Origin of the sequence: Photobacterium sanctipauli (genome assembly GCF_003026495.1) — a bacterium.
Classification (GTDB): domain Bacteria; phylum Pseudomonadota; class Gammaproteobacteria; order Enterobacterales; family Vibrionaceae; genus Photobacterium; species Photobacterium sanctipauli.
The window spans coordinates 57,672-288,357 of sequence record NZ_PYMA01000004.1 but is presented as its reverse complement, the minus strand read 5'-3'; the positions used below and the strand labels follow the sequence as shown (position 1 = coordinate 288,357).

Genomic DNA, 230,686 nt, shown 5'->3' with positions numbered 1-230,686 from the left:
ATGAGCATGAGCTGTTAGCGACGCAGTTAACCAAGAAGAAAATGATGCCGTTCAAATCGCGCATCCGTGCCCGTGAGTTCGAGGACTACTCTGATTGGATCCGCCATGATGGCGAAGAGTTCTTGTTGGTGCTGGAAGGGGAAATTACCTTTTTCTCGGAGTTTTACGAACCGGTTAACCTCAGTGAAGGGGATTCTGTTTACTATGATGCCACGATGGGGCACATGTTAGTGTCGGTCAGTGAGCAAGATGCGCATATTCTTTGGGTGACATCTTCTTAGTTTGCAAAACATGGCTATAAATTGCCTGACTAGAATAAAGAAAGCGAAAAAACCGTTAGACACTCGCTTGTTAAACAAAAAGTGATGAATTTACAACTGTTAGTATTCTGCTCATCGATGCTAGCAGTTTAAGCTTAATTGCCCGATGCAATGTGTATCGAAATCAATGAGAAACAGTTTTAACAATTATTATGTGATGTAGCACAGTTTAACTACCAATAAACTTTGTCTATTATTGGAAACTGTGTTTAACATGCCTGTAACAGCCTAAATGGAATAATAGCCGCATGCTCGCGGTGTACGGAGAATTAACGTATGTCTCAAGATCTACTGGTAACACCTCTACACGCACTACATATCGAAATGGGCGCAAAAATGGTGCCGTTTGCTGGCTATGATATGCCAGTTCAGTATGCGCTAGGTGTACGTAAAGAGCATATTCACTGTCGTGAAGCAGCTGGTTTATTTGATGTTTCTCATATGGGTCAGCTACGCCTTCATGGTGCAAATGCAGCGAAGGTAATGGAATCATTGGTGCCTGTCGATATTATTGACCTGCCTGCAGGCAAGCAGCGCTATGCGTTCTTCACTAACGAGCAAGGCGGTATCCTTGATGACTTGATGGTGACCAACTTTGGCGATCACCTATTTGTTGTTGTGAACGCAGCGTGTAAAGACCAAGATATTGCCCATATCAAGGCTCACCTTCCTGAAGATGTTACGATGGAGCTAATTGACGACCGTGCACTGCTTGCACTGCAAGGCCCTAAAGCAGCTGAAGTACTAGCTCGACTAAACCCTGCTGTTAGTGACATGGTATTTATGGATGCAACGTCACTTGAGCTTGTTGGTGCTGAGTGTTTGGTTAGCCGTTCAGGCTACACAGGTGAAGATGGTTATGAAATCTCTGTACCTGCAGACAAAGCGGAAGAGCTGGCTCGCGCACTGCTTGGTGAAGACGAAGTAGAATGGATTGGCCTTGGTGCTCGTGATTCACTTCGCCTTGAGTGTGGCCTGTGTCTATATGGTCACGACATTGACACAACGACGACACCTGTTGAAGCAAGCCTACTATGGGGTATTAGCAAGCCGCGCCGTGCTGACGGTGAGCGTGCAGCTGGCTTCCCTGGCGCCGACATTATCCTAGAGCAAATTAAGACAAAAGACGTTGCTCGTAAGCGTGTTGGCTTGATTGGTCAGTCTAAAGCGCCGGTACGTGAAGGTAGTAAGCTGTTTGATGCTGATGATAATGAAATCGGTATTGTTACCAGTGGTACGTTTGGCCCAACGAAAGGCGCACCAGTGGCAATGGCTTATGTGAAGACAGATCTTGCTGTTATTGGTACTGAAATTTTCGCAGAAGTGCGTGGCAAGAAGTTACCTATGACTGTTGAGAAAATGCCGTTTGTTCCTCAGAACTACTACCGTGGCTAATCTGTTGCCTGTTTAGTACAGAAACAGTGCTTAAAGAGCTAAATAAAATGCCAAAGCGATTTGCTTTGGCATTTTTGATCATGCTGTCTATTCGGCTTGAATAGTGCTTTTAGCTGATGATGGTAATGACTTCACTCACCGTTAAGCCGACAAATGAGCCAAGCATGGAGCCGATGAGCGCCATTATCACCGCGACAGGCACAAGGTTTTTATCATAGGCTGCAGCAACAACAGCGGCTGAAGGCGCACTACCGATATTGGCGATAGAGGCCAAGCCGATAAGATGAAGGTTCATCTTCATCATTCGACCAATAAACAGCATTAAACCGGCATGCACTGCCAGGATCATAAAGCCCGAAAGTATGTACATCGGCGCTTGCCCAATCGCACTTAAGTTCACCTCTGCACCAATTAATGCAACAACAACATACAGCATGACCCCAGATACTTCGTTAGCTCCTGACATTTTGCCGAGTACTGTAGGCGCAGCCAGAATCCCCAGCATTGACGAGATAATGATTGCCCAAATCATTGGGTTCAGCAGTCCCATCGAAGCAATAACAGCACCTAAATGATGGCTAATCGCGGAGATAACCAGAGACAGGCCAAGCATCAACAAAATGGCTTGAAGATCAGGCTTCTCTTTCTTTTCTAGGCTACCCAGTTTGGTTAATACTTCGTCTAAGCCATTATCATCCGCTTTTAAAATGCCATTGAAACGCTCTTTCATTGGTTTAAGGGCAACAATCACAATGAGCCAGATGGTGTAACACAGTGCGCCCATCAAAAGGGTGTAAGCCATTGCAGCGTCAGTAACCGCCAACGCTTCTTTTACCGCTACAAAGTTTTGAGTACCGCCGGTCCATCCAGCAGACATGACACCAAATGTTAGGGGTGTTTCATCACTTAAGAAGCCGCCCATGAGGCGATGCACCACAATGAAGCCTGCCATGATGGTGGCAGTTGAAGCCAAGAATAAGATGATCAACCGTGAGCCCAGTTTTTTAATTACACTGAGATTAAAACTAAGCGACATCAGAAATAACATTGCCGGTATGGCATTATCGCGAACGGCAGCGCGGGTTGCTTTAATTTCGGGCGTCATTTCCCACATGCCGATGGTATATAAAGCCATGGAGCCAAACATCACCAGCACGATGCTGGGAAACCACTTGAACAACTGGCTGGGGTAGCGTTGTTCAAGCCAAACCAAGATGCCGCAGAGGCCGAACATCACGGCGATAAAATCAAATCCTTCTGTGATCATTATTTTTCCTTAAGCTTCTGATATGTAGATAGATATACCTTTAACGGAGGTCACGGAAATTGTGTGACAAACCGGTATATTATTTATCACATTGTTATTTATTTTTGGGATATAAAGATGAAAATTGAGACAAGATGGGTACATGGTAAGTGTTTTGTGAGCACGGTCGACCAAGGCCATGCAGTGATTACCGATGCGCCTACTCAGTTTGGTGGAACCGATAGCGCACAGACACCGATGGAATTGATGCTCAGTGCTGCGGCTAGCTGTGCATCTATCGATGTTACAAGCATTATGGACAAGCAGCGTCAGCCGCTTGATAGTTGCAGAGTGCTGGTGTCTGCCGAGCAAGCGCCTGTGGCACCAAAGGTGTTTACAAAGCTACATTTTGAGTTTGAGCTTAAGGGGCAAAACCTAACTGAAAAGGCTATCGAAAAAGCGATTGAAATGACCTTCGAAACCCATTGCTCTGTCTCAATCATGATCGCCCGCTCTGGAGCAGAGTTAACTTGGGAGTATCGTGTTCTCTAAGTAGGGATTCTCAATAAATCGGGATTCTCAATAAATCGGTGCTTTCTCAGACAAGAGAATCAGATTTGTTTCTCTTGTCTCACTTTCAAAGTAGCGCTCCTTTGCTAAATCAACTTTGCTTAAAAGGTGTTGGTTTGCTTGGAGTGATCATGAATCGTTTTAGTAAATGCCTACTCAAACAATTACCGCTTGCTGCGCTGTTTACAGTGGTTGTTGGCTGCCATAATGCATCGGCAGAATCTTTATTGATGTCCTACGAAGAATATATTGAACGCTGTATGAGCACCTACGGTACGGACAAGGTGACCAGAAGTGTCTGTGATGCGCAGTATCAAGCCATAGAGAAAAAAGAGCAGGAACTCATGGCGCAAACCCATTCGTTAACCGAGCAGGCTTGGCAAGAAGACGCGGTGTCGGAACTAGAAAAGAGCCAGGAGTAGGCTGAGCTAACGCATTGAATATATTTCGATTGGTTGATTTTTGATGGGGAAATCTTCGATAAGCACTTTGAATACATCACAAGGGTGTTTGTAGTGGGTTTCTTGAAAGGATTGAACTGGCACTCTTTTACGAATTTGTTGTTCAATCTGCTGTTTAGCCTGTTGGCGAACTGGGGTGTTAAAGAAACTGGTTTTCGGGTTTTGCAACATAGGGATGGCTTTTACCAATTGCTCATAGCAAGCATCAATAGCAAGGTTGTCCATGGTCAATGCGAGTAGCTCAGAATGGTTTTGGTCTACCGTCGATGACAGGTCTAAGATAAACAGCTGTGACCATTTTATTGAAGCGAGTACCCCCATAGCAACAAATTCTGGCTGTTGATAAGTGGAGAGAAGCGCGCGTTCAAAATCATCTCTTATTGTATTTTTGTTCAGATCATCACCGATAAGCCCGTCTTGATTATCACCAGTACCGTTTGGAAGTTCAGCAGTGCTAATTTTAAACTTTGCCAATATATTTAAGGCAGTATATTGGTTAATCGGTATATTTAAGCTGTCTTCTGCATGTAAATGTGACGCAAAGAAAAAGTAAGTAAGAAGAATAACGCTTTTCACCTTTTTAATCTTCCTGAATGAGAGCTGTCGCTGATACGTATTTATCCATGAGCAGGGCGCGTTAAGGCAAGCGTAATTGTGTTTTGGAGTGATATGCGCCGCAATTAAATTTCTTTTATTTCAAGTAGGTACTTACGTTTTAAGCCCACGTCAAAGGCGGTGGGAATGAAACCGTTACCTTATGGATTGTTCAGGTTAGATTTAGGCTAGCACAGTAATATCATGGTTATTCTTTGCTGAACTTTTTATTGCTACCTGTTCAGCAGTTTCATGCTTTCGATACCAATAAGCAGGCTTTATGCGAGAAGTCATTTTTGAAGTTATATTAGCTGTTGTTGCCATTGCTGCTGCAATTGGTTTATTTACAGCAGCCGTAATGGCATGAGGGTAAATAGCACCCGGAAGTGCTATTTTACTTGTTTATCCTACTTTTCTATTCATTATTCCGACGCACCTCCAATTAGTGGCAACGAAATAATCACATCAACCCCTTGTTTATCTGCTCTATTTTGAAGCTTGATCTGGCCTTGGTGAAATTCTGTAATCAGTCTTGCGATGAAGAGGCCAAGTCCAAGGTGGGGCTTATTCTGCTTTTGCTGGCTTCGCACTGAAACCATTGAGTTTAGTAACTGGTCGGCCATGTTTTTGGGCAGCAGTGGGCCAATATTACTGACCGTCAAAATGGCTTGGCTATTGGTTGACCTTAGTGAAACGGTTACTGCCGTACCAAGCAGGCTAAAATCGACAGCATTGGCAATGAGCTTATCGAGCAGTTGTGCCAGGTAATCTGGGGCACCTTCGATCATCATGCGTTCTTGCGCTTTGACTTCGAATATTTGGTCAGGATATGCCATTTGGTAACCATGCATGCAGCCATTAACTAGCTCATTAAGAGGAAAGGCTTCCTTCTCGGCCCCTTGCAGGCTTTGCTCGATACGGGTTGCTTCTGTCATGCTTGAAAGAATGGTACTCAATCGTTGAACACCTTCTTGGGCTCGAGCTATGTAGCGTTGAGAGTCTTCATCTTGCTGTTGCAAAGATAGGTTTTCAATCGAAGAGCGTACTACCGCAACAGGCGTGCGCAACTCATGAGACAGGCGTGAAGATAAGTTTTCCAGGTAGTGATTGTATTGGCCTAACCGACCTACCATGGCTGACAAGCTTCGGCTTAGATCGCCAATTTCATCACTTTCATTTGAGGGTACGATGGCCTGCTGGATCCTACCTTGGCTGTCTATTGCTCGTTCGGCGTCATCACGTAAGCGACGGATACGACCTGAAATTTTAGACGCAAATAAAAACAGGGTGAGCGTGCCGATAGCGATGATGGCAATAAAGACGTTGAGCAGCTCTTCTAATGCCCGGTTTCTTAAGGTTTGGATACCTATGGTTGACTCTTCGGCGATCACGGCGCCCATTACGTTGTCACCTAACCAGATAGGGTAGGCGGCAGCGAGGATCATCGCCTTACCATCTTCTGAAGGGCGCCAATGAGAATAGCCGCGCCCCTGCAATGCTTGTGATACATGCACCCCTTTTACTTGGGCGGCATCAATCAGTGGGTCTTCAAACGCTTCCGGCTCTTCTATCAGGTAGCGATAATACAAGGGATGTAAAAATGTCTCTTCGAGCTTTGCGAGCCATGACGTCGATTCGTCTTTGTATTTGACTGACGAAGACCAAACACCATTGGAATTTTGGATATCGCCGGTTTGGGCCAATACACGCTGATGGCGATCGATGACCCAAATACGCGAGCTTGTATGCCCCATGCCTTTAAGAATCTTCTCGATCTCCGGAGAAGGAACAAGTACGGTGCCAAGACGGTTTAGGTGATTGGTATTGGAAGTACCAATGATGGTGTCTATTTCGCGGTTACGACTGTTGTTTACATCATAGAATGCAAAGCCCAGTTTGTTACTTAGCATATTGAGCGGGATACGAAGCTCTATGTTGTATCCTTTTTCAGTACCACGCCAGTAGCCTTGGATTTGGTTTTCCAATGTCAGCGATGCCGGATCACTGATATCACCATCAATATGGTAGGCGTTAACCCAGCCATCTTCATAAGCTGAAATAACGTAGCGGTGAAATTCACCGCTGGGAGAGGTCATCGCGATGATCAGGTGATCATTGCGATCGACACGTAATGACCCTTTGCGGCGCAGTACCGGACGAGGATCTTTTACGTCAAAAGCCGCATACAGGTAACCTTCGTATTTGCCCACCATGTGGCGAAAGCTGATGCTATTGCTGTTGTAAGGCCGTCGGCTGAACTGGACGTAATCCCGTCCATAGTTAACGAGCTTGTCATCGTAATCAGCCCAGTCATTTAGGTTACCGTCAAGTTTGATTGGGGTTGCCAAATCATAGGCGTATAAATCACGCCCTCTTTGCACTGACTGAAGGAAGCTAGCTTGGTCATTAAACAGGTTAGGGCGTTCATTTAGTGCAGTGGCAACCGCGCGGGTGGTGCCTACCAGTGTTTGTTCTTGGCCTTGTCGCAGCAGCTTTTCCATTTCAAGCACATAGTTATAGCCTAACCATGGCAAGGTCAGTAACAAACTGGATATCAGGATGAATTTCGGCCTCAAGCCAAAAGAAAATCGTGGTAGGCGAATTTTCATGATTAAGCGCCCCAGCGATAGCCCATACCGTAAACGGTGTTGATGCAATCAAACTCACTATCAAATTGCATGAACTTTTTTCGGATTCGCTTGATATGAGAGGTGATGGTGCTGTCATCAACCACGACTTGCGCTTCATCCATCAAGTCATGGCGGCTTTTAACGTGGCCGGGGCGTTTAGCTAAGGCATAGACCATCCAAAACTCGGTCACAGTCAGCTCAATTAGCTGCTTGTTCCAGAAGATCTGCATTTTATTTTTGTCGATGGTTAAAGGGCCGCGCTCCATCAAGGTGTCTTGCTCAGTCGGTGTCGCCATCAAGTCACTCCGGCGAAATAAAGCCGCGATGCGAGCCATCAAGTGAGGCAGGCTGACATCTTTCGTCAGGTAGTCATCTGCGCCCATGCGTAAGCCACAAACCGTATCGAAATCACTATCTCGCGCGGTGAGGAAAATAATCGGCAAGGTAGGCGACATTGCACGCAGGGATTGGCAAAGGGTGAAACCGCCGTCAATTTCGTCCTGCAAGCCGATATCAATAATCGCAAGATCCGGCAGTTGTTGCTCGAAAGCGGCCTGTGCATCAGGTCGATTGTCATAGCCTTGCACTTGGTAACCGTGCTTTTTTAATACGTCCATATAGTTTTCACGGATGGCAGTTTCGTCTTCAACAATGACAATATTTTTCATAACGCCTCTATATAAGCAGGAAAGGGAGCGTATAGCGCTTCGATGATTGAGGTGACTATACAATAAATTAGTGGTTAAAAAAGGGGAGAAACGCAATTCGGAGCAATTGCCATTTTTTTGCCACAATTCATCAGCACATTGCCTTTTTTTATCCCCCGCTTTGCCAGATCGGCTTGGTTTAATTACCTCATCGAAACGGAACAACATCACACATTAGATGAGGATAACAAAATGAAAAAGCAGCTAATCTCAACCATCATTGCCGGTTCACTAATGGCTTCAATGATTTCACCAGCAGTGATGGCCTCAAGCGATGTGGCAAGCGATAGCCATAAAGTCGGTGAGCAAGAGCAACTGATTGGCCTTGGTTCTGGTGCCGCTTTTGGTGCCATTGTTGGTGGCCCGATTGGCGCCGTAGTAGGTGGCATGATTGGCGGTATTGTTGGTACTGCTGTTGGGCAGGAAGGCTACATCCAATCACAAGACGAAGAGTTGGTTGAACTTACCGCACGCAATAGCGAACTGGAGCGTATTAGTCAGCGCTATAACCAGGCGCAAATTGAAATTGCACGCTTAGAGCAAGAAAGGAACCAAATGATGAACACCCAGCGTGACATTGATTTGGCGCTCGAAATGAATGTTCACTTCCGTACTGGCTCTGATGTTATCGAGCCACTGTTCCAAGCACAACTTGATGAGTTGGCTGAAGTGATGAAACAGGCGCCGGAGATCAAATGGGAACTATCGGGCTATGCCGACCGCCGTGGTGATAGTGGTATGAACTATGAACTATCAGAGCGCCGAGTAGAAGCTGTTCGTGCATACCTTGAACAGCATGGCGTTGATACGAATCAGATTTACGCTTCTGCTTATGGTGACTTAGAGCCGCTTAAATCGGAGCAAAACTTTGAAGGTGACTTCTTTGACCGTCGCGTGACACTACGAAGTGGTACTAACCAAGTGAGCACTGCTCACGCTCATTAAGGAGTGCGCCATGAATAAGATGGTGATGAATACCATGACCAAGGAGGCACCTAGCTGGGTGCTTTCCTTCCTGATTGTCTTGTTGCTGACGATGCAATTAACAGTAAAAGCCGACGATGTAGAGGCGCAGCGTATTACGACACCAGATGGTCAAGTGGTGTATGCCTGGCAGGGAGATGGCAGCGAATTGGACTTAGATATAGATCAGCACATTCCATCCATTTCTGATAAAACCCAGCCCGGGAAGGAGTAGTGGGTGATTGTTGACGAGCGATTTCTTATTAAGTTGCTGATTAACCTGACGATAGTTCACCTCAGTATTATTTATTGTTGATACAACAATATGAGATGGCATTAAACTTGGCGCGAAAAGAAAGGGGGCTTAGCAGGTATTGAAACAGAAAATCTTATTGAAAATAGCCCGCTATAAACCAGCACCTTGAAGTAGCTTGGGAATATAGCGGGCTTTTTAGTCTTTAGCGTGATTGTAAAACTGAACGTAATCTATCTTGAGCTACTTCCACCAACAGATCCGGCTGGAATTTAGAAATGAAGCGATCACACCCCACTTTTTCTACCATGGCTTCGTTAAAGCTGCCGCTGAGTGAAGTGTTTAGCGCAATGTGTAGATCCCGCATTCGTGGGTCATTGCGGATTTCATGGGTCAACCTGTAGCCATCCATCTCAGGCATTTCTGCATCGGTAAACATCATCAGGATTTCATCGTTGATAGATTTTCCTTGATCACACCAGCTCTTGAGTAGGTTTAAGGCTTTAAGGCCATCACTCGCTTCGATAACTTCTAGCCCAAGCTGGGAAAGGGTATCTCTGATCTGTGCTCTGGCTGTTGAAGAGTCGTCAACAATAAGAATTTTACGGCCATGGAAGTGATTCACAATGGCGTTATCAAGGACGTCGTCAGATATTTGAATATCGTAATCAACGATTTCTGCCAGCACTTTTTCAACATCGATAATACTGACTAAACGATCAACACCATCGCGATTTAGCTTAGTGATCGCTGTAAGGTAGTTATTTTTTCCGACCTGCTTTGGCGGTGGCTGAATATCACGCCAAGTCAGGTTAACAATATTCATTACTTGGCCGACCAAGAAGGCTTGAACGGTACGGTTGTACTCAGTGATGATGATATTGCACTCACCTTCATGCTCAGTACTTCGCATACCAATGGCCTGACGCAAGTCAATTACAGGAATAGAAGCGCCACGGATATTGGCGATGCCAGAAATATTAGGGTGGGAGCCAGGTAGCACGTTGAGCTTAGGGAGTTTAACGACCTCTTTTACTTTAAACACATTGATGGCAAACAGCTGGGCTGAATGGAGTTGGAATATCAGTAATTCAAGGCGGTTTTCACCAACTAACTGGGTACGCTGATCAACGGAGTCTAAAATAGTGGCCATATAATGCTCAAGGCTGTGTGGAAATGGATTAATTATTAAATTTATCTATGAATTATAAGGTTAAGTCGGAACCAATGTCACGCCTTATACCTTGCCTTATACCTAGATAGTTTGAATCAGATCATTTAAGGCTTAGGCAAAAGTCTGGGTATAGCCATATAGCTACACAATTATTATTTATCCAGATTGATACTAATAGCGACACAATGCTACTGAGTATTTACTCTTTATTTATCGCAAAAATAATCCTCTAAAGTGTTTCAAATCAAGGAATTTTCTTCTGCTGCTGTTAGCCTGATCGGATAACAAAAAAAGATGATCGACTAATCCCTTGAAGAACAACAGTTCTGAATGGTTATCATCCTGAGCATTGTGGCGTATTTAACGCGAATAAATAATCAACGAATCATGAGAGAGCTGCCAAAGAAGTAGCCTGATTTATTGTCACTTCCACAATGCCAGCAACAGAATGAGGCAATTATGATTAATGTCACTATAGACGGAAAGAGCATCGCTGTTGATGGTCAGCTGTCAATACTTGAAATCGCGGATACGCATCAAATAGACATCCCATCGTTATGTGGGCTCAACAAAAACGGTGAAAAAGTGCCATGTGATTTGTGCATGGTAGAAGTAAACGGCAAAGGAATGCAGCGTGCGTGTGAGACAATCGCTGAATCTGACATGCAGGTGGTGACACAAAGTGAAGCCCTAACTGAGTCTCGTCGTCAATCGTTAACCCGTATCATGTCTGATCACTATGCAGACTGTGAGGCACCGTGTAAAACGGCGTGCCCAGCGGGTGTTGATATTCAGTCTTACCTTTACCACATCTCCCAGAACGACCATGTAAAAGCGGTTGAGGTGATCAAACGCACCTTGCCGATGCCATTGTCGATTGGTCGTGTCTGCCCAGCATTTTGTGAAGCTGAATGTCGCCGCGGTATCGTAGACGAACCGATTGCGATTCGTCAGTTGAAGCGCCATGCCGCTGATATTGACCTTGAAGCCCAAGAGCAATATGTGCCAGCACGCAAGGCGGATAAAGGTAAATCTATCGCTATTATCGGTAGTGGCCCAGGTGGTTTGAGTTGTGGTTATTACCTCAGCAACGAGGGTTACAACGTCACTGTGTTGGAGTCGATGCCACAAGCAGGTGGATGGCTACGTTACGGTATCCCTGAATACCGCTTACCAAAGGCTATTCTAGATAAAGAAATCGAGATAATTTGCCGCAATGGCATGGAAATCCAGACCAACAAGGCATTGGGCAAAGACATTAAATTGTCAGAAGTGATGACCCAATACGATGCGGTTTGTCTGGCTGTTGGTGCATCACTGGCCGTTGAAATGAATTATACCGGTAGTGATCTTGATGGTTGCTATCTAGGGGTTGATTACCTAAAGGATTACGTCACAACCCAACACTACACCACGGGCAAGAAAGTGGCTGTTATCGGTGGCGGTAACACAGCCATTGACTGTGCGCGTACCGCAGTACGTGCCGGCGCGGATACAACGATTATTTACCGTCGTACCCGTGATGAAATGCCAGCTGAAGACTACGAAATTGTAGAAGCTGAGCACGAAGGCGTGAAGTTCCACTTCCTTACAAATCCAGTTGAAAACATTGCTGATGAGAACGGCCGTGTGACCGAGGTGAAGCTGGAGCTGATGGAGCTTGGCGAGCCAGATTCATCGGGTCGCCGTCGCCCGCAAGCAACGGGTAAATACTTCACCGAGCACTTCGATACCGTAATTGCGGCTGTTTCGCAAAAGCCAGATTTGTCTTTCCTTGACGATGACGATGTGGAATTGCCATTGACCCGTTGGGCTACGTTAGAGTCTGATGCAGATACCATGCATTCTGGTGTTGAGAACGTCTTTAGCATCGGTGACTTCCGCCGCGGTCCTGCCACGGCAATCGAAGCCATTGCAGATGGTCGTGTTGCCGCAGAAGCGATTGACCGCTTCTTCAACGGTGATATGGAGCATATCCCCGTTAAGCCGTTTAATTCGCAAAAAGCCGCCAAGATAAAAGAGGTTGATCCTAAGCAGTTCGAGGGCATCTTGAAGGCTAAGCGTTCGATCATGCCTGAATTAACACCTGAGCAACGTGAGTTGAGCTTCGAAGAAGTTGAAACGGGTTTCATAAATGAAGAGGCAATGCGCGAGGCTGCTCGCTGTCTTGAGTGTGCTTGCCAAGCGAATACCGACTGTAAACTGCGTGACTACACCACAGAGTATGAAGTGGATAAAGCGGAGTTAGCGACTGAAAGCTGCCAGAAGTTTGCAGTGGATGATAGCTCTGAATTCATCGTATTTGATGCAAACCGTTGTATCAGCTGTGGCCAGTGTGTTGATACCTGTAACGAGAAAGCCGTACACGGTGTGCTGAGCTTCATGAAAAATGACGACGGCACCAGTGCCAAGCGACCAGAATGCCGTCCGGGCTTCGAGAATGGTTACGGCATGGGTGACTCGAACTGTGTTCAATGTGGTGCTTGTGTGCAGGTATGCCCAACGGGTGCCTTGGTGGATGCTCGCGATAAGTCGCAAGGCCGCATCGAGATGCTCAAGCCGGTTGATACAATTTGTACCTACTGTGGTGTGGGTTGTAAGGTCACCATGTTTGTTGACGAAACCCGAAACCAAATCAAATATGTACAGGGCACTAAAGATTCGCCAGTCAACCAAGGTATGCTGTGTGTCAAAGGTCGCTTTGGCTTTGACTTTATCCAAAGCGAGGAGCGTTTGTCACAGCCGCTTATCCGCAAGAACGGTGAGCTAGAGCCGGCGTCTTGGGACGAGGCCATTGAGCTGATTGCAAGCAAGTTTACTGCCATCAAATCTGAGTTCGGTGGCGATGCGTTGGCCGGTTTCTCTTCGGCGAAAACAACGAATGAAGATAACTTCGCATTTCAGAAGTTTATTCGTCGCGAGTTGGGGACTAACAACGTCGACCACTGTGCACGCTTGTGCCACTCGACGACCGTAACCGGGCTGGAAGCTTCATTGGGTAGTGGGGCAATGACCAATGATATTCCAAGTATCGCGCATTCTGACGTGATCTTTATTATTGGCTCTGATACGACCGCGGCTCACCCAATTATCGCTTCCCATATCAAGCAAGCAATCCGCAAAGGTAAGGCAAGACTTGTTGTTGCCGATCCTAAGCGCGTTGATATTGCGGATCATGCCGAGCAATACGTTGCCCACCGTCCGGGTACCGATGTGATGCTACTTAACGGTATCATGCAGCAGATCATCAAGAATAATTGGCAAGACGATGCTTATATTGCCTCTCGTGTTAATGGTTTAGATGAGCTGAAAGCAGAAGTGATGAGTGATGCTTACTCGCCAGAGAAAGTCGAGCTGGTGACAGGCGTCAAACAAGCTGACTTGCTGCGTATGGCGGAAACCATTGGTACGGCAGATCGTACAGCGGTTTACTATTCAATGGGGATTACCCAGCACACAACCGGTCACGACAATGTTCGTTCGATTGCCAACTTACAAATGCTGTGTGGCAACATTGGTATCGAGGGTGGGGGTATCAACCCGCTCCGTGGGCAGTCGAATGTACAGGGTGCCTGCGATATGGGCGCGTTGCCGAATAACTTCCCGGGTTACCAGAAGGTATACAATGAAGCGATTCACCGTAAGTTCAGTGACGCTTGGCAGCGTGAGTTACCTGCCGAATCGGGACTAACCCTGACTGAAATCGTTGATGCGGCCTGTAAAAAAGAGGTACGTGGTCTCTATGTTATGGGTGAAAACCCAGTGCTGAGTGATCCGGATCAGGCGCATGTCCTTGAAGCCATCGATACATTGGATTTCTTGGTTGTGCAGGATATCTTCCTGACTGAAACAGCGCAGCTTGCGGATGTGGTTTTGCCTTCTTATTCATTTGCAGAGAAGGCTGGTCACTTTACTAACACTGAGCGTCGTGTTCAGCGTATCTCACCTGCAATTAAAGCACCGGGTGAAGCGAAAGAGGACTGGGTGATCATCCAGAGCATCGCGAATGCGATGGGTAGTGACTGGCAGTATCAATCAGTGAAAGACATTACGGCAGAAATTGCCGAGCTGACACCACAATACGCGGGTATTAAGTGGGAGCGGGTTGGTCGTGACGGTTTGCAGTGGCCTTGTCGTGATGACAATCACCCTGGTACGCGTATCATGCACCAAGACACCTTTATTCGTGGCAAGGGTGAGATGGCAGCAGTACCATTCCGTTACGCTGCTGAGTTACCTGATGACGAGTACCCACTGGTATTGACGACTGGCCGCCTGTTGGAGCAATTCCATACCGGCACCATGACGCGCAAAACCAAGGGCTTGGATAACCTAGCAGGGCCTCGTGCAATGATCTCTGTGGTGGATGCCGAACGTATTGGTGTTCGTAATGGTGAGATGCTTCGCGTATCGACCCGTCGAGGCAGCATTGAAACACCAGCCTTTGTCACTAAGCGAATGCAGCCAGGCGTGGTATTTGTGCCATTCCACTTTGTTGAGTCGGCAGCCAACAAACTGACAGTCACGGCGACCGACCCACATGCCAAGATCCCTGAATTCAAGGTGGCAGCGGTGAAAGTGGAAAAAGTCACTGACTCTGCGGTTGAGGCGAAGTATGCTGAGCAACAAGCTGTTGTTGAAGTGGCATAAGCTAACGCCTTAGCGAACAACTCGTGACATGAAAAAACACCCAGCAAATGCTGGGTGTTTTGTTATCTATCTGCTGTTGGTAGCCTGCTATACCGCTGGAAAAGCGTGGCTACTTTTTCGCTTTCAGCTTTTCCACGTCGATAACGTTTTTAAACTTGTTTGCTTTCTTAAGTAGGTAATCAACATCCGGCGGGAAATCTTTGTTCGATTTCGCGTGAGTCATCATATCGAAAACCTGGAATTCAGTCAGAATTGCATACTGATAAGGCTTGAAGTCGCCCTCTGCCTGTAGGGTCGGGTCATAATACTTATCACCTTTACGGATGATAGCGTGGTCAATCACTGTTTCTTCACAGCGGTAACCCAAAACATAGCGCTCACCTTTGCCATAAACCACATTCATATAGCTGTTATAAAAACACTCGCCTTCTGCTTTTGTGCAGGCTTCGAGTGCTTCCTCATCCATCGCTTCAACAGTCACAATGCGCATTTTGTCAGCTTTGAAACTTAGCTCTGTTAGTTGGCGACGAACGTCATCAAGGTTTACTTCTGTCACTTGTAATGTACCGGATATTCAATAAAAAACCGCCGCATTATACCTGCGGATGGGGGAAATGGCACGATTTCATATCACTTGAAACAATCGTCATAGACTGAAATCGAAAATTTACAATAGTTTACTTTTGCAAAGAATGTAAATTAACTGCAAATAATAATAATTATCACTTATATTCCAATCCGGTTTTCACATAACAGCACTGCGTATAGAAACCTTTATAAAAAACAAAGACACAAACGCAATTTTTGGAGTAACGGAATATGTTTTCAAAAAGTCAGCTGACTTTACTTATTGGTGCGATTCTTTCTGCACCTATGGTTCAAGCCCAAACCCATACAGAAATTACCGAAACCGATGAGCACATGGTAGTAACAGGCCGTGACTATGGCTACAAAGTTGATACCAACACAACTGCAATGCGCATCGAAGCAACACAACTAGAAACTCCGGGGCAAGTTGCAGTCATTGATGAGCAAGTTATCGATGAACAACGTGCGAGCACTTTGGGTGAAGTACTACAAAACGACGCAAGTGTGTCAGCTGGTGGTACAGGACGTAACCGTGAAACCTTTAAACTACGTGGCTTTGACCTAAGCAGTGGTGATAGCTTCTTGCGTGATGGTAAGCAGCATTGGTCTCACTACCGTCAGCCAATTGAACTTCTAGAGCGAGTAGAAGTACTGAAAGGCCCTGCAGGTCTTCTTTACGGTAAGTCAGCGCCAGGCGGTTTGGTTAACATGGTTTCTAAGAAGCCAACTTACGAAACACAAGTGAATGTTAGCCAGGATATTGGCTCGAACAATGAATCACGTACTGTTGTTGATGTGAGTGGCTCACTAAATGACGACCAAACACTACGTGCACGTACAGTGCTAGCAAAACAAACTTACGAATCATGGCGTCGTTATACTGATGGCAGCACACCTTCAACAGAGCGCTTTGTTGGTGGCCTTTTTGTTGATTACGATGTGACTGACGCAGTAACCGTTTCATTCCATTATGATCGTACAAATGATAATGGCAGCGTTGATACCGGCGCTTACATCGTCGACGGTAAACCAGTTTTAGGTGACAAGCATATCTGGGATGCGCAGTGGTCAAACATCGAAAACGATGTTGAAAACGTCGGTGTTGATATCAAGGCAGACTTGAACGATACCTGGCGCATGGCGGTAAGCTATAACCACCAAGATTTTGAGCGTCGTGATTTGGAAAGCTTTTCTGATCCAGCAAGCTACAATCCAGCCGATGGTACGTTTACATACCAAGAGTATGATCGTTGGGACCACTGGGTCTTTAACACTGCAAATGTGGACTTTGTGGGTGAGTTTGACGCATTGGGCGTATCTCACCAGATGCTGATTGGTGCAAACTGGCTAGGTTACTACTACAAACGTAAAGTAGATCGTCAGCGCGGCCTAACAGGTACTGTTGGTCAGCCAATGGATGCACCAAACGTTGACGCAATGAGCGTAGAAGCGGACGATCCAACAGAATATGACCACTACGGTTTGTACATCCAAGATATGGTGACACTGAACGATCAGTGGCAAGTACTTGGTGGTGTTCGCTTTGATAAGTCAGAAACGTCTGTTGATACCTATGACAACGTATTGCCAAAAGCGGCTGTGATTTTCCACCCATCAGAAAATGGTTCGATTTACGTAACGTACTCAGAAAGCTTTGAGCCAAAAGATCCTGTTGATGACGAAAATGACGTAAATAACGGCAATGAGTTAGATCCAGTTAAGGGCAAACTTTACGAGCTAGGTACCAAGTGGGAATTGCTTGATAGCCAGCTATTCCTATCGGGTGCTGTGTTTGATATTACTCAGGAAAACATCGTTGTTACGCAAGATGCAGCAGGTGGTATGACTCAAACGACTCAGGCTGGTGAGCAAGTGCACCGTGGTGCTGAGTTCGCAGCATCTGGCTTTGTGACAGACAAGCTAGCGTTGAACGCAAGCATGACTTACCTGGATGCTGAAATCAAAGATCCATCAGATTCTAGCATCGACGGTAACCGTCCAGCTGATGTGCCTGAGTTTGCAGCAAGCATCTGGTCACGTTACACAGTGGCGAACAATACGGATGTAAACGTTGGTCTTTTCTATGAAGGTGATCGCTACGGTGACGAGCAGAACACTTATAAGAAAGATGCATACACTCGTGTTGATGCCGGTATTGCACACACCATTAAGTATGACCAAAACCTTGATGTGATTATGCGCTTGAACGTGAACAACCTGTTTGATACGGATTACCTAGCTGGTGGCAGCCAGACTAAGACTGTGATTGGTGAAGGCCGTAACTACATGGCAACACTACAAGTTCGTTACTAAACGTAACAATGAAAAGGGAAGTGTAAACTTCCCTTTTTTTATCGTAAAAAGAATTCAATTGAGACTAATTTTCATTTAAAATAACCACGCTGTTACCCAGTATTTTTGTGCTGGGTCTATTTGTTTTTAGTACTGAAGTATTCACCTTGTGAATTTTTTCTTTAATTTTTTAAGCTACTGATTATTACGTTAAACATGAAGAAAACTAGCCTTGCAATTCTGATGTTAAGCTTGGCTACTGGCGCACAAGCCAGCAGCCTTAATGATGCACGCTCTATTGAGAACTCAATGAACAGTGCTTCAGCTAACAGCCAGAAGAAAATCGATAAAAGTGCGGAAGCACGCCTTTCTATGATGGCGGAAATTGAACAACTTCAGGAAGAAGTAAAAAACCTGACTGTTTACCGTGATCACCTTGCCAACCTTGTCTCTAACCAAGAAGCCGAAGTTAGTAGCCTGAACACGCAAATCGAAGGCATTAAAGATACACGCCAGGGCGTTGTTCCTTTGATGTACCAGATGATTGACGGGCTGAAGACACTTGTGGCAAATGACAAGCCAATTCGCCACGAAGCACGCTTAGCGCGCATTGAGAAACTTGAGAAAATGATGGTGCAAGCGGATATCAGCGATGCTGAGAAGTACCGCCGCATTCTTGAGGCCTACCAAATCGAAATGGATTACGGTACTAAGTTAGGTATGTACCAGGGACAAGTCGCGTTAGATAGCGGCAATATTGAAGCGGATATGCTTTACCTTGGCCGAATCTCACTGGTTGCCCGTAGCCTTGACGGTAAGCAGTTTTGGGGGTGGAACGATGCTTCATCAAGCTGGCAGTCGCTGGATAACAGCTTTGCTAAAGGGATTAACAAAGCATTTGCCATTGCCTCTAAGCAAGCAGCTCCAAGCCTTCTAACTCTTCCTGTATCTGTTAACGTGGAGACCCAGTAACATGAAAATCAAAACGTTAGCAACAGCACTATGTTTGTTTTCTATGCCTTTTGCTGTTTCGGCAAATACAGCACTTGTTGAAAACACGCAACAGGAAATGAAAGTTGAGCGTGCCCATAATGCAGATCGAGAGAAAGCTTTCTCATTAACTGAGCAAGAAATCCGTGCTCAGCGTGATGCTTTGGTTAAGCAGCAGAAGCAACTGCAGCAGGAAACAGAGCAGCTTAGTGAAGATTTCAGTGAAAATGAAAACACCCTTGCAAGACTGGAAGAGCAGCTTCGCCTAGAAACGGGTAGCTTGGGTGAGTTGTTTGGTGTTGTTCGTCAAGCAGCCAAAGACCTTGAGGCTGAGATGGCCTTCTCGGTTACAGGTGTCGATCGTAACGAATACCGTGATGTGATTGATACTATTGTTGCAGCAAGAACACTGCCTTCTTTGCCTGAGCTTGATGGACTCTGGAAAGGACTTGAAGATCAGATCGCAGCAAGTCGTGAAATGCGTACCGTTAGCGTTCCTTTCATCAACGGTGAAGGTCAGCAGGCAAGCGTTGATGCATTCCGCCTAGGTAGTATCGGTCTTATCGGTGAGCAAGGTTACCTATCATGGGATGGTGAGCGTGAAGCTGCAAAGGCATACCTTAAACAACCAGTACAGGGGCCTTCAACCATAAACCTGAATGAACTTCAGCAATCTGGTTTGCAAGCAGCGGTTGTCGATCCTTCTCGCGGCATCATGCTTTCGCAATTGGCTAATGAGCCTGAACTGGCCGACCGTTTAGAGCATGGTGGGGTAGTGGGTAAGATTATCCTTGGCCTTTTGGCGATTGGTCTAATTATCGCGATTTTCCGCGGTGCAAAACTGACTGTTGTACGTCAGCAAATTCGCAAACAGCTGAAAGACCCAAGCCAGCCTGGTAATAACCCGCTTGGTCGAGTACTAGGTGTTTACAGTAAAGAACAAAACCGCAGTGTTGAAGCACTTGAGCTTCGCCTGTTGGAAGCCATTGTTGATGAGCAGCAAGGTCTAGAGAAAGGTCTGTCCATGCTCAAGCTACTAGCAGCACTTGCACCAATGCTTGGCCTGCTAGGTACCGTAACCGGTATGATTGAAACCTTCCAGGTGATCACCCAGTTTGGTAATGGTGACCCAACGGTTATGGCTGGTGGTATCTCAATGGCGCTTGTGACAACAGTGCTTGGTCTGGTTGCAGCTATGCCACTACTACTTGCTCACAACATTCTGAGCACTCAAGCTGAAAATATCCGCAGCATCCTTGAAAAACAAGGTATTAGCCTTGTTGCTGAGCAAGCTGAAAAAGCAGGAACCGCAGCATAATGGAAAACACTGTGTACGAAGTGCCTATTGTTCACGCATCGGTCTTCGAAGCCTGGTGGTACTCATTAGAACAGTTCATGAACCAAGGTGGCCAAGTGTTATGGTGGTTGGCCGCCGTGGTGATCTTCTGTTGGATCTTGGTGATTGAGCGGGTGCTGTACCTGCTCATGACCTACCCAAAACAGAAGAAAGCATGGCTGGCAAAATGGCAGGCAAGAGAAGACCAAACCTCTTGGTATGCACATGCGTTGCGTGATGGTTGGTTGAGTCAGGCACACATTGCCCTTAACCAGAATTTAAATCTAATCAAAGTGCTTGTGGCTATTTGTCCGATGCTTGGCTTGCTAGGTACGGTAACCGGTATGATTTCAGTGTTTGATGTGATGGCAACTCAAGGTAGTAGCCAACCAAAACTGATGGCATCAGGGATTTCACTTGCTACGTTGCCGACTATGGCAGGTATGGTGGCTGCGCTGTCTGGTATGTTTGTTCATGCTCGATTGTCTAAAGCCTGCCACTTGCGTGAAATTAAGTTAGAAAAGTTATTAAGGAGCAAGCGATGAGACTGAGCCGTCCGTCTTCTGCCCGTGAAGAAGCACAGGTCGATCTGACCTCGATGCTTGATATTGTCTTTATCATGTTGATCTTCTTCATCGTGACCAGTTCGTTTGTACGAGAGTCAGGTGTTGAAGTTAATCGTCCTCAAGCAAGCAATGTTGTTAGTCAGAAAGATGCTGGAATCTTTATTGCTATCACTTCAGCTAACGATATTTATATTGATAAGCGCGTTGTTGATGTTGAGCGTGTACAGGCGACACTTGAGCATTTATTGCTGGAGCAGCCTGAAGCTTCATTGGTCATCCAAGCCGATGAACATGCCTTCAATGGTACGGTTGTGAAGGTAATGGATGCTGCGAAAGGGGCTGGTGTTAAAGGTATCGCTCTGGCTGCGGAGAAACGTTAATGTTCCGAATTCTCATCGCGTTACCGCTTGCGTTTGCGATGGCTCTCGGGCTCTTTACTTTTATGGCGTGGATGGTCGATAACGGCCATCAGCGAGCGCAAGAAGATAAAAAGCCACTCGCGTTTGACATGGTGATGGTAGAGCAAGAGCGTGAAGCGCAACGTCGCCAGCGTACTGTACCAGAAAAACCAGAAACGCCTGAGCCACCGCCGGAAGCAGTGCCGACATCAACACAATCTGTTACCAATACAGCGATGCCAAATATGCCGAGTCTAAACTTGGACACCGCTATTTCTGGCTTGGCGATTAACGTGCCGACCTTCTCTGATTTTGGTGCTAACCAACAGGCTATGCCTTTGTATCGTGTTGAGCCTCGTTACCCATCTCGAGCAATGAAGCAAGGTGCTGAAGGTTACGTTGTCATGTCCTTTACAATCGATCCGCAAGGACGACCAACGGACATCAATGTTATTGAAGCGCAACCTCGCCGTTTATTCGAACGTGAAGCGATGCGTGCACTACAGAAGTGGAAATATCAGCCAAAGGTTGTTGATGGCCGTGCTATTTCTCAAGTAGGTCAAACAGTTCGACTGGAGTTTAAACTACAAAAATGATCAAGAAATTTGCGTTAGTTATTGCTTTAGTCATGGCATCAAGCCCAGTTCTAGCTGAGTTATCACAGTTTACGGCAGGACGCGTACAACGTGCCAATAACCTTCAGCAAGAAGATAAGCTAGACGAAGCCATAGCAATCCTTAAAGAGCTTTCGCCTTCAAGAGCTTACGATCAGGCCTTTGTTCAGCGAATGCTTGGGGTGTTCTATTGGCAGCAGGGTAACTTAACTGCTGCGATAGACAACCTAACTCAAGCTGTAAGCTCGGGTTTATTGGAAGATGAACAGGCTTGGGTTACTCAGCGCATGCTTGCCGATATCTTGTTGTCTGATGAGCAATTCAAGCGTGCTTTGCCTCACTATTACGAGCTGACTAAGTCTATTCCTGAGAATCAGAAAGCGGACGAACTTTGGCTACGAATTGCTCAATCTCATTACCAGATTGAAGAGTGGCAGCCAGTTTTAAAAGCCATAGATCAGCATATTAGATTTGCTTCAAAAGTAGATGTACAGCCGTTAACGATTAAGCTTGGTGCCCAATTACAGTTAAAGCAGTGGAAAGCATCAATTCCGACGCTTGAAGCGCTAATTGCACTTGAGCCTGAAAAGGTTGTCTGGTGGCAGCAACTGGCTGGTATACAGCTTCGTCTTGGCCAGTCTAAAAATGCCCTAGGTACATTAGCGATGGCAAACCGCCAAGGCGTTGAGCTTAGCCAGCAAGACTTAAAAACTCTGGGTCAGCTTTATGCACAAAATGGTGTGCCGGAGCGAGCAGCTCGTATTTATGCTGAGCTTGATGAAGTTAAATCAGATATAGATCTGGCTTCTGCACAAGCTCAATATTGGCAGATGGCAAAAGAGTGGGATAAGGCGATTACAGCATGGAAAGTGGCAGCGAAACTAGATGCCAAATACCGCTGGCCTTTAGCTCAAGTACTTTTGCAAGAGGGTCAATATAATGCGGCATTGGCTGAGTTAGACAAAGTGTCAGACAATAAGCGGGCTGCTGATGTTGAATTGGCGCGTGTACGAGCCTACTACAAGCTTGCAGACTTTGACAAAGCTATTCTTCATGCCAAACGGGCCGATAACATCGAATCGACATCTGCTTCTAAAAGCTGGATTAAGTACCTAAGCCAAATGCGAAAAATGAATAGCTGATACCGATACACTGCCAGCAAGGATCGAAGGTCGTTGTTGTGATAACTCCCTAACTGAGATTTGTTGGGCGACAGTTGTCACAATTACGGCCTTTTTTATTAACACTCTGCTTTCAATCTCACTCGATATGAAATTACTCACAGTAAATGTAAGGATATAGGCGCATCATTAAATTCTGACTATTATTTAAGCGCGTATCTAGGTTGGTAGTATGTCTCGAGTAGGACCATAGCCTATGAAAGTTCCGATTAGAAAAATGACGTGGAAGACGATGAGGCGGTAGACCCGCCACCCAATCGCCGAGCCTACGTTTAAATTCTAAAAGGGGACTTATTATGTCTGTGAATGAAATTCGTAACATTGCGCTAGTTGGCCAAAGTGGGGTAGGTAAAACCTCCCTTGTTGAACGACTCTTGTTTGATTCCCACTCTTCTACCCATCTCGGGAATATCAAAGCCGGTGACACAATAACGGACTTTGATGCTCAATCTATCCAATACCAGCACAGTATCGAAGCCACACCCGTAGCACTGAGTTGGCAGTCGCATCGCATGAATGTCATTGATACGCCGGGATTACCTGATTTACTTGGTCGCACCCTGAGTGTGTACCCTTCGGTAGAGACAACAGCATTAGTCCTTGATGCTAATACACCCATCAACCAACTTTCCGATCGGCTTTATGCGTTTGCTCAAGAGCAACAGAAGTGCCAGATGATCATCATTAACAAGTTGGACCTTAACCCTGAAAAGTTAGCCGGCTTATTGGCAGAAATTCAGCAGCATTTCGGCGATGAGTGTTTGGCGATCAACTTACCGACTAGCGACGGTCGCGGTGTGGTGGATTGCTATTTTGAACCTGATTATGAACAAGCAACCTTGTTTGATTCTGTTGAGTCAGCCCATGAAAAGTTGATTGATCAAGTTATCGAAGTTGATGAAGCATTGATGGAAATCTACTTAGAGCAAGGTTCTGAGCTTAATCCGCAGCAGCTGCATGACCCATTTGAAGAAGCATTGCGCACCGGGCATGTGATTCCAATTTGTTTTGTATCGGCAGAAACGGGTATAGGCATACCGCTTTTATTACGAACTTTAGCTGAGTTAATGCCGATGCCTGATGAAGGTAATCCGCCGATGCTAGAGAAAGGGGGCAAGCTGATCCGTGTCGACTGTGATCAGCTGGATCATATCGTTGCTCATGTATTCAAAATTAGCGTTGATCCGTATTTGGGTAAATTGGCCTACCTTCGTGTTTTCCAAGGTGAGATAAACGCAGGCTCTCAGCTATATATAGGTGAGAGCAATAAGGCGTTCAAAGTAGGGCACCTTTATCAACTGCAGGGGAAAAAACGCAATGAGATAGGCCGTGCCCGAGCCGGTGATTTTTGTGTGCTGGCAAAAGTGGATGAACTGGCGTTTGATTCTGTGGTTCATGATTCTCATGACGAAGATGGCGTTTATATGCGAACGTTAGACTTTCCTGAGCCAATGTCTGGCTTGGCGATCAGGCCAATTAAACGTGGTGATGAGCAGAAGCTATCAGAAGTACTTGGTAAGATTGCCTCAGAAGATCCATCCTTGCGAATAGAGCATAGAGCGAGAACCAACGAAACCGTTTTAAGTGGCCAGGGTGAATTTCACTTGAAAGTAGCGCTAGAGAAGATGGCGACGCTGTACAAGTTAAACGTTGATACCCAGCAGCCAAGTATTGAGTACTTTGAAACGATCACGCAACCTGCAGAGGGGCATTATCGCCATAAAAAGCAGAGTGGTGGTGCAGGGCAGTTTGGCGAAGTGCAGCTAAGGGTGAAGCCGCTAGAGCGCGGCGCAGGCTTTAATTTTGTCAATAAGGTTGTAGGCGGTGCGATACCTACTTCGCTTATTCCTGCGGTTGAGAAAGGAATACGTCAAGCACTCGCGGAAGGGGCGATATCCGGCAATCCGCTAAAAGACATCGAGGTGACAGTTTACGATGGTAAGTTCCATTCGGTGGACTCAAAAGAGATTGCATTTGTTATTGCCGGGAAAAAGGCTTTTTTGGATGCGGTAAACAATGCTAACCCAATTGTACTTGAGCCAATCGTTGAGTTGACACTGCAAATACCGACCCCCGATGTGGGTGACGTGACCGGTGATCTTGCGGGTAACCGAGGTGTGATCCTTGGTACCCAATCTGAAGACAATAACTTCACAACAATTGAAGCCAGGGTACCACAAAACGAGTTGGTAGATTATGCCCAGCGTCTACGTGCTATGACAGGCGGTGAAGGCAGCTTTAACCTTAGAATGAGCCATTACGAGCCAGCGCCGACCATGGTTCAAGATAAAGTATGCAAAGAGGCTGCTGTGCATTAACGCGAGGCATGACGGCTCGGTGCCTTAATAGCACACAATATAAGCGCCCATAGTCAAAGTAATATGGGCGCTTTTTTTGTATTACGTCATCATTTGAATAGATACAGGTTATTTAGAGTTAAATACTGATTCACAAGCCAAATGCAAAGTAATCGACGTTCAGTGAATTTATGAACTAAGTTGGCATTTCATGGTTATGGTAACTAATTTGTCATTAAAATAGAGCTAACCTGTCATCAATCTTTCCTAATCTTCCTGCCGATTTTTGAAGTCTAATCAGGAACATATAAATGAAAAAATGGACTCTGTCGGCATTGTCGTTGCTGACAGCAGCAACATTAGTTGGCTGTAACTCAAGCTCGTCTGATGAAGACGGTAAAGGTGGCTTAGAAACTTCTATGCAAGTTGCTTTTATGCCCGATATCCACTTTCACGATATCTATGGCGACTTTGAGGATGGCGCATTTGATGGGTTGCCTAACTCAGCAAGTGGTGAAGGTGCAACAATTCGTACCATGGCCTCACAAATGGGCTCGACACGCCTTTTCAATGAAAACTATTTTGCCTTATTAGCTGCTTTGGATGACATTGTTGACCGTGGTATTAAGTACGTTGCTTTGCCGGGTGACTTTAGTGATGACGGCCAACCGGTTCACATGCGAGGTTTGGTAAAGATTTTTGACACCTACCGTGAAAAACATGGCTTAGAGTTCTTCGCAGCACCGGGTAACCACGATCCAAACCGGCCTTTTATTCAGCCAGCTGGTAAAGATGACTACTTAGGTGAAGGGGGCTTGAAGCAACCAATTTATAGCCTTGAGCATGACAAGTGTGTTAATCCTCAGCAGCCAATTGATCGCGAAGACTCGCATTCAGTGATTTGTAGTGATGAGGTGGTGCACTGGGGGTATAAAGATATCATGAGTATTTTGGGTGCCCATGGTTTTTACCCACAAGAGCAATACCTATATTTTGAAACCCCTTACAGCAGTGATGAAGCTCGTCAGAACTACTCGTTCGATGTTGCGATGAAAGAAGCGGATTACACCAACCGGATGTATGAAATTTGTCATGAGGGAACAGGTGGGGGTTACAAAGAAGAGGGGTACACCAGCTGTTCGGAAGTGCCGGATTCAAGCTACCTCGTAGAGCCAGTGAAAGGACTTTGGTTGCTGGCAATTGATGCCAATGTATATCGTCCAGTTGAAGGTTCTGTTGGTGGCGAGGCGAACCCGAATGATTACGATGGTTCGGGTAATGCGGGTTACAACATGATGCTGACCCATAAAGCGCATGTTATTGATTGGATCCGCGATGTGGTAAAGGCGGCGAAAGAGCAGAATAAGACGTTAGTATCTTTCAGTCACTTCCCAATGACTGAGTTCTACAACGGTGCCTCTGAAGATATCGAGGACTTATTTGGCGAGGGTAAGTTCCAGCTCTCGCGCAAGCCTGATGAGGAAACCAGTAAGGCATTGGCGGCAACGGGGCTAAGTGTTCATGTTGGTGGTCATATGCACTTCAATGATACTGGTATGAAGCAGTACGTGATAAATGGTGAACAGCATACCTTGTTTAACATTCAAGCGCCGTCTTTAGCAGGCTACATTCCAGCCTATAAGGTATTGAATATCCGACCAGATAACCAAATTGAAGTAGAAACAGTCATTATCGACAAGGTTGAGCGCTTCAATGAGCTGTTTGAGCATTATGAGGAAGAGCATAAGCACCTAACAGATTTGGCTGGCAATGATGAAGAGGCGAAAGCCAATATTTGGAATGAAGATATTCTGAAGTCTGAGACTTATTACGAGCTAACAGATTGGCACATCAAAGAGTTGACGCGACTACGCTTCCTGCCGGGTGACTGGCCTGTTGAAATGCGCCATATGATCATGAATATGAATGGCGATGACATGCTCATTATGTCGCAGATTGAAACTGATTTTACTGTATGCCAACTAGCAGAAGAGCTCGGTATTGATATCACAGGCTGCGCTGCGCTTAAAAATAGCGACTGGGAGCAATTCAAGGCTGACTGGGCAGCAGCAACAGCGAAGGCTGAAGCGATTGCGCAAGATAATGGCCTAGCGCTTGAAGACTTTGCTCAGTGGACGGGTGAAGAGCTGGCGGTTGATTTCTATCGTTTACGTAATGCTGATGAGTTGGCTTTCCGTGATATCGACCCAGCAGTGTTGCCTCAATATAAAGTATTGAGCGACGAGTTGTCAGAATTTGATGGCACGATTGATTCAGAAATCGGTGATCTCGGTGATTACAGCGTGGGCGATGTATTCAAGTCGCGTTTTGGCAGCTTGTTTGTCATTCTTGATAAATTCGCAACCGGCAATGCCAGCGACCATTTCTTGATTGATACTGAAAATCAAACGCTGACTGACTTGAAAGACGCGACTGAGCGTGAATTGATGAAGTAAAATTAGCTTGCTTAGCTGTATTAGTACAGATTAGCTACAAGGCCATGTTAGATGTATTCGTTCTGACATGGCCTTTATTCTTTATCTAAGTACGTCGTTGACGTTAAAGGTCAAATTTCACTTCATCAAGTAGTTTAACGGCTGTGCTTCGGTAGTTTGAGATTTTTTCTAGCGATAGGTCGTCAGCTTTAAAATCACCCCATGATGCAACGAGCTCAGAGCGTTTAACCCCTTCTTTTACCGGGTACTCGAAGTTTACAGCGGCATACATTTCTTGTGCTTTGCTGGCTGTTAGGAACTCCATGAGTTTAATGGCATTGTCATCGTTAGGTGCGTATTTGGCCATGGCCATACCGCTCACATTGACATGGGTACCGCTAGTTTGTTGGCCAGGGAAGTTAATGTAAACCGCTTCTGCCCATGCTCGTTGGTTTTCGTTTTCAAGCATTTTACCGAAGTAGTAACTATTGCTTACTGCCAAGTCACATAAACCCTCTTTTACGGCTTTTACCTGGCCACGGTCATTGCCTTGAGGTTTGCGAGCAAGGTTAGCTTTGAAGCCTTCTAGCCATTTTTTAGCTTCTGCTTCGCCATGGTGGGCGATCATCGAAGAGACCAACGAAATGTTGTAGTGGTGTTTACCAGAACGAGTACAGATTTTTCCTTTCCATTCCGGCGAGGCCAAATCCATGTAATCAAAGTCGGCAGGTAGCTGACCAACACGATCTTTAGATGACTGTACGTTACGAGTACGTAAGGTTAGTGCAAACCATTCACCTTCGCTGTCACGGTACTGACTTGGGATATTCTCATTTATCGTTTCGTTATTAACGCCTTGAACTAGATCGTTATCAGACAGTTCGACAAGATGACCAATGTCAGTGGTTAGAACAATATCAGCTGGACTGTATTGGCCCTCTTTTTTGAGCATTTCAGTAAAGCCTTCTTTGGCAAATTTCACATTTACTTTAATGCCCGTTTCTTTGGTGAATTCATTAAACAGAGGTTCAACTAAGAATGGTTGACGATAAGAGTAGACATTGACCTCTTCGGCAGCAGAAGCAAGTTGTGGGGCTAGTAAAGTCGAAATAGCAGCAGTGAGTAGTATTTTTTTCATTATATATCCATGAGAATGATAAATATTATCAATGCGGATTAGAGCGGAAATTGAGTCACTTTCATAACAGATAAATAGAATAGTATGAACTGCTTCTCAATTATTTTAAGTTTATATAATTGTCCTTATATGGCTATTAGTGTGGTTGATAATAATATTTATCATGCATTGGTAGATAATTGCTCTAAGTGGTGCGAGTGTCTAGATGCTTGATATAGCAATAATTTTAAATCACTTGACTGATTTAAAATAACTTAATGATTTTCAATGGAAAATAAAAGATTATCTGCCAACCTTTGGCGTTTGGCTATATATTCATAAGGCATACAAGGTGCTGGGCGGAGGGATGTATGGTTATGGCTCTGCTTTGTAAGGTTATATAACGCTTGGTTATGTCTTAGCTTAATATTGCTCTATTTAACTAACCCCTTTAACAATAAGGATTTTATAGAGCGTTGCTTTTTTTAGAACAGAAGTTTTGAATAATAGCATTGGTTGTGGTTTCAACAGCATGTTTCAATGGCCGTAGTGTTTTCATTTATATGACAAGGGAAGTCAGAGTATGGATAGCATTAAAGCCCAACTGCTCAACTTTAAGCTCCATTTTATTGTAATTGTTTTAACCGTAATCGCCGAAATGATAGGGGTCATCAAGATCCCAATAGGGGCAAGCAGTATTGTACTGTTGCCATTATTCTATTCTTTCGTGATTGGTATTTTGATCAACCCAAATGTAATCAAAAAAGCAAGCTCGCTGATTACGATTAAGCAGGCAGAAAAAGCAACACCCATTATTCTGATTGCTGTTATGCCATTCCTCGCCAAGTTCGGTACGTTAATTGGTCCATCGCTTGATAAGATTTTGAGTGTGGGTCCCGCCATGATTTTTCAAGAACTGGGTAACCTAGGTACGATTCTCATTGCGATGCCAGTCGCCGTGTTGTTGCTGAAAATGGGCCGTGAATCTGTGGGAGCCTGTTTCTCGATCGCTCGTGAACCGAATATTGCGCTTATATCCGATAAGTACGGACTGAAGAATCCAGAAGGTATCGGGGTAATGGGGGTTTACGTTATGGGTACGATGTTTGGCACACTCTATTTTGCAATCCTTGCTTCTGTATTAGCCAGCTTGAACCTGTTCGATATTAAAGCTCTTGCAATGGCTTGTGGTGTCGGTAGTGGCAGCATGACTGCTGCATGTTCTGCATCGCTGGGTGAAATGTACCCAAGCCTAAAGGATGAAATTCTAGCCCTTGCTGGTGCCAGTAACCTACTGACTAATGCGACGGGTTTGTTCTTAGGGTTGTTTGTTGCATTACCATTAACTGAAAAACTGTACAAAGTGCTCACCAAGAAGAAGGATGAGAAGGTTAAAGCTGAATTAGGGAGTGATTCAAATGTCTGAAGTAGCACAAAAACGCCACGTAAATAGCGGTATCGACTTAATTGAGTTTGCACTGGTTTTATTCTTTGTATCGGTTATTGCCCTGATTTCAAATTGGGCAGGGGCGGGGATTGCACCAACAAAAGCATTGCTAGGGATGTTTATCATCTACTCGATGGTGTTGGTGAGTTTAGTGTTAGCGAAATACGCGCCATTTTATTTGCCTTCAGTTGCATGGATCTCGATTGTCAGCGTAGGGCTTACCCTGCCGATATTCCCTGGTGCAGATTGGATTGTCTCTAATTTGCAGTCCATTAACTTCTTAAGCTTGGTGACCCCGGTATTGGCTTACTCTGGGTTGGCAATCAGTAAATTAGAAATCGACACATTTAAAAAGTCAGGCTTTAAGATTGTGCTTATTTCGATCTTGGTGTTTACCGGCACCTTTATTGGCTCGGCGCTGGTCGCAAATATCTTAATCTAATTTATTACCACTCAATGCGGCCTCCTGACGGTGGGAGGCCAATCAACTATATATCTAAGCACCTGGCAGCATCTTGAATCACCTTGAGCTAGCTTGGGTATAATTACATCAGAATAACTTGAGATAAGTCCTATGAAAGATAGTGAAGTCCTTTGTCAGGAATTTGAGCAGCAAATGATTGAATGGCGACGTGATATCCACGCCCACCCCGAAATTGCCTACGAAGAGTTCAGAACAGCAGAGTTTGTTGCAACGAAACTTAAAGCATTGGGGCTTGAAGTCACTTGTGGTCTTGGTAAAACAGGGGTTGTCGCTACGTTACATGGTAACAAGGGCGGTGGTGATGCCGTTGCTTTGCGTGCAGATATGGATGCGTTATTAATGCAGGAACTCAATGAGTTTAGTCATTGCTCTGTCCACCAAGGGAAAATGCATGCGTGTGGTCATGATGGTCATACTACGATGTTGCTTGGTGCGGCGCATGTATTAGCCAAGAACCCTGACTTCGCCGGTACCGTTCATTTTATCTTCCAACCTGCTGAAGAAAATGAAGCGGGTGCGAAAGCAATGATTGAAGATGGCTTGTTTGAAAAGTTCCCGGCGAAGGCGGTATATGGGTTGCACAACTGGCCAAGTCTGCCAGCTGGCGAAGCTGCGGTACATGATAACGCGGTAATGGCCGCTTTCGATACTTTCGATATTGTCATTAAGGGTAAGGGCGGCCATGGGGCGATGCCACACCTAGCGGCTGATCCAGTACAAGCTGCAAGCTTAGTGGTGACATCATTACAAAGTATTGTCAGTCGTAATATCGATCCTCAACAGTCCGGGGTGATCAGCGTAACGCAGATCCATGGTGGTGATGCTTACAATGTGATTCCTGAACAAGTCGAACTGAAAGGCACGACGCGCTCGTTTTGCCCGGATGTACGTGATTTAATCGAAACCCGAATGCAGCAACTTGTCGAATCCGTAGTGGCTAGCCAAGGCTGCACTGTCGAGTTTAATTATACTCGCCGTTATCCTGCAACCATTAATACAAGAGACGAAGCGCGTGAATGCTTGAGCACATTAGAATCGTTGCCAGGCATTAATAAAGTGCATTTAAACCCGCCAGCGAGCATGGGCGGGGAAGATTTCGCTTTTATGCTTGAACAAAAGCCGGGCTGTTATATTTGGCTGGGCAATGGTGGTGAGTATGGATTGCATAACCCACATTATGATTTTAATGATAATGTATTAAAAATTGGTGCTAATTATTGGGTGAATCTGGTACAACGATTACTTGCTTAACTCGTTGTAGCAGAGAAATGGATAATCGCGCACTAAAGTATTTTGAAGCCGTCGCTAAGGCTGGAAGTATTCGTGGAGCTTCGGAAAAGCTTCACGTTGCTCCATCGGCAATCAGTCGTAAAATTGTACAATTAGAAGACCAGCTTCATGTACAACTGGTGACACGCTTGGGTAGAGGTGTCACCTTAACAGAGGCAGGGAAAGAACTCACACAATATATCAAAGAGATGCAAGTCAAAGAAAACGAGTTCCTCGCGTTTCTGTCTGATATGCAGTCAATGAAAACAGGCACGATAAGGTTGGCAACGGGCGGTGGCTTTATCGATGACTTGATATTGAACGCGATTTCGCGTTTTTCTAAAAAGTTTCCGGGTGTTCAAGTCAAATTAGATGTCTGTGGTGGTGATGAGATCATCAGAAAGTTAAGGGAAGAGCAGGCGGATATCGGCTTAGTACTTAACTGCCCAACTTCACCGCAAATCGACTTCCTTCATCGCGAAATATTCCAGCCCTTGTCTTTAGTCGTTAACCCTTACAGTGAATTTGGTCAGCTTGAACAGTGCACTGGTGAAACCCTAGATTCAATCCCGCTGGCACTGCTTGATCACTCTTTCAGTATTCGTCAAATCGTTAGCCAAATTGAGGACTCGCATGGCTGTGAATTATGGCCAACGTTAGAGTGCAATTCATTCCAGGCTTTAAAGCTGTTTGCTTTGTCTGGAGCTGGTGGCACGCTGTTGCCTGAAGTATGCGTTGATAGAGAATTAAAAAACGGCAGCCTAAAGGCGATTCCGATTACGTTAATGCCAACTGAGCAAACATCTGTTGATTTAATTATGCGTCATGGCCATGAAAAGACGGTCAGTATTGAAAAAATGACTCAAGAAATCATTAAAGGCATGACGGTTTTTAATATTGCAAATCAGGCAGAGCCAATAAAAAAGGAATTGGCAATAACGTGATGGGTCATACATTTATTGATAGAAAAATTTGTAACATCAAAAAGTGATTATTAGCGTTAATTTACACCCTTTATTCATGTATATGCACAAGGAGATGGTGTAAATGACCGATAAAAACAGCAACCCTGATAACCCTAAACGCCGATCGTTCATCAAAACGTCGGCCTCTATTGCACTGGCTGGAATTGGTAGTTCGTTGGTAGCAAGCAAAGCAACAGCATCTGAATTAGACAGTGATTGGATTCCAGGGCTTTCCCATAGCCAATCTGACCGCCTGTTTTGGCAAAAGGTAAAAAGGCAGTTTTTACTCGATAAAAGAACCACATATATGAATATTGGTACAACCGGTTCGATGCCTAAACATGTACTGGCTGATTATCATGATAACAATAAGACGGTGGCCAAATACCCATGGGATATGGATGGTAAGTTTGGTAGTTGGCCATATGTATCAGAGATGGTGACAGATATTGCTGCAGGCTTTGGGGCCGACCCGCATGAAATAATCTTAAGTCGCAATACGACTGATGGTATGTGCTCCATCATTAATGGTCTCCATTTCCAGCCAGGAGATGTCATTCTTACCACCCACCATGAGCATGTTGCAGGCACATCACCACTGAATGTCGTTAAGCAGCGTTTTGAAGTTGAGGTTGTTGAGGTGCAACTTCCCGTTTATACAGGCTCTGAGGCTGTCAGTGACGATGACTATGTTGATGCATTCGCAGAGGCATTGAACAACTATGATAATGTCCGCTTGGTGGTTTTCTCTCACATTACTTATAAAACCGGTGCCAAACTGCCTGCTAAGCGATTGTGTGAGTTAGCAAAAAACTATAAGGTCCCAACCCTGGTTGATGGTGCGCATACTATTGGGATGCTTGATCTAGACTTCCATGATTTAGATTGTGACTTCTATGCGGGCTCTGGTCATAAGTGGCAATGTGGACCGGGGGGAACGGGGATCCTATATGTTCGTGATGATGCAAAACGATTAGATCAATATTGGTATGATAGACCAAATCCACTGTGGCTCATAAACTCTTCGTTATCACATGCTGACTACCTAGGTAAGCAACTTCAAATGCAGTACATAGGGAATGATAACTACCCGGCAAAACAGGCGTTGGCGGACAGCTGCAAGATGTGGGATGACATTGGGCGCGCTAAGATTGAAGAGCGCGTGTTATACCTTGGTTCTTTGTGTAAATTACTATTAGCAGAAGCATTGCCTAGTGCCTATGTGTTTTCGCCTAATGTCGAATCACTTTCAAGCGGCTTAACGACGTTTAATCCCTTTGGATTGGAGGATGGGGAAAAACTCACAGAGTTTAGAGATAGGCTCCGTAACGAATACGGCTATATTATCCGCACGACCAGCTTTAAGTTATACCAAGATGATGCTGCTGATTCGCATGCGTTACGTATATCGACGCACCTTTTCCATGATGAGACAGATGTCGAAGGGCTCGTAAAAGCGATTAAGAACCTCTACCAAGACATGTCATAAAAACAGCTTAAGATTATTTCACACCCAGCTTTCGCTGGGTGTTTACTATTTATAGTTACATAAAGCAATTTATGGCAAGGAGTGTCGAAAATGGAGTGGGGTTATCTGAATAAGCTGAGCCGCCCTATTGTTATGGCTGCGAGTCTATTTTTTTGTCATTTAGCAATCGCAGATGACTTGGCTGAAATTAAGCAACGCGGCGTGCTTCGCCATATTGGGGTACCTTATGCTAATTTTGTGTCTTATATCAAAAGGGATAATTTTGAGTCACTAACGGGGTTGGATGTTGAGCTCGTTAAGGGGTTTGCGGAGCATTTAGGGGTTAAATATCAATATGTGCCTGCGGATTGGAGTAATGTCGTCGGTAAATTGATTGGACAAGATGTGCTATATAGCAATAATCAATTTTCATGGGGTGAAAAGACACCCATTGAAGGCGATATTATTGCCAATGGTGCGACTATACTTGATTGGCGTAAACAGTTGGCTGACTTTTCTGATGATTACTTTATTTCAGGTGTTTGGCTTATAGCGCGTTCTGATTCTAACTTGAGTCCAATAAGGCCGACTGGGTCATTAGATAAAGACATTAAAAAAGTGAAGCAATTAATTGCTGGTAAAGATGTCTTAGCGTTGGAATATTCCTGCTTAGATCCTAATTTGTACCAGCTTTATGAAACGGGCGCGAATGTCATTTTGCCTGACACGCGTAGAAAGCTGAATGAAATGGTGCCGGCAATATTAAATAATGATGCAGAAACCACCTTGTTGGATGTTGCTGATGCGCTTATTGCGCTTGAAAAATGGCCCGGGGAAATCAAAGTTATTGGACCAATCTCACAAGAGCAAAGGATGGGGGCGGCATTTAGGAAAAATTCACCTGAATTACGTAAAGCATTTAATCAGTACTTGGCTAAGATTAGAAAAGACGGAACGTTTCAATCACTGGTAGAAAAACATTATCCTTCGATATTTTACTTCTACAGTGATTATTTTACAGGAAGTATTGAAACGGATTTATGAAGACATGGAAGAGTAAGTTATCAAGTAGAAGCCTGATTATTACTGCTTCAATTTTGCTTTCAGGCTATCTCGTATTAATCCTCGCCGTAACCAATTTAGGCCAGTCTCGGCTTAAAGAATCTCAGCATCGCGAATTAGAGCTCAAAGTACAAAGTTATAGCCATACCCTTGAGTACTTCTTTGGTGTGACCAGTGACGAGATCAGCTACCTAGTCACTGATAAAACAATGGGCACTTTTTTTGCCAACTTAGCTTCCGGTATGTCAATGGAGTACGGGCTGGGTGCAAGCCTATTTAAGCTGCATAAAGAGCTAGAGGATAAGATAGAGAAAACACAAATAGCTGGTACGCCTGTCTACTTGGGTTTTAGTCTCATAGGCTATAACGGCTCGTTAATAGCAAAAACAAAGTCGAATGGCCTACCATATATCGATCCGATTAAATACTCAGTAGTACGGGGTTATGACAACCGTATTTACACAATCAAACAAAATGAGCAGTTATATATTCAGTTTATTAAACGCGTAACGTACGCCAATGAACCTGTTGCCTATCTGGTTGCTCATATTAACCCCCAAGTGATTGTTGACCAACTTACCGTGCAAGAGGGGGATGTCACCCGAAGTTGGTTGGAATTGATGACACCTGAAGGGGACTTACTTATTTGGAATACCTTACAAGAAGAGAGTACAGTTGCGGAAAAAGCCGGGTTGGCCAGTAAGCTTTATTTTGAGTCTGTTATAGATAACACGCCTTTTAAGCTGAAAACCTGGTTCGAGCCTGTCAGTGAGAAAGAGATCTTTACTTCGGCCTGGTTTATTGCTGGCCTTTCTTTCCTTGCCGTACCTGTAGTTATTGGCTTGATGTATATCTTTCTGATCAATAATGCCAACATTATTCTTCGAACTAAAATTAAAGCGAGCCATAAACAACAACGAACGCTTTCAGCTCAAAATCAACGCTTGATTGAAGAAATAGAAAAACGCCGTTTGTCGGAGCAAAAATTAGCTTATCAGGCAACACACGATGCTCTGACTGGACTGGCTAATCGTCAATACGGAAATGAACGTTTAGCGCAAGAAATAGTGAAAGCAAAGCATACTGGTTCCAATGTTATTGTGTTGTTTATTGATTTAGATAATTTCAAAGAAATTAATGACACCATTGGTCATTTAGCCGGAGATGACATTCTCAAGCAAAGTGCGAACCGGTTGCTTGGCTCTATGAGGCAATCTGATGTGTTGGTTCGCCTAGGTGGCGATGAGTTTTTGTTAATTATCCCAGGTTTGGAAAATGCAAGGGCAGCCAAAATACTGGCATCAGGTATTTTGGCGTTGTTTGAGACGCCTTTTGAATGGCACCATCAGCAGTTTTTTGTTTCTGCGAGTATCGGTTTATCTATTTACCCCCAAGATGGCGATAGCGTTCAGCAACTATTGGCCAGTGCCGATACTGCAATGTATCGCGTCAAGCAAGAAGGGCGGAATGGGTTTAACCTTTATAACCCCGACATGAACAAAGATGCCCAAAGGGCATTAGCTTTGGGTACACGCTTACGTTCAGCTATCAATAATGATGAACTTGAGTTGTATTATCAGCCGATTGTTGATCTATCGACGGATAAGATTGTTGGTGCAGAAGCGCTCATGCGATGGCGTGATGAGGAGTTTGGCGCAGTATCGCCGGAAGAGTTTATCCCCATTGCAGAGAAAAACGGCTTAATTCACCGGATAGGGGAATTGGCGATTAGCAAAGCGTGTATGCAAGCGGCAGAGTGGCAACAAATATCACCAATTCACCTTTCAGTGAACATTTCGAGCGTACAGTTTCGTTATTGTGAACAACTCTATGCACAAATTCGCCATGCGTTGTTGAAGTCGGGTCTGGACCCGGAGTTACTGGATATCGAAGTGACAGAAAGTTTGCTATTCAACCATAACGAAGAAGTCCTTCAACTGCTAAGCCGGCTGCAGTCGATGGGGATAAAATTGACAATCGACGATTTTGGCACTGGCTACTCAGCACTGAGTTATTTACAAAAATTTCCATTTGATCGATTGAAAATCGATCGTTCATTCTTGCAGCAAATTGAGAACAAGTCCGAAGACAGGGAATTGGTGAATGCGATCCTCGCTATGGCTAAAGCATTAAAGCTAGAGGTTGTTGCTGAAGGAATTGAGTCACAAAAACATGTTGACTACTTAAAAGGAAAGCGGTGCGAATTTGGGCAGGGCTATTTCTATAGTAAGCCTGTTCCAGCCAGTGAGTTTGAACAACTTTTACATGAGGTGGTTGCTGCGTGATCACGATATGGCATGTTACTTCAATCTTGTACTGAGATGCCTTCCTATCAATTATTTTGATGATAGGTTGTGTGTGGAGGCAGGTTTTTGTCATCAATTTTGGTCAGGCGAAAAAAAACCGTCGGGCAAACTGTGCTCGACGGCGTATAAACGTAGAACGCTTGATAGAAAAGATTTCATCAAACTGACGTCATTATGCCTTTTTGAGTTTTTATATCAATAAAATTGATACGGTTTTTGTTGTGAATAAGAAAAATATTTTTGGTTTGGTTGCTTAGCCCTCATGTTGTTTGGTGTTTGTACGATTTTTGGCTGTATTGGTGCTCAATAAATACGCGGCGATCGTTGCGTCTTTGCATTTTCTGCTACAAACAAACACTTTGAATCATGCATTTACATTCGTAAACAATGTAAATTGAATGCCAATGAAAACAATTATCAATTATGTTATCGGCCTTGATTAAGGCTGTTTGTTGTTTTCTATTATGGTGTTAAAAAGCAAGGCGGTGCAGCTATGGGCCCGTCGTCTTCATATCTACATATCGATGGCGCTGCTACTTGTGGTGCTGTTTTTCTCTGTGACCGGCATTACGCTTAATCGCCCTGGACTCTTCGTAAATAGCCAACCTGAGGTTGAGACCCTCTTTATTGAGGTGCCGGAAACGATCCTCGCTTCAGGACAAACAGCCTACGTGCCTGATGAGCAACAATTACTTAATTTCTTAGAAGCTGAAGCAAAAATCTCAGGCATGCCTTCCAAGATGGAAGTCTTCACCGAAATTGAAGATGGTGAGCTATTTGAAGGTGAAGTATCACTCAATTACAAAGGACCGGGTTTTGATGCAACGGTCTATATCGATTTGACTACCCGTGAAGCTGAGATTGAAAAGTCACACTATGGTGCTGTCGCTGTACTGAATGATCTGCATAAAGGGCGCAACAGCGGGGAAGTGTGGAAGTGGTTTATCGATATTACGGCGTTATTAATGGTGTTTTTCGTGCTTACAGGTGTGTGTCTCCTGCTACCGAAGAAAAAGACGTTTAACACTTCCATGAAATGGACGGCTTTTGGCTCGCTTCTTACTCTAATTATTTTCATTTTTGCTGTGCCTTAGCAGCCAGCTGCGTTTACAAGGATTATTCATGAAACCGTCATTCACGACATTTGTGCCTCGGTCATTGATTGCTATGGCGCTAGCATTTCCACTGACTTTCACTGCCAATGCTAAACCACTGCCTGAGTCAGCGACGATGGAAGTTGAGTTTACCCTCCCAAAGATAGAAACCTCGATGTATGCCCGTCCGTATGTGGCGGTATGGATTGAAGACGCCAAGCGAAAGCCTATTCGTACAGTGCAATTGTGGGTAGGCAAAGATGAGTGGTTGAAAGATTTACGCAGCTGGTGGCGTAAGGTCGGCCGTTATGACCGTGAACTTGTTGATGCCGTGACCTCAGCCACTCGACCTGCGGGTGAATACCGCTTTGTTTGGGACGGTTTGAATGATGACGGTGAGCGTGTTGAGCAGGGAGATTACACCTTTTATGCCGAAGTGGTGCGTGAACATGGTGGACGAAACTACCTGCGCCAAAAGATGACGTTGGGTGAAGAGGCTGTGACTTACGAGCTAGCGCCTACCGAAGAAACTGGGTCAATTAGTTTGAGCTATAAGCCTCAAGCTTAACGAAAAGAATATTTTAAAATAGAGAATTAAAACAATGACTAATAATAAAATTAAAGCCGTATCTATGGCTTGTGCGCTTGTTGCCGGTTTAGCTGTGACAGCAAGTGCGAATGCGCATCCACGCTGGTTACTTCCATCGCATTTTACTGTTTCTAAAGAAGGCGGTGATTGGCTGACATTTGACGTGACAGCGTCACACGGTACGTTTGTGTTTGATAAGCCAGCCGGCGCCGAAACAGGTGAAGTGGTGATGCCGGATGGCCGTGTACAACGCCCGAATTTTGTTATCCGAGGCAAGCGTCGTTCAGTTTTTGATTTTCACTTTGAAGAAGAAGGAACGCACAAGGTTCGTGTAAACGGAACGCCTTATTACTACACCCAGTACAAAGCGGGCCGCCGCGATACTGTCAAATGGGTGAAGGGGAATAAAGCAGAACGTGATGATGTGCTGCCTAAAAAGTCCCGTGATGTTGTTACCCAAGTTAGCTACACCCGCGCTGAAAGCTATGTCACGGTGGGTAAGCCAACGACCAAAGCATTTGAACTAGATAAAAAATTCCTTGAGCTAGTGCCGGTAACGCACCCGGCAGATATTGTTGAAGGCGAAGAGGTTCAATTCCAGTTTTTCTTTAATGGGGAGCCTCAGCAAGGTGTGACCGCAGAAATCACCCGTGACGGCACTATGTATCGCAACCACCAAGAGCAACTTGACGTAGTAAGTGATGAGAACGGCATGGTGACATTTACACCGGAACAAGCAGGCCGTTGGTTGATGAAGGCAAATTACAAAGGTGATTTGGAAAACAACGCACTGGCTGATCGTGTAAGCGCCAATGTTCACCTCACTTTTGAAGCTGTTCTGCAGTAATTGTTATCCGTGATTTATAGCCTGCCATTGTTGCAGGCTATTGCTTTTTTCGTTTTGAGGTAATGATGAAAAAATCCACACAACTAGCCATCTTCGCTTTTCTGACTATTCAGTCTTCTGCTGTCTATGCGCATTTTCCATTAATGAGTTGCTGGCTTGAATCAGACAAAGTGATTTGCCAGGCGGGGTATAGCGATGGTAGTGAAGCGATTGATTATGATGTCGATATGTTTGATTACGATGATAATTTGATTGACCGTGTCACAACAGATAAACGCTCTATGGTTGAGTTCGCGATGCCAGATACGGACTTTTACTTGGTTTTCGATGCTGGTCACGAAAACCCAGTTGAAGTAGATGTTGTTGAGATTGAAGAGAAATGATCACACAAACGGTTAGAGCCGACGATGGCGGTAAAGAAGGTAAGTGGGTTGGGTTGTCAATCGCATTGATCCTTTTACTGGCTGTTATGCTGTTACCGCACCATCAGTCTATATCTAAAGCACAGGCACTTGATGCTCACCAAGTGTCTGTGAATGACTTAGCCGGACCTGAGCTTGCTATGGTCGCTGAGTTACGCCTTGCTCATGAAGAAATTCGCAATATTCATCAGGATAACTTGGACTTTGGTGTTCATAGTGAACTGTTATGGCCAGATATGGTGGAGCTTGAAGAAATTTGGTTGGCGCCCTTTGTACACGATAAAAGTTGGGAGCATAAGGGACGCCATAACTGGCAGGTAATTGCCCCCGCTTTCTATTTAGGTATACGTCAAATGGAGCAGGGTACAGCGCATGTGGTTCTTTATTCAGGGGAGCACGAGCCTGACATTTGGTTTGCCTTATCCCCCAAGGCGAAAGCCATGTCAGCGAGTGCTGAGTTGAGTACTGAAGCGTTAATCGATGCCGGTTGGACACAAGTGGTCTTTGCTTTATCCGTTCAAAATCAAACAGACAATCACCTTCATTAGTGTTGGCATAAATAACACACCTCAAGGTATGTGTATGAAACAGCTAAAAAATAATACGATAACTAAAATTACAACCGTACTGACTTCATTGGTATTACTGTTTGGCGCAGCGTATAGCCAAGCAGCCGAAAAGATGAAAATTGGTATCACGCTGCAACCTTATTACAGTTATGTAAAAGCGGTTGTGGGCGATAAAGCCGAGATCCTTCCTCTTGTCGATGCCGGTTTCAACCCTCATAACTACCAGCCTCAACCTAACGATCTTCGCCGTTTGAAGGCGATGGATGTGATTGTCGTTAATGGTATTGGCCACGATGACTTTGCACTAAAAGTCATTGCAGCGGCAAACCGTGATGATTTGATTGTGATTGAAGCAAACAAAGATGTGCCATTGCTACCTGCAATGGGCCAATCTGTAGGTGATGGTGCCGTTAACCCCCATACCTTCGTTGGGCTTTCAACCACGATTCAAAAGGTTTACACCATTGCCAATGAACTTTCCAAGTTGGATCCTGAAAACGCTCGCTTTTATAGAAAAAATGCCCGCAAGTATGCGGCACATTTTCGTAAGTTAAAACATGAAGCCATGACTACGCTGGGTGATTTAGATACCAGTGGTATGGTTGTCGCGACGACCCACAATGCTTATGGCTATATCCTGCAAGAATTTGGTGTTGATGTGGCCGCGGTGATCGAGCCGGCTCACGGGGTTGAGCCAAGTGCCAGCCAGTTGCAAGAAACCATTGAGAAAATCCGCCAGTCAAATATCGATATTTTGTTCTATGAGCTGAATATGCCTAACCGATTTGTCGATACCATTGAAAAAGCGACAGGTGTTCAACTGTACCGTTTTTCCCACATGACTCATGGCCCTTATGAGGATGAGAAAGTCGAGGTCGAGATGAAGCAAAACCTCGATACCTTGATTGAGTCCATGAAGTATGCAGCACAGAACAAAGTGAGTTAGTTGTGGGACCGAAAATTTTACTCGATAACGTTGGCCTCAAATACGGTGACAATACCATTTTGCATAACATCAACCATGAGTTTTCTGCTGGTGAGTGTCATGTGGTGATGGGGCCAAATGGTGGTGGAAAAACCTCTTTGCTACGTTCAATCCTTGGGTTGACACCTTTCACCGGTCGCATTGATATCCAATGGCCTGAGAAGCAAGGCAAGGTGGGCTATGTACCACAGAAAGCCGTGTTTGAATCAAGTTTGCCGTTGACGGTGATGGATTTTATTTTGCTAAACCAGAGCCGTACACCATTGTTTTGGTCACGCTGGCGAAACCTATCAAAGCAACAAGCATTTGCCCTAGAGCAGCTTGAGCGTGTTGGCATGGCGGAGCGGGCCGATAGAAGGATGGGGCAATTGTCGGGAGGCGAGCAGCAACGTGTGTTGTTTGCTCAGGCTCTACTTGATAATCCTGATCTATTGATTCTCGATGAACCAACCACAGGAATGGATGAGCAAGGTGTACGATACCTGGAAGCGCTCATCAAATATTTGGTGAATGAAGGTAAAACTTTGCTTGCTGTACACCATGATGTCACTGCTGTTCGCCGCCTTGATGCCACGGTGCATGTGGTGAATCGCCAATTGATTGATAGCGGCAGCGTTCAGTCTGTGCTAACACCAGAAAAAATTGAGCGATTATTTAACCATTACAGTATCTCGCCTTCCTCTGATGATCAAGCAAGAGGTAAAGCAGCATGATGGATTTTCTACGCCAATTGGCTGTACAAGGTGTTGAAGCTGGCTGGCTGAGTGAGAGCTTTTCCTATGCGTTTATGGTTAATGCCCTAGTTGCAGCACTGCTGGTAGGCCCGTTATTGGGTGGGCTGGGAACTTTGGTGATTGCAAAGCGACTTGCCTTCTTTTCTGAAGCTGTTGGCCACGCCGCATTAACGGGGATCGCATTGGGTGTTTTACTAGGCGAGCCGCCTGAAAACCCAATTATTGGCCTATTTAGTTTCTGTATGATTTTCGCACTTTTGCTTCATTTTGTGAGGAATCGAACCAATGTGCCATACGACACGCTAGTGGGGGTGTTCCTTGCCTTGGCATTGGCGGTCGGTGCTGCTCTGTTGATGTATGTAGCGCGTAAAATCAATATTCATATGCTTGAGAACGTGCTGTTTGGCTCGATTCTGACCGTGACAGATCAAGACATTTTGATCTTGGCGGGAAGCTGTATCTTGATCCTCTTGGTTCTCATACCTACCTTCAATCGTATATTGCTAACTTGTATTAGCCCTGATATCGCACGCGTGCGCGGTTATTCCACTAATTTCTACGACTATTTGTTCGTTATGATGATTACATTAGTGACTATTGCGTCGGTCAAAATTATTGGTGCGGTTCTGGTTGGTGCCTTGTTGCTGATACCGGGGGCGACGGCTCGACTACTGACCAAGAATATGGGTGATTTTGTTTTGTTGTCAGCTTTTCTGGCAACCGTTAGCTGCGTGATTGGTACGTTGTTGCCAATGGAACTTGAAATGCCAGTTCCTTCTGGAGCCGCAATCATTATTGTTTCAGCCATTTTCTTCTTAATGGCGACCTGTTTTCGTATTGTTCGCAAGGGCTAAGTGACATGAAGAAATTTGCTAATAAAAAATCATCCAGCATCAAGGTGTTAGGTATCTGTTGTTTGCTTGCTGGTGCGCTGCTCAGCTCTTGGGCTGTATCGGCGAAAGATATTCTTACAGCCGCGCCTGTCACCTACATGCTATCGACTGAGCTGACCAAAGGTACAGGTTTAGAAACTCATTACTTGCCACCTAAGCGCTATGGTTTGCAACGTTTACCTAATTGGTTCGCTAGTAAAGGGGTTGAATCAGTTGAAAAGGCGGCACAGACAGCCAAAGCCGCTATCACGTTAGGTGCGGTTTGGCCGCAAGACCCGCTGTATGCATACGCACGTCAAAGCAACATCCAGATTGTTGAAATTGACGCATCTCAGTCGATTTCCCCAAGAGCGACAGGTGTTGCTGCATTACAGTTGGATGATGGTTCAACGTCCCCTTATGCTTGGTTGAACCCAACTAACCTGACTCGTATGACGGCGATTGTCAGTGGTGATTTACAACGCTTATGGCCCCAACATGCTGAAGTTATCGCAGCGAACCAGCAGGCACTGATGATTAATGTTCGTCATTTAATTAATCAGCAGCAAGCCGCTTTATTTGAAGCAGAAGTTGATTCTGTGATTTTGCTGTCTAAGGAGCTGGAAGATTTCGCTGCGGGTAATCAGCTATTCGTCGTTGATAGGCTGACAAAGCCTGAGCTGGAATGGACTGAACAAGACAAAACAGCGCTTGTAGCGATGCTGAAAGAAGATGAGGCGACGTGGATACTGACATCCAAGCGAGTGAGTAAAATGTTGAAAGCGCTGGTGCCCAAACCAGAACGCATTCTAGTTGTTGATAGTATTGACCGCTGGGGCAGCAAAGGGATTAATCAACAAGCCCCCTTAGCACGCTGGGAATTAAACCTATAACATCATATTAGTAATGTGATCGCATAAGAGACGTTGTGCTCTTCAACAGTGAAAACCAAGTCAGGCTAAGGGTAACCTTAGCCTGTTTTCGTATTGGAAATAGGATCTTTAAGCAAACTGAATTAGCCCCTTAGAACGTGGGTTTTGGAATCTTTCTTGCCAGCCGGTCAATACCGCCCTCAGCGGTGAAGAACAGTTCGAATTCAAGCATGATACCGGGGTTAATTTTGTAATTGAATTCGTCTTGGAAGTCGAATTCTGGGGTGACACTCATGTATAGCCAATCTTTGTATAGTCGATGCTTCCAACTCACTGAAACCCACGAGTTGGTGACTGAGTAACTGGGCCTTGAGTCGGCACTGATACCTAATGAGTATTGGAAAAGGTTGTCTTGATCGACCCGATCAAAAATTTCCGCCTGGTATACAAACTCCCAATTATCGTCATCATCAAGGAACTGGGCGCTTGAGCTAAGTTTTAAAATGGTGGTATCGGCTTCTGGTGTCGCAAAGTAGAAATTGAGAGAGGTGAGTGAGCCGGGTCCTTCTGAGTGATAATAAAAGATTTCCTGTTTGATCCGTGTTGTCCAGTGGCGGCTAATTTTATCGACGCGATTTACATTGGCTCGGGTGAACGGGTCTAATGGTAGTTTAATTGCTAGCCCAGCATCAAAGTCAGCTTTCCACTTTCCCCATTGTCTATCTTGCAGGCGAACAGCACCGACGGCACCAGAAAAGCTATCATCATTGGCATTACTGATCCCACGCTCTTTATCTTCTAGTCGGTCAAAATCATCAGGGTCGGTTTCTAAGACCAGCTTCCACCTTTTTTCTGTATGGGGGAGGTCAATTTTGAGTTTTACACTGGCGTCGCCTTCGAAGTATTCCCGATGGGTGTACCGTGGCTTGAACTTAATTTTTAAGTAGCTACGGTTTTGCATTGATTTCTCATCGCCTTTATTGGCCATGAAGTGATCAAAAGATGTTCCGTAGTCATGAATAGTCTCTGATATAGAGCCCTGTGTTTCGTCAATCCACTCTTGGAAGGCGGTTTCGTCTTCGTCGTCATCCGCGTATATGGGTGAGTCGGGGTTACTATTATCCGTGTAAACAGAAAAAGGGCTTTGTTTATAACTGCTGAGCGTGTCAAATTCAGCAGCAGGTAAAATGTAAGATAATAATAATGGAAATATAACAAACGGAGTTTTTAGTAGGGCTATAAAGTATGAAGAGTGAGTGGTTGAGTATAGTGAAATAGTCATTATTCCCCCTATACCTACAATCACTTAGCATTTAGTTATTAAATTTAATTATAGAGTGAGTTATTAATGCTTGGGGGATATTTACTGAGATTACCAAAATGAGATCTCATTCTAAAAAATGAACTTATTTTTAGGTGGAATAGTCTATTCCATTAGACGATTCTTCTTTAATGATCATGCAAAACAAGGCCTTATTGCTGATTATCGCCGTTTGGTAGTGGTAAATGACCAAACTTGTGGTCTCATTTTTTCAACTACACTTGTTTTGTATTTATTATCAAACATGCATGACTAGAAAGATGGAGTACTGTAATGGATAACTCAGATTATGATGGAATCAAGCGTGACATCTCTTTAACTGTTCATGATATTTTTGAAAACTTTGAGGAGAGTAACAACCGACTTCCAACGCTGGAGGAGTTTAGAACCTTATTTGATGGTCATGCTGAACAGTATATTGGTCCTAACGATCAATTGAAGGTCGAAAGTATTTCGCCCCACCAAGATAAGCACCATGAGCGAGAACAAAAATTATGGCGTGCGGTAAATGAGTTGGAGGCCGAGCAACGCTTTTTACGTAGCGAGTGCTAATTAAATTCACCGTTGGGTTTGATTCTGTTAGACGTATGCTCCTATCTCCTTACTCTTGAGAATCGAACCCTTTTTTCTGGCTCTTCGCAGAGTCTAACCCTTCTCGATTTAATTTTGTTTAGCTAATAAGGCGAGGGAGACATTGGAATGAGGTGTTTTATTTAATTGTTGGCAAATTTGCCAACCCGCTTTAGCGACGGCTTCAATATTCACCCCTGTCTCAATGCCCAATTGATGGCAGAGATAGAGCACATCTTCCGTTGCGACATTACCGCTAGCCCCTTTGGCATAAGGGCATCCTCCCAGTCCAGCAGTACTGCTGTCTATCGTCGAGATTCCCATGGTTAATGCTTGATAAATATTGGCAAGCGCCTGTCCCCATGTATTGTGAAAGTGCACTGCAACCCGTTCTTGCTCAATGTTTTTTCCAATCGCTTCTATCACTTTGGCTATGCGTAACGGAGTACCGGTGCCTATGGTGTCACCCAGCGAGACTTCATAACAGCCCATATCAATAAGATCATTGGCAACAGCAGCAACTTGTTCTGGTTTTGTCGGGCCATCATAAGGGCAGTCGCAGATACAAGAGAGATAACCTCTAACAGGTATGTCATGGCACTTTGCTAACGCCATAACAGCATCAAAACGTTTAAGACTTTCAGTAATAGAACAATTAATATTTCGTTGGCTAAAGCCTTCTGACGCTGAGCCAAAGATAGCAATTTCATTGACCTCGGCCTGTAACGCTAGCTCAAAACCTTGAATATTGGGCGTTAAAGCGGAATAGCTGATATTAGTGAGGCGATTAATTTGTTCTAAGACCTTTGACGAGTCAGCCATTTGCGGTACACGTTTGGGCGACACAAAAGCGCCGGCTTCGATGTGGCGAAGACCTGTTTGAGACAGGGCATCAATAAAGGCGATTTTATGGGATGTTTCTATTGTTGGCTCATTCTGCAGCCCATCCCGAGCACCGACTTCAAAAATAGAGACTTTATCTGGTAACTGAATATCTGAAACAGTGATTTTAGTCATCAGTCTTTGTCCTGTTGAGTATCCCATTGTTTACCGGTTTATTTATCTTTTCATTGCCTGAGGCTTAGCCATGGTCTATCCATGATGGCTTTTGCTTATTCAGGAAAGCTTTGAGTCCTTCTTGCCCTTCGGGTGAGGTTCTGACCCTGGCAATAAGTTCGGATGTGTAGCGATATAGCCTTTCAGGCAGCGGGTCACAGTCCTTACACAGTTGTTTCGTGATTGCAGTGGCGGTTGGAGCGTTTGAAAGTAACAACCCAATATAGCGTTGATGTTGCTCGTGCAGGCCAACGCTGTCTTGCGTTAGTACATGTACCATTCCCAACTGTTGGGCTGTTGCGCTATCAAATTTTTCAGCAGTTAGCATGAAGCGACGAGCTTGCCGCTGCCCGATAGCCCTAACCGCATAAGGGGCGATGGTGGCAGGAACAAGCCCGAGTTTGACTTCGCTGAAGCTAAATTCACAGCCTTTCTGTGCAATGACAATGTCGCAGCAGCAAATTAATCCGAGGGCGCCTCCAAAGGCGCTACCTTGTACAATTGCAATGGTGGGATGGGGAAAGGTGTCGAGATCACGCAATAAGCCAGCGAGTTGCTCGGCGTCAGCAATGTTTTCGTCCATCGACTTGTTGACCATTGCTTGCATCCAAGCCAAGTCGGCACCGGCACTAAAAAACTCACCATTGGCCTTCAGAACCAACCCCCTAATGCCCGGTGTGTTGGTGAGTTGGGCTAGGTGTTCACGTAATAAACTTATACACTCGGCGTTGAAGGCGTTACGTTTTTGCGGGCGGTTTAATGTGAGTGTTGCGATTCCGCGTTTATCTAGCTCAAAGACAACGTCATCATTGTGTTGTGCTTTTTGTGATGTATTTTGCTGTGCTTTCTCGGTCATTTTCTTACTCGCATTCACATTCTGAAAATACCAAAGGTGCTGTCTTCGATTGGCGCTCGTAGCGAGGCCATCAGTGCTTGGCCGACGATCTCGCGTGTCTGGCGGGGGTCGATAATCCCGTCATCCCATAATCGCGCACTGGCATAGTACGGCGACCCTTGTTGCTCATATAAATCACGGATGGGTTGTTTAAATGCATGCTCTTCTTCGTCGCTCCAGTTTTCACCCAATCGTGCTTTATTGTCTTTTGTTACTTGGGCGAGTACGCCAGCTGCCTGTTCGCCACCCATAACGGAAATGCGGGCATTAGGCCACATCCAAATCATGGTGGGATCATAAGCTCGGCCACACATGCCATAATTGCCTGCACCATACGAGCCGCCAACGATGACCGTAAATTTAGGTACATCGGCGCAGGCCACTGCCATCACCATTTTGGCACCATGTTTCGCGATGCCTTCAGACTCCATCTTTTTTCCCACCATAAAGCCGGTGATGTTTTGTAAGAATAAGAGCGGGATTTTTCGTTTTGCGCAAAGCTCGATGAAGTGGGCGCCTTTTTGGGCTGATTCAGGAAAGAGAATCCCATTGTTCGCTACAATGCCAATCTGTTGTCCATAGAGCTTGGCAAAGCCGCAAACCAAGGTTGAACCGTATAGGGCTTTGAACTCATCAAACTCAGAGTTATCGACAATGCGTGCGATGACTTCTTTGATGTTGATGGGCTTGCGTAGGTCGGTACCGACAATGCCGAAAAGCTCATCAGCCGGGTAGCTTGGAGCAGGGCTTGTTTTCTTTATACCTGCAATAGGCGCTAGCCCGCAGTTACTCACTGCTTGCTTGGTTAGCTCTAAAGCATGGGCTTCATCGTGGGCATAATAGTCGGCAACACCTGACGTTTTGCAATGCACATAGGCGCCGCCCAGTTCTTCGGCTGTCACAATTTCACCCGTGGCGGCTTTTACCAAGGGGGGGCCGGCCAAGAAGATAGTGCCTTGCTCTTTTACGATGATTGAAACATCGGCCATTGCGGGTACATAAGCACCACCTGCCGTACAGGAACCGAGCACCACGGCAATTTGGGGAATGCCTTTGGCCGACATACGGGCCTGATTGAAAAAGATCCGGCCGAAGTGATCCCGATCAGGAAAGACTTCCGCTTGGTGCGGAAGGTTGGCGCCCCCAGAGTCAACCAAATACAGGCAAGGTAGGTGGCAACGTTCTGCAATTTCTTGTGCGCGCAAATGCTTTTTCACCGTGAGCGGGTAATAGGTGCCACCTTTAACGGCAGGATCATTGGCGATGATCATGCAGTCGATGCCTTCTACACGGCCAATTCCCGCCACTACACCAGCACATGGGATGTCGTCGTCATAAACATGCCAAGCTGCAAACTGACCAATCTCCAAAAAGGTGGACTCGGCATCAAGCAGGCTATCTATCCGTGTTCTAACAGGTAGCTTGCCTTTCTTTTTTTGTTTGTTGATGGCATCAGTACCACCGCCTTGAACGAGCTTGGCGACATGGGTCTGGAACTCATCCACCAGCGCTGCCATATCGCGATAGTTATCTTGGTAATACTTGTCATCACGGTTTATTGCAGATTTGATGATTGCCATTCGCTATCCTTCCTTGATGTAAATACACCTAACAATGTTTATTTTGATTCATCAAAGAGTTCTCGGCCGATGAGCATCCGGCGGATCTCTGAGGTTCCAGCGCCAATTTCATACAGTTTGGCATCCCGTAGTAAGCGGCCTGCCGGAAACTCGTTGATATAGCCGTTGCCGCCAAGTAACTGAATGGCATCGAGAGAAAGTTGGGTGGCAAGTTCGGCAGCGTAAAGAATGGCGCCTGCGGCGTCTTTACGGGTGGCTTCACCCCGGTCACAAGCGCTAGCGACGGCATAGACATAGGCTCTGGCGGCATTGGTGCGGGTATACATGTCTGCCACTTTACCTTGGACGAGTTGGAACTCGCCGATGGATCGGCCAAATTGCTTGCGGTCATGAATATAAGGCACCACCAAATCGAGGCAGGCGCGCATAATACCCAATGGGCCAGCGGCAAGTACGATGCGCTCGTAATCTAAACCACTCATAAGCACATTGACGCCGCGGTTAAGCTCACCGAGTAGGCTATCATGCGGTACTTGGCAGTTTTCAAACACTAACTCGCACGTGTTTGAGCCACGCATTCCCAGTTTGTCGAGTTTCTGGGCATGGCTAAAGCCGGGGAAATCACGCTCGATAATAAAGGCGGATATGCCATGTGAGCCTTGATCGGGCGCGGTCTTGGCGTAAACCACAATGGTATGGGCATCAGGGCCGTTGGTGATCCACATCTTGCTGCCGTTGAGGATAAAGTGATCGCCATTATCTTCGGCGCGTAACTGCATATTGACAACGTCGGAGCCGGCATTAGGCTCACTCATGGCTAGCGCACCGATGTGCTCGCCGGAAACGAGTTTCGGTAAATATTTGGTTTTTTGCTCGGCAGTGCCATGGCGGTAAATTTGATTAACACAAAGGTTGGAGTGGGCACCGTAACTTAAGCCTACGGAGGCTGAGGCGCGACTGATCTCCTCCATGGCGACAACATGGGCAAGATACCCCATATCGGCACCACCATACTCTTCACTGATAGTGACACCGAGTAACCCCATTTCGCCCAATTGTGGCCAAAGTTGGTTGGGGAATTGGTTATCTTGATCGATTTGCGTAGCAAGTGGGGCAATGGTGTTATCAGCAAAGTGATTAACTTGTTCTCGAAGCATGTCGATGGTTTCGCCAAGCCCGAAATTGAATGAGGTGAACATATCTTTCATGGCTGCTCCCATACCTGTTGCCCGATCGGACAACTAAGTTTGAATTCGCTTACTGGCCGTTATTATTAAGGGCTTGCTGGCATCGATCTTTAGCAAGCCTTAACTCGTTCATGACCACATTGATGTCTTCAAGTTGACGCTGCAATACCGCTTGTTTGCTGTCGATAATCGCCAGCATTTTTGTTAGCTGTATGGTGCTTTGGTGGGTATCGTATAGCTCGAATAATTCACGAATTTCTGCCAACGAAAAACCCAGCCGCTTACCTCTTAAAATCAACTTGAGCCTGATTTTATCCCGCCGTTGATAAACACGGGTGTTACCTTTGCGCTCTGGCTGGAGTAATCCGACATCTTCATAAAATCGAATACTGCGGGTGGTGATATCAAATTCTTTTGCCAGTTCGCTGATTTTGAATGTCTCCACGTTTCACCGCCTTGTACGTCAAACGACTGTGGTAGACCAACAACTTACCCGGTGAATGACACGAGATAATGTGCTCGCTGCTGTCTCAAACTACTTCAATATCACTGGATAATTAGGTTGACACTTGTGTGTATTTTGTTTCTTAACGTTTACGTAAATGTTAGTGCTATGCTTACGTAAACGTCAAGAAATCGAGCGAGAGTGGTTGGTTGATGTGCTCGCTATAAGATGAGGGCAAATGAATGAGTAAAGAAGTGTGGGTAGTTGCTGCAAGCAGAACACCAATAGGACGATTCCAAGGGCACTTTTCATCATTAACTGCACCGGAATTAGGCAGTATTGCCATTGCGGGTACGTTGAAGCGAACAGATACCACTGCCGATATTGTTGATGAAGTTTATATGGGGAATGTGTTGTCAGCCGGCTGTGGTCAAGCACCGGCAAGGCAAGCTGCACTTGGGGCTGGGCTACCCGTGAATATCGGCTGTACCACCTTAAATAAGGTGTGTGGGTCGGGCATGAAAGCGGTGATGCTGGCCTATGACTCAATCTTGCTTAATCGAAATCATGTGGTCATTGCTGGGGGAATGGAAAGCATGACCAATGCGCCGTATTTGCAAAAACAGGCAAGGGCAGGACAGCGATTAGGTCATAACACCAGTTATGATCATATGTTTATTGACGGCCTTGAAGATGCCTATGAAGGCAAGTTAATGGGCGTATATGCCCAGGCGATAGCAGATAGAGAGAAGGTGACCCGCCATAGCATGGATAAATGGGCGATCATGTCGGCAGAGCGTGCATTGGCTGCGCAGGAATTGGGTTGGTTCAAAGAGGAGATCACCCCGGTTAACTTGCCTTCCAAAGGCCGTGGCTCGGGTGGCAATCAATCCATTTGCATCAACAGTGATGAGCTTCCCCCTGAAATCAATCTCAGCAAAATTTCTCATCTAAAGCCTGCTTTTTCCGCCAATGGTTCGGTCACTGCTGCTAATTCCAGTGCTATTTCAGATGGCGCGGCAGCTTTAATGTTGATGGATGCTGACTCTGCTCGAAAAGAAGGGTTATCTCCGCTTGCCATTATCAAGGGCCATACGACCCACGCAAGACGTCCCGATGAATTCACTATTGCGCCTGCGTTTGCGATTCAAACCCTGCTTGATGAGCTTGGCTGGTCAACGGGGGATGTCGATAGTTGGGAAATTAATGAGGCATTTGCCGTGGTCACTCAACTGGCCATTAAGCAGCTTGGTCTCATGCCTGAAAGGGTGAACACCGATGGTGGTGCATGCGCGCTCGGCCATCCTATTGGTGCGACAGGTGCGAGGATCCTGGTGACCTTGATCCATCGGTTGAACCGTTTACAGAAGCATACCGCTAAGCCCGTCAAGGGGATTGCCGCCTTGTGCATCGGCGGTGGAGAGGCCACAGCCATGGCAATTGAAGTGCCTGTTTCTGAAAAAGCATCATTTTCTGAACTTGATGGGGGCGATGATGATTAACCAGAACGTGCCAGATCAAATACCGTTATATATTGACGGCGAGTTTAAGCAATCTAATACAAATGATTGGATTGAAGTAACGAACCCAGCCACAAATGCTGTGATTGCCAAGGCCCCCGTGACCTTGGACTCAGAAATGGCAGAAGCAATAGCCAGTGCCAAGTTGATGTTTCAGTGCTGGAAAGAGGTGCCGACCCCAGAGCGAGCTAGGTTGATGCTCAAGTACCAGCATTTATTGAAAGAGCATCATGATGAATTGGCAACATTGTTATCGAGTGAGACCGGTAAGAATTTGGCAGATGCCAAAGGTGATGTATGGCGAGGAATCGAAGTTGTTGAGCAAGCGGCGAATATTTCAAGCTTAATGATGGGGGAGACCGTTGAGAATGTGGCTTCGGATATTGATAGCTACTCGCTGATCCAACCTTTGGGGGTTTGCTGTGGTATTACCCCGTTTAATTTTCCTGCCATGATCCCACTGTGGATGTTCCCAATGGCGATTGCGGCAGGCAATACCTTTATTTTGAAGCCTTCAGAACAAGTGCCACTCACTGCAATGCGACTGGCTGAGTTGTTTGAACAAGCAGGGGCACCGAAAGGCGTGCTGCAAATTGTTCATGGTGGCAAAGAGCAGGTTGATTATCTGCTGTCACATCCTGACATTCGCACCATCTCATTTGTTGGCTCCGTCCCTGTCGCTCAGTATATCTACCAAACGGGTACCCACCACTTTAAGCGAGTTCAAGCCTTTGCCGGCGCGAAGAACCACATGGTTGTTATGCCGGATGCCAATAAAGCGCAGGTGATCAACAATCTGGTTGGTTCGTCTGTGGGAGCAGCTGGTCAACGTTGTATGGCAATTTCGGTTGCCGTGTTAGTTGGGGATGCAAAAGCCATTATCCCTGAATTAAAAGTGGCAATGGCGAAAGTAAAACCGGGTAGTCCCGATAATGCAGAAGCCGCTTACGGCCCGCTTATTAGTCCTCAAGCCAAGCAACGAGTATTAAGGTTAATCGAAGAAGGCAAGCAGCAAGGAGCGACTTGTGAGCTGGATGGTAGCCAGTGTGAGGTTGATGGTTTCCCTGGTGGTAACTGGTTGGCACCAACACTCTTTAGTGGGGTGACGACAGAAATGTCGATTTACCAGCAGGAAATTTTTGGCCCGGTTTTAGTCTGTCTAGAGGTGGAGACTCTGGATGATGCCATCGCCTTGGTAAACAACAATCCATATGGTAATGGTACCTCTATCTTCACTGCTTGTGGTGCTGCCGCCCGTAAGTATCAACACCAAATCCAAGTTGGGCAAGTAGGTATCAATGTGCCTATACCTGTTCCACTTCCTTTCTTCTCGTTTACCGGCTGGCGAGGTAGCTTTTATGGGGATCTGCATGCTTACGGCAAACAAGCGGTGCGTTTTTATACTGAGACCAAAACAGTAACAGCGCGCTGGTTTGATGAAGATATTCCTGATGGTCCCAATATGACCATTCATCTTCGCTGATACTTCAGCAATACCACGATTGGAAGCTGGCACTCAATTGATGCGGAGGATTCAAGATGGACTTTGCGCTAAATGAAGATCAACGCGCTTTTGCAGAAGCAGCAATGCAGTTTGCACAAGAGCAACTTGCGCCCAATGCGGCGCATTGGGATGAGAATCAGGTTTTTCCCAAAGATGTGCTACGCCAAGCAGGAGAAATGGGCTTTCTTAGTTTGTATGTCCCCGAGGAAGCGGGTGGCTTGGGGCTTGCGCGGTTAGATTCTTCGATTGTCTTCGAGCAGCTCGCCATGGGGTGTACTTCAACCACGGCCTTTATGACTATCCACAACATGGTGAGTTGGATGATAGCGAGCTTTGCGACAGAAACGGTTCGAAATAAGTATTGTCCGAAGCTGGTAACGGGCGAGTTGCTTGCGTCCTATTGTTTAACGGAAGCGAATGCCGGCTCTGATGCCGCGTCGTTAACGACGACGGCTGTAATACAGGGCGATCATTATATTCTGAACGGCGCGAAAGCATTTATTTCGGGCGCCGGTGATACTGATGTACTGGTTGTGATGGCCCGAACTGCCAGCAATGATGTCAAAGGGAGCGATACGAAGGAAAACAAGTCGCAGGAAAATAATGCAAAGGCGATTAGTGCCTTTGTCGTACCCGCTGATGCCGACGGTATCAGCTATGGCCGTAAAGAGCCCAAAATGGGCTGGAACAGCCAACCAACGCGAGCGGTGACATTCAGTAACGTATCCATACCTGCTGAGAACTTGCTCGGGCAAGAAGGCGAAGGTTTTAAGTTTGCCATGAAAGGTTTAGATGGCGGGCGGATTAACATTGCCAGTTGTTCTTTAGGTACGGCCCAGCAAGCCTTAAACAATGCCAAGCAATATGTTTCCGAACGAAAGCAGTTTGGTAAGCCGTTGTCGGCATTTCAAACGGTACAGTTTTCACTGGCTGACATGACAACGGAGTTGGTCGCGGCCAGGCAACTGGTGCGTTATGCCGCTTTCAAACTGGATCAGGGAGATCCCGAGGCAACCGCTTATTGCGCAATGGCAAAGCGTTTTGCAACCGATGTTGGCTTCAAGGTTTGTGACAAAGCCTTACAGCTTTATGGGGGGTATGGCTACATTAAGGAATACCCGTTGGAACGTTACTTTAGGGACGTGAGGGTGCATCAAATCCTTGAAGGCACGAACGAAATTATGCGGTTGATTATATCTCGACGTGTGTTGGCCGAAGGTGCCGAGTTACTTTAAGTGAGGTGAATGGCGATGTCGATAGAAAGTACTGCAATCAAAGTCACGATTAAGAACCACGTGGCTGTTCTTACCATGAATAACCCGCCAGCCAATACTTGGACTGCATCGAGCTTGAACCTACTGAAAGAAACGGTGCTTTCACTTAATGCTAATAAAGATGTTTATGCCTTGGTGATTACCGGTGAGGGGGAAAAGTTCTTCTCTGCAGGCGCGGATCTCAACCTCTTTGCCAGTGGTGACAAAGGCGTAGCAATCGAAATGGCACAAGCCTTTGGTGCTGCGTTTGAAACCCTGTCAGCATTTCGCGGCGTATCGATAGCCGCAATTAACGGTTTTGCAATGGGCGGTGGCCTAGAAGTGGCTTTGGCCTGCGATATCCGTGTAGCGGAAGCCCATGCCGTTCTTGCCTTACCAGAGGCTAAAGTGGGTTTATTACCCTGTGCGGGCGGCACACAAAATCTGACTTGGCTGGTGGGTGAAGGCTGGGCAAAGCGCATCATTTTATGCGGCGAGAGAGTGACGGCGTCACAGGCGCTAGAGATTGGTTTGGTAGAAGAGGTGGTGGGATCAGGCCAAAGCTTTGGCACCGCCACCTTGATGGCTGAATCGGTGGCTAATCAATCTCCATCTTCAGTTGCTGCGTGCAAACAGCTTATCCAGCATTGCCGTTCAGGGCCATTAACCCATGGTTTGATGCAAGAACGAGAGCTATTTGTTCAATTGTTTGATACCAAAGATCAAACCGAAGGTGTGAGCGCCTTCTTAGAGAAACGTCAGCCAAACTGGAAAAATGAGTAGTGACCAAAAACGAGAATACAGCCACTACAGTGGGTGCGATGAGTTAAGGGGATGTAATGGAAGCAAACGTCAATATCAGTGAACTGGCTAGCCAACAAGACTATAAGGTTGGGGTGGCTGAGTTAAATAACCCAGCTTCGCTGAATGCGCTTACCTTAGATATGCTCAGTCAATTAAATGAAGCGTTAATGCACTGGCAACATGACGACAGCATTGCTTGTGTAGTTATACACGGCCAAGGAGGGAAGGCTTTTTGTGCCGGGGGTGATGTTCGCACTATGTACCACGTTATGGATGAAGCTAAGCGGGCCGCGTCAGCGTCTACTCAAGCTTCACCTGAACATGCCGCTAGTCAATCCATCGCCTTTTTAACTGACTATTTTACCCTTGAATATCAAACTGATTACCTCATTCATACTTACCCTAAACCCATCATTGTGTGGGGGGAAGGTATTGTCATGGGTGGGGGAATTGGCTTGTATGTTGGCGCAAGTCACAGGGTAACAACGCCGAGCTCACGATTAGCCATGCCAGAAATCAGTATTGGGCTTTACCCTGATGTTGGCGGTACTTGGTTTCTCAATCATTTACCACAGGGGGTGGGTTTGTTCCTTGGCCTGACCGGTGCGCCTGTCAACGCGACCGACGCTTTGGCGTTATCTCTCACCGAGCATATTTTGCTGCCTGAGCATAAGTCGCTGCTACTTAATAAGTTACAGCAAGTAGATTGGGGTGAGTTAGAACCACAACAGATTGTTACGAATGTCTTGGATTCTCTGGGTCAGTCAGCCATGGACTGCCACCCAGAAAGCCAGTTATTGCCGCACCTAACGAGTATTCAGTCTGCATGCCAATATGGTTCGTTAAGTGAGGTTGCCAAGCAAATCAGCACCATGAATGGCGATGATAAATGGTTAACCCAAGCAAAGAACACATTAAAGGAAGGGAGCCCTATTTCAGCCGCGATTTGCTACCGCCAGCTAAACGATTTTCACTATGAGTCGTTAGCTGATTGCTTCCGGCTTGAGTTGACCCTGTCGGTACGAAGTGGGGAGTTGGGAGAATTCCATGAGGGGGTTCGGGCGAGGCTAATCGACAAAACAGGACAGCCAAACTGGTTGTTCACATCCATAGAGACAATAGATGAGTCAGTGATAGATCAGATGTTCACACCGCTATGGGATGACTATGAGCATCCTTTACGAGAGCTAGGTGAATAGCTTACTTGTGCTTTGAGTAGGGAAATGAGGAGAAACACCGATGAAGATTGCGTTTATAGGCTTGGGTAATATGGGGAACCCGATGGCAACCAACTTGCTAAAAGCAGGCTGCCAGGTCACTGTGTTCGACTTAAATCAAGATGCGGCAAAGGCATTAGAGCCCTTGGGAGCACAGGTCGCAAGCTCACTCGAAGATGCTGTTAAAGGGGCAGATACCGTACTGACTATGTTGCCTGCCGGTGAGCATGTTCGTGCCGTATATTTAGGCGATCATCATGGTGGTATTGGGTTACTTCGTATGGTGGATAAAGGTACTTTCCTCATTGATTCATCCACTATTGACCCTGATTCTGCACGGTTGGTGGCAGCCGAAGCGCAAAAACAGGCATTGGAGTTTGTCGATGCGCCGGTCTCCGGCGGAGTGGCGGGGGCTAAGGCCGGGACGTTAACGTTTATAGTTGGTGGTACTGATAGCGGTTTTCATCAGGCAGAGAAGGTGCTTAAGCACGTCGGTAAGAATATCTTCCATGCGGGACAAGCCGGTGATGGCCAAATGGCGAAAATCTGTAATAACCTGATGTTAGGTATCTTGATGTCGGGCACTTGTGAAGCCTTGAGCCTTGGGATCGATAATGGTTTGGACCCGAAAGTGCTATCGGACATTATGCTGCAAAGCTCGGGGCGTAATTGGGCATTAGAGTTATATAACCCGTGCCCAGATATTATGGAGAATGCGCCAGCCTCTAATAACTATCAACCCGGATTCATGGCAAAACTCATGCTGAAAGATCTGGGCTTGGGGATTGAAGCGGCAACGCAAAGCCAGTCGCCAATTCCAATGGGAACATTGGCAAGAAACTTATATGCCTTTCATAACGCAGATGGTAATGAGCTACGGGACTTTTCCAGCTTATTCGAGTTTTATCGCAAGCCAAACAAGTAGTACCAAAAAGAAACAGGCAGTAGCTAATAGAGACAGGAATGCCTAAAAGAGACAAACAGTTTTCTAGCCACACCTAGGCTTAGGGGGAAATCATGGACTTGAAACAATGCACCATTGCTATTACGGGCGCGGGACAAGGTTTAGGGCAAATGATGGCGATCACACTTGCGCAGGCCGGCGCTGATCTCGCACTGATTGATTTAAATGAGGAAGGGCTCAACCAGACCCAAAACCAATGCCAAATGCTCAGTGCCAAGGCTTATACCTATGTGGCCGATGTAACCAATGAGTCGCAGGTTGAATCTGTGTTCGAACGTATTATCGATGACTTCGGCCAGCTTAATGGCTTAATTAATAATGCGGGCATATTGAGGGATGGCTTGCTGGTTAAACAAAAAGATGGCGAGTTTTCAAAGATGTCCCTCGAGCAGTTTAATGCGGTGATGACAGTAAACTCGACCGGAACCTTTTTATGTGGTCGTGAAGCCGCTTCTGCCATGGTGCGAAATGGCAACCAAGGCGTAATTATTAATATTTCGAGTGTTGCACGGGCAGGGAATATAGGCCAAACCAATTATGCTGCTTCTAAAGCGGCGGTTGCCACGATGGCGGTGTGTTGGGCGAAGGAGTTGGCTCGATATGGTATTCGAGCCGCTGCTATTGCTCCGGGTGTGGTAGAAACGGCCATGGCGGACCAAATGAAGCCGGAAGCCATCGAGAGATTGCAGAAAATGATACCGGTAGGTCGGATGGGAGAAGCCCAAGAGATAGCCCATGCGGTGAAGTACATTTTTGAAAATGATTACTTTACCGGGCGGGTATTAGAAATCGATGGCGGGATGCGGATGTAACGCGAATACAAAATAGGCCGGCAAGAAGGCTGGTTTGACAGCCTAGTTGCCGTAAAACATCACAAACAGGGCCATGCCACCGCCAATAACAAACATGAGCATTGCCATGATAGCTGCAACTTTATTTAGAACTGAATAGAGCTTATCCATGAATTTATCCTGCTATTGAACGTCGTCTCATCGAGAATGGTGGCAAAGATGCCATATTCTCGATGAAATTGCGACTGTGTTTTGGCTAGGTGATGAGCGTGAAATAGTTGCAAAGTATGTCCGCACTCATTTAATTAGCCCCATTGCTTGTATTTTTAAATAAGCAGCGAGTGTTTTTGCATCTTTAATTTCATTTCGGGCGACTTTCTCTAGAAATTCAGCGCTAGAAAGGGTCACGACTTCGATGATCTCATCGTCATCTAACTCGCCTTGGCACGTGGTGAGTGATTTTGCTAAAAAGAGATATTGCACTTCATCGCAAAAGCCAGGAACAGGGAATAGCTCACCCAGCTCAGTCCAACTTTCTGCCCTTAGCTGAACCTCTTCAGCCAGTTCACGTTTGGCACAAGCAAGAATGTTTTCACTGTCTTCTAATGTGCCAGCAGGAAACTCAAGGATCCAATCTTTGATTGCGGGTCGATACTGGTTGACCATGACCAAATCGCCTTGCTCGGTGACTGGCACAATGATCACAGCACCAGGATGAAGCACGGTAGTGAATTCAATGTTACGACCATCAGGAAGTGTTTGGCTGCTTTGCTCGACGGAAAAGCATTTCCATTGGCATAGGGTTTTTGTCGTCATGGCTTTTACTTATAAGATTGCACGTTGTTTGACTGACTCTACTATCAATTTTAGCCAGATAAAAGCTGAGCCCACGAGCAGTGTTACCATCGTCATTTGAGCAGCATAATGGTGAATAAATGAAAATGGGGCGCCCATAATGTAGGTAAAGCCAATAGTAATCGGCAGTTGCAGGATGAGAACAGTAGGCCAATCAAACTGTTTTAATGCGCCTAATTTAAATGCAGTGAAAATAACACCACCAAATACAACTGTGCTGATGACCAAGTCGTGTAGGGCCAATAGCCAATATAATGCGCTTTCGGGTGGAATACTCTCTGTTCCCATTAGGTACAAAAAGAAGTCCATTCTCAGTACGGCGAGTACGCCATAGAGACTTATAATACAGGTTAACCCAACAATTAATGGGGATAGATACCGCATGAATCCTCAATTTTTATTATTAATTAATGGGTTATAATTCTAGCACGTAACTACCGTTATTTAACTCTGAGTCATATAAAGTAACAAAATAACGCTTTATGAAAAGTGGAGTTACCGTGTCACTTAAATTGCTTTACCCAATGACAATTTGCCCTTGTCCCCAGTTTTTTGCACGCTGTAGCGCGCTGTCTGCTTTTATATAGTCCAGGCTGAAGTTTTGAAATTCGACTTGGGTAATACCAATACTGATAGAAAGCGTTATACGATGACCGGAGTCTAGCTCGAGTTGCCAATTTGAAATAGTCTCATTGAGCTTCGATGCAAAAGCTTCAGCTTGCTTAATATCGGTATTTGGCAGTAATATGCAAAACTCCTCTGCACCGATACGGGCAATATGATCGGCTTGTTGGGTTTGTTCACGTAAACATTTTGATAGCATCATTAAAGCTTGATCACCCACTTCTAGTCCATATCGGTCATTGATGGCTTTGAGATCATCAATATCAATCAATAGCAGGGTTAAATCTTTTAAGTATCGGTTGCTGCGATAGGCTTCGTGCTGGTAAACCGCTTCTAACCCTTGTCGGTTATGTAAGGCGGTTAGGAAATCTGTGGTGGCTGTCTTTTGCACTCGTTCAATGGCCTCATTTCGGTGTTGTGCGAGTAGATAAGCCATTACTAAGACCATGGCATACGCGCTAATATTTCTCAGTGTTTCGGTGATTTGTAGCTCTTTAGACATGACTTCACCGCTGCTCATCACGATGTAAAACAAGCCGAATAAAAAGCTGTACCACCAAGCATGTTGATGCTTCAGAGCAAAGAAACACAGAAGGGGGATCGTAAGTGCAATGGTATTGGAAATCAGCTGTGCGGTATCGTTGATTAAATCATAAGCGCAAACTGCTGTGGTGTATAAAATGAATATCCATATGAGAAGATACGGGTTCACATTGCTTTTGTTTGCGGCCGATAGGAAGAAAGACAGTAATGCGGCAATAACGGCTGTCGTGAAGTTGGTGGAATTGGTTGCTGATTCTGAAACGAAGTAGGTAAAAGCAATGACTAAGCTAATCAGTCCTGTCGCTGGGAACAACACCTTGAGTTGGTGGCTAAGGGTGTCACGGCTAAGCTCGAGGTAGGCGTGATTGTCTGACTTGAGTTGATTGCTTTTGATGACCTTTGGCACGATACACTACATCCTTGAATAAAACAGTCCCGTCAATGAGCAACAGCATGCATTGACGGGACTAGAATAATTCAGGATGTTGCCAGTGTCTAATTTTTCTATGCAAAAAATGTAATTTATTGATCTGTGATAATCATCTGATATTTCTTAACCAATGTATGATTTCAACAGCTTAGTGACTATTTCCGGCTGTTCATTGGTCACACCATGTCCTGTATCTGGAATAACGATAATTGCTGAGTTTAGATATTCGCTTAATGAAATACCGTTGCTGAGTGGGAATATTTGATCGCTGTCACCCCAAATAAGCAAACTTGGTGGAAGTTTGCTTGGCGAATAGGATGAAATTCGATCTCTATCTTGTGGAAGGGATTGAATAAGAAGCCTTTTTTCGTTTTTGTACGGCGAGAAATAATTGCTGTATATTTGCTCGGCGATAAAGTCTGGCATCTTCTTTGGCTCGAAAAAGACGTGGTCGAATAAACGGCGAACTTCCTGTTGGTTTTCTGGAACAAACAAATCTTCAGGTTTGTCGACTCCTGCCCGTAAGCACAAGGCCTCTAAGTCCTGATCACTAAACAGGGGGCCAGGACTTGCGATAATGACGCCTTTCTTAACACGGTTTGGCTCTAGCATCATGTTATAAGTCACAAAGCCGCCGTAGGAGATACCTGCCACGTTAACTTTATCTATCTTTAGCGCATCTAGCATTTGCCAAACTGCGTCGGTTTGTGTCGTGAGGTTCGGTGTCCCTTGGCTATATGAACCGCCAAACCAAGGTAAATCAGGGGCAATGACTCGGTACTGTTTGCTTAACGCGAGCATTTCATTTTTCCAAGTAGAGATAGCCGACCCACCAAAACCATGGATAAGAAGCAGTGGCTCGCCAGTACCGCCAACCCAGTATTTCATTGAGCCGCCTTCCTCTAGTGGCAGGTAATGGGCTTGGTAGCCAGCATCGTGAAGGTCGCTTTCATCTTGCTTGGCTTTCCAGTCAACCAACTCGCAACCGGAAAGGCTGAATATCAGCATGAAAAGGGCAATAAAACGCGCAAAATTAAGTTTCGTCATTGGCAATGGGTATCTCTAGATGTAATCTGCATTTATTATACGGTGTTTTATTGTTCTCTCAAGTAAGTTGCGCCCAGTAAAAGCCGTTGCTACAGCTTATATAAACCAATAAGTTATGAATAATCACAACTAAATCATGCTTTTGTCTGTCAATAGGTTTTAGTTTTTTCATTCAGTACTGAGATATGGTAGTTTTATCGCAGTTTGAAATAATTGATATACAATTGTTTGAGTATTAGGCGTTCGATAGGGAGAAACGCATGCGAGTTTTGGTCACAGGTGGTATGGGCTATATCGGTAGCCATACATGTGTACAAATGATTGAAGCGGGTATGACACCGGTTATTGTTGATAACTTATATAACAGTAAAAAATCGGTGCTTGGTCGTATCGAGAAGCTGACAGGCGTTTCACCTGCTTTCTATGAAGGCGATATTCGTGATCGTGCTTTTCTTGATTCTGTGCTTGCAGAAGCCAATGTTGAGGCTGTCATTCACTTTGCTGGCCTTAAAGCAGTGGGTGAGTCAGTAGAAAAGCCACTTGAGTATTACGATAACAATGTTCACGGTACGTTGGTTTTGGTTGAAGCCATGCGAGCTGCGGGTGTGAACAGCCTTATCTTCAGCTCATCTGCAACCGTTTATGGTGATCCGGCGTCTGTGCCTATTACAGAAGACTTTCCTACCAGCGCGACCAATCCATACGGTCGCAGTAAGTTAATGGTTGAAGAGTGCCTAACCGATATTCAAAAAGCGCACCCGGAGATGAGCATCACGTTACTGCGTTACTTTAACCCAGTTGGTTCACACCCGTCTGGCGAAATGGGTGAAGATCCGCAGGGCATTCCAAACAACTTGATGCCATTTATCTCTCAAGTTGCTGTAGGCCGTCGTGAATACTTGTCTGTGTTCGGTGATGACTACCCAACAGTAGACGGTACGGGCGTTCGTGATTATATCCACGTATTGGATCTTGCTGATGGTCACTTAGCAGCATTGACTCACAAAGGTCGTGAAGCTGGCTTGCATATCTATAACCTAGGTACAGGTAACGGTTTTAGTGTTCTGCAAATGGTTGAGGCATTCTCTCAATCTGCAGGGGTAGAGGTTGCCTATCAAATTGCACCGCGCCGTCCTGGTGATATTGCTGAATGTTGGGCTGATCCAGCGAAGGCAAAAGCGGAGTTGAAGTGGGAAGCAACGCGTACTATCGAAGACATGACAACCGATACTTGGCGTTGGCAGTCAGCAAACCCAACGGGTTACCCTGAATTATAATTGTTGTTTATACCAAGTTACTTTAAGATTAAGAAAAGCCCGCAATAGTCTCTATTGCGGGCTTTTTTATGTTAATTCGTTAGCGCTTGTGATTAATCCAAGGCTTAATTAAATTCATATCGATAGTTGATATTGAGTCGTTGCTCGTCACCATAGATTGAACTGTCGACCACAATACCGAGAACGTTTAGCGAGTGGTTATCACTCAAGCGATGGCTAATACCACCGCCGCCCCAGTAGGACGAAAGATCATTTTGTCCTTGTGTTGTTCCGGCAAAGGCGAGGGCGGTCCACTTATCGTTAAGGGGCTTTAGGGCAAAACCACCAATGTAACCAGAGTGGCTTTGAATCTCTTTTTCTACCCCGTCTTCAACCGATACACCATCATTGTAGCTATAGCCGAATGTGATAAAGGGCTGCCAGCTCCAAGGCGTAAAATTAAATTCGCTGGTTGGAATGAAACTACCTATGTTGTAGGACGTATTTACTGCGCCTTCGCCATAGTCTGATTTTCGTACGCTAAAGTTAAGAATGCCAATATCAAATAGCCATGAACCGCCGACGTTCCATTCCGACGCATCATCGTTTACCGTGACATTCATCATTCTGGCTTCATCCAGTCCTAGAGAGCCGCTAAAAGTGAGCTTGCTGTTGGTGTAACCCGCCCCAACTTTGGTAATGATTTTTGTTGGGTCTTCTGGGTTTTTCTCTTCGGCAAAAGCAGGGGTAAAGAGAGAAGTAAAAAGTGCAGCGATTAAAATAGATTTGTTCATTAATACGATGTTCTATAGAGCGAGAGTGAATAGCTACCAGCTCCGTGATGGCGCGCGAGTCTTAAGTAGATTCAACCCGTTCAAAGGGGTAGCTACAGTGCGCGCCAATTATCAGTTTTTTAATAGCGGTGGTTATAGGTCTTTCAGCGACAGAAGGTGGGGAGTATTGATTGGGTATAAATATTTATACCCAAGTAGCTTGGGTATATTCATAAGGAAGATGGAGTCGTGATGGTCTAGCTTCGGGCAAGATAGGGCTTCTTAATCCAAAACAAAATCAAGCTGGCAATAGCGCCTAATGTATCAGCCAGCATGTCCTTTTGTGCATCCCATATATCACCTTGACTACCTAAAAACTCGATGCCGGCATCGCCGCCGGCAATTTCGGCATACCACCATTCGATGATCTCATAGCCTGCAGCGATGGCCATGATAGATGTAAGCGCAAAAATACCAGCAACCAGAGGCTTACAGTGGTTCTTTCTTACTAAATACTCTGCGATTGGAAAGGCATATAACCCAATTGAAAAGTGGGCGAAACGGTCAAAATGGTTACGTTCCCCTTCAAATAGGTTATTCACGAGATCAAAGGGTACATTAGCGAAAGTGTAGTGAGCGCCAATGGTATGCAATGCCATCCAAATGGCGATCAGTAGGTAAGCCGTGTTGGAAAATTGGAATAAGCGGTAGGTGAACACCAGCGGCGCAAGAATCAGCACAACAGGAATGATTTCAGCAAGCCACACATCTGGGAATACAGGGTTTAGGCCAGACCAAATGATGACTGCGGTTACGACCAAAAATAATAAGGCTGGTACTATGTGGCTGTGCTTTTGTCCCATTTATTCAGTATCCTGCGGTAACTTGGGTATATTGAAGGTTAGCACAGGAGTGAGGGGATTTAGCTTGCGCAATGTAGCAAATATTTCAGCCAGTTATATGGCTACCAATTTTCCTTTTCGGTCTTATGGATGGCTTCAGCCAGAATCTTGTTAGCAAGTTCCAAGCGCTTTGCGCAGTCATCATAATGACGGATTTGTACTTCTAGCTCTAGTGAGGAAGGGAGTGGCGGTAAAGGCGCTGGCGCTCTTGTTCCTTGCTTGCAAAGTAGTTTATTGAGCTGCTTTAGCTCTCGTACTTTTCGCTTAGTGCGTATCAGCCTGTTTTGGGTATAGACATTCATGCCTATTTTTTTATTTCTACTGCGGGTTGCTGATGGTGTCACAATGTCTTCTAAGCGAAATTTCATTGGCACTGATTTTTTATCTGTCATGAGATTAATGGTTGAAATAGTTCTTTTCTTGGTACAAATACTTAAGTTGTCGGAAAGGAAAAGCCTTGATGGAAGAGGCAATTCCTTCTTCTTTGGTCTCTATAAACCTCACGCCCATATCGGCGAGCACGAGTGATTCCTCATGGTTTACGGAAAAGTAATTAGTATGAGTGTCGTCAATGCTGTTTTTAAATGCACTTATCGTGAGATAGATTGAGCCGCCGAGCTGATAAACGCCTCTCGAGACGTATTCTGGCGATTTTTGGCTGTAGGGCTTCATCTTTCAGTTGAGGACTATAGGAATATGATGGGGTGTTTATACCTGTTCTTCATTTGCTTGAGTATGTCACTTTGCGACAATTCGACGCTTATCAACGTTGATGCCGACCCCTGATGGTGGGTGAACAAGGGCTGAGTATTCAATGTGCTTTCGTTGATATGTTCATGATAACTCATGAAAAGAGAGTGATTAAGGTGTCTTTGTAAAGTTTTATGCTATAATGCTCTGCTTACCAAATTTAGATGAGCGTGATTTTCATCACGTATTGGTAGAACTGTATTATTCTTTGCTCAACGATGGGCATTATTACCGGAGCACCATTTTGCAATTTAAAGATCTTGGATTAGACCAGCGCCTGCTTAAGAAACTGAATCATTTGGCGTTCGATAAACCAACTGAAATTCAACAAACCGCCATACCTGTGGGCATTATGGGTAAGGATGTGTTGGCCTCGTCGAAAACGGGCTCTGGTAAAACATTGGCATTTCTGCTGCCAGCGATGCAACGCATGTACCGCAGCAAGCCTTTTACTCGTCGTGACCCTCGAGCTTTGGTTTTGACACCTACTCGTGAATTGGCAAAGCAGGTTTTTGCCCAACTTCGCACATTGAATGCCGGTACGCCGTATGATGGTGCGCTGATTGTTGGTGGTGAAAACTTTAACGATCAGGTTAAGGCGCTTCGCAAAGACCCTATGTTCGTGATTGCTACGCCAGGTCGTCTAGCTGACCACCTAGAGCACCGCAGCACGCACCTTGATGGCTTGGAAATGCTGATTCTTGATGAAGCTGACCGTATGCTTGATCTTGGTTTCGAAGCCCAGCTTCGTCGTATCCACGAAGCAGCTAACCACCGCCGTCGCCAAACCCTAATGTTCTCTGCAACGCTGGATCATACTGATGTTGCAAGCATTGCCGCTGATATGTTGAATGCACCTAAGCGCATTTCAATCGGCCACTCTGCTGAAGAACATACTGATATCACCCAGCGTTTCATGCTGTGTGATCACCTGGATCATAAGCAAGCATTGCTTGATAAGATCTTGGAAACTGAAAGCTACAACCAGATGATTATCTTCACCGCTACCCGTGCTGATACCGATCGTCTGACGAAAGAATTGAACGAGCGTAAGCTTAAGGCTGTGGCATTGAGCGGTGATATGAACCAGACTCAGCGTAACAGCATCATGAGCCAGTTTGAGCGCGACTGTCACAAGATTTTGGTGACGACAGATGTAGCATCGCGTGGCCTGGATATTGAAAAGGTTTCTCACGTTATTAACTTCGATATGCCTAAGCATGCTGAAGAATATGTTCACCGTGTTGGCCGTACCGGTCGTGCTGGTAACAAGGGTGATGCTATTTCACTTGTTGGCCCTAAAGACTGGAAGAGCTTTAAGAATGTTGAAGCTTTCTTGCAGCAGACGATTAGCTTTTCTGTGTTTGAAGGTCTAGAAGGGAAGTTTAAAGGCCTGAAACCAGCACCTAAGAAGAAGTTTAACAAGAAGAAGCCGACCGGTAAGAAACCTGTTGCTAAGAAGCAGTCAGAAGCAGCTAAGCCGAAGAAGAAAATGGACAAGCGTTTTTACGACAACATGGCGGTGGGCGACAATGTGTTCATCCCTAAAAAGAAGAAGCCAGCGACGCCATCTGCTGAAGATTAATCGCCATCTGTAAGATTAAAAATGCCAGTCTGAAGACTGGCATTTTTGTATTTATTACTTATGTATTCATTACCTATGTATCTATTACTTAGCTGAACGAGTCGCTTCACAGCGCCTCAACTCTTAGCTTGTTGTAGGTTTTGAACTAGGGCCTTCATAAATCGCGCAGCTTCGCCCCCCGTGCATGCACGATGATCAAATGTCATGGATATGGGCATGATGCTAACTTCAACTGGCTGCTGTTCCCGTAATACCAATTTCTTGATTATCCGCCCGGCACCAACAATGGCAACTTGGGGTGGGGTAACAACAGGTGTTGCATAGATACCTGCGATTGCGCCGAAGTTCGATAGCGTAATAGTGGCGTGTTGCAACTGCTCCCGACCTATCTTGCGCTCTCTGATACCGGCGACGGTTTTATCCACCCATTGGCGAATCCCTTTGCTGCTGTACTCATCAGCGTGGCGCAGCACGGGTACATACAAGCCGTGTTTACTGTCTACAGCAATGCCTATATTGACGGTGCTGTGAAGGCAGCGGGTCATGGTTTCGGCATCAAACCAGGCATTGAGGGCTGGTTCTTGCTGGCATGCTGATACGATAGCTTGAACCAATCGGCAAGTAATATCTTCGTCTTGCTGCCAGTTTTCCAATAGAGCTTCCTCGGTAATGGTTACCGCGGCGACATGCTGGTGGGAGTCAGCCATTGCCGCTACCATTGAACGACGAGCACCTTTTAGTACCTCTGTGCCAGGCAGCTGCTTATCGCAAGCATTATAAACATCTGCATCAAGAATAACGCCATCGGGGCCAGAGCCTTTAATTGCGTGTAGGTCAACACCCAATTTGTTGGCCAGCAGTCGAGCTGATGGCATTGCGGTGAGCTGCTCAATGTGTTGATTGTTATCATTGCCAATCCAAAACTCATCGACGTTGACTTGATGGTTTTGCTGGGACACATTGCCCACCACAGTTGCGGCATCGGCAGGTTGCTGCTTGGCTTCTTGTGCTGTTGATTGTGAACTTTTCTGTGACGCGGTAACGGACTCTTCAATTTTGACTAATAGGCTTCCGATGCTTATTACGTCCCCTTCGTTACCATAGCGATTAACGATAGTGCCACTATACGGTGCAGGTACTTCGACGGTGGCTTTGGCTGTTTCAACAGTCAAGATGACTTGGTCTATTTCGACCTTATCTCCAACGTTAACATGCCATTGAATAATCTCTGACTCTGCGAGTCCTTCCCCTAAATCTGGTAAGTTGAACGCTTTCATTTCCAACCCTCCACAAGCTCTTTTGCCGCGATAACAATGTCTTCTTCTTGGATCATGAAATAATCTTCATTGCGGTAATAAGGCATGATGGTGTCAGTACCTGTCACTCGTTTTGGTGGTGCTTTTAATAGGCACATGGCTTGTTCCGAGACTCGCGCAAGGATCTCGGCACCAACCCCACAAGTTTGGCAGGCTTCATGGACAACAAGTAAACGGTTTGTTTTCTCTATTGAGGCAACGATTGATGCCATGTCGATAGGTTTGATTGAAGCAAGATCGAGCACTTCGACTTCAATACCTTGCTTAGATAAAGTTGAAGCAGCTTGCAGTGATTCAACAACACATGCGCCCCAAGTCACTAAGGTTAAATCACGCCCTTTACGCAGGGTGAAACATGAATCGAGTGGCAGGGCGGTACCATCGTCTATTACGTCGGATTTGACGGTTCGGTATATGCGCTTGGGCTCAAAAAACATGATTGGGTCATTACTTCGAATAGCAGCGAGTAGTAAGCCATAGGCACGTTGGGGGGATGAAGGGATCACCACCTTGATGCCGGGTATGTGTGCAAATAAAGCCTCGACACTTTCAGAGTGATGCTCAGGGGCGTGAATACCGCCACCAAAAGGTGCTCGAAATACCGCAGGGCAGGTTAAGCGACCACGGGTACGGTTTCGTAATCTTGCAGCATGGCACATCAGGTGCTCCATGGCAGGAAACACAAATCCTTGGAACTGAAACTCGGCTACTGGGCGTAAGCCTTGTGTTGCCATTCCCACGGTTACCCCAGCGATTAATGCTTCTGCAAGTGGGGAGTCGATGACCCGCTTACAGCCGTACTTTTCTTTTAAACCAACGGTTGCCCTGAACACACCGCCGTTATCTCCCACATCCTCACCGAGAACAACCACATTTGGGTCATGTGCCATTTCATGGTGCAATGCAAGGTTAACCGCTTCTAGTAAGGTTAATTCAGCCATTGTGCTTTCCTCCTTGCATACGCATCGCTTTATTGATGATTAAGTCACGTTGCTTATGAAGGTCGGGATCGAGCGCTTCATAGAGGAAGTCAAAAGCAGATTCGGGTGCTTGAGGTACGGTGGATTGATATTTTTCGATGGCTTGGTCGACCACATCTTTGCAGTGTAAGAGCCATTGCTCGTCTTCTTCTTCTGTCCACTCGCCTTGGTTGATCAAAAATTGTTTTAAGCGCAATACTGGCTCAAATGCCCAAGCTTGTTGAAGTTCATCGTCACTACGATAGCGGCTGGCATCATCGGCCGTGGTGTGGTCGCTCAATCGGTAGCTCACGGCTTCTATCAATGTGGCGCCTTTACCTTTTCTTGCTTTATCAAGGCATCGCAGTACCGAGTCATACATGGCGACAACATCATTACCGTCAACCGTTATGCCTTCGATACCGGCACCTTTTGCTTTGTCTGATAATTGCTCAGCGCCACATTGTATATCGCGTGGGACAGAAATTGCCCATTGGTTGTTATTGATGACAAAAACAAGCGGAATGTTCCAGACACCAGCGCAATTGAGTGACTCCAAAAAGTCACCTTTAGAGGTCGCGCCATCGCCGCAGGTGACTAATGCAGCCTGGTGTTGGCCTTGAATTTTAAGCGCAGATGCAACACCGACTGCATGGGTGCACTGTGTTGCGATAGGAACGCAAAAAGGCAGATCACGACAGTGGTGATCATCGGGCGAAAAGTCACTGCCTCTTTCATCGCCCCCCCAATACTGTAAGTTTTTCTCCATCCCGATACCGCGAGCCCATAACGCAGGTAGGTCTCGGTAGTAAGGGATAAATACATCGGTAGGCTTCAATGCTCGGCCTATGGCAATACCAATGGCTTCTGACCCTAAGTGCGAAGGGTAGGTACCGAGTTTACCTGTGCGTTGAAGGGCAACAGCTTTATAGTCATAAGTTCGGGTAAGCACCATATCACAATAAAACCCTTTCAAGGTCGACATGTCGGCCCAGTCCGGGAGTGGCTTTACTAACTTACCTTGATGATCGATAAAGCGATGCATGGGCATAGCTTGAACATTCATCTCTAGCTCCTTCTGTTGCTGCCTCAAAAGAGGCGGACAGCAAATTGTTTTTGAGCGAGTAGGCCAGCCTTAAGTGAGTATGCGGTTGGAGTAAAACGTTACTGGTGTCACACGCTCAATAGTATTAAGTGTAATCAAAATGTTAACGTTCGCTGGCAGTAGTGATAGGAGTAACAGTAAAGAAATCGGTACACCTTGAGCTTGCTTAGAAAATGAAAGTGATGTCTTAGTATTAAGACCGACATCAGTTAGCCATCGGCGCGTGCATGGGTCGCTCATACTTATACCCAAGTCAGTGTACTGACGATTTTTTATGAATCAGAAAATATAAAAAAGATAAATGTGGGTGCGCTATGAAACGTTATGGTTGCATGGTTTGTATGTTCTTTGTGGCTTCATGCACGTCGCAAGAGAATGTAAGTGACGTTGCCGATCAAAGGACGATGTACATCAACGATGAATGCTACGATTCCGCTACCTATTCACTGGCAGATTCGTTTGATGCATTTATGGTTGAGCGGCAAGAAGAGTTGAAAATCTTGCGTGCCGAATTGAGCGCTGAAAACTATGAGCAGCTTGATTACGCACTCAGACACTTTGAAACGTATTGGGATAAGCTTACCAACGAAAGAAATATGGCGTGTGAACAACATGCTACCTGTCAGTATATTTGGCTGAAAAATCCAGAGTTACAAAGCTCAAACAGCTTTTGTGATGGCACTGATTTCGAGTACAGTGTTAGTAGGGCGAAAATGATTAATTTTTTCAATGATATAGAACGCCTTCAGCTAGAGCGAACCGTCCCTTAGCTACTTCTTTCACACCGTATTAGTCATTCTGAGAAAGCCAAAAACAAGCTAGTCATTTGCTAATTTGTTATTGGCTTTTTTGGTGATATTATGCGCGACCTTTTGTACTCGCAGAGTGCAACGGCTTAGTGTATCGAGAAATCTGCCTTTTACTTCCCACAGATTCGCACACTAACTTAATGAAGTAACAAACTGATCACGACTTGTGTATGAGTTGTTAATTGTGCTAGTACTATAGTGAGCTTAAGTCGATAAGGCTGAGCTAGATATTGATTTTATTAACAATAAGTTGGGTTTACCCCAGAATAAGGAGGAATTTATGGCTACTAGCCGTAAAATCAGTAAGGAGCGCCTAGCGCTTAAATTATCTTTAGCCGGTACTGTATTACTCACCAGTTTGGGTGTTGGTTACGGCTTGTATGTTGGTTCTAATGCCATTTTACTTGATGGTTTATTTTCCCTACTCAGTATGGGAATGACAGGCTTGAGTTTGTATACCGCTTATCTGGTTTCTAAGCCTGATGATAAATACTTCCAATTCGGCTACGCACACATTGAGCCTTTAATTAATGTTGTCAACGGCCTACTCATCTTAACGACCTGTGTTTTCGCATTTATCAGTGGTGTAACCACCATTATTAATGGTGGGCATGAAGTGGTTATCGAACATGCCATGGTTTATGCGGTACTTTCTACGTTCTGCTGTTTCTCAATCTATTTTATAGAAACCCATATTGCTAAGAGTGAACAGTCTGAGCTTGTGAGAGTGGATTCGCAGGAGTGGTTAATCGATGGGATCCTGAGTGCTGCAATTTTGGTCGGCTTTGTTGGCGTCATGGTGCTGGACCATTATGGCTATTCACAATGGAATCGCTATGTTGACCCAATTCTTGTCTCGACGTTGGCATTGGCTGCAGCTGCGCTACCGATTTCTGTTTTACGCCGCAATCTACGAGAAGTGTTGCTTGTCGCACCTAACGATAAAACACAAAAAAATGTCGATCGTGTGATTGCGAAGTTATCGAAACAATATCATTTCGATGATTACACCCATCATTTTGCTAAAACTGGTCGCCAGTATGACCTTGAGGTCAACATATTGGTTAAAGATGACGATTACTGGACGACAAAACGGCAAGATCAAATACGACAAATTTTATGGGATGCTTTATCTGACGAACTAGGGGATACATGGCTATCTGTCACGTTCACAGGTCAGGCGAGATGGTTGTAACCATAACTTTTATGTTGTTTTCTCTTCATAAGCTAAACGTATAAAAATCAGCGCTATAGCAGAGCAGTAAAGGGGTAGAGCTTGCCTACCCCTTTGGTGGTAATGGTGGCTCAGCTTCCAAGCATTAGTTTTTCTAATATTGTGAAAGAAGAAAAGTCAGCAATAAATTGCTGGCGATTTTATCAATAGAGGAACACAATATATCTCGTAAGCGGTTCATTGGCACAGTTAAGCATACGGCTTTGATTACATGCGGTTCTTCGCTGGGTCAACTATAGAAAAATAAGTTCAATTTTATACTTATTTATCATCAGAACTGTGATTAATCTGCTGTTCAATTGCGTTATTTAGTGAAATGCTTTTTTTCTCAACTTTCAGTAACTTTATAGTGCAAATAAAGAGCAGGTAGGGTATCTTACGCATGTCTAGCGATTGTTTCCAAGTGTGAGTAGTTGTTGGATTTTGTTGTAGAAAGTAATTCTTTGTTTATTTCGTCTTGAACAAAGTTAACTTAATTAGTGTTTTGTAGGTATCTAGATATGGAAACGTTGCTTGTTGTAGCTTTCATCGTTGGTGCAGTCTTCATCGTTATGAAAGAGAAGAAATGCTGCAAGGGTGTAGATTATTCGCGAGATTCTTTATAACAGTGGCGCTTTAAGGGCCTTTGTTTTAAAGAAGTCTTATAGAAAAGCCAAAGAAATAGGCAGTCTTGCCAATTTCTTTGGCTTTTTTGTTTTTATAGCCTGAGCCTTTGTCAGACACACTCTGGATGATTAAAGCCTTATTCTCATTTTTATAATGAATAAGGCTTTAAAACAATAGGTTAGGTTTTAGTTGTTTTCAGATTCTTGCCACTCGTGATGTAAGCGAGTGATTCTTTTCTCAGTTTCTTGCCATTTGCGTGTACCAATTAAGTCGCGGTATTCACCGGTTTCTTGCTTACAAAGGGTATTTAAAATAGGTACTTGAGTTTGAGGTAGGCCATCAAGTGCTTGGATTGCACCTTCACGATTATTACAAAGCATGACCATGTCGCATCCTGCTTGTTGAGCTGCGATTGCGCGTTCGCTATAACTACCAAGCACGTCTGCACCTTTCATATTCAGGTCGTCTGAGAAAACAACGCCTTTGAATTGCAAGTCATTTCTTAGTACTTGTTTTAGCCAATACTCTGAACCACTGGCCGGTGATGAATCATAGCTATCGAAAACAACATGAGCTGGCATCATGGCGTCTAGCAAGCCTTGCTCAATTAATGATTTAAACACCAGCATATCGTGTTCTTTCACATTATCGCGAGAATCGAACGGAGTCTCGTGATGTGAGTCGGCAATAACACCACCATGACCAGGGAAGTGCTTACCTGTCGCAGCCATACCAGCTAATTTCATGCCTTTGATAAACTCACTGGCGTAAGTAATGATGTCTTGTGGGTTATCTGAGAAAGCCCTGTTGCCAATTGCCTTACAATCAAAGCCAAGATCCAGTACAGGTGCCAAGCTAAGGTCAATGTCCATCGCAAGCAGTTCCGCAGCCATCAGCCAGCCACCATCATGGGCCAACGCAACGCCGTCTTTTTGCTTGGCAAAGGCTTTTGCTGGTGGGAGTAGAGTGAACTCGTCACGAAAGCGCTGTACTCGACCGCCTTCCTGATCAACTGCGATGAGGAATGGGCGTTTAACTGTTTGGCGTATTTCTTTGGTAAGTGCTCTTAATTGCTTACGGTCATGATAGTTACGGGCAAAGAAAATTAAGCCGCCAATGGTTGGATGTTGGAGGATTTCACGATCTTCAGCGTCGAGTTCATAGCCTGCGACGTCTAGCATTAAAGGACCCATGTGTTCTCCTAGGGTAAGGTCTTGTTGTTATTTAGCTATTATACCTGAGATGCTTAAACTTGCAGTGGAACAGGGCTAGGTGAAAGTCAGGAAAAAGTAAAGATTCTTAGTTGCTCTTATCTAATGCTTAATACATAAGAGAGTATTATTGTTTCCACTGAGAAACCTAATGTTGATGTAAAGATGATCAGATTGAATGGATTAGTTTGATACAGTGTTATGGTTGAGTTTAATTACACCCTTAAAGGTGATCTGTGTCACTTATTTGTACTTTGTGTAACTCTTGTTTCATTTGAAATGAGATCTTGATCGTCATTTCACCTTGGTGAATTTATTAAACTGTTTCCAATTAAAGTGAAAGAGAACATATCATGTCTGTATTAGTTGCTATCGCCATTACCACTGGCATTCTTTCTGGTATTTGGGGTTGGGTCGCTGTTTCTTTAGGTTTATTGAGTTGGGCTGGCTTTCTTGGTTGTACAACGTATTTCGCTTCCCCTAAAGATGGATTGAAAGGGGTGGCTTTGAGCATTGCAACGAATTTAAGCGGTGTGTTCTGGGCCATGGTGATCATCAAGCTATCAACGTACGTTGGCATTGAAATTATTGGTTATGTTGTCACTGCAGTTATCGCCTTTTTCATGTGTGTACAGGCAAAGCAGACATGGCTGAGTTTCATCCCGGGGACATTTATCGGCTCATGTGCAACATTTGCTTCAAATGGTGATTGGCAATTGGTGGTACCTTCGCTGATATTAGGTGTCGTGTTTGGGTACACCATGAAAGCAACAGGGTTGTGGTTACAGCAGAAGTTGGCTAAACCAGAACCAGCAGCACTGGCAACTGAGTAATATCACTGTAGATTTGTTAATTAAAAAGTAGATTTACGAATTAAAAAACAAGGCCGCGTTTAACGCGGCCTTGTTGTATGTGATGAATAGTGAGGTGCTCTGGATAAGCCTTTCAGTTATAGACAAGGCACGTAATGATGATCATGTTGTCCTTTCAGTGCAGCAAAGCGATCATTGGCTTGTGGCTTCTCTGACAGCACACACACGCGTAAACCTTCATGAAGATACTTATCGACTAACACGGGAAGATTGCTTTCATTATATTCTTCTCTGTCAGCATCGCGTCGGCATAAGTCGACGAAAATATCATTTTGCCTTTCTGGATAAAGCACAAATTCAGCCTGCTGCATCAGACGTAAAGCTTTTAGGCTGAGTAGTTCTGGATCCATGCCTGTTTCGATGAGGTACAAGCCGCCTAACTGTTGCTCTTGATCTTTGAGTAATGCGGTAAATACAGATTCAAGCATCTCTTCGTTTTCTGCACTCTCAACAAGTGGATGGCGGAAAAAAATCTCCCAAAACTTTCTTCTTTCATCGACTGTGCCGTAGTGTTGCTTTATGCGCTCTCTTTGCTCACCGGCAAAGCTCGCCAATAAGCTGAGGTTCTGTGGCAATTGGGTTTCGAGCTTTTCTCGTAAGAATCTGACCAGAACAGGGGAAGCGCCACCACTTGAAATAGCCACTTGGATTGGGCTGCGATCGATCATAGATGGCGTAATAAAATGACAATGTTTTGGGTCATCGACAACATTAGTCCACAAACCCCGCGCTTGAGCATCGTTAAAAATTTGCTTGTTAAGGTCGCTGTTATCTGTTGTTGCCCAGACTTGATGTGCATCAGCGAGATCTTCTGGACTATATTCTTTCTGAGTCCAGGAAATTAAATTGTCTTTTTCTAGCTTATTTAGGTAGGGGTGAAGGGCAGGGGATACCACAGTTATAGCAGCATTTGCCTTGAGTAAGAGGTCTACTTTTCGACAGGCGACTTCGCCACCTCCAATAACTACTACTTTTCTATTCTTTAATGACAAGAATATAGGAAAAAAGTCCATTATATTATGCTTCCTGTGAATGGCTTTAGCATTGCAACCTCATGACTTATATGAAATTGCTAAATCTATTTCTTTACTTTATATCAAAGTGCCGTTTTAGTAACATTTTGTAATGTTTTTCGTGTAAAAAACTTTCACCACTTGCTATTGTTCAGCTTGCATTAAAGGCGTAATGATAATTTTACTACACTAAAAATTGCTTTAATTATTCTACTAATTTTTGGAACTCGCGTAAGCGAATTCTTTTTGATATTCATACTAATTATGGTCGGCGAAATGAATAAAAAACTTATGATTGCAACACTGATAAGCTCTAGCTTGCTTGTTGGTTGTGGCGATAAGTTATCTGGACAATCTGCACCAATGAGTCCGTTGGTTGCAGCCCAGCCTGTTACAGTTATTGATTACCAACAGGGTAAACAATATGTAGGACGTACTGAAGCTAAGGAAGATGTAGCAATCACTGCACAGGTGTCAGGTTATCTTCAATCTCGTACCTTTAATGAAGGTGAGATGGTCGAAAAAGGGCAGCTTCTTTTTGAGATTGAACCAGCTGCTTATGAAGCCCGTGTTGCAAGCGCAAAAGCTGCAATTGCCCAAGCTGAGGCGACACTGAAACGTGCTGACTTAGATTGGGAACGAGGCAAGAGCCTGTTACCTAAAGGCAGTATCAGTCAGTCTGAATACGATCGCTTAACTGCTGAAAAGTTAAATGCCGAAGCACAACTTAAGTCGGCTAAAGCGCAGCTAAACTCTGCTGAAATTGATCTTTCTTATACCAAAATTACGGCACCGTTTTCTGGTCGTATTAGTGACAGTAAAGTGAGTATCGGTGATTTGGTATCTGCTAGTTCGGGTGTGTTAACAACGCTTGTTAGTCTAGACCCTATGCAAACATCATTTAATGTTAGTGAGCGTCAACGCTTAGAACTTGGTATCGATAGCCTTGATGGAGCTGGTGAGGGTAGCAACGATGTGGAAGTCATTCTAACACTTACCAATGGTGAAGAATATGAACACGTTGGTAAGGTTGATTTCATTGGTAACCGTATTGATCTCAATACCGGTACTATTGCTATGCGAGCGAGCTTCCCTAATCCAGAAGAAGCACTGCTTCCGGGTCAACACGTTCAGGTATTTCTTCGTGAAAAAGATCCTGTTCAACGTATCGTAATTCCGCGCCGTGCAGTTCAAAGTGACCTAGAAGGTGATTTTGTAATGGTGCTTGTTGACGGCAATGTAGCAGAACGTCGTAACGTTGTTCTTGGCCCTCAAACAGAACATGGCATCATCATTTCTAAAGGTGTTGAAAAAGATGATGTTGTTTTAACAAAAGGCCTACAGCGTGTACGTAATGGCGTAACTGTTCGACTTGAAGATACAGAGGCGTAAGTAATCAGATGCTAAGCCGCTTTTTTATCCAGCGCCCTAAATTTGCGCTGGTAATATCCATAATTCTTACATTGGCGGGTGCAATTGCTGTGCTCAATTTGCCAGTGGCAGAGTACCCTAAGATTAGTCCACCATCAGTTGGCGTTACTGCTATCTATTCTGGTGCGAGTGCTGAAGTAGTTGAAGAGGCGATTGCCGACCCAATCGAAGCATCGGTAAACGGTGTAGAAAACATGATTTACATGTCTTCTAAAAGTGCAAACGATGGTTCATATAGCTTGAACGTGACGTTTGACATCGGTACCGACCCTGATATGGCACAGGTAAACGTTCAAAACCGTGTTTCTCAGATTGAATCAAAGCTTCCTGCCGAAGTGCGTATGGTTGGTGTGACGGTTAAAAAGCGTTCACCCGACCTACTAATGGTACTTAACTTCTATTCACCTGACGGTAAATACGATGACCAATTCCTGATCAACTACATCAACTTGAATGTAAAAGATCAGTTGGCTCGTGTTAAAGGCATCAGTGAAGTTAACGTCATCGGTGGTGGTGAATACGCAATGCGTGTTTGGCTGGACCCTGAAAAGTTAGCTAATTTGGGTTTGACTACTTCTGACGTGAATGCCGCACTTTCTGAGCAGAATGTTCAGGTAGCAGCTGGTCAAGTCGGTGCTGCACCATACAACAACCCACAAGAAGTTCAGTTTAACCTGGTAACAAAAGGCCGACTAGAAACGGTAGAAGAGTTCGAGAATGTTATTTTGCGAGCTAATACCGATGGTTCAGTTGTATACCTAAAAGATGTTTCTCGTGTCGAGCTTGGTAAGAAGTTTTATAGCGGTAACGGTATGTTCCGTGGCCAGCCAGCTTCAATCGTTGCGCTTAACCTTCAGTCTGATGCAAACGCATTGGAAAGTGGTCAAGCGGTAATGGACTTGCTGGCAGGGATGAGCAAAGACTTTCCAGAAGGTATGGAATACGAAACAAGCTACGATACAACCTTGTTTGTTTCTGAATCCATCAAGGGCGTAGTGGTTACCTTGATTCAAGCGATTTTACTGGTAATCGCGGTAACTTATATGTTCTTGGGAAGTGTGCGTTCAACGTTAATCCCAGTTGTTGCGATTCCTGTTTCGCTTATTGGTACGTTTGCGATCATGCTGGCATCAGGGTTTACCATTAACACGGTAACACTGTTTGGTTTGATTCTGGCGATTGGTATTGTGGTAGATGATGCGATTCTGGTTATCGAGCAAGTTGATACCAACATGAAACGCGATCCGAGCTTAACGCCGCCAAAAGCAACGTTAATTGCTATGAAAGAAGTAACTGGCCCTATCGTAACATCAACGATGGTGCTGTTAGCGGTATTCTTGCCAGTTGCTATGTTGCCAGGTATTACCGGTATCATGTACCGCCAGTTCGCGCTTACGATTTGTATTTCGGTTGTTATCTCGTCAATCAATGCATTGACGTTATCTCCAGCGTTATGTTCGTTGGTACTGAAACAGGGCGGCGGTAATACTGCGCGTTGGTTTGAAGTATTTAACCGTGGACTTGATAAAGTTACGCTGAAATATGGTTCGATCGCTGGCTTCTTGGTTCGTAAAGTTGGCTTGCTAGTGACTTTCTTTGTACTTGCGGTAGGTGCAGTAACTTTCTTGTCGAAGACGACATCAACGGCATTCGTACCAACTGAAGATAAGGGTATTCTACTGGTAAACGTTCAGTTGCCTGACTCTGCATCTTTATCACGTACCGAAGAAACAACGATCAAACTTCAGGAAATTCTTGAAGACGAACCAGGCATCGAAGGTATTACTGTTGCAAACGGTTATGCGTTCTTGACGGGGGCAGCGGCGTCAAACGGTGCATCTCTGTTCATTAAGTTGAAAGAGTGGGATGAGCGTAATGCTATGTCTGGTGATCACTCGTCGTTTGCAATTTCGGATCGTGTGAATGCCCGTGCAGCAATGGAACTACCTGAAGCGATTGTTTTCGCAATGGGTGCGCCAGCTGTTCCTGGTATGGGTGCAGCATCTGGTTTCGAATTCGTACTTGAAGATACATTAGGTCGAAGCCGAACTGATTTGGCAAATGTAATGGGTGAGATGATTCAAGTTGCCAACCAGCAACCGGAGATTCAATACACATTCAGTACATTCCGAGCCAATGTTCCTCATTACTACATCGATGTTGACCGTGTTAAAGCGAAACAACTTGGTATTCCACTGACAGAGATCTTCCAAACGCTGCAAGGTAACCTTGGTTCCATGTATGTGAATGACTTTACTCTGTATGGTAAGAACTTCCGTGTGACAGTTCAGGCAGATAGTGACTACCGTGATGGACTTGAAGCTTTGGAGCGATTCCATGTGCGTTCAGCGTCGGGTGAGATGATCCCACTAAGTACCTTGACGACAGTAGAGCAAGTATTTGAGCCTGATGTTGCTTGGCGATACAACATGTACCGTTCTGCCGTTATCCAGGGTAGTCCGGCGCCGGGTTACTCAAGTGGTGATGCTATCGCTGCGATGGAACGTGTTGCTGCTGAAGTATTGCCACAAGGCTATCAGTATGAATGGACGGGTATGGCGTACCAAGAAGTAAAAGCTGGTAACCAAGCGATTTATGCCTTTGCACTTGCTTTGGTCTTTATCTATCTGTTTATGGTTGCTCAGTACGAGAGTTGGAGTATTCCACTGGCAATCATCTTGGTTGTGCCGGTGGCGACTCTAGGTTCTTTCTTGGCGTTGTCGATTACAGGCACACCGCTAAACCTTTATGCGCAAATTGGTTTGGTTCTCTTGATTGCACTTGCAGCGAAGAACGCCATTCTTATTGTGGAATTTGCGAAGGTTGAGCGTGAAGACAAAGAGCTGGATATCGATCAAGCTGCGGTACGTGGTGGTAAGCTTCGTTTCCGTGCGGTTAACATGACATCTTGGTCATTCATCTTGGGTATCCTACCGTTGATCTTCGCTTCCGGTGCGGGCCACATTAGTCAGAACTCACTGGGTATTTCACTAACAGGTGGTCTACTCTGCGTACTATTGGCAGGTACCTTCTTGATTCCAGGCTTCTTTGCACTAGTGCAGCGTCGCCGTGAGAAGTTCCACGGTGGTTCGACCAAGCTTATACCGCTTGATGATGATTAACATCTAGTTTAATTAAAAAGCGCCTTCGGGCGCTTTTTTTGTGCGTGATAGTAAACACGCTCTAGCACACAATTTTCAATCCTAAGTATCAAGAATATTCAACTCCTTAACTCGGATACGGTACAATATTTACCTATTCCATTGAGTCGTACAGTGAGTTGTGCAATGAGCTATAAAAATATGATTGGTTTTGGTGTTGCGGGCAACTTTGCCGGTCACCTAGAACAAGCGGGTGAAGATAAAGATTTCCTTGCTGTTGAAGTGCAAGAAGCTGTACAGCCAAAAGCAATTTTCCCTTTTTATATTCCTTCTGAGCAGGCAGGTTTTCTTTCTACTTATCCATTGTCTTCAGATACTATCGTGCCACCTAACGATGCAGATAACTTACAAATCGAGCCGGAAGTTGCGCTGTTATGTGATGTAAAATACGAAGGCAACAAAGTGGTTGCGCTGACTCCAACGCGCTTTGCTGCATACAACGATTGCTCCATTCGTAAGCCTAACGCGAAAAAGATCAGTGAAAAGAAAAACTGGGGTAGTAATACTAAAGGGATTTCTTCTCAGCTAATCGAACTGGATTCTTTAACTGAAGGTGGCAAGCTGGATCGCTTCCGTATTGCGAGTTTCCATAAGCGTGATGATAAAGTCGTACGCTATGGTGAAGATAGCCCAGTTGTGGGTTACAGCTATTTCCACGAAAAACTGCTGAACTGGATTGTTGACCGCATGAACAATCAGCAAGATGTCGGTCCAACGGAAGACATTGCGATGCATTTGAAAGCGGCTGACTACCCAACCCAAGCGGTGATTAGCATTGGTGCAACCCGCTATACCGAGTACGGTGAGACGACATTCTTGAAATCTGGTGATACCAGTATGGTGGTTGTTTATGATGGTGAGCAATATTCACCAGAGGCAATTACCTATATGGCAAATAAGCAAGAGTTTGCTGAAGAGGGTATTTCCGTACTTGTTCAAGCCGTGGCTTAAAAAAATAAGGCTCAACGTGATCGTTGAGCCTCTATTTTTAGGTTCTGCTTCTAGCTATTTGTATTCATAAACACCCGTTTCTGGGCTGCCAGTAATTTGGACTTGTTTAAATTGTTTTCCGTGCGGTGTGATTACAAAACCTTGTGCACTACAAGTATAAGTGCCAGTTACCATAGGGCGGGCGAATACTATGCGTGATAATTCAAAGTTAGTTTTGCTTTCAAGATCTGAGTAAAAGCTTGCACAAATATTATTGTATTTAGCTTGTTGTTCAATTTCTTTTTTCTTCTCACTCTCTCTTGCTTTCATGCACTTTGAGCTTGCTTGACATGCAGCTTCTTTTTCGAGTCTAGCTTTCTTTACTTCTTCTTTAATTTCATCGTCGATGAAATTAATTACTTGTTTTTCTTGGCTAAAAAGTTCACCCTCATATGCATAAAAACGGTTGTCATATACGGTGTATGTCGGTGATACGGTATCGATAACATGCCCTGATGATTTGTATACATGCTTATAATCACACCAGTATAATGTTTTATTTTTGTAATTTGCTTTAGTTTCTGCAACGAGTGTGCGGTTTTCTTTAGTTGGACAGATATCAGATTCAATTTCAGTAAATTGTGGTGCGGTTGTACAACCAGAAACAAATAGTACTAAAAGGGAAGGAATAATTGCTAATTTCATGTTTGGTACGGTGATCTACAAGCTACTTTAATCGAAGGTATCTTAAAGGGTCGCTTGTAGATGTCTAGATATAAACATAAAAGCTTACAAAAATTAGCGATTATAATCGCCAGAATAAATTCAAAGAGCCATTAGAGTTTGAGCTATGGCTATCTTCTTTAAACTCAGGCGTATTGGTCGCGAACGTTAAACTGACTCCCCAGTTTTGCTGGTAGTAAATACCGCCCATCACAGCGGTGGCCTGCCAGTGCTCGACGTTAGTTTCTGGTACGCCTTCAGGTTTGTCGCCATCAATTGTGATGTCGTTATAGCGGTAGCGTCCCTCAATACCGGTAAAGAAGAAATACCCCGTAGAGCTAGATGATAAGACACTGACATCAACAAACTTACCTGGCGTAAAGCCTGTCGTCCCTAGGCTACTGGCCAAGTTGCTACCCCAACGGAAAACACCGCCAATGGCTGCTTCACTTTGGTAGTTGCCGACATTTACTCGGCCAATACCACTGAAGTCATACTCTTGTGCCATCGATGTTGCTTCACGCTTTAGTAGTCGGTGACCTTCGTAGCCGAGATTGAAAATGGCTTGATCTTTAATTTGATAATCCCAACCCATAGGCTTGTCAGAGCCAATGATGCTGTGAATGAACTTCTGTGTTTTTTCGGTCATGGCACTTGGGCCAACAGTGCCCACCATCAATCGATATTTATCGACAACGGAAGGAGAGTATTGATAGATACCGGATTCAAAGAAAAGTAACCCAGCATACGGGCGCTCGTCGGCAATCGGTTCTGTTGATTCGATGTCTTCTGGTGTCCACATTTGCTGGCCAATACGGAAATTCCAGCCTTTTTGGGTGCTGTTATCAAGAGGAAGAAGCGTCGCTATTTGACGAATCGGGGTTGGCGCCATGATCTCAAGCATTGGGGTAGCAGCCGAGTTGAACTCAAGAAACACACCATTGGTATAGTTTTGGTCGGTGCCTACAATACCGTCGTTATCCATTGAAAAGGAAATACTGCCGGCGTTGTAAGCCAGTACAGATGGTGAGAATAGCGATACGCATACAACGAATGCCGACGAAATTTGCTTCATTTACAATCCTTTGATACAACAAATAGCAAGTGATTAGCAGTAAAGAATAATATATACCGATAATTATGAGTGCTAATCATATTCATCATATCGAATAGTCAGGAATCATCGCTAGCTATATTACGAAATTAACCGTAAAAGTTTGTGTTGATCGTTAACCGAACGTAAGGAATCAGAATGTCGGCAATTCAACTTTCTTCGCCAATAGTCTCAACAGAGTGGCTAGCAGAAAATATCCATCACCCTGATCTTGTTGTGCTCGATGCCAGTTGGTTTTTGCCAAATACCCCAAGGTATGCGGTGCAAGAGTGGAAAGAAAAGCGAATCCCTAATGCTCAGTATTTTGATTTCGATAAGAAAATAGCCGATCCAGAGTCTGAATTACCTCACATGCTACCGTCAGAGGCGTTATTCTCTCAATCCGTTGAAGAGTTGGGTATCAGTGCTTCAAGCGTCGTGATTGTTTATGACTCTCAAGGTATTTTCTCTGCTCCTCGTGTGTGGTGGATGTTCCGTGCAATGGGACATCAACAAGTTGCAGTGCTTGATGGGGGGCTGCCAGCTTGGGAAGCGAAGGGGTATGAATTGCAATCGGGTGAGCCAGCACCGATTGATAAAGGGACGTTTTCTGCAACATTGTTGCCTGAATGGGTGATCGATGCAGACACATTAAATTCAAAATTAGAAGCACCACAGACACAAGTGTTTGATGCTAGGCCAGCAGCGCGTTTCTATGGTACTCAGCCAGAGCCTCGCCAAGGGGTGAGAAGTGGCCATATGCCTGGTGCAAAAAGTTTACCGTTTGGTCAATTGCTTGAAGATGGTCATTTCTTGCCAGTAGAGCAATTAACTCAACGCTTTGATGCGCTAAGCGATGTTGATGAGCAGCATATTTTTAGTTGTGGCTCTGGGGTTACGGCTTGTATTTTGGCTCTCGCTGCAGAAATGGCTGGGCGTAAGAAACTAACTGTCTATGATGGCTCTTGGACGGAGTGGGGAAGCAAGCTGAAATACCCGGTAGTGTAATACCAACCTACATAAGTACTTGAATCGAAAAAGAAGGCATAGTGGCGACCACTATGCCTTCTTTGCTATTTCATTCAGTGAGTCGTTATTGAGCTGCTGGGATATAGCCTCGTTGCTCAATGATGGTTTGGCCCGGCGTTGAGGTCACATAGTCAACAAATGCTTTTGCGGAGTCTTTGACTTTCTTCTCTTTATAAAGCATTAGGAAAGGGCGAGAAATTTTGTAATCACCTGACTCAAGGTTTGCCAGTGTTGGCGGCACACCTTCAAAAGACAATGCTTTAACTGAGTCATCAATCGATCCTAGAGAAATGTAGCCAATGGCGTGCTTATTGCGTGATACGAGGCTTTTTACCGTACCATTCGTATTCACCACCAACACTTGCGGATTAATATCAGAAACCGTTTGTCCTTTAACCTGTTGGATAAGTCCCATGTATTCTTCAAAAGAGAAGCGTGAACCAGAGGCATTTTCACGGCTAACTACGGCCATTTTCATGTCTTCGCCACCCACTTCTTTCCAGTTCGTGATTTCACCGTGGTAGATTTTAGACACCTGCTCTTTCGTTAGGTTGTTGACTGGGTTGTCTTTGCTGACAACCAGAGCAATACCATCATGGGCAATCGTAACGGTTTGAACGTCAGGGTTAATTTCAGCAGGCTTTAGGTAGCGAGAGCTCATGCCTAAATCCGCAACATTTTGTTTAACAGCCGTGATACCTGCAGATGAGCCGATACCTTGAACGTCGACACTGGTGCCTTTGTGTTCGTTAGAATAGGTTTCTGCCAGTACTTCGACAACGTGGCTAACTGATGTTGAGCCAGTAACAGTCACAGTTTCTTTGGCTTGCGCTGAAAAGGTCAATGTAGCAATAAGTGCGCAAAGTGTAGTCCTGGTTAACATCATTTATCTCCAAACTAAACCAGATTTATTGCCAAGCAGCCTAAGTATTGGTCCTGTCGATTGGATAGAACAAACACTTATTCAGCTCGGTTGAACGCTGCACATCTTATTACGAAAATATGACAATACTGTGAAGCAGTATTCCAGATGTAATTTTGGTGAAAAGAAGAGTGTTACAAGGCAGTTTGCTTATTTAATTTTGCCTTGTACATGGCTTTATCTGCTTTCGTCAGTATGGCGCCAGGATCACTTAAGTTACCTGGGTAGTAAGGAGATAAACCAATACTTAAGTCGATATTATAATGTGCTCTTTTTGGGTGTGTTGCTTCGTATAAATCCGTTATCCATGTTTGGCATAGTTGGTTGTCTTCGGTTGGTAATAGCACAACAAATTCATCGCCACCTATACGGTAAATATGGCTGCCTATTGGGGCTGTTTGAACCAGCATTTTTGCAATAGCTGTTAATAATTCATCACCGCACTTATGACCAAAGTTATCGTTAACTTGTTTAAAGTTGTCGAGGTCAATATAGGCAAGGATTCCTCGCTGTAAATTAATAGCGATTTTATCAAACCGTCGGAACAGGGCGCGTCTGTTTTGTAAACCGGTTAACTCATCCTCCAGTGCTAAGCGACTAAGATCGGCTTCAAATTTTCGGGATTTATCAATTTGAACCTGCAGTTTACTAATCAGCTCTCTTCGCTGATTCAACATTTTAATAAAGCAGAAACAGATTAAAAAGACACCAATGTGCATAAAGATATCGTCGGTGGAATCGATTAGCCAATGGTTGTCCAATTCCGGGACTTCATCAAGTAAGTCAGCAATAACACCGATGGAATAGGTACCTAGGGCGAGAATTAGCCAACTGCGCATTTCTGTACCGAAATCTTCTTTTAGCAACATGATTATCAATACTAAGGTGAGAATCGACACAATAATATCAAGTTGCCCATTCGATGGGACAAGGGCCGAAAGCAGTATGCCGATACATACCACGACAGTGAGGCGGAGAGGAAGTTGAGACAATGTACCCATATGTTTCGTCTTATTTCGAGAGGTGTGCTGAGGTCGATAGTTACAAAGGAAACGTCAATAAACAACTTGTTTACAAATGTCGGTTAAGAAGTACTGCGCAGATCTTTTCCTTTGTAAATAAATCACTTTGCTTAGGGTCATAATTGACTCAACAGCAAAAGGGGAGAGTTTAGATTATGTTTCCTTGCTTCCTTCTTTTCGCCATATCTTTAGACAGCCAATCTTTTTTCTGACTCAAAATATCGTTAATGAAAATTATTCTTTCTGAAGATTTTTGATGCTTTATTGTTGAATTTCGCTGCAAGGTTAATAAAAGTTTGATGATTGTCACTCATTAGCTTGTTTCCAAACAGAAACATTGTTAACCACGTCTCATTATTGAAATCAAAGTTTGTAATGTGGAACGTGTTGGATGTGTTTGATATATAAGGAGTGTAACAAAATATTTCAGTTTACAATATTGTAACATTTAAGGGTTTGTGTCTATCCTAACAATAGTGCTGAAGCACAAGGATAAGGCGATTAAAGAGGTCGGAAGTATGCTGACAATGGCAAAAAATGCTCAACCAAATAAAGCGTTGGTTTTTGAACGGATTCAAAAATTGATTAAAGCGCTTTCTAATGGTGTGTATGAGCGAGAAGAAACCATTAAGCTATGCCTATTAGCGGCATTGGCTGGAGAAAGTGTATTTCTTTTAGGCCCCCCAGGTATTGCTAAGAGTCTGATTGCTAAACGACTAATTCAGGCTTTTGATAACAGCAAATTTTTCGATTACTTGATGACGCGCTTCTCAACACCAGAAGAAGTGTTTGGTCCATTGTCTATCCAAGAGCTAAAGGACAATGGTAAGTATGTCCGCTTAATCGATGGGTATTTGCCAACAGCCCAAGTGGTGTTTCTTGATGAAATTTGGAAAGCCGGGCCTGCAATTTTGAATACGCTACTGACCGTTGTAAACGAGCGTACTTTCAAAAATGGTCAGGATGTCCTTCCTGTCCCTATGCGACTACTTATTACTGCATCCAACGAGTTACCTGAAGAAGATAGCGGCTTAGAGGCGTTGTACGATCGAATGTTGGTGCGCGTGTTTGTTAACCGTATTCAAGAAAAGCAGAACTTTAAGGCAATGCTGATGGGTGAAGGCCCAACGATTCAAGAGTTGGAGCCAGGGCTTGCCATAACGGATGAAGAATACGATAGCTGGCAGCAGCACATTGACGACATTAAGCTATCCGAAGATCTTTTTGAAAAGATCTATCAATTGAAGTCCATGATTGAAAACCGTTCAGAGCAATCTGACGTTGATGATGAATCTGACAATGAGTTATATATTTCAGACCGACGTTGGAAGAAGTCTGTCCGCCTATTAAAAGCCAGTGCGTTTTACAACGGTCGTGATGCAATCAACCCACTTGATCTGCTTCTCTTACAAGATTGCATGTGGCACAGCCCTGAATCACGTCACGTTATTCAAGAGACGATTAATGACTTTGCTATACAGAAAGCATTCAACCAAGAAGCCTCTCAGTTTGACGCCAATGAAGCGCAGCGGATTATCGAAGAAGTTCACGAAGAAGTTGCCAATGAACTTTGCATGACTTTCAGCCGCGAAACCATGATGCGCAAAGAGTGGTATAAGTTTGATTTCAGTAAAGCGAATCGATACCACGTTAACCACAACTCAAGAATGATCAAGCTGGTTATGCTTCAGCAAAACCCGTCGGTTTCTGAGCAAGAAAATGGCGATAGCCGCTGGGTATATGTTGATGGTGACGAGTTTGAAAAGAAAATTAAAACGGGCCAATGTGACATCTATGGCTTCGTAAATAAAAACGCCCACCTATGTCGCTTGCAGTTTGAAGTCGATGCGCAACAGCGCTTAGTAATAAAAGACATAGCAAACCGTTCTGTGCTAGTGGGTATTGCGGGTGATAATGGTATTACGCCTGAATTACAGCAACGTTGGCTAGCGGCTGCTGAAGAAGCATCTTCAAAAGTTAAGGACGCAGAACATAATTTGAAAATCTCTAAAAGCAGTTTTCATGGGGCATTGCCTCATAGTTTTATTGATCCTCGATTACCTGAATTGATTGAGCAAAGCTTATCCAGCGCGTTTGATTCGGTGCATGAACTCAAGATTACGATTGATAAGAGTGTGTTCCGTATTACCCACCTATCTGATTACTTTGAGTAAGCGGGGGGAGTAACAATGCCAATTTCTGAAGGTTTAAATATTGCGATGATGCTCGCAGAGTCGGGTGTTGTCGAAAATGCCGTGCATGAAATGATGGCGCGCCCAGAATTAATTGTTGCCGCAGAATCAAACCCAGGTGTGAAGTCAGCAATGAAAGGACAATTGCTTAAATGGCGACAGCATGTTCAAAAACGCATAAGTAAGATCAGTACAGAGGAACGGTTTGATCAAGAAATTGGGCTTTACCAAGAGGTTATTAATTGGGAGCGAGACTATTTTAATGAGCATGTTCATGAGGTCGTTAAAAAGTTAGAAGGGCACTCAGCGTTTTACTTTAAGGCAAAAACGTTGATTGAACGCGACTTAATCAAACATAACCCCATGTTCCAAAGTTACTTTTGTAACCAATGGGTTCAGCATTTAAAGCAAGCGTTGACCGAAGCACAGTTGCATGAGCTAGAGCGTCATAAAGAAAAGTTACTTGCTGATTTGTACCAGCGCATAGAAACCATGCGTCAAATGGAAGAAGTGACAGAATCTGGCGATGAGAAGAAAGCAGGCCGCTTATGGGATATGGCCAAGGCGAAGCTAACCAGAACTGACGTTAACACGCTGAAGTCTATCGCCACTTTTTTGAAAAAGAACAATGGCCTGCAAGAAATTGCTGAAAAATTAGGCCGGATGGCGAATGAAGTTGACGATCCAAACAAGGAGCGTGTTCGTTCTGAAGACCTGAAAATGGTGGAAGAGCGAAGTGACAGTGTCACTGATGATATTGTCGGTGTGCATGAAAGCGACGACTTGTCGAAGCTTTTACCTAATGAAGCCATGTTTTTGGCTTACCCCGAACTTGAAGTGGTGTTCTACAAGCACTTAGTGGATAAGCGCTTAATGAATTATCGCGTGCAAGGGGCTCAGCGTAAACTTCGTCGGGTGAAAGCCTATAAGCGTCAAACTAAGCAGGTTGAGCAAGATAAGGGGCCATTCATTGTTTGTATTGATGCTTCAGGTTCAATGAATGGTTTTCCGGAGCAATGTGCTAAGGCGCTGGCTTATGGCTTGATGCAGATAGCATTAGCGGAAGATCGTGACTGCTATGTGATTATGTTTTCAACGCAGCAAATCACTTATGAACTGACCAAGCAAGATGGCTTGAGTGAGGTATTGAATTTCTTATCTTATTCATTCCATGGGGGAACCGACCTCGGTCCTGTACTTGATCAGTCTATTGATTTGATGTGTGGCGAGAAATACAAAAATGCAGATCTGGTCGTGCTGTCTGACTTTATTGCACCATCTCAACCAGATGCAATGATGAAGCGAATTGAGAGGCTAAAAGAGCAAAAGAACCGCTTCCACGCTGTTAGTTTATCCAGATATGGTAACCCAGAGTTGATGACGATTTTCGATCACTGTTGGTCATACCATCCATCTAAGCTAGGTCGTTTGCTTAAGTGGAAATAACGAGTACCGAGTCCAATACAGCTTAGTTGTCTTGGCTTTTGGCGAACCTTAGGTTCGCCTTTTTTTTGCCTGTTTTTAGTGGGCTTTCATCTGTACTTTAATTATCCTGCTCCCTTATTCAGCAAAATATTCGTGTAAAGCCTGTTTCCACTCTGGGCTTTGTCTAATTTTGAGTAAGGCACGGTTTAGTTTCTCTCTATGCGGGCTGTTATTTTCAATGATCAAGCCATAGTTCTGCTTCTCAAATCGATAAGGTAGCACGGTCAGATCTTCATACTGTCCACTTTCTTTAGATTTCTTGATTAAGTATTTCAAAACGGCGTCATCAGCGACGATAGCTTCGACATCTTCATTATCCAATGCTTCTAGCAGTGTCTCGATGTCATCGAAACTTTGATGAACAATGCTATGGTGAATCAAAAATTCCGATGATGTTGAAGCTTTCTTTGCTCCAACAGATAGGTTGGCGAGGTCATTGGGACCTTTGATGTCACTGTTAAGCAGCCCGAGGGTAAAAGTACTCGCCAAGACAGCGGTGATACTGGCGATAAAAAAGGTGGTGAATATTGCCAGCATAACGGTCAATATACGTCCCGGGAGGGTTTTAAACTCAAAGTAATTGAAAGGCCCTTTGGTGATAAATAAAAGTCCCAGAATGAAACCCTCTACCATTTGTGCTTTCTTCGATCGCATCGAGTACAACTTGTCGTTGAGGCGGTGTTCGAGCAGGTAGTAGATCCCACCAACAATTGAGGCGGCAAGAAAGACGAAACCTAATACCACGAGTAATTTGGTATTGGTGAAAAGGCTTTTCAGAGAAGCAAGATAACCTTGGCGTTTCACGGCAATAGCGAGGTGAGTCTCATAGTAAGAGTGGGAGAAATCGAGTATTTCTTCACGTTCAGGTGTGATTGATACACATGAAACACCAATATTTAGGTTGCCATTCGCGACATCATTAAGAAGATCTTGTAGGCCGTGATTACTGATTTCGTATTCGAGTTGTAGCTCTTGGGCAATTTTTTGCCAAAGTAAAATGCTCAGGCCTGTATAGGTATTATCGTTGTGTTCAATGACAAAGGGAGGGCAGTTGTAGCTCCCTACTTTGACTGAGCCTTGGCTTGCTGCCAGGGAGAGACGAGGGAAGCAGGCGATACTAACAAGTAACAATAAGGTTGCAGCCTGAAGGGGGCGAGTTATTGTGCTTAACATGGCTGCTCTCCGTTCTCATTGTCATACCTTCAGTATAAACATCATCAATTTTTTGCTAGAAATCCAAGCGTTTCAGCCAATGAACTATGCTTAAACCATTAGAAATTCCATGAATCTCACTAAAGAGTGATCGCTCCCGCTGCCCAATTGGGTACTAAGAGTGTCAATGTTGAGTGAGGAGGGTGTATGAGAGTCTTGTCTTTCTGCGCCGCGTTGTTCCTTTGGTTTGCTAGCTTCGGCGCTGTTGCTCAAGATGTCTGGGTCATTGGCATTCAGGGTGGTATTGGCCCAGCAACCAGTGACTACGTTACTCGAGAAATTGAGCAAGCCCATGAGGAACAGGCCGCATTTATTGTATTGAAGGTGGATACTCCGGGAGGTCTAGATACATCGATGCGTGATATTATTCGCGCCATTACCACATCACCAATTCCAGTCGCTACTTGGGTTGGCCCGGCAGGGGCAAGAGCTGCCAGTGCCGGTACTTATATCTTGCTCGCCAGCCATGTCGCAGCCATGGCCCCTGGGACTAACCTTGGCGCAGCCACACCCGTATCATTGACTTCGCCTGGCGGAAAAGAGCCAGATGACTCCGGTTCAAATCCATTCTCTCCTAAAAAAGAACCTCAAAATACTGAACAAGAGCCAGCACCTGCCGCCGATGAAAACGACGATAAGGTCAAAGCAAAAACCGCGATGGAGAAAAAAGTCATTAACGATGCCCGTGCCTATATTCGTGGTTTGGCAAAACTACATGGTCGCAATGAAGAATGGGCAGAGACGGCGGTAACTGAGGCGGCGAGTATCGATGCTGAAGCGGCACTAGAGCAGAATGTGATTGATTTTATTGCCTCTGATCTTGACGCTTTGATAGCGAAATCCAATGGTAGAACTGTGATGATCAATGGCTTGGAATCGACCATTGAGCTTACCAATGTTGCGTATGTAGAGCGCGAGCAAGATTGGCGATTTAAGCTGTTATCTGTCATTACCAACCCCAATGTTGCGTATATCCTGATGCTCATTGGGATCTACGGATTACTATTGGAATTCTACAACCCAGGCGTAGGTTTGCCGGGAGTGCTGGGTGGGATTTGCTTGCTATTGGCGATGTATTCACTGCAAATGCTCCCCGTGAGTTATGCCGGTTTAGGGTTATTGCTACTTGGTATCGCCTTGATGGTTGCCGAAGCCTTCAGCCCAAGTTTTGGGGTGTTGGGGCTTGGCGGCATCGTCGCCTTCGCCTTGGGTTCTGTCATGTTAATGGACACAGAAACCCCTGGTTACCAAATTGCGATTCCACTCATCGTTGGCCTAACGGCGGTTTCAGCCTTGTTTACCTTTGTTATTTTAACCTTGCTAGTGAAATCACGGCGTAAACCCGTGACCACCGGCGTTGAGGTGCTGATTGGACAAGAGGCCACCGTGGTGACTGGGTTCCCTGGCCAAGGACGCGTGCTCGTAGATGGAGAGGTTTGGCAAGCAAATTGCGTTAGGCCGTTGAAGAAAGGACAGAAAGTCACAGTAACGAATATCCGAGGCTTATGCCTTGATGTTGTAATCGATAAAGAGCCAACTATCAGTTTGGATAAGGAATAATAAATATGGTTACTTATTCTTTGGCAACAATCATTGTGCTGGTTATCGTATTGATTGCCAGCATGTTCAAGGTGTTACGTGAGTATGAGCGGGCGGTGGTGTTTTTGCTCGGGCGCTTTTACCAAGTGAAAGGGCCCGGCCTGATCATCATTGTGCCTATTATTCAACAAATGGTGAGGGTTGATCTGCGAACCATTGTACTGGATGTGCCGACACAGGATTTGATCACCCGGGATAATGTTTCGGTAAAGGTAAATGCGGTTGTTTATTTTCGCGTTGTTGACTCAAAAATGGCAATCAACAATGTTGAGAACTACCTAGAAGCCACCAGCCAGCTATCGCAAACGACATTACGGTCTGTTTTAGGTCAGCATGAGTTGGATGAATTGCTATCAGCTCGAGAAGAGTTGAATAATGATCTTCAGTCGATCCTCGATCAACATACCGATAACTGGGGGATCAAAGTGGCCAATGTCGAAATCAAGCATGTTGACCTAGATGACAGTATGGTGAGGGCGTTAGCTCGACAAGCGGAGGCTGAACGTTCAAGGCGGGCGAAGGTGATTCACGCAACCGGTGAGCTCGAGGCATCGCAAAAATTGCAAGAAGCGGCCGAAGTACTGAATCGTGCCCCAAATGCCGTCCAGCTTCGTTATATGCAAACCCTAACAGAAATCGCCAATGACAGGACGACTACGGTGGTGTTCCCTATGCCAATTGATCTGGTTGATAAGTTCAGTGTGGTCATGAATAGAGGCGATGGGGACAAGAAAAAAACCGATGAAGGAAAAGAATAAGTTAGCTAGCACCATACATCGGTAAAAGGAAAGCAACTGGTAAATAGCATTGCTGCTATTCGTTCTGTTTTAGCGCTGCCTTCGTGAAAAACTTACCGAAGGCAGTGCTAAACAAAGTGTTATGAGCGCTGCAACATGAAGGTTTGATACTCAAGATCTTCAAATTGGCTGTCTAGCATGATCAAGCCAATGATGGTGGTAACCAGCATCGTGATCGCAAAGCCGTAACCATAGAAGACTGGCCCTAAATCGATACTAATGTGGGCGAGGATAAAGTTACCTAATGCCATTAGCGCGGTCAGGGCTAGGGCAGAATAGCGCTTATCCAAGTAGTACATCACATTGAGAATCGACATCACTAACACCTGCAAACTGACACCGACTAAGTCCACATAAAGAAGATGTAAAAAGGCAAGGTCGATATCCAGTGCAATCAAAATATCTTCCGCCCAAAGGATCAGCAGGGCAAGTGTTAACCCTTGGACTTTAAATATTTCATAAATACTCTGCTGACACGCCAATACCATTTTGTCTTTAAGCAGGTAAATCGAATCAAGTGTCGCCCCTTCACGAACGGCATCATAAAACTTTAGACATGCATCAGCGAAGTCGGTCTCCATTCGTAGCATAAAGACCGCCATACCTGGCACGATGGCAAGGTAGGCAATAAAGATTGGCAAGTCATAGATGTAAGAAGCACGGAATACGTCGACGACCTGGTGTGAGGTTTCATCTCGGAACCAGAACACAAATTTATCAAGCCAGACCCCAAGGTTGTACAAAAAGCCACATAAAATCAGAGAGAAGAAGGTCTTCTTATGGTTTAAAAATTCAAAGGAAACCAGCTGGTTGGCCGGGAAGTCACGTATGACATGATACAAGAATGCAAAGGTCAATACGGCTTGGCAGAATGTAAATGTCACCATTAAGCCCAACAGCCCGAATGATGGTAGGGTTAGGCTCATGATCACCATCAGGCCGTAGCTAACGAACATAGTAAAGAAGATTCGATAGTATTCCTTCATGCCGCTTAAAAAGATAATGATCAACCATTGGTTACATAACAGCACCAGCGAGGTAAAAATGGTGACTTTTACCGCAGGTGCCAAGGTTTCACAAATCGCGAGGATAGCACCGCCAATGACAGCGGCAATGGCACTGGTGACCAGCATGGAGCCGAGTAAGTTAGGTACGATGCGGTGCTCTTGTTTGGCAAACAGCAAGTCCGATATAAATCGGGTGAGCAGAAGCTGAAATAACCCGCTAATGATCAGCGAGCCTGCCATTAGGTAGGTGACAATGACCAAAAACTGGACAATGACATAGGTCGGGAAAACAACCCCGATACTGATCAGGCCGATGGCCAACAGTGCCAAAATAGAGAGCACCCAAGGCCCCGAGCTGATCAATCCCGCCAGCCCATAGGCTTCAAGCATTGAAAGCAATGAATTCTTTTTCAGGATCTTCCTGATCTCAAATCCAATCCCTGCCATGGGTCGCCTCCTTGTATAGTGCACGATAAGCGTCGTACATGAGTTTTTCGTCGTAATAGCGGGTTACACGCTCTTTACCTATATCGCCCGCTTTAAGCCATGCTTCACGATCGCCAAGTACTTTGACAATAGCTTCAGCCCCTTCGAGTGGACTCGCAATTGGGATGATTTCTCCTGCCGATCCAATTGCGGCATCTTCGCCAGCTGCGCCATCGATAATCTCTCGACATGCACCAACTTCGGTGGCAATACACGGAATACCAGCGGCCATTGCTTCGAGCAGTACCAAGGGTTGTGCTTCACTGATTGAGGTCAGCATCATGACACCGAGTTTTGGCATGATTTCAACCACATTTTTGCTGCCAAGCATTTTCACGTTATTGGTCAAGCCAAGGCTTTCAATCAACAGCTCACATTCATGCACATACGTCGGGTCTTCTTCTTTAGGGCCAATGATCCAGCCTTCCAGGTTGGGGATTGTTTCCACAGCACCGCGAATGGTTCGGATAAAGGTTTTAATGTCTTTAATAGGGACCACTCGACCCACCAAGCCAACAACGGGGGGCGGTGAGTCTGGCCGTTTTTCATAGGCGGCATGAAAACGGGATGTACTGATGCCATTTACGATCACTTGTGTTCGGTCGCTGGGGGCACCGTCGGTGTGTTGACGCTGCCGATTACCTTCAAATAGGGCGATGATTTTTTCAGCTTGGTGATATGCCGATAAGCCAAGTTGCTCGAAAAAGCGAATCCAGGTTTTACGGGTAATATCCATGCCTTTATGCATACTGATATCAATCAGGCTATGGCGGTCTTTAATCCAACTGGCTTGCGCTAAATCGATCTTTCTTTCCTTGGTATAGATACCGTGTTCGGTGAGCAAGAAAGGGCGGTCGGTGTTTTGGTGACACATGGCCCCCAGAAACCCTGCGTACCCTGTTGAGACACTGTGATAAGCCTTGGCATTGGGTAGATTTTGTGAAATCCGTGCCAAGATAAACAGCGGTTGGTAGATGTTGCGATATGTCCAAAAATAATCGACGAATGATTGCTTCTCTGCTGAGGCGAGGTAGCGTTCGGTCAGCACGTCCCATGATGCGCGGCTATATAAGAAGTCATCAAGCGTCAGTTTACCTTTTTGACCAAGAAACTCTGAAACATCAACCAAAAGATTGTTGGGAATAGGCTGATCTTTTTTCTCAAAGAATGATAGAAATGAGCCCCAGGCCGTGAAAAGTTTACTCTTACCACGTCGAGCTGACGGTGTGAGGTTACCTTGGTTAGAGAGCAGGTAATGCACTTCAAAGCCGACAACATTGTCAGGAAACTCATAGGCCATTTCTTGGTAAAAGTCGGGATGCCCACCCAAAAAAATGAGGTGAAAAGTAAACTCAGGCAAGCCACTGATGATCTGATGTACCCAGCTGGAAACGCCACCGCGCACGTAGGGGTATGTGCCTTCGAGTAGCAAGCAAATATCGACTTCACCACCTTCGGCGAGTTTATTGAATTGGTGGTGTTGTGTCATACCCAGTACTCCTTGATCTGACTAAGCTTTTCGCCTTTTTGTTCAGGGAAGTAGGCGATGTACTGCTTGGCGATTTGATAATCACCACTGCGATATGCTGCTTCAGCTAGGTAAGGAGCAACCTGTTTAACTAATAAGCCTCCCTCAAGGGCTCTCTCCAAATGGATTGTGGCCTCCTTTGGGCGTTGTTGTTCCAGCAGTACTCGCCCTAACAATAGGTTGCTTGAGGCCGAGTCTTGTATGACATTCGCTTGGTGCAGATATTGCTCTGCTTGTTCAAGGTAGTGTTTTCGCAAGACGCCTTCAGCAATGCCGAGATAGCATAGCTCCCAGTACTGTTGGGCAACTTCATAAGCTTTGTTGGCACTCGGCTGGTGGGCCAGCTGCCGCTTGAACAGTGAGAGAGATTCGTTAATTTGGGTTTCAATGCTTTCTAAAGATGCATAGGCAAGAAGGCGAACATCATCAGTCAGATCTTTGAGCGCAAGCTGTAACAGTGGCACGGCGTGCTGCCTCGGTAAGTGCCGGATAGCCCCAACGGCAAGTAGTCGTCTTTCAGGATCACCGTTGTGGAGTAAGATTTCTCGAAGGGCACCGGTACCAAATTGGGTGTTAACTTCATCGCCAGGGTTCTGAGGAAGCGGGGATTTTTCACATTCTTCCCAAGTGACAATATTGGGCTTACGTGGCAGGTAGAGTGCGACTAAAAGCGAGCATGCCGTACCGAGCATGCCTATCAAAGGCAAGAAGTAGTTGAAAAAGAACAAGAAGCTCATTGAGCTAACGACTGGGCGCTTGTATTTTTTCGGTAATAGTATCCAGCTCAGAGCAGTAAAACTGGCGCAGGCGATGGCATGGCTGGTAAAAAAAGCCACCCATAGTGTCGGGGTCATCTCCTTGTCAAAAACTAGGTAGAAGCTAGCACTCTCAAAGGCGATCGTCTGCAATATCAGCCAGATCTTCATCGTAAGCTCCTAGTTCATCCATGATTTTGTTTATTTCATCGTCATCTTGGGTTAACGATAATGGCCCCAAAATATCAATATCCCCGGCCAAGTCATCCAATTGGTTTTTAAGTAGTTCCTGTAAGCGATTGATATAAAGCTGTCCTTCGTAGGCTGACGTCAATGGCAGTAAAACAGCGAGAGCAGGGTTACCATCTTTTGAGTGGCAAGACCAATAAACATCGGCGCCACGTCGGTAGTTAACCAAATTATCGAGTATGGCTTTATGCGATTTTTGGCTATCTACACAGACCACAAGTGAGCTATCTGCACCATAGTGGCGCTTGTTGTATTTGGCTCGCTTGATATAGCTGAGGAAAAGATCGCTTTGGTTTGATTGCAGAATGGGCGTAACAGTGTGTTTGCACAGTAAATCTGCGGCGTGGTTAGCCACTAAAGATAAGAGGGCAACATTTGCTGGGGTTAGCATGAAGAATTTTGCACTTTCGGCAACGACGGCAGCTTGAAGTTTGCCATGGGTGTCCAATAGTGGAATGCACAGTTGGTACCGTGATTTATGGCTCTGATTTTCAGCGAGTTTTGCTGGGGAAAGGAGTTTTTTTGTATCAAGCATGTCTTTCAGCATGGGATCGTTGACGATGAGTTGGTGGTGATCCCCCAGTTTTGCGTGGGCATTAGGAATTATTTGGTCATCAATAACACGGTAGATCCCAGCAACCTCAATGCCGCCAATTTCTGCCAGCAGATTCAAAAAAGGGTGCCCAAGGTACTCAAGTCGATTTTCTGCATGCTTAGTGGCTATCTTTTGTAGTGCATTAATGCTGGATCGTAAGCTGACGGTTTGACCCGCTGTACGTTGTTCAAGCTGATCGTGCGAAACCTTCAACAAATGATAGTTCTGAGTAAAGCTATCAAGCTTTTGGCTCATATACTGGTGATCGAGTATGTGCTTGCGGTTAATGTTATACCAATAGTCCTGAAACTCACCGGCAATCATCGCGACCATAATAGTGCCAAGGGCAAGGGAGAACGGGTAGTACTCCAGGTGGCCAGTAATTTTCATAATGGTGGCGAGGCCAGCTGTCGTTAGCAGCGAACAGATAAAACCTTTTGCAAAACCGTAACGCAAGGCAATCAGGAGTGGACCAAATAAAGGCCAGAAAAAATTATGCTCGGTTGAAGTGGGTGCCAGCGAGTCAGATTGCACCCAGACGTAAATAGATAACCCGGCTACAACGCAGGTTTCTAACCAGCTCCAACTGCTTTTCTTGAAGCCGTTTATCGCCTTTCTTGTCAATATTTTACTCATGGCTCAATCCCTTTTCACACATGTTTCTATTGCTGAGCTGGAGCAATGTTCAAGCCATCGAGTAGCTCATCGATAACAATATGCCCGGTGCCACTGACACTTTCTCTTCCCCAGCCACCGCGTGTACCGGTTGCTCGCCAATACGTCGTGCCGCTTTTCGCCGACTTAACCTCCAATGTGATCCCCACAGCAGGCTCACCATCGAGCCCGCTTTTGTAGTGCCATTCCTCCACTGAACCTGTGATCACAAAGTCCACCGGCTGAGTGGCCAGCCATGCCTGAGCTTGCTGCTGCTTGGCACTGTTATCTAATATGCTTTTAAGATCATGAGTGATTGAAGCCGGGTACATCTTGGCATTGATGCCCTTCGCATAGAGCTGTGCGTTAAGTATCTGCTCTGCTTTCTCGGCTGCCAGAGGGGTGCTAGAGTTGTTGGTCATTGGCATAACAGCCCAGTTACTGTCAGCGGCAAAGCTTGGGCTTTCGGGGACTTGGTAGCTGCTACACGCACTGAGCGCGAGGGCTGCTGTTAAAGTGAATATTCGTTTCATCATACGTTTCCTTGTTAAAAGCTGTAGTAGTAACCGGCTGTTATATTCAACGACTCATCGCCGTTTCTATCTTGGCTTTGCCAGTCAGTGCTGATATAGAGCTCATCGTTGCCCACAATACGCCAACCAAGCCCAGCGCTGAGGGTGATATCCATTTGACTATTGGTGACGTTGTAACCCAATGAGCTATCAAACCAGTATCTTGGTGACGGAACGGTTGGCCCCGGTTGGCCAGGCTCTCCGTGCCAAACGCGTTGACCGATTGAGAGGCGTTGGTACTCATCAGCGATAAAGTCGCCGCTTGTTAAAGTGTTTGGCCCTTGATGCCATTGATTAACACCGTCTAGCGGGTCATCGCTCAATGTGACATCTTGCATGCTGATATCGCCATAAACGATCCAAGCTGGATCGGCAAAGAAGAATTGTTCGGCTACGCGTAGATTGAAGTCCCAGCCCGTACCGATGTCATCACCAAAACGGGTTGATAGATCGTGGATATTAAATTGAAACGCGACTGATTCTCTTGCCGTGGGTTGGTAATTGAGGTTAAAGCCCAGTACGTTTTCTTGGCCTGAGGTGGTCATTAGCTCGCTGGCCTCTATATGGCTATTAATGCCGAGTTTGACGCCTGCGCGCCAATAGTCATCAACTGTAAACTGATAACTTGCATTCAAGCCGATACGTTTATCACCTTGGCCGTCTGCGACATCAAAGCCAATTGTCCAAGCGCTGTCAATGAGTTGGCGTTGGTATTGACCATGCAATCGGGTTTCATCTTCGACTTCGCTGCCATCGAGTAACTCCGGCGTCCCCGACACTTGGTAGTCCGTACCCAAACGCCAGTAGCCATCATGGTGTGGGGCATAATAATCAATACTGTAGTGAGTGATATCCCATTGACTAATTTGCTTCACCTGGCTGCGGAGGCTGTGGGTTTTGTTTGGATGCTGATTGACATGGATACGCCTTAGCTGCTCTTCTTCGACGGGGTTGGCTAGGCGGCCGATCTCATTTTGCCCCTGCTGCCATGCTTTTTGATGCTGCCCTGTGAGCTGATAAGCAACATTACGATCTGCGGGAGGCAGGTTCATCGAATTTGCTAGCAAACGTTCCATTGTATGGCGGTCATGGGTTTGAATGGCTAACGATAACTGCTGCCAGTCAGGTAAGGTATACTTGCCCAGCGCCGTGCGCTGTTGCCAAAGCAAAATATTATCGCCTTGGTTGTTAGCAAGGTAGTGCTGGAATAGCTCGGCGGTGTATTGTGCATTGGGGGTCGACAGTGCATTTTCTTCAACTAAGGTTTGCGCGAAGCGCTCGCCCATGAACATTGCAACTAATGAACGGTAGGTAATGTCGCCAAGGTTTAGCGCCAGTAATTCATCAGTCATGTTTTTCGCGACATGGCGACGCAGTTGGTAGGCAGTTTCACCTTGTCCCTGCTGCTCAAGCAATGCGGCATAGTTTAGGATGATCGAAACATCCGGTGAACCATTAACATCCGGTGAACCATAGGCCAGCAATATTTGTTTATACCAAAGTGCGGCTTCTTGTGATTTGCCGAGCAATTGGCTGGCGCTGGCAAAAGCAAGCCAGAACTCACTATTGCCCGAGAGTGGGACTTTGTATTGTTCGTAGAGCACTGTTAGCGTTGGCAGATCATTCTTTTCAATGCTCAGCCACATCATACCGTTTACCGCTAATGTGTTTTCTGGTGAGAGTGACAATATTTCTTCATACAGTGCTTGTGCGTTATCGAACTCTCGCTTGCTTTGCGCTAGTTTGGCGCGATATACCAAGATATCAAGGCTGTTATAAAGTGCGGGGTCATCTTCAATTACTGCAAGCAATTGTTCGAGGTAGCCCATGTTGTTTTCACTATCAATTGCTTGGAATGCTGTTTGTAGTAGTGCTTGGTTACCCGTTTGTTGATAAACCTTAATGATATGTTCAAGGCTATCTTGGCTGAGTGGTTGAAGCGCACTCACATAGCGGTAAGCGTCAAGGTTGCTGCTTGATAGGGCGATAAGCTGTTGCTGCGATGCTTTTGACAGTGGCCGGTTACTGGTTTCCCAAGCCAATGACGAGACTGCCTCAAGATAGTCTTCATCAGCACTTAGCCATTCATCAGGGGCAGTGAGAACATTCAAGGCAAGCTTGGGTTGGTTGCTCATGATATAGGCGTTAGCAAAGCGCTCGGCTTCGACAAAATTGGGTTGGCGGAGCGGCTTTAGCTTGAGCCATTGTTGAATGACAGCACTATGGTTGCTTTGGTAGCTGTACAAGCGAGCAATGTGGCTAATAAGCGCGGTGTCTTTTGGACGCATAGCCGCCAGACGTTTAATGCTGCGTAATGCGACTGGTGTACCTTTGGCTTTTTCTAGTGCGTTGAGCCAATCATCATATTCGTAACGACTAATTTGGTTGTTGTCAGCCAGTTGCTTAAAGAAGAGCCCCTCGTGGTATATATCACCTAGCGCTTTAGATTCTTCAACACCGGTGCGCAGTTGGTTTTCGGTTGGCTGGCGTTGTAGCAAGGCAATGCTGATTGCTTGGGCATCTGCCGTGCGATTTTGCCAGCGGTACACTTTATGTAGCGTAATTAAATCGTTTTTCTGATCATCGATGGCAATGGCGGAGCGAAGTAGGCGGCTTGCCAAAGCGAGATCACCTGTAATGATGGCGTAGTTTGCCGTGGCGCGATACAAGTCTGCTTCTGGGGTCTGGGCCAACAGTTTTAGTGATTGTTCAACAGCAAGGTCGAAGTGCCCCATAAGTTGGGCGTGATCAATACTGCTTTTAAGGTAATCTGGGTGTTGGCTGATCTTCCCTTGGTAGCTGGTAAGGAAGTCTCGGCTTAATTGGGCTTGATTTGCAGCGGCCATGAGGGCGAATAGGGCGTTCGCATGCTCAAGGGTTTCAAACTCCCTAAACTCATCAAGCTGTAATTTGAGTGAACTGTCGTAATCGGCATTTTGTAATGCTAGTGAGATAAGCTCCTGGTAGTTGGTTTCGCCACTTTGGATGTGCGGCAGTAACAGCTCGAAGCCTTTGGATGTCTTTGAGAATGATATGGCGGCATCAGCATATTGCCGAGCCACATCCGCTTCGGGTATGTAGTCGATGCTGTCAATTAAACTCAGTATCTGTTGGATTGTTTGCTCGCTCGTTTCATCATCGAGTTGATAAGACCGTTCTAACAATATCTTCAGGTAGAGGCTTAGGGCTGGCCAATTCTGCTCCCCATTTTCTTTTAGCAAGATTGTTTCAAGTAGTGACGTGGCATCTTCCAACTGCCCCAAGCGGTAGTAGTTGTCGATGAGTTGCTCAATCACTTTACGGTTCTCAGGCTCTTGTGCGTAGATCTCTTTTAAGAAGGCTAAAGAGACTTCTGCGGATGAAGAGCGGGCTATCAGCTGAATAAGCATCGATTTGGTCGGCGCAACTAACCACAATGCCCACAATGAAGTGAGCATTAGAACTACCAGGGTCAGCTTGTTGACCAAGCGGATCCGTGGTTGTGGTTTGTTCTTGTTGCTATCCTTTGCCATGCCGGTGATGTAATCCTATTCCTAGCTTTTGTTTATTGTGTGTTTTTTACTTTTATATTGTTATTCGTTTTATAGCTGGCACCGTAGCGCACCTGATAATACCCCTGCCTTTTTTGATGTCAGCCGGAGGGTCTGTCGATCAACTTTTGATTGATAAAGCGCGTCGCCTGACACCACAGAGCATGTTGAAGCGCCGCTGATTTCCAATTTAAGCGGCATGTGGCTTTTCACAGACCATGCAATCTTGCCATTGTTGTTTCGCCAGTTGAGTAGCTGGCCATTGGCACTTTTAAGTCGAATACCTGCAGGCTGCGTATCGCGAGTCGTGAAAGTGGTACGGGGCTGATTAAGAATCAGATATTTGCCGTCTGGGCCAGCATTCCAGCCTGCAATTTGGGTGCTATCAGGGTAGCCCAGTTGGTTCGGTAGGCGAATGCTGCGAATACCCGATGTGGTGACTTGCCAGCGGCCATCCAATGTTTTGGCGATGCCTGTTTCATAGAGCGTACGAGCACGCTCAGCATACTCGCTCAAGTACAGTGGGGTTGCATCTTGCTTCATGGCCCAGTCGTAAACATCCAGCAGTCCTTTTAGTGAGGCTGGGTATGCACCTGAATACATGTGGTAATAGATACTGATGGTCTTGAGCCGTCTTGGGCTACCCAATATCTCGAAGGTTTCTACAGCGCGGCTGTAGCCGTCGTGGTGCTCAGTCCAAAGGTTGGTATAAAGGTTTTCATTCAGTACCGGGGCGTAGACATGAACCGCCGTTGGATACCAAGTTATGGTTGGTGAAACCTGTGTGAAGTTGTTGTCGCCGCGGACCACATAGGTATTGCCACCGTTAACGTTCAGTATGTTAGCTTGCTCGGCAATGGCCAATATGTCTTCTTTGGGATCGGCTTTACCTGACCAAAGGATCAGTTTGACGTCTTTGCCTTTGGGGGCAAGGTTCTTGTTGATGTAGTCAACACTGCCAATAATTTCGTTATGGTAATCAACGGTATACCCAGGGATAGGCAGATGGTCTCCGTACTGCTTTTCCTTAATATTTTTACTCAAATCCCAAAAGAATGGGTGGCTAAAAGTATGGGAGGCCAGCTCGATATTCGGCAATGCAAAAATTTCTCGGGCAACAGCCTCCATTGCTGCGCTTTCTTTCGGATATAAGCCACGCTTTCCGACTTCTCCCTCAATAACGGAGACGGTTTGTGGTAATGGATAGGGTTTAAATACGTGCTTGAGCAAAACTTCCGCTGTGTATGGTTTACCAGGAAACCAGGCTTTTGATGGAAAGCCATCGCCATCAACATGGCTGGTCACGATTCTTAAACCGGATTCTGTCGTGGCATCCGCGGCTGGAATGTCGGGAAGGTCAATGAGTCGTTTAATCAGGCGGAAGGGGTCTAATAGCCAAGTTTCTGAGCTGTTTGCTAGGCTCATAACGGGGTAAGGCGATAATATCGCGCCACCCCAAGGGGCGTTGAACATTAAGGTAGTTTGCTTGCCATCAACATCTTTGGCTTCAATGAGCGAAGACACTGCAATGTCGGTTGATTGCCATTGGCTGTGGGTTTCAAGCTCACTAAATGAGGCGGGATAATACCCTTTTAGCCACTCGTTGCCTTTGGTAATGCTGATCTTGCCCGATAGCGTGCCACGCTGGGCTATGCCGAGTTTGGACAAAAGCGCCTGATCGGTTGGCAGAGCATTGATAAACAGAATCTGCTTATGGCCAATAGTGCTATCTAGCCATTGGGTTAATGCCGGTGTTTGTTGGTATGAAGACGACTCTAACCACAGGAAAATGGCGGCGTATCGAGTGAGATCGATGCGGTCAAACTGGGTTTGGCGCACATCATGGCATTCGGGAACATAGCCTTTATATTCAAACGGCATCGACATCATTCGGTGACACTGTGATGTTGTCATGCCGCCGAATTGGCTGTCATAGAACCCAAGAACCCGCTTGGTAACCGGGATCACTGTGCTCACCCCAATTTCATAAAGCATTCCATCACTGATATAAGGGGTGTAGCCTTCATCAAGCAGCCTTTGCGCTGCGCGTTGTTGTGCATCTCTGTTCGAACCGGGCAGGTAGTCGATGACAATGGCTTCAATGCCTTTTTGCTTAACGTCGTTTAGTTTGCCTGTTAGCCACTCAGTATCTGTAGCAATGACATCATGATAGCTGTTTGATAGTGGGTCGTATCGATGATACAGCGACTCAGCTACAAGCGCTTCAGGTTTGAAACCAAGTTGGTGAACCACTTCAAAGCCACGGTTGAAAATGAGCTTTGGTTTAGATTTAAGCTGATGGAATTCAGTTAAGATATGGGCAAGTGATTTTTGCTGCTGTCGCTTTGTTGTCTCGTTCTTGGCAAACAGGGTATAGCTGTCGAGGGTATCAAGGAACAGGCCATCAAAGCCTTTGCTCATTAAACTTGTCGCTTCATTGTTAAGGTAAGCCTGCCATTCTGGTGCCGATAAATCCATGACATGGCTTTGCCAGTTCACGTTGATTAACGGGGACTTGCCTTGCAACTGCCTTGGTAAAATCTCTCCGTCAAACTCACCAACACTCAGGTAGGCAAAGACCTGCGTACCTGCTTTATGAAGCGTTTCGATTTGTTTATTTGTGATTAGTGACGGGGTAACAACGACGCGCTCGAAATTCATTAACTCGCGTACCGAGTCAATATCATTGTAATAGAAGACGATGGACTCAGCGTTTTTGGCCTGGCTTATCGATGGCAATATTAATAATAAAGCTATCAAAATGCTGTAAACTTTATGCTTCATGGCGTAATCCTTTATCGCGATGATGGCGTCGTAATATTTTGTAACTTGTTATATTCCATACTAAGCATATATCCAGCTCATTGCTATATAATTGTTACTTTTTTGTCAGCGCTAAGTGGTTTTAATCATTATAAAAATATAATTGATAACTGATTTTATATTACTTGTTGATAAATAAGGCTGGTTGGAGGCTTTTTGTACTGTGGATGTGAGTGCGATAGAGTAACATTGCGTTGATCAAAGGCTATGTTGCCAGTAAATAAATAGTGACTCTTATCATGACAGCAAAAAAATCACATAAAGCGCCTAAGAAAGGGCTTCATCCTCGTAATCCTCATCGTGAGAGGTATGACTTCGACGCTTTGGTAGCCAGCTGCCCAGACTTGTCACGGTTTGTTGCTCGCAACAAGTTCGGGGATTTGTCAGTAGACTTTACTGATCCCGATGCGGTCAAAGCCCTCAACAAGGCGTTGTTGAGCCATTTTTACCGTGTTCAGTATTGGGACATCCCAGCAGGGTATTTATGCCCACCAATCCCTGGCCGTGCTGATTACCTCCATTATATTGCCGACCTTTTAGCTGACGCTAACCAAGGCACGATCCCGAAAGGCAAGCATGTACGCGGCCTAGACATTGGCACGGGGGCTAATTGTGTGTACCCAATCGTTGGCCACCGTGTTTATGGTTGGCGATTTGTGGCTGCTGATATTGATCCTTTATCGGTTAAGTCTGCCAAGTTTATTGTGTCGTCAAATAAGTCTTTGGCTGGTGGCATTCAAACCCGTTTGCAGAAAAATCCGGATCATATCTTCACGGGTATGATTAACAATGATGATCTGTTTGATTTCACCCTGTGTAACCCTCCTTTCCATTCATCTTTGGAAGAGGCGACAGCTGGCAGTGAGCGTAAAGTGAAAAATTTAAGCGCGAATGCCAAGAAAAAAGGGACTCGACAGAATGCCAACACCAAACCAGTGCTCAACTTTGGTGGGCAAAAAGCTGAGCTTTGGTGCCCAGGCGGTGAAGCAGCCTTTATTAAACGTATGATTAACCAAAGTTTAGAAAGTGCTAAACAGTGCTATTGGTTTACCACATTAGTGTCTAAGAAGGACAACCTAGCTGCGATTTATCAGCAGTTAAAGAAAGTGGGTGCGGTAGAAGTGAAAACTATCGATATGGCGCAAGGGCAAAAACTAACCCGTGTTGTTGCTTGGACATTTCTGAGCCAGGAAGAGCAGCAAGTGTGGCGAGAAGAGCGCTGGCGTTAATTGTTCGAGTACGTTCAGTCGTGCGTTTTCGTAGTATCTAAAAATGCGATGGGTACTATCTTGGCGTTGGCGTTGGCGTTGGCGTTGGCGTTGGCGTTGGCGTTGGTGTTTTGTGCTGGATAATAGTGACGTATTAAGCTGATTTAAAAGTCGTTATTTTGATAAAACCTATGAAGACAATATCTATTCTTCCTGCCTGTCGTGAAGACGCCGACACTGTTGGGCGATTTGTATACCAAATGGAAAAGGAGCTGTGGCCTGATGATAGTGATCATTTGGTCCAGCATGCGTTTATTGAGTCTGCTCGTTGCTTGTTGGCATCGTCAGGATTTTGGGCGTTTAAAGCACAAGATGCTGGAAACACGGTAGGCATTATTACGCTGTGTGAGAAAAAAGCCATCTCAGCCGCAGTGGTCGAAGACATTGGCGTTTTATCAGCGTCAAGGGTTCAGAGAAATTGGCCCTCGGCTAGAGCTAGCTGTGGACTAAAAATAATTCAATCAAAAAAGCCTGAGTGATTGTGAAGCACTCAGGCTTTTTTGATCTGCTTTTCATAAACATCAACAATGCTTAAAGCACCCACTTGGTGCTACATGTTGGGGTATTTGGGCCCACCACCGCCCTCAGGGGCTACCCAAGTGATATTCTGTGATGGATCTTTAATGTCGCAAGTTTTGCAGTGAACACAGTTGGCTGCATTGATTTGGAATTTTTGTTCATTGTCGATTTCAACCACTTCATAAACGCCTGCTGGGCAATAGAGTTGGCTTGGCTCGCCATATTCTGCAAGGTGCACCTTGATTGGAATGCAAGGATCGTTCAATTTCAGGTGGCAGGGTTGGTTTTCTTCGTGCTGGGCCCCTGACAAATATACCGACGAGGTTTTATCAAAACTGAGTATGCCGTCGGGTTTTGGATAGTGTCGTGGTTTTGATTGGCTTAAAGGTTTTAGACATTCATGATCTGGTTTTTGATCTTTTACTGTCCAAGGGATATCGGGTTTAAGACCGACTTTATTTAGCCATGTGTTTTTCAACCAACTTTGCTTGCACCATTGCTGTTCAAACGTGGCGAGTGCGCCACCGCAAACCTGACCAAATTTATGGATTTCTGCACCAAAGTTTCGGGCATCATGGAGCTCTTGGTATAACCATGAATCCACAAACAGGCAATCATAGCCCGGGGTGGTATGAGTCAGCCCTTGAGCGATCTCGGAGAATACCGCTTCAGCCGCGATCATGCCTGATTTCATTGCGGTATGGCTGCCTTTAATTTTGGCCATGTTTAATGTGCCAGCATCGCAGCCGACCAATACGCCTCCTGGAAATTGCTGCCTTGGTAATGATGAAATTCCCCCCTTGGCAATAGCTCTGGCACCATAGGCAATTCTATTTCCGCCAATAAGGTACTTGCTATATAGCGGGTGGTGTTTCATTTGTTGAAATTCGTCAAATGGACTTAGGTGTGGGTTTTGGTAGTTCAGGTCGACAATCAAACCAACGGCAACTTGGTTGTTTTCTAGGTGGTAAAGAAAGCTGCCACCATGGGTATTGGTTTGACTTAATGGCCACCCAACACCATGGATAACAAGGCCGGGTTGATGCTGCTCTGGCGGTATTTCCCACAGTTCTTTTAAACCAAGGGCATAGTGCTGGGGTTGTTTGCCATGGTCTAGGTGGAAGGTTTCAATGATTTCTTTGCCAAGGTGGCCCCGTGCGCCTTCGGCAAAAACGGTGTATTTCGCGTGTAGTTCGATTCCGGGTTCAAAGTTGGCCTTCGGTTCCCCCGATTTATCGCGGCCCATATCATTGGTTGCGACACCTGCAACAAACCCCTGTGAGGTATAGAGGATCTCGGCGGCGGCAAAGCCAGCATAGATCTCCACACCGAGTTGTTCTGCCTGTTGAGCTAGCCAGCGACAGAGGTTGCCAAGGCTAATCGCGAAGTGCCCAACATTTTGCATGCTATCTGGTGTGAAGGTATCGGTGAGGTTCAAATAGTTATATTGATTGGTGAGATAACAAAACTTATCTTCTGATACTGCTGTATGAAGTGGCGCGCCCATTCTTTCCCAGTCGGGAAAGAGTTCATCCAGCGCTTTGTGTTCAAAGATGGCACCAGAAAGAATATGAGCACCCACCTCCGCACCTTTTTCAACCACACAAACGGAAAGGGGCTGTTCCGCGTCATTGGCAAGTTGCATCAACCTACAGGCGGTCGACAGGCCAGCTGGCCCGGCACCGACAATCACCACATCATAACTCATGCTTTCTCTTGCTGGCTCTGAATGCATAGGCATGCCTCTTTTTGTTTCACAACAGCACTAGATTGGCTTCTAGGTTGGTTTAAATATAGTCCAGTTGACGTAAACGTAAACTCAGCTAGGCTGAAATGTATATACCCAATTCGCTTGGGTGTGAGTAGCTAACTTATGACATGTGCTGATATTTTTGTTGCTTTATCGCCGTGGTAAGTCACTTAACCCTCATCCTTTGGCAAGCCCCAGACTTATCAATCGGCGTAGAGCCACTGTTTAAATGTGTTGTGTATGTATACCTGTGTCAGCCTGTCTTTTTAAAAAGGAAGTGCCTTGTGAAGATACTGGTTGCGATTAAACGCGTTATCGATCCTTACGTTAAGGTGAGGGTTAAATCAGATGGTTCAGGTGTTGAAAAAAGTAATGTGAAAATGGCCATGAACCCGTTTTGTGAGATTGCCGTTGAAGAGGCAGTACGACTCAAAGAAGCGGGTCATGCCGAAGAAGTGGTGGTTGTTTCTGCAGGCGATAGCAGTTGCCAAGAACAACTTAGAACAGCATTAGCTTTAGGGGCAGACAGAGCCATTCATATTGACGCTGAAGATGAGCTAGAGCCGCTATCTGTCGCCAAGTTGCTTCGTGCGTTGGTAGAGAAAGAGCAGCCGCAACTCGTTATTCTTGGTAAGCAGTCTATCGATACTGATAACAATCAAGTGCCGCAAATGCTCTCTGCGCTAATGGGGTGCGGAATGGCAACCTATGCTTCATCCGTTGACATTCAAGATGAGAATGTCACGGTCATAAGAGAAGTCGATGCTGGGCTTGAAACACTGTCTATTCGCTTGCCTGCGGTCATCAGTACCGATCTTCGCTTGAATGAGCCTCGCTATGCATCATTACCCAATATTATGAAAGCGAAGAAGAAACCGTTGGATGTGATGACGGTTTCTGATTTGGGCGTTGCAATTCAACCTCACCAACAGGTACTTGAGGTGATGTCACCTCCTGAGCGTCAGGCCGGTATCAGGGTGGAGTCGGTCAGTGAGTTGGTGGATAAATTGAAAAATCAGGCGAGGGTGATCGAATGAAAGCATTAATTATTGCATCACATGATCATCAAGCGCTTGCCACAGAAACACTAAAAGTAGTGTCAGCTGCGAAAGCGTTAGCGATGCCCATCGATGTTTTGATTGCCGGCCAAGATTGCTCGCAAGTTGCTGAGTCTGCATCAAAGATGGAAAGTATTTCGACGGTGCTTGTTGCCGATAACCCTTGTTACCAGCACCAATTAGCTGAAAATCTTTCTAGTTTGATTGCTGAGCTTTCAAGCGACTATACCCATATTCTGGCGCCTGCGACGACATTCGGGAAAAACCTGTTGCCCCGTGTAGCGGCACTGCTTGATGTTGGAATGCTATCTGATGTAGTGGCAATAGAGAGTGAAGACACCGTTGTTCGCCCTGTCTATGCAGGCAACGCTTTGGCAAGGGTTCAGTCTCTTGATGCTATTAAGTTAATTACAGTGAGGGCGTCAGCGTTTCCTGTAGCAGATAAGGTCGATACTGCTTCACCATTAGTGGCTGTTGAACAAGTGATTGAGAATGCCTTTTCTCAATATGTTAGGCTAGAGCAAATCAAAAGCGAGCGGCCAGAGCTTACCGCTGCCCGTGTTGTCGTCTCTGGCGGGCGAGGGTTAGCCAATAAAGAAAGTTTTGCGCTGGTTGAGCAATTAGCCGACAAACTTGATGGTGCTATTGGTGCATCCAGAGCGGCGGTTGATGCGGGTTTTGTCCCAAATGATATGCAGGTTGGGCAAACCGGTAAGATTGTTGCCCCTGAGCTTTATATTGCGGTTGGTATTTCAGGGGCGATCCAACATTTGGCCGGAATGAAGGATTCTAAAGTCATTGTTGCGATAAATAGCGACCCTGATGCGCCGATATTCCAAATCGCTGATTATGGCTTGGTTGGGGATCTGTTTGACATCCTTCCAGAGTTTATTGAAGCCCTAGACTAAGCGTTATCTACTCAAAAGAGACCCTATTCTTTTATCTGCCAGCCGAGCTCTTTGGCCATGTCAAAGAGCTGGCTTTGCTCCTCTAATTGCGTTTCCATCATCCATGTTACAAAGTTAGTGACGGCGTCACTTTTTGTCGGTGCCTGATAATAATATTCCCACGGGCTGGTAGAAATGATCATCGCAGACTTGGGGAGTTTCAAATATCCTTGCTTGAGTTCATGTACCACTAGCATTAAATCGGTGATGGTGACGCCTTGTCCGGCCATACAAGAAGTTAACGCCATATCGAGGGTGTTAAAAATGATCTCTGATTGAGCGCCTGAATTGGCTTCAACACGCTCAGGCTTTAAACCATATTGTTTAAACCAAACATGCCAGTCTGCTTTGTCTGCTGTTGGATGCAAACGAGGGTAGGTCAGCATTTCATCCACGGTGAGTGTGTGATCTTTTCCTTCTGTTAGGTGTTCTGAATAAACCGGCGCAAGGTACTCTTTTCGAATAAAGTGATCTTTATTGCGTCTATAAGGGTCAACCAGCACATTATAGATAGCGACATCAAAGTCATCGTCTTCTAATTTCACTTCTTCACTGTTCAAACTCATGCTTGAGGAAAGCACAATATCCAGCTCAGGATGACGTGCCTTAAAGGAATGCAAGCGTGGGATCAGCCAGCGTACAGCAAAGCTCATGGCAACTCTGACTTTAAGGGTGCTGCTTTCTTTGGACTTTAGCTGCTGCACGGTATGGTTTAGCTCACTGTACTGGCGGGTGAGCAGTTGTGCGATTTCTTTTCCTTGTGGTGTGAGTTCTAAGGCGCGGTGTAGGCGATTAAACAATGGAAATTCAAAATGTTCTTCAAGCTGTCTGATCTGACGGCTGACAGCACTTTGGGTGACATTGAGCTCTTCAGCCGCCAAGGTAAAGCTTAAATGACGAGCTGCTGACTCAAATACTTTCATTCCATTAAATGATGGTGGAAGTAGTGCATGCCTTTTTCTCATGAGATCACCTGCTGAGTTGTACGGTTTTTCGTTTTTGCATGAGTTTTATGAATGCCAAGGTACTATAAATGTCGTTTGAATCACACTCATAATCACCATAAATTAGCCTTATCTCAGTCTTGCTGTATTTAGTTGTGCATTTGTGTGGCGTTATCGCCTGATTTATAGGAATAAAAATGAAGAAGTTGATCAACTTGGCGGTGCCATTGATTATTTCGCAGTTGGTTGCCCAATTGCTGGTCTTTACCGATGTTTGGATGATGGCGCAGCTAAGTATTATGTCGATTGCGGGAGGCGGCTTAGGTGCTGCTGTTTATTCGATTGTCTTCATGGTGGCAAGTAGCACCGTGGGTTGCGTCGCGAACTTAATTGCTATCGCCTATGGTAAGAAGCTACAAAATCCCGAGAAAGGCGACATTGAAGTTCGCACATCGCTGAAAGGAGGTATTCTACTTGCGCTCATTCTCACCATTGCCTTGCAGCCACTGTTCTTCTTGATGCACGATATGCTGATGATGGCTAACCAAGACCCAGAAGCGGTTGTATTGGCTATGCACTATATGGATGCCTTGAAATGGTCTATGCTACCCACCTTGATGCTACTCGTCCTGCGTAGTTTGGTGAGTGCATTTGGCGATACACGTTCTGTGATGGTGATGTCTATTGTGACTGTTGTGCTGAACGTGCCGTTGAGCTACCTGTTCGCCTTCAAGTGGGAGATGGGGCTTGCCGGTTTGGGCTACGGGACGTCACTGGCAGCATTTATTGTGATGCTGGGCTACGGATACTGGGTATTCACTCGTGATAAGTACCGTATTTACAACCCATTTGAAAAATTCCATGAATACAAGCTGGGTACGATGATCCCATTGCTAGCCATTGGTGTACCAATCATGATTGCCACCATGATGGAGCATGCCTTGTTCTCTAGCGCGGTGTTATTGGCGGGCACGCTTGGTGCGGTTTCATTGGCTATTCACCAAATCGCGATGCAGTGCTTAAACTTGTCGTGGAATATCGCTTTTGGTTTCTCACAAGCCGCTTCTATTCTAGTTAGCCAGCATTTTGGTCGTCTAGAGGTCGGTTTGGTAAAGCGTTACGCCAAACTGGGTATTTTCGCGGTAACAGCGACTAGCGCGGTGATTGGTATCTTATTAAGCCTATGGCCAGAATTTTTGACGCAAGTTTTCAGCGTGGAAGGTGACGAGCTGGCTGAAGAGTTGGTCGCGGCACTGCCAAGCGTCATGATTATGGTCGCGATGTGTTTTGTGGTCGATGCATGGCAATTGGCGGCAATCAGTATTCTACGTGGTATGAAAGTTGTCGTAGCACCAACTATCTCTACTGCGATTGGTTATTGGCTAGTTGGTTTGCCATCAGCTTGGTTGCTAATGAAGTTGATGGGGTTGGAAGGTGTCTGGGCTGGATTAGGTATTGGCTTAGCCGTAACGGGTATTATGCTGGTGATTATATTAATGCGTCACCTAAAGAAACTTGAGAATATTGAACAGGAAAATATCAGCGTCGATACTGTTCCTGCAACTTAATCATTTTAAACGGTCATAAAAATGAAAAGCCGCTAATTAAAATAATTAGCGGCTTTTTATTTGTCAGGTGAATCTAATTGATTCAAAAATAACTGTTGAAGTTATTTGTTATACGAACTTAGAAGTCGTATTTAACACCTAGCTTGTAGAACATCTTGTCTTGGTCAACGTCAGATGTGTTGTCGTAGTTATTTTTCTCTTCAGTCTGCGTGTACACTTCGTAGACTAGGGTTAGGTCGTTAGCGAAGTTGTAGCCGCCTTTCACACCGAAACGGTTACGCGCTTGGTCTTTCTCTTCGCCAGCACCGTTTTCGAAGCTACGGTGTAGGTTAATACGTGCAAACGGTGATACGCTGAAGTTGTCGAAGTTGTATGTGTAAACTAGACGTAGCTGCCACTCATTCATAAGCGCTTGCTCATCAGCCATTGTTACGTCGTTAGTTTTCACATACTCGTTGTAGAAAGAAGTAACAAACTTAGATTTGTCGTTGATAGCTGTGTGTAGCTGGAAGTCTAGCTCGTGCTTGTAATCTGAGTAATCGAAACGCTCGCCGTCTTCTGCATTTGCAATATCAGCACCACGTGGGGTAGTTGTTTGCGAATGTGGGGCAAAGAAACCGTTTAGAGCAACTTTAAACGTGTCGTTTAGCTGGTAGCTCATGTTAGGGTAGATACGGTACTCAGTATCGGTTGTGTTTTTACCCGCATATTCGTTGTGACGTAGCCAGAAGCCCGGTGCGAAAGTGAATTTTTCGCCAGCGTAAGCAACGTAGTCGATACCGTATTCTTGACGAGCTCGGCCGTTTGCCGCAACTTCGTCTTCAAACATTTGACGGTCGCTGAACTTGAAAGAAATCGTTAGCGGCACACCTTCAAATGGCTGAGCCGTTGCCTTTAGGTACGGAAGCATAAAGTCGCTGGTCTTATATTCGCTGTTGAGTTCTTCAACTTCAGAACCGATTTCAATAGTACCCGCTGTAGCAGTTGTTGATAGGCCTGCAATAATAGAGGCAGCTAAAAGTTTTTTAATTTCCACTTTAATACTCCGAAAAGGAACTTTTTTATTTTGAATATGTCTGTAAAGGACGGGTGCAAGGTTAGGGGGTATTAATATGTTGGTCAACTTGAGGTAAATAAGCTAAAACTAACTAGGATTCATTATTGGTATATTTCGAGGTTAACTTATTTCTCTTGCAAAATGTATTTGTTGCGTGAATCTTACTTTTGTTTTTTTTGTGTGGTTCTTATTTCTTGTGATTAATTTTATTAACAATTCACCATTACTTAAAAACATGCATTATGCTTGTTTATGTTTGGGGTTTGCATGTGCTTCATGGTTTATGCATGTAGGTGACGGCTTTTATTCTTGTTGTTTTTAATGAGAGAGTAAATGGAATGACGGTTTAGTTTTTTATGCGTTTTGCGTCGGACTTTTATGCATATTTATTGACTTTGGAGCCGCGAATAAATACCTGTGCTTGTGAAGCCTCTCACAAAAATAGTTAGCTTATTTTTGCTTATGTGCAGATTGGCGGGGAACTTATTGGAAATTGGTTGGTGCAAACGTTTACTTAAGTGCCGGAACGAGGATTTCCGGCACCTGGTTTATGCAGTTAGCGTAGGCGAAACACGTCGGTTTGCTTATCGCTTTGTACTTCGGCAAAACTGCGAACAAATGGGCCTTGTTGGCGAACTGCCGTTGGTAGTTTGTCGATGACTGCGCGAGCTTCTTCTTTCGTCGCAAAATCACCGTAGATTACGGCATACCAGCGATAGCCTTGGCTTTTCTTCCAGTTAACCCAAATTGGTTGCTGGCCTTTAATGTGGTGAATGTAGTTTTTAACATCAAGTTGGCGCTCTTCGGTAAGGGCAAGCACCTGAATGGTGTAATGGTTAGGGTTTAAGTGACCATAGGCTTGCTCAGTTGTCATGGTTCCTATGCATTGGTCCTGACTATGTGTGTTGTCTGTGGTCGAACAGCCGGCCAGAAATAGTGCGGCTGCAAAAGCTAATATCTTTCGCATTGAATATCTTCCAAAGTCCCTGATAAAAATGGTCTAACGCTCAAAAGGTATAAGCGGCAATTTTATCAATATGACTAAATGATTGATGCAGCTAAATGCCTATTAAAATATTGTTTGCTGAATATTGCAGCGGTTTCTGTTTGAATTTTAATCAAATTAATAAATTGATATATCCAGACATGAAATGACTATCATTTGGTTCAGGGTTGTATTGTGGTTCTCATCCCGAATGGAAAGTAAAAGTATTATGGATAAAATAATCCATAATGATTGGAAGCTGATGCTCTTTTTCTCTGCCACCTAACCTTGCAAAATGGTGGTATTAGTCGTTGGAAACTTAGAAAGCCAAAGGCCAGATTGTGCTTGAAGGCTTCAAAACAGCAAATGATTTTTAATTGAAAGGAAAGAGAAATGACCGCTTATCTTATTGTGACTTATGATATTGCTGATGCTGAACACTATGCTCAGTACAACCCAGGCCTTAACCATGTGACAGCACAGACGATTGCCAAACATGGTGGTGAGCTGATTGTTGCGACAAACGGTGGTATTCAGCTCAATGGTCACGGGGTGGAAATGAAAGTGGTCATTGAATTTCCAAATAGGGACGCCGCGTTAGCATGGCATGACGATCCTGAGTATGCCGAAGCGAAGGCGATACGCATGGCGTCAACAAAGAACGTGAATACCATGATTGTTGATAAGTTTGTTTTGCCTAACGCAAGCTAAGTTGCTCTCTCGCCTTAAACTTTCTTGAGTATTAAAGCCTGCCTTATGCGGGCTTTCTTCATATCTCCCAAAACCATGAAGCAAACTGCTTTATTTTTCAATCGATTGCTTGTTGATTACGCAATTACACCTAAATCCACGAAATCGATAGTGACTATTCTGCCGATTTTTGATTAAACTGTATATATATACAGTATTAGTGGTGTCAGGTGCTGAGTAATGAATGCAGTCCCTATATTTATTGAGTCTGTGAAGTGCGGCTTTCCTTCTCCGGCTGATGGTCATCAAGAAGATCTTGATTTAGACAGTTACTTGATCCGCAACCCCAATGCGACGTTTCTATTGCGGGCGTCCGGTGAGTCGATGATCGGGGCAGGGATCTACGATGGTGATTTACTTGTCGTTGATAGGGCCGAGCCAGCGGTGCCGGGACGCATTGTGATTGTCAGAATTTATGATGAATTTACCTGCAAGCGCTTGGTTCGTCATGATGAAGCATGGTGGTTAGTGGCGGAAAACCCAGGGTTTAAACCTTTCCCTATGCCGGAAGATGCTGAAATATTCGGGGTTGTCACCCGCAATATTCATAATTTACTGGGGTGAGCAATGGCAGCATTGTCAGGGTATCGAGATCAGGTATGGGCATTGGTTGATGCAAAGAGCTTTTATTGTTCTTGTGAGCAGCTATTTGACCCCAAGTTGGTGCACAAACCCGTTGTTGTGCTCAGCAATAATGATGGATGTTGTGTTGCGTTGTCTTCTCAAGCTAAAGCATTGGGGATCCTGCGTGGTGCGCCGTGGTTTAAGATAGAGCGTGAAGCCAGAAAGCTCGGTGTTGAAGTTAGAAGTTCTAATTACACGCTGTATGCCGATATGAGCCGACGTTTTATCGAAGAGCTCCATTCCTTTTCTCCTCATGTAGAGCAGTACTCCATAGATGAGGCCTTTGTTCGCTTAGATGGCTTTAAATTGGATGGGCTGACTCAATATGGTCATAAAATTCGCGATACTATTTGGCGTAATTTGGGTTTGCCTGTACGGGTGGGTATTGGCGCGACTCCAACATTGGCTAAATTAGGTAATCAGGCCGCTAAGCAGTATGAGTCAAAAGTGAATGGTGTGATTCAAATTGATTCTGAGCACCGCCGAAAATGGTTGTTGGAGCGAACAGATATTCAAGATATTTGGGGGATTGGTGCACGTACCGCAACACGTTTACGTACCTCTGGCGTGAAGAGCGCGCTACAGCTGGCTGAAAAAGACTCGGCAGATATGCGCCGTTTGTGGAATGTTGGTCTTGCCCGTACGGTATTGGAGTTACAAGGGGTAGCTTGTATTGCCCCTGGTGATATTGATGAAAAGCGAAAGCAGATCTTATCTAGCCGAAGTTTTGGTGTGGGGATCAGCAGCTTGGATGATTTGAAATCGGCGTTGGCTTTTCATTGTCAGCGGGCTGGAGAGAAACTGCGCAAGCAGCATAGCCAAGCCAACGTGGTAGGGGTGTTCTTGCGAACTAATCGCTATAAAGACTTGCCGCAGCATAATAAGAGCAGTGCCCGGGCATTAATGTGCCCAAGCCAGGATAGCTATAAGTTTCTCGCTTCTGCCTTAGAGCAGTTGGAGCAAATCTATCGACCAGGTTACGAATATCAGAAAATTGGCGTGATACTGGATGAATTGACGGATGCTAAGAACGATCAATTACAGTTCGATATGTTTGATACAAGTGCATTGGCCGAAATGAAGCGCCGAGAGCTTATGGCGATCACTGATCAGATGAATGCCCGTTTTAAGAATGGGATTAAGCCGGCTTCTGTCATTGGTTCCACTAATTGGCATATGCGACAGGCATTCCGCTCTAACCGTTGGACAACCCGACTGGATGAATTACCAGTAGCAAAGTGTTAAGGCATGGTAAGAAAACTCTCCAATTCAAATTTTCTAAATTGGAGAGTTATATTACTACTTCTCTGTTAATTTCATATCGACAATAACTGGAAGGTGGTCTGATATTTTATACCATGGAATATTTACTGGAGTATCTGTTGCTTTAGGTACAGTTGCTGATTGAATATCCCACTCTTGAGCAGTACTTGTTAAAATATAATCAATTTTACGGTCAGGATTCCAAGCAGGAGCTGTGTATTGCAATTGTTTGTCAGTTTCTTTAAACCACTGTTGTAATTCAAAGTATTCATGAGATTGTGGAGGTAGGTTCATATCCCCAAATAGCACAGGAATGGCAGACTTAAATTTCCAGTAAGAAAAGTTATCATTTAAAAATCTAACTTGTGATAGTCGAAGATCAGTATCAGAATGATCTAAGTGAGCTGTTACAGCCATAATTGGTGCAGGGTAGTTAGGTACGTCTACTTCAATAGCACATGCAGATCGTTGCTCTTTGTTATCTTGGTTTGGCAGGTCAAGTTGCTTAACCATTGTAACTGGGTGCTTAGATAGGATTGCATGCCCGTATGCTCCACCATCAAAGTCGATTGTTTTACAGTATGCGTAGTGCATACCAAGCTCTGTTGCTATGTATTCAGCTTGGTTAATAGCGTCACTTCCAGTTGAACTAAAGTTCTTGCCGGAGCGAACAGTCATATTATCAACTTCTTGCAAGGCAATGATATCAGCGTCAATAGCTTTTACTGCATCTTTAATTGCTGAGGTATCACCCATACGTGAAGCCATGATGTTGTATGAGGCAACTCGAATAGTATCCGTTTCCACTGGGCCGTCGATCAGGACATCTGAGTTAGCTAGTGCTGGATGACAAAAAATAAGCGAAGTGAATAGAGCAAGTTTTGATTTAATCATTGCAACTTTATTTCCAGTAGAAAAGAAGCTCGTATGTTAGGCTCGTAATTATCATAAGTCTGAGAGATTGATCACGTAGTTATAATCGTTAATTGTTTCAAGGGCTCATTTAATCGCTTATTTTTCATTTCAAGTGTGTTGATTCATAACTGACCATTCTACTTTATTTTTTTGATATTTGAGATTAAAAGTAACTGAATGAAATATAAGTTCAATCATGTATGTTATTTTTCTCTCTGTTTTTATAGCTTTTATTATTGTTAATAATCAGAGGAAAGTGGTTAATCTCATATGTGACTGAAATGAATTCTGGGAAAATATAAGTTAGTTATATTAAATTGCGTTTATGATTCTGCATATAACTTATTCCTCTATGACAGAGGGAAAGCGAATTTCTGAATGGCGGCATATGGTGAATACTATTACTCAAATCAAATGGTTGAGTAGTTGTATTATGTTGAAGCAATCAGGGGTTAGGCAAACAGAGGGAAAACAGGTCAGTGTTAAGTCGATTGGCTTGCTGATTGGTTTGCTTGTTTTGTCTTTGCTGACGTCAGGGCTAACCAGTGCATTATTGAACTTGGCAGCGTTTATCGTTGTTGGCTGGATTGGCGTGTCGTTGAAGTCGTCGCATAAGAAGAGAGTCAATCAAGCTTTTAAGGCGAACAAAACAGACAAGATCGACGTTACACCGTAGCGACGATCTTGCACTATTTTTGTTCTTGCCAATCTAAGCGGGTTACAAAGCGAGCTGGATGTAAGCCAGTGAACCGCCTCCAATACATACCCACAGTGTCACACCAAGCAGTAGTGGTTGTAAGCCAGCTGCACGTAGCTTCTGCACGGTAATGCCTGACCCGATCAAGAACAAACAAACGACCAACATGCGCTTAGATAGGGTGAAAACCTGTTCATACAATGGCTGAAAATCAGGCAGCGCGTAGGCAACTAAAATGGCTAAGCAGTAAAAGACGATAAAGAAAGGAATGCCAATTTTCTTCTTGTCGCCCTTAAACAGGAACGCACTGAGCAAAGCGATAGGGATGATCCACAATGCGCGAGCAAGCTTTAGTGTGGTGGCTGTTTTTAATGCCTCATCACCATACGCCCCAGCTGCCCCCACCACCGATGACGTGTCATGAATGGCAATCGCTGCCCAAGTACCAAAGGCATGCTGGCTCATTTCAAGTGCATGGCCAATGACTGGAAAAATGAAGAGTGCAATGGCATTGAGTACAAACACGGTCGCTAGTGCCAGAGAGGTTTGATCGTCGCGAGCATTGATCGCCGGTGCAACCGCGGCGATAGCACTGCCACCACAAATGGCCGTACCAGAGGCAATTAAGTGGCCGGTTTTTTTTTCAAGCCGCAAGAGCTTGGTAAGAAAAAAGCCCAGAAGCAAGGTCAAGAAAATCGAGCCAATAATTAAGCCTAAGCCTTGTTGACTGGCTGCAATGGCTTGATCTAAATGAATACCGAAACCTAAACCGATAATGGAATAAGACAGCAGCTTTTTGGTCAGCGCAGCAAGGTTAAATTGGGTTGGGACAAAGCCAATAGTGGCAAGGGTAAAGCCAAGTACCAGCGCAACGGGGGAGCTGATGAAAGGTAAAAGGCAAATAAGCGCAACAGCAAAAAATACGTAATCTGATTTGCTGTACTTCGAGAATGTATTTTGTAATTGTGACATGAAGTGAAGGTAAACAGCCGTAAAGTGTCAAATTATACGGTTATTTGGAGGTTAGGTAGATTTAAAGATATTGATGCCTAGGTTAAGCGATGCTTAACCTGTGTATTGTTATTTCTTAACCCACTTGCCAGAAGCATTTTGATAGTAGTGGCCGTACTCTGTTTTTTCGACCGCTTTCTTATGGGCAAGTTGGCCAACCTCGCGTGCTGTCAGCCCATGCGAGACAGCAATTTTTTTGAATCGCTCGGTACGACGCTTGTTAACGGTAGCGACAAGGTTTTTGACATCTTGAGAGGGGCGAGAAGTCACAGGCGCAACAAACCCGTTGTTGGCTTCACCAACCAAGCCTTGATCTTTGGCCTGCTGTAAATCCAGCGCAAATGCACTGAATGATATGAAAATGGAAAAAAAGAAAATCAGTAAATTCTTCATGGCATGCTCCCTGCCTGACTAGAATACATCGTCATCACTGAATAAGTCATCAATTTCCTTATCAACCTTAATACGGATCTCATGTTCAATCTTGACGTTTAGGTTCACTTCTATCGGCTTGTCTGATGCGGCAACTTGGACTGTCGGGGTACAACCAGACAGTGTGGTCAACGACATAATGGCCAATAGCGCCAAAAGCATCGGTATGCAGAAAAGCTTCAGTTGAATATCCATTAGCTACAACCTTCATTAAAACCGCAAGCGCAAAAAAATGCTACTCATCTATACCAAGCTGCTTTAAAAACATGCTTTCCAGCTTCGAAGAATTGATGACACTGAGTGTCTTTAGTAATGCTGGAATATTTTCTTGTATGGTCAGGTTCAAGTTAATGGGCTGGCCTTTCAAAAAATCCGGGTTATGCCCTTTAAAACGTGAACTCATAATAAGTTGACCTTCTTTAGAGTAGTCTAGATCAACAGCCAACGCGTGATAGTTATAATTTTTGAGAATCTTACTAATTGTTGCGAGACTACTGTCGCCAGCAGATTCAATATTCTGATCAATTTTCGACCCTTCTTTATATTTTAGAACACCGCCAGGATAGCGAGAATGAAGGGTGCCATTTGTGATGACAGGGAAGCCGTCTAAAAAGGCAAGTGGCAGTGTGCCGTCCAAGATCCCTTCGGCATGAATATCTTTTAAATCAACGCTTTCAATAAGGTTGGTCAGGTTGAGCCCATGAATGATAACCGGCGTAGTCGGTATATGGCTTAAGCTGCTGGTTTGTATATCGTGAATGCTGATCGAGCCCCCTAAGCTATAAGCGCTGACACGATGCATGGCATAGCGAGAGGCACCTGTATCAAATTCGAGAGTCGTGAATAAATTCTCGAGTAATATCCCTGCATGCAAGTAACCCGCATGAAAACTGATTGGGTGTATTGAGCGAAAACCTGAAGGTGTGATTTCAGCGGTGAGCGCCACATTAACGTCGGCAAAGTGAATATTATGGATGTAGCCACTGAGGCTATCGGTAAAGACCCCAAGTTTGCCAGACCATTGATTGTTTCTGAGAGAGAGCTTGGCATCAAAGCTGATTTTACCGCTATTTAAGTCATATTCGGTGGGCAACCTTGGTAAGTAGTATTTCTTTAAGGTTTTCTTAGAAGTAAATACGATATCGTTACGGTGTAATGATATGTCAGCATTCTGTGATTGGATATTGTAAGTAACACTGTATGGCAGTAAGGAGATATCACGTTTATTGGTGGTATTACCCGATAGGCTGATGGTATTGCCGTTGTAATTGAGGCTACCCGAGGTAAAAATTGCGGGTAAGGGTTGGTTATTTTGAGTCAGGCTTGTGGCCACTTTATAGTCACTGCTGAAGCTGACAGCAGGGGAAGTATCTTCACTACTTTTTGGCTGTTTTGGGCGTTCAACACTTAAAATGCTATTGGTCAGCGTCAAAGAGAGTTTGCTTTGGTACTTTTGCACCGGTAATGAAGCTGAGCTTTTTGATTGGCGGCGAGGGCGGTTCGCACTTTCACTCTCATCGGTGATTAACTGCTGGGCCGAAAGGGATGCCATGACAGAGATAGGCGATTGGCCGACCTTTAAGCTGAACGCTTGTGTTGCTTCTTCTTGATACTGTTGGAGTATTTCAATGCGTTTAGCTGTTACTTGCAGATCGTCTGCTTTAGTTTCTACCCAATTACCATCAAGGCTGATTTGCGCTGAGTCGACCTTGATATCAAGGTTGCTAAGTTCGGCTTGAAGCGCTTTTTCTGTCCAATCTAATATGAGCACTGTTTTGGCCGATATTTGACTTAGCGATAGTGTTGGCGTTGGATATAACGCCCCGATAGCACTATCAATCATCAGCTTTGCGTGACAATGTAACTCGCTGAGCGAAGCGGTGTGACTTGCTTTTTCTTTGGGTTTAACAGACTGTTTTAATTTGGCTTTTCTTCCTTTTAAACTAAAAGGGATCTGGCAGTTAAACTGGGAGAAGTGGGTTGATAGCCTGCTCTTAATTTGTTGATTAGCAAAGGTTAGCTTTTCCGCTGCATTGCCTGCAATTGTGCTGTCACTAAGCTTAAGGCGAATCGTATCGTTCTCGTATAGCGCCATTAAAGACAGGGTGCCATCGGTGTTTAACTTGATAGAAGATATTGCTTTGTCACTCGCCAGCATTTTGGGACGGTCGAAAGCGTAACGGTTTAAATTAACCTTCAGGCTTTCAGGTAGCGTGATATCTATCTTGTATCCAGCCTTGATAACGTCTTGGTACTGGTAGTGTGGTTTTATAGGCTGAGCTTGTGCCTGCTCTTGCTGCTTGTTTGCACTTTGATCACTAACTGTATCCTTGGTTGTTTGCGTTACTTTTTCAGACAGAATAAGGTGAGTTTGCTTGGCCTCTAGCACAATGGGCTTGGTGAGCTTTGCGTGGGGCATATCGAACAATTTTAATTTGTTGGTGAGATCTTGGGTGTGCTCAAGATCAGCCTCGCAGGTTAGCGCCTTGGGCAGTGGGTTGGCAAAGTTCACATTGGCTGCACAGTGGATACTGTTGCCGTTGGGGTCTGTCATGGTGCCCGTGAAGTGTGCGTCGAGTTCGCCAGTATGCTTAACAAGTACATCAATGCCATACGGATCGGGTCCTAAAGCCTGACCTTTTAAATGAAGCTTGGCAGGTTTATTCGGCTTATTCATTCTTACCCGAGGCGTTTCAATCACCAATTTCGAGTTAATAATGAGCTCACCATAGCTAAAGTGTTTAATCTTCACTTTCTGCAGAGGCAGCTGAGCGAGGTTGGCAATCGCTCGACCAAGGTGCAAACCTTCATGCTCATCATCTGGCTTATCAATAAACTCCGGCAACGAGACAGGTTGATCAAGCGCCAAGGTGTCAGCTGTTAGCTTTATACTGTTTTTCATGTGGCTTAAGTCCGCACTGAAAGTCACGTTTTCGCCCAACTGTTCAAATGGATTGGTGACCGAAGCCCATTTGGGGTTAAGGCGATTAATGTGGATATTCAGCGGGGTGTTATAAGGCTGCCAACTAATGGAGAAGTGGGTTTTGTTTATATCGATAGGGTATTGATAAGTATGAACATCTGCTGGATGAAATGCGGTAAGTTTAGCCTGGTTGAAGTCGCCAGTTAAAGCGACATAGGGTTCTGTCGTTAGTACTAAACTAAGGTCGTGGATCTGCTGGGTGATAGGTTGCGCACTTTTGCTTTTTAGAAACATTGAAGCGAGCTCTGCCTTAGCGCTGAACACATACGGAGGCGATAAGTCTGTCAGGTTAAAAGCAACATTGTGTAGGTGTATATCGCTTAGTTTCACGCCTTGGTGGTAAGTCGCTTGGCGAATCGAAGGCGCCAACTGAATGGTGGTTTCGGGTGAAGATAATCGCCACGAGGCATCGGAAATCGCACTTTCTGCATCCACAAAGCGTTCGAGCACTAACTGATTGATGGTAATTGTATTGCTGTTAATCGAAATGGTTAGCTCATCAATGGTGATGCGCTTGCCGATACTGATGCCGGAAATGGCGTTGATTTCAATACCCTTGGTGGCCAACCAAGGCGGCAATAAGGTCGCAGGAATAACGATGAGCGCAACAAGCACTAAAAAGACATAGAAAAACACCCTGATTTTACGAAATCGAGGAAGGCGAGAAAGTCGAGGTAGTTCGGGTGCGTTCTCTTTGGTTTTTTCCATGAACTCAAAAAATACAGCTATTGGTCATTATTAGCGCAGTTTTGCCTAAGTGACAAAATTGCTGCTGTACCTTAAGCATAATCGCTATAGCCGGACTTGTTACATTAAATCGCGTATTTGTATCGGAAGTTCAATACGTTAACGCCCGCGATAATCGTCTGGCGCATCATATGGGTGCATATGCAGGATAAAATATCGACTTTCAGAAAACTCACTGAATAATCTATATTTTTTTATTGTTTTTTTTACCCTCTTTGCCTAATAACCCCATTGTTAGCAGGTTGTAAAACAAAACTATTCACTGCTTATCTTGTGGTGAATAGTTAATAGGGCTGATCGCCATAAAAAGCATGGTTGATTAATAGTGTTAAAACTGAGAGAAAGGGGTTAACAAAAACTTAAAATGATAACAATCACAGGACGAGATTATGTCAGATAGTAGTTCGATACAATCCGAATCAGGCAATGGACTTCGCTTAGCTCAACTAGTTAAATCCCTTGGCCCGGGTATTATGATGGCCACCGCTGCGGTAGGTGGCTCACACCTTGTTGCATCAACAAAGGCTGGGGCAATTTATGGCTGGCAATTGGCGCTATTTATTTTAGTGGTCAACTTGCTGAAATACCCATTTTTCCGTGCTGGTGTCCAATACACAATGGGAACAGGGAACAGCTTGGTTCAGGGTTACGACGCAATGGGTCGTGGCTATCTTTGGGTATTCACTGGCCTGAGCCTGATCTCGGGCATTGTGAATACCGCAGCGCTTTTACTATTTAGTGCTAGCCTGTTGGGGTACTTCCTGCCTGTGACATTGTCACTTCCGGTGTTGTCTGGCGTCGTGGTAACGGCATGTTTGGCTATTTTGTTCGCCGGCCACTATAAAGCGCTTGATGGATTGTCGAAAACTATCATGGCTGTGCTTGTTGTTGCGACAGTGAGTGCGGTTGTGATTGCAGCGGCAAGCGGTGGGGCAACACCAGCTCCCGGCTTTGAAGCACCTTCTGCATGGTCTATTGCCTCTATCGGCTTTATTGTTGTAATGATGGGCTGGATGCCAGCACCGATAGAAATCTCTTGTTTGACATCACTATGGTTGAAGAGCCAGCGCAAACAACAGAATGTGACTCCGCAATCAGCATTGTTTGATTTTAATGTGGGTTACATCGGTACCGCTATTCTAGCCGTGATCTTCTTGGCGCTAGGTGCACTGGTCCTTCATGGCACAGGAACTGAGCTGAAATCATCAGGTATTGGTTTCTCACACCAGTTGGTTAGCATGTATGCCTCGACCATTGGTGAATGGTCGCGCTACTTGATTGCCGTTGTTGCCTTCTTCTGTATCTTTGGCAGTACGATCACTGTTATCGATGGTTACTCTCGTGCAATGGCTGAAGCACAAGCGCTATTGCAGAAAAAAGAACTGGGTCAGCGCAAACACCATCACTTTTGGATGTTGGTAACCGGCCTGTCGGCGATGGCGATTATCCTGTTCTTCAGCTCTGCGCTAATGCCGCTACTTAACTTTGCAATGATTCTGGCCTTCATGACAACGCCTGTCTTTGCACTGCTAAATTACCAACTGGTTGCTAAAACAGAACTGCCAAAAGTGCTTCAGTGGAGCCGTGGTATGACGGTACTGTCTTGGGTTGGTTTGACTTATTTGTTTGGTTTCCTAGCCGTGTTTATTTGGTGGAAGTGGATTATGTAATCCAGGCGACATGAACGATGAAAGGCCAGCTGATGCTGGCCTTTTTCGTTTTTGGTTGAAAACAGCAATAGATAAGAAAGCGGCATAAAAAAATCCGGACACAGACAGGACAGTTTGTATCCGGGAGATTCCATGTTGGGTTACATCTTGTGATTATTAGAATTCGGTTTCTCTAAATACGGCCCTTAACCCGAGGGCGACTTTAGATGTTGTCATTTATGCCAATGATGGCTCATTTGATTTATTGGTGGAATCGTCTGCTGTTGGAATACGAAGCTCGCTGTTTAGAAGGTGAATGGCTTGTACCAATGATTCTTTAACTTCGCTGTTGTTATTCGCATCAAGGGCGTGAAGGGCACGGAATAACGCTTTTTGCATGGTGACGATTTGCTCTTCGGCATGCTCTAGTTCGAGGTATTCAATCGAGGCAATTTCATTGACTCGTTTATTCATGATGTTGCTTGGCATCGAGACTCGATTCGCCACTAGCTGGGAAGTACAGTGTTTTAAGTATGAAACTGATTGAGAAAGCGATTTTGAAGGCTGTTCCATGCCGTAGATCCTTATTACGAATGATTAACCTGATCTTTCTTTGTCGTACACAAACACTGTATTTGAGTCCAACATGTTGATTATTAACCTAGATCAAATTGGCATGTGTTGAAGTGCTGTTACTGTATTGTTTCATTCATTTTTATGACTAAGCTATCACTGAGGTTAGAAAATTCTCGGGGGATATACTGCAAGTGCTGAATAAAAATGCTGAATAATGAATGTGCTACAGGTTTTTCTATAGCTTCGATAACGGTTATGTTAAGAATCAGTGAGGTAAGCCGCCCAATTTTCTGACACACGATGGAACTCTTCCACACATATCTCTTCTTGCTCTGTTTTAAATGGCTTATCAATATCATCCAATAAGCGTGGATAACTTTCCGGGTTGCTGCCGTAAATGAGGCATAAGGTATAGTAGTAGCGTTGGATATCTAAACTGTGCTCTCCGATGAAATCGAGATTATCAAAGTGATCAACTTGCTCATCTTCCAGTGCAAACAGTTCCGCAGCACTCATTGCGATGGCGTCCCCGTTGGTTACATGGTTGAGTAAAATAACGGTGGCAAAGTTGTCCACGGCATCTTCTTCTTTGCCAAGGATAGGAATATCGTTGGCTGCGACATAGGCATGGCCTAGCTCGTGTAACAGGGTATGCAGTAGCGCATCGGACGAACTAACTTGAACGATATCGTGATCTTTTTTTGAGTACGATTTTTCAGAAATTGATGATGTAAAGCGCTCGGTGGCATGGCGCCAAAAGGCGTAGGGAATATCGATTTGGTGGAGTTCCGGATCATACAAAGGGCCATCTTTGGCGCCAAAAACGATTTTGACCGGAGGATCAAAAGGAATAATGTGTTGGCTCAGTTCAAGAACAGTCTCGACAGATTGTGATTGCTTGATATGGCTAGCGGCAAGCTTATCTTCTTCATCAATGCTTGGGATGTAAGTAATCAAGATACTGGCTTGGCCCTCTGCCGTATTACTCGCTTTATCAGTAGTATTAGCGAACACATGCCCACTAAAGATGATGAAGAAGATAATATGGGGTAGCGATAAAAAGACAAAAGTTACACGCTTTTTTACTCTCATTTAATTCCTCGCCTAAACCTCTATGCCAATGACCTAGCTTGTAAAGCTGCTTAGCTATATGTTGGTACACCCATTCAATTAATTCAAAACGAATAATTTAAAACTGTTGGCAGCACTGAATTAGCTGGGGTAAGGTGGTTATTATTAACGTTGATCACTAAGTTGTGATAATCAAACGGATTTGAATGCCATTGTAGTAGGGGAAGGCGTGAATAAATTACTATCATTTGAAGCTTTGTTGGTACTTGATGCCATTGAGCGCAGAGGGAGTTTTGCGGCGGCATCTGAAGAATTAGGTCGTGCGCCATCATCACTTAGTTATCAAGTACAAAAGCTTGAACAAGATTTAGATTTGGTGATATTTGATCGTTCTGGCCATAAAGCGGTTTTCACAAAGGCTGGTCAGCTGCTATTGGAAAGAGGCCGATTACTGCTTACTGCCGCCGATGAGATGATTTCCGATGCCAGTGCATTGGCACACGGCTGGGAGCTGGATTTAACCATTGCTTATGATGGCCTGTTTAAATTGGAACATTTGTTACCCCTTGTTGAAGGTTTGGGGGAGCAAAGTAAAACCCGTTTACGTTTTCAGGAAGAGATTTTGGCGGGCTGTTGGGAGGCCTTAGCCCAAGACCGCGCTGATATTTTGATTGCGCCTGCGCCAGCTGTTGCCCCGCCAGAGGTAAAAATAAAGACGTTGGGTAAATTAGATACGGTTTGGGTTGCGCATCCTGATCATCCTATCCACCAGCATGACAATCCGCTCGATCCCTCGGTTAGAAAGCTATACCGTGGTATAGCGGTGGCAGATACTGCAAGAAACCTACCGCCACTCACTCATAATATCCTTGATGATCAGCCACTACTTACGGTGAGCTCAATGAACGGAAAAGCGGCGGCATTAAGGGAAGGGTTAGGCATTGCCACATTGCCGTCAAGCTTTGCTAATAAAGCGATTGCTGATGGTGAGCTGGCTGTGATAGGTGATGACCCTGTTTATGAGCTGGAAATGGTGGTTGCCTGGAATCGGACTCGAATGGGCAAGGCGAAGAGTTGGTGTATTCAACACCTTGAGTCGTTATGGAAAAAGCAGAATAGTTAAGCGGTATCAGCGCCATAACAGAAGAAGAACAGCAGGAAAGTTAGGAATAATAGAAAATGCAACCATGGTTAGACTGGGCTAAGAAGCTGCGAGCGATAGCACAAGCAGGGCATACATACAGTAAAGATCCTTATGATCGTGAACGATTCGAACAGATCGACGAAATTTCGCAGCACATGTTCTCATATCTGAGCGATCAGCCTGTTGAGGCGGTAAAAGCGCTATTTTTGCCCGAATCTGGCTATCCAACGCCTAAAATAGATTTGCGTGCTGGCGTAATTAAAGATGGCAAGATCCTTTTGGTGAGAGAGCGAGAAGATAACCGTTGGACATTACCTGGTGGTTGGGGAGATGTGTGCGAAACCCCGACGCAAGGTATCATTCGAGAAGTCTTTGAAGAGTCAGGCTTGGTTGTTGCATCACCTAGGCTGGTGGCCGTAAAAGATCGTGCAGTTCATGACTATAAGCCTGAATATCCGTTCCACATTTATAAGCTGTTTTTCCTTTGCACTTATGTTGCCGGTGAGCCCAAAGAGAACCTCGAAATATCAGAAATTGATTTTTTTGAACCCAATGAGCTTCCCGAGCTATCTACGGGCCGGGTTTCTAAAGACGATATCGCAATGATGTTCGATTACCACAAAGACCCAAGTCGTCTACCGTACGTTGATTGAGGCAAAACTCCGCCTAGCTTATTGTGCAAGAAAATGCTTTAGAGAAATCAGTTGCTGCCAGATGCTAGTATGCATGTGGCAGCACTTTAAATGTTCCTCTTAATCAAGCGGTAACAGCATTTCAACAACACCATCTTCCATTTGAACATCAATTTCAAAGCCGACTTTTTGCGCAAGCATGACCATCCCGCGGTTTGCTGGCATTGTCATACCTGTGATGCGTTTTAATCCTTTCTCGCGGCAGTAACGGATGATTTTGTTCATCAGGATACTACCCAGGCCAATGCCTTTAAGATCTGAACGCACCAATATTGCAAACTCGGCTTCAATGTTATCGGGATCGGATAGCGCGCGGCTAACACCAATAATAGTTTCTTCTTTGTCACCGTTTTCTTTGACGATCTCGCGAGTCGCGACAAAGGCCATTTCTCGGTCAAAATCGATTTGAGTGAAGTTTGCCAACGCCTCATGATTAAACTCACCCACATCAGAGAAGAAACGCTTGTACAAATCGTCGACTGATACTTGTGAAATAAAGTCGGCATGTTTAGGTTCATCCTCAGGCAGGATAGGCCTTAGCATAATGCGCGAGCCATCTTTTAGCGCAACTTCTTCTTCATACTCTTTCGGATAGGGACGAATTGCCAAGCGAGCCTGTTTGTCACCGTCAAACGTGCGAATGGTCATCGATGCATCGATGACCGTCATTTCATCGCCAGCAGCAAGTAGGGGATGAATATCAAATGTTTTGATTTCAGGGCAGTCGATGATCAATTGGGATATCTTCACTAGCAACTTGCATAACGCCGGAATATCAAGGCGTTCAGGTAGGTTCCGCTGTTTGATCTTGCCTGTTTTTATCGCATTGATAACCATGTAACGGGCAAGAGCCATATTCAATGGCGGGATAGCGACAGCAGCATCTTTGTGGATATTCCATTCGCCGGCATCTTCTCCCATTAGAATGACTGGCCCAAAAACGTCATCGTTATAAACAGAGACGCGTAATTCTTGTGCACCAGAACGTTTGGCCATGCGTTGAACCAGTAATCCATCAATGCGGGCATCTGGGTAATCTAACGAGACGCGATCCAAAATAGCTTGGGCACCATTTGCGACTTCGGTTGCTGTTCTTAAGTGCAGCATCACACCGTGCACTTCAGATTTGTGCAAGATATCGGGTGAGCGTAGTTTTACCGCGACAGGATAACCAATTTGTTCTGCGATATGTGCGGCTTCAGCAGGATCAGTTGCGATCCAAGTGGGCAATGTTTTAAAGCCATAGCTTTCAAGTACTGGGCGTACTTCGTGAGTTTCTAAATAGCTAATGCCTTGGGCTAATAGGTGGTTGAGTACATCGTGTACATGGTTCGGGTTAGCCTGGATTTCGCCGTAAGACACAGGAGTTTCCATCAACTGTTTCTGGTTGCGACGGTACTCGACCAAGTGCATGAATGCCGATACGGCACTTTCAGGCGTACGGTATGCAGGGAAACCTGCTTCTGTGAAGATCTTACGAGAAACTACAGCCTGATCTTCACCAGCCCAGTTGGTTAAAATATTAAACTTACGGGTGCGAGGATGTTCATTTAATACTTTCACCAGCCTTTGAGCGGTGTCTTGCCCAGGCGCGATAGCTGAAGGTGAATGCATAATCAAAAGGGCATCAAAATCATCGCTATCGAGCAGGATCTTGATGGATTCCTCGTACCGGCTAATATCTGCATCGCCAATGATATCGATCGGATTGGAATTGGACCAACATGACGGCAGTATCTTTGATAGCTTGCTGGTGGTTTCAGCGCTTAATTGCGCAAGCCTGCCACCACGATCTGACAGGGCATCTACCGCCATGATTGCAGGACCACCACCATTTGTGATGATGGCGAGGCGTTCACCCCTTAGCGGTACTGAGTGGGCCAGGGTTTCAACTGCGGCAAATAGCTCGTGCGTATTATGGACTCGCAGCATACCAGAGCGGCGGATCGCGGCATCGTAAACAGCATCAAGCCCAGGCTGGCCACCAGTATGTAAATGCGCGGCAGTACTGCCGAGTGGCGTTCGTCCACTTTTCAGTACCAAAATTCTTCTGTTGCGCGCAGCAGCTCGTGCTGCAGACATGAAGCGACGCGCATCTTTGACTGAATCGATGTACAGCAAAATGGCCTCGGTTTTACTGTCTCGGCAAAGGGTATCTAATAGCTCTGCAAAATTAATATCGCAGGCATCACCGAGTGATAGAAAGGTCGAGAAGCCAATGCTTTTGTTCTTTGCCCAGTCGAGGATAGTGGTGCAAACTGCAGCAGATTGAGAGATAAACGCAATATTGCCCTTGTTTGCGGCGATGGGAGAGAAAGAAGCGTTTAGGTTTAACCAGGGTAAAATGAGCCCCATGCTATTTGGCCCAACAAGGCGCATGTTGTAGCTTTTAGCGACCTCAAACATTTTAGCTTCTTCGGTTTCACCGTCCGAGCTTATGACATTCATGCCTGCGGCTAGCACTATGGCTGCTTTTACGCCTTTTTCACCCAGTTGGCGGATAATCTCAACGTTACGGTGGGCATTGGTGCATACAATTGCAAGATCAGGTATGCGAGGTAGACTTTCAATTGTCGGATAAGCAAGCACACCCGCTACGGCATCGTATTTAGGTGTCACGGGCATAATTGGGCCGTGAAAAGACCCTGAGAGTAGGTTGCGGATGACCACATTACCCGCTCGACTCGGGTTGTCAGATGCACCAATGACAGTAATAGAAGTTGGTTTAAGAAGCTTGTCTATTCCTTCCATAGTTCGACACTCGCTATATCACTTATTTATATTGATTTTAACGAAGGACGGCAGGAGTTTCTGACTAAAGTCGTCGGGCTGTGATCTAGGCGCTTCAAAAACAGGGGAAATGAAGCGCGTAACGCAATGAATTGGTTCGAGATTGGCATTAGGTGCTGCAGCGAATGGCCACAGCACCTACGAGGTTAGATTTGGTAGCGCGACTTATCACCAATATCGTAATGCATTGGCATTTTCCATTTAGCACCGGCGGCGAGCGCAAGAAGAATAGCGCTAGCCATACTAAAGGCAATGCTGATTTGAGTAGCCCCGAAGACGTAGGCAAACCAAAAAACAGCCAAGCAAATTGGCGTTAATAATAAAATTTTTAACTGAAAGCAAAAGTACTCTTTAATCGCCAGTGCACTGAAACTGAATAATGCAGCTCCAACGGCAAGTGGATGCCATAGACCAACCATATGCCAAACCGTCGCGAACAAGGCGCTACCAAGAATAAGCCAGCGGAAGCGCTTGTCATAGATGTGAACCGTGGTTGTTGCTATTAATGCGGCAATAATCAATGCAAGACCAGCCAACTCCGGTTCCCAAGCTACGATGGACATAACACCAGCGGAAACGGTAAGTGCTGAGCGGTATAAGAGCACGGTTAATTTATCTAAGGCGTCTAATTCGCATTGAATGTGCGGATCGGCCATCATCAAACTCCAATAAATATCGAAAAACAAAGCTATTTTACGCCTATTTCGTGTGACGTAGGACAATAGTTATTGATCTATCTTAACGTTAGGGTTGAATGGGTTAAAATCCGACGGCAAAATGGAGTCAGTATTTTTGTCTGGCAGAGTAATAATGAAAAAACTAGCCGTAATTGCCGTTGCTACGGCCCTCGCAGGATGCGCATCGGAACCACAGACCACCCAGATTGTGTCGTCATCGACAGAAGAAGTGTATACAGAGACACAGCTTCGCTCTAAGGAAGCAATGCAACCCGCAACTGAAGAGATTGCAGTTGCAGAAACACCGGTTAAGGAAGAAACAACGGCAACCAAGGTGATAAAGAAAGCTGCAGAAGAAGATAAGCAAATTGCAGCCGTTAAAGCTGATAAAGAAGAAGTCTCAGAATTCGGTTATACCATTCAGGTGCTGGCCCTTAGCCACAACAAAGGTTTCACGACCTATATGAACAAACTGCCTTCTGATAAGCCGGTTTGGATGAACAAGAAAGACGTGAAAGGAGTACCTTGGTATACCTTGCTATACGGACAATTCGATACTAAAGCCGAAGCACGTAAAGCGCTCAATGCGCTACCTAAAGATGTACGTGACTTCGGGCCATTTATCCGAAGCATTGATCAGATCAAAGTATCGACCTCACCAAAGCTAACGAAGTTAAACTAAACCAGCTAGTTAAATCTTCTATAGCGAAAAGCAGCCATTCAAATGGCTGCTTTTTTTGTGATTTGCTCTCGCAACCCTAGTTACTTCTATCTTCAAAACAGTGCCTTGCCTATAAGCATATAAACTCTCGCTGAACCTACATCTTGAAGTCGCTTGGGTATATAACTATAAATTTAGAAAATTCAGCCTAATAACATACTAATGTTGCAATAACTGACCAGTATGCTCTAATGAATGAGTATTCAATAAAATGAATATCTCTATTTCGCTGAAAGGCTAAGTGATTATGGTCGTAACGTCTTTAAACATACTTTTGATCAAAAGAAATCACTGATTGACTAGATATATAGTGCAATAGTCACCTATTTTTTATTACTATTAGCTAAGATTTCAACTTTGTCACGACTTTGGTAGTTTTCGGGGCAAATTAGCAATAAATATCATCTGGCACGGGGTGCCAGTTATGAAAACAAGGGATGATAATGAGTTCAATCCACGTATTACTACTTTGTGGCGGTGGCAGCGCCGAACATGAAGTGTCTCTCGTATCAGCAAATTATATCGAGCAGCAGCTCCAACAGATTGATGGCATTAACTATACCCGCGTTGAGATGAAGGCCGACGGTTGGTATACAGAAGAGAACCAACTGTGCCAGTTAAACCTAGATCGCACACTACAAATTGCAGATGAAAAGCTAAACGTCGACTATGTTGTGCCTTGTGTGCATGGTTTCCCTGGTGAAACCGGTGATCTGCAATCATTCCTAGATATGGCTAACCTGCCTTACTTTGGTTGTGGCGCAGAAGCAAGCACCAATTGCTTCAACAAAATCACCACCAAACTTTGGTTTGATGCGCTAGATATTCCAAATACACCGTATGTGTTCTTGAGTGAAAATAACGCGGAGTCGCATAAAAAGGCTGAAGAAGCGCTGCAGAAGTGGGGCAAGGTCTTTATCAAAGCCGCTTGCCAAGGCTCTTCCGTTGGCTGTTACCATGTCGCAGATATTGCCGATCTAGCAAAAGCGGTGAATGATGCCTTTGGATACTCAGAGCAGGTACTGATTGAAAAAGCAATCAAGCCACGTGAGCTTGAAATTGCAGCTTATCAATATGGTGACGAGCTAATTATTACTAAGCCTGGTGAAGTGTCTTGCCCTGATGACAAGTTCTACACCTATGAAGAGAAGTACAGTTCAGATAGCCATTCAACAACCAGTGTAGAAGCTGACAACCTTACAGAAGAGCAGGTTGGTCAGATCCAAGCGTATGCGCGTAAAGCTTTCATTCAAATGAAGCTGAAAGATCTCTCTCGCATCGACTTCTTCTTAAGTGAAGATAACGAGATTCTGCTAAACGAAATCAATACCTTCCCTGGTATGACACCGATTTCTATGTTTCCGCAGATGCTGCAACATCATGGGCACAACTTTGCTCAGTACCTTGAGAAAGCGATTAAAGCTGCAGTGAAATAAAAATGAAGCCGGGCAATTTGTCCGGCTTTTTCATTATTGACTACGGCTAATTGATCTAAATAGTGTAATACTCAATTTAGGCGACACTAGGACAAGGCTGATGTTGACCGAACAACAAAAAAAATCACGCTATAAAGCGATGCAGGCAAGAAATTATACTGCGAGTTTGCAGTTAGAAGGGATTCACCTTGAACCTGAAACTGATAAACAGCTTAGCTCTGAGCAGTCTGAGTCAAAGCAAATAGCGGAATTGAAATTAAGGTATGCGAGATAAGTACGATGTAGAGCATGATCCGGATTGTTACCCGAACTCAAATGTGCTGATTAATCTGCTCTCAATCAGAGATGAAGATAAGCTTGAAGCCGCTGAGCGCGACTTTACGCGCGTTCGAGCGGAGCATTTTGATCCTGATTTCGACAATTTTACGCTTAACTACCTGCAGCAAATTCATAAAACTCTCTTTCAAGATTTATATGCATGGGCCGGGCAAATACGTCAGGTTGATATCACCAAAGGTGAAACACGCTTTTGCCATTGGCAGAATATCGAGCGTGAAACCAACAAGTTACTAGCATTATTAGAGTCTGAATCTTACCTTTGCCATTTGCCGCTCGATGAGTTTATTGCCCGTATTGCTCATTACTATTGTGAAATCAATGTGATACACCCATTCAGAGAAGGGAATGGTAGGGTACAACGCATCTTCTTTGAAATATTGGCTATTAATGCCGGCTATGAGGTGTGTTGGGAAGGTATTAGCTTGAAAGAGTGGGTCGAAGCCAATCAAGCCGGTTATTTCGGGCAGCTTGAGCCTTTGGAGTCATTGTTCACTCGAATAACAATGCCGATAGATACGAGTAAAGGGTATGGCGAGCACTGGGTGGATGCACCTAAAGACTGATACTCAATGTTTTACCTCTCTAATGCACTATAACTTTATTGTGTAGATATACAAAAACAAAGTACATTAGACCCTGATTAATCACCAATCATATTTTAAAATTAGCTTTGCCAGGGTTTAGGTTTGATGTATTTCGCGACCTCTTTATCGTGCCTATCTGTATTCCCTACGTATTGAGCTGGCATGGCAGGGCTTTTCCAACGTCCTTGCTCTTGAATCTCGTTAATCGACAAGCCTGCTTCAGATAAGTCTTGTGCTGCACCAACGCGAGGGGACTGGCCTGAAAAAATCTCGTCTTTAGATAATCCAAGCTCATCACTGGCACGGCGGAACACACGATAGATAGAAGAGTGGTCTAGTGGAAACTCGCCAATATTGCTATGGCGATCGATACGTCGAAACAAATACCCATCACTAATTCCACCCACTACTAGCCAGCGGTTAAGTGCTTGAGAAGAAACTTTACTGAGTGATATACAGTTTGAGGACACATTAATATCGATAAGGCCAGTATCATGAATCACTAAGTCATCAAGTATCAGAGAGGCAAGTTCACTTCGCTTTAGCATTGCTTCGAACATCACAGCCCAAATTGCCATATCACGAACATCTTTAGGCTTCGTTGATAACTCAAAACTCATTAATAGTTTCTGTAAGTGCTCATCACGAAATCCTGCAGCATTTCGGTAATCATCATGTTTTTCTAGTTGCTGTTTTTTCATCTCGAGTCGAATTTCAGACTTCGCACAAGGGTCGGCTAAGTCATGACAGCGATGAATTAATGAGATAGTTACCATGTAACGTTTTAGACTGGCTAGCTTTCGTGTCTTAGACATCTGTTCTATATAGCGATGAACAGTATCTGCCTTTGCGGGAAGTGAAGGGACCTTATTCTCAATGCAAAAAGCGAGAAAATTGTTCCAATCGTTCTTAAAAGAGACGAGTGTATTCTTCGCATACTGCTGTCGGGTTAATCGTTCTAGATGCTCAATGGACTCTTGGTGGAGGAGAAATTGCGCAATGCTGACTTCGCGATCATGAACATCGGTGATGGGTGCTATCTTTTTCGTCATTTGAACGATCTCTAATGCACTATAATTAGGTAATTATAACAGTTTGATATACGATTAACGTAAATTTGTGCTTGTTTCACATACCAGATAAATAATATGCTTAATAACAAGACAAAATACTTTATCAATGCTTCAATTAACATCACAGTGAGTGAAGTTTGTAAAGTCAAAAAGCCATTGCTTAAAAAAATATAACTCAAACAATGGGGCTCAAATGAAGAAACGACTGTTTCATAGAGGTCATAACATAGAGAATGCATCTGGTGCGCCAGACGGTTGGAAAACGACTATCAATGGCTCAGTTATTACCAATAAGCTTACTCTGGTAAAGAAAAGTATTGATTGGTGGTGTGATATGAAAGCTTTCATGCCACCAGAAAAGTTCGAAGGTGTCGGCAATCAAACCAAGCAGGCAGCTCAAAAAATAGAAGATTATAAAGGCTTCAAATTAATCAATGATAATGGTGAAGCGAATGGCTGGTATGTCATGCTTGCTGGTAAATTATTGAAAGGTTCACCTGCAGCCATTAAAAAACACCTTGATCTTGTATTGCTCAAACGCCAACAAGCACAGCAGCAACGATGAAAATAGAGCAGGGTACTAATAGAAAAACGGCTACTTAATGTAGCCGTTTTTTGTTTATGTTCAACGTCAAACTGAATGTTTAATCATCATCATCAGATTTATCAACATCAACTAGATAACTACCTTCTAGCCAGTTGCGACCAATGAGTAATTTGTATTCTAATTTACTACGGTCACGAAGGTTAACCGCCACTTCTTTATGTTCACCGTTCCAGCCTAAATCCATTTTAACAGCATAGCGGCGCTCAACACCTTGTGCATTTCGGATTTTACTGACTTTAACGATTTTACCTTCGAACTCGGCTTCTTCACCTTTTTCATTAACAGACGTAAACGACACCTTATGGCCTAAGTGATCGCGCATATCGTCACTTTTGCTATCTTCACCAACAACTTTGATGTCAGTTGCGTGAATTGATGTGGTGGCTGCACCGGTATCAATACGTGCTAGATAATCTAAATCTAACTCGTGTACCTTAATGGTTTCTACTTGACCAACAATCGATTTTTTAGACTCTGCCATAACAGCATTCGAGCTAATCATTGAAAACAGTATTAGGGGAATGAAAAATTTCTTCACAAAAGCTCCTAGCATTTGGTCATTTATCTATAGTGTGACAAGACATAGATGAACGTTATATGAATTCATAGGATCTATCTAGAATAGATTAGTTAATTTTTAGCAAATTACGAATCTTAGTGCAGCTTTCTGAAGGTTCTTCAAACTGATGCACCTGAAACCCAAGTGCATGTGCAGCTTCAACATTCACTGACTGGTCATCAATAAACAAAGATTCTTCAGGTGCAATAGCGAAGCGCATCACCAAATTTGAAAAGATATCGGGCTCAGGCTTAATCATAAGCTCTTTACCTGATACGAGGCCACCGTCAAACCAACCATATAAGTTATGCTTTTCGTTCAATTTTTCAAAGAAAGCACTGCTCATGTTAGTAAGAAAATACGCCGAATAACCACAACTTTGTACCTGGTCAATCAGCAACTCGGTTTCAGGAATGATCGTTAGGGTGCTTTGAATATGCTCAAAAAAATCTTCCATCCGAGACTCACTAACACCGGTACGGGCTGCAAATTTAGGTATCGCTTCAGCCATCAACATGGTACCTCGGTCTAACGAAAGCCAATCAGGATGTCTGAGTACATGATCAAACAAAAGCTGTCGTTCAGACTCAGAATCGGTAAAAGAGGCTACTATCTGCTCAGGGTTCCACTCGAACAGCACGGCTCCGAGATCAAATATAACGTTTTTAATCATAACTGTTTCCATTCAAGGGCCTAATATTGATAATATTCGTGTTCAGGTAATGCGCAAATATCATCTTTGAAGTTATTACCTGGTTCACAAATCAAAGTAAATAAACGAGATTTTTCAAATGAGTGATAACAGCCGCTTAGTATTCTCAACCGAAACTGGTCGCATCAAAGAAGACAAGCCAAAAGCCGAGCGTCCTAAAGGTGATGGCATTGTGCGCATTCAGCGACAAACCAAAGGCCGTAAAGGTAAAGGTGTTTGCATCGTTTCCGGGCTGGATCTTGAAGATGCACAATTGAAGTTGCTAGCTGCAGAGCTTAAGAAAGTGTGCGGCTGTGGCGGTTCAGTAAAAGATGGCAACATCGAAATCCAAGGCGATAAGCGTGACGTGATTAAAGCGGCGCTAGAGAAAAAAGGTCACACCGTAAAATTGGCCGGCGGTTAAGTTACTCGCTTAATCAGTACGCAAAATCCCAAAGCCTGGCCAAAAAGCCAGGCTTTCCTTTTTACTAAGGAACTATACTGTTCCGTATAAAAGCATATACGAATGTATAGAGGTGGAACATGCTTGGCGAACCAGAAACAAGTTACAACCAAGTTGTGTCAAGCATGGTCGAAGCAATTGAGCAATTCGACCTTTGTGACTCCAAACGTTATAAGCACTGGCTTGCCCAAACCTACTTTTATACATCTCACTCAGTAACTTTATTGGACTTGTTTTCACAAGCAGCATCTGATGAGTCAATTAAGCGACGATGGTCAACACATTCCACTGAGGAGCAAGGACATGAAAACCTTGCGCTAGCTGACCTTAAATCTATGGGCGGCAATATAGACACTTATATCGAACTACCATCAACTCGAGCCTTGTATTTTAATCAAATCGCGATAGCAAAATCGACCAATGGAGTAGGGAATTTGGGTTGGGCTATAGCCCTAGAAGGGCTTGCTGCTAATGTGTCAAAAGAATATGTTGAAAACATTCTTAAAATACATGGAGAAAAGTCGACATCTTTCATACAAGTTCATATCGAAGCAGATCCTGACCAGATCGATAAAGCATTACGATTAGCAAATAGTGTTAATGAACAACAGAGCATCATACAAAACTTGACGATGACTGGTAATCAATACATCGCAATGTTGAACGATATCAAAAACGAAGTGAATACCATGTGAAGACAATAACTTGGCGAGCACATGCAAATTGGAATAAGGATATAGCTATACTCAGGAGTGCTTGTTACTCAGGTCGACCACAATTATGGATGGATAGTTTTGACAGCAAGGCTTTTCATCATAGCTTAGAGCTTAATGGAAAATTAATTGCGTCGATTAGAGTTACTAAAGCAAAATCGGGTTTATTCTATGAGTGGTCCAACAACACTCTAAAGAAAACAGGACAAGACTCAGTAGTTGAAATTAGCCGTGCGGTAGTTCTTCCGCAATATAGAGGCAAGGCTATTGGAGGATTGCTTTTTTACAGCGCATGTTTGCATGCAAAGACGTTAGGTCATAACACTGCATTGTTTGGTGTCAGAGTTAAGTCGCCTGAAGTTAGGTTGGTGAAAAAGTTTGGGGCAAGAAACAAGCTCCCAAAAATTCAATTTTTTGATACACCAAAACAAACATTGGGTGATGTATTCTCACTAGATCTAACTTCAGATAATGACATGTTCGAACGTTGTGCTTTTCAAACATTAAAGCTCGTAAAAAGGAGCTTTGATGTGCGCTAGTAATTAGCATGAGGTGTTAAGCACAAGGCAAACTGACCATTTGCAGCGGGGATTAAAACAAAGTGTTAATTACCTATTTTATGGTAAATAGCTAATACTGTTAAATTGTACAGTAGATTCGCGCACTGACTTTACCAAGCATGTACCATAAAGAAGAGTGGTGTTATGTGGATACCTAGGTAAGTACACGTGCCGATACCCATACACCCTATTTAACATAATATACATAATGCGCATTGGTAGTGATGCTCCAAAGTTAAAATGTCTCTTTTCTGCAAAGTTAAAATGTCCTGTTTTTCCTATGTTGATCAGACTCTGTCATGTCTGTGTGAGATAAACTGAAGATGTTGGTAACCATGAATGATAAAGAGATTTTACGCCTGAGTGCTATCCGTGATGTGTGCGAACATCGGATTCGTCGTTCCGATCCTGCACGTGTCCTTTCTCTCAGCGTTCGCCAGGTACAATGTTTACCGGTGCCGCTGGCCTTGCTCATCAACGCCGAGGCACAAACCGTCGTCGAATAAGATTAACGACAGCATTCGTTACCGTTGCTTGAATTTGCTCAAGCAAAAATACGCTGACTTTAGCCACTCACCGAGCGTTTACCGGCCTCGTCGTTTCGGTGATTGTTTCGGTAACACAGCACCGTAACTACTAGTAACAAACTATGGTAAGTTGATCGTTATCTTCATCTACTAACTCTGTCGCAACAGTTAAGTTTCGAGAGACACCTTTTAAGCTTTTCTCATCAAGCATTGGCCATAAATCTTTAGCCAACACTTCAGGGTTGAATTTAGACTGATTGTTTAACTGTAACTGTTTACAGCTATTATCTGTTATATATTTTGATCTAGCCGAATATGAAAGCTTAACCCCAAGAGTGTTTTCACTTTCAATAGTGCTTACCTTATCAAGAGTAAACTTTGTCCCTTTGACACGCTCCCCAGATTTTTGCCGGCTAATCTCCAAAGCTGCTACTTCTAACTTCAATTTTCCAATATCGTATAGCGTCGCAGGTTTTCCCTTCAAGGTGTTTAACATAGAAATATCTTCGGCACTAAAGCAATTAGCACTAGATATGATAATTAAAACGGCGATCAGAGTTTTCATAATTTCTCCAGTAAGCATAACTCGAAGAAACCTACGCTACATGAACCATGCAGAAGTTAAAAAAGCAATTATTGTTTAATTCTATTTATTCGAGTAAGCCTACAACCTGCTGAAAATTAATGAAAAACAAACCCATTTGCAGTGACTGAAAGCCCTATAAACAACCCCTACCAAAAATTACATGAATAAACATGTGGGTTCGGTACCGCTGAATTAATACGCATAGCTTAGTTTTTTTACTTTGGCTTTCATGGGCAGAAACAGGATCTATGAAAGCCAAAGCCATAAGTATCAGAGCAAGCAATCCGTTTTTTCTTCTCTCATCTGCCGATAAGAGCGAAATTCAAGATCGCCCTCGCCTAGCCCAAATTTCTCAGCTAAGCATTCAAGCTCTTTGCGACAAGCCAGTAACTTCGATTCATCATCAGTCATAATTGCGAACTCGGCAAAGCGACCAATCCCTTCAAGGAAGTCGACAGTAATATGGTACTCGTCAATAAAATAGATACTACGTACTTTCTTTGCTGTTAGGGTGACCTGATAACCCATCGTTTCGAGCATACTTTTAGCTGATGATGAGTCTGTAATATTGGTCGCTTCACAACGATCTGGTTCTGGCCCTTTTACAATCCAGAGTTTTATACCTGAAGGCTCCAGCTCTCGAATACTAAGACTCTTACCTTGTGACTTGAGATGCTGATCTGGTGTATCGAAAAACCAATCCTGTTCCATATTGTCTTCAAACATGATCTCATGCGGCATACGAGCTAAAAGACTAAGAAAATTCGTCTTTGACTGTATTCTATACTTTAACTCTACCTCATATTTACCATTGAAATGGTCAGTACTCATCAGATACCCCCTCCTGAACTCGTGTATTGCAAGCGTCGGTTATATAAGCGTACAAGCGTGTCCATTTGAACCGGAGTCTGAACCATATAATCATTACGCGATGCCCGGATAGACTGAATAATATTTTCCAAACTTAAATGAGGATAACGCTGCATTGCCATTGCAGTGATGATTTGTCCGGTGCGCCCCACACCGGCTCGACAATGGATGACAGGTAGTAGCTTGTTCTCATCAAGCACTGCACGACTTCCTCTTACTTGATAAAAACCTTCGGTCTCAGCGTGAATAGATTGCAGCAATGTGACAATGCGTGTAGTCACAGAAGCACCCACTGTCTGATGATCAGGCCAATTAAATACGTGTACAACAGGGATTGTTACCGATGCATCATAACCTGACACATTAAGCTGATAGATTTTGGCAATGATGCCATCACCAAAGGCTTCTTTGTTAATAAGCTTAACTTGAGTCTTAATCTGCCCGTATTGACCTGACTTTGCATAATACTCGGGCAAGCGATCACGCTCTATATCATCGAGACTTGCAAGCACTAGCAATACCGGAGTGCGGTTTTCTACGAGCATTTTAAAGTGATTTTCTAGTTGATGTTCAAAAGGATACTGTGAAGCAATCGCAAGAAATGTATCGCCTACCTTTATTCGGTTCGCATTAAGTGACGGGGTCACTTGTGTATCCGGTGAATGCGGCAAAGAAAAACGATCACGCTCCTGGTTGAAAGGAAGTGACCTTGCTTTCCCTTGAATGGACATTAAGTATGAAACGTCTTTTTGACTGTAACTACGTAGTCCACTCTTTCGTTTCTTCCCGAGGATCCTCATCTAAACAGCTCTTCCACAAAATTGATTACTATCATAATGATTACAGTAAATTATCAAGCATAAATTCAAAATGCCACACAATCTCTTATGAACTGATCGAAGAAAAACGCCAATTAATATGACTGTTGAATTGACTCATCAGCTAAATATTTCTATATTTTTAGAAAAATAAAATTGAAATACTAATCCATTATGATTGCTGTACCCCCATTGACGAATACAGTGAAAATGACCTTAGCCACAATCTTGCTTGCAACCGCTCAAACCATATTATGGGCCAGTCTTTATTACATCTTTCCCGCTACATTGTTGGAATGGGAAGCAAACCATTCATGGTCACGTAGCGATCTCACTTTGGCGTTTACACTTGCAATTGGGGTATCAGGCGTCTTTTCACCCCTTGCAGGTAGGTTTATTGACCGCGGGCTGGGCCCTTACCTGCTGACAGTATGTGGTTTGGGTGGCGGCATACTTATGTTAATGCTAGGAAGTGTCGAGACACTTTGGGGCTTTTATTTAATTTGGCTAGGAATCGGGGTTGCTATGGCTGGGTGTTTGTATGAGCCTTGCTTTGCATTTCTAATTCGCTATCGGTCTCAAGATGCGAAAAAATCAATAACCATCATTACGTTGGTTGCAGGTTTTGCCAGTACCATCTGCTTCCCCATCACACATTATGTTATGAATGAGTTCGGTTTAGAGAGTGCAATCAAGCTAGCTGGCGTGAGCACTTTAGTTATTGCATGCCCGATGCTTTTATTCAGCGCGCGTTACATACAACAACACAGTAGCAAGATGCACTTACCAAGTGTAAGAGAGAATAAAGATACGGGTAATAGTCAGTACCTCTTCTTAACTAAGAAGCTATTTTGGCTCTTAGCTATAAGCTTTTCATTGCTCGGCATTACTCATGGGGTTGTCATTAGCCACTTACTGCCGATATTAAGTGAGCGAGAGGTATCAAGTGCTACAGCTATACTGATCGCCTCTTTAATTGGGCCGATGCAAGTGTTGGGAAGACTTGTGTCAGCATTAACAGATAAGCGTACAAACCTAATGACCACCACTCTATTCTGTTTTATCGGTATTAATGTTGCACTCACTCTTTTTTTAATCGCTGGTAATCATTTCTGGCTACTAATTGGGTTTGTTTTGTTTCAAGGGGGCAGCTACGGCGTTATCAGTATTATGAAGCCCATGGTGACAAGAGAAGTAATGGGCCAAAACAACTTTGGTGTGATTTCAGGTACTCTTGCACTACCATATTTGTTGTGCTCAGCATTTGCACCCTATCTAGGTACGCTGATTTGGTTACAAGGTAACTACTCTACTGTGTTGATTTCAATGATATTAATTAGCTTCATATCACTACTGTCATTTATTTGGCTGATCGCTAGCATAAAGAAAAAATCTGAAATGGCATTAAAGTTTCAAGAATAAGTTATAACTCATTACTTATGACTTCATTATTAGGCACTAGAAAGAGAACTAATCCCATATTAAAACTACCGTTAAAGCACTAAATGATGCGTTATAAATAAATTGAGTCATAAATGACCAAGATCCTCTGACTTGTAAACTTTTATTCAACCAAACCAAGTTATGACAAATAATTATAATGTATAACTATACCTACATTATATACTGGCAAACTCAACACTAATAAACGCATCTTCTAAATCACCATAACCAATTAGACCATTTATAATGAAAAACCCAATCATTTAGTGGTAAACACTTTTTTGCTCTCTCTATCCAATATAATGTTGCCTTTATTTCAAATCGTTAAATCCCCTATTGGAATATGCAACAAAGCCGTGTTAATGTGATTACGTAACAAATAGAAACATATAGATAACAATCTTAACTTGTTACTAGGGGAAAATGATATGGATATCAAATCACAAGAAATGAATGGTTTCGATGCTGATGTAATTCATCTGTATCTACAAGAAATTGCGCACAAACCGCTACTAAATAAGACAGAAGAGATCTTATACAGTCGCAAAAGTTTACTTGGTGACACTGACGCTAAAGCAACAATGATCGAAAGTAACCTTCGCCTTGTTGTTAGTATTGCAAAAAAATACCGTAGCAGCGGTATGCTACTGAGCGACCTCATCGATGAAGGAAACATCGGCTTGATCACCGCTGTTGAAAAGTTTGACCCTGAACGAGGATTTAGATTTTCTACCTACGCCACTTGGTGGATTAAACAAACCATTGAGCGCGCTATTCATAATCAGGCTCGTACTATTCGCTTGCCTGTGCATGTATCAAAAGAAATCAATACAATTCTACGCACACACAAACAGCTCATGAAGCAATCGAATCAAGAGCCTACGCATGAAGAAGTTGCCGCTAAGCTAGAGCGCAGCGTTGATGAAATCTCACATGTACTTGCTTATGATGCACCGGTTGTTTCGATTGACCAGCAAATTTCTGACGACTCTAACTCACAAAGTATTTCAGCATTTATTGCTGATGACGAAAGTGTACAGCCGGATAATGAAGTCAATAAAGACGACATTCACCGCTTAACAACAACAATGCTTGAAGGTTTGAACCCAAGAGACAGAGAAATTCTATGCCGTCGCTTTGGCCTACTTGGTTATGAGGCACAAACGCTTCAACAAGTTGCCGATGAAGTTGGCCTAACTCGAGAAAGAATTCGTCAGCTGCAAGTTAGCTCGCTGAAAAAGCTGAAGAACTCATTGTCGAGAGACAACTACAATATCGAGCTACTATTTGCTGAAACAGCTTAACCAAATCAAATTGACTCATTTCCAAGGGCACCTCTAGTAGGTGCCCTTTTAATTGCCTCGCATCTTATGCTCAATAGCTACTCACACATTTCAGCCTCCCTTTTGTTTCGATCGAATTTTCCATCTGTTAACCCCCTATACCAAAGAAATTTCGTTAACCTACCTTCTTAAATACATTACCTAAAGAGCCAAAAATGAAGATACTGATAACTATCGCAATTACTTGCCTATTTGTAAGTAGCGCTAGCCTAGCTTCAACCAAGAAGGACAAAAAATGTCATAAAACACAGACAAAAATTGAAAAGCTACAAAAGAAGATGCGCAGTGAATCTTACACGACGAAGAAAAGCAGAACATACCACGATAAGTTAAATAAGCTCTATAAACAGCAGTTTAAGTATTGCTTCTGAACGGTAATCATCATATCGACTTAATGCTGACTATCACTTATTTGTGTTCAGTCTCGAATATGTACCAGCAGATAGAGGCAAGCTCAATGATAATTCTTCTATCACAACCTGCTGGGCGAAATGATGCGATCACTATTATCAATACTACTAGCTACTCTTATCTCTGTTCTTCTTTCTTCCTGCGCAAGTTACAGTGTCACCGAAGCGGAAGTTCAAGAGTACCTTGATGATAAAGTATCATTTGAACGAACTGTTGGAATTAAAGGTATTGCGCACGCAAATGTGAAATTTGATGACGTAAAGGTGGGAATTGGGCGCGTTGCCAGTGATCGAGTCAACCTTGAAGCCAAGTCATTGGCGAAGATCAGCCTTTCAGGGCAAGCCCCCCAAGAAGTAGCCATCAATGTTAACTTCAGTGCAATCCCATATTACGACAAGGACGAAGGCGCTATTTTTCTAAACGAATTAGAAGTTGAAGACATCGACTTTAGTCCGAATTCGCTTAATTTGCCCAGCAAGCAATTATTGTCACCGATCATCGAAATGGTCGGGCAGTACATCCTTACCCGCCCTGTTTATCGATTAAGTGACGAAGACTATAAGCAGTCTTTACTCAAAACAGCAAGACCAGAGCTGCTCATTAAGAACCACTCCCTGGTTATTCAAATGTGAGTTTTACTGTTAATCCTCTTCAAGGCTATCTTTAGCACGTTGCAAAAAGTTTGTACCTGCGGCTTCATCAATGATATGAATCGCGCGTTCAGTTTCAAAAGCCTTCTGCATAGCTTCAGCAGCGTAGTCCCTTGATGCTTTCCCTTCCGAGGTAACGATGAAGCCAATAAAGCACATGATGAATAATACTGCAGTAATGATTGCAATCAGTATTTTTCTAAACAACCTCGCTTCTGACTCACGTATCTCCTGCTGGTAGATCTCAACAACATCATAGTTCGTTAAATTTGGCCGAATTCTTCTTTGTGTAGACATGACATATGAGATTAAGTGAATAATTCCAGTATGTTATCAGCTACGCCTTAACTTTAGCTTAATAAGCATGTTACTTATGATGGTGAGTAGTTCAAAACACGACATTTACTTTGTAAATATATTTAACCCAACAATAAAGTTATAGTGCATTAGAGGTAGACAAAATACGGCCCCCAAGGCCGTATTTGTTTAAATGACAAACTGATAAGCGGCTAAGCCAATAATCAATAACCACACTGGACAATTTTTGTATTTCAGTAAGTAGAAACCGATTAATACCGCAACCACATCAAAGATTGAGTGAATCGACGTTAGGATAACCGGCTTAACAAACGCACTAGCAAGTAAACCAACAACCGATGCATTAACTAATAGAATGGAAGCCTTAAGCTTTTTATTACTAAATAGTGCATTCCAAGCTGGCAGAAAGGCAAACAACAACAGGCTGCCTGGCAAGAAGACAGCAATCGTTGCGACCAAGCTACCTAAAATAGGACTATCAGCAATGGCAGAAGCACCTAGATAACTTGCCATTGTGAACATAGGCCCTGGAACCAACTGTGCCGATGCATAGGCACTTAAGAAAGTATCGGGTTCAACCATCCCCTCTAGCATTGGTTCTAATAGCGGTAATACTACATGACCACCACCAAATACAAAGCTACCGGCTTGGTAAAAGACATTAAACAGATTTAAGAACTCTGACGTAGACGCCAAAAACGGCATTGCTACTAGCAGCACAGCAAACACAGCGAAGATCGCCATATTAGGTCTAATTGCCGGTGATACTGTTGAATCATTTCTAGCCGCCGCCTGCCGGTTTGAAATAATGAATCCAACAATAGCAGCAACAAGAATTGGGGCAATTTGACCAAGCAAACCAGTACTAAAAAACACAGCGATACCAGTTAACAATGCCGTTGCTGCAGTTAGTGTACTGGTAATGTTCTTTTTAAACATTCCCCATAACGCATCAGCAACAACGACAACAGCAAGTAACTTGGCAGCTTGGATGATAGTGTCAATGAAAGCAACATCATTATATTGCTGATTGCCTATCGCAAGGAATGTGAGCAATAAGAATGATGGGAAAGTGAATCCAATGAATGCACTCAGCGCTCCCAAATAGCCCGCCTTCTTATAGCCAATGAACATCCCAAGTTGGCTACTTGCCGGCCCAGGAAAGAACTGACATAACGCAACAGCATGAGTGAAATCTTGATCACTTAACCATTTTTTGTTTTGAACAAACTCACGTTGAAAATAACCAATATGTGCCGCAGGGCCACCAAAACTGTAAAGACCAAGCAGAAAAAACTGCCACATCACTTTGAACATAAATCCTCCTAGATAGGAGCTATATGATATTCATTTACACCGAATTAATTAAATCGTTAGTTTTGATTTCATCTATCGATTTCGATAATTATAGGTTTATCATACCAAATAGTGGATTATTCTGATCGCGCATAATTGCATTAATACTCAGGCACTCTCGAGGGTTCATTATCCACCACGAGAAACAAAGATATGTAAGAAACTGATTTTAAATAACATTACTTAAATGAATGATACACCTAAAAAATCTCAGATGTAGAATATTCCACTACCGACTTCATCGATAGTATCGCTATAACCCAGCACATCATTGCTTCATCACAGCGTTGTCTCTTTCTATATACGTATTTTTACCACTGAATATTCAATGATATACTCAAAGTGTTATCTCGAAGTTGGTCTACTCTATGCTTGAAAATCTGCAACAAATGGTCATTCTTGCGACTGTTGGTCACGAACAGAACTTTACACGCGCAGCTGAACGCTTAGGCATTTCAAAATCTCAAGTAAGTAAGCAAATTCGCTTTCTAGAAGAACGCTTGGGTTGCCAGCTGGTCCAACGAAGTACGCGTACTGTGGCACTAACTGACATTGGCTTACAGTATTCGGAGTATGGCCAGCAACTGCTCGATACCGTAAACGAAGCCGAAGCGTTGGTCGCTGGCTACCGCAATGAAGTAAAGGGTGTGCTTAGAATTGGTATTGCACAATCTTTCGGTAATGTGCACATCACATCTGCCCTGGCTGAATTTCAGAAGCAGCATCCGGATCTTGAGCTTGAAGTTAGCTTATTCGATCACCGCCCTAACCTATTAGAGGAAGGTTTTGATTGTTGGGTTGCTATTCACGAACATCCACCTGAAGGTATGGTCGCAAGAAGGTTGGCCGATTGCCACTTTGCCATTGTGGCTTCACCCGAATACCTAGAACAGCACGGAACGCCCAAAGTACCAGGTGACTTACGCCAACATAATTGTATTACATACCAAAGCCGCGAACGTAAATACATCAACTGGGGATTCACTCGCGATGGCGTGCACCAATCGATTCGAGCAAGAGGAAACTATCGGATTGATAATGCACCAGCGGTACTTGATGCAGCAATATCGGGGTTGGGTATTGCCTATCTTGCGACTTATTTAGTTACCGATGAATTTGAAACAGGCAAACTTGTTCAGCTACTTCCTGAGTGGAAGGCAGATCTCGAGTTACCTATCTATGCCGTATACCCTAGACGAAAATATCTTGCCCCTAAGGTTCGATCGTTTATCGACTTCATGGCGGAGAGAATGTCTGTCCCACCCTATCGCACGCCAAATCCTGTACTAATAAAGTAAAGCTGGACCCGGATTCATCTCACTAATGCAGTTGTGAATCAGTACAGATCAGCTAAACCTAAAGAAGACATTAGAAAGATTAGGTTTAGCTGGTATTTCCATCATGTTTAAATCAAATGCTGTATCTTTTAGACGTTTCGCTTTTTCACTCGTTATGATGAGCACAATTGCAGCCTGCGGAAAAAATGGTGACAGCGTCACCAATGATACTGCCATTAATCAACAAGTTGATAGTTCTTCAAATGTACCGCACGCCCAAGTGTTACTGACTCAACTCGAAGAGTTGCGAACGACTGTTTATTTCTCGGAACAGAGCTATGACTTAACCAGTGACGGCCAATTACTGATTGACCCTGTTGCTGTTAGATTACGCCAACACCCTGATAGCTATGTCGTTGTTATTGGTCATAGCGATGACTTTACATCAGAAGAAGACAACATTGCCCTTTCTTATGAGCGTGCATTTAGCGTAGCAATTTACATATCGTCGGTATTTGGTGTCGAAGAAGAGCGGATCCAAATCGTTGCCGCGGGTGATACTGAGCCGTTACAAGGAAGCAGCAGCGCATTACAAAATAAACGTGTAGAAATTGTATCACCTAAAGCCGTTGTTAGAACGCTTAACCCAAACAGAAACCAACAACAGTTTTAGTTCTCAGAATATCCGCACATAGTTACAGGGTAACTCAACTACAGATACATGACTTAAACTACAGGTACAAAGAAACGGCCGCAGTGGATTTAACACTGCGGCCGTTTATATTCAAACCACTTTTATCACTTTACTATGACTTATTGTGAACAGGTGCTGCGTACATTTGCTTCAGAATATCAATAACACCATCAGGCAATGACGCATACTTCTCTTCAAAGCGCTGCTTCTCTTCTTGCGTTGCAGACTCATGCTCTTGTTCGGCTGCAATGTAGTTTGCAGGGAACAAGTGATAGTTATTAGCAATCTGGTTATCAATGACCTGTGCCAAATCTTCAGGCGTTTCAAAGCCATTTTCAATCACATCACCAAAGCTCACATGGATACGACGCTTTTGACCAACAATGCCCTGAATAATGCTCTCAATATCTTCAAGCTCACCCTTTTCATAACTGCCTTCTGTTGCCTTTTGGTAAAGCTCTTTCGCTTTAGCAATATCGCAAGGGTCATTTTCATAAGAGATGGCAACAGGCACAATATTGAGCTGTTTCATATATTCTGGAAAAGCGATTTTCTTTTTACGCCCGTCCATAAAGAACATTTTTAAGATAGCTGGATCCGTTTTGTCATTGCCATCTTTCGCTCGCCCTTCTTTTTGTGCAATCCAAATTGAATTACCCGTTTCTAGCGAATGCGCAATGTAACTTGAAAGCAAGCCAAGTGCCTTCATCATTTCCCGTGGCGCTTTTGCTGAGCGTTTAACGATAAAGCTCTTGTTCAATCGCATCAACTCTGTTGCACATGGCTTTTTCAATAAATTGTCACCAATCGCAATACGTACAGTATCAAAGCCATTGTTGTACAAACACCAGTTAACCATCGCAGGATCCATAGCGATATCACGGTGATTGGAAACAAAAAGGTATGATTTAGCTGGGTCCAGCTTGTCTAAGCCGGTATGAGTGACACCGTCACAAGAGTGATCAATCGTCGCGTGCATATACTTGGCAACTTGCTTTTGTACATCATCGACAGTCTTTACATTTGACCACTTGTTAATAAGAAAACGTTTAATGATTGGTGTTAGCAACCAACCAAACACACCAGAGAGCTGGGGAAAACGGTAATTCAGAATTGCTGAAATAAACTCTTTGTCATTAACTAGACGCTCAATCGCCTCACTAACTTCACTGTCGTTGTATGGGCGAATTTCTTTATAAATATCGTTCTCTGTATGCACAATTATGCTTCACATTAATTTAAAACTGCGACATTTTACGCAGATTTGTGGAATAGCCCAATGATATGACCCCCAACATATTGATGGTTGGAGGTCTTACCAGATTAGCGTCAATACTTAACACACTCACATTAACGGTAGATGACTGTCTTGTCAGCCGCCCATATTGCATTTTTAGCTAAATTATCATCATTTATGTGTTTAAAATCACTCGAACATTGACGATAGCGGCAAAACAGAACACTATGTGCGGGCTTTTTTGCTAGAGACTCATTATGAAACAAGCTATCGATTTTTCACATTATGAACAAGAGTTCTTAAATGTAGGCTCCCGCCGTAAAAGTATTAATACTTTTATGCTTCTCGTTTCAAAAGGCTGCATTCTAGTCCGCCTTGGAAAACACGAGTATACCGTGAAGTCTGGCCATGGCTTTGTTATCCCATTTGACTGCCTTCACGCTATCACGGTACTGCCTGGTACAATCTATAGCAAAGTTGATTTCTCTGCTCGTATCACTTCTCCGGTTTGTAAAGAAGCAGGCTTTTTCCGCAAAAACCCGCTGATTAATGCAGTTATTGATGAGCTCATTAAATGCCAAGCCCGTGATAATGAAACGCCACTATCTGGTGCTTCAGGCAACCTACTACGTGTACTTGCTGATCAAATTGGCAGCCTTAAAGTGAACACCAAGTCCACCAGCCCTGAACTCGCGGCTAAGTATCAGCCGGTGCTTGCCTGTATGCTTAAAGGTGACAGCGTAACGGACAAAACAGCATGTAGTACGATTGAACAATACCTTGGTTACTCAATCAAAGAGTTAAAAACCTGCGTTGTGATGCGAGAAGCATTAAGACTTGCCCGTTCAGGACGAAAACCTCACCAGATAGCTGAAACACTGAAAACAGATGAAAGCCTGTTAGTTGCAATGGCTCAGCCAATTTTGGGGCATGCTCTTTAGTTCTAACATCTCGAAACTTACGCCTACTACCGAGTGCTAAGAAACAGAATCCAAGGGCCTAAGTCCAATAACCAAAGTCTAAAATACAAAAAAAGCGACTCAAACGGTCGCTTTTTTGCTATTGGCTTTCTTGCTATTGAAATGGGATATCAATTTGGATGAACACATCATCAAGATCCCCATCGTCATGCCAACGATAATCAAAACGTACTCGTGGCGAATTACCGTCTTCTCCACCGACACCAAAGCTCATTTGTAGACCGTGTTTTTTAATCCACTCTTTGGCATCTTCCACAGTGAGAATTTCATCATCAGCATACTTTTCCGGCATCCACACCCCCAAGCCATAAAAACTACTCGAAGCGGTGGTTGTCATGACAGGCGATGCTAAATCACCCGACCAATTATCCCAAAACGATGCGCTGGTATCAGATGATTCAGATTGGGCTTGCCAAGATACCTCATTATCAGTATCAACGTACTGTTGCTGATATTGGCGGTGACACTTGTCTTGCAAAGCGATAACCGATGTCTGTGAAATAGGCTCATGGCCTTCACAGGCTTCACTATCGATCGGCATTGCCGATAGAGATAAACCCGCAATTACATATGAAAACAACACGCTCTACATCTGCCTAAAATCACACGATTTAAACGAATACCTGAACAATATCAGGAAAGAAAACAACCTATTCAAACTATCAATCTTGTTGATACCATCGCTCGTCTTGTAACATGTTAGCTACTTTTTCAGTAGTTAAATGTGATATGTCGCAATAATTTTCAATCTGACACCGAATATCTGTGCTTCGTACCTTGACCGTTTCAGGACAAGCCAGCACCTGCCAGCGCGACATAATCTCATCTGCTTTATAGAACTTGCGAAAGTTCAAAAAGTTATCAGGCCCAACAACAAAAGTTAGATTGGCTTTTGGGTGTTTCTGCTCTAATGCTTCGAATACAGCAAACGTAGTGACTGCCTCATCACCCACTGCGATTTGCTCCTCAAGGCGAGATAACTCGACATTCGGTAAGTTGATATCCTCGATAAAAGCCGTCACCAACTGGCAGCGCTGTTGATAGCCAAGCATTTTCTTTCCCCATGCATGGCTAAAGCTTGGAAGCAACAAAACCCGATCAAAATGAGCAAGGCGCTCCAATACCGATTTATGACCGAGGCTCGGAGGATTAAATGCACTGCCGAACACTGCAATTGACTCTGCCATAACAAGAATGTCCTTTTTTTATACCGTTTTACTGTTAATTCTATTTAATTATCAATTGAGGATTGATCCTTTAATAGAGTTATCGCATGATTTTGCAAAAGGTTTAATGCAATACGGGATGTTTTTGCATTAAGTGATGCTATTTGGTTAGAAATCGGGCAATGCCCTGAGGATTCATTCACTATGGAACAGTTAATTCGCGACGAAATGCGCGTATTACCTACTATTGACGTCGACTTTGAAATTGAGCGTCGTGTTGCTTTCATTCAAAACAAGCTTAAGCAATCTGGATGTAAGTCTCTTGTACTAGGTATCAGCGGCGGTGTGGATTCAACGACATGTGGCCGTTTAGCACAGCTAGCCGTGGAAGGCTTGAATAAGTCGGAAAACACTGACAGCTACCAGTTCATCGCTGTTCGCCTGCCATATGGCGAACAAAAGGATGAGGACGAAGCTCAATTAGCGCTTTCATTCATTAAACCCACCCACTCTGTGAGTGTGAACATCAAAGACGGTGTAGACGGTACCCACGCAAGTACACTTCTCGCACTAGAAGGTACGAACTTAATTCCTAAATCGGATGCAACCGTCGATTTCGTCAAGGGCAATGTAAAAGCACGTACCCGCATGATCGCTCAATATGAGATTGCAGGACTGGTTGGTGGCTTAGTACTAGGTACAGACCACTCAGCAGAGAATATTACCGGTTTCTACACCAAGTTTGGTGACGGTGCATGTGACTTAGCACCGCTATTTGGCCTAAACAAGCGCCAGGTGCGCCAGTTGGCTGACAAGCTAGGTGCGCCAGAGCTATTGGTATACAAAGTCCCTACCGCTGATCTTGAAGAACTTGCCCCTCAGAAAGCAGATGAAGATGCGCTACAGGTGAGCTACGATCAGATCGATGATTTTCTTGAAGGCCGCCCAGTCGATAGTGACGTTGCCGAGCGCCTAATTAGTATTTATAAGAAAACACAGCATAAGCGCCAACCGATCCCGACAATCTACGACGAAGAGTAATTTTTCGGTATTAAAGACAATATAAAGGAGCTGGTTATCAGCCCCTTTTCTTTATTAGCGTAGATGCTAGACCTATGAGGCTTCAGAATACCTCAACAGGTTATCTAACTCCCACCAGATAGCTTCGCATAGCCCTTTACGGTAGACCGATTCACGAAAAGCAGCATGCTCTTTTTGGTAGATGGCAAAATAGTTTTCAGATGTTTTTAAACTGGCCCGAACATTGGCTAGACGATCACAAGCCTTAACAATCAGTGCGATTCGCGCAGCCTCTTCGGCTGTATCAAGTGAAGATAGTCGTAGGTTAATTTCTTTTTTACGAAGTGCCCTGTCCTCAATATTACTGTCCGATATATATTTGACCGCATCAGCCACAATAAAGCCGAAATCAGCAAATATTTCTTCAATGCTAGTCGCAGTATCTTCTACTACATCATGAAGTTGCGCGACAATCATGGCGTCAGTACCAAACGGACTTGCTAGACGGGCAACCGCCTCTAGGTGGATAAAATAAGGTACATCACCGTACATTTGTCCTTTATGCTTAGCACGCGCTAATGTGCGAGCTTTCAGGTAACGGTTATTCATCCTGTCCCCCCATAAAAATGATGACCTCAGCGAAAGAAAAAGCGCAATGTCTCTTTCTAGGGATACTTTTGCAGTATTAATCAACGCGATTAAATACGATGATTTAGATTCTATTTCAGCATGAGGTAATTTACTAAGGGAAGGGTGTACAAATGAGATTTATTGCACGATTTGATGCAAAAACAGGCACCCGTGGGTGCCTGTTTTCATAGAAGCGCAGTGAAATATACTCAGATTACTCTGAATCAGGTTCAGATTCTGCTTCGTTCTTTTTCGCTTCTGCTTCGCGGATTTCATTGGCAACCATCATAATTGCCTGCCCACTGCTGATACCCTGAGCCATGAGTTCATGAATTTTTTCAGCGGCTGCTTGCTGCTGGGCATGGGTCAATGTCGGCGTATTATTAAACATATGTCATCCACTTAGAAAAAAGAGTGCGTATTTTAAGGATTTCCCTCTTCCTTGTCACTCATTGTTTTTCATGACAAGTTTCAATTATCCAGGCCTACCATCGACCCGAGCTTGCGTTAAAATCGGATAGTAAACAACACTAAAGATAGTAAAAGCCATTGCCCACAAGCAGGCCGAAATCACATAGGCGTTGATGGTTAATGCAGGTAACCACGCAATCATCACCGTTCTAACTAAGGTTGAAGCAATTAACGCAACAAACGCGACCACCATGACACGCTTAATTTGCAACGCACGCCCGGTATGGCCGAGCGAAACACGCGCTATCATGGCAATGATCATACAACCAACACCACCAACCGTCAGCATGTGTAGCGCGACACTGTAACTTACAGCTTGGTTAGTGTAATGCATCGCCAGCAACACCATCCCTACAATCATTGCCGCATACGCAAAATGAAGCGACCACAGCAATGGTACACGAAGCGTTGAGAAAGTACGCCATCGCGCAAAGCGAATAAAGTGCAGTACAGCCGTTGATAGTAGCAAAACAGGCAGTAAAGCTTGCGGTATGACAGTCGATGGCAACACCAACGAAGCCAATACAACCAGTAATAGCAACCAACTCGATGCCAAAGAGGCAAGCTCAATCCATTTCACACGCGTAATCTGCTCGGTTTGCGTCCCTCGCCATGTGAAAAATGGAATCACCCTGCCACCAACAACTAGAACAATGATTGAAATAACCATCACGGTAGCAAAAGAAACCGATCGGGTAGTCAGGTCCGTCATACCTAAAGCAATCAAATGGAACAGCGCATTTAACAAGGTCATTAACACAATCATCGGCGTGAAGAACAAGTTATTCCACTGCTGGCGAATAATGATCGGCTTAGCAAGAAAGTAAGCTGAAATTGGCATCCAGAGTAAGTCAACAACCATCCAAATCACACTAGGTGAACCAAGTAGCAGCCCTACCCGGGCCATCAGCCACAACATGAAAACGAAAGCTAGCGCCCAACCCCGTACACCCGGATTCCCCGTCCAGTTCTGAACCGCAGTTAGTAAGAAGCCGACAATAACAGCACCAGTGAAGCCAAAAAGCATTTCATGACTATGCCACCATATTGGATTGCCATACATGAAAGCGGCTACACTGCCATTACCAGCCCAAAACATTGCCCATAGCACCATCGCGACAACTGAAAAAAGACTTGCGCCTAAGAAAAATGGTCTAAATGCTAAACGAAATACAGGAACGATCTTTTGTTCCTTTTCACTATCAAGAATTTGCATCATGGTCGATTACCACCCTTTAAACATGCATATATAATACACCTTAAAAGATGCAAATAAAATATATCTTTTATTCAATTTATAGCGTTTAGGTTTCCGAAATAGTTGACACCCTATGGATATAAATACAGCAACAACAGGTAAGACAATGAAAAAGAGAGAGGTATGGCTAGCTAAGTCCCTTAGTCAGCTAAGCAAAGAGCCAACTAAGCTAAGGGAGCATACAACGAAACACCGAATAAATTTTAAAAGGGATCAATAGTCAGGAAAGTCGACAGGGCGTGTAATGGTTTGAATATCAAGGATTGAGATTTCACCTTGCCAGCGGCTTTCGACCAATCCGACACTTAACCAATACCGGCCGTCAGGCAAATCGAGTTTTGGCACCGTCGTTGGCAACTTACCATCGACATTTTCCGTCCACAACGGAGTCCATGACGTATCATTCAAGTCATATACGTTCATGGCTAATACTGGCGAAGGACATGCACGATTTGGCAAACCGTTACGTTCAATACGCCAATTTCGACTGTCAATCCACCCTATCCTTTGTTTCTTGCTTGGTGCGGTCATCAGCACCCACGTAGTGTAATCTTCCTCTCCATCGGCTTTGATGGTTAATTGATATAACCCTTCGTTACTGGCCTTCTCCAGCCGCTTAGTCTCGATTGAAAAGTAGCCACCGTTCAACCTTTTAGGCGTTGCTGAAATCACTGATTGCTCAGGCCAACGAATGAACTCTATCGAAGTGACTCTTGGTTCAGAAACCCCATTAATCAACAATTTAGGTAAGATCTGATTCTGGTTCTGCACCATTTCACGCTGAATGACTAAGCTCGATAGCCAAGGAGGAAGCGGCGCTTGATCGAGGCTATGACCGCAATCCTCTGTAATGGCCAACTCAAGCAAGCCATTCAGGTTGCTCGTCTGTATGTTAGTCGGGTTTTGTTGCCAAGCCTGCACCATAGAATCAAAACTTTGCGAAGTCTTCCCTTCAAGCAAGTTTTGATGAGCCGCGGTAAACAGATCCTGCTGGGTAAACCACTTAGCGGCAACACTCGGCGCCCATAGCGCCGAGTGAAGAAAAAACAAAGCTGTCGTTGTGACGGAGAGTTTAGACATTACTAGACAGACTTCATCCGGTAACCAACACCGCGTAGGGTTTCAATTTCAATACCAGGCAATTTCTGGCGAAGCTGAAGAATATGGGTGTCAACAGTTCGCGTTGTTGGGTAATGGTTATAGCCCCAAACCTGATCAAGCAGCTCATCACGAGTAAATACGCGACCAGCATTCTTGGCCAAAAAGACCAGTAACTCGAATTCTGTTCTGGTTAGCGTGACATTGTCACCATTTAACGTGACATCACGGCTATCTAAATCAATAGTAATATCACCAACTTTCACCACGTTTGCTGCAGGTACTTCAGGAGCACCATCACGAAGATGCAAACGAATACGCGCCAGCAGTTCTTCCTCGGCAAAAGGTTTGGTGAGGTAATCCTTAGCACCAGAATCAAGGCCGATAACCTTATCAGTTACAGACACCATTGCAGTTAACAAAATAACTGGCACATGCTTAATTTGAAGCCATTCTTTTAGGTAGTTCAGCGAGTCGCCTTCAGGCAGCTGGCGATCCAGCACAACCAGATCAGCATTTGCCCATAAGTCGGCCACATTCGTTGCACAGTCAGAATACAGGCAGTTGTAACCAGCTTCTTTCAAGCTCTCGAGTAAACCATCGGCAAGGTTGCGGTCATCTTCAACCAGAAGCAGAGTCTGATTCACACGGTATCTCCAATATAAATGTTGTCGGAGGGCCGATTAACTTCATTCGTCCCCCCATTCTTCGGATCATCGATTCAACGATTGTAAGGCCAAGCCCCAAGCCTTTTTCACTCACAAAGGGCTTTCTTAATCTTGCCCAGTCTTTTGTACCAAGCTGTCCGTTATCTGAAACGCTTACAATCAATTTTCCATCTTTGAACGATGATGTTAATTTCACTGGCTTAACGCCATATTTATGGGCATTAGATAACAAGTTATCTATACAGGTGCCCAACCAATATATGTTCACGTCAACAGGCCGGTCTTCGGCTAGCTCAAGCTCAACCTCATAAGGTTCAGTTAAGTATTCAACCCACTCATTAAATGAGTCAACATGTTGGACACTTAGTTCCTGTTGATTCGCTTGTAAATAATCTTTACTTGCCTCTGCAAGTTGCCTCAAACGCCTAGAGTCTTCCGTTAGTCGTCTAAATTCATCATATAGGCTTTCTGGCAATGCATCAAAGTGCCGCCTGAAACCTTCTACTGTCATGGCCAAGCTGGCAATGGGTGTGCGCAACTCGTGGGTTAAGATCTGCAATACCAGCATACGTTCTTGCATCGCCCGGCGGCGGATTCGCCAACGGTAAAATGCCCAGCCGAACAACAAACCAATATTAACCACCAAGAGGCCAACCAACAGGTATAGCGTCAAATGCGACTTGTCTTCTTCTTCCCAGCAAATGTTGCCGCTTTTCAGAACACAAAAGTTAGTCTGATTTAAACGCGTGAAGTTCACATCAAATTCTTTGAGAGCCAAAGACCATGTCGGCTGCCCATAGATAAGGTATTCATTGCCATTACGTATCCAAAGCTCGCCATTAGAAATAAACGCTTCTGCACCGAGGATAAACACTTGAATTTCTTCATGGCTCATCCGTTGCAAACGGCCCAGTATGGTATTGGTCGGCGCTAATTCCCGCTCCTGGATATGTTGATAACCTTCCAGTTTTTCAAGCATACCTGGATGCTGCTCTAGATACCGCAACGCATAGCTGCCGCCACCTGGGTGGATATACCCCGCCCTTGCAAACCAACCAATAGGTAATACCGAGTTATTACATAGCGCACGAGTAAAGACTAATGGCTGAGTTAACAACGGGCTTACCGGCCAAGGTCCTTTACAAGTAATCGCGTTCTTATATAGACGCTGAATTGACTTAAGTGGATAAACCGACGATTGCGGCAGCAATGAAGAAGGCACCAATAATGGCGTAGGAAACTGACTTTGCAGTTGCCTGAAATCATAAGTCGCCAAAGGCTCACTGGCTAGCAACTCTGAGCGAACAGCATTCAAACGTTCAGGCAAATTTTCAGCCTGAACTGTACCTGCTCCGGTGAGCAGCAGTGAGAACAATAGGACATACTTTTTCATACCAAAGAGTTTATCACCCAACACCTTTACATTGTCAGATTATTGTCATTCAAATGCTAAGTTTCTGAAAAATGACACTTAGCTGCTCTCAACACCAGCCATCCGACCTCTATCAACGTCACATTTTAAAATTTAATTAACACACAAGTAACAAATCACTTTACAGGTTAATAAAATTGTATACATTTAACACATGCCCTGATGAACAATGCAGAGAAAAACAACACTAAGTAACGGCAAATACTTTGGTAACAACAACTTGTTAGGCACTGCATTAAGCCATCAACATTTTATGTTCACCAATTGTATTCAGGGCTGACATTTTTTATGTAACACATTTTTTATTCAAAAGATCAGAAGGATAGATTCATGAGAATAATGGTGATTAACCCTAATACCACGACATCGTTCACCGATACGATTCAAAAATCGTGTGAAAGATACATCAGTGCTGGTACAGAGTTAATTGTGACCAACCCATCTAAGGGCGTTGCAAGTATTGAAGGGTCCAGTGACGGTATAAAAGCTGCTTATCACCTCGTCGAGCTAATTGAAGCCAATGAAGGTCAAGGGATCGATGGCTATGTTGTTGCCTGTTTTGACGACACCGGGCTACAGGCTGCACGCGAAGTCACATCGGCACCTGTGGTTGGCATCGGTGAAGCATCGCTACATATGGCTAGCCTGATCAGTGCACGATATTCAGTTGTCACCACCCTACAACGCTCAGTCAGTATTTTACAAGATAACGCGTCAACCTACGGGCTAGATAAACGCTGCCAAGGTATTCACGCCGTTAACCTACCGGTGCTTGCACTTGAAGACAAAGCCCTTGCCTTTGAAGCCATGCTCAAACGCAGCAAAGAGATCCTTGAGCAAGATAAATCGGAGTGCATCATTCTGGGCTGTGGCGGTATGTCTGGTATGTCTGAACCACTTAGCGAGGCGCTAGGTGTTCCGGTTATTGATGGAACCGCAGCCGGCATCAAGCTAATAGAAGCGCTAGTCGGGATGAAGCTACAGACGAGCAAAGCTTGTACATACGCGTACCCAAATAAAAAATAACGATTTCAAACGATTCAAAACCATTCCTTTTTTACAGGCAGTTAAGTAGCTAAGGGAAACACATGCAGAAACGGTAAGTAGGAAGCAGTATACCGTCATAAAAGGTAGGAGATTACCTAATGTCAGCACAACAAACGAGTATCGAGCCAATTGCTGATGGCAAAGATAGAATCTTAGGACCAAAAGCATATATCGCAATGTGGTGGGGAGACGCCGTGATGGTCGGCGCATTCATGCTTGGATCAAGCTTGATCCCGCCTTTCGGTGAGATGAACCTCTGGCAAGCAATTACAGTTTTGGTTATTGCCAATATCCTTGTGGCAATGATGCTTGCGATTAACGGACGTGCGGGATGGAAACACGGTATCCCGATGATCGTTCAATTACGCTCTTCATTTGGTCATATTGGCTCGCGCATACCGGGCTTCTTGCGTGGCTTCCCTGCTCTATTTTGGTACGGTATCCAAACCTGGCTAGGGGCACAAGCTATCAACAGTATTATGGTTCAGACCATTGGCTTCGATAATGTATGGCTCTGGTTCTTTGCTTTCCAGGCAGTCCAAATTTGGATTTCGGCCAAAGGTATGGAATCTATCAAGTGGGTTGAGATCGTAGGTGCGGTATTCATCATGCTTGGCTTGGTTTATCTACTGTTCTTATTCCTTGACCAATTCGGCCTACAAGTACGTGCTGTGGGTGAAATAGAAGGAACATGGGCATTACCGTTCTGGCTTGGTATAACGGCACTAACGGGGAACTTCTCAGCACTCTTCCTTAACGTGTCGGATTATACCCGCTTTATCCCTCGCAAAGGTGTGAGTGAGGCAACTTATGTTAACGCACACGTTATTGGTGTATTGCCACCAAGTATCTTGATGCCTTTCATCGGTATCATGGGTGCGGCAGCCGTTGGCATTTGGAACCCTGTCGACGTTATCAGCCAATACATTCCTATGCCAATCGTTAGTGTCTTTATCTTGTTCTTTATCGCTTTGGCACAGGTAACAACCAACTTGGTGGCGAATATCATTCCACCTGCAATCATTGCCATGGATATCTTCAAGATTTCTTGGGCTAGAGCGTGTGTGATCATTGGTGTACTAGCCGTATTCACCTGCCCGTGGTTAATCATGCAAGCTGATTTCTTCCTAACCTTCGTCGCAGGCATGTCCGCATTCTTGGGGCCACTATTGGGGATTATGCTGGTCGACTACTACATTATCCACAAAGGCCACTATAACGTTGATGCGCTATATGAAGGTGAGATGTTCGGTAAGTGGCGTAAGATCAACCCAGCCGCTGTCATTGCAGCAACCGTTGGTGCCGTACTTGCCCTATTCTTCATCGACCTATCATGGTTTGTAGGCACAATTACTGGTGCAACCCTTTACTACGCGCTAATGCGTTACTGGGTGGTTAACCACGACAGCTACACTGCTAATGCGTTTGCAGCAGGTAAACAACAAGAAACAGTGTCTGAAAGCTAATCAGATTTTCAGAACCCTACCTATGACAAAGGAGCTTAATTGCTCCTTTTTCTTTTATTAATCAACGACTAAATAACTGTTCAATAGTTTTCATTGGGAGGTACATTCTTGCTCGACCGTTATGCTGGCAAAGAAATTCAAATCCGTATTTTCGATAAAAGTTTTCTGCCTCGGGCGTCAAGCAGTCAACCACAACTGCATACGCTCTCATATGAGCATTTATTTCCCATAAATACTGCAGTGCTTTAATTAAACTCGTTTTTCCTAGCCCACACCCATGATACTCAGTATGAACGGCAAGTTGAGCTAAAAGAAAGACTGGAATAGGATACCTTGGCAACTTTTTTGACAAAGACTTAGGTAAAGTTTCGCGACAAATAGAGCTGGGAGCAATCGTATAAAAGGAACAAATTGGTCGCTTTTGATTGGGTAGAGGGGTCTTAGCGGGTAACACCATTGTGCGGCTAATACCCGCTTGCATATGTTTTGAAGCTTGAGTTTTAATAAATATGTTTAGCTCTTTCTCACCGCAGTCAAATGAGAGCCTGTCATGGATTTGCTTATCGAGCTCCACAAACTCTTTTAACCAACTCACTTAAAACCATGTTCCTTGGCATGATTAACCGCATCCAATAATGCCTGATTTGGCGCTTTTGCCTTATCGCAAGCATCAACAAACTGATCAAATAAGTTGTCTTCAACAGTAATACTCTCGTATTGAGAAATCACTTGTAATGAATCCTCATCCATAAGACGTACAACATACTCAGTTAAACTCTTTAAACCTAATAATGCCGAAGCTTTCTCTGCTCTGGCTTTAATATCTTCATCTAAACGTAGATCTAATCTTGTCGTTGCCATATTGCCCCCTTTTATGTACGGATAAGTTCCGTATATGCTCAGTATAATCCGCTTCCTATTACGATTCAAACGTACGGAAAGATTCCGTAGTTAAATAGAAAAAGCCCGCTACGAGAGCGGGCTTTAATAGGCTTAGCTTAAACACTACTTAATCTAGGTGCTCTAGAATATGTAAGCACGAGTCTTTCGCATCACCGAACAGCATTTGTGAGTTCTCTTTGAAGAACAATGGGTTTTGAACTCCTGCATAACCTGTGTTCATCGAACGCTTAAACACAATCACATGCTTTGCGTTCCACACTTCAAGTACTGGCATACCAGCAATTGGGCTATTCGGATCTTCCATTGCTGCAGGGTTGACGGTATCGTTCGCACCGATAACCAACACAACATCTGTTTCGTCGAAATCCTCGTTGATTTCATCCATCTCAAGCACGATGTCGTAAGGCACTTTCGCTTCGGCCAGCAGAACGTTCATGTGGCCAGGTAGACGACCCGCAACCGGGTGAATACCAAAGCGAACTTCAACGCCCTTCTTACGTAACTTGTCAGTGATTTCATGTACCGGATACTGAGCTTGTGCAACCGCCATACCGTATCCCGGAGTGATGATTACTGAACGTGCATCTTTCAGCATTTCGGCCACTTCTTCAGCCGACGCTTCTTGGTGCTCGCCATGGTCGACATCATCAGAAGGTGCAGCACCATCGCTACCAAATCCACCAGCAATAACGCTAATAAACGAGCGGTTCATTGCCTTACACATGATGTAAGACAGGATAGCACCTGACGAACCGACCAAAGCACCTGTTACAATCAGTAGATCGTTTGCCAACATGAAGCCCGCTGCAGCAGCTGCCCAACCCGAGTATGAGTTAAGCATCGAAACAACCACTGGCATATCCGCACCACCGATTGATGCAACCAGGTGATAACCAAATGCGAAAGCAATCAGCGTCACTAGGATAAGCGCGAACATCGAGCCTTCCGCTTTCACGAAAATCACCATAAGTAGGAACGAAACGACAATCGCAGCCAGGTTCAACTTGTGGCGATGAGGCAACATCAGTGCTTTTGATGAAATAGAACCACGTAGCTTACCAAACGCAACCACCGAACCAGTGAATGTCACGGCACCGATAAACACACCGAGGAAAACTTCAACCAAGTGGATGTTGAGAAGCGCACCCGTAAGATCACCGTGATCAATGTAAGTATTGAAACCAACCAATACCGCCGCCATACCCACAAAGCTGTGAAGAATAGCAACCAGTTCAGGCATTTCGGTCATTTCAACTTTTTTGGCGTAATGGATACCAATGGCACCACCGATGATCATCGCAAGGATGATCCAGCCAGTACCCGCCGCATCAGGACCAAAGATCGTCGCAATCAGGGCGATAGCCATACCGGCAATACCGTAATAGTTACCCGAACGAGCTGTTTCTTGCTTAGACAACCCCGCCAGCGACATGATAAATAGTACCGCAGCAACAATATATGCCGCTTGTACGATTCCTGCAGACATGTGTTACTCCTTATTTATCTTTACGGAACATTTCAAGCATGCGCTTGGTCACGGTGAAACCACCGAAAATGTTGATGCTGGCTATCAATACAGCAATGAACGACAAGAAAGTGACAACACCTATTCCTTGTCCAATCTGCAATAGCGCACCCACAATGATGATGCCCGAAATCGCATTGGTTACTGACATTAGCGGGGTGTGCAAGGCATGGGTTACATTCCATACCACGTAGTAACCCACTACACAGGCCAATACGAATACCGTAAAGTGAGAAAGGAACTCAGCAGGGGCATAGTTGGCAATCCAACCAAAGGCAGCAATACCTGCAGCCATCAAGCCGTATTTCTTCATTGGTGACGTTAGCTTTTCAACTTTTTCAACGGGTACCTCTACAGGTTTTGCTTCCTGTTGAGGTGCCGCCGATACTTTGATCGGTGGCGCTGGCCAAGTAACCTCACCTTCTTTAATCACGGTCAAGCCACGTAGCACTTCGTCTTCGAAGTCGATATCGATATTACCGTCTTTTTCTTTGCACAATAGCTTGGTCAGGTTAACCAAGTTGGTGCCGTAAAGCTGAGACGATTGGGTTGGAAGGCGACTAACCATATCGGTGTAACCAATGATCTTCACGCCATTTTCCGTAGTGATAACCTTATCTGCTTCTGTATAAGCACAGTTACCACCATTCGCCGCTGCAAGGTCAACAATGACACTGCCCGCTTTCATTGAATCAACCATTTCCTTGGTGATCAATTTCGGCGCAGGGCGACCAGGGATCAAAGCCGTAGTAATGATAATGTCGACGTCTTTGGCTTGCTCGGCATATAAACGCTCGGCAGCCTTGTTAAATTCATCAGACATTTCCTTGGCGTAACCATCGCCCGTCGAAGTATCTTCTTTGAAATCTACTTCAAGGAACTCGGCCCCCATAGATTCAACCTGCTCTTTTACTTCAGGTCGAACATCAAATGCACGAACAATGGCGCCTAAGCTACCCGCAGCACCGATAGCAGCCAAACCGGCAACTCCGGCGCCAGCAACCAAGACCTTGGCTGGTGGCACTTTACCCGCAGCGGTAATCTGGCCGGTAAAGAAACGACCAAACTCATGGGCAGATTCAACAACGGCACGATAGCCTGCAATATTTGCCATGGAACTCAATGCATCCAGCGCCTGAGCACGGGAGATACGAGGAACAGAGTCCATCGCCATGACATTTATATTTTTACCAGACAGCTTTTTAAGCAGCTCTTCGTTTTGTGCAGGCCAAATAAAGCTGACAAGACTTGCCCCTTCTTTGATCAGGTCAAACTCATCAACCCCAGTCTGCTCATTTATTTGAGGTGCATTAACTTTAAAGATGAGATCAGAAGTCCAAACGTCTTCTGTTGATACTACTGTGGCTCCTGCCGCTTCATAAGCTGCATCATCAAAGCTAGCGTGAATACCAGCATTTGTTTCAACAGCAACGCTGAACCCCATTTTTAACAACTGCTCTACCGTTTTCGGTGTTGCAGCCACTCGCGTTTCATTAACGAGTATTTCCTTAGGCACACCAATTTGCATTATTATTCCCTAAACTTTGGCAAATAAGTAACAATTTTGTATCCAACCTATCGCTTAATATCAAGCCTTTTGTAGGAAAAATACAAAAATAGTTATTCATTACAATGTTATTTATGGCAAATGTTACTCTTCATCAGAAAGAAAATAACATTTATAACGCTGGACAGAGGTCAAACCTCGAATATCGAAAAATCAAATCAGAGCAATATCTGCATAATTATCCGCATTCTGGTTAAAAACCAAATTAAAAGTCCAAAACAACGCATCTGAACAAACAGATAATTGTTTAAAACATCAAGGAAAGGTGTTCACTAAGAACCGCAGAGGGGAACTGGTAAATCATCATTCCTTGATAATTGGTACACATCACTATTTTCCAGATAGCTTTTCCTTACCAATGAATTTACCCGCCTACCAGTGGTAAGGCTAATAGGCAGGCTGTGACCAACATTAACGGAACATGTTCTCGCCTGTTTGATCAATGAACATCTTGGCTTTATTTACCATGAACGATTCAGCATCTTGCTTGGTCGCCAACAGATCAGAACGAATGAATGTATGAGTTTTCACTTCCTCGCCATACTGCTTGCAAATGCGCCCTGCAATCCGAAACTGCCCTCCTTCTGCAATCGGCTCAGGATAGATCAGATACCCTTCATACTCGATTGGCTCAACGTCAGGCGCTTTTGGTTCAGATTTGTCCAGTCCAAATAGTTTTGAAAAAAAGCCCACGTAAATTATCTCCAATATTCGTTTTGATACAGTGACATCATGCCATATTCTTGAAAAAAAACATGAAAGTCAGATGAATATTTGCAAAAAATTAGATGTTTCGTTGCTTTTTCCACTCTCAATAGCGAAGTGTAAAACATCTTGTCTGCTATTTTGTTTTCACTATCGATACTCAAGAACAAGTAATTTTTATCGAGTCATTTATCAATAAAGCGTGGATTAGCTGACATTATCCTAATACTCCGTCAGCCATGTTTGTCTAGCCATAAAAAACGCCAGCCTAGGCTGACGTCTTTAATTCTGTGTTTGACCGAATAGGACTATCGGTACAAGCCAATATCTTTTTGAATGTGTGCAGGTAAATCGGAAACGTTGTACTGCTTTGGCGCTTTTGAGCCGCCGAAAAAGATATCTAATGCGTGTGCAATCAATCCTTTGATGTTAACCGCATAGGCTTTTTTGTCCATTTTGTCCATTGCGGTTTCAGTTGCGATGGTGTCAAAATTCATTGCCTGTGCCATGATTGCCTCTTTTTGTTGTATTTTCGAACTACAACAATTCTATCTGGTTGTTTTAGCACCATAAAATGACATTAATTCCATAGCAAAATTAGTTTTTCTAATGCGTTAACAACGAGTTAAAACTTTAAATGCTCTATTGGGAAAACATTCATTAACCTCACATCATGACGCATAAACATGCCACCAAGCTGCATATAGCTTAATAACCTTGCATTCAACCAGCCTTTAGGGTAACAATACGTTAACAAGTTAATTATAATGATATTAGTATGCTCTCTTACCTTGCAAGGCACTCTTCAGTTTTTTTAATGCTAGCTGCGATTGTTGGCTTTATCTTCCCTAGCCTATCTACGGCGATTTTCCCGTATCTTCCATATATACTCTTTTTCCTCATGCTGCTAACCCTGCTAGGCATGAATCAAAACGCGTTAATTAAAGCCATCTTTAAGCCTGGCATCTGGCGCTATGCCCTTATCCACTCCGTATTACTTACGGTGATTAGCTGCGCGATAGCAAAAATGATTGGCGGCTCAAGTGCCTTTATACTTGGTGTTGCCGGTGTTGCTGCAACAGGTTCGTTATTTGCGACTCCCGCCATTGCCCGTTCAATTGGCTTAGATGCACTTGAGGCCATGGCGATGACGATAGCTTCGACCTTAGCGATGCCTGTTGTTTTGTTCTTCAACCTATTAATCTTCCAAGACGATGGTTTCCAGCTCGATATGGTGAGCTATATTCAACGCCTGCTGATTTTCATTGCAGGCCCAATGCTATTCTCAGCCATCGTCTACCGCTATGTCCCTAACCCACTTTTACTTCGTGTACACGGCAAGATCTCACAGTTCACCATCATTTTGGTATTTGCCTTTCCGTTTGGTTTGGTGGGCACGTTTAGGAATGTCTTTGACATATCGCTAAGTAGTGGCCTGTTTTACAGTGCAGTTGGCCTAGGTTTAACTGTGCTATTTTTTGCGGTTGGGTACTTCTTATGTCGTAGACCCAATGATATTGATAGCGCGCTGCTTGCGGCTACTGCCGCGGCTAACCGTAATGTCTTGCTTACCTATACTGTCGCTGGCAGCTTTCTTGGGCCTGAGTTTGTCATCCTTATGGGGGCCATCCAGATCCCAACGGCGTCACTACCGCTTTTTGTACGTTGGCTAAAACCTCAATTGCTAAAGCGCGCTCAGCAAAACGAGCCAGTATCCAACCTTTAGGTCTGTTAACTATAGTTCTACAAAGTCTAGCAATGTCTACAAATCACTCAATAAAGTATCCAGGTCAAAGTTATTGATTAAAAATAACCGTTTACCTTGCACTGGTTGGGGGATTTTTTTATATTGCTTGTGAATTCTCAGGGCGGGGTGTAATTCCCCACCGGCGGTAGTCTCAACAGAGAAAGCCCGCGAGCGCTTAGCAATTATTTTAATTGATAAGGTCAGCAGATCTGGTCCAGTACTAAGAGGTATGATTCCAGAGCCGACGGTTATAGTCCGGATGAAAGAGGATCTCATCAGTAATACGCTATGAATGTGTTACGTTCTTGTGTGCGTGTCGGTTTTGATACGTACTGAACGTGTATTCTGCTGACTTTCCATGCCCTGATTCTGGTAAATGTATTTAATTGGAGTTTTTATTACCATGAATCAGTCTCTACTTACCCCTTATGGCACCCCTTTTGAGCGTGTTGAAGCCGGCCTTGAAGCTATTCGCCAAGGTCATGGTGTGCTTGTTGTCGACGACGAAGATCGTGAGAACGAAGGCGATATCATTTTTGCCGCTGAAACGCTAACTGCCGAACAAATGGCACTGATGATCCGCGAGTGTTCAGGTATTGTTTGCCTATGCCTAACTGACGAGCGTGTTGAGCAACTAGCACTACCTATGATGGTAGAAAACAACACCAGCGCCAACCAGACTGGCTTTACTGTTACTATTGAAGCCGCAAAAGGCGTAACAACAGGTGTATCAGCTGCCGATCGTGTAACAACAATCAAAACAGCCATTGCTGACGGTGCTAAGCCTTCTGATCTAAGCCGTCCTGGTCACGTCTTCCCACTGAAAGCCAACCCTCAAGGTGTATTGGCTCGCCGTGGTCATACTGAAGCGACTATCGATTTAATGCGCCTATCTGGCCTTAAGCCTTACGGTGTTTTATGTGAACTGACTAACCCAGACGGTACCATGGCACGCCTTCCGGAAGTGATTGATTTCGGTAAAGTACACAATATGCCAGTACTTACCATTGAAGATCTTGCTGCTTACCGCCTTGCGAAAGAAGCAAAGAATGAGTCAGAAGAAGTAGCTGCTTAATCACTTGCTGCCAGCTCATTAAACGCAGAAAGCCGAGTTTATATACTCGGCTTTTTAATTGCTAATTTTCATTCAACGAACCTTTTATAGCAAGAGCCTGTAATAGCAATCTGGATAAGCAATTAAGGCAAGCGACATAATAAGTTACACACCAATCGCTGGGATAAAGTAGATAATCGCACCCCAAGCAGATACCCAGCTACCAACTAGCACCATATCCATCCAATCACGACTCATAATTCATCTCCTCACAAGCAAATAGTCTGTATAGATCATGATTGCCCCCTGCAATATCCATTCAGCAAACGAGCATGCTGTTATTAATATCGTCCACTTATTCAATCTCTTTAGAAAAAAAATAAAGCCAATCAAATGATCGGCTTTATTCGTGTTATCTCGACTGTCGAGCAAACGTTCTAGGCAACCCCTTCCTTGCACTCACAGGGAATAAAATGGGAAAGCAATTGCTGCGGTGCTGAAAGCTCACCTTGATGATTTGCGAAGGCCTCAAAAGCCTCAGCCATCGTGCAGTTTATTGCCACAGGCTCAACAACGTAATCAAGCAAAGCGCCATAACCCTCTTTACCCGTTGCGGTATAACCCGATGAAACAGACGTATAAACCTCTTCATCCTCTAAATCGTACCATTGACCATCATGAAGCCGTTGAAGTTGCTCAATCCGACTACCTTGCTCTGCACAGCAACGGTAAGTAAAACGAAGGTGCGAGGTGTACGGAAAGCTACCACTCCCCGTCCCTTCCACACCATTGTCGATGGCGTTATCAATAGCACCTTCTAGCGCAGCTCTTACCTGACGCCCTTTTACTTGATACACCATAAGACCGATAGCAAATGGTAGTAAACGACCTGAGATATCAGCAGAAGTGATCGTTCCCTTATGCAATGAAGCCCTAACACCGCCAGCATTATGAATGCCAAAGTCTACCGCGTACCCCAGCTTACGCGCTTTCCACACGAAGCTATCGACGATTAATGGGGCGATTTGACTTCCCCCCTTATGATCAGGAATGCGCACATGTCGTAGGGGCTCGGCAATGTCAGCTACCGTTTGTGTTTGCAACTTTCTAACCGCAGGGCGATAGTCACTGTTTAACAGGTTTTCGATATGCGGGTCTTTAATACAAAAACGCACATTCGGCTGTGACGATAAATACGCTTTTACCGCATCGTGGCTATTGCTATCAAGATGCTCGCTTCGACTCGCATCAAGCGTAAACTGTCGGCCTAGCAATAACTGGTTTATCCCTGCCGCTTTCGCCACGGTGCCATCCGCATTGAAATCTAATTCAAGCTGGCCTAGCGCCAGTGCATTACAGCCCGCTTGCACGACACAAGTACCTGAAATCATTTGACCATATGAATCAGTGACACCGTAACCAATATTGCTGAAGTCACCCTGCATAGTATGGGTGTGTCCGCCAATAATGGCCCCTAGCCCATCGATCTCCTTCGCCAATTCTAAATCGCGTTCATAACCCAAGTGGCTTAATACAACCACCTTGTTAATGCCCTTGGCACGTAAAGTCGCAACTGTGCGATTAGCCACTTCAACCACATTAAGAAACTGCGTATCGGAATCAGGGTTAGCGATACCCGCCATGTTTTCGATAGCCAAACCAAACATGGCCACCGGCTCACCGGCAACGTCTTTAACAAGGTATTTTGCGCAGCCTGATTCGTTGTCATAGGCAAGCACATTTGATTTAGGGGCTAATGGGTTGGTTTTATCTTGAAGCTCTTGCGACAGGTCCCAATTCCCCGCCAATAGTGGGAAGTTGGTCAAATCCATAAAGTCGGCAACCACAGTGTTGCCCATATCGAGTTCATGGTTACCTAATGCCATTGCTTCAACGCCAATGGCATTGAGCAACCTTGCATTGGCGACGCCTTTATATAGGGAAAAATACAGTGTGCCTTGAAAGCAATCACCCGCGTGAACAAACATGAATTCGCGATCATGTAAGTGAGCTTGGCGCTTTACATCTTGTACCGCTGATGAAACGCGCGAGAATCCACCACAACTTGCAAATACTGACAATTCCGAATGTAGTACGTCATGAGGCAGCGTGAGAGAGATTGATGACGGTTCGAAATGTGAATGCGTGTCGTTAATATGTGCAATGGTGATCTTCGCTGGGCGGTGAGTTGTCATAATCGTAATATTGTCTCCATTTCTCTTTTTCTTTATTACAGGGCTATGATATTACAGCATGATGTAAATCACATTCTTTATGTTACCAATCGCACTGAATATTCTTCTACAGTGATAAAAAGCATGCTTTATTAGGTATTATAGTTATAGGCATCACTCAATTTATGTTGCGAGTTGCCTATGTTTCTCTACCTTCTACCCATCATACTTGCCATTTTAGTCGGCTATCTGACACAACGTACTGGTCTATGCATGGTTAGAGGTGTTCATGAAATGCTGGATAAGCGCCCAGCTTTTTTACTCACCATCCTTTGTTGTGGCTTCTGGTATTGGCTGATCAGTCCTTTCTCACCGGAAGCACTGCTTAAACTCAGCTTCGATCGCTATGCTGTCAGTTTTCACTTTATGCTCGGCGGTTTCCTATTCGGCTTAGGTGCGGCTATCAACAAAGGGTGTTCTATTTCTACCATCTCAAAATTGTCTCGTGGTCATTATCATATGTTGATGACTGTGCTTGGCTGGATCATTGGTTGGACGCTCCTCACAGCAGCCAACCTTACCCTAAGCTATAACAACCTCCCCGCAGCGACAGCACCATCGCTGTTTCACCTAGCTGTTCTAATCGCTATTGGGTTTTCACTGTTTTATTTTGTCAGCCAAGATCGCCGCCTAACCTTGGTTGGCCTGGTGTTTTTTGGCATTACTGCCAGTATCCTGACCTTTCTACTCCCCGAATGGTCACCAAGCCAATTACTGAAGGACATATCCGCCACCATTCTTCATCAGCAACAAAGTCAGTGGCCGTCACTTCAACGCTTCCTCATTATTGCAGGGCTGGTGTTTGGTATGGCAGCTGGCGCAAGCCACCGCGTAAAAATCTCAGAATTTCAAATCAAGCCCAGACAGCTAATAACGCACCTAAGCGCGGGCATTATTATGGGGATCGGGGCATCACTAGCACTGGGTGGAAATGATTCACAGCTACTGCTAGCCCTTCCAGCCATCTCTCCGGCAGGGGCGATTTCAGTACTGTTTATCATCTTGGGAATTACTTCTGGAATGATGCTAAGGAAGCGTTTAAGCCGCACCAGTAACTGAAAGGAAAAGATGCGGCCTAAAATTAAACAGGATTACTGGTAACGACCATGACGCTGCAAGAACTCAATCTTGTAGCCATCTGGATCCAATACAAAAAAGAACTTGGCAAGCAATTGTCCGTCGCGGAAGAACTCTTTAATTTCTGCAGGCTCATAACCCAACTGTGTCAGTTTCTCGTGCTCTTTCTCGAGCTCATCAACAGCCACTGCAATGTGACCATAGCCTGTGCCATGAGTATAAGGCTCTGCGCCCTCGTTCCAGGTTAACTCAAGCTCCATGTCGTTCTCTTCATTTCGAAGGTACACCAAGCTAAAGCAATCGAAATCGAGCCGTTCTGCAATATCTAAATCCAGTGCTTGTTTGTAAAACGACAGTGACTTGTCTAGATCATAGACACGCACCATTGTATGAATCATCTTAGCCATCGACATCTCCATAGATTTTATCAACTACGTGCTAATTCAACACGTTAGCGCTATATATTATTTGAGGTGGACTATAACAACTCAGTGCTATCTCAACAAGATAAATACGCGACTCAACTTTCGATAACTATCTAATTCTTAGTGCAAACTTTGCAATAATGTGACCATAACAACCCCAAGGCAATGAAAGGTCATGTAGGCTTATATTATCAAGGTAGCAGTTAAGGTATGCCATGCAGCTGAAACGAATTGAAATAGCCGGTTTTCGAGGTATCAAGCGCTTATCTTTGTCGTTCGATGAACTAACGGTACTGATTGGTGAAAACGCCTGGGGTAAATCCACCTTGCTTGATGCGCTGGACATTGCCTTAGCACCCAACGCCGAATTTTATCAATTCCACTTTGCTGACTTTCATGTCGACTATAGTGCAGGTCATGCCAAAGCGACTCATCTAAGCATTATCCTCCATTTTAGCGAAGACTATCCGAGTGAATACAAAGCGCGGCGCTACAAAGCATTTAACCCGGTGTGGGTAACCAATCGAGAAGAAGAGAGCCATTCCCTTTACTACCAAATCACCAGTAGCGTAATTGATGACAAGATCACAACTAAACGCCAGTTCCTTAATCAGAGCGGGCACCCCATCCAGTGTGAGGATAGCGAGAAGCTTGCTCGCCAACTAATGGTACTGCACCCTATCGTACGAATACGCGATGCTCGTCGGTTAAGAGAAGGGGGAAGAAACAACCAGGAGCAGCAAGAGGCCGACAAAAGACAAAGTGAAAATAAGCGAATTGAAAAACGCTTAGATAACACCTGCCGCCGATTAATGACCCGACCCGGCCATGTCAGCCAAGCGGAAATCAAAAGTAGTATCACCGCGCTGCGTACCCTAGTTGATCACTATTTTGCCTTTACCCCTCATACCCGACGTTACGACTTTAACCGCCAGCACTTCCCTGAACGTGCGCAATATGCCGTGAACCCATTGGAGCAACTCACACAGCCAGAAGTGACCAAACAGAGTCGTCTGGTGTTAATGGGTTTGCTCAATGCCTTTATTCGTGCCCGAGGCCCTGTTGAGTTAAAGCGGATCTCTCGCCCGATTTTGATCTTGGAAGATCCCGAAGGCCGATTACATCCAACAATCTTGCACCAAGCATGGACTTTCATTGCCAAAATGCCCATGCAGAAGATCTTAACAACAAACAGCCCTGATCTTTGCTCCATCGTCCCTTTATCATCAGTGATGAAGCTGATCCGTACACCGAACCGGACACAAGTTCATTCAATCCAGCCCCAAGAACTAAGCCGAGACGAACAGCGCCGGGTCACCTTTCATATACGAGTTCACCGTCCAAGCGCCCTCTTTTCAAGAGCTTGGCTGTTGGTTGAGGGTGAAACCGAAGTATGGTTGTTTAATGAGCTTGCCAGAATTTGTGGCTACCACTTACCCGCTGAAGGCGTACAAATTATTGAGTTTGCCCAAAGCGGGCTCAGGCCGTTAATCAAAGTCGCTAAAAGCCTTGGTATCGAATGGCATGTCGTTGCTGATGGCGACTTGGCGGGTAAAAAATACGCTGACACCGCCAGACGTATGCTGGGTACAGAAGCAGAGCGCCACCGCATTACCGTACTCCCGAAACGGGATATCGAGCATTACCTTTTTGCCAACGGCTTCGAGCCGTTATTCCGCAAGCTTGCTGGTGTGGAATCAGAATCTCCGCAAACCCCAAAGAAGATTATTCAACGGGCTCTCAAACGTCATGCGAAACCCGATGTCGCACTTGCGATAGTCAAATACGTAGATGAAGGTAACATCGAAGAAATACCAATCATGTTGCGCTGGATCCTCAAACGGATCGTAGCCATGTCGCGGGGAGTGAGTTAAGCCGTCAATATGACGGCCTACTATAAAATTTAAGCTAGTTTAGAGTACTCCCAATGATCGCCAACTTCTTCTAGAATCACTTTTTCCATGATGTCTGAAGCTTCAGCATCGGCTAAGTATTCAACCATCATTGAGATATTGCTTTCTTTATCAATTGACTCAAGGTACAGAAGACGAATATTAATATCCATCATTGGTGGTATCGCTACCTCTCCCTTCTCCCAGCGAGCGATGGTTTGCCTATCAACAAATAGCATAGAGCCAAACTTTGTTTGTGATAAGTTAAACTCGCCTCTTATAAACTTCAGTTGCTCTTTCGTCATCCAGCGCTTTTGATTCACAATAGACAAACCAATTGCTTCTTGTATTCCATCGAAGTCATGAAAACTCACAAATTCTTCACCATCTTCTACTTCGACTTCATAGCCATTTTTTAAGTAGATATAATCCAAACCGCAAGTGTCATAATGGAACATAACTTAATACTCTCTAAAAACTCTCTATAAACACGGTGACAGTGGTAGCTTTTGCCGCAATTTCTACATCTTTAAGTGCAATTACGACGCTTATACGCTCACCGCAACTAACCCCAATAACTTTGAATTTTCAGTCCCCCGACGGTTGCTGTGCTGGGCCTTCATCAATTTGGGATCTTTTACTTTTCAGTACATTGAATATATCGCGCTCTCGAATGCCTCTCTCTTTCATTCGATCACGACAATGCCCACTGAACCTAACTCGACTTTTAAAATTAGTCGCTAAGTCATTTACTATCTTTAACGCTGTACCAGCCTGTAACGGAAACTGCGAAACTGGTGCAGGCTCTTTCCTTGATGTAGCCTTTGAATTGCTGCTTTGGTTGCTTGACATATTAAATGCTCTTTATTTTGTATCACTATGATACAAAAATTCGAGCATGTCAAAATTATGTATCATAGTGATACATAAGTTTTGGAGGTAGGAAAAGTAAGGAATTACAACATGAATAAGAGTCAGAAGGTTTACTGCTTCTCAAAAAACAACGTCACAGTACCAACGGTGAAGCCCCATTTGGTCATTTCAGCGATATTTAACATGTGGTTGCTATCCTGAAGATACATCCAGTCATTGAAAGTAATATCGTAGGTAGTGTCGTCTACCGGTACGCGAAGCACATAGCGCCAATTTAAAGCATTACCTTCTACTCTACCCGTTGCTTCGCCCACTACATCATCAGCGGTGCCCATATATTGGCCATTCTCTAACTTAGTGATCACCCAAGTTCGTTGCTGCTCTTCGCCATCATCAAACAAAAAATCTTCATAAAGAGTTAAGACCCGACCTTTTACTTCGCCACGTATCTTTACATCAAAGCGTCGGGTTTGTTTACCAGAGCGATCTTGCAGCATGCCCCAGGCCTGAACATACCCTTCAAAAAATTCAAACAAATCAAGTTTTGGCGTGTCATCACGGTAGTCTTCTATCGACGCACTACAACCAGAAAGCAATGCAAGCGCTAATGCCAACATCGTCGTCGTGAAGTACTTGATATACTGAGCCATTATCTTTGTCATTGGTTCATTCCGATTAACTGTCTACGTATCTCGGGATAGGCTGTTTTTGGTGAAAGCCAAATCTCCAAAAATGATATTGACATTTCTTCTGAGCTGAGACTGCCAATTAGCCAGTTATCTCGATAAAAATGGCCTTCACCATTACGTAAAACAAAGATAAGCCGATCGCCTTTTTTTACATCTGGCCAAATAGTGCCTAGCTCGTTGACCCACTGCTTACGCTTGACTGAATTCACACCCAAGTGTTGCCATTGATCGTCCGTTGCTTCGAGAAGATCTTCATTATCAATATTGCGTTGGTATTTGATCACTAGAGCAAGATCGTCAATGGTGTTCGAATATAGCCCTGATGGTGACCGCAACTCAGAGTCATAAATCACCCATGGCCCCCACTTCAATTGGGCATCACCGACCGCTGGCCATGTTTGCCACGGTGATGAACTGTTCGCATAACCAGCAGGAAGAAATACCACTAGTAACAACAGCATTGTCACTAACATTCTCTTGAACTCAACGATAGATAGAATGTTCATATGTCCGCCTATAATATCCAGCGATATGTTTAAGGGTTAAAAGAATGAACCCACTAAAAACAATCCAGCACAAAAGAATGGTTGGTAGAGTGATGCTTAAGTCGTAAGGCCAAATAACCGCACCCAATCGGTAGCCTGCAAAATAGCTCATCATGCCGCCAACGCCTCCTAAGGCCATTATGATGACAGCAGAATACGAGGTGATTTTTTCACGAATGATCCAAACAAAGGTGCCAAAGCCTAGCCACAGCAGTGCCAACCACAACGGAAAGCTATCTGTGGCAAACTGATACAGAGCAAAATGCTTGAGTGCCATATCCATCAGGATTCCAGCAGAGCCAATAGCCACACCAAACTTAAAGGCTGCATGAAAACGCCACCAGCTAAATATCAAGATTGATAACAATACCCAGCTATATTGGGCTTGACCCAGCACTGCGACAAACCAGAAAACGTTGAATACTGTGCCAACAGCGATCAATTCCTTCGTTGTCATGCCTTGCTCCTCTGCCTTCACATCAAGTTAGAACCATTAACGCCAACCACCTCGACTAGCAACAAGCTGAACGGTACTTATGCTTCTCTCTAAGAAGCCGCCCTCACAGTAGCAGAGGTAAAATCGCCACATACGCACAAAGCGTTCATCAAAGCCTTGTTGCGACAATATGTCGATATGCTGGTTAAACCGTTGGTGCCAATCTGACAATGTACGGGCATAATCCATACCTATGTCTTTTATGTCTCTAATCACAAAGTCGCTGTGGGCTGTTAACTGTTGGGCCAACACAGTTACTGAAGGAAGAAAGCCACCTGGGAAAATGTGCTTTTGAATAAAATCGACACCCTTGCTGTAACTGTCATAGCGTTGATCTGCAATGGTAATAGCCTGAATAGCTAACAAACCGTTTGGTTTCAGCAGTTTCTGACACTGTTTAATGTAGGTCACAAGGTATTCCCTACCCACAGCCTCTACCATTTCAACCGATACTATTTTGTCGTACTTACCCGTTAAATCTCGATAGTCATCCAACAGCAAGGTGATCTTATCGCCCAACCCTTCAGCTTCTATCCGCTCTTTTGCCCATTGATGTTGAGCGTTTGATATTGTTGTTGTGGTTACTCTACAGCCATATTTCTTTGCCGCATGTATAGCCAAGGCTCCCCAGCCGGTCCCTATCTCAAGCAGATGGTCGTCTTTGCTTAAGTTCAACTGCTGACATAGCCTATCCATCTTGTTGATCTGGGCTTCATATAAGCTTTGATCGTTCGATTCATAAATCGCAGATGAATAAAGCATATTGCCGTCAAGAAAGGTACGGTAGAAGTCGTTGCCAAGATCATAATGCGCCAAGATATTTTGCTTTGCGGCCTGCTTGTTATTGCGGCGTGAACGGTGGAGCAACTTGTCTTTTATTGACGTAATCAAGCTTACTTTGGCTTCAATGTTTTCAAGCACCGGTAAATTCTTAGCAAGTACACGCACCACCTGGGTCAGGTCTGGTGAGTCCCACCAACCATCAATGTAGGCTTCGCCAGCTGCTATGCTACCGCCCTTTAAAACGCGTTGATAAAAGCCCTGATGGTTAACAATCAACTGCCCCTGACACACAGCCGCCTTATCACCAAAGTGGAAAGTATCACCACCATATTCTGCAACGGTTAACCCAGCCCCACGTAATTGATTCAAAATACCAAAGATCATCTTTCTGGCTAAGTTATCAGCTACTGAAGTTACTATTTCTGAATTTGTCACATCACTTTTAAGCATCTTCTTACCCTTCTCTGGTTTTTTGTTGGCGGTTATCCATTGCCTTGTTGATTTCTGTGTTACTGGTCTGGCTTTGGGGCTTGTCACAATTGGGATGACTATGAAAAGGCACTTTTTTCAACCAAAGCTTGAGTGCTTGCCAATAAATACCAAACACAATCTTCACCGTTTGTATTGGCGTTTGGGCCAATAATGACCAAAGCACTTTTGTCGTAAACGGCTGGCGCTTCAATGCCATCGTGGCATCCAGTACTTTTTTGTTACTCGCCTCATCATGGATATCGAGCTGAACAAATAAGCGCTTTTCCGGTGGTTTAAGCTGCCAGTAATACCGCTGGCTCATCGGGTTAAAGGGCGATACGTGAAACGATTTATTTTCTTTCCATTTAGTGTCATCCCACCGCTCAGTCGCTGGTAATGCATAATAATGTCGTTCATTCCAAGGTGTATTACTGACTTCAGCTAGCACCCACTGCCATCTCCCTTCTTTGTCATAAAGGTAATAAAGGTTCAGTGGGCTGAAATAGATCCCCGCATAGCGTATCTGGCATAACATCAAGATCTTACCCTCAACACGCTCACCGGTTAGTTTCTCAACTCGTTCAATGACTGACTGCTTCAAATCAGTGACACCGTCACCCTTGGATGTAGGCTTACATACATAATCCGTTGCGTTAAAGCGTGCAAAATTGAACAACTGTCGACCAAAACCCGTTACTGATTTTTCCAGTTCCGACACTTCATCCAAATCGATTAACGGCATGAACATCGGATAAATAAAGCTGTGCTCAACCGGCGTAAATCGCCGATGCCTGACACTGCCAACAAAAATCGCGCTATTCATAGAGCCTCCCTAGCTACCTTTGGCCTGATTGACGAAAGGCTTGCTGTCGTGCCTCATTTAGAGGCACGTCTTGGCTTGAGTCTGATTGTAATTGACCTTGTTCGAATTCCATGTGGTCGATAACATCTTTAATGCCGTTTACCACATCCAGCGCACTTCTCACGCCGTCTTCATGAAATCCGTTGTACCAATAAGCCCCGCAAAACCAGGTATTATTTAAGCCGTTAATTAACGGGCGAGATTGCTGTGCTTGAATACTCTCGGTATTGAACACAGGATGGGCGTAGGTGAAGCGTCGTAAAATACACTCAGGCCGAATGTCTTCTGTTTGATTTAGCGTAACGCAAAATGTCTCTGGTGAATCAATACCCTGCAGAATGTTCATGCTGTAGGTAAGGCTTGCCAGTTTATGATCACGCTCGATATCGTCATCATCACTTAAGTGATAATTCCAAGCAGCCCAGGCTACTTTTGAGCGAGGCAGCATAGTTTCATCGGTGTGCAACACTACTTCATTTTTTTGGTAGGCAATGTCACCCAACACCTTTATTTCATCTTGGCTAGGATCCGCCAGCATTGATAGCGCTTGATCGCTATGACTGGCAAAGATTACATGGTCAAATATCTCTGTTACGCCCTGTGCCGTCACTAGAACCTTACCTTTAGAGCGACGGACACTTTCTATTGGGGTGGATAGGTGAATACGCTGTTCGAAGGGCTTCACCAACTTTTTCACATACTCACGGGATCCTCCCGGAATAACGTACCATTGCGGTCTGTTAGCCACTTCAAGCAACCCGTGATTTCGGAAGAAGCGAATAAAGAAACCTAACGGAAAACCTCTCATATCCGATAAGGTCGATGACCAAATCGCCGCCCCCATAGGTAAGATATAGTTCTCACAGAAATAGCGATTAAAGTTGTTTGCTGTTAAAAATTCACCCAGTGTTTGACAGTTCTCCGACTCCAAACTGACTTCACGTGCCAACTTATTAAAACGAAGAATATCTGTAATAAAACGATAAAACACAGGGTTAAGCAGATTACGCTTCTGGGCAAACATCGACGCCAAGCTATGGCCGTTATATTCAAGTCCTGTTTTCTCGTTATGAACACTGAAACTCATTTCTGTTTCCTGACCTTGAATATCAAGTTCACCGAGCAACTTTTCAAAATTGGGGTAAGTTCTATCATTGAAAACAATGAACCCGGTATCAATGGCGTAGCTACCGCTTTCTACGTCTACATCCACCGTTGCTGTATGGCCACCAATGTAATCATTGGCTTCATACACTGTTATTTCATGTTGCTTGTGCAGATGGTGGGCACAAGTTAGCCCTGAGATACCCGAACCTATAATTGCTATTTTCATGATGTTTTTCCCGTCATTCGTTTTACTGCGGCAAGTTGTAAGCCTATTGGCAATAAAGACAGTGTCTTGAGGAACAAACTGAATTTTTTTGGAAAGTGGATTTCTTTTTTCTTTTCGTTAATCCCCTGCATGATTTGTTCGGAGGCAAACTCAGGTGAAACCAGCATGGGCATCGCAAAATCGTTCTTGTCTGTAAGAGGCGTTTTGACAAAGCCGGGGCTCACTAGTGACACCGTCACACCATCACGTTCTAGGTCGATAGCCAAGGTATTGGCTATATAGGCGAGCGCCGCTTTCGAAGAGCCGTATGCTTCAGCACGTGGTAATGGAAGATAAGACGCCGATGAGCCAATCAAAACCAAATGGGTTTTGTCTGAAAAGCGCGGCTGAAGTGCTTCTATACAGTTCAATACGCCAAAAATGTTCACTTCGTAAATTCGCCTGAAAAGCGCGACGTCAACTTTACCGTGCTCTATGTATTCGCAGGTGCCAGCATTGAGGATGATAAGTTCAGGCATCTCTGTCAGTGATGCCATCGCAGCCGTTACTGATTCCAAATTACAGACATCAAAGGCCAAGGGAGTGATACGTTCGCTTACCATTCCCAGCGCTTCTAGCCGATCTAGATTTTGACCGCAGGCATAGACGTGCCAACCTTGTGAGGCATAGTCGATACTAAGCTGCTTTCCAATGCCTGAACTGGCACCTGTGATTAATACATGTTTGGCCATGGCTACAGACTCGCTTTTAAATGTCGTACTAAAGCCCCAAGAATGGGTACCCCTTCGTAGATCATCTCGCCCATATCGAAATAGTCTCGATGATGGATAACCCTACCGTTTGCAAACTCCAGCCTTGAGCACCCTCTTACTTTGCGTTGTTTGCCGCCATCAATGCGTGGGTGACTGAACGACATTGTCCACTGCAGGTAAGCGACATCGCCCTGAGAAACGCTTTCATGGATATCAAAATCGCACTCCGTCACGGCACTGAATAAACGAGTAAAGTACTGGTGAAGCGAATCCCAACCTTCCATACGATGAGCAGGATCTTCAAACACTACATCGTTGTCATAAAGATCTTCCAATATCGAAAGGTTGTGCTTATTCAATTCGCTATAGGCCTGAACAAACTTGGTTGTTATTGCCTCTGATTGCTGGGTCATGATGCCTCTCCTTTGGCCTTTTTAAATACATCTATCGCCATTAACCTTGCCGCTTTGTGGTCAACAATTGGTTTGGGATAATCCAGCGTTTCGGCTTGGGGCCAATTGTGTGGCTGGTGGATGTATTTATCTGGCACATCTTTTAATTCATGCACCCATGTACGGATAAATTCTCCTTTTGGATCAAACCGTTCCCCCTGAGTTGTCGGGTTAAATACGCGAAAGTATGGCTGTGCATCTGTACCTGTCGATGCTGCCCATTGCCAACCACCGTTATTCGAAGCAAGATCCCCATCAATCAGGTGAGACATAAACCACTGCTCGCCTATATGCCAATGCAAGAGCAAGTCTTTGGTAAAGAAGCTCGCGGTGATCATTCTTAATCGGTTATGCATCCAGCCTGTTGCAAGTAGTTGCCGCATAGCCGCATCAACAATTGGGAAGCCTGTTCTACCTTGTTGCCACGCTCTTAGATGATCTTCAGAATGCGCCCAAGGCACTTTTGAAGTCCAAGGTTGGAAAGGTTGATTTCGGCTTAGCTTGGGAAACGCGACCATTAAATGGCGATAGAACTCACGCCAGATAATCTCATTGAGCCAGGTGAAGGCGCCTTCGTCTGGGTATTCGAGGCACTCAGGGTACTCAGCCATTAATGCTGCAATACATTGCCGGGGTGACAACATGCCCAATGCAAGGTATGGAGACAGGCAGCTGGTTCCATCTATCGATGGAATATCGCGATTTTGGTGATAGTCGGCAGCTTTTTCTATACAAAACGTAACTAGGCGTTGCCGAATAGCTTCTTCATCTACTGGCCAAAGCATGGTTTCAGCAAAAGGATAAGTCAGTTTAATTCTTCCAGAGTGTTGATACTTTTGGTTATCGAGTTGCTCTACTTCTAACGGTGGCGCATCCAATGGCTCTGGTACCGGATAAGGGCGCGCCGATTGCTGCGACTGATGGCGAAATAGGTTTAGCCATTCACGCTTAAACGGGGTGAAAACTTTAAATGCCTCCCCTTTTTTGGTCAGGACTTTTAACGGGGGAATCACGCATGAATCATCGAATGAGGTAAACCTAACCATATTATTCGCCAGTAATTGGGCAACTTGGCTGTCGCGCTTATTCTCATTCCATTCATATTGTTTGTTGCAAAAAACATGTTTGATATTCAGCTCACCCACTAACTCTAATATCACTTGAGGCAATGAGTTGAAATCCGGTACTTCTACCATAATTAATGGGATGTTTAATTGCTTTAGTTGCTCTTTTAATACAATTAAGCGACGTTCAATAAGGTTAGCCTGCATTGGTGAAACATTATGCTCATGCCATTGCATTGGTGTCGGTGTATATAATGCAACGAGACGATTACACTTCTCGCTCGCTTTTATAAGTGCAGTGTTATCAACCACTCTCAAGTCGTGACGGAACCACACGAGTCCAATATGATCATGCATAATGTTTTCTCAACAATCAGTATTAAAAATTAGAGTTAAAGATTAGAATTAAATATCAAGTGCATTCTAATTCAGGATGAATCTGTTTTAAGCTTCCCGATAACCTAACTTCACAAGAGACTTCATTAATTAATGTTGCTAACTGTTCATAATCATCCCGAGTTAACTTATTTTCACCATCAACATATAAAATCTTTGTCGATGACTTTCGCATCATTGCCGACAGTGCAACTAACTTACCACTTAGTGAGGTTAACAAAGTGACATTGTAACCTGATTCAGACAATGCCATTGTCGTTAACCAAACTCGATAACTCGGGACGGTATCAAAGCTAATCAACACACAAGGCTTATTGTTTCTTTTCCGCGACTTAGCAACTTGAAACAAACACCTTTCACTCAATACGCTACACCATAAAGAGGCCTGAATTGATGCCAATGGGTTCGCTTCAACATGAATTCTATGATCAACAACCGAAGCAATTTGCCCTTCGAAAACGTCCAGCGGATATTCCTTTAGCAACGTGGTCAACTGCTTATCTACCCCAGTACCATCCAGTTCTGCAATTGAAATCATAAGTGCTTCAACGGCCTTTATACTGTCTGAGTTTGACTCTATTTCGTTTTCCGTTGGCTCTGAAGCCAAGTTACTATCAATTAATGGCCTCACCTTGCCTATTGCCACGCCTTTTTCAAGCCAACTTAATATCTCATGAATTTTGTTAATATCATCTTGACTATACAAACGGTGACCTTTGTCGGTACGTTTTGGGTTTAACAAACCGTAACGACGTTGCCATGCACGTAAGGTTACCGAGTTGACCCCTGTTATTTCCGATACGTCTTTTATTGCGTATAGCTCTTTATTACAGTCCATAACGTAACTTCAAATCCTCTGGATATGGGTCAATGAATGTTTGTAGCTGTAAATATGGGTCTGGATACTCACGTAAATAGTGCTTAATCATTGTAAGCGGTACTAAAATAGGTTGATTTCCTTCCTTGTAGCTTAAAATAATATCGGCTAGTTCTTTTTTCTGATCTTTGGTTAATGAGCGTTTGAAGTAACCTTGTAAATGCATCAACACATTAGTTTTGTTTTTACGACTCGCCCGCTCTTTGATTGCATCCATAAAACGCTGGCGATACTCGTAATAAAACGCTTCTAAATCCCACTCTTTGATATTGGCAACCAAAGGCCCCATTTCCTTGTAAGCTTTTGGGCTATGAGCCATAAGCACAAGCTTATAACGCGAGTGGAACTTCACAAACGCATCGTAAGATAAGTTATCGCGAACACTACGGTAGAAGTCATCCAAAGCAAAAATGCGGAATACAAAATTCTCTCGCAGTACAGGATCTTGCAATCGACCATCCTCTTCGATGGGTAGCCAAGGCATTTTTTCCATTAGCTCTTTTGTATAAGTCCCGACTGAGCCCCCTGGTACCGTATTACCATTAGGAATGTAAAGTTTTACCCTTTCCATACCACAGGTCGGCGATTTAGCGCACACCACATATCCCCGTAAGTCGCCGAATTGGTTAATTTGCTGCTGGGCAAACTTTTTCATCTTTTCGGTGTAATCAATAGTTTGATCTTTACTGTCGACCAGACGTTCGTCGGTTTCAGAGATTTGCAGCAAGCGAATAACCGGTCGAGGTATTGTCATCCCAATGCCAATTTCAGGGCATACAGGTTTTAGCTTTACATACTTAGCCAATTCATCAACGACAAAGCGGTTTTGCTTATGTCCGCCATCAAAGCGTACTTTCTCTCCATAAACGCAAGCACTTATTCCAACGAGCATGTCCATACCCCACCAACCTTGTACAAATGTTATCTCTTGTACAACTAAAGTTAGTTCAATGGATCACCTTGTACAATTTTTTTTTTTGTACAATTTAGTGCAACTCGAAAAACTGGCAGTAAAGCGAATATATATTTGTTACTTTTCAATGAATTAAAAAAGGCATCGCTATTCAAGCAATGCCTTGTACATAAAGTTAAGGATAAAGAATGGGTGATTTTAAGCCTTGGGAGCTACTGACATTCCGCTGATATCCATTCGAGATAGTCATGAAACCCAGCAGTAATGGGCAGCTGTACTACCTGAGGCGTCTCATAATCATGGTTGGCAATGATATCTGCCTCAACCTTGGCATATAGTGATGCCTTAGTTTTAATGATTGCCAACTTCTCTTGGTCACAATTCACCTTTCCTTGCCAATGGTAGTAACTCTCGATGGATTGCACCTGCACACAGGCAGCCAACCGCTTCTCAACCAAAGAATGTATGATTTTTTCACCCACTTGCTGATCAGCAAACGTTGTAAGCACCACGCAGTAGTCTGTTGCCATTTTTAATTCCAGTTAAATCCAATCATAAACTAATATGCCAATACTAACGCGGTTTACGTAATGGTTGTAATCAATCAAGCTTTCACCATAGCCGTTATAGTATTGCAGGTACATCTTGACCGCATCATATACAGGAAAAGCCCAACTTACCTCAACACCGCCTTTGTTATCACTGGTCCGGAAATTATTCCTCAATAAAATGCTCATTAGATGACCATCGTTTTTATAACTTAAGCGATAGTTCCCGTAGCCCAGATATTTGTCTATATCTGGGTTATCGTCGTCATCGGCATCTTCCGGTATGCGATACCAGGGCTTAAGTGAAAGTAAGAAATTCCCCTTCGCTAGTTCAAAATTGGCGAAAACACGGTTCCAGCTACGCGACAGTACTTCTGAGCGCCCATTAGATTGATGAACGATACCAAAATCAGCCGCAACTAGAGTAAACCCGAAGATTTCATAGTCAGAATAATAACTTACAAACATTTCAGGGCTGTAGTTAGTTTCCCTGAATGGTGCCGACTCATCAGAGTTATACAACTGCCACCAAGCTGTTTGGGTATAACCAAACCACAAGTCCCAATTATCACGATAAATGTCGTCCCACAGTTTTATCTTGCCACTAATTTGAAACTTCACTTCCACCCTGTCAATTTCGGCATCGGGTTTCAGCTGACGCCAAGACTCTTCATTGGGCTTATCATTGTATGAAAAAGGCAAAATATAGTTGGGCTCGTGGGCCGTTAACCTGAATATCTTCCTTTCATTAAAGTAATTACCGATCTCGGCAATCGACATTTCATCAATATCTAGCTCTACTTGATGATCGGCGGGTTGCTGAATTTTATCTGCATCTTGTGAGTCTATTGGGTCTGACAACTGCGCGCTATCGTAACAAGCCAGTCTTGCTTGATCATTGTGAATATCTCGGCACGCCGTAGAAGCCGCAGCACTCATAGGAAACGAGGCTGCAAGAAGTATTAGGGTAGATTTAAGCTTAAGCATCGCTAATCCTTTAGTTTGCTTTACCCTAAAAACTAGCCCCTCTTTCCCTATATTACAAAGATAAGTCATTGTATCTAGTCTACTTAGCAAAGTAGATAACTAAAATAGAGAATAAAAAAGGGCCTAACTCTGTCAGACCCTTTAAACTTGCACTAAATGAATATGTTAAGACGCAAAAAAAACGTTATGGGCACTTTGATACCATTAGCTGTTCTGGGTACCCAGCATCAGTGAATTTTAAGCTCCATACATAGCTACCGGCTTCAGGTAGGGTCACCGCTGTATCTTTGCCATATCCACCCGCTTTCAGCATACCTGTTGCACCAGGCTTTAGTTCTAACCCATCGGCAGTAAACTGTGGTGACCAATCTTTGCTCGCATACTGCATTCGGTATGATCCAGCTTTTTCCTCTACCACCACTTGATAGGTATTATCGCCTTTGTACTCATAAGCACGGTGTGATTTATGAGACCAACCTGCATCAGCAAAGTCACCAACCACATACAATGTTTCGTTAATTGGCCCAGCTTCATTAACGGTTGGGTTATCGCACTGCGCCATAAAACCCTCGCCTGTTAATGAAGTAGCGACACCCGCTTTGGCAATGGCCCCTTTTTCAGATGGCGATTCAATTTTTAGGAAACGTGCCTCAAAAGCAGTAAGCGGAATGTAGTATTGGCCATCTTGTTGAGTGAAACGCTCGCCAGATTGTAAATCAACCAATGCACCTTCCGAGCCAGATTGAGCGCCATTTATGACAATGATATCAGCACGAGAGCTGGTGCTGACCATATACAAGAGCGCTTCGTTTTCACCTTGCTTGTGGTCAACATAAGCCGTATCGTTCGCAACAATATTGGTACGCTTACCCGAAGATAACGCAGGGTGTTGCTCACGCAATGTCATCAGCTCACTGACATAGCGCTTCAGTTCAGCCTGCTGACTATTTATCGAGGCCGTTACACCATCAATTTTTGCACTGGTGCGGCCGACATGATCATCACATAGCCCTTGAACAGCGCAATCTTGCTCAACCTTACCGGCATAGCCATCAACTTGATCACCAATTTCCTCGCCATAATAGAGGGTAATTGGCCCAGAATAAGCGGCTTGGAATGACAACGCGGCTTTATGGCGCGCCCAATATTCCGACTCATTCGGTGATGCAATATCACCCCGTTGCAGCAAGTCACCAAAACGCACCAAGTCATGGTTACCAAGCATTAAGTTCGGTTTAGCATGGTCAGGATATAAGCTATGCAGGTTCATGCCCTCGTTCAGCCATTCTCCCCCCTTACTGCCGATGCTATTTTCGTTTACGGCAAAAGTCTCAACAACACGGTATCGCATTGGGAAATCAAATGCTGAACACAGCGCCGGGTTATCCTGCTCTCCATAACCGGTTTCGGTGATGTAGTTTTGGTTATTCCAGATCTCCGCAACCATATAGCCAAGCGGATTAACCGTTTCACCTTTGTTGTTCACGTAGGTAACGGATTTTGAGGCTTCATCTACACTTCGGCGAATGGCCTTCCAAGCATCAGTTGGTACTTGGTATGCCTGATCCAAACGCCAGCCATCAATCTTTAGCTCTTTAATCCAATAGGTCGCCACTTCCTGGTAGAACGCCAAACTTTCTGGGTAACTCACCGGGTTATCTTCACCAACAGGTAATCTTCCTTCAGGTGACGGCACTATGTTTGCCTTATGGTGTCCAAACACGCCATCAAAGAAAACGTATAGGCCCTTCTCATGTGCTTTTTCTACCAGCTCTTTGGCTTGCTCCATGGTGCCAAAACGCGGATCAATCTTGAAATAGTCGCTGGCGAAATAGCCTGTTGCATCTAAACGATCCGCCCAGTGAGCTTGGCCTTCAACCGGAATCGAATAGAAAATCGGCGTCAACCAAATCGCATTCATGCTTAATGATTCAATATAATCGAGTGAATCGATAATACCCTGCAAATCCCCCATGTGGTGACTTGTACCATATCCTGTACCATGGCCAATAGCTGGATCACCATCAACAAAGCTCTCGACCATGATTTGATAAATACGTAAATCATCCGATTGCGTCATCATCTGAGCATCACAAAGATACACATCGTTAGACGTGTTGGTCGTTGCATCGGTGCTAGCACAAGCCGTTAGGGATGCAGCAATAGCGATTGCAAGGTAGGTTCTCATGTTCCGTTTCACTCGATATCTCCTTTTTCCTTTTTTTGTTGGAGTTATTCCAATGGATACAGGCTTATTATCAAAAACCTCAGGACAAAACAGACCCTCCCCCAAACCAATCATGAAGGCGTAGATAAGGGGCGTAGATAATGAAATGAAAAAAGGTTGAAAATAAACGGATTTTATTCGTTTATCCGCGGCTACAAAATGCGATACGAAGCATAAAAACGCCACGCACTAACAAACAACGTATACACAATCTGTTAGGCGCGTCTTATTAATTCGCCACAAACATCATCAAAAATGATGTTTGTGAGACAAATAGCAAACTTCAACATTCACTTAATTTAATGAGCGAGGAATTACGGTGTATTCATCGTAGCCAATGCTTGCAAAGCCTCTTCAGCGCGATTCACTGGCACAAAAACATGATCATGATAATAAGCCGCAACAACATTGGCACTGATGGAATACTCGGCAAGCCGCGTAGCAACCGCCGCCGTTAAGCCTACCGCTTCCAAACTAGAATGCACCGTCAGAGTTATCCCTTTAAACACGCCTTCATATCCAAGGCCATGCTGATCAGCGACGGCTTTGGCCAATACCAGCGTTAAGCCTTCTGGTTCCACAAAAGTCGCTAATGGTTTTAACGCTACAGCAGCCGCTAACACTTCGGACGTATCCCCCTTGAGCTCCTGAGTACAGAAAACAAATTCGCCATCCATCAAAACCGGCGACATATTAGTTAGCAAAGTTGCTAAATCCGTTATCCCTGCCATCGTCTCTCCTTGCTATTCATCATTGGTCAGTAAATCAGCATACAATGCTTGCCCTGAGATCTCAGGCAATTCTTTTGCTGCATCATGCTTTCACGCTGTTACAATACTAGCATCATACCAATGGGTATTATTGAGGTTAAAGAAATGCAACACGAACAGTTTGAAGCACTGGTTAAATCACTGTGTGAGAAAGAAAACTTACCACAAGCACTTGAAGCACTTAAAGCGTGTGAAGACACCGACGTTGCCGAAGCTGCTGCATCACTAGCGGGTCAATTCCAGTTAGCTGAAATCGAGGGTGAGCGCCGTATTTACCACGTATCTGTTCATGAAAACGACGAAGGTCAAGAAGAAGAGTACGTTGAATACATCATGAATGATGGTGACGATGTGATTAAGTTCGTTGCTTGGTTCTTCTTCGCTATGTTCGAAATGAAACAAAAAGACGTATACCAAACAGCTGGCCGCACTTACCAGCAGCCTAAGCGCAAATAAAATGACTATCCATGATGTCGGCAAGTAAATCACCGCCGGCATTTATATATACCCAAGTTACTGCAAGTAGCTTGGGTATACCTCTTTCTCTCTTCTCGTAAAACACGCTCACAATAAAACACTACTTATTCCTTACATCTCAATTACAATGGCTTTTGGTGCCTGATAGTACAGGCAAGGATGTCAGTTTATTTGAGGTTAGGACGTTGAAAAAATTTGCTCTACTACTCTTTGCGCTTATCACCTTTGGTGTGACAGCGTCACCATCAACTCCCCAGTTTGATGTTGTTACATTGGGCGCTCGCGGTGGTATCCAGGATGGGAATTTGACCGCTTTCTTAATGAAAGCCTCCAAAGACAATAATTTCGTTACCTTGGATGCAGGCACATTGGTCAATGGTATTAGCGTTGCTGCTGATCAGGGAGCCTTCAACAACATCACAGTGCCGGAAGAGTCAGCCTACAACCTGATTGGTTATGTACTTAAAGAGCGCATTAAAGGCTACTTCATTAGTCATGCCCACCTTGATCACGTTGCAGGTATGATCATCGCTTCACCTGATGACAGCTTTAAGCATATATACGCACTACCTTCAGTCAATTCGGCATTAGCAGAAACCTATTTTAATTGGGTGTCTTGGCCAAACTTCTCTAACCGTGGTGAAGGGTTCAAGCTCAATAAATACACAATGACTGATCTCAATACTGGCAGCTGGAAAAACGTCGAAGCTACGACTTTAAAAGTGAAAGCATTTCCTTTGAGCCACTCTGGTATCGAATCCACAGCTTTCTTGTTTGATAGCAATGGGCATGCCCTCGTCTACTTCGGCGATACCGGGCCAGATAAAGTTGAAAAGAGCGATGCGCTTAACAACGTATGGCGATCGATTGCGCCTTACATCGAAGAGAAGAAACTTGCTGGCATCTTCATCGAAGTGTCCTTCACCAATAGCGTGGAGGATAAATTTTTATTTGGTCACTTAACCCCTGACTGGTTAATGCATGAGTTAAGAAGTCTTGAACAGTTATCAGGCGGGAAAGGTTCGCTGAAAGGGCTCAACATTGTCGTTAGTCATATCAAATACAGCATGAAAAAAGGTGACGATCCAAAAACAGTCATCATGCAGCAGCTAGAAGCCCAAAACGACTTGGGCGTGAATTTTATCTTTCCTTCACAAGGTGATAGCTTTTCCCTTTAATTACATGGAATTAGTATGAAAAAATTAATTACTTATACAATATTAGTCATGTCTTCATTAACAGTACAGGCTGCTTCTCAAGCAGAGTCACTGTTTAATACTATTAATGAACGACTTAGTTACATGGAAGATGTTGCTTTATTTAAGGCCAATAACCATTTACCGATCGAAGATGTCGAACGTGAAAAAGTGGTAGTAAAAAAGGCCATAGATTCAGCAGCCAATCACGGCTTATCACCACAACAAACAAAAGCATTCTTTCAAGCTCAAATAGCGGTAGCCAAAGCAATCCAATACCGCCATCGCGCAGATTGGCTGTCACAGCCGGCCTCCAATCAGCCAAGGGATCTTCATCAAGTCATTCGCCCAGAACTGCTGACATTGGGTAACCAAATCAATGTTGAGCTAGCAGCCTACATTGAGCAAAACGGCAAGATATCAGCAAAGCAAGAAGACATGTTTAAGCAGTCCATTACGGTGAAATATGTCTCTGAGTCAGATAAGGAGCTACTGTTTAACGCACTGAAGAAGATAGAGTTAAAATAACCTCTATTTTCAATATTATGGGAAGCATATGAAATACGTTACTGTACTCATTCAATAGCTTTGCTTCCCATCAATGTAGATCCAAGCGCTTACGAAACTCCCTTGGTGAGCAGCCATGATATTGCCTAAACCGATGGGTAAAATTAAATGGATCTGCGTAACCAAGACGCTGAGCAACCATGCCTATCGACCACTCGCGGTAATGAAGCAAATCGACCGCCTTTTCCATCCTTAGCGTAATTAGCCGCTGCTGTGTTGAACACTGATATAACTGTTTGGTAATGCGATTGAGTTGCTCTGTACTCAAAAAGCACTGCTCGGCAATCCCCTTCACCGTCCAGTTGTGATGAAGCTGTGATTCTATTTCATTGAATACACTTTGCACCCGAAGCACCGAATTTGATGGCGCCAATGTCGTAGACCCCAACAGCAAGCGCGACAACTCACTGGCAAACAACTTTCTATAACTTGAACGCCCGCTAATTTCGCTATGTAGTAAATTCATTACCGACCATACCTGCTCACTCAGCTGGGTGAACTCAACACGCTGTCCATGGGCCGAAATGGGGTGCCATTTATCTGTTGGCTCCAATAGCACCCAAGCCATCTTCCAATACCCGCTCGCTTCAGCTAGCTCAAACCGAAACGGCAAACCGGCAGGCAGAATGGTCAGAGTATTGGGCAACAGATCATACTCTTTATCCTCAGTGGTCAGTTTACCTTTGCCATCGAGAGTAAATAACAAGGTATGGATAGACGTGCTCACCCGCTCAATCTCATAACCATCAGATAATTCAGCTAAACCCGCCATAAAGAATTCATTGTCGGTCAGCTCAGGCAAGTCCGACTGAGTGAGGAAACGTTCCTTGCATGCCTCTGAAAGGTAAACCTTTTCTACCCAACCCGTTTTCTTATCTTTTAGCCGCCGTTCAATGGTGACAGATTCGCACAGGTTTTCTGGTTTTTCTAACATGTCGCTTACGTCCTTGCTCTTATATATTTGCCACCGTAAACAGAGGGCATAAATATGACAACTAAAAACATTCAAAAAACAGCCTTACCCGACGGACTTTTTTCCCGTGTAGCGAAGCTGGCTTTCCCAGTCGCTATTCAAAGTGCGTTGGTTGCCATTCTTGCACTTGCCGATGTCTTGATGGTGAGCGACTTCGGTCAATCAGCCACAGCGGCTGTGGGCATTGCATCTAAATGGCACTTCGTCGCAATTATGATCATGGCAGGGCTTGCTGCTGCTAACGGCGTTCTTGTCTCCCAATACTGGGGTAAGAACGATAAAGTGCATGCAAAAACAGTGACCTTACAAGCGATGAAGTTTGGTGCCATTATCATGGTACCGGTGACTTTTGTCATTACGTTCTTTGCCCCGCAGATCATGCAATTGCAAACCAATGACTTTCAAGTTATTGAGCAAGGTGCTCAATACCTTTGGTATAGCTTTCCGGTTTTGATTTTAACGCATGTCATCATCACTGCAGAATCGAGCCTACGCTCAAGTGGTGATGCAATGCTGCCTTTGATCCTTGGCGCCATTACCATTGCATTGAATATCGCCCTGAACTTTGTCCTGATTAAAGGTGGCTTTGGTATTCCTGCCATGGGTGTAGCCGGTGCTGCATTGGCAACGACCATTGCTCGATTTGCACAGGTTTTGATGATCTGGGGTGTATTGGTTTACCGTAATCACTGGCTACTTGTAAGCCGAGCGATTCCTAACCACCAAACGCTATGGATGACTTACCGAAAATTAGCCATTCCGCATTCATTAAATGCGCTATTGTGGGCATTGGGTACCCTAACCTACCAAATTATATTTGGCCGTTTAGGTACCACTGAATTGGCAGTTTTCAGCATGATTGGACCGTTTGAGTCACTACTGTACTCCGTATTTATGGGTATTTCAGTGGCTTGCTCAGTGCTAGTTGGTCAATCGTTAGGTCGTGATGAATTCAAAACAGCGCAAGCCATGACTGCGTTTTTCATTAAGTTCGTGCTGATTCTTGGTATTGGTATGGGTATCTTCCTATACATCAACAGCAGTTTTGTTATCGCATGGCTGAACTTAGATAGCGCAGAGCTGTTGCCATACGCACAACCAGCGATGGTTGCTATCAGTGTGGGCGTTACGCTGCGCATGCTTAATATGATCATCATTAACGGTATTCTTCGTGCAGGTGGCGAAAACTTATTCTGCTTACGCATGGACTTCATCGCGATGTGGATGATCGGCATCCCAGTTACAGCCTATGGTGCATTCATTGGTGAGTGGAGCTTTGGTTGGGTTTATGCAGCCATGCTGGTCGAAGAAACAGTTAAGCTGTCTTTGTGCTTTAAACGCTATCTGAAGCGTCGCTGGATGAATAACCTCACCATCCAAGCCCAGCCAGCAATATAAAGCTCCCCTGCCTTTTCATTAGTAAATAAAAAAGCGGGCTATGTTAACTGGAAACATAGCCCGCAAAATTATGGAAACTAATTATAAATATAGGATGAATTTTGGAATTATGCCGCTGCTCGGCCAACAACAAGTGATAACAAGAAAATAGTGATCACAGCAGCCAGTAATTTAAGCTCTCTCTTTCGCATAAGATACTCCTTGGTCCTTGGTTAGGATTAAACTGCGCACCGCCATAATAAAGAACCCGGTCAATACAAGGTTCAATGCGAGTGACAACATACTGATAGTCACGATTGGGCCACCAAAACCGTAACCAATACTAATCATCAGTACACCTGCGCCAACTTCACCGCGAGGCCACATACCGATTGAAAGGGCTAGACGCTCTTTAACCGTTGCTTCTTTGCGGTAACAGAATAGTGGGAACATTTTTCCAAGGTTCGACACAATCGAAATCATAATGACGTGGAAGATAATTTCTCCCATGCCCATTGCAGGCATAGACGTTGTAATACTCTCAGTATTCACAACTTCAGCGGCACCAATAATTTGTGGCAAACTCAAGCCCACAAGCACCATAAATGCGCTTGCGACCATAACGGATACTTTTCGATCTTCTTTCGACTCATGCTGCGACTTCATCATACAACCAAGCACAAATGCAGGCAGTAGCACTTCAAAGTGGATATCCGTTGAGATGTAGAACATTTCGCACAAGCCAGCAATCAGTACTGAATAGCCGACAATGGCACCCGCAGATGAAGGAACGTTCCACTTATGAAGGTACTTGTAGCCGATAACTAGTAGCGCCAACATCAGCAATAAAGTAAGACCTAGCGCTGGACGCCAGCCAACCACAAGAATTGTCAGCGGGATCATCAGCAGTACGGTATCTAGATCATCAAAGATGGCGAGAACTCGTGCCTTCTTAAACATCCAGGTTGCGCCTAAACCGGCTGCCGCTAGCATGGCAAACAAAACACCGGCTGAGGTTGGTGCTGCAAAGCGACCAATTACCAATGTTTCTGTCCATGCATCCGCATTGAACCAAAGGTCACTCGGCATAAGAACAAAGATGAAGTAAGCAACCACGGCAATCCATGGGAATGTTGCTGTTGTCATAGCAACGACATAGTCCCATCCATATTGTTTCAGGTTGTTTTTATCTATTTCAAACTCACGACCAACATTGATCATGATATAAGCAAGCGCCGACATGGTGACGACCATCAGGTATGGCTGCCACGCTGCATAGCCCTCTATAACAGTAGGAAGAAGTTGCGATAGAAATAAGCCTACCAATAGTAGAACAGAATAAAGAATGACCTGCTTCATTCTGTCACCTCAAAAACCATAAACATAAGATACCTCAAAAAATAAAGCTGACGTTTATCTGCTTGTTATTGTTAGAAGCAAATATATTCATGATTTTTATGTTTGTGTTTTAATAAGCGTATCGAACCGTATAGTTCTGTAATCAGAACACTATTTATGTATTTAATATCAGTAAAGATTTAGCGAATATGTCGAAACACAAACAACTGAAATATTTGTTATGGTGGTGTAAGTACGAAATGTAAGGAAAAGTGTCGCAGGAGGGATTGTTCAATATAGCAGCTGAATAATAACCTTAACTCGGGTTTTTCTTCAAGACTTTTCTGTCTAGCCGATAACTAAGCAAATTAGTGCATCAATAAAGGTTGTAAAATTAACAAAATGACAACACTGCACACCTCCCTACTTTTGGGTATGAGATTTAATCAGTGACAAATGTCTCAATAAACTACAATTAGCATGTACACTCATGATGGATAACTGTGGGATACCACTAAGGCAAGCCTATGTTTGATTGGCTCAAGAACATCTTTAACCCACCACAAGAAGAACACGATAACATCGTTGACAAGCAGATGGATGATGAAGAAATCGATCTCAATGTTGATGACGATCTCGATACGAACTTTGCGAAAGGGTCATCGAGTGATGACGATGGTGACTAGCTAAATTCTACTGCACCCGATAACCATGGTGTGTCGGGTGCATGCCGTATCAACGAACTGATCTCAACGATTACAGACCAATACTAAGTCTTTGGCGTCTAGCAAACTCTTCATCCGGCTTCTATACGTGCCAGAACGTCGAGTTGGATACCACGTCTGAATATCAGCTTTAATTTCAGCTAATCCCATCCCGTGGTATCCCACATTGTTACTTCCCCATTGCAGGCCAAGCTTGTCCGAGCGAATAATCATGTCGAAGTGCAATTGATTAAAGTTGTCGCTAAAACTCATGATTTTCCTTCTATATTACTGTTTAGAGCCATCAGCACTCATTGCCGTAAATTCAATATACAGAACAGCAAACTGTATACATCGAATTTTAACAGAACACCACTCGATAAAAAGACATTTTGAACGCCTACTTAGATCGTTTTGTATTAGCTGGCACAAAAAGTGATTACTCTAGTAATATGTTTGAAGTCATGCTCTGGGTGGCTAAATCAGTTATAATCGCCCTACTATTTCTTTGTTAACACTGCACATGGCCAAATCTAAACCTGTTGTCAGCATTGAAACCTATGGGATCCACACCACATGGGATGCTGAGTCTAAGCACTTACCTAAAATCAAAACTTTCACCACGGATGTACCGGCGGAAATCGATATTGAGTTCGGCTTCACAGTGAACATTAAGAAAGCCCGTGGTGAGAAGATCCGATACTGTATCTATCACCCAGGCATCACTGATGAAGACGGTGATGAACTTGAGCCATTTGATGGCGAGCTTCATGTAAGAACAAATGATTGGGATTTCTACCTGGGTGACACCATTTGGGAACCTATCGACAATAAAATCGGCCCATGGCGAATGACTATAGAATTGGGTGGAAAAATCGTTGCAGAAAAAACCTTCAATCTTTATGCAAAAGACGAAGGTGAATTTTGGAAACGTCGTGGCTATTAGTCACAGTAAACAAAGCAGTACAAGGTAACCTTAAAATATGCAAACAAACGCTGAATCAGTTATTGTCCTCGATTTCGAGACCACAGGCTTATCGCCTAACATGGGAGATCGCGCCATCGAGATCGGTGCCGTAAAGATGGATAATGGCGTGGTTGTCGATCACTTCCAAAAACTGATGAACCCTGGCTTTCGAGTAAGCAGCTTCATTGAAGGTTATACTGGTATCACCAATAACATGCTTCGTACTGCTGCGCCTTGCGATGAAGTCATGGATGAATTTGCTGACTTCATTCAGGGGTATAATCTGGTTGCCCATAACGCTTCATTTGACCAACGCTTTTTAGATGCAGAACTGGCGCAGATCAACCGTGATTACCAAGGTAAGTTTACTTGTTCGATGCTAATTGCCCGTCGGCTATTCCAAGATGCACCGAACCATAAGCTTGGTACGCTCGTTGATTACCTAAACATCGACAATGATGGCGTATTTCACCGTGCTTTAGCCGATTCAGAAATGACTGCTAAACTGTGGTTGGAAATACTCTCGACCATTCAGTCTAACTATCAAATCAATGCGCTGTCTTTCTCGCACATGCAAAAGCTGGCTAAAACGGCTAAAGCATCAGTTCCAAGCTATTTAAAGAAGCTAGCTATATAAAGGAACTGGCGCGCCAACAAATTAGTTTTGGCGCCTACGCTATTCGATCACTGCACACTTAAGCTTGATCATGCTCGGCATGCTAATGCCGAGCCCTAAAAACGCTTAGCTACCATTAAAACTTAGCTGAAACCCAAGCGAAATACTGGTCTGAGTCTTCATGTAGTCCCCCCAGTAACTGTCATATTCAAGGTTATCGGTAGGTACTCGAAATTGAAGATAAGACTCTGCTTGGTAATTATCATTTAAAATATACCCCACCCCTAATTTAAGGGCGACATCAAAAACAGTTCCTTCGATATTTTCATAACCCGTACCACCATCGAACTTTATATTAGAAAAGCCAAGCTCACCGCCAACAATGGTATAAATATTAGGGCTATTTAACGGGTATAAATCGAGTTTAAACACTTGGTTCATTTCAGCAAATAGTGCCCACCTATCCGAAGAGTAATCATAGCTATCATTGATATTATCAACCATTAGATCAGCATTGCCTCTAGTATACTTAAGGCCGGCTTTATGCTGATGATTGATAAAAGTACCAATAGACAAGAAGATATCGCCCTTACAGCATTGTTCTTGGTAGGTATAACCGTCAGTGTTGCCTGAGTCTGTAGCGGTAACCATTTGCAAACTATGATTTACTAATTCGTATCCTAAACCAAATGTTAAAATCTCAACCATTAAACTTGTGCCAAATGAACATATAAATCAAAGGCGTGATACTAGACTTAGCTTATCCTCTTTTCAGTGCGCCTAATCGTAAATAACGGCTTGGATAATAGATATAAAAAACCCTCAGCATATTAATACCAAGGGTTTATAATTTCACAGCAGGATTATAAAAGTCTTTTAGATATTTAACTGTTGCTTGAACCAATTAGCTATATCTTTAATTTGCTCGTAGCAAACCTGATGCTCCATTGGATATTCTCGCCAAGTCGGTTGGAAGCCAAGCTGTTGCAAAGAATCGACTGCTGCTTTACCCATAGCGGGTAATACCACAGGGTCATAAGACCCATGCATAACATCAACACAGAGATTTTTGTTCGCTTCGGCAACCACAATATCGTCTGCAGTTGGGAAATATGTCGATAAAACAAGCAAACCACCCAGCGTTTGTGGGTATGTTAGCGCTGCATGGTAAGCTACCGCGCCACCTTGAGAAAAGCCCGCTAGAATCACTCTTTCACTTGCGATCCCGCTATCGATTTCTCTATCTACCAGCTGAGTAACTTGTTCAGCCGAAGCAACCAACTGGTCAATGTTTAACTTTCTGCCCGCGCCCATTTCGAGAATATCGTACCAAGCTGGCATGACCATCCCACCGTTAATGGTTACGGGTATTGACGGCGAGTGAGGAAAAATAAAACGGACAGGCGAATCAGCAGGTAGCTGCAATTCAGGTAGGATTGCCTCAAAGTCGTGACCATTTGATCCAAGGCCATGCAACCAAATTACAGCGGCTGTTGCCTTTACTTCTGGTTCAACGATTACAGCAGATAGATACGTCATTGAAGATTACGTTCCCTGTTAACAAGTAAAATAAAACCGCTCTAACATAACACACTGAGTGTCAATTATAGAGCGGTACATCCACAGTCAACTTGTGTTAGCGCTACTCTGGTACCACCCTTGCCGTTTTACCATCAACATTCACCCTGACACGTTGACCGACTTGGAAGATAACATTTGGATTCACTTCTTGGACAATTGCGATAGTTTCACCGGTATCATCCATTTTAATGGTTAAGTTAACCCCGTTTCTTCGCGTAACCCCTTCAGCAGCCTTGCTACCGGCATAACCACCTAAAACACCACCACCAATTGCTGCTATATCAGACCCCGAACCGCCACCCACTTTCGAACCTAAGATTCCTCCCACAGCAGCACCTGCAAGTGCCCCAACGGCCTGGCCCTCACCTTCAATGGTGACGGGTTCTGTTTTGGTGATAACCCCATAACGTACCTGCTGAATAGTCCTGGTATCGGCAACACCATAGGAATCACCATAGGGGTTGCTAGAACAACCGTACATACCTAGCGCACTAAGTAGAATAACAATCAAATAGAACCCTTTCACATCAACACCTGCCTATGGAGTTACCTTTAACTGCCCTAAGTATAGCAATAGGCCGTTTTTCTAACTCTTAACTGCACTGTTGTAATTTTAATTGCATTTTTTTGTCAAACAGCTATTTTATGCCAGCTTTTACTCTTAAGAACGTTGCCATCACTGTGTCGCTATCCGCTAGAAAACATCATAGATACCAACAACATTTTGCTATGTTGCTTGGCTTATGCCTTGTTTTGCTCACTAGCTCTCTATATCACTTTTTTGTCACCGGCTATGACCATGTCTCTTATCACTTTCATTTAGAGACAGAATTCACAGAGCAGCGTCGTCACAGCGACAACTCGAGTTGCCACTCAGGTGCACCTTATCGGCTTGTTACATCAAGCCAATTCGATTCAGACAAGCTTGATGGAATATTCCTTACTACCCCTAGAGTACCCAGCACAAGAGTTATCGAGTCATCAGAGAGTACTGATAACAGGTACCTATTGGTTGAAACCTTCCACATAGCCGATAATTGGCGTATAGCTGCCCTCACTCCTGCGCCACTTCCTCCTGCCCTGTACACCAATAACAGTAACAACCCGCATCGGCTTGGCGGATGGAAAGATTCTAACCTGCTTTATAAACAAATCAGCATACATCACTCATTGGCATAAACGCTTTTAAGCCGCCCAACATAACTTGTTGATAAATATGCAGTGCCTAGGGCGCTGTCAACGTGATGCTATTTGATGAAAAACTATGCTGCAATACCGACCACGACTCGACCTTCCGTTGCTTTTCGCGATCATTGCTTTGATCTTATTGGGTTCATTAACCGTTTGGAGTGCCAGTGGGTTCAGTGAGCCCATGATGGAGCGCCATATTGTACGTGCCCTCATCGCTATTGGTGCGATTATTGTCATGTCATCGATACCACCCAGAAAATACCAACATGTCGCCCCATACCTATACGGCCTAGCAATTATCCTGCTACTCGGGGTTATTGTGATGGGCGACAGTACCAATGGCTCGCAACGCTGGCTCGCCATTGGTCCAATCCGTTTTCAGCCTTCTGAGTTAGTGAAAGTGGCTATCCCAATGATGGTTGCCTGGCTCCTCGTTGTGGAAGCTGGCCGACCTGACCTAAAAAAAATAGCGACATGCTTACTCGTCACCGGATTACCTGCAGGCCTGATCTTTATTCAGCCAGACCTCGACGGTGCCATTTTTACCATTATCTACGCCTTGTTCGTTCTCTACTTTGCTGGCATGAGCTGGAAAATCATTGGTTCTTTTCTTGCAGTCATCGCCACTGCGGCTCCATTGCTGTGGTTCTTTGTGATGGAGGCATATCAGAAAAAACGTGTGAGCCAATTTCTGGATCCAGAATCTGATCCTTTGGGTGCCGGTTATCAAATCATTCAGTCACTGATTGCTATCGGTTCCGGTGGTATCAAAGGAAAAGGCTGGACTAACGCAACCCAAGGACATTTAGGTTTTATTCCTGAAAGCCATACTGACTTTATCTTCTCGACTTATGCTGAAGAATGGGGGTTTCTTGGTAGTGCGCTTCTACTTGGCTTGTATTTGTTTATTACTGCCCGGGTAATATGGTTAGCCAGCCAATGTGAGTCGCCATTTAATCGCCTGGTGAGTGGTGCGTTGGCACTGAGCTTCTTCTTATATGCTTTCATCAATATGGGCATGGTGAGCGGCGTGCTTCCTGTTATGGGGAGCCCATTACCCTTCTTTAGTTACGGGGGGACAGCCATGATCACCCAAGGTGTCTGCTTCGGCATTATCATGTCGCTATGCCTCTATAAGCCCTACAAACCTAAATAAACTGACTGCCATAGGTGCAGTCACGGCTGCACCTATATTGGTATTCACCTCTTTTGAGTTGAGCATTCTGTGATCTCAACAGATACTTAAAGCTGGCTTTCAACGTCATCAATGCTAGTATTCATCGGCAATTCCAACCTCTGACTTTATCTTTTGCACTTCCCGTTATGCACGTTACTTCAAACGACATCTACCATTCTGAAAATATCCTTGATTACCTCAAGCAGCAGCAAAAAGATCTGTCCTTGAAACAGGTGCACTTTAATAAAGGTCAAACCATTTTCACTCAGGGACAAACTGTAACAGCCATTTATTTTATCCTTGACGGTACTATCTCGCTGAACCGCCAAACAGTTCATGGACGCCGATACCAGTTAGGTACCTTCAAGCACAATGGTTTTCTAGGATTAATGGAGTTGTTCTCTGAAAGGGATTGTTTTTACAGCGTAAAAGCGGAAGTTGATTGTGAAGTCTATGCCGTCGATGGCAAGCGCTTTTGCCAGCTCATTTACCAAACACCAAAACTCGCTGAGTTTATTTTTAAGCACATAAGTACTAAGTGGTACTTGTCTGTTGAGCGTATGACACGCAATATCCTGCATAGCATTAAATACTGCATCATTGATGATTTGCTCACGTTTAATCACGAGCAACCCGATGATACCTATGTCATCAATAAAAGCCTTGAGTGTGAAAGGCTCGGAACGACATTACGAGTATATAACCGCATCTTGAAGCAACTTCAAGATGCGGGAGCTATCGTTGTTCACCGCCGTTCAATCGAGATAGTTGACCGGCAGGTATTACAAGCGGAGTTTGAAGCTGAGATTGAAAAGTAAGCTACTAGTGTAATGCTCGAGTTTAATCGATTAACCAATCTGGCTCATTTCATTGACTGTGAATTGCTCAACACAACCTTCCGTTGCTGCCAAGTAATCAGCTAGGTGAGTATTGCCCATGTGCTTTTGCCAAAGTTCACGAGATGTCCAATTTTCAAAAAATAGGAAATGCGCCGGGTTTTCATTATCTTGATGTAAATCGTAGTTAATGCAGCCTTCTTCAGCACGCGTAATCTCTATGAGCTTCAGTAGTTCCGCTTTTACCAATTCAATTTTATCTTCTTTCGCGATGATGTTTGCCACGATGGTTAGCTTTGCCATTTTGTGCCTCTAGGGAATAGTGTTGTTGGAAACTGATACTAATAGTAGACCTTGATTACCCAGCCATAAACAGCATAATATTTGAATCATTATCAAAAATTATTAGATAATAAGCCTATGCATATTCAAGATCTCCGTATCATTCTTAAAGTCGCTGAATGCCAAAGCATCACCGCTGCAGCTATTGAGTTGGATATGCGCACAGCTACAGCTAGCGCTGCTGTCAAGCGAGTTGAGAACATGCTCGGGGTTGAGCTATTCACCAGAACAACGCGTCAGTTACGGTTATCCCCAGCGGGCGAAAAATACATCCCGCAATGTCAGCAAGCGTTGCAACTGCTAGAACAAGCAGAACAAAACCTAAAGTCCGATCTTGATATCGTTGATGGCACCATACGCATCGCCCTCTCGTCTGATCTTGGGCGGAATGTTGTGACGCCATGGCTTGATGAGTTTTTGACCACTTATCCTAACGTCAGCCTTAGAGCGAACATTACTGATAGCAATGTCGACTTCTATCGTGACTCTGTCGATATCGCCCTTAGATATGGCTCACCAAAAGACAGCAATTTGTATGGTTTTAAACTATGCGATGTCCCTCGAGTACTTTGCGCTTCACCAAGTTACATAGCAGCAAACGGCGAACCTAAACACCCATCTGAACTAGTGACTCATAATGCATTGTTATACCAATTACATGATGTGATTCATGATGTTTGGCACTTTGATGGGGAGAATAAAGAATACAAAATGAGGGTGCGCAGTAACCGAGCATCAAACGATGGTGATTTAGTGCGTCGTTGGTGTGCCTCCGGCCAGGGCTTGGCAGTTAAATCATGCCTAGATATGGCTAATGACTTGCTCTCTGGCAATGTAGTCAGCGTAATGACAGAGTTTAAGCCTACGCCAACCGAACTGTGGTTAATTTTCCCAAGCCGCCAATCGATTACGCCAGCGTCTCGACTACTTAGAGATTTACTCAAGGAAAAAACAGCTGATCTACTCAACCAGTTAAGGGAAGAAGGAATAATAGATAGCCCTAGAAATTAACCGCTCTTTTCTCTACCCAAAACAAATAAAGGCCTACCGAAGTAGACCTTTAACATGCATTCTGTAATGCGTTAGTACCCTATTAAGCCATTAGTTCCAGCGTTCATGCTCGATAATATTCTCGGTTGTAAAGTTAGGGTATGCTTGCTCCCACATCTTTAATCCGTTGTACTCATCTGTTGAATACTGCTCAAAGAACGTATCCATGTCATTAATCATACGAACTCGCAGCTCTTCTCGAGGTGGCTCAGACAGGAATTTCTCTCCCATTGGGTTGCTTAAATCATACCAATGGTCTTCTGGTTGCTTACCACTCTCGTCTTTCGGGTAGTAACGAATCAGCTTCCAATGGCCGTTGGTGATCATGCGTGAGTTACCACGCTCAGCGAACTGATACTCACGCCAATCACGCACACGTTCGCCTTTTAACATTGGCGTGAGCGTTTTACCCGGCCCGTAGCTCGTGTCGTAGCCTTTATCGCCGGCTGCCATATCCAAAATAGTGGCATGCAAATCAATTAAATCAACAAACTCACCGCGTACCTGCTTAGGACGCACAAGATGTTCAGGACCAGATACGACAAATGGAATACGCACTGTTTCTTCATAGTAGTTATACGGGAATGAGGCATTGACCTTACCATACAAGCCATATTGCCCCATTAGCAAACCGTGATCCGAGACAAATGCAATCACAGTGTTGTCAAGGATCCCCCGCCCTTCAAGGCCGTCAATAAGCTTGCCCAGTTGGTCGTCTAACAAGGTGACTGCTGCTAGGTACTGTGCCAATGTTTCTTCATGGTTATCAGGCACTAGCGTGTAATCATTCATATTCTCCAGTACAGAGTTACCACCGAATGCCACCACCTTATGGGCAACATCGCGATACTTCGTAACCAAACGTTCAGGTAAGCCTTCGAACGGGAAATGCGGCTCAACATAGTTCAAACTAACGAAAAATGGCTGCTCGCTGTCCTGATCAACAAACTTCAATGTCTCATCCGTCAGGAACTGGGCTTGAATACCGGTGTACTCTAGATTTTCGCCATCATCAGAAAACAGCACGGTTCCCGAGTGAAGGTACTGGTTCTTCCAGCCAGCAGCTAAAGCATCGTAGCTTAACCAGCGGTCAAAGCCTCGGATTGGGTCTTTACTGTCTGTCGTCGCGTGCCACTTACCAATCAGCGCGGTACGGTAGCCTTCATCTTTCATGCGCTCAGACAGTAATTTCTCACCATCTAGCCAGTTTGCATCAAATTTCGGGTCTTCAGCTAGAAAATCATACACCCCATGCTGCGAAGGCATTTTACCAGTATGGAATGAAGCACGAGCCGCCGAGCTCACTGGGGCTGGTGTCATGCCGTTTTCAAAACGCACACCATTTTCTGCCAAGTAATCAAGGTTAGGCGTTTCAATGATGTCTTTATTGCGAAAGCTGGTTGCCCATTGCCCCAAATCATCAGCCATAATAACAATGATATTTGGCTGAGCCGTCTCTGTTTTTTCTGTTGCATAAGTAACTGGCGAGCACGCTAAAGCGGCCAACGCACAGCCTTTAGCAACGGCACTCATTTTAAACATTGTGGTTTACTCCATGTGGATAAGGGGGAAGTTCCCCCTTGTTTCTACTACTGCTGTTGTGATTCTTTTTTGCGGATAATGTCCATGATGGCTGCGGGTGGATAACCATGAAGGTGCAGCTTTTTCATCAGTTGAAAATAAGGGGCTGAATAAGAGAAGAAAGCTTTATAGCCGGCACACAAGTAATTGTGCTCGGGCTTTCCTGCCGATGAGAGAGAAAAGCGTTGTTTGGGGCACCCGCCATTGCATAGCGAACGATACTCACATTGCTGGCAATCTATAGACAAAGTAGATTGCTTCGCCTGACCAAAATGCAGATTTTCTTTACTATGATTAATGGCTTTTAACGTGGTTTGATGAAGGTTGCCAAGTTTATGCTCCGGATAAACATAGTGGTCACAGCTATACACATCCCCATTAGCTTCAAGGGCAAAGGCGCTTCCGCAGGTTGGGGCAAACACACAAATCTGCGCGGGCTGGTCGCAGGTTAACGCAAAGGTATTTTCGAACATCTGCACCCAAACCTGGCCAATGTCTTTTCTCACCCATTCATGGAAGATCGAAGTAAGAAACGCCCCAAACGCTTTGGCATCCACCGACCACTGGCACAGGCTGACCGCTTCTTTCCTTTCAGGATTGAGTAGTGTCAGGCCATCTGCTGTCTCCTGCTCCGCTTTACGTTCCACCAGCGGGATAAACTGCATATGTCGGCTGCCAAGCTGTTTAAGATATTGATATACCCTTAGCGGCTCTTTGACATTGATATTGCTAACCACTGTCAGGGTATTGAACTCAACCTGATACTGTTTCAGTAAATTGATGGCGGCAATCACTTTATGGTGGGTAGGCTTACCTGAACGAGTAACCCGGTAGGCATCGTGCAACTCTGCTGGCCCGTCAATAGAGATACCAATAAGGAATTGGTTTGCCTTGAAGAAAGTGCACCATTTCTCATCTATTAATAAACCGTTCGTCTGAAAGGTATTAATGACTTTCTTCGTTCCCTTATATCGATTTTGCAGTTCTACGGCGCTTTGATAAAAAGCTAAACCGCGTAAAGTTGGCTCACCGCCCTGCCAAGCAAAAATGACTTCATCACCAGATTGTGCTTCGATTTGTTGCTGGATATAAAGATCAAGTGTCGTGTCATCCATCATCCAATCGCTAGAACGATCGGGGTATAGCTTTTCCTTCTCGAGGTAAAAGCAGTAAGTACAGTCAATATTGCATTTTGACCCGGTTGGTTTCGCCATCACATGGCAACCAGAAGGTGTAATCGTTTGCGTTGTCATAACCGTTAACTTTGCTGTTTGGGTGGCACCGGCGATTATGAAAAACACGACGTAGTTAAAATAGGTCTTTTGTCCTAAATCAGAAATATGTTGCCAAGCGTCATTGATAGCCTAAATACCAAGCGAACAAATCATTATGTTTGTCCCTAGTTAGTGATGATCTTTTACTGATTTAGCTAAAGATGTCTCAGATTTCGGCTAATAGGTTTGCAATACTGGTATGGAATACTGACATTTTTATGCACTCAAGGATGGCAAATGAAAGACGAAACCCTCTCGATACATTTTGGTTATGAGACTGATCCAACAACGAAATCAGTCGCCACCCCAATCTATCAAACCGTCGCCTATGAATTTGATGACGCGCAGCACGGTGCCGATCTATTCAATTTAGAAGTGCCGGGTAATATTTACACCCGCATTATGAACCCAACCAATGATGTGCTTGAAAAGCGCATGGCTGCGTTGGAGGGTGGGATTGCGGGTCTGGCCGTGAGTGCTGGTAGTGCGGCAATCAATTATGCAGTTTTGGCACTTGCAGAAGCCGGTGACAACATCATTTCGACACCTCAGTTATATGGCGGAACCTACACCCTATTTGCCCACATGTTGCCAAAACAAGGTATCGAAGTGCGTTTTGCCGACGATGATAAGCCTGAATCGCTTGCCGCTTTAATCGATGAAAAAACCAAGGCCATTTATTGCGAATCAATTGGTAACCCCGCCGGCAATATTGTCGACCTTGCCCGTATTGCTGAGCTCGCTCATGCGCAAGGTGTCCCTGTCATTGTCGACAATACAGTCGCAACACCAGCGCTTTGTAAGCCAATCGAGCACGGCGCAGACATTGTTGTCCACTCGCTAACCAAATACGTGGGTGGCCATGGTACCTCACTGGGCGGGATGATTATCGACTCAGGTAAATTCCCATGGGCACAATATAAAGATCGTTTCCCAGTATTTAACCAACCAGAGCCGTCATACCATGGCGTAGTTTATACTGAAGCCTTCGGTGAAGCCGCCTTTATTGGCCGAGCACGCACAGTGCCATTACGTAATACCGGTTCAGCTTTATCCCCTATGAATGCTTTCATGTTATTACAAGGGCTAGAGACGCTTCCTCTTAGAATGGAAAGGCATACTGAGAACGCTCTTAAGGTAGCCGAGTATCTGAAATCACACAACAAAGTCAGCTGGGTTAGCTATGCGGGTTTGTCAGATTCACCGTATTACCCACTGGCAGAAAAATACATGGCAGGCAAGCCATCGGCGATTCTATCGTTTGGCCTAAAAGATGGTTATGACGCAGGTGTACGTTTCTATGACAGCCTTCAGATATTCAAGCGCTTGGTCAACATTGGCGATGCGAAATCATTGGCGTGCCACCCAGCCTCTACAACACATCGCCAATTAAGCGAACAAGAGCAAAAACAAGCGGGTGTAAGCCCTGAAATGATTCGACTATCGGTAGGTATTGAGCATATTGACGATATTCTTGCTGATCTGGAACAGGCGCTAAACGCGTAATATATTCAAGTAAAACAATGACCCGTGCTGGCGGCTAAGTCAGCGCGGGTTATCATCTAGTCCTGATGCGTTTTTTGACTAGCGATATTAATGGCATAACGAATTTCATCCATCGTTCCAATCACGACTTTAGACCCCACCTTTGTATAAAAGCTATCGGGCTTGTCGATATCGCCAACGACCCTAAAGCCTTTATACTCAGTGGTCACAACCCGCCCCTTAATCGAGATCAGCTTGCCTGCCGTTTGATGCTGGCTTCTGGTTAACCTTGTTATTTCTCGCTCAGCTTCCATCTTAACTTTGTCCAGTAGTCCGTACTTAATTTTGTTTCTCAGCTTTATTAGGTAAAAATAGATACCGTCATACCTAATTAAAAACCCTTTATGAAAACACATGCCTTCAACCGTACCAGTCTTGACGAGCTCGGTATCTGCGACATAGGTTTTAGACGCATGATTTTTCATAAATAGGTCTAACTTAAAAGGGGCATTTTTACCCGTTTTCTTCCTATAGTGGCTCAGCTTCTTATTTGCAGATAAATAGAAATCTGTCTTTGTTAGCCTCTTCGTCGTTGATTTGGTCAGCGTCACTAGTTTGGTATCTTCCCTGCACACATCATAAGCATAAAAACGCATATCAAGATAAGTATTTGCAGTGCATTCTACCTAAGCAGAAAAAGATTGCCCAACTTTATGTACAAATAAGTGACAATTGAGCCCAATAAAGCATCCATTACTATCATTGGTATACTTTCATTTCGGTATATCAGTAATTCGGTATACTAGGGTCTGTTGACCTTAGAAACCCGCTTACTTCAAGGTACTGATATACGTGACTGCTGATATAAAAGCTCGAGACATAAAAATAGCGACATTTAACTTATGTAATTTTATCGAACCGCCTAGCGCATTTTATGATTTTGAAAATATCTACACCGATGAACAATGGCAAAAAAAGCAACAATGGATTGTGAGCTACCTTGAGCAATACCAGCCTGATGTTATAGGCTTTCAAGAAGTGTTTAGTGCTAAAGCATTACAAGCACTGGTCAAGCGTGCCGACTACCCATATTTTGCTGTCATTGATAAGCCTCAACCAATTGAAGATTACATTTATCAAAGTCCGGTTGTCGCCATTGCATCTAAGTACCCCATTCATGAAGTGAGTGGTGTCGCCCCAACAGATCTGGCCATTCAATTGAATGATGCGAGTGAAACGCCGTTCGGTTTCAGCCGTCAGCCACTTCGGGCAACCATTGCGGTTCCTGAGTTAGGGATGTGCGACTTTTATGTCGTTCACTTTAAATCTAAGCGCCCTATGCTCAACGATGAATGCGAACCACAATCAACTGTGGCAAGCAACAATGACGAACGTAAACTCAACGCCCTAAAGTCGCTAAGACATGAGGTTCTGGGTAGTTGGGCATCGTCTTGCCAACGAGGCTCAGAAGCAGCGTATTTACTAGACGCCATACTTTGCCGTAAATTCGAAAACAATTACCCAGCAATATTAATGGGTGACTTTAACGATGATCTTAACACCGGGGTTCTTTCACACCTGCTCACCCACTCTACTCGCCAATTATCTGAAGACGAAAACAAACAATTTCTTGCGGGTTATCAACTCAAAGACAGCTGGGCACTATTTACAGCAGGTCAAGAAATAAACGCATGTGACGCCCCCTCGATATCCGCTCCCTTCACCTATTATTATGGTGCCCGTGGTTCAAGACTCGACTACATCCTGTTATCGAGTGAGTTTGATCCTAATTACCCTGAAAACTTGGCTGAAGTTCATGGTTATCACGTTCATGATAAACATTTAATTAATCCCAGCTATGAAGTAGATAGTTTCAGCACGGATCACGCTATCGTGATGATTAGCTTAAGAATTCGTCATTAACAACACTACTGACCAAGTCATTATTAAAAAGTTAAAGTCTGTAATTTGCTCTACTCCCCAGATAAAGGAAATAACCATAGCGAGATAGATTTAAGATTGGCATAATTAACAGACTAACGACTAACTAATTGAAAGCTAGGTACATGACAACTCGCCACCGACAGCCCCTCAATCATCTAAATCGCGCGCTTCTAGTCGCAGCGCTCGGATTTAGCTCTCTTGCTTCTGCCAACAATTTTCCGTACAGCTACTTTGAAGCACGAGTGCCTATTAGCCCGGGTGGCTTAGGTGCTGCCGCAAGCATGCAGTTCCACCCAAATGCCCATGCGATTGTTGAGTTTGAAAGTAACTTCGATGATGACTGGCGGCTAAAAGGTGGTGTTGGCTTCCACGCACCGATCAATCAATTCACCGATGTTCATGGCCAAGCTAAAATTCTTTCATACAAGAATGAAGAAGAGTCTCGTTCTATGGGGCGCCTAGGCTCTGAACTCAACATAGGTGTATCCGCTTGGGTATTACCTCAATTAGAAACCGGTGCTGTTGTGGGTGTCATGCATTTAGACGACGATCATACTAAATTTAATGTCTATGCACGCTTCCATGCCGGTTCTGCATTCTCGCTTGGTGCTGAATGGCGTATCAAAGACATTGAAGATCAGAGCATGATGATTTCTGCGCGTTATCCATTTTAAAAAATGCTACTGTTGTCAACACACGTTATAACCCAGGCAATTGGGTTATATCTACTTTAAGTAAAGGGAACTTCATGTCTAAGAAAGTCTATTGTATTGCTCAATTCCAACCAAAAGCAGGCCGTGAAAAAGAGCTATTTTCAGTACTTCAAGCCCTCGAACCGAACACACTTCGTGAAGATGGCTGTATTCAATATACCGTTACCCGCCATATCCCAAGCCCATTCGCCGGTGGTGAATCATTCCCTATCGTCTTTAACGAAATCTGGTCTGATATGGCAGCATTTGAAGCGCACTGCCAACGTAAAGAAATTCAAGCGTTTTTCAAAACTCACTGTGAGGCAGAAACAGGGGCTGCGGAAAAATGGAACGTTTGTGTCTATTCCGATGAGCCCGAAGGTTACGACACGCCAAGCCTTTAAGTTCTTCTAATCATTTTGCTTTAGCTAGAACGCTAATAGCTTCGCTCAATTCCAGTAGAAATAACTTGGGTATGAATACCCTTTACCCAAGTTATTATCCTTTACATTCTTATCGAGATAGTGTGACTTGCTGCTATAACGTCTATTCTTGTATGTACATTACAAACAAGCATCTTGGACACTATGCCTAACAGCAGCAACGCTAACAGCAATCCCCACTACACCATCTGCCTCATACTATATGACCAATTCGATTTGCTCGAAGTCGCTGCACCGCTTTCTCTGTTTTCGATGTTTCCTGACAATTTCCGTATCGTAACAGTATCAGAACATGGCAGGCCTGTGGCGAGTCAACAAGGCAACAAGTTATCTGCCGATGATAGCCTGTATACTCTGGAAGATTTTGATGTATTGATAGTCCCCGGCGGAGACGGGATCAAAAAAGCCGTAGAGAGTGACAACCTTGTGAATTGGATAAAAAAACAGTACCAGCCAAGTCGTTACATCTGCGCTTTTTGTACCGGAGCAGCATTGCTCGCTGAGGCTGGTATTCTTAGGCACCGCTCAGCAACGACAAACAAACAACAATACCGATGGGTAACAGGCTTTGGTGAAAATATCGACTGGTTTCCAGTGGCTCGCTGGGTTCGAGATGGCCATATTTTTACTTCATCGGGTAAAAGTGCAGCGATGGATTTGTCTTTAGCGCTCATCGCAACCCTGCTTAATGAGGAGTCTGCACGTAAAGCGGCAATCAATGCAGAGTATATTTGGGTGAATGATCCCGGCGAAGATCCATTTGCCCCGCTTCATATCGTACAATAGCGGATCTACGAATGTCGTCACGCATTTGTTTGCCACATCTTTTCTGATCTTACTAAAACCTATGTCCCTTCGTGCCACATAATATGACACTCAGCATCTCGAGCCGCTTTTAACATGTCAATTAATGGCGCGGCTCGGGTATATAAGCTGACAACGGGCTCAACATCTAATTCATTCAGATCATCGACGTCCTCAGCAGATTGACTATTTTCGACTTGCTGCTTTTCTGCTGCTAATTCTTGTTGGTGGATCTGCTGTGTTGCCGCGGTTAGTTTTATCAAGGCATCGTCGATATCTGCAGGGTCAATCGCTCCGGGAATATTTTCACAATGCCCCATCATTCGCAGCATATGCTTAGCAACATCGCCAAACATTAAAACATTGCCACTGGCTTTGCATTTAAACGTCACCAACATAGTCACTCCTATTTTTTTTATCTCGCTTAGCAAATAAATAGCCCGCCACTATACCTGAAAGCGCGCCAAATAAATGGCTTTCGTAGCTTATCCATTCGTGAACCGGGATAAAGCCCCACACCATTGAGCCATAGAAGAACATCACGAGCGTTGCTATCACAATGGATTTAATACTGCGATACATCACAGCATATGTAAGAAGGTAAGCCCAGAGCCCATAAATAACCCCACTGAGCCCAATATGAAAATGCATACGTCCAAAAAACCAAACGCCAAGCCCGCTGCCAAACCAACAAATTAAGAAAACAGCAATTAAACGTGCAATACCAGAGCGAGAAACAAGGAAGCCCAATAAGGTAAACGAAACCATATTGCTGATTAGGTGTGCCCATGAGCCATGAATAAATGGATAGCTAACTAAGCCAAGAAAATGGCTGAAATGACGAGGAAGCAGACCGAAATCAGATAGCGCGCCGAACGTAAAGACATTGATCAGGTGGACGCTTACGCATAGCGCTACAACAACGGCAATAAACTTGAGTGCGTCGATATCTTTGCGATTCAATTCTGCCCCCTAGCGACGTCTAGTGATAATTACCAGAATGACTGACGTTGCTGATAATCAATTTCATCCGATTTACTACGCTGACGCTTACCGGCAATACTAAAATTTCGGCCAAGCAAAAGACGTATTTGGCTATACGTTTCATGGGCGAGTAAATATCGACGAGAGCTATTCCAACACCGATTTGTTGTGGTTTTAATCGCAGCAAGTGCATCGGGTGAGCCACTTAATAATTGCTGACACAGCAATTGCGCTTGTTGCAGAGGCTCTTCACAAACCTCCGTGACCAAAGCTATCTCTTTAGCTTGTTTCCCCGTTAGTATTTCACCTGTCATCGTTAGCTTCAACGCAATATCTTTGGCAACAACTTCACGTAAAGACATTAGCCCGGCCATATCAGGTACTAGCCCCCAACGCACTTCCATAATCGACATTTCACTATCTGGTGTGACAAATCGAAAATCAGCGCCCATTGCAATCTGCATACCACCGCCATAACACTTCCCTTCAATGACAGCGATAACCGGACAGGGTAACTCTCGCCAATTTTTAGACACCCTTTGCGCTAAATTTGCATTACCCGGCAACCATTTCGTAAGCAGTGATAGTGCTTTCTTTTTTGATGTCGCAACACTTTTAATGTCTAGCCCACTACTAAAATTACCACCCGCCCCTTTAATAATAACAGCACGTACATCTTTCTGTTTTCTCAATTGTTTACTTACTTTATCAAGTTCAGTAAACATGGTCATATCAAGGGCATTCATTTTATCTGGTCGGTTTAATGTAACGGTTACGATGCCCTGCTGTTGTTCAATACTTAAACGACGCCATTCCATTGCGCACTCCCTATCTGGTCAGTCCAGTAACTATAGTAACGTTAACACAATTTCAACAAAACAATAGCTTTCAGTATGAAATTTGGGCAAAGAGCACAAAACAGGTGACACCGTCACCTATCGGTTTGGAATCCAAAAGCTTGTGCGGTGGCTCTCCACTCAGAAGAAGTGGCAGAAGATATGGGTTCAATGGTATTGATAATAGTCGTCAGGTCTCCCCCCGTGCAGGTAGTACCATTTTGTTCAATAGTCGCACTAAACAGAGGAAGTTGATGACGGGTTGAAACACACCACTCACCATCCATCACACCGTCTTTTTGCTCACAAACGGCCTCCATAAACTCAAGGTATTCCTCAATGGAGCCTTTGTCTTCATTCAAACACCAAAGCCGTTCATACCTGATATAACCGTCTCTCGGGTGGAAAACCTTGCCTGGAATAACAGCAGTAAAATCCAGTACACCACCTCTTGTCGCTTTCACATAAGCTTCCGATAAGGTAGATATGTCTTCATTTGCCGTTGCAGCTGGCTTGGAATACAAATCACTGACGCAAGAAGCAACCAATAACGTGGTTGATACAACTAATATGCGAGGTTTCACCATTCCTGCCCACCCTTTGAATTAGATGCTGCTGGTATTAAGCATATACCCAAGTGGGTTCGCAATGCAGAATAAAAGCGAATAGTCGATTAAATTCAACGGTTATGACGTTATGGACCCGGCGCTAAGTCGCCTGCGTCTTAGCTTTTTGACACAGTGATATCTGTGCTGAACTACCCTTTAGTTAGGGTTTTAGAAGGCTAAATCATGCTTATGCTTGAGATTCACACCAAACTGCTGATTGCGGATACGACAGAAATTCTAGACGCATTTGTCGAGAATGGACTACATCGCGAGTATTCGATATATTGCCAATTCCCACACTGTGACAACGTCACACAGAAGCTCGTTCAACGTAATGAACCCGCTGATATTGAATTCAATGATGGCTATATCTTCAACCGCAAAAATTAATTCATTGCAAAGCAACCGCTTAAATAACGGGAACATATCGTTATAGGGTGTTTGCTATACTGAAAATGTTCACCGATTGCTGTCTTAATGGGGGTGAAGATGAAGAAATGGTCGAGCTTGATAGCCTTGATATTAGTAACAGGCTGTACTGCTGATGTGGCAACAGACTACAACAGTGCCGTTAACTATAGCCAGTTTAAAACCTACCAGTTTGCCCCTTCCGCTGAAAATAACGCAGTCACTCTCGACGCAGCTCGTGTAGAAGACGCCATTTCTAGTCAGCTTTACGCCAAAGGACTAAAACCGAGCGAAGAAAATGCCGATCTTACCGTTCAACACTCAATACTTGAGCAATCCGAATTTCAATCATACGGCACCAGCTTTGGGTTTGGTTACGGCTATCGAAATGTGGGGGTTGCCTATAGTGCACCAAGGCAATACAAAGAGTACCGGTACGGCAAGTTAGTGGTAGAGTTGATTGAAAACGATACGAATCAGATCGTGTGGCGTTCAGTATCACAACGTAAACTGACAGAAACCATGACCCCGGACTCGCGCCGTAAATTCATTGATGAGCAAATTCAAGAAATGTTTAACAATTACCCGCCCTATTAGGCTTCAAGACGACTATCACTAAAGCAATATTATTAATTTCAACATCGTTAAATACAGCACCATTAAATACAAAAACCGGCCGAAGCCGGTTTTTATCGCGGTATAATCGCTGTTGTCTTACTTGCGTCGTTTCTGAACGTCACCGGCAAGTTGGCGTAGTACTTTTTCAGTATCTTCCCAACCAATACAAGCATCGGTAATGCTCTGGCCGTAAGTTGGCGCAACACCATCAACAATGTCTTGACGACCTTCTACAAGGTGACTTTCAATCATTACACCGAAGATTGCATCGTTACCACCTGCAATTTGCGAGCCCACATCTTCCGAAACAAGCGGCTGACGTTGGAATTGTTTTAGGCTGTTTGCGTGGCTGAAGTCAATCATCACCTTCTGGCGTAGGCCAGCTTTTTCTAGTTGGCTCGTGATGTCATTAACGTGCTCTGCGCTGTAGTTTGGCTCTTTACCACCACGAAGGATGATATGACAATCTTCGTTACCTGCCGTTGAAACAATCGCCGAATGGCCGTATTTGGTCACTGACAAGAAGTGGTGCGGCGCGCTTGATGAGCCAATCGCATCCGTTGCAATCTTAATGTTACCATCAGTACCGTTCTTGAAGCCAACAGGACAAGAAAGACCAGATGCTAGCTCACGGTGTACCTGTGATTCAGTAGTACGTGCACCGATAGCACCCCAGCTGATCAAATCACCCATGTACTGAGGTGTGATCATATCTAGGAATTCACCTGCCGTTGGCACACCCATATCCGTTAGGTCTAGCAAAAGCTTACGACCAATACGAAGACCATCATTGAGCTGGAAGCTATCATCCATGTACGGGTCGTTGATTAGGCCCTTCCAACCGACTGTTGTACGTGGTTTTTCAAAGTAAACACGCATAACAACTTCAAGATCGTCCTTCAACTCTTCACGCAACACTTTTAGCTTCTGGCCGTACTCCAGCGCCGCTTTAGGATCGTGAATTGAACAAGGGCCAACAATAACCAATAGGCGATCATCGTCACCGTTAAGCATCTTGTGAATCGCTTGGCGAGCTTGGTAAACCGTCTCTGACGCTGCTTCTGTCGCAGGGAAACGCTCCAGTACAGCAACGGGTGGTAGTAGCTCTTTAATCTCGCGAATGCGAACGTCATCAGTCTTATGCATCTTTACTTCCTGAATATACTCACCTGCCAACCGTAAACATTTTTGTACAACCATGGTTGACAGTAAATTTCTCTTCCAATTGACTTTAACTTATCTTCTTATTATGAGCAGTGCAAACCCTAATTCACATTAATTGCGAATTTCTTCAGTTTTGCATATAAATCAAGCAATCACGTGAATATATAACCAGAAACTAGTGCTACACCACGCATACAGAAACATTACTTTGAAATTTGTTTCGCAAAGCCATAACATGGATTCAATAACTTATATCATTACGAGGTCATGTAATGACTGATACATCCGTCATCTCGTTTCAAAATGTCGATAAGTGGTACGGTGACTTTCAGGCGCTAAAGAACATCAATCTCAACATTGAACGTGGTGAAAGGTTGGTCATCTGTGGACCATCTGGCTCTGGTAAATCCACACTTATCCGCTGTATCAACGGGCTTGAGCAATATAACGAAGGTCAATTGTTGATAGGTGGTCAACCGCTCAATGAAAAACACCTAAGATCGATTAGGGGAATGGTCGGCATGGTGTTTCAACACTTCAACCTCTTTCCTCATATGACTGTTCTAGAAAACCTTACCCTCGCCCCACGTCGAACACTTAAGCTGAGCAAAGACGAAGCAAACGCACTGGCAATGAAGTATCTCGATCGCGTTCATATTGCCCATCAAGCTGATAAGTATCCGGCTCAACTTTCAGGCGGCCAACAACAACGTGTCGCTATTGCTCGTTCATTATGTATGAAGCCTGAAATATTGCTTTTCGATGAACCGACATCTGCCCTCGACCCTGAGATGATTCGTGAGGTATTGGATGTCATGAAAGAGCTCGCCGACGAAGGGATGACAATGGTATGTGTTACCCACGAAATGGGATTTGCTCGCCAAGTCGCGGATCGTGTTGTTTTCATGGATGAAGGGGAAATTGTCGAAATAGCGCCGCCATCGCAATTATTTGATATGCCGCAGCAGCCTCGTACCCAAACATTCCTTGAGCAGATCTTGAGCTACTAACAGGGGCGGATATGAGTAAGACGTTTAAATCATTCGCCGCCATTGGTCTTAAAATCAGTAAACCCGTTTTATCTGGCTTGCTTCAAGTGGCCATTGTCTCTGCGGGGCTATTCTGGCTACTCGATGCTGGTGCCGAGGCAATGAACTACCGTTGGCAATGGTATCGGATCCCGCAGTATTTATGGTTCGTTGAAGATGGTGAATGGTTTCCAGCTGAATTGCTTGAAGGCTTAAGGGTGACACTGGAGATCTCAGCCGTCAGCCTCGTGTTCACCTTAGTGATAGGGCTCACCGTTGCACTTCTTAGACTATCAAATTCAGTTGTTGGTCGGTTCATTGCTCACGGTTACATTGAATTGATTCGCAACACCCCTTTGCTGGTTCAAATCTACCTGCTTTATTTTGTATTCGGCCCAGTACTTGGGTTAGAGCGTTTCACCACTGCAGTGCTGGCACTGTCTTTATTTCAGGGAGCCTATACTGCCGAGATCTTCAGGGCCGGCTTAAACAGTATCAGCAAGGGCCAATATGAAGCCGCAGACAGCTTAGCACTATCAAAAGTTGATAGTTATCGGTTCGTGATACTGCCACAGGTCATCAAGCGAATCTTACCGCCATTGACCAACGAGTCAGTTTCGTTGGTAAAAAACTCATCGATCGTAAGTGTCATGGCGATTTTTGATTTAACCACAGAAGGCAGAAACATCGTTGCCGACACCGCAATGCCTTTTGAGGTTTGGTTTACCGTTGCTGGGATCTACCTATGCGTCACACTGTTACTGTCTGGTTTTGCTGCTTGGCTAGAGCATAAGCTAGCCACACCAAGTTACTAACTTACTCCCAACAATGACAACGAATAATGGAAGGTTGGGAATTACAGGAGAAAGGAAGCATGAAAAAAATACTAACGTTTCTGTTTGCCGCCGTTGCTTTAGTCACGGCAGCTGGTGCAAGTGCCGCTGATAAATCGGCATTAACCGAAATCAAAGAGCGCGGTACGCTTAGGGTTGGCATGTCGACCTTCGTCCCTTGGGCGATGAGAGACAAGCAAGGTGAGTTGGTAGGATTCGAGGTCGATGTGGCTCGTCGATTAGCGAAAGATGCCGGCCTTAAAATTGAGTTCATCCCTACCGCCTGGGACGGCATCATACCTGCGCTACTTGCCGGCAAATTTGATGTCATCATTGGTGGTATGTCTATCACCCCCGAACGTAACATGAGCGTTTTGTTTACCGCCCCTTATGCTCACTCCGGTGTGCAGCTTGCTGCTCATAAAGAAAACTCAGCCGATAAAACCACCATTGCTGATTACAATAAGCGTAGTGTGACTCTGTCTGTTCGTCGTGGTGCATTTACCGTGCAAACAGCCAAGAAATACTTTCCTAAAGCAAAGCTTCGCCAATTTGACGACGACGCACAGGCTTTCCAAGAAGTGCTAAACGGCAATGCCCATGCAGTACTGGCTTCATCACCAAAACCTGAGCAAATGGCTATCCAATACAGCGACAAGCTTTATATTCCATTTGATGAGCGCTTAAGCCGCGGTTCTGAGGCCTTTGCAATTCGCCATGGTGAATTTGACCTGCTGAACTTCTTCAACAACTGGATTCTACTCCGCACCGAAGATGGTTGGCTAAAAGAGCGTCACGACTACTGGTTCACCACGCTTGACTGGGAAGATCAAATTGCAGAAGGACAGTAACACTTGTCTCAAATGACTATGCAAAAAGTGCCGAGAAAAACATTCTCGGCACTACCTAAACTTAATAAGCTCGACGGGGTATTGCTGGTTATCCTGGCTGCGTTTGTCACTTGGCTATGGTACCGCTCATCAGTCGGGATCCACTATCAATGGAACTGGGATAAAGCCTTCCAACTGATCTTCTCATCGGGAAGAAATGGTGAGCTACCCTACTTCTTCCAAGGCTTTATCGCCACAATACGGTTAAGCTTATGGGGAATGTTATTTGCTGGCCTTCTTGGCTTACTGCTAGGCTTGGCGAGACGCTCATCATTTATCGTACTGCGCCTGCCAGCACAAGCCTATATCCAGTTAGTACGGAACATTCCGCCACTGGTTTTCGTCTTTATCTTTTACTTTTTCATCTCAAGCCAACTTGTGCCAGCTATTGGCCTTGAGTCTATTTTACGTAACACACCTGATGACATTAACACCATACAGTCATTGCTTTTCGGCCCCGCAAAGTTATGGGAAAACCTATTTTCTGGTGTTTTGTGTGTGGGTTTGATTGCAGCCGCTTATATTGCTGAGATCGTCCGTTCCGGTATTGATGCCATCGCTAAAGGGCAATGGGAAGCCGCCGACTCATTAGGACTGAATAAGTTGGACCGCTTCCGCTACGTTATTTTCCCGCAGGCCTTAAGTGGCATTGTTCCCCCGCTGGCAGGCCAGTTTATTTCTCTGGTCAAAGACTCTTCGATTATCTCGTTGATTTCGATTCAAGAGCTCACCTTCGTTGGCAGTGAAATCGCCAACTCGTCAGGGCTGATCTTTGAAATTTGGTTGCTGGTGGGAGCCGGTTACCTATTGCTCTGCCTTAGCTTGTCTTTCCTATTCAGCAAACTTGAGAAGCGCAGCCAAAGGCATAAACAGCGCTAAAACAAGCGCTGTTATTTATCCAATCCTATTAATACCCATAAAAATCGGGAGCAATTATTGCTCCCGTTTTATTTGAAAAAAGCTCAGCTTACGATTGTGTTGCTCTCGATCACCTATATGTTCCATACCAATCTTTTTCATCACTTGACGGGCTGACATGTTGCGTGTCGATGTAAAGCCAACAATGCTGGCAAAGCCACCTTCACCAAAGCCATACTCTAGAATGGCTTTACCTATCTCAGTCGCATAGCCTTGATGCCAATGATCTTCACAAATCGTCCATTCTATTTCTGCAATACCGTCGTTATCGCCATAGGGGTTAAGACCGACCCTACCAATAAGGGTGTTACACTCAGCAAGTAGCAACGGGCAATTAAAATATCCCCCTTTCCACTTCCAACCCATTTTATTGGCATTGCACCAATCTAGTACTGCTCTCGCTCTTTCTTCTGTCCATGGTGATTCATCGGTATATGTATGAACGGACTGGTTGGACATAATCCTATGTAAGCTGGGCATATCACCCTCATGCCAAGGTCGGACATAAAGGCGTTGTGTTCTTATGCTCGGCGTCACTTCTAGAATCATATTCATCCCTCTTACATATGAGACCAACAATAAAACTACCGCGAGGCAATACAATGCATCACAGATATTCTGTTTACTTGGCTATAAGTGTAGAGCATTTCTGTGCTTTTCACTTAAGAAGAGGATCTTAGGAAAAGCACAGTACCATCAAGAATGAGGAATTAATGAAGATTAGCGCTCAAAGAAATTAGCGTGTAAATCCAGCGTCGAACTTATCAGCCCACTCCGGCCATAGTTTTTTCAAGTCCATACTTTCTTCTAGCATATCCGCCACGCGATCGATCCCTTGCTCACGTAGAAGATCAAAATCTGGTGTTTGCGTCGCCTCAAGGCCAGCCCAAGATAGAATGGCATCACAGGCACCTTGCTGCTCAAAGATACCGTGCAAATACGTACCAAACACTTGGTTATCGACACCCATTTGACCATCAGGCCCGTCAGTTAACATAACTGGCGAGTCATCACGTACGCCTTCTGTCACCCCAGCGTGAATCTCATAGCCAGTCACATCAACAACAGGTTGTTCGGGCAAACGCAGCTTGCCTTGGGTCTGCTTCAGTTGCTTGTTAGGCGCTAGTACCGTTGTGGTGTTCAAATATCCCAGCCCTTGGCTCGTGCCAGGTTCACCTTCAATGCCGTCGGGATCAGCAATACTTTCACCCAACATTTGGTAGCCACCGCAAATACCCATCACTTTGCCACCGAGGCGGAGGTGACGCGCAATTTGCTTATCCCAGCCTTGTTCCCTCAAATACGCCAGATCATCACGTACACTTTTAGTACCCGGAATAATGATGAGATCTGTCGGGGGAATTGCTTCGCCTTTACCAACAAACTGTAAGTTCACTTGCGGATGCATGCGTAGTGGGTCGAAGTCTGTGTGATTACTGACTCGGGTTAGCACAGGTACAGCCACGTTAAGTTGATGCTCTGCCGCGTCTACTTGTTGAGCATTAATCGCATCTTCAGCTTCCAGCATTAAACCGTGCAAATATGGCAGAACACCAAATACTGGCTTACCGGTTTTTTCTTCAAGCCAATCTAAGCCAGATTCAAGCAGCTTTATATCACCGCGGAAACGGTTAATCACAAAACCCTTCACCCGATTCTGTTCTGATTCAGATAGCAATGCCAAGGTGCCATAAAGGTGTGCAAAAACACCACCACGATCGATGTCAGCAACGATAATGACGGGAACATCAGCTTCTTCTGCAAAGCCCATATTCGCCACATCATTCTCGCGTAAGTTGATTTCTGCAGGGCTGCCAGCCCCTTCAATGATGACCGTGTCAAAGTCTTGCTGAAGAATATTGAATGACTCCATAATTGGCGTCATCACCACCTTCTTATAGTTGTGGTAACCCACGGCATCCATATCGGCTAATGCTTTGCCTTGAACAATCACTTGCGCGCCAATATCCGTATTGGGTTTAAGCAAGACAGGATTCATATGTACGGTTGGCTCAACACGACAGGCTTGCGCTTGTACGGCCTGTGCACGTCCAATCTCGCCACCGTCTTTGGTGACAGCGCTGTTAAGGGCCATATTCTGTGACTTGAAAGGCGCTACCTTGATTCCTTTACGAGCAAGCACTCGGCATAAACCCGCGGCCAAGACACTTTTGCCAGCATCTGAAGTGGTTCCTTGAACCATTAAGCAATTATTTTTCAACTATTTAAACCCTAGCCAAAACATCAAAAATTCCATTACGCCTCAGCAAATAAACAAATTAGATATGCTATTACCACGCGAGTCTGAGGCAGCGTTTATCATACCATGCATCGGCAACTTCAAAGTACAAACCACTACGACAAAAACAAAAAAGGCCCAGCGCCTGCTGAGCCTTCATACTTTCCTGCCTTTACCGGCTCTCGAGCACATTTAACCTATGTTGAAGCACTTCTGTCACTTCTTTGATTGTGGCATCTTCGTGCAAATACTCACGAGCAAGAAACGGGATGATTGGCACCTTTGATTGCTTAGCGTAAACCACTTTTTTGTCGTGTTCTGCGTTGAGGTGATCTAACCAAATAATGACCCGTACCTTCTCTTGATCCAGTGCACTCCCTTTTCTTCGATTAATTTTATGACTAAATTTATCTGTCATTACGACCTCTGATAACAGCAAATTCAATCAATGTATACTATGTAGCCTGAAAAGAGATTAGCATTCCAAACGAAGCTTTTTCAGTAGATTCCTAATTTGCTATCAGGTCAGCCCCAACAGATCAAAGCTGTAATTGAGGCCAATGCTTACCGGATTCATCGGTATATACGGTGACGCGGTAACGCGCCGCATATGGCAAATCAATTCGTTGTAAATAAGTGGCATCTTCTGGCATTGATAGCAACTGGCGTAATAGCTGCTTCATTACGCCGGAATGCGTCACCAGCAAGATTCGCTTTCCATTGTAGGTATCGATAAGTGACTGCCATGCCTGCTGGATCCGACGGTCAAATTCGACGAGTGACTCCCCGCCATGTGGCGTAAACAGCCATGGGTTTTCCCAAAAGCGAGTCAGTTGCTCACCATGCTCTTGCCACAATGCTTGTTTGTCCTGACCGTCCCATTGACCAAAGTCGAGCTCTTGCCACTGTGGATCATTTTGAATTGGCAAAGCATATCGTGCCGAGAATGTGCTAGCAAAATACTGGCAACGATGAAGCGGGGATGTAACGACTTGCTCAATATCATCCAAGCCAGACACAGACTGGTTCATTTGCTCAAGGCCAACGTCGGTGATCGTAAAGTCGGTACTACCCCGCAAACAACCGTCACCTTCCGGTAACCCGTGGCGTAGTATATCAATACGGGTAGTCTTGCCTTGGCTCATATCAACCTCACCTGTTTACGTCTTTCAATACTTGTGGGAGACCCGCAGTAACAAAAGTGACTTTATCAACCTGCTGAGCAATAGCTTGGTGCAACCAGCCGCTTTCATCAACAAATCGGCGAGACATTTCTCCCATAGGGACAATACCCTGCCCAACTTCATTGCTGACCAAAATAATGTGACCGACAAAGTCATCAAGCGAGTTTAGCAATGCTTGCTTTTGGTTCGACCAATCAATATCAGCATCACGATCGAACAAACAATTGGTTAGCCACAGTGTAAGACAGTCGATCAACAAGCAATGATTGGGCTGGTTATATCGGGAAATCACAGTCGCCAGCGCTATAGGCTCCTCAACAACTAGCCACTCTGACGGGCGGTCTTGACGGTGCCGGGCGATACGCTCCGCCATTTCATCATCACCTGCAGTTGCCGTAGCAATATAAATAACCTGCTTGCCCGATTCACTTGCCGTTAGCTCAGCTAGCCGGCTCTTACCGGAACGCGCACCGCCGAGTATCAGCTCAGTCATTCCCTGCTGTTTTTGCTCGCTCAAAATCCCACCACTTTCAATAACCTACTAATCATTAATTAGATAGCTAGATATGTCTGTTTTACCCCATTGTAAGAGACTTTTATCGTACAACAAGAAATTTCATCAAGGATTTACCCTAGTTATCAATGAAATGTTAACTGAATATCGCTACTATCAATACCTTAACCAATGCTATGGACAGCAATTACTAAACCTAAGTCACTTCAATAAATAAGAACACCATTATGTTTCATATCACCCAACTTTGGCCTGACGGCCTCATCTGGTTATTCCTGTTCGCTGCGGTTGCAAGCTTATTTGTTCGCGAAAAGCTATGGCCATTTTTGCTCGGCGCGAGCTTAGCAACAGCCCTATTCTTTGACCGGTTATCTCTTGTTGCGCTCATTTACTCTTTGGCAGGTATTGGGGTTGGCTGGTACAGCAAGCAGGCTCAGACGAAATTAAAAACCTTATGCCACCTTGTTGTCATTCTGTGGTCGGTCACATTAGTCCTTCACTTCATACCGGGTTTTGGCAATTTGCAGGTCCTAGATAAAGTCGTCACTGGCCCAGATAGCCTGCCATTTACTCTCTACCTTAACCTGGATAAGCCGCTCATCATCTTCGCTCTGCTTTTGTTAGTACCGGATATGCTAGACACCAAAGCTTATCGGGCCAGTAGCCCTGGCTCTGGCTCTGGCTCTGGCTCTGGCTCTGGCTCTGGCTCTGGCACACGAATGGTAGTTAAACAAAGAGCAATACTGATTGGCATGTTCATCAGCCTGCCGTTTATTGCATGGGGCCTTGGTATCGTAAAGCCGGAGGTTTCCTTGCCACCGTGGCTTTGGATCTTTGTTCTTAATAACTTATTGCTTACATGCGTAGCGGAAGAAGTGCTCTTCCGTGGCTACTTGCAGCGCAAACTCAGCCAGAAGCTATCGCCTTGGCTAGCACTGGCGTTCACTAGTGCTCTATTTGGCCTTGCTCATATTGCCGGAGGTATCGCCTTCGTGGTTGTTGCCAGCCTCGCCGGCATCCTGTACGGCTTAACTTACCATTGGACAGGCAAGCTTTTCTGGGCTGTTATTGTTCACTTTGGTTTCAACCTACTACACCTTGTTGCTTTCACTTACCCAATGGCACGGCAACTGTAATTAGGGAAAATAACCAAAATAATTGAAATATGAACGAATTCTGAATATCTAGCTCATCAATAGTTCAGACCGGGTGTCGTTTAATAGCACCATCAACACAAGGAGACTGAATTATGATTAAGAACATCGTTACTGCTATTGCCGCTGCTGCTATTATTCTTCCAACTGCTGCCCTTGCTGGCGAACGCGACAAGGGCAACAGCATTAACTACTCAGGCCCAGTAGACACGGTAACAGTGGCAAGCCTGCTAGAAGATACCAGTATGTTCACTGAAAAAGATGCCGTTGTAGAAGGCCACCTTATCAAGCAGGTAAATGCTGATACGTTTATTTTCAGCGACGGTACTAAAGAGATCCAAGT

At 44.5% G+C, this 230,686-nt stretch carries 224 protein-coding genes and 1 riboswitch (2 of these 225 only partly in view); of the genes, 111 read left to right on the top strand and 113 right to left on the bottom strand.

Features of this window, described 5'->3' with window-relative positions; all coding sequences use genetic code 11:
• Together C9I98_RS09850 and gcvT are read left to right on the top strand one after the other, a co-directional pair.
• A protein-coding gene (locus C9I98_RS09850; protein WP_036818459.1) for a helix-turn-helix domain-containing protein crosses the window boundary here: on the top strand, positions 1 to 281 show its 3' portion. Its footprint begins 355 nt before the window's first position; 281 of the gene's 636 nt are visible here — the last part of the coding sequence; its start codon lies off the left edge, out of view; the stop codon is at positions 279 to 281.
• Between the two features lie 315 nt (positions 282 to 596).
• Positions 597 to 1,715 (top strand): glycine cleavage system aminomethyltransferase GcvT, encoded by a 1,119-nt coding sequence (gene gcvT / locus C9I98_RS09845; protein ID WP_036818452.1) that lies wholly within the window; start codon positions 597 to 599, stop codon positions 1,713 to 1,715.
• 109 nt (positions 1,716 to 1,824) lie between these two features.
• Here gcvT and C9I98_RS09840 read toward each other — a convergent pair whose 3' ends face one another.
• Positions 1,825 to 2,982, bottom strand: coding sequence for a DUF819 family protein (locus C9I98_RS09840; RefSeq protein WP_036818454.1), 1,158 nt, complete (start codon positions 2,980 to 2,982; stop codon positions 1,825 to 1,827).
• A gap of 117 nt (positions 2,983 to 3,099) precedes the next feature.
• Here C9I98_RS09840 and C9I98_RS09835 point away from each other — a divergent pair, with 117 nt between their 5' ends.
• Both C9I98_RS09835 and C9I98_RS09830 read left to right on the top strand, forming a co-directional pair.
• The gene (locus tag C9I98_RS09835) at positions 3,100 to 3,513 is read left to right on the top strand and encodes an OsmC family protein (RefSeq protein WP_107271912.1); all 414 of its coding nucleotides are present in this window, start codon (positions 3,100 to 3,102) and stop codon (positions 3,511 to 3,513) included.
• 149 nt (positions 3,514 to 3,662) lie between these two features.
• A complete protein-coding gene (locus C9I98_RS09830; RefSeq protein WP_051902336.1) occupies positions 3,663 to 3,953 on the top strand; it encodes a hypothetical protein in 291 nt (96 codons plus the stop codon).
• 6 nt (positions 3,954 to 3,959) lie between these two features.
• Here the strand turns inward: C9I98_RS09830 and C9I98_RS09825 are convergent, their stop codons facing one another.
• The 3 genes from C9I98_RS09825 to pdsR form a co-directional block, all read right to left on the bottom strand.
• The gene (locus C9I98_RS09825) at positions 3,960 to 4,568 is read right to left on the bottom strand and encodes a hypothetical protein (RefSeq protein WP_036824915.1); all 609 of its coding nucleotides are present in this window, start codon (positions 4,566 to 4,568) and stop codon (positions 3,960 to 3,962) included.
• A 440-nt stretch (positions 4,569 to 5,008) separates the two neighbouring features.
• A complete protein-coding gene (gene pdsS, locus C9I98_RS09820) occupies positions 5,009 to 7,195 on the bottom strand; it encodes a proteobacterial dedicated sortase system histidine kinase (RefSeq protein WP_107271911.1) in 2,187 nt (728 codons plus the stop codon).
• 2 nt (positions 7,196 to 7,197) lie between these two features.
• Complete coding sequence (gene pdsR, locus C9I98_RS09815) at positions 7,198 to 7,884, bottom strand: proteobacterial dedicated sortase system response regulator (protein WP_036825464.1); 687 nt, start codon at positions 7,882 to 7,884, stop codon at positions 7,198 to 7,200.
• 231 nt (positions 7,885 to 8,115) lie between these two features.
• On the opposite strand from pdsR, the gene pdsO reads away from it, so the two are divergent.
• Positions 8,116 to 8,868, top strand: coding sequence for a sortase-associated OmpA-like protein PdsO (gene pdsO / locus C9I98_RS09810; protein ID WP_036825461.1), 753 nt, complete (start codon positions 8,116 to 8,118; stop codon positions 8,866 to 8,868).
• A gap of 10 nt (positions 8,869 to 8,878) precedes the next feature.
• Positions 8,879 to 9,121, top strand: coding sequence for a hypothetical protein (locus C9I98_RS09805; protein ID WP_036825458.1), 243 nt, complete (start codon positions 8,879 to 8,881; stop codon positions 9,119 to 9,121).
• Positions 9,122 to 9,344: 223 nt separating this feature from the next.
• Here C9I98_RS09805 and C9I98_RS09800 read toward each other — a convergent pair whose 3' ends face one another.
• On the bottom strand, positions 9,345 to 10,292 hold the full coding sequence (locus C9I98_RS09800; RefSeq protein ID WP_107271910.1) for a chemotaxis protein CheV: 948 nt from the start codon (positions 10,290 to 10,292) through the stop codon (positions 9,345 to 9,347).
• 480 nt (positions 10,293 to 10,772) lie between these two features.
• On the opposite strand from C9I98_RS09800, the gene fdhF reads away from it, so the two are divergent.
• Complete coding sequence (gene fdhF, locus C9I98_RS09795; protein ID WP_051901922.1) at positions 10,773 to 14,963, top strand: formate dehydrogenase subunit alpha; 4,191 nt, start codon at positions 10,773 to 10,775, stop codon at positions 14,961 to 14,963.
• A gap of 109 nt (positions 14,964 to 15,072) precedes the next feature.
• On the opposite strand, the gene C9I98_RS09790 is transcribed toward fdhF, so the two are convergent.
• On the bottom strand, positions 15,073 to 15,519 hold the full coding sequence (locus C9I98_RS09790) for a hypothetical protein (protein ID WP_107271909.1): 447 nt from the start codon (positions 15,517 to 15,519) through the stop codon (positions 15,073 to 15,075).
• A 263-nt stretch (positions 15,520 to 15,782) separates the two neighbouring features.
• Here C9I98_RS09790 and C9I98_RS09785 point away from each other — a divergent pair, with 263 nt between their 5' ends.
• The 9 genes from C9I98_RS09785 to C9I98_RS09745 all read left to right on the top strand — a co-directional run bounded on the left by C9I98_RS09785 (position 15,783) and on the right by C9I98_RS09745 (position 27,681).
• Positions 15,783 to 17,864, top strand: a complete 2,082-nt coding sequence (locus C9I98_RS09785; RefSeq protein ID WP_036815819.1) for a TonB-dependent siderophore receptor — start codon at positions 15,783 to 15,785, stop codon at positions 17,862 to 17,864.
• Between the two features lie 195 nt (positions 17,865 to 18,059).
• Entirely contained in the window at positions 18,060 to 18,815 is a 756-nt protein-coding gene (locus tag C9I98_RS09780; protein ID WP_036815821.1) for a DUF3450 domain-containing protein, read from the top strand.
• 1 nt (position 18,816) lies between these two features.
• Complete coding sequence (locus C9I98_RS09775; RefSeq protein ID WP_036815823.1) at positions 18,817 to 20,151, top strand: MotA/TolQ/ExbB proton channel family protein; 1,335 nt, start codon at positions 18,817 to 18,819, stop codon at positions 20,149 to 20,151.
• Entirely contained in the window at positions 20,151 to 20,714 is a 564-nt protein-coding gene (locus tag C9I98_RS09770) for a MotA/TolQ/ExbB proton channel family protein (protein ID WP_036815824.1), read from the top strand. The genes C9I98_RS09775 and C9I98_RS09770 overlap by 1 nt, the downstream gene beginning before the upstream one ends.
• Positions 20,711 to 21,115, top strand: a complete 405-nt coding sequence (locus C9I98_RS09765; protein WP_036815826.1) for an ExbD/TolR family protein — start codon at positions 20,711 to 20,713, stop codon at positions 21,113 to 21,115. Before C9I98_RS09770 ends, C9I98_RS09765 begins: the two co-directional genes overlap by 4 nt.
• Positions 21,115 to 21,729: an energy transducer TonB gene (locus C9I98_RS09760; protein ID WP_036815827.1), complete on the top strand. Its 615-nt coding sequence runs from the start codon at positions 21,115 to 21,117 to the stop codon at positions 21,727 to 21,729. The genes C9I98_RS09765 and C9I98_RS09760 overlap by 1 nt, the downstream gene beginning before the upstream one ends.
• Positions 21,726 to 22,889, top strand: a complete 1,164-nt coding sequence (locus tag C9I98_RS09755; RefSeq protein ID WP_036815828.1) for a tetratricopeptide repeat protein — start codon at positions 21,726 to 21,728, stop codon at positions 22,887 to 22,889. The genes C9I98_RS09760 and C9I98_RS09755 overlap by 4 nt, the downstream gene beginning before the upstream one ends.
• Positions 22,890 to 23,224: 335 nt before the next feature.
• Entirely contained in the window at positions 23,225 to 25,246 is a 2,022-nt protein-coding gene (gene fusA, locus C9I98_RS09750; protein ID WP_036815829.1) for an elongation factor G, read from the top strand.
• A 290-nt stretch (positions 25,247 to 25,536) separates the two neighbouring features.
• Positions 25,537 to 27,681 (top strand): metallophosphoesterase family protein, encoded by a 2,145-nt coding sequence (locus C9I98_RS09745; RefSeq protein WP_036815830.1) that lies wholly within the window; start codon positions 25,537 to 25,539, stop codon positions 27,679 to 27,681.
• A 103-nt stretch (positions 27,682 to 27,784) separates the two neighbouring features.
• Here the strand turns inward: C9I98_RS09745 and C9I98_RS09740 are convergent, their stop codons facing one another.
• On the bottom strand, positions 27,785 to 28,798 hold the full coding sequence (locus C9I98_RS09740; RefSeq protein ID WP_036815832.1) for a Fe(3+) ABC transporter substrate-binding protein: 1,014 nt from the start codon (positions 28,796 to 28,798) through the stop codon (positions 27,785 to 27,787).
• A gap of 562 nt (positions 28,799 to 29,360) precedes the next feature.
• Between C9I98_RS09740 and C9I98_RS09735 the strand changes: the two genes are divergently transcribed.
• From C9I98_RS09735 to C9I98_RS09660, 16 genes are all read left to right on the top strand, one after another.
• Positions 29,361 to 30,203 (top strand): DUF3100 domain-containing protein, encoded by an 843-nt coding sequence (locus tag C9I98_RS09735; protein ID WP_036827338.1) that lies wholly within the window; start codon positions 29,361 to 29,363, stop codon positions 30,201 to 30,203.
• Positions 30,196 to 30,666, top strand: a complete 471-nt coding sequence (locus C9I98_RS09730; protein WP_107271908.1) for a hypothetical protein — start codon at positions 30,196 to 30,198, stop codon at positions 30,664 to 30,666. Before C9I98_RS09735 ends, C9I98_RS09730 begins: the two co-directional genes overlap by 8 nt.
• 132 nt (positions 30,667 to 30,798) lie before the next feature.
• Positions 30,799 to 31,959, top strand: a complete 1,161-nt coding sequence (locus C9I98_RS09725) for a M20 aminoacylase family protein (protein ID WP_107271907.1) — start codon at positions 30,799 to 30,801, stop codon at positions 31,957 to 31,959.
• Positions 31,960 to 31,976: 17 nt separating this feature from the next.
• Positions 31,977 to 32,921: a LysR family transcriptional regulator gene (locus C9I98_RS09720; protein ID WP_051901976.1), complete on the top strand. Its 945-nt coding sequence runs from the start codon at positions 31,977 to 31,979 to the stop codon at positions 32,919 to 32,921.
• Positions 32,922 to 33,024: 103 nt separating this feature from the next.
• Positions 33,025 to 34,431: an aminotransferase class V-fold PLP-dependent enzyme gene (locus C9I98_RS09715; RefSeq protein WP_036818572.1), complete on the top strand. Its 1,407-nt coding sequence runs from the start codon at positions 33,025 to 33,027 to the stop codon at positions 34,429 to 34,431.
• 132 nt (positions 34,432 to 34,563) lie between these two features.
• A complete protein-coding gene (locus tag C9I98_RS09710; RefSeq protein WP_051901978.1) occupies positions 34,564 to 35,454 on the top strand; it encodes a transporter substrate-binding domain-containing protein in 891 nt (296 codons plus the stop codon).
• Entirely contained in the window at positions 35,451 to 37,757 is a 2,307-nt protein-coding gene (locus C9I98_RS09705) for a putative bifunctional diguanylate cyclase/phosphodiesterase (protein ID WP_107271906.1), read from the top strand. Before C9I98_RS09710 ends, C9I98_RS09705 begins: the two co-directional genes overlap by 4 nt.
• 485 nt (positions 37,758 to 38,242) lie before the next feature.
• Entirely contained in the window at positions 38,243 to 38,872 is a 630-nt protein-coding gene (locus C9I98_RS09700; protein ID WP_036827956.1) for a PepSY-associated TM helix domain-containing protein, read from the top strand.
• Between the two features lie 73 nt (positions 38,873 to 38,945).
• Entirely contained in the window at positions 38,946 to 39,440 is a 495-nt protein-coding gene (locus C9I98_RS09695) for a DUF2271 domain-containing protein (RefSeq protein ID WP_245907127.1), read from the top strand.
• 34 nt (positions 39,441 to 39,474) lie between these two features.
• Positions 39,475 to 40,308 carry a DUF4198 domain-containing protein gene (locus tag C9I98_RS09690; protein ID WP_036823590.1) on the top strand — a complete coding sequence of 278 codons (834 nt, stop codon included), beginning with the start codon at positions 39,475 to 39,477 and terminating at the stop codon, positions 40,306 to 40,308.
• Between the two features lie 65 nt (positions 40,309 to 40,373).
• Positions 40,374 to 40,691 (top strand): hypothetical protein, encoded by a 318-nt coding sequence (locus tag C9I98_RS09685; RefSeq protein ID WP_036823593.1) that lies wholly within the window; start codon positions 40,374 to 40,376, stop codon positions 40,689 to 40,691.
• Positions 40,688 to 41,278, top strand: a complete 591-nt coding sequence (locus C9I98_RS09680) for a DUF6162 family protein (protein ID WP_036823595.1) — start codon at positions 40,688 to 40,690, stop codon at positions 41,276 to 41,278. The genes C9I98_RS09685 and C9I98_RS09680 overlap by 4 nt, the downstream gene beginning before the upstream one ends.
• Before the next feature lie 34 nt (positions 41,279 to 41,312).
• Complete coding sequence (locus C9I98_RS09675) at positions 41,313 to 42,245, top strand: metal ABC transporter solute-binding protein, Zn/Mn family (RefSeq protein WP_211318316.1); 933 nt, start codon at positions 41,313 to 41,315, stop codon at positions 42,243 to 42,245.
• A gap of 2 nt (positions 42,246 to 42,247) precedes the next feature.
• Entirely contained in the window at positions 42,248 to 42,997 is a 750-nt protein-coding gene (locus tag C9I98_RS09670; RefSeq protein WP_036818559.1) for a metal ABC transporter ATP-binding protein, read from the top strand.
• Positions 42,997 to 43,872: a metal ABC transporter permease gene (locus C9I98_RS09665; RefSeq protein ID WP_036818561.1), complete on the top strand. Its 876-nt coding sequence runs from the start codon at positions 42,997 to 42,999 to the stop codon at positions 43,870 to 43,872. Before C9I98_RS09670 ends, C9I98_RS09665 begins: the two co-directional genes overlap by 1 nt.
• A gap of 5 nt (positions 43,873 to 43,877) precedes the next feature.
• On the top strand, positions 43,878 to 44,783 hold the full coding sequence (locus C9I98_RS09660; RefSeq protein ID WP_173424666.1) for a metal ABC transporter solute-binding protein, Zn/Mn family: 906 nt from the start codon (positions 43,878 to 43,880) through the stop codon (positions 44,781 to 44,783).
• 130 nt (positions 44,784 to 44,913) lie between these two features.
• On the opposite strand, the gene C9I98_RS09655 is transcribed toward C9I98_RS09660, so the two are convergent.
• Positions 44,914 to 46,044 carry a hypothetical protein gene (locus tag C9I98_RS09655; protein WP_107271903.1) on the bottom strand — a complete coding sequence of 377 codons (1,131 nt, stop codon included), beginning with the start codon at positions 46,042 to 46,044 and terminating at the stop codon, positions 44,914 to 44,916.
• 312 nt (positions 46,045 to 46,356) lie between these two features.
• Here C9I98_RS09655 and C9I98_RS09650 point away from each other — a divergent pair, with 312 nt between their 5' ends.
• On the top strand, positions 46,357 to 46,635 hold the full coding sequence (locus C9I98_RS09650) for a hypothetical protein (RefSeq protein WP_036825899.1): 279 nt from the start codon (positions 46,357 to 46,359) through the stop codon (positions 46,633 to 46,635).
• Between the two features lie 108 nt (positions 46,636 to 46,743).
• On the opposite strand, the gene C9I98_RS09645 is transcribed toward C9I98_RS09650, so the two are convergent.
• The 5 genes from C9I98_RS09645 to C9I98_RS09625 form a co-directional block, all read right to left on the bottom strand.
• Positions 46,744 to 47,646, bottom strand: coding sequence for a hydroxymethylglutaryl-CoA lyase (locus C9I98_RS09645; RefSeq protein WP_173424693.1), 903 nt, complete (start codon positions 47,644 to 47,646; stop codon positions 46,744 to 46,746).
• Positions 47,647 to 47,734: 88 nt separating this feature from the next.
• Positions 47,735 to 48,565 (bottom strand): enoyl-CoA hydratase-related protein, encoded by an 831-nt coding sequence (locus C9I98_RS09640; protein WP_107271902.1) that lies wholly within the window; start codon positions 48,563 to 48,565, stop codon positions 47,735 to 47,737.
• Positions 48,566 to 48,579: 14 nt separating this feature from the next.
• Positions 48,580 to 50,184, bottom strand: a complete 1,605-nt coding sequence (locus tag C9I98_RS09635; RefSeq protein ID WP_107271901.1) for a carboxyl transferase domain-containing protein — start codon at positions 50,182 to 50,184, stop codon at positions 48,580 to 48,582.
• 38 nt (positions 50,185 to 50,222) lie between these two features.
• Positions 50,223 to 51,392 carry an isovaleryl-CoA dehydrogenase gene (locus tag C9I98_RS09630; RefSeq protein ID WP_036820605.1) on the bottom strand — a complete coding sequence of 390 codons (1,170 nt, stop codon included), beginning with the start codon at positions 51,390 to 51,392 and terminating at the stop codon, positions 50,223 to 50,225.
• Positions 51,393 to 51,441: 49 nt separating this feature from the next.
• Positions 51,442 to 51,816, bottom strand: a complete 375-nt coding sequence (locus C9I98_RS09625) for a MerR family transcriptional regulator (RefSeq protein ID WP_036820602.1) — start codon at positions 51,814 to 51,816, stop codon at positions 51,442 to 51,444.
• A gap of 242 nt (positions 51,817 to 52,058) precedes the next feature.
• Between C9I98_RS09625 and C9I98_RS09620 the strand changes: the two genes are divergently transcribed.
• From C9I98_RS09620 to C9I98_RS09590, 7 genes are all read left to right on the top strand, one after another.
• On the top strand, positions 52,059 to 53,318 hold the full coding sequence (locus C9I98_RS09620; protein ID WP_051902112.1) for a thiolase family protein: 1,260 nt from the start codon (positions 52,059 to 52,061) through the stop codon (positions 53,316 to 53,318).
• Entirely contained in the window at positions 53,311 to 54,819 is a 1,509-nt protein-coding gene (locus tag C9I98_RS09615) for a CoA-acylating methylmalonate-semialdehyde dehydrogenase (RefSeq protein ID WP_425440726.1), read from the top strand. The genes C9I98_RS09620 and C9I98_RS09615 overlap by 8 nt, the downstream gene beginning before the upstream one ends.
• A 56-nt stretch (positions 54,820 to 54,875) precedes the next feature.
• Positions 54,876 to 56,075 (top strand): acyl-CoA dehydrogenase family protein, encoded by a 1,200-nt coding sequence (locus C9I98_RS09610; RefSeq protein WP_036822305.1) that lies wholly within the window; start codon positions 54,876 to 54,878, stop codon positions 56,073 to 56,075.
• A 15-nt stretch (positions 56,076 to 56,090) separates the two neighbouring features.
• Positions 56,091 to 56,876, top strand: a complete 786-nt coding sequence (locus C9I98_RS09605; RefSeq protein WP_036822317.1) for an enoyl-CoA hydratase — start codon at positions 56,091 to 56,093, stop codon at positions 56,874 to 56,876.
• Between the two features lie 56 nt (positions 56,877 to 56,932).
• Positions 56,933 to 58,096 (top strand): enoyl-CoA hydratase/isomerase family protein, encoded by a 1,164-nt coding sequence (locus C9I98_RS09600; protein ID WP_036822308.1) that lies wholly within the window; start codon positions 56,933 to 56,935, stop codon positions 58,094 to 58,096.
• 40 nt (positions 58,097 to 58,136) lie between these two features.
• The gene (gene mmsB, locus C9I98_RS09595) at positions 58,137 to 59,039 is read left to right on the top strand and encodes a 3-hydroxyisobutyrate dehydrogenase (protein WP_036822311.1); all 903 of its coding nucleotides are present in this window, start codon (positions 58,137 to 58,139) and stop codon (positions 59,037 to 59,039) included.
• A 92-nt stretch (positions 59,040 to 59,131) separates the two neighbouring features.
• On the top strand, positions 59,132 to 59,890 hold the full coding sequence (locus C9I98_RS09590) for an SDR family oxidoreductase (protein ID WP_107271900.1): 759 nt from the start codon (positions 59,132 to 59,134) through the stop codon (positions 59,888 to 59,890).
• Positions 59,891 to 59,932: 42 nt separating this feature from the next.
• Here C9I98_RS09590 and C9I98_RS09585 read toward each other — a convergent pair whose 3' ends face one another.
• The 5 genes from C9I98_RS09585 to C9I98_RS09565 all read right to left on the bottom strand — a co-directional run bounded on the left by C9I98_RS09585 (position 59,933) and on the right by C9I98_RS09565 (position 63,368).
• A complete protein-coding gene (locus tag C9I98_RS09585) occupies positions 59,933 to 60,040 on the bottom strand; it encodes a 3-ketoacyl-ACP reductase (protein ID WP_107271899.1) in 108 nt (35 codons plus the stop codon).
• A 126-nt stretch (positions 60,041 to 60,166) separates the two neighbouring features.
• Positions 60,167 to 60,685 (bottom strand): NUDIX hydrolase, encoded by a 519-nt coding sequence (locus tag C9I98_RS09580; protein ID WP_036828580.1) that lies wholly within the window; start codon positions 60,683 to 60,685, stop codon positions 60,167 to 60,169.
• Positions 60,686 to 60,694: 9 nt separating this feature from the next.
• Positions 60,695 to 61,021: a hypothetical protein gene (locus C9I98_RS09575; protein WP_146153872.1), complete on the bottom strand. Its 327-nt coding sequence runs from the start codon at positions 61,019 to 61,021 to the stop codon at positions 60,695 to 60,697.
• A gap of 220 nt (positions 61,022 to 61,241) precedes the next feature.
• On the bottom strand, positions 61,242 to 62,297 hold the full coding sequence (locus C9I98_RS09570; protein WP_107271898.1) for a GGDEF domain-containing protein: 1,056 nt from the start codon (positions 62,295 to 62,297) through the stop codon (positions 61,242 to 61,244).
• A 147-nt stretch (positions 62,298 to 62,444) separates the two neighbouring features.
• Positions 62,445 to 63,368, bottom strand: a complete 924-nt coding sequence (locus C9I98_RS09565; RefSeq protein ID WP_036827941.1) for an alpha/beta fold hydrolase — start codon at positions 63,366 to 63,368, stop codon at positions 62,445 to 62,447.
• A gap of 260 nt (positions 63,369 to 63,628) precedes the next feature.
• Here C9I98_RS09565 and galE point away from each other — a divergent pair, with 260 nt between their 5' ends.
• Entirely contained in the window at positions 63,629 to 64,645 is a 1,017-nt protein-coding gene (gene galE, locus C9I98_RS09560) for a UDP-glucose 4-epimerase GalE (RefSeq protein WP_036823688.1), read from the top strand.
• A gap of 104 nt (positions 64,646 to 64,749) precedes the next feature.
• Here the strand turns inward: galE and C9I98_RS09555 are convergent, their stop codons facing one another.
• The 3 genes from C9I98_RS09555 to C9I98_RS09545 form a co-directional block, all read right to left on the bottom strand.
• A complete protein-coding gene (locus C9I98_RS09555; protein WP_036823687.1) occupies positions 64,750 to 65,418 on the bottom strand; it encodes a hypothetical protein in 669 nt (222 codons plus the stop codon).
• 236 nt (positions 65,419 to 65,654) lie between these two features.
• A complete protein-coding gene (locus C9I98_RS09550; RefSeq protein ID WP_036823685.1) occupies positions 65,655 to 66,260 on the bottom strand; it encodes a DUF2238 domain-containing protein in 606 nt (201 codons plus the stop codon).
• Between the two features lie 101 nt (positions 66,261 to 66,361).
• The gene (locus C9I98_RS09545; RefSeq protein WP_152557138.1) at positions 66,362 to 66,772 is read right to left on the bottom strand and encodes a hypothetical protein; all 411 of its coding nucleotides are present in this window, start codon (positions 66,770 to 66,772) and stop codon (positions 66,362 to 66,364) included.
• Positions 66,773 to 67,293: 521 nt separating this feature from the next.
• Here C9I98_RS09545 and C9I98_RS09535 point away from each other — a divergent pair.
• Positions 67,294 to 68,634, top strand: a complete 1,341-nt coding sequence (locus C9I98_RS09535; RefSeq protein ID WP_107271916.1) for a DEAD/DEAH box helicase — start codon at positions 67,294 to 67,296, stop codon at positions 68,632 to 68,634.
• Between the two features lie 116 nt (positions 68,635 to 68,750).
• Here the strand turns inward: C9I98_RS09535 and C9I98_RS09530 are convergent, their stop codons facing one another.
• Genes C9I98_RS09530 through pdhA form a run of 3 tightly spaced genes read right to left on the bottom strand, consistent with a single transcriptional unit; the run spans position 68,751 to position 71,975 of the window.
• Positions 68,751 to 69,911, bottom strand: coding sequence for a dihydrolipoamide acetyltransferase family protein (locus C9I98_RS09530; protein ID WP_036824818.1), 1,161 nt, complete (start codon positions 69,909 to 69,911; stop codon positions 68,751 to 68,753).
• Positions 69,908 to 70,891 carry an alpha-ketoacid dehydrogenase subunit beta gene (locus C9I98_RS09525; protein ID WP_036824821.1) on the bottom strand — a complete coding sequence of 328 codons (984 nt, stop codon included), beginning with the start codon at positions 70,889 to 70,891 and terminating at the stop codon, positions 69,908 to 69,910. Before C9I98_RS09525 ends, C9I98_RS09530 begins: the two co-directional genes overlap by 4 nt.
• Entirely contained in the window at positions 70,884 to 71,975 is a 1,092-nt protein-coding gene (pdhA, locus tag C9I98_RS09520; RefSeq protein WP_036824822.1) for a pyruvate dehydrogenase (acetyl-transferring) E1 component subunit alpha, read from the bottom strand. The genes C9I98_RS09525 and pdhA overlap by 8 nt, the downstream gene beginning before the upstream one ends.
• Positions 71,976 to 72,328: 353 nt before the next feature.
• On the opposite strand from pdhA, the gene C9I98_RS09515 reads away from it, so the two are divergent.
• Both C9I98_RS09515 and C9I98_RS09510 read left to right on the top strand, forming a co-directional pair.
• Positions 72,329 to 72,784: a hypothetical protein gene (locus C9I98_RS09515; protein ID WP_245907124.1), complete on the top strand. Its 456-nt coding sequence runs from the start codon at positions 72,329 to 72,331 to the stop codon at positions 72,782 to 72,784.
• Between the two features lie 319 nt (positions 72,785 to 73,103).
• The gene (locus C9I98_RS09510) at positions 73,104 to 74,018 is read left to right on the top strand and encodes a cation diffusion facilitator family transporter (RefSeq protein WP_036824824.1); all 915 of its coding nucleotides are present in this window, start codon (positions 73,104 to 73,106) and stop codon (positions 74,016 to 74,018) included.
• An 830-nt stretch (positions 74,019 to 74,848) separates the two neighbouring features.
• Here C9I98_RS09510 and nagZ read toward each other — a convergent pair.
• Complete coding sequence (nagZ, locus tag C9I98_RS09505; protein ID WP_036826690.1) at positions 74,849 to 75,856, bottom strand: beta-N-acetylhexosaminidase; 1,008 nt, start codon at positions 75,854 to 75,856, stop codon at positions 74,849 to 74,851.
• Positions 75,857 to 76,227: 371 nt separating this feature from the next.
• On the opposite strand from nagZ, the gene C9I98_RS09500 reads away from it, so the two are divergent.
• Positions 76,228 to 76,707, top strand: a complete 480-nt coding sequence (locus tag C9I98_RS09500; protein ID WP_036825129.1) for a DUF1097 domain-containing protein — start codon at positions 76,228 to 76,230, stop codon at positions 76,705 to 76,707.
• A gap of 116 nt (positions 76,708 to 76,823) precedes the next feature.
• On the opposite strand, the gene C9I98_RS09495 is transcribed toward C9I98_RS09500, so the two are convergent.
• Positions 76,824 to 77,759, bottom strand: coding sequence for a siroheme synthase (locus tag C9I98_RS09495; protein WP_036825131.1), 936 nt, complete (start codon positions 77,757 to 77,759; stop codon positions 76,824 to 76,826).
• Between the two features lie 276 nt (positions 77,760 to 78,035).
• On the opposite strand from C9I98_RS09495, the gene C9I98_RS09490 reads away from it, so the two are divergent.
• From C9I98_RS09490 to C9I98_RS09480, 3 genes are all read left to right on the top strand, one after another.
• Positions 78,036 to 79,151, top strand: a complete 1,116-nt coding sequence (locus tag C9I98_RS09490) for an efflux RND transporter periplasmic adaptor subunit (RefSeq protein WP_036818553.1) — start codon at positions 78,036 to 78,038, stop codon at positions 79,149 to 79,151.
• Positions 79,152 to 79,159: 8 nt separating this feature from the next.
• Entirely contained in the window at positions 79,160 to 82,312 is a 3,153-nt protein-coding gene (locus tag C9I98_RS09485; protein ID WP_036818551.1) for an efflux RND transporter permease subunit, read from the top strand.
• Between the two features lie 165 nt (positions 82,313 to 82,477).
• On the top strand, positions 82,478 to 83,302 hold the full coding sequence (locus C9I98_RS09480) for a DUF5718 family protein (RefSeq protein WP_107271897.1): 825 nt from the start codon (positions 82,478 to 82,480) through the stop codon (positions 83,300 to 83,302).
• A 54-nt stretch (positions 83,303 to 83,356) separates the two neighbouring features.
• On the opposite strand, the gene C9I98_RS09475 is transcribed toward C9I98_RS09480, so the two are convergent.
• On the bottom strand, positions 83,357 to 83,986 hold the full coding sequence (locus C9I98_RS09475) for a hypothetical protein (RefSeq protein ID WP_036828911.1): 630 nt from the start codon (positions 83,984 to 83,986) through the stop codon (positions 83,357 to 83,359).
• A gap of 100 nt (positions 83,987 to 84,086) precedes the next feature.
• Positions 84,087 to 85,079 (bottom strand): lipid A deacylase LpxR family protein, encoded by a 993-nt coding sequence (locus C9I98_RS09470; protein WP_051902550.1) that lies wholly within the window; start codon positions 85,077 to 85,079, stop codon positions 84,087 to 84,089.
• Between the two features lie 177 nt (positions 85,080 to 85,256).
• On the opposite strand from C9I98_RS09470, the gene C9I98_RS09465 reads away from it, so the two are divergent.
• A complete protein-coding gene (locus tag C9I98_RS09465) occupies positions 85,257 to 86,105 on the top strand; it encodes a sulfurtransferase (protein ID WP_107271896.1) in 849 nt (282 codons plus the stop codon).
• A gap of 85 nt (positions 86,106 to 86,190) precedes the next feature.
• On the opposite strand, the gene C9I98_RS09460 is transcribed toward C9I98_RS09465, so the two are convergent.
• Together C9I98_RS09460 and C9I98_RS09455 are read right to left on the bottom strand one after the other, a co-directional pair.
• Complete coding sequence (locus tag C9I98_RS09460; RefSeq protein ID WP_107271895.1) at positions 86,191 to 87,012, bottom strand: phosphate ABC transporter substrate-binding protein; 822 nt, start codon at positions 87,010 to 87,012, stop codon at positions 86,191 to 86,193.
• A gap of 170 nt (positions 87,013 to 87,182) precedes the next feature.
• Positions 87,183 to 88,049 carry a GGDEF domain-containing protein gene (locus C9I98_RS09455; RefSeq protein WP_036816296.1) on the bottom strand — a complete coding sequence of 289 codons (867 nt, stop codon included), beginning with the start codon at positions 88,047 to 88,049 and terminating at the stop codon, positions 87,183 to 87,185.
• 539 nt (positions 88,050 to 88,588) lie between these two features.
• Between C9I98_RS09455 and C9I98_RS09450 the strand changes: the two genes are divergently transcribed.
• Together C9I98_RS09450 and viaA are read left to right on the top strand one after the other, a co-directional pair.
• Positions 88,589 to 90,244 carry an ATPase RavA domain-containing protein gene (locus C9I98_RS09450; protein WP_036816295.1) on the top strand — a complete coding sequence of 552 codons (1,656 nt, stop codon included), beginning with the start codon at positions 88,589 to 88,591 and terminating at the stop codon, positions 90,242 to 90,244.
• 15 nt (positions 90,245 to 90,259) lie between these two features.
• The gene (gene viaA / locus C9I98_RS09445; protein ID WP_036816294.1) at positions 90,260 to 91,708 is read left to right on the top strand and encodes an ATPase RavA stimulator ViaA; all 1,449 of its coding nucleotides are present in this window, start codon (positions 90,260 to 90,262) and stop codon (positions 91,706 to 91,708) included.
• Positions 91,709 to 91,822: 114 nt separating this feature from the next.
• Here the strand turns inward: viaA and C9I98_RS09440 are convergent, their stop codons facing one another.
• The gene (locus C9I98_RS09440) at positions 91,823 to 92,920 is read right to left on the bottom strand and encodes a substrate-binding periplasmic protein (protein WP_036816290.1); all 1,098 of its coding nucleotides are present in this window, start codon (positions 92,918 to 92,920) and stop codon (positions 91,823 to 91,825) included.
• A gap of 186 nt (positions 92,921 to 93,106) precedes the next feature.
• On the opposite strand from C9I98_RS09440, the gene C9I98_RS09435 reads away from it, so the two are divergent.
• Positions 93,107 to 94,519, top strand: a complete 1,413-nt coding sequence (locus C9I98_RS09435; protein ID WP_036816288.1) for an NfeD family protein — start codon at positions 93,107 to 93,109, stop codon at positions 94,517 to 94,519.
• A 5-nt stretch (positions 94,520 to 94,524) separates the two neighbouring features.
• Positions 94,525 to 95,316 (top strand): slipin family protein, encoded by a 792-nt coding sequence (locus C9I98_RS09430; protein ID WP_107271894.1) that lies wholly within the window; start codon positions 94,525 to 94,527, stop codon positions 95,314 to 95,316.
• Positions 95,317 to 95,435: 119 nt separating this feature from the next.
• On the opposite strand, the gene pelG is transcribed toward C9I98_RS09430, so the two are convergent.
• From pelG to C9I98_RS09395, 7 genes are all read right to left on the bottom strand, one after another.
• Entirely contained in the window at positions 95,436 to 96,809 is a 1,374-nt protein-coding gene (gene pelG / locus C9I98_RS09425; protein ID WP_036820132.1) for an exopolysaccharide Pel transporter PelG, read from the bottom strand.
• Positions 96,790 to 98,337, bottom strand: a complete 1,548-nt coding sequence (gene pelF / locus C9I98_RS09420; RefSeq protein WP_051902085.1) for a GT4 family glycosyltransferase PelF — start codon at positions 98,335 to 98,337, stop codon at positions 96,790 to 96,792. Before pelF ends, pelG begins: the two co-directional genes overlap by 20 nt.
• On the bottom strand, positions 98,334 to 99,302 hold the full coding sequence (locus C9I98_RS09415) for a HEAT repeat domain-containing protein (RefSeq protein WP_107271893.1): 969 nt from the start codon (positions 99,300 to 99,302) through the stop codon (positions 98,334 to 98,336). The genes pelF and C9I98_RS09415 overlap by 4 nt, the downstream gene beginning before the upstream one ends.
• Positions 99,265 to 100,611, bottom strand: coding sequence for a PelD GGDEF domain-containing protein (locus C9I98_RS09410; RefSeq protein ID WP_107271892.1), 1,347 nt, complete (start codon positions 100,609 to 100,611; stop codon positions 99,265 to 99,267). Before C9I98_RS09410 ends, C9I98_RS09415 begins: the two co-directional genes overlap by 38 nt.
• A 26-nt stretch (positions 100,612 to 100,637) precedes the next feature.
• Positions 100,638 to 101,162 (bottom strand): hypothetical protein, encoded by a 525-nt coding sequence (locus tag C9I98_RS09405; RefSeq protein WP_107271891.1) that lies wholly within the window; start codon positions 101,160 to 101,162, stop codon positions 100,638 to 100,640.
• Positions 101,163 to 101,176: 14 nt separating this feature from the next.
• A complete protein-coding gene (locus C9I98_RS09400; protein WP_036821192.1) occupies positions 101,177 to 104,713 on the bottom strand; it encodes a tetratricopeptide repeat protein in 3,537 nt (1,178 codons plus the stop codon).
• A 69-nt stretch (positions 104,714 to 104,782) separates the two neighbouring features.
• The gene (locus tag C9I98_RS09395; RefSeq protein WP_036821195.1) at positions 104,783 to 107,515 is read right to left on the bottom strand and encodes an endo alpha-1,4 polygalactosaminidase; all 2,733 of its coding nucleotides are present in this window, start codon (positions 107,513 to 107,515) and stop codon (positions 104,783 to 104,785) included.
• A 278-nt stretch (positions 107,516 to 107,793) separates the two neighbouring features.
• Here C9I98_RS09395 and rlmF point away from each other — a divergent pair, with 278 nt between their 5' ends.
• Genes rlmF through C9I98_RS26520 form a run of 3 tightly spaced genes read left to right on the top strand, consistent with a single transcriptional unit; the run spans position 107,794 to position 109,301 of the window.
• Positions 107,794 to 108,783: a 23S rRNA (adenine(1618)-N(6))-methyltransferase RlmF gene (rlmF, locus tag C9I98_RS09390; protein ID WP_036828180.1), complete on the top strand. Its 990-nt coding sequence runs from the start codon at positions 107,794 to 107,796 to the stop codon at positions 108,781 to 108,783.
• Entirely contained in the window at positions 108,784 to 108,906 is a 123-nt protein-coding gene (locus C9I98_RS27020; RefSeq protein WP_281260941.1) for a hypothetical protein, read from the top strand.
• Positions 108,907 to 108,953: 47 nt separating this feature from the next.
• The gene (locus tag C9I98_RS26520; RefSeq protein ID WP_036818852.1) at positions 108,954 to 109,301 is read left to right on the top strand and encodes a hypothetical protein; all 348 of its coding nucleotides are present in this window, start codon (positions 108,954 to 108,956) and stop codon (positions 109,299 to 109,301) included.
• A 71-nt stretch (positions 109,302 to 109,372) separates the two neighbouring features.
• Here the strand turns inward: C9I98_RS26520 and C9I98_RS09380 are convergent, their stop codons facing one another.
• The gene (locus C9I98_RS09380) at positions 109,373 to 111,049 is read right to left on the bottom strand and encodes an electron transfer flavoprotein-ubiquinone oxidoreductase (protein ID WP_036818854.1); all 1,677 of its coding nucleotides are present in this window, start codon (positions 111,047 to 111,049) and stop codon (positions 109,373 to 109,375) included.
• Positions 111,050 to 111,375: 326 nt separating this feature from the next.
• On the opposite strand from C9I98_RS09380, the gene C9I98_RS09375 reads away from it, so the two are divergent.
• Both C9I98_RS09375 and C9I98_RS09370 read left to right on the top strand, forming a co-directional pair.
• Entirely contained in the window at positions 111,376 to 112,128 is a 753-nt protein-coding gene (locus C9I98_RS09375; RefSeq protein WP_036818851.1) for an electron transfer flavoprotein subunit beta/FixA family protein, read from the top strand.
• Positions 112,125 to 113,057, top strand: coding sequence for an electron transfer flavoprotein subunit alpha/FixB family protein (locus C9I98_RS09370; RefSeq protein WP_036818848.1), 933 nt, complete (start codon positions 112,125 to 112,127; stop codon positions 113,055 to 113,057). Before C9I98_RS09375 ends, C9I98_RS09370 begins: the two co-directional genes overlap by 4 nt.
• Positions 113,058 to 113,080: 23 nt before the next feature.
• On the opposite strand, the gene C9I98_RS09365 is transcribed toward C9I98_RS09370, so the two are convergent.
• The gene (locus tag C9I98_RS09365) at positions 113,081 to 114,061 is read right to left on the bottom strand and encodes a LysR family transcriptional regulator (protein WP_107271890.1); all 981 of its coding nucleotides are present in this window, start codon (positions 114,059 to 114,061) and stop codon (positions 113,081 to 113,083) included.
• A gap of 176 nt (positions 114,062 to 114,237) precedes the next feature.
• Here C9I98_RS09365 and C9I98_RS09360 point away from each other — a divergent pair, with 176 nt between their 5' ends.
• Positions 114,238 to 115,608 carry an MATE family efflux transporter gene (locus C9I98_RS09360; protein ID WP_036827789.1) on the top strand — a complete coding sequence of 457 codons (1,371 nt, stop codon included), beginning with the start codon at positions 114,238 to 114,240 and terminating at the stop codon, positions 115,606 to 115,608.
• A gap of 118 nt (positions 115,609 to 115,726) precedes the next feature.
• Here the strand turns inward: C9I98_RS09360 and C9I98_RS09355 are convergent, their stop codons facing one another.
• Positions 115,727 to 116,644: a hypothetical protein gene (locus tag C9I98_RS09355; protein WP_036827790.1), complete on the bottom strand. Its 918-nt coding sequence runs from the start codon at positions 116,642 to 116,644 to the stop codon at positions 115,727 to 115,729.
• 577 nt (positions 116,645 to 117,221) lie between these two features.
• Positions 117,222 to 117,632 (bottom strand): SPOR domain-containing protein, encoded by a 411-nt coding sequence (locus C9I98_RS09350; protein WP_036827793.1) that lies wholly within the window; start codon positions 117,630 to 117,632, stop codon positions 117,222 to 117,224.
• Between the two features lie 411 nt (positions 117,633 to 118,043).
• Between C9I98_RS09350 and C9I98_RS09345 the strand changes: the two genes are divergently transcribed.
• The 3 genes from C9I98_RS09345 (at position 118,044) to C9I98_RS09335 (ending at position 120,269) form a co-directional block, all read left to right on the top strand.
• Positions 118,044 to 118,361: a DUF1330 domain-containing protein gene (locus tag C9I98_RS09345; protein ID WP_036827499.1), complete on the top strand. Its 318-nt coding sequence runs from the start codon at positions 118,044 to 118,046 to the stop codon at positions 118,359 to 118,361.
• A gap of 219 nt (positions 118,362 to 118,580) precedes the next feature.
• Complete coding sequence (locus C9I98_RS09340; protein ID WP_036827502.1) at positions 118,581 to 118,964, top strand: LexA family protein; 384 nt, start codon at positions 118,581 to 118,583, stop codon at positions 118,962 to 118,964.
• Positions 118,965 to 118,967: 3 nt separating this feature from the next.
• Positions 118,968 to 120,269, top strand: a complete 1,302-nt coding sequence (locus C9I98_RS09335) for a Y-family DNA polymerase (protein ID WP_036827505.1) — start codon at positions 118,968 to 118,970, stop codon at positions 120,267 to 120,269.
• Positions 120,270 to 120,323: 54 nt separating this feature from the next.
• Here the strand turns inward: C9I98_RS09335 and C9I98_RS09330 are convergent, their stop codons facing one another.
• Entirely contained in the window at positions 120,324 to 121,181 is an 858-nt protein-coding gene (locus tag C9I98_RS09330; protein WP_051902476.1) for an endonuclease/exonuclease/phosphatase family protein, read from the bottom strand.
• 454 nt (positions 121,182 to 121,635) lie between these two features.
• On the opposite strand from C9I98_RS09330, the gene C9I98_RS09325 reads away from it, so the two are divergent.
• Positions 121,636 to 121,878, top strand: coding sequence for a hypothetical protein (locus C9I98_RS09325; protein ID WP_146153871.1), 243 nt, complete (start codon positions 121,636 to 121,638; stop codon positions 121,876 to 121,878).
• A gap of 42 nt (positions 121,879 to 121,920) precedes the next feature.
• On the opposite strand, the gene C9I98_RS09320 is transcribed toward C9I98_RS09325, so the two are convergent.
• The 4 genes from C9I98_RS09320 to C9I98_RS09305 all read right to left on the bottom strand — a co-directional run bounded on the left by C9I98_RS09320 (position 121,921) and on the right by C9I98_RS09305 (position 127,033).
• A complete protein-coding gene (locus C9I98_RS09320) occupies positions 121,921 to 122,871 on the bottom strand; it encodes a YeiH family protein (RefSeq protein WP_036826728.1) in 951 nt (316 codons plus the stop codon).
• A gap of 108 nt (positions 122,872 to 122,979) precedes the next feature.
• Entirely contained in the window at positions 122,980 to 123,303 is a 324-nt protein-coding gene (locus C9I98_RS09315) for a YdbL family probable chaperone protein (protein ID WP_036826731.1), read from the bottom strand.
• A gap of 18 nt (positions 123,304 to 123,321) precedes the next feature.
• Entirely contained in the window at positions 123,322 to 123,537 is a 216-nt protein-coding gene (locus tag C9I98_RS09310; protein ID WP_036826734.1) for a YnbE family lipoprotein, read from the bottom strand.
• A gap of 40 nt (positions 123,538 to 123,577) precedes the next feature.
• The gene (locus tag C9I98_RS09305; protein WP_107271889.1) at positions 123,578 to 127,033 is read right to left on the bottom strand and encodes an intermembrane phospholipid transport protein YdbH family protein; all 3,456 of its coding nucleotides are present in this window, start codon (positions 127,031 to 127,033) and stop codon (positions 123,578 to 123,580) included.
• A gap of 428 nt (positions 127,034 to 127,461) precedes the next feature.
• Here C9I98_RS09305 and C9I98_RS09300 point away from each other — a divergent pair, with 428 nt between their 5' ends.
• Positions 127,462 to 128,742, top strand: coding sequence for an NRAMP family divalent metal transporter (locus C9I98_RS09300; protein ID WP_036820449.1), 1,281 nt, complete (start codon positions 127,462 to 127,464; stop codon positions 128,740 to 128,742).
• Positions 128,743 to 128,958: 216 nt separating this feature from the next.
• Here the strand turns inward: C9I98_RS09300 and C9I98_RS09295 are convergent, their stop codons facing one another.
• Both C9I98_RS09295 and C9I98_RS09290 read right to left on the bottom strand, forming a co-directional pair.
• Positions 128,959 to 129,294 carry a hypothetical protein gene (locus C9I98_RS09295; protein WP_036820447.1) on the bottom strand — a complete coding sequence of 112 codons (336 nt, stop codon included), beginning with the start codon at positions 129,292 to 129,294 and terminating at the stop codon, positions 128,959 to 128,961.
• A 261-nt stretch (positions 129,295 to 129,555) separates the two neighbouring features.
• Positions 129,556 to 130,389, bottom strand: coding sequence for a DUF4344 domain-containing metallopeptidase (locus C9I98_RS09290; RefSeq protein ID WP_081878906.1), 834 nt, complete (start codon positions 130,387 to 130,389; stop codon positions 129,556 to 129,558).
• 208 nt (positions 130,390 to 130,597) lie between these two features.
• On the opposite strand from C9I98_RS09290, the gene C9I98_RS09285 reads away from it, so the two are divergent.
• The gene (locus C9I98_RS09285; protein ID WP_107271888.1) at positions 130,598 to 131,491 is read left to right on the top strand and encodes a LysR family transcriptional regulator; all 894 of its coding nucleotides are present in this window, start codon (positions 130,598 to 130,600) and stop codon (positions 131,489 to 131,491) included.
• 56 nt (positions 131,492 to 131,547) lie between these two features.
• The gene (locus C9I98_RS09280) at positions 131,548 to 132,165 is read left to right on the top strand and encodes an NUDIX hydrolase (protein ID WP_036826046.1); all 618 of its coding nucleotides are present in this window, start codon (positions 131,548 to 131,550) and stop codon (positions 132,163 to 132,165) included.
• A 99-nt stretch (positions 132,166 to 132,264) separates the two neighbouring features.
• On the opposite strand, the gene C9I98_RS09275 is transcribed toward C9I98_RS09280, so the two are convergent.
• Entirely contained in the window at positions 132,265 to 134,955 is a 2,691-nt protein-coding gene (locus C9I98_RS09275; protein ID WP_107271887.1) for a bifunctional acetate--CoA ligase family protein/GNAT family N-acetyltransferase, read from the bottom strand.
• Positions 134,956 to 135,140: 185 nt separating this feature from the next.
• On the bottom strand, positions 135,141 to 135,650 hold the full coding sequence (locus C9I98_RS09270) for a DUF2301 domain-containing membrane protein (RefSeq protein ID WP_036822732.1): 510 nt from the start codon (positions 135,648 to 135,650) through the stop codon (positions 135,141 to 135,143).
• 154 nt (positions 135,651 to 135,804) lie between these two features.
• Here C9I98_RS09270 and C9I98_RS09265 point away from each other — a divergent pair, with 154 nt between their 5' ends.
• The 4 genes from C9I98_RS09265 to C9I98_RS09250 all read left to right on the top strand — a co-directional run bounded on the left by C9I98_RS09265 (position 135,805) and on the right by C9I98_RS09250 (position 138,730).
• Positions 135,805 to 136,353, top strand: a complete 549-nt coding sequence (locus C9I98_RS09265; protein ID WP_036822729.1) for an SPOR domain-containing protein — start codon at positions 135,805 to 135,807, stop codon at positions 136,351 to 136,353.
• Between the two features lie 482 nt (positions 136,354 to 136,835).
• Positions 136,836 to 137,828: a D-alanine--D-alanine ligase gene (locus C9I98_RS09260; RefSeq protein ID WP_036825082.1), complete on the top strand. Its 993-nt coding sequence runs from the start codon at positions 136,836 to 136,838 to the stop codon at positions 137,826 to 137,828.
• Positions 137,829 to 137,928: 100 nt separating this feature from the next.
• Positions 137,929 to 138,102 (top strand): YhfG family protein, encoded by a 174-nt coding sequence (locus tag C9I98_RS09255; RefSeq protein WP_081878993.1) that lies wholly within the window; start codon positions 137,929 to 137,931, stop codon positions 138,100 to 138,102.
• A complete protein-coding gene (locus tag C9I98_RS09250) occupies positions 138,092 to 138,730 on the top strand; it encodes a putative adenosine monophosphate-protein transferase Fic (RefSeq protein ID WP_036825080.1) in 639 nt (212 codons plus the stop codon). The genes C9I98_RS09255 and C9I98_RS09250 overlap by 11 nt, the downstream gene beginning before the upstream one ends.
• A 101-nt stretch (positions 138,731 to 138,831) precedes the next feature.
• On the opposite strand, the gene C9I98_RS09245 is transcribed toward C9I98_RS09250, so the two are convergent.
• A complete protein-coding gene (locus C9I98_RS09245) occupies positions 138,832 to 139,803 on the bottom strand; it encodes a tyrosine-type recombinase/integrase (protein ID WP_107271886.1) in 972 nt (323 codons plus the stop codon).
• A gap of 214 nt (positions 139,804 to 140,017) precedes the next feature.
• Here C9I98_RS09245 and C9I98_RS09240 point away from each other — a divergent pair, with 214 nt between their 5' ends.
• Entirely contained in the window at positions 140,018 to 140,389 is a 372-nt protein-coding gene (locus tag C9I98_RS09240; RefSeq protein ID WP_036829754.1) for a DUF3319 domain-containing protein, read from the top strand.
• A 79-nt stretch (positions 140,390 to 140,468) separates the two neighbouring features.
• Here C9I98_RS09240 and C9I98_RS09235 read toward each other — a convergent pair whose 3' ends face one another.
• A complete protein-coding gene (locus C9I98_RS09235; RefSeq protein ID WP_245907123.1) occupies positions 140,469 to 140,912 on the bottom strand; it encodes an ATP-dependent zinc protease family protein in 444 nt (147 codons plus the stop codon).
• Positions 140,913 to 141,057: 145 nt separating this feature from the next.
• Positions 141,058 to 141,663 (bottom strand): HAD family hydrolase, encoded by a 606-nt coding sequence (locus tag C9I98_RS09230; protein ID WP_036821620.1) that lies wholly within the window; start codon positions 141,661 to 141,663, stop codon positions 141,058 to 141,060.
• Positions 141,664 to 141,781: 118 nt separating this feature from the next.
• Here C9I98_RS09230 and yciH point away from each other — a divergent pair, with 118 nt between their 5' ends.
• The 4 genes from yciH (at position 141,782) to C9I98_RS26515 (ending at position 143,923) form a co-directional block, all read left to right on the top strand.
• On the top strand, positions 141,782 to 142,105 hold the full coding sequence (gene yciH, locus C9I98_RS09225) for a stress response translation initiation inhibitor YciH (protein ID WP_036821623.1): 324 nt from the start codon (positions 141,782 to 141,784) through the stop codon (positions 142,103 to 142,105).
• Positions 142,106 to 142,224: 119 nt separating this feature from the next.
• Positions 142,225 to 142,839, top strand: coding sequence for an iron-containing redox enzyme family protein (locus C9I98_RS09220; RefSeq protein ID WP_036821626.1), 615 nt, complete (start codon positions 142,225 to 142,227; stop codon positions 142,837 to 142,839).
• Positions 142,840 to 142,928: 89 nt separating this feature from the next.
• Positions 142,929 to 143,396: a GNAT family N-acetyltransferase gene (locus C9I98_RS09215; protein ID WP_036821629.1), complete on the top strand. Its 468-nt coding sequence runs from the start codon at positions 142,929 to 142,931 to the stop codon at positions 143,394 to 143,396.
• A gap of 356 nt (positions 143,397 to 143,752) precedes the next feature.
• Entirely contained in the window at positions 143,753 to 143,923 is a 171-nt protein-coding gene (locus C9I98_RS26515; protein WP_158262675.1) for a hypothetical protein, read from the top strand.
• A gap of 130 nt (positions 143,924 to 144,053) precedes the next feature.
• Here C9I98_RS26515 and C9I98_RS09210 read toward each other — a convergent pair whose 3' ends face one another.
• The 3 genes from C9I98_RS09210 to C9I98_RS09200 form a co-directional block, all read right to left on the bottom strand.
• Complete coding sequence (locus C9I98_RS09210; RefSeq protein WP_036821632.1) at positions 144,054 to 144,509, bottom strand: hypothetical protein; 456 nt, start codon at positions 144,507 to 144,509, stop codon at positions 144,054 to 144,056.
• Between the two features lie 291 nt (positions 144,510 to 144,800).
• Positions 144,801 to 145,361 carry a class IV adenylate cyclase gene (cyaB, locus tag C9I98_RS09205; protein ID WP_036821635.1) on the bottom strand — a complete coding sequence of 187 codons (561 nt, stop codon included), beginning with the start codon at positions 145,359 to 145,361 and terminating at the stop codon, positions 144,801 to 144,803.
• Entirely contained in the window at positions 145,361 to 146,131 is a 771-nt protein-coding gene (locus C9I98_RS09200) for a protein-tyrosine phosphatase family protein (RefSeq protein WP_051902151.1), read from the bottom strand. Before C9I98_RS09200 ends, cyaB begins: the two co-directional genes overlap by 1 nt.
• Before the next feature lie 297 nt (positions 146,132 to 146,428).
• Between C9I98_RS09200 and C9I98_RS09195 the strand changes: the two genes are divergently transcribed.
• The 3 genes from C9I98_RS09195 (at position 146,429) to C9I98_RS09180 (ending at position 150,047) form a co-directional block, all read left to right on the top strand.
• Positions 146,429 to 147,640 carry an MFS transporter gene (locus C9I98_RS09195; RefSeq protein WP_051902456.1) on the top strand — a complete coding sequence of 404 codons (1,212 nt, stop codon included), beginning with the start codon at positions 146,429 to 146,431 and terminating at the stop codon, positions 147,638 to 147,640.
• Between the two features lie 449 nt (positions 147,641 to 148,089).
• Entirely contained in the window at positions 148,090 to 148,965 is an 876-nt protein-coding gene (gene rpoS, locus C9I98_RS09190) for an RNA polymerase sigma factor RpoS (protein WP_051902208.1), read from the top strand.
• Between the two features lie 530 nt (positions 148,966 to 149,495).
• Positions 149,496 to 150,047, top strand: a complete 552-nt coding sequence (locus C9I98_RS09180; protein ID WP_245907122.1) for a YceB family lipoprotein — start codon at positions 149,496 to 149,498, stop codon at positions 150,045 to 150,047.
• Between the two features lie 9 nt (positions 150,048 to 150,056).
• Here the strand turns inward: C9I98_RS09180 and C9I98_RS09175 are convergent, their stop codons facing one another.
• Complete coding sequence (locus C9I98_RS09175; protein WP_036823125.1) at positions 150,057 to 150,362, bottom strand: hypothetical protein; 306 nt, start codon at positions 150,360 to 150,362, stop codon at positions 150,057 to 150,059.
• 189 nt (positions 150,363 to 150,551) lie between these two features.
• Positions 150,552 to 151,700, bottom strand: coding sequence for a chromate efflux transporter (gene chrA / locus C9I98_RS09170; RefSeq protein WP_036827735.1), 1,149 nt, complete (start codon positions 151,698 to 151,700; stop codon positions 150,552 to 150,554).
• Positions 151,701 to 152,107: 407 nt separating this feature from the next.
• Here chrA and C9I98_RS09165 point away from each other — a divergent pair, with 407 nt between their 5' ends.
• Positions 152,108 to 153,037 carry a LysR family transcriptional regulator gene (locus C9I98_RS09165; protein WP_036820547.1) on the top strand — a complete coding sequence of 310 codons (930 nt, stop codon included), beginning with the start codon at positions 152,108 to 152,110 and terminating at the stop codon, positions 153,035 to 153,037.
• Positions 153,038 to 153,191: 154 nt separating this feature from the next.
• Positions 153,192 to 153,689, top strand: a complete 498-nt coding sequence (locus tag C9I98_RS09160; protein WP_051902110.1) for an OmpA family protein — start codon at positions 153,192 to 153,194, stop codon at positions 153,687 to 153,689.
• Positions 153,690 to 153,822: 133 nt separating this feature from the next.
• On the opposite strand, the gene C9I98_RS09155 is transcribed toward C9I98_RS09160, so the two are convergent.
• Positions 153,823 to 154,929, bottom strand: coding sequence for a 1-acyl-sn-glycerol-3-phosphate acyltransferase (locus C9I98_RS09155; protein ID WP_036820551.1), 1,107 nt, complete (start codon positions 154,927 to 154,929; stop codon positions 153,823 to 153,825).
• A gap of 275 nt (positions 154,930 to 155,204) precedes the next feature.
• Between C9I98_RS09155 and C9I98_RS09150 the strand changes: the two genes are divergently transcribed.
• Positions 155,205 to 155,888 (top strand): hypothetical protein, encoded by a 684-nt coding sequence (locus tag C9I98_RS09150; RefSeq protein ID WP_036820554.1) that lies wholly within the window; start codon positions 155,205 to 155,207, stop codon positions 155,886 to 155,888.
• A gap of 133 nt (positions 155,889 to 156,021) precedes the next feature.
• On the opposite strand, the gene C9I98_RS09145 is transcribed toward C9I98_RS09150, so the two are convergent.
• A complete protein-coding gene (locus C9I98_RS09145) occupies positions 156,022 to 156,510 on the bottom strand; it encodes a hypothetical protein (RefSeq protein ID WP_107271884.1) in 489 nt (162 codons plus the stop codon).
• A gap of 79 nt (positions 156,511 to 156,589) precedes the next feature.
• Entirely contained in the window at positions 156,590 to 157,114 is a 525-nt protein-coding gene (locus C9I98_RS09140) for a nicotinate-nicotinamide nucleotide adenylyltransferase (protein WP_036828431.1), read from the bottom strand.
• A 183-nt stretch (positions 157,115 to 157,297) separates the two neighbouring features.
• Here C9I98_RS09140 and nadE point away from each other — a divergent pair, with 183 nt between their 5' ends.
• The gene (gene nadE, locus C9I98_RS09135) at positions 157,298 to 158,134 is read left to right on the top strand and encodes an ammonia-dependent NAD(+) synthetase (RefSeq protein WP_107271883.1); all 837 of its coding nucleotides are present in this window, start codon (positions 157,298 to 157,300) and stop codon (positions 158,132 to 158,134) included.
• Between the two features lie 72 nt (positions 158,135 to 158,206).
• On the opposite strand, the gene C9I98_RS09130 is transcribed toward nadE, so the two are convergent.
• The 6 genes from C9I98_RS09130 to vxrA all read right to left on the bottom strand — a co-directional run bounded on the left by C9I98_RS09130 (position 158,207) and on the right by vxrA (position 163,631).
• Entirely contained in the window at positions 158,207 to 158,722 is a 516-nt protein-coding gene (locus tag C9I98_RS09130; protein WP_107271882.1) for an HD domain-containing protein, read from the bottom strand.
• Between the two features lie 235 nt (positions 158,723 to 158,957).
• Complete coding sequence (locus C9I98_RS09125) at positions 158,958 to 159,134, bottom strand: YoaH family protein (protein ID WP_081878987.1); 177 nt, start codon at positions 159,132 to 159,134, stop codon at positions 158,958 to 158,960.
• Positions 159,135 to 159,218: 84 nt separating this feature from the next.
• Positions 159,219 to 160,433: an NnrS family protein gene (locus C9I98_RS09120; protein ID WP_173424691.1), complete on the bottom strand. Its 1,215-nt coding sequence runs from the start codon at positions 160,431 to 160,433 to the stop codon at positions 159,219 to 159,221.
• 252 nt (positions 160,434 to 160,685) lie between these two features.
• Entirely contained in the window at positions 160,686 to 161,552 is an 867-nt protein-coding gene (locus C9I98_RS09115; RefSeq protein WP_051901930.1) for a DUF2861 family protein, read from the bottom strand.
• Positions 161,553 to 161,554: 2 nt separating this feature from the next.
• Entirely contained in the window at positions 161,555 to 162,217 is a 663-nt protein-coding gene (locus C9I98_RS09110) for a response regulator transcription factor (protein WP_036817920.1), read from the bottom strand.
• The gene (vxrA, locus tag C9I98_RS09105; protein ID WP_036817922.1) at positions 162,192 to 163,631 is read right to left on the bottom strand and encodes a sensor histidine kinase VxrA; all 1,440 of its coding nucleotides are present in this window, start codon (positions 163,629 to 163,631) and stop codon (positions 162,192 to 162,194) included. The genes C9I98_RS09110 and vxrA overlap by 26 nt, the downstream gene beginning before the upstream one ends.
• A gap of 369 nt (positions 163,632 to 164,000) precedes the next feature.
• Between vxrA and C9I98_RS09100 the strand changes: the two genes are divergently transcribed.
• A complete protein-coding gene (locus C9I98_RS09100) occupies positions 164,001 to 164,696 on the top strand; it encodes an aspartate/glutamate racemase family protein (protein ID WP_036817925.1) in 696 nt (231 codons plus the stop codon).
• A gap of 119 nt (positions 164,697 to 164,815) precedes the next feature.
• Positions 164,816 to 166,183 carry an NCS1 family transporter gene (locus C9I98_RS09095; RefSeq protein ID WP_107271881.1) on the top strand — a complete coding sequence of 456 codons (1,368 nt, stop codon included), beginning with the start codon at positions 164,816 to 164,818 and terminating at the stop codon, positions 166,181 to 166,183.
• A gap of 61 nt (positions 166,184 to 166,244) precedes the next feature.
• Here the strand turns inward: C9I98_RS09095 and C9I98_RS09090 are convergent, their stop codons facing one another.
• From C9I98_RS09090 to C9I98_RS09065, 6 genes are all read right to left on the bottom strand, one after another.
• Complete coding sequence (locus C9I98_RS09090; protein ID WP_036826706.1) at positions 166,245 to 166,778, bottom strand: GNAT family N-acetyltransferase; 534 nt, start codon at positions 166,776 to 166,778, stop codon at positions 166,245 to 166,247.
• Positions 166,775 to 167,044, bottom strand: coding sequence for a type II toxin-antitoxin system TacA family antitoxin (locus tag C9I98_RS09085; protein ID WP_036826709.1), 270 nt, complete (start codon positions 167,042 to 167,044; stop codon positions 166,775 to 166,777). Before C9I98_RS09085 ends, C9I98_RS09090 begins: the two co-directional genes overlap by 4 nt.
• A 148-nt stretch (positions 167,045 to 167,192) precedes the next feature.
• Positions 167,193 to 168,572 (bottom strand): Re/Si-specific NAD(P)(+) transhydrogenase subunit beta, encoded by a 1,380-nt coding sequence (gene pntB / locus C9I98_RS09080; RefSeq protein ID WP_036826713.1) that lies wholly within the window; start codon positions 168,570 to 168,572, stop codon positions 167,193 to 167,195.
• A gap of 10 nt (positions 168,573 to 168,582) precedes the next feature.
• Positions 168,583 to 170,139 (bottom strand): Re/Si-specific NAD(P)(+) transhydrogenase subunit alpha, encoded by a 1,557-nt coding sequence (pntA, locus tag C9I98_RS09075; RefSeq protein WP_107271880.1) that lies wholly within the window; start codon positions 170,137 to 170,139, stop codon positions 168,583 to 168,585.
• 450 nt (positions 170,140 to 170,589) lie between these two features.
• A complete protein-coding gene (locus tag C9I98_RS09070; protein ID WP_036828652.1) occupies positions 170,590 to 170,871 on the bottom strand; it encodes an HlyU family transcriptional regulator in 282 nt (93 codons plus the stop codon).
• Positions 170,872 to 171,191: 320 nt separating this feature from the next.
• Entirely contained in the window at positions 171,192 to 171,392 is a 201-nt protein-coding gene (locus C9I98_RS09065; RefSeq protein WP_036828428.1) for a hypothetical protein, read from the bottom strand.
• Positions 171,393 to 171,700: 308 nt separating this feature from the next.
• Here C9I98_RS09065 and C9I98_RS09060 point away from each other — a divergent pair, with 308 nt between their 5' ends.
• Positions 171,701 to 172,609, top strand: a complete 909-nt coding sequence (locus C9I98_RS09060; protein WP_245907121.1) for a hypothetical protein — start codon at positions 171,701 to 171,703, stop codon at positions 172,607 to 172,609.
• Positions 172,610 to 172,738: 129 nt separating this feature from the next.
• Positions 172,739 to 172,905: riboswitch (FMN riboswitch) on the top strand.
• Between the two features lie 128 nt (positions 172,906 to 173,033).
• Positions 173,034 to 173,705 (top strand): 3,4-dihydroxy-2-butanone-4-phosphate synthase, encoded by a 672-nt coding sequence (gene ribB / locus C9I98_RS09055; RefSeq protein ID WP_036832484.1) that lies wholly within the window; start codon positions 173,034 to 173,036, stop codon positions 173,703 to 173,705.
• A 416-nt stretch (positions 173,706 to 174,121) separates the two neighbouring features.
• Here the strand turns inward: ribB and C9I98_RS09050 are convergent, their stop codons facing one another.
• On the bottom strand, positions 174,122 to 175,879 hold the full coding sequence (locus tag C9I98_RS09050; protein WP_036832479.1) for a bifunctional metallophosphatase/5'-nucleotidase: 1,758 nt from the start codon (positions 175,877 to 175,879) through the stop codon (positions 174,122 to 174,124).
• 180 nt (positions 175,880 to 176,059) lie between these two features.
• Here C9I98_RS09050 and C9I98_RS09045 point away from each other — a divergent pair, with 180 nt between their 5' ends.
• Positions 176,060 to 176,977, top strand: coding sequence for a YeeE/YedE thiosulfate transporter family protein (locus tag C9I98_RS09045; RefSeq protein ID WP_036832476.1), 918 nt, complete (start codon positions 176,060 to 176,062; stop codon positions 176,975 to 176,977).
• A 32-nt stretch (positions 176,978 to 177,009) separates the two neighbouring features.
• Here the strand turns inward: C9I98_RS09045 and C9I98_RS09040 are convergent, their stop codons facing one another.
• Positions 177,010 to 177,402, bottom strand: coding sequence for a VOC family protein (locus C9I98_RS09040; RefSeq protein WP_036832474.1), 393 nt, complete (start codon positions 177,400 to 177,402; stop codon positions 177,010 to 177,012).
• 233 nt (positions 177,403 to 177,635) lie between these two features.
• On the opposite strand from C9I98_RS09040, the gene C9I98_RS09035 reads away from it, so the two are divergent.
• A complete protein-coding gene (locus C9I98_RS09035; RefSeq protein ID WP_036832472.1) occupies positions 177,636 to 179,294 on the top strand; it encodes an ATP-dependent endonuclease in 1,659 nt (552 codons plus the stop codon).
• A gap of 29 nt (positions 179,295 to 179,323) precedes the next feature.
• On the opposite strand, the gene C9I98_RS09030 is transcribed toward C9I98_RS09035, so the two are convergent.
• The 17 genes from C9I98_RS09030 to C9I98_RS08950 all read right to left on the bottom strand — a co-directional run bounded on the left by C9I98_RS09030 (position 179,324) and on the right by C9I98_RS08950 (position 194,311).
• Positions 179,324 to 179,770, bottom strand: coding sequence for a helix-turn-helix domain-containing protein (locus C9I98_RS09030; protein ID WP_036832469.1), 447 nt, complete (start codon positions 179,768 to 179,770; stop codon positions 179,324 to 179,326).
• Between the two features lie 130 nt (positions 179,771 to 179,900).
• Positions 179,901 to 180,164, bottom strand: coding sequence for a DUF4258 domain-containing protein (locus C9I98_RS27120; RefSeq protein WP_051902736.1), 264 nt, complete (start codon positions 180,162 to 180,164; stop codon positions 179,901 to 179,903).
• A 131-nt stretch (positions 180,165 to 180,295) separates the two neighbouring features.
• Positions 180,296 to 180,835, bottom strand: a complete 540-nt coding sequence (locus tag C9I98_RS09020; protein WP_420848138.1) for a DUF3833 domain-containing protein — start codon at positions 180,833 to 180,835, stop codon at positions 180,296 to 180,298.
• Positions 180,836 to 180,843: 8 nt separating this feature from the next.
• Positions 180,844 to 181,380: a chalcone isomerase family protein gene (locus C9I98_RS09015; RefSeq protein WP_051902734.1), complete on the bottom strand. Its 537-nt coding sequence runs from the start codon at positions 181,378 to 181,380 to the stop codon at positions 180,844 to 180,846.
• Positions 181,358 to 181,876, bottom strand: coding sequence for a DUF2878 domain-containing protein (locus tag C9I98_RS09010; RefSeq protein WP_051902732.1), 519 nt, complete (start codon positions 181,874 to 181,876; stop codon positions 181,358 to 181,360). The genes C9I98_RS09015 and C9I98_RS09010 overlap by 23 nt, the downstream gene beginning before the upstream one ends.
• Positions 181,877 to 181,912: 36 nt before the next feature.
• Positions 181,913 to 183,148 carry an SAM-dependent methyltransferase gene (locus C9I98_RS09005; protein ID WP_036832467.1) on the bottom strand — a complete coding sequence of 412 codons (1,236 nt, stop codon included), beginning with the start codon at positions 183,146 to 183,148 and terminating at the stop codon, positions 181,913 to 181,915.
• A 4-nt stretch (positions 183,149 to 183,152) separates the two neighbouring features.
• Positions 183,153 to 183,992 carry a DUF1365 domain-containing protein gene (locus tag C9I98_RS09000; protein ID WP_036832466.1) on the bottom strand — a complete coding sequence of 280 codons (840 nt, stop codon included), beginning with the start codon at positions 183,990 to 183,992 and terminating at the stop codon, positions 183,153 to 183,155.
• A 13-nt stretch (positions 183,993 to 184,005) separates the two neighbouring features.
• Complete coding sequence (locus C9I98_RS08995; protein WP_081879160.1) at positions 184,006 to 185,364, bottom strand: NAD(P)/FAD-dependent oxidoreductase; 1,359 nt, start codon at positions 185,362 to 185,364, stop codon at positions 184,006 to 184,008.
• Positions 185,361 to 186,095, bottom strand: a complete 735-nt coding sequence (locus C9I98_RS08990; RefSeq protein WP_036832464.1) for an SDR family NAD(P)-dependent oxidoreductase — start codon at positions 186,093 to 186,095, stop codon at positions 185,361 to 185,363. The genes C9I98_RS08995 and C9I98_RS08990 overlap by 4 nt, the downstream gene beginning before the upstream one ends.
• A gap of 2 nt (positions 186,096 to 186,097) precedes the next feature.
• Positions 186,098 to 186,529: a nuclear transport factor 2 family protein gene (locus C9I98_RS08985; RefSeq protein WP_036832462.1), complete on the bottom strand. Its 432-nt coding sequence runs from the start codon at positions 186,527 to 186,529 to the stop codon at positions 186,098 to 186,100.
• A complete protein-coding gene (gene phrB, locus C9I98_RS08980) occupies positions 186,526 to 187,989 on the bottom strand; it encodes a deoxyribodipyrimidine photo-lyase (protein WP_036832460.1) in 1,464 nt (487 codons plus the stop codon). Before phrB ends, C9I98_RS08985 begins: the two co-directional genes overlap by 4 nt.
• Before the next feature lie 55 nt (positions 187,990 to 188,044).
• Positions 188,045 to 188,866 carry a MerR family transcriptional regulator gene (locus C9I98_RS08975; protein ID WP_036832458.1) on the bottom strand — a complete coding sequence of 274 codons (822 nt, stop codon included), beginning with the start codon at positions 188,864 to 188,866 and terminating at the stop codon, positions 188,045 to 188,047.
• Positions 188,856 to 189,803 (bottom strand): YbgA family protein, encoded by a 948-nt coding sequence (locus tag C9I98_RS08970; RefSeq protein ID WP_107271877.1) that lies wholly within the window; start codon positions 189,801 to 189,803, stop codon positions 188,856 to 188,858. The genes C9I98_RS08975 and C9I98_RS08970 overlap by 11 nt, the downstream gene beginning before the upstream one ends.
• Positions 189,804 to 190,030: 227 nt before the next feature.
• Positions 190,031 to 190,348 (bottom strand): divalent-cation tolerance protein CutA, encoded by a 318-nt coding sequence (cutA, locus tag C9I98_RS08965; RefSeq protein WP_036823967.1) that lies wholly within the window; start codon positions 190,346 to 190,348, stop codon positions 190,031 to 190,033.
• A 12-nt stretch (positions 190,349 to 190,360) separates the two neighbouring features.
• Positions 190,361 to 191,353, bottom strand: coding sequence for a phospholipase A (locus C9I98_RS08960; RefSeq protein ID WP_051902268.1), 993 nt, complete (start codon positions 191,351 to 191,353; stop codon positions 190,361 to 190,363).
• Between the two features lie 184 nt (positions 191,354 to 191,537).
• Complete coding sequence (locus tag C9I98_RS08955) at positions 191,538 to 193,541, bottom strand: alpha-amylase family glycosyl hydrolase (RefSeq protein ID WP_036823969.1); 2,004 nt, start codon at positions 193,539 to 193,541, stop codon at positions 191,538 to 191,540.
• A 353-nt stretch (positions 193,542 to 193,894) separates the two neighbouring features.
• Positions 193,895 to 194,311 carry an ACT domain-containing protein gene (locus C9I98_RS08950; protein ID WP_107271876.1) on the bottom strand — a complete coding sequence of 139 codons (417 nt, stop codon included), beginning with the start codon at positions 194,309 to 194,311 and terminating at the stop codon, positions 193,895 to 193,897.
• A 144-nt stretch (positions 194,312 to 194,455) separates the two neighbouring features.
• Here C9I98_RS08950 and C9I98_RS08945 point away from each other — a divergent pair, with 144 nt between their 5' ends.
• From C9I98_RS08945 to C9I98_RS08935, 3 genes are all read left to right on the top strand, one after another.
• Positions 194,456 to 194,806: a hypothetical protein gene (locus tag C9I98_RS08945; protein ID WP_036829186.1), complete on the top strand. Its 351-nt coding sequence runs from the start codon at positions 194,456 to 194,458 to the stop codon at positions 194,804 to 194,806.
• Between the two features lie 206 nt (positions 194,807 to 195,012).
• Positions 195,013 to 196,005: an MBL fold metallo-hydrolase gene (locus C9I98_RS08940; protein ID WP_107271875.1), complete on the top strand. Its 993-nt coding sequence runs from the start codon at positions 195,013 to 195,015 to the stop codon at positions 196,003 to 196,005.
• 15 nt (positions 196,006 to 196,020) lie between these two features.
• Positions 196,021 to 196,551: a chorismate mutase gene (locus C9I98_RS08935; protein WP_107271874.1), complete on the top strand. Its 531-nt coding sequence runs from the start codon at positions 196,021 to 196,023 to the stop codon at positions 196,549 to 196,551.
• Positions 196,552 to 196,621: 70 nt separating this feature from the next.
• Here C9I98_RS08935 and C9I98_RS08930 read toward each other — a convergent pair whose 3' ends face one another.
• Complete coding sequence (locus tag C9I98_RS08930; RefSeq protein ID WP_036819123.1) at positions 196,622 to 197,524, bottom strand: AraC family transcriptional regulator; 903 nt, start codon at positions 197,522 to 197,524, stop codon at positions 196,622 to 196,624.
• 54 nt (positions 197,525 to 197,578) lie between these two features.
• Here C9I98_RS08930 and C9I98_RS08925 point away from each other — a divergent pair, with 54 nt between their 5' ends.
• Positions 197,579 to 198,961, top strand: a complete 1,383-nt coding sequence (locus tag C9I98_RS08925; protein WP_036819121.1) for an MATE family efflux transporter — start codon at positions 197,579 to 197,581, stop codon at positions 198,959 to 198,961.
• A gap of 171 nt (positions 198,962 to 199,132) precedes the next feature.
• On the opposite strand, the gene C9I98_RS08920 is transcribed toward C9I98_RS08925, so the two are convergent.
• Positions 199,133 to 200,299 (bottom strand): hypothetical protein, encoded by a 1,167-nt coding sequence (locus C9I98_RS08920; protein WP_036819119.1) that lies wholly within the window; start codon positions 200,297 to 200,299, stop codon positions 199,133 to 199,135.
• A 506-nt stretch (positions 200,300 to 200,805) separates the two neighbouring features.
• Here C9I98_RS08920 and C9I98_RS26505 point away from each other — a divergent pair.
• Positions 200,806 to 200,964: a hypothetical protein gene (locus C9I98_RS26505; protein WP_158262673.1), complete on the top strand. Its 159-nt coding sequence runs from the start codon at positions 200,806 to 200,808 to the stop codon at positions 200,962 to 200,964.
• A gap of 63 nt (positions 200,965 to 201,027) precedes the next feature.
• Here the strand turns inward: C9I98_RS26505 and C9I98_RS08915 are convergent, their stop codons facing one another.
• Positions 201,028 to 201,255 carry a hypothetical protein gene (locus C9I98_RS08915; protein ID WP_036823345.1) on the bottom strand — a complete coding sequence of 76 codons (228 nt, stop codon included), beginning with the start codon at positions 201,253 to 201,255 and terminating at the stop codon, positions 201,028 to 201,030.
• 250 nt (positions 201,256 to 201,505) lie between these two features.
• On the opposite strand from C9I98_RS08915, the gene C9I98_RS08910 reads away from it, so the two are divergent.
• Positions 201,506 to 201,928, top strand: coding sequence for a DUF3859 domain-containing protein (locus C9I98_RS08910; protein WP_036823348.1), 423 nt, complete (start codon positions 201,506 to 201,508; stop codon positions 201,926 to 201,928).
• A gap of 37 nt (positions 201,929 to 201,965) precedes the next feature.
• Entirely contained in the window at positions 201,966 to 202,586 is a 621-nt protein-coding gene (locus C9I98_RS08905) for a 3'-5' exonuclease (protein WP_036823351.1), read from the top strand.
• 105 nt (positions 202,587 to 202,691) lie between these two features.
• Here the strand turns inward: C9I98_RS08905 and C9I98_RS08900 are convergent, their stop codons facing one another.
• The 3 genes from C9I98_RS08900 to C9I98_RS08890 all read right to left on the bottom strand — a co-directional run bounded on the left by C9I98_RS08900 (position 202,692) and on the right by C9I98_RS08890 (position 204,627).
• A complete protein-coding gene (locus tag C9I98_RS08900) occupies positions 202,692 to 203,273 on the bottom strand; it encodes a hypothetical protein (protein WP_146153869.1) in 582 nt (193 codons plus the stop codon).
• 168 nt (positions 203,274 to 203,441) lie between these two features.
• Positions 203,442 to 204,104, bottom strand: a complete 663-nt coding sequence (locus tag C9I98_RS08895; protein ID WP_036823912.1) for an alpha/beta hydrolase — start codon at positions 204,102 to 204,104, stop codon at positions 203,442 to 203,444.
• A 103-nt stretch (positions 204,105 to 204,207) separates the two neighbouring features.
• On the bottom strand, positions 204,208 to 204,627 hold the full coding sequence (locus tag C9I98_RS08890) for an outer membrane lipoprotein (RefSeq protein ID WP_081878966.1): 420 nt from the start codon (positions 204,625 to 204,627) through the stop codon (positions 204,208 to 204,210).
• 783 nt (positions 204,628 to 205,410) lie between these two features.
• Between C9I98_RS08890 and rodA the strand changes: the two genes are divergently transcribed.
• Both rodA and C9I98_RS08880 read left to right on the top strand, forming a co-directional pair.
• Positions 205,411 to 206,493 (top strand): rod shape-determining protein RodA, encoded by a 1,083-nt coding sequence (rodA, locus tag C9I98_RS08885; RefSeq protein ID WP_036823904.1) that lies wholly within the window; start codon positions 205,411 to 205,413, stop codon positions 206,491 to 206,493.
• Positions 206,494 to 206,660: 167 nt separating this feature from the next.
• The gene (locus C9I98_RS08880; RefSeq protein WP_036823903.1) at positions 206,661 to 207,332 is read left to right on the top strand and encodes a Crp/Fnr family transcriptional regulator; all 672 of its coding nucleotides are present in this window, start codon (positions 206,661 to 206,663) and stop codon (positions 207,330 to 207,332) included.
• A 30-nt stretch (positions 207,333 to 207,362) separates the two neighbouring features.
• On the opposite strand, the gene C9I98_RS08875 is transcribed toward C9I98_RS08880, so the two are convergent.
• Positions 207,363 to 207,653: a putative quinol monooxygenase gene (locus C9I98_RS08875; protein ID WP_036823902.1), complete on the bottom strand. Its 291-nt coding sequence runs from the start codon at positions 207,651 to 207,653 to the stop codon at positions 207,363 to 207,365.
• Between the two features lie 117 nt (positions 207,654 to 207,770).
• On the opposite strand from C9I98_RS08875, the gene C9I98_RS08870 reads away from it, so the two are divergent.
• Positions 207,771 to 208,703: a LysR family transcriptional regulator gene (locus C9I98_RS08870; protein ID WP_107271872.1), complete on the top strand. Its 933-nt coding sequence runs from the start codon at positions 207,771 to 207,773 to the stop codon at positions 208,701 to 208,703.
• A 90-nt stretch (positions 208,704 to 208,793) separates the two neighbouring features.
• On the opposite strand, the gene C9I98_RS08865 is transcribed toward C9I98_RS08870, so the two are convergent.
• Together C9I98_RS08865 and C9I98_RS08860 are read right to left on the bottom strand one after the other, a co-directional pair.
• Positions 208,794 to 210,284 (bottom strand): sulfatase family protein, encoded by a 1,491-nt coding sequence (locus C9I98_RS08865; protein ID WP_036822277.1) that lies wholly within the window; start codon positions 210,282 to 210,284, stop codon positions 208,794 to 208,796.
• Positions 210,285 to 210,331: 47 nt separating this feature from the next.
• Positions 210,332 to 211,576 carry an anaerobic sulfatase maturase gene (locus C9I98_RS08860; protein ID WP_107271914.1) on the bottom strand — a complete coding sequence of 415 codons (1,245 nt, stop codon included), beginning with the start codon at positions 211,574 to 211,576 and terminating at the stop codon, positions 210,332 to 210,334.
• A 258-nt stretch (positions 211,577 to 211,834) separates the two neighbouring features.
• Between C9I98_RS08860 and C9I98_RS08855 the strand changes: the two genes are divergently transcribed.
• Complete coding sequence (locus C9I98_RS08855; protein WP_036817309.1) at positions 211,835 to 213,103, top strand: O-acetylhomoserine aminocarboxypropyltransferase/cysteine synthase family protein; 1,269 nt, start codon at positions 211,835 to 211,837, stop codon at positions 213,101 to 213,103.
• Between the two features lie 56 nt (positions 213,104 to 213,159).
• Here C9I98_RS08855 and C9I98_RS08850 read toward each other — a convergent pair whose 3' ends face one another.
• A complete protein-coding gene (locus C9I98_RS08850; RefSeq protein ID WP_146153868.1) occupies positions 213,160 to 213,693 on the bottom strand; it encodes a hypothetical protein in 534 nt (177 codons plus the stop codon).
• A 241-nt stretch (positions 213,694 to 213,934) separates the two neighbouring features.
• Here C9I98_RS08850 and C9I98_RS08845 point away from each other — a divergent pair, with 241 nt between their 5' ends.
• The 4 genes from C9I98_RS08845 to C9I98_RS08830 all read left to right on the top strand — a co-directional run bounded on the left by C9I98_RS08845 (position 213,935) and on the right by C9I98_RS08830 (position 216,947).
• Entirely contained in the window at positions 213,935 to 215,005 is a 1,071-nt protein-coding gene (locus tag C9I98_RS08845; RefSeq protein ID WP_245907120.1) for an endonuclease/exonuclease/phosphatase family protein, read from the top strand.
• Between the two features lie 143 nt (positions 215,006 to 215,148).
• Positions 215,149 to 215,700: a hypothetical protein gene (locus C9I98_RS08840; protein WP_036817303.1), complete on the top strand. Its 552-nt coding sequence runs from the start codon at positions 215,149 to 215,151 to the stop codon at positions 215,698 to 215,700.
• Between the two features lie 74 nt (positions 215,701 to 215,774).
• On the top strand, positions 215,775 to 216,122 hold the full coding sequence (locus C9I98_RS08835) for a putative quinol monooxygenase (protein WP_036817300.1): 348 nt from the start codon (positions 215,775 to 215,777) through the stop codon (positions 216,120 to 216,122).
• Positions 216,123 to 216,305: 183 nt separating this feature from the next.
• Positions 216,306 to 216,947 (top strand): DJ-1/PfpI family protein, encoded by a 642-nt coding sequence (locus C9I98_RS08830; RefSeq protein ID WP_051901869.1) that lies wholly within the window; start codon positions 216,306 to 216,308, stop codon positions 216,945 to 216,947.
• A gap of 59 nt (positions 216,948 to 217,006) precedes the next feature.
• Here C9I98_RS08830 and C9I98_RS08825 read toward each other — a convergent pair whose 3' ends face one another.
• The 4 genes from C9I98_RS08825 to C9I98_RS08810 all read right to left on the bottom strand — a co-directional run bounded on the left by C9I98_RS08825 (position 217,007) and on the right by C9I98_RS08810 (position 219,372).
• Entirely contained in the window at positions 217,007 to 217,363 is a 357-nt protein-coding gene (locus C9I98_RS08825) for a DUF1840 domain-containing protein (RefSeq protein ID WP_036817297.1), read from the bottom strand.
• A complete protein-coding gene (locus C9I98_RS08820; protein ID WP_107271871.1) occupies positions 217,347 to 217,928 on the bottom strand; it encodes a rhomboid family intramembrane serine protease in 582 nt (193 codons plus the stop codon). The genes C9I98_RS08825 and C9I98_RS08820 overlap by 17 nt, the downstream gene beginning before the upstream one ends.
• 29 nt (positions 217,929 to 217,957) lie before the next feature.
• On the bottom strand, positions 217,958 to 218,767 hold the full coding sequence (locus C9I98_RS08815) for a crotonase/enoyl-CoA hydratase family protein (RefSeq protein WP_107271870.1): 810 nt from the start codon (positions 218,765 to 218,767) through the stop codon (positions 217,958 to 217,960).
• Between the two features lie 113 nt (positions 218,768 to 218,880).
• Entirely contained in the window at positions 218,881 to 219,372 is a 492-nt protein-coding gene (locus C9I98_RS08810; RefSeq protein WP_036821928.1) for a hypothetical protein, read from the bottom strand.
• 204 nt (positions 219,373 to 219,576) lie between these two features.
• Between C9I98_RS08810 and C9I98_RS08805 the strand changes: the two genes are divergently transcribed.
• Positions 219,577 to 219,783: a hypothetical protein gene (locus C9I98_RS08805; RefSeq protein ID WP_245907119.1), complete on the top strand. Its 207-nt coding sequence runs from the start codon at positions 219,577 to 219,579 to the stop codon at positions 219,781 to 219,783.
• Between the two features lie 99 nt (positions 219,784 to 219,882).
• Complete coding sequence (locus C9I98_RS08800) at positions 219,883 to 220,398, top strand: DUF4136 domain-containing protein (protein WP_036821925.1); 516 nt, start codon at positions 219,883 to 219,885, stop codon at positions 220,396 to 220,398.
• Between the two features lie 117 nt (positions 220,399 to 220,515).
• On the opposite strand, the gene aroG is transcribed toward C9I98_RS08800, so the two are convergent.
• Positions 220,516 to 221,565 (bottom strand): 3-deoxy-7-phosphoheptulonate synthase AroG, encoded by a 1,050-nt coding sequence (gene aroG, locus C9I98_RS08795; RefSeq protein ID WP_036821922.1) that lies wholly within the window; start codon positions 221,563 to 221,565, stop codon positions 220,516 to 220,518.
• A 290-nt stretch (positions 221,566 to 221,855) separates the two neighbouring features.
• On the opposite strand from aroG, the gene C9I98_RS08790 reads away from it, so the two are divergent.
• From C9I98_RS08790 to C9I98_RS08775, 4 genes are read left to right on the top strand one after another with little or no spacing between them, the layout of a single operon-like run.
• Entirely contained in the window at positions 221,856 to 222,593 is a 738-nt protein-coding gene (locus tag C9I98_RS08790) for an amino acid ABC transporter ATP-binding protein (protein WP_036821919.1), read from the top strand.
• Between the two features lie 11 nt (positions 222,594 to 222,604).
• Positions 222,605 to 223,426, top strand: a complete 822-nt coding sequence (locus tag C9I98_RS08785) for an amino acid ABC transporter permease (RefSeq protein ID WP_051902168.1) — start codon at positions 222,605 to 222,607, stop codon at positions 223,424 to 223,426.
• Between the two features lie 59 nt (positions 223,427 to 223,485).
• Entirely contained in the window at positions 223,486 to 224,295 is an 810-nt protein-coding gene (locus tag C9I98_RS08780) for a transporter substrate-binding domain-containing protein (protein ID WP_107271869.1), read from the top strand.
• 12 nt (positions 224,296 to 224,307) lie between these two features.
• Positions 224,308 to 225,213: an amino acid ABC transporter permease gene (locus C9I98_RS08775; RefSeq protein ID WP_036817412.1), complete on the top strand. Its 906-nt coding sequence runs from the start codon at positions 224,308 to 224,310 to the stop codon at positions 225,211 to 225,213.
• 54 nt (positions 225,214 to 225,267) lie between these two features.
• Here the strand turns inward: C9I98_RS08775 and C9I98_RS08770 are convergent, their stop codons facing one another.
• The 5 genes from C9I98_RS08770 to cobU form a co-directional block, all read right to left on the bottom strand.
• Entirely contained in the window at positions 225,268 to 225,801 is a 534-nt protein-coding gene (locus C9I98_RS08770; RefSeq protein ID WP_051901877.1) for a GNAT family N-acetyltransferase, read from the bottom strand.
• Between the two features lie 187 nt (positions 225,802 to 225,988).
• Positions 225,989 to 227,455 carry a cobyric acid synthase gene (locus C9I98_RS08765; RefSeq protein WP_036817415.1) on the bottom strand — a complete coding sequence of 489 codons (1,467 nt, stop codon included), beginning with the start codon at positions 227,453 to 227,455 and terminating at the stop codon, positions 225,989 to 225,991.
• 208 nt (positions 227,456 to 227,663) lie between these two features.
• Complete coding sequence (locus C9I98_RS08760) at positions 227,664 to 227,909, bottom strand: hypothetical protein (protein WP_036817418.1); 246 nt, start codon at positions 227,907 to 227,909, stop codon at positions 227,664 to 227,666.
• Positions 227,910 to 228,030: 121 nt separating this feature from the next.
• Positions 228,031 to 228,636, bottom strand: coding sequence for a histidine phosphatase family protein (locus C9I98_RS08755; RefSeq protein WP_036817420.1), 606 nt, complete (start codon positions 228,634 to 228,636; stop codon positions 228,031 to 228,033).
• Positions 228,637 to 228,643: 7 nt separating this feature from the next.
• Positions 228,644 to 229,168, bottom strand: coding sequence for a bifunctional adenosylcobinamide kinase/adenosylcobinamide-phosphate guanylyltransferase (gene cobU / locus C9I98_RS08750; protein ID WP_036817422.1), 525 nt, complete (start codon positions 229,166 to 229,168; stop codon positions 228,644 to 228,646).
• Positions 229,169 to 229,416: 248 nt separating this feature from the next.
• Here cobU and C9I98_RS08745 point away from each other — a divergent pair, with 248 nt between their 5' ends.
• Both C9I98_RS08745 and C9I98_RS08740 read left to right on the top strand, forming a co-directional pair.
• A complete protein-coding gene (locus tag C9I98_RS08745; protein WP_036817424.1) occupies positions 229,417 to 230,325 on the top strand; it encodes a CPBP family intramembrane glutamic endopeptidase in 909 nt (302 codons plus the stop codon).
• 116 nt (positions 230,326 to 230,441) lie between these two features.
• Positions 230,442 to 230,686, top strand: the 5' portion of a protein-coding gene (locus tag C9I98_RS08740; protein ID WP_036817430.1) for a YgiW/YdeI family stress tolerance OB fold protein. 124 nt of this gene lie beyond the right edge of the window; the window shows 245 of its 369 coding nt (coding positions 1-245); it begins with the start codon at positions 230,442 to 230,444; the stop codon falls past the right edge of the window.

Excerpts from the sequence above, each read along its gene's own strand:
- C9I98_RS09115 (WP_051901930.1), bottom strand. The coding sequence starts at position 161,552 with ATGTCTAAACTCTCCGTCACAACGACAGCTTTGTTTTTTCTTCACTCG.
- C9I98_RS09245 (WP_107271886.1), bottom strand. The coding sequence starts at position 139,803 with ATGACGAAAAAGATAGCACCCATCACCGATGTTCATGATCGCGAAGTC.
- C9I98_RS08920 (WP_036819119.1), bottom strand. The coding sequence starts at position 200,299 with ATGAAGCAGGTCATTCTTTATTCTGTTCTACTATTGGTAGGCTTATTT.
- aroG (WP_036821922.1), bottom strand. The coding sequence starts at position 221,565 with ATGCATAAGACTGATGACGTTCGCATTCGCGAGATTAAAGAGCTACTA.
- C9I98_RS09660 (WP_173424666.1), top strand. The coding sequence starts at position 43,878 with ATGAAGAAATTTGCTAATAAAAAATCATCCAGCATCAAGGTGTTAGGT.
- C9I98_RS09730 (WP_107271908.1), top strand. The coding sequence starts at position 30,196 with ATGTCTGAAGTAGCACAAAAACGCCACGTAAATAGCGGTATCGACTTA.
- C9I98_RS09550 (WP_036823685.1), bottom strand. The coding sequence starts at position 66,260 with ATGGGACAAAAGCACAGCCACATAGTACCAGCCTTATTATTTTTGGTC.
- viaA (WP_036816294.1), top strand. The coding sequence starts at position 90,260 with ATGCCAATTTCTGAAGGTTTAAATATTGCGATGATGCTCGCAGAGTCG.
- C9I98_RS09275 (WP_107271887.1), bottom strand. The coding sequence starts at position 134,955 with ATGGAAGGAATAGACAAGCTTCTTAAACCAACTTCTATTACTGTCATT.
- C9I98_RS09460 (WP_107271895.1), bottom strand. The coding sequence starts at position 87,012 with ATGATGTTAACCAGGACTACACTTTGCGCACTTATTGCTACATTGACC.
- C9I98_RS09475 (WP_036828911.1), bottom strand. The coding sequence starts at position 83,986 with ATGAAATTAGCAATTATTCCTTCCCTTTTAGTACTATTTGTTTCTGGT.
- mmsB (WP_036822311.1), top strand. The coding sequence starts at position 58,137 with ATGAAGATTGCGTTTATAGGCTTGGGTAATATGGGGAACCCGATGGCA.
- C9I98_RS08800 (WP_036821925.1), top strand. The coding sequence starts at position 219,883 with ATGAAGAAATGGTCGAGCTTGATAGCCTTGATATTAGTAACAGGCTGT.
- C9I98_RS09775 (WP_036815823.1), top strand. The coding sequence starts at position 18,817 with ATGAAAATCAAAACGTTAGCAACAGCACTATGTTTGTTTTCTATGCCT.
- pdsO (WP_036825461.1), top strand. The coding sequence starts at position 8,116 with ATGAAAAAGCAGCTAATCTCAACCATCATTGCCGGTTCACTAATGGCT.
- cobU (WP_036817422.1), bottom strand. The coding sequence starts at position 229,168 with ATGACTGAGCTGATACTCGGCGGTGCGCGTTCCGGTAAGAGCCGGCTA.
- C9I98_RS08955 (WP_036823969.1), bottom strand. The coding sequence starts at position 193,541 with ATGAGAACCTACCTTGCAATCGCTATTGCTGCATCCCTAACGGCTTGT.
- C9I98_RS08775 (WP_036817412.1), top strand. The coding sequence starts at position 224,308 with ATGACTATGCAAAAAGTGCCGAGAAAAACATTCTCGGCACTACCTAAA.
- C9I98_RS08890 (WP_081878966.1), bottom strand. The coding sequence starts at position 204,627 with ATGTACGGTTGTTCTAGCAACCCCTATGGTGATTCCTATGGTGTTGCC.
- C9I98_RS09150 (WP_036820554.1), top strand. The coding sequence starts at position 155,205 with ATGAAACAAGCTATCGATTTTTCACATTATGAACAAGAGTTCTTAAAT.
- C9I98_RS08745 (WP_036817424.1), top strand. The coding sequence starts at position 229,417 with ATGTTTCATATCACCCAACTTTGGCCTGACGGCCTCATCTGGTTATTC.
- C9I98_RS09200 (WP_051902151.1), bottom strand. The coding sequence starts at position 146,131 with ATGTCCATTCAAGGGAAAGCAAGGTCACTTCCTTTCAACCAGGAGCGT.
- C9I98_RS09720 (WP_051901976.1), top strand. The coding sequence starts at position 31,977 with ATGGATAATCGCGCACTAAAGTATTTTGAAGCCGTCGCTAAGGCTGGA.
- C9I98_RS09490 (WP_036818553.1), top strand. The coding sequence starts at position 78,036 with ATGAATAAAAAACTTATGATTGCAACACTGATAAGCTCTAGCTTGCTT.
- C9I98_RS09555 (WP_036823687.1), bottom strand. The coding sequence starts at position 65,418 with ATGAACAAATCTATTTTAATCGCTGCACTTTTTACTTCTCTCTTTACC.
- cutA (WP_036823967.1), bottom strand. The coding sequence starts at position 190,348 with ATGGCAACAGACTACTGCGTGGTGCTTACAACGTTTGCTGATCAGCAA.
- C9I98_RS09840 (WP_036818454.1), bottom strand. The coding sequence starts at position 2,982 with ATGATCACAGAAGGATTTGATTTTATCGCCGTGATGTTCGGCCTCTGC.
- C9I98_RS09365 (WP_107271890.1), bottom strand. The coding sequence starts at position 114,061 with ATGAGAAAAAGGCATGCACTACTTCCACCATCATTTAATGGAATGAAA.
- C9I98_RS09525 (WP_036824821.1), bottom strand. The coding sequence starts at position 70,891 with ATGGCTGAATTAACCTTACTAGAAGCGGTTAACCTTGCATTGCACCAT.
- C9I98_RS09395 (WP_036821195.1), bottom strand. The coding sequence starts at position 107,515 with ATGAAGCATAAAGTTTACAGCATTTTGATAGCTTTATTATTAATATTG.
- C9I98_RS08765 (WP_036817415.1), bottom strand. The coding sequence starts at position 227,455 with ATGGTTCAAGGAACCACTTCAGATGCTGGCAAAAGTGTCTTGGCCGCG.
- nadE (WP_107271883.1), top strand. The coding sequence starts at position 157,298 with ATGGAACAGTTAATTCGCGACGAAATGCGCGTATTACCTACTATTGAC.
- C9I98_RS09755 (WP_036815828.1), top strand. The coding sequence starts at position 21,726 with ATGATCAAGAAATTTGCGTTAGTTATTGCTTTAGTCATGGCATCAAGC.
- C9I98_RS08855 (WP_036817309.1), top strand. The coding sequence starts at position 211,835 with ATGAAAGACGAAACCCTCTCGATACATTTTGGTTATGAGACTGATCCA.
- C9I98_RS09600 (WP_036822308.1), top strand. The coding sequence starts at position 56,933 with ATGGAAGCAAACGTCAATATCAGTGAACTGGCTAGCCAACAAGACTAT.
- C9I98_RS09330 (WP_051902476.1), bottom strand. The coding sequence starts at position 121,181 with ATGATTAAATCAAAACTTGCTCTATTCACTTCGCTTATTTTTTGTCAT.
- C9I98_RS09235 (WP_245907123.1), bottom strand. The coding sequence starts at position 140,912 with ATGGCAGAGTCTAAAAAATCGATTGTTGGTCAAGTAGAAACCATTAAG.
- C9I98_RS08950 (WP_107271876.1), bottom strand. The coding sequence starts at position 194,311 with ATGGCAGGGATAACGGATTTAGCAACTTTGCTAACTAATATGTCGCCG.
- vxrA (WP_036817922.1), bottom strand. The coding sequence starts at position 163,631 with ATGAAAAAGTATGTCCTATTGTTCTCACTGCTGCTCACCGGAGCAGGT.
- C9I98_RS08840 (WP_036817303.1), top strand. The coding sequence starts at position 215,149 with ATGACAACTCGCCACCGACAGCCCCTCAATCATCTAAATCGCGCGCTT.
- C9I98_RS08835 (WP_036817300.1), top strand. The coding sequence starts at position 215,775 with ATGTCTAAGAAAGTCTATTGTATTGCTCAATTCCAACCAAAAGCAGGC.
- C9I98_RS09740 (WP_036815832.1), bottom strand. The coding sequence starts at position 28,798 with ATGAAAAAAATACTACTCACTGCTGCTATTTCGACTTTACTAGCCCCA.
- C9I98_RS09510 (WP_036824824.1), top strand. The coding sequence starts at position 73,104 with ATGGCTACTAGCCGTAAAATCAGTAAGGAGCGCCTAGCGCTTAAATTA.
- C9I98_RS09295 (WP_036820447.1), bottom strand. The coding sequence starts at position 129,294 with ATGGAACAGCCTTCAAAATCGCTTTCTCAATCAGTTTCATACTTAAAA.
- pdsS (WP_107271911.1), bottom strand. The coding sequence starts at position 7,195 with ATGAAAATTCGCCTACCACGATTTTCTTTTGGCTTGAGGCCGAAATTC.
- C9I98_RS09440 (WP_036816290.1), bottom strand. The coding sequence starts at position 92,920 with ATGTTAAGCACAATAACTCGCCCCCTTCAGGCTGCAACCTTATTGTTA.
- C9I98_RS09320 (WP_036826728.1), bottom strand. The coding sequence starts at position 122,871 with ATGTCACAATTACAAAATACATTCTCGAAGTACAGCAAATCAGATTAC.
- pdhA (WP_036824822.1), bottom strand. The coding sequence starts at position 71,975 with ATGAATGTTCAAGCTATGCCCATGCATCGCTTTATCGATCATCAAGGT.
- pdsR (WP_036825464.1), bottom strand. The coding sequence starts at position 7,884 with ATGAAAAATATTGTCATTGTTGAAGACGAAACTGCCATCCGTGAAAAC.
- C9I98_RS26505 (WP_158262673.1), top strand. The coding sequence starts at position 200,806 with ATGTTTGATTGGCTCAAGAACATCTTTAACCCACCACAAGAAGAACAC.
- C9I98_RS09435 (WP_036816288.1), top strand. The coding sequence starts at position 93,107 with ATGAGAGTCTTGTCTTTCTGCGCCGCGTTGTTCCTTTGGTTTGCTAGC.
- C9I98_RS09130 (WP_107271882.1), bottom strand. The coding sequence starts at position 158,722 with ATGAATAACCGTTACCTGAAAGCTCGCACATTAGCGCGTGCTAAGCAT.
- C9I98_RS09215 (WP_036821629.1), top strand. The coding sequence starts at position 142,929 with ATGGATAGTTTTGACAGCAAGGCTTTTCATCATAGCTTAGAGCTTAAT.
- C9I98_RS09710 (WP_051901978.1), top strand. The coding sequence starts at position 34,564 with ATGGCTGCGAGTCTATTTTTTTGTCATTTAGCAATCGCAGATGACTTG.
- C9I98_RS09650 (WP_036825899.1), top strand. The coding sequence starts at position 46,357 with ATGGATAACTCAGATTATGATGGAATCAAGCGTGACATCTCTTTAACT.
- C9I98_RS09325 (WP_146153871.1), top strand. The coding sequence starts at position 121,636 with ATGTTGAAGCAATCAGGGGTTAGGCAAACAGAGGGAAAACAGGTCAGT.
- C9I98_RS08760 (WP_036817418.1), bottom strand. The coding sequence starts at position 227,909 with ATGACAGATAAATTTAGTCATAAAATTAATCGAAGAAAAGGGAGTGCA.
- C9I98_RS09745 (WP_036815830.1), top strand. The coding sequence starts at position 25,537 with ATGAAAAAATGGACTCTGTCGGCATTGTCGTTGCTGACAGCAGCAACA.
- C9I98_RS09175 (WP_036823125.1), bottom strand. The coding sequence starts at position 150,362 with ATGTCTACACAAAGAAGAATTCGGCCAAATTTAACGAACTATGATGTT.
- C9I98_RS09630 (WP_036820605.1), bottom strand. The coding sequence starts at position 51,392 with ATGAAAGATATGTTCACCTCATTCAATTTCGGGCTTGGCGAAACCATC.
- C9I98_RS09280 (WP_036826046.1), top strand. The coding sequence starts at position 131,548 with ATGCAACCATGGTTAGACTGGGCTAAGAAGCTGCGAGCGATAGCACAA.
- C9I98_RS09530 (WP_036824818.1), bottom strand. The coding sequence starts at position 69,911 with ATGAAAGCGTTCAACTTACCAGATTTAGGGGAAGGACTCGCAGAGTCA.
- C9I98_RS08990 (WP_036832464.1), bottom strand. The coding sequence starts at position 186,095 with ATGGCCAAACATGTATTAATCACAGGTGCCAGTTCAGGCATTGGAAAG.
- C9I98_RS09760 (WP_036815827.1), top strand. The coding sequence starts at position 21,115 with ATGTTCCGAATTCTCATCGCGTTACCGCTTGCGTTTGCGATGGCTCTC.
- C9I98_RS09725 (WP_107271907.1), top strand. The coding sequence starts at position 30,799 with ATGAAAGATAGTGAAGTCCTTTGTCAGGAATTTGAGCAGCAAATGATT.
- C9I98_RS09800 (WP_107271910.1), bottom strand. The coding sequence starts at position 10,292 with ATGGCCACTATTTTAGACTCCGTTGATCAGCGTACCCAGTTAGTTGGT.
- C9I98_RS08865 (WP_036822277.1), bottom strand. The coding sequence starts at position 210,284 with ATGTTTAAAATGAGTGCCGTTGCTAAAGGCTGTGCGTTGGCCGCTTTA.
- C9I98_RS09050 (WP_036832479.1), bottom strand. The coding sequence starts at position 175,879 with ATGACAACTCACCGCCCAGCGAAGATCACCATTGCACATATTAACGAC.
- pntB (WP_036826713.1), bottom strand. The coding sequence starts at position 168,572 with ATGTCTGCAGGAATCGTACAAGCGGCATATATTGTTGCTGCGGTACTA.
- C9I98_RS09305 (WP_107271889.1), bottom strand. The coding sequence starts at position 127,033 with ATGGAAAAAACCAAAGAGAACGCACCCGAACTACCTCGACTTTCTCGC.
- C9I98_RS08995 (WP_081879160.1), bottom strand. The coding sequence starts at position 185,364 with ATGAAAATAGCAATTATAGGTTCGGGTATCTCAGGGCTAACTTGTGCC.
- C9I98_RS09640 (WP_107271902.1), bottom strand. The coding sequence starts at position 48,565 with ATGACCGAGAAAGCACAGCAAAATACATCACAAAAAGCACAACACAAT.
- C9I98_RS09680 (WP_036823595.1), top strand. The coding sequence starts at position 40,688 with ATGATCACACAAACGGTTAGAGCCGACGATGGCGGTAAAGAAGGTAAG.
- C9I98_RS08815 (WP_107271870.1), bottom strand. The coding sequence starts at position 218,767 with ATGGAATGGCGTCGTTTAAGTATTGAACAACAGCAGGGCATCGTAACC.
- C9I98_RS09240 (WP_036829754.1), top strand. The coding sequence starts at position 140,018 with ATGAAGAAACGACTGTTTCATAGAGGTCATAACATAGAGAATGCATCT.
- ribB (WP_036832484.1), top strand. The coding sequence starts at position 173,034 with ATGAATCAGTCTCTACTTACCCCTTATGGCACCCCTTTTGAGCGTGTT.
- cyaB (WP_036821635.1), bottom strand. The coding sequence starts at position 145,361 with ATGAGTACTGACCATTTCAATGGTAAATATGAGGTAGAGTTAAAGTAT.
- chrA (WP_036827735.1), bottom strand. The coding sequence starts at position 151,700 with ATGTTCAAAGTGATGTGGCAGTTTTTTCTGCTTGGTCTTTACAGTTTT.
- C9I98_RS08780 (WP_107271869.1), top strand. The coding sequence starts at position 223,486 with ATGAAAAAAATACTAACGTTTCTGTTTGCCGCCGTTGCTTTAGTCACG.
- C9I98_RS09040 (WP_036832474.1), bottom strand. The coding sequence starts at position 177,402 with ATGGCTAAGATGATTCATACAATGGTGCGTGTCTATGATCTAGACAAG.
- C9I98_RS08880 (WP_036823903.1), top strand. The coding sequence starts at position 206,661 with ATGCACGTTACTTCAAACGACATCTACCATTCTGAAAATATCCTTGAT.
- C9I98_RS08825 (WP_036817297.1), bottom strand. The coding sequence starts at position 217,363 with ATGTTGGTGACGTTTAAATGCAAAGCCAGTGGCAATGTTTTAATGTTT.
- C9I98_RS08770 (WP_051901877.1), bottom strand. The coding sequence starts at position 225,801 with ATGATTCTAGAAGTGACGCCGAGCATAAGAACACAACGCCTTTATGTC.
- C9I98_RS09095 (WP_107271881.1), top strand. The coding sequence starts at position 164,816 with ATGTCAGCACAACAAACGAGTATCGAGCCAATTGCTGATGGCAAAGAT.
- C9I98_RS09300 (WP_036820449.1), top strand. The coding sequence starts at position 127,462 with ATGTCAGATAGTAGTTCGATACAATCCGAATCAGGCAATGGACTTCGC.
- C9I98_RS08910 (WP_036823348.1), top strand. The coding sequence starts at position 201,506 with ATGGCCAAATCTAAACCTGTTGTCAGCATTGAAACCTATGGGATCCAC.
- nagZ (WP_036826690.1), bottom strand. The coding sequence starts at position 75,856 with ATGGGTCCTTTAATGCTAGACGTCGCAGGCTATGAACTCGACGCTGAA.
- C9I98_RS09030 (WP_036832469.1), bottom strand. The coding sequence starts at position 179,770 with ATGTTCCATTATGACACTTGCGGTTTGGATTATATCTACTTAAAAAAT.
- C9I98_RS08755 (WP_036817420.1), bottom strand. The coding sequence starts at position 228,636 with ATGAGCCAAGGCAAGACTACCCGTATTGATATACTACGCCACGGGTTA.
- pntA (WP_107271880.1), bottom strand. The coding sequence starts at position 170,139 with ATGCAAATTGGTGTGCCTAAGGAAATACTCGTTAATGAAACGCGAGTG.
- C9I98_RS09270 (WP_036822732.1), bottom strand. The coding sequence starts at position 135,650 with ATGGCCGATCCGCACATTCAATGCGAATTAGACGCCTTAGATAAATTA.
- C9I98_RS09125 (WP_081878987.1), bottom strand. The coding sequence starts at position 159,134 with ATGTTTAATAATACGCCGACATTGACCCATGCCCAGCAGCAAGCAGCC.
- C9I98_RS09060 (WP_245907121.1), top strand. The coding sequence starts at position 171,701 with ATGCTAGCTGCGATTGTTGGCTTTATCTTCCCTAGCCTATCTACGGCG.
- C9I98_RS09370 (WP_036818848.1), top strand. The coding sequence starts at position 112,125 with ATGAAAGCATTAATTATTGCATCACATGATCATCAAGCGCTTGCCACA.
- phrB (WP_036832460.1), bottom strand. The coding sequence starts at position 187,989 with ATGCATGATCATATTGGACTCGTGTGGTTCCGTCACGACTTGAGAGTG.
- gcvT (WP_036818452.1), top strand. The coding sequence starts at position 597 with ATGTCTCAAGATCTACTGGTAACACCTCTACACGCACTACATATCGAA.
- C9I98_RS09400 (WP_036821192.1), bottom strand. The coding sequence starts at position 104,713 with ATGGCAAAGGATAGCAACAAGAACAAACCACAACCACGGATCCGCTTG.
- C9I98_RS09685 (WP_036823593.1), top strand. The coding sequence starts at position 40,374 with ATGAAAAAATCCACACAACTAGCCATCTTCGCTTTTCTGACTATTCAG.
- C9I98_RS08960 (WP_051902268.1), bottom strand. The coding sequence starts at position 191,353 with ATGCTTAAGCTTAAATCTACCCTAATACTTCTTGCAGCCTCGTTTCCT.
- C9I98_RS09605 (WP_036822317.1), top strand. The coding sequence starts at position 56,091 with ATGTCGATAGAAAGTACTGCAATCAAAGTCACGATTAAGAACCACGTG.
- C9I98_RS09000 (WP_036832466.1), bottom strand. The coding sequence starts at position 183,992 with ATGAATAGCGCGATTTTTGTTGGCAGTGTCAGGCATCGGCGATTTACG.
- C9I98_RS09655 (WP_107271903.1), bottom strand. The coding sequence starts at position 46,044 with ATGACTATTTCACTATACTCAACCACTCACTCTTCATACTTTATAGCC.
- C9I98_RS09500 (WP_036825129.1), top strand. The coding sequence starts at position 76,228 with ATGTCTGTATTAGTTGCTATCGCCATTACCACTGGCATTCTTTCTGGT.
- C9I98_RS08985 (WP_036832462.1), bottom strand. The coding sequence starts at position 186,529 with ATGACCCAGCAATCAGAGGCAATAACAACCAAGTTTGTTCAGGCCTAT.
- C9I98_RS08900 (WP_146153869.1), bottom strand. The coding sequence starts at position 203,273 with ATGGTTGAGATTTTAACATTTGGTTTAGGATACGAATTAGTAAATCAT.
- C9I98_RS09675 (WP_211318316.1), top strand. The coding sequence starts at position 41,313 with ATGAAACAGCTAAAAAATAATACGATAACTAAAATTACAACCGTACTG.
- C9I98_RS09265 (WP_036822729.1), top strand. The coding sequence starts at position 135,805 with ATGAAAAAACTAGCCGTAATTGCCGTTGCTACGGCCCTCGCAGGATGC.
- C9I98_RS08830 (WP_051901869.1), top strand. The coding sequence starts at position 216,306 with ATGCCTAACAGCAGCAACGCTAACAGCAATCCCCACTACACCATCTGC.
- C9I98_RS08860 (WP_107271914.1), bottom strand. The coding sequence starts at position 211,576 with ATGACAACGCAAACGATTACACCTTCTGGTTGCCATGTGATGGCGAAA.
- C9I98_RS09005 (WP_036832467.1), bottom strand. The coding sequence starts at position 183,148 with ATGCTTAAAAGTGATGTGACAAATTCAGAAATAGTAACTTCAGTAGCT.
- C9I98_RS09450 (WP_036816295.1), top strand. The coding sequence starts at position 88,589 with ATGCTGACAATGGCAAAAAATGCTCAACCAAATAAAGCGTTGGTTTTT.
- C9I98_RS08945 (WP_036829186.1), top strand. The coding sequence starts at position 194,456 with ATGCAACACGAACAGTTTGAAGCACTGGTTAAATCACTGTGTGAGAAA.
- C9I98_RS09345 (WP_036827499.1), top strand. The coding sequence starts at position 118,044 with ATGACCGCTTATCTTATTGTGACTTATGATATTGCTGATGCTGAACAC.
- C9I98_RS09120 (WP_173424691.1), bottom strand. The coding sequence starts at position 160,433 with ATGATGCAAATTCTTGATAGTGAAAAGGAACAAAAGATCGTTCCTGTA.
- C9I98_RS09220 (WP_036821626.1), top strand. The coding sequence starts at position 142,225 with ATGCTTGGCGAACCAGAAACAAGTTACAACCAAGTTGTGTCAAGCATG.
- C9I98_RS09590 (WP_107271900.1), top strand. The coding sequence starts at position 59,132 with ATGGACTTGAAACAATGCACCATTGCTATTACGGGCGCGGGACAAGGT.
- C9I98_RS09835 (WP_107271912.1), top strand. The coding sequence starts at position 3,100 with ATGAAAATTGAGACAAGATGGGTACATGGTAAGTGTTTTGTGAGCACG.
- C9I98_RS09580 (WP_036828580.1), bottom strand. The coding sequence starts at position 60,685 with ATGACGACAAAAACCCTATGCCAATGGAAATGCTTTTCCGTCGAGCAA.
- C9I98_RS09160 (WP_051902110.1), top strand. The coding sequence starts at position 153,192 with ATGATGAGCACAATTGCAGCCTGCGGAAAAAATGGTGACAGCGTCACC.
- C9I98_RS09085 (WP_036826709.1), bottom strand. The coding sequence starts at position 167,044 with ATGGCAACGACAAGATTAGATCTACGTTTAGATGAAGATATTAAAGCC.
- C9I98_RS09635 (WP_107271901.1), bottom strand. The coding sequence starts at position 50,184 with ATGGCAATCATCAAATCTGCAATAAACCGTGATGACAAGTATTACCAA.
- C9I98_RS09315 (WP_036826731.1), bottom strand. The coding sequence starts at position 123,303 with ATGAAGAATTTACTGATTTTCTTTTTTTCCATTTTCATATCATTCAGT.
- C9I98_RS09035 (WP_036832472.1), top strand. The coding sequence starts at position 177,636 with ATGCAGCTGAAACGAATTGAAATAGCCGGTTTTCGAGGTATCAAGCGC.
- C9I98_RS09830 (WP_051902336.1), top strand. The coding sequence starts at position 3,663 with ATGAATCGTTTTAGTAAATGCCTACTCAAACAATTACCGCTTGCTGCG.
- C9I98_RS08970 (WP_107271877.1), bottom strand. The coding sequence starts at position 189,803 with ATGGACATGCTCGTTGGAATAAGTGCTTGCGTTTATGGAGAGAAAGTA.
- C9I98_RS08895 (WP_036823912.1), bottom strand. The coding sequence starts at position 204,104 with ATGACGTATCTATCTGCTGTAATCGTTGAACCAGAAGTAAAGGCAACA.
- C9I98_RS09140 (WP_036828431.1), bottom strand. The coding sequence starts at position 157,114 with ATGGCAGAGTCAATTGCAGTGTTCGGCAGTGCATTTAATCCTCCGAGC.
- C9I98_RS09485 (WP_036818551.1), top strand. The coding sequence starts at position 79,160 with ATGCTAAGCCGCTTTTTTATCCAGCGCCCTAAATTTGCGCTGGTAATA.
- C9I98_RS09665 (WP_036818561.1), top strand. The coding sequence starts at position 42,997 with ATGGATTTTCTACGCCAATTGGCTGTACAAGGTGTTGAAGCTGGCTGG.
- C9I98_RS09565 (WP_036827941.1), bottom strand. The coding sequence starts at position 63,368 with ATGACGAAACTTAATTTTGCGCGTTTTATTGCCCTTTTCATGCTGATA.
- C9I98_RS09700 (WP_036827956.1), top strand. The coding sequence starts at position 38,243 with ATGGTGTTAAAAAGCAAGGCGGTGCAGCTATGGGCCCGTCGTCTTCAT.
- C9I98_RS09615 (WP_425440726.1), top strand. The coding sequence starts at position 53,311 with ATGATTAACCAGAACGTGCCAGATCAAATACCGTTATATATTGACGGC.
- C9I98_RS08930 (WP_036819123.1), bottom strand. The coding sequence starts at position 197,524 with ATGTTAGAAAAACCAGAAAACCTGTGCGAATCTGTCACCATTGAACGG.
- C9I98_RS08905 (WP_036823351.1), top strand. The coding sequence starts at position 201,966 with ATGCAAACAAACGCTGAATCAGTTATTGTCCTCGATTTCGAGACCACA.
- C9I98_RS09715 (WP_036818572.1), top strand. The coding sequence starts at position 33,025 with ATGACCGATAAAAACAGCAACCCTGATAACCCTAAACGCCGATCGTTC.
- C9I98_RS09470 (WP_051902550.1), bottom strand. The coding sequence starts at position 85,079 with ATGAAGCAAATTTCGTCGGCATTCGTTGTATGCGTATCGCTATTCTCA.
- rodA (WP_036823904.1), top strand. The coding sequence starts at position 205,411 with ATGCTGCAATACCGACCACGACTCGACCTTCCGTTGCTTTTCGCGATC.
- C9I98_RS08915 (WP_036823345.1), bottom strand. The coding sequence starts at position 201,255 with ATGAGTTTTAGCGACAACTTTAATCAATTGCACTTCGACATGATTATT.
- C9I98_RS09250 (WP_036825080.1), top strand. The coding sequence starts at position 138,092 with ATGCGAGATAAGTACGATGTAGAGCATGATCCGGATTGTTACCCGAAC.
- C9I98_RS09210 (WP_036821632.1), bottom strand. The coding sequence starts at position 144,509 with ATGAAAACTCTGATCGCCGTTTTAATTATCATATCTAGTGCTAATTGC.
- C9I98_RS08975 (WP_036832458.1), bottom strand. The coding sequence starts at position 188,866 with ATGGACTGTAATAAAGAGCTATACGCAATAAAAGACGTATCGGAAATA.
- C9I98_RS09310 (WP_036826734.1), bottom strand. The coding sequence starts at position 123,537 with ATGGATATTCAACTGAAGCTTTTCTGCATACCGATGCTTTTGGCGCTA.
- C9I98_RS09620 (WP_051902112.1), top strand. The coding sequence starts at position 52,059 with ATGAGTAAAGAAGTGTGGGTAGTTGCTGCAAGCAGAACACCAATAGGA.
- fusA (WP_036815829.1), top strand. The coding sequence starts at position 23,225 with ATGTCTGTGAATGAAATTCGTAACATTGCGCTAGTTGGCCAAAGTGGG.
- C9I98_RS09255 (WP_081878993.1), top strand. The coding sequence starts at position 137,929 with ATGTTGACCGAACAACAAAAAAAATCACGCTATAAAGCGATGCAGGCA.
- C9I98_RS08875 (WP_036823902.1), bottom strand. The coding sequence starts at position 207,653 with ATGGCAAAGCTAACCATCGTGGCAAACATCATCGCGAAAGAAGATAAA.
- C9I98_RS09335 (WP_036827505.1), top strand. The coding sequence starts at position 118,968 with ATGGCAGCATTGTCAGGGTATCGAGATCAGGTATGGGCATTGGTTGAT.
- C9I98_RS09015 (WP_051902734.1), bottom strand. The coding sequence starts at position 181,380 with ATGAACATTCTATCTATCGTTGAGTTCAAGAGAATGTTAGTGACAATG.
- pelF (WP_051902085.1), bottom strand. The coding sequence starts at position 98,337 with ATGACACAACACCACCAATTCAATAAACTCGCCGAAGGTGGTGAAGTC.
- C9I98_RS09610 (WP_036822305.1), top strand. The coding sequence starts at position 54,876 with ATGGACTTTGCGCTAAATGAAGATCAACGCGCTTTTGCAGAAGCAGCA.
- C9I98_RS09165 (WP_036820547.1), top strand. The coding sequence starts at position 152,108 with ATGCTTGAAAATCTGCAACAAATGGTCATTCTTGCGACTGTTGGTCAC.
- C9I98_RS09405 (WP_107271891.1), bottom strand. The coding sequence starts at position 101,162 with ATGAAACGAATATTCACTTTAACAGCAGCCCTCGCGCTCAGTGCGTGT.
- C9I98_RS09350 (WP_036827793.1), bottom strand. The coding sequence starts at position 117,632 with ATGCGAAAGATATTAGCTTTTGCAGCCGCACTATTTCTGGCCGGCTGT.
- C9I98_RS08935 (WP_107271874.1), top strand. The coding sequence starts at position 196,021 with ATGAAAAAATTAATTACTTATACAATATTAGTCATGTCTTCATTAACA.
- C9I98_RS09765 (WP_036815826.1), top strand. The coding sequence starts at position 20,711 with ATGAGACTGAGCCGTCCGTCTTCTGCCCGTGAAGAAGCACAGGTCGAT.
- C9I98_RS26520 (WP_036818852.1), top strand. The coding sequence starts at position 108,954 with ATGAAGACAATATCTATTCTTCCTGCCTGTCGTGAAGACGCCGACACT.
- C9I98_RS27120 (WP_051902736.1), bottom strand. The coding sequence starts at position 180,164 with ATGTCAAGCAACCAAAGCAGCAATTCAAAGGCTACATCAAGGAAAGAG.
- C9I98_RS09495 (WP_036825131.1), bottom strand. The coding sequence starts at position 77,759 with ATGGACTTTTTTCCTATATTCTTGTCATTAAAGAATAGAAAAGTAGTA.
- C9I98_RS08870 (WP_107271872.1), top strand. The coding sequence starts at position 207,771 with ATGCATATTCAAGATCTCCGTATCATTCTTAAAGTCGCTGAATGCCAA.
- rpoS (WP_051902208.1), top strand. The coding sequence starts at position 148,090 with ATGGATATCAAATCACAAGAAATGAATGGTTTCGATGCTGATGTAATT.
- C9I98_RS09010 (WP_051902732.1), bottom strand. The coding sequence starts at position 181,876 with ATGACAACGAAGGAATTGATCGCTGTTGGCACAGTATTCAACGTTTTC.
- C9I98_RS09415 (WP_107271893.1), bottom strand. The coding sequence starts at position 99,302 with ATGAAGATCTGGCTGATATTGCAGACGATCGCCTTTGAGAGTGCTAGC.
- C9I98_RS09260 (WP_036825082.1), top strand. The coding sequence starts at position 136,836 with ATGAGTTCAATCCACGTATTACTACTTTGTGGCGGTGGCAGCGCCGAA.
- C9I98_RS09380 (WP_036818854.1), bottom strand. The coding sequence starts at position 111,049 with ATGAGTTATGATGTGGTGATTGTCGGTGCCGGGCCAGCTGGCCTGTCG.
- pelG (WP_036820132.1), bottom strand. The coding sequence starts at position 96,809 with ATGGCAGGGATTGGATTTGAGATCAGGAAGATCCTGAAAAAGAATTCA.
- C9I98_RS08925 (WP_036819121.1), top strand. The coding sequence starts at position 197,579 with ATGACAACTAAAAACATTCAAAAAACAGCCTTACCCGACGGACTTTTT.
- C9I98_RS09195 (WP_051902456.1), top strand. The coding sequence starts at position 146,429 with ATGACCTTAGCCACAATCTTGCTTGCAACCGCTCAAACCATATTATGG.
- C9I98_RS08790 (WP_036821919.1), top strand. The coding sequence starts at position 221,856 with ATGACTGATACATCCGTCATCTCGTTTCAAAATGTCGATAAGTGGTAC.
- C9I98_RS09585 (WP_107271899.1), bottom strand. The coding sequence starts at position 60,040 with ATGGATAAGCTCTATTCAGTTCTAAATAAAGTTGCAGCTATCATGGCA.
- C9I98_RS09770 (WP_036815824.1), top strand. The coding sequence starts at position 20,151 with ATGGAAAACACTGTGTACGAAGTGCCTATTGTTCACGCATCGGTCTTC.
- C9I98_RS08785 (WP_051902168.1), top strand. The coding sequence starts at position 222,605 with ATGAGTAAGACGTTTAAATCATTCGCCGCCATTGGTCTTAAAATCAGT.
- C9I98_RS09690 (WP_036823590.1), top strand. The coding sequence starts at position 39,475 with ATGACTAATAATAAAATTAAAGCCGTATCTATGGCTTGTGCGCTTGTT.
- C9I98_RS09735 (WP_036827338.1), top strand. The coding sequence starts at position 29,361 with ATGGATAGCATTAAAGCCCAACTGCTCAACTTTAAGCTCCATTTTATT.
- C9I98_RS09020 (WP_420848138.1), bottom strand. The coding sequence starts at position 180,835 with ATGGCTCAGTATATCAAGTACTTCACGACGACGATGTTGGCATTAGCG.
- C9I98_RS09340 (WP_036827502.1), top strand. The coding sequence starts at position 118,581 with ATGAATGCAGTCCCTATATTTATTGAGTCTGTGAAGTGCGGCTTTCCT.
- C9I98_RS09065 (WP_036828428.1), bottom strand. The coding sequence starts at position 171,392 with ATGGCACAGGCAATGAATTTTGACACCATCGCAACTGAAACCGCAATG.
- C9I98_RS26515 (WP_158262675.1), top strand. The coding sequence starts at position 143,753 with ATGAATGATAAAGAGATTTTACGCCTGAGTGCTATCCGTGATGTGTGC.
- C9I98_RS08810 (WP_036821928.1), bottom strand. The coding sequence starts at position 219,372 with ATGGTGAAACCTCGCATATTAGTTGTATCAACCACGTTATTGGTTGCT.
- C9I98_RS09480 (WP_107271897.1), top strand. The coding sequence starts at position 82,478 with ATGAGCTATAAAAATATGATTGGTTTTGGTGTTGCGGGCAACTTTGCC.
- C9I98_RS09045 (WP_036832476.1), top strand. The coding sequence starts at position 176,060 with ATGTTTCTCTACCTTCTACCCATCATACTTGCCATTTTAGTCGGCTAT.
- galE (WP_036823688.1), top strand. The coding sequence starts at position 63,629 with ATGCGAGTTTTGGTCACAGGTGGTATGGGCTATATCGGTAGCCATACA.
- C9I98_RS09100 (WP_036817925.1), top strand. The coding sequence starts at position 164,001 with ATGAGAATAATGGTGATTAACCCTAATACCACGACATCGTTCACCGAT.
- C9I98_RS09410 (WP_107271892.1), bottom strand. The coding sequence starts at position 100,611 with ATGAGTAAAATATTGACAAGAAAGGCGATAAACGGCTTCAAGAAAAGC.
- C9I98_RS09785 (WP_036815819.1), top strand. The coding sequence starts at position 15,783 with ATGTTTTCAAAAAGTCAGCTGACTTTACTTATTGGTGCGATTCTTTCT.
- C9I98_RS09290 (WP_081878906.1), bottom strand. The coding sequence starts at position 130,389 with ATGAGAGTAAAAAAGCGTGTAACTTTTGTCTTTTTATCGCTACCCCAT.
- C9I98_RS09360 (WP_036827789.1), top strand. The coding sequence starts at position 114,238 with ATGAAGAAGTTGATCAACTTGGCGGTGCCATTGATTATTTCGCAGTTG.
- yciH (WP_036821623.1), top strand. The coding sequence starts at position 141,782 with ATGAGTGATAACAGCCGCTTAGTATTCTCAACCGAAACTGGTCGCATC.
- C9I98_RS09805 (WP_036825458.1), top strand. The coding sequence starts at position 8,879 with ATGAATAAGATGGTGATGAATACCATGACCAAGGAGGCACCTAGCTGG.
- C9I98_RS09515 (WP_245907124.1), top strand. The coding sequence starts at position 72,329 with ATGAAACGTTATGGTTGCATGGTTTGTATGTTCTTTGTGGCTTCATGC.
- C9I98_RS09695 (WP_245907127.1), top strand. The coding sequence starts at position 38,946 with ATGGCGCTAGCATTTCCACTGACTTTCACTGCCAATGCTAAACCACTG.
- C9I98_RS09230 (WP_036821620.1), bottom strand. The coding sequence starts at position 141,663 with ATGATTAAAAACGTTATATTTGATCTCGGAGCCGTGCTGTTCGAGTGG.
- C9I98_RS09780 (WP_036815821.1), top strand. The coding sequence starts at position 18,060 with ATGAAGAAAACTAGCCTTGCAATTCTGATGTTAAGCTTGGCTACTGGC.
- C9I98_RS09180 (WP_245907122.1), top strand. The coding sequence starts at position 149,496 with ATGATGCGATCACTATTATCAATACTACTAGCTACTCTTATCTCTGTT.
- C9I98_RS09455 (WP_036816296.1), bottom strand. The coding sequence starts at position 88,049 with ATGGGTACATTGTCTCAACTTCCTCTCCGCCTCACTGTCGTGGTATGT.
- C9I98_RS09465 (WP_107271896.1), top strand. The coding sequence starts at position 85,257 with ATGTCGGCAATTCAACTTTCTTCGCCAATAGTCTCAACAGAGTGGCTA.
- fdhF (WP_051901922.1), top strand. The coding sequence starts at position 10,773 with ATGATTAATGTCACTATAGACGGAAAGAGCATCGCTGTTGATGGTCAG.
- C9I98_RS08805 (WP_245907119.1), top strand. The coding sequence starts at position 219,577 with ATGCTTATGCTTGAGATTCACACCAAACTGCTGATTGCGGATACGACA.
- C9I98_RS09430 (WP_107271894.1), top strand. The coding sequence starts at position 94,525 with ATGGTTACTTATTCTTTGGCAACAATCATTGTGCTGGTTATCGTATTG.
- C9I98_RS09705 (WP_107271906.1), top strand. The coding sequence starts at position 35,451 with ATGAAGACATGGAAGAGTAAGTTATCAAGTAGAAGCCTGATTATTACT.
- rlmF (WP_036828180.1), top strand. The coding sequence starts at position 107,794 with ATGACAGCAAAAAAATCACATAAAGCGCCTAAGAAAGGGCTTCATCCT.